This window comes from Comamonas piscis, from assembly GCF_014109725.1.
Lineage (GTDB): Bacteria > Pseudomonadota > Gammaproteobacteria > Burkholderiales > Burkholderiaceae_C > Comamonas > Comamonas piscis.
In genome coordinates, this window is record NZ_CP058554.1 from 3125009 (window position 1) to 3350971 (window position 225963).

The following is a 225963-nucleotide window of genomic DNA, read 5'->3' on the forward strand; positions in this document are numbered from 1 at the left end:
CATGCCATCTTGGAAGCGGGGGGCAGCCGCCCAGCGATGGAGTCGTTCAAGGCCTTCCGCGGCCGCGAGCCCCAGCTCGATGCCTTGCTGCGCCACCAGGGCATGGCCGAGCCGCTGACGGTCTGAGCGGGACGACCTAGGGGCGCTGGTTCAGCGCCCCCCAGAGTCCTCAGCCAGCCTTGGCGCCGCGCAGGCATAATGGCGCCACAACAGCTATAGAGAGGGAATAGGCATGAAGACAAAGGCTTTGGCAAGCATGCTGGTTGGCACCGCAATCGCTTGTGCCGCTGGCTTGGCAAGCGCACAAACGGTGTATCGCATTGTGGGCCCCGATGGGCGGGTCACCTTTTCGGACCGCGCACCTACCTCGGACACCCCCAGCCAGTCGCTCTCGACCGGCGCGGTCACGGAGCCCGCCGGCACCCGCTTGAATGATTTGCCACTGGAAGTCAAGCAAGCCGCAACCAAGTATCCTCTGACCTTCTACACCAGCAAAGACTGCGGTGCCTGCGATACCGCCCGCCGATACCTGCTGACCCGTGGCATTCCTTTTTCAGAAAAAACGGTCACCTCCAACCAAGAAATCCAGGCCCTGCGCAAGCTCAACGCCGAGGGCACGATCCCGTTTGCGACCTTGGGCGGCCAGCATTTGAGTGGCTTTAATGAAAACGACTGGAGCGCCTACCTGGATGCCGCCGGCTACCCGGCCCAGTCCAAGCTGCCCTCCAGCTACCGCCCGGCACCTGCGCAGCCGCTGATCCCCAAAGTGATTGCACCAGCAGCACCTGCGGCCACGCAGCCTGCAGATACCGACGGCACACCGGCTTCCGGCAACCCCAACGTCGAGCCGGATCGCGTGACGCCCAACAACCCCACCGGGATTGTTTTCTAAATCCAAGTACCGCACACCACAAAAAATGGCCCGACCAGGCATTGCCTGCGTCGGGCCATTTTTTTCCAGGCTTGGCGGCTTAAAACTCGAGCGTCTCTACACCTTGCTCCGTGCCCAACAAGCAGACAGCAGCTTTCTGGTGCGCAAACACACCCACGGTGATGACGCCCGGCCACTGGTTCACTTCAGCCTCAAAAGCAGCGGGGTCGGCAATCGCCAGGCCCGTAACATCCAGAATGTGCTGGCCGTTGTCCGTCACCAGCGGCTGTCCATCCTTGAAGCGCAGCGTAGCCTGGCCCCCCTTTGCCGCAAAGCGGCGGGCGATTTGCGTGGCTGCCATGGGGATAACTTCGACCGGTAGCGGGAACACGCCCAAGGTTTGCACACGTTTGGAGGCATCGGCAATGCAGATAAAGCGCTCGGCCAGCGCAGCGACGATCTTCTCGCGCGTCAACGCAGCGCCGCCGCCCTTGACCATAAAACCCTGGTGGTCGATTTCATCGGCGCCATCAATATAGACCGCAAGGCGCTCCACCTCATTGGCATCAAACACCTTGATGCCCAGCGCTTGCAGGCGCTCGGTGCTGGCGACGGAGCTGGACACAGCGCCCGGAATCTGGTCCTTGATGGTGGCCAGCGCATCAATGAACTTGTTGACCGTGGAGCCGGTGCCCACGCCCACAATTTCTCCGGCCACCACATATTGCAGTGCGGCGCGGCCAACTTCGGTCTTTAATTCGTCTTGAGTCATGGTAGTGCGATCAGATCAGCGAAAATGCAAACAACGCCTTGATTATCCCATCCCATGTCCCTGATCCCCTACTCTCTCTCTCGCGCAGTTCTGTTTGGCATGCAGCCCGAGGCTGCCCATGACCTGACGATGGACATGCTGGCCAAGGGCCAGAACACCCCGCTGGCCTGCGCCTGGCGCCAAAGCCGGGTCAGTGACCCCATCACCTTGGCGGGGCTGCAGTTCCCCAACCGGGTGGGCATGGCAGCTGGGTTGGACAAGAATGCGCGCGCCATCGATGGCCTGGGCGCCATGGGTTTCGGCTTTGTCGAGGTGGGCACGGTCACGCCCCTAGCGCAGCCGGGCAACCCCAAGCCGCGCATGTTCCGCATCCCGGAGCGCGATGCGCTGATCAATCGCCTGGGCTTCAACAACGAAGGGCTGGCAGCCTTTGTCGCCAATGTGAAGAAGGCCCAGTTCCGCAAGCAGGCATCGCCGCTGTTGCTCGGCCTCAACATTGGCAAGAATGCGGCCACACCGATGGAGAACGCCACCAGCGACTACCTGGCTTGCCTCGATGGCGTCTACCCCCATGCGGACTACATCACGGTCAATATCAGCTCGCCCAATACCAAGAACCTGCGAGCGCTGCAAAGCGACGAGGCGCTGGACGCGTTGCTGAGCGCCTTGGTACAGCGCCGCGAGCAGTTGGCACGCGAGCATGGCCAATACAAACCAGTGTTCTTGAAGATCGCCCCCGATCTGACGGAAGAGCAGGTCAGCGTGATCGCCAACAGCCTCAAGGCCCATGGCATGGATGGCGTCATCGCCACCAACACCACCATCAGCCGCGATGCCGTGCAAGGCCTGCAACATGCCGAGGAAACCGGCGGCCTCTCCGGCCGCCCGGTGTTTGAGGCCAGCAATGCCGTCGTCCGCCAGCTGCGTGCGGCGCTTGGCCCGCAGTTCCCCATCATTGGGGTGGGCGGCATCTTGAGCGATGCCGATGCGGTCGAGAAAATCAAGGCCGGTGCCGACGTGGTGCAGATTTATACGGGATTGATCTATCGAGGGCCAGCGCTGGTGACCGAGATCGCGCAGGCGCTAAAGGCGCAAGCCAGCGGCCGCTGATCCCCCATCCGGCAAGCGCTCACAAGGCCAGCAGCGTTTGCTGGCCTTTTTTGTATCGGCTTCTGATCTGGAAGGCAAGCGCCCATGGCTTCAGGTCGCCACTTTTAAGGTGGCAAGGCCCAGCTTGGCCAGCAGCTGCGCATCACTTTTCGCCTCCGGGTTTCCGGTCACCAGCAGCTTGTCGCCATAGAAGATGGAATTGGCACCAGCCATAAAGCACAGCGTTTGCACCGCCTCGCCCAATTGCTGGCGGCCGGCAGACAGGCGTATGCGGGCCTGGGGCATCACAATACGGGCGACCGCAATCACACGCACAAAATCCAGCGAATCCACCGGCGCGCTGTCCGCCAACGGCGTGCCGGGCACCCGTACCAGGCTGTTGATGGGCACGGACTCTGGGTAGGGCTGCATATTGGCCAGTTGGGCCAGCAAGGCCGCGCGGTCCACCACCTCCTCTCCCATCCCCACAATGCCGCCGCAGCACACCCTGATGCCGGCGGCACGAACATGGGCCAGCGTATCGAGGCGCTCCTGGTACTGGCGGGTGCTCACGACATCGCGGTAATACGCCGGCCCGGTGTCCAGGTTGTGGTTGTAGTAGTCGAGACCGGCATCGCTCAACGCCTGCGCCTGCTCGGGCGCCAACATGCCCAGGGTGGCGCAGCTCTCCAGGCCCAGTGCCTTGACAGCCGAGATCATCGCGCTGACCTGGGCGATATCCCTGTCCTTGGGTGCACGCCAGGCGGCCCCCATGCAAAAGCGGCTGGCACCCGCGTCCTTGGCCGCTTGTGCAGCGCGGACTACCTCTGCCACATCCATCAGCTTGTCGGCCTTGACCCCCGTGTCGTAGGCCGCTGACTGCGGGCAGTAGCCGCAGTTCTCCGGGCAGCCACCTGTCTTGACCGAAAGCAAGGTTGCCAGCTCGATATCACCCGCCAGCCAGTGCGCATGGTGCACCGTCTGCGCGTGGAACATCAAGGCCATAAAGGGCATATCAAACAGGGCCTGTACCTGGGCTACAGGCCAGGGCTCTGCGGCCTTCGTCTGATCGGTCACCGCTACTTTGGGATGCCAATGCAGAGCCGATGTCGTCGTACCAGGGTTATGGGGGCTGGACATGGGAAATCTCCTCAATCGCTACCCGGTGCGAGATGCCCGGGCATGGCACTTATTGTGTCCATATCCCATGTCCATCCAAGCGCTGCCCTGGGTCCTCTTCAAGCCTGGTTTGGCAGCTTTGCAGTGTCTCCAACTTAGGGCGCTGTTACGGGCATGTTGCAGGCAAGAAGCCAGTACATTGCTGCAACTTCCGGCATTGCATTGCCAAACCCGCTTTTTCTGGGCTCTATAGATGGCCAAACAATATGCACAACACAGTCAATTAGCAGCAAATAAGGGGTTTCAAGCATCTTCGAGCGCCCAGGTTGGCTGCTGCCCTGCGCTAGTACGCCATCCAGTCAAATACCAATGGCACTATTTGGGAGTTTATTGACGCCAGCACCCCGTTTTATCCCCAGCGGTTCTGTGGGTCTTTGCAAAGCTCGGGCATAAAAAAGCCGCAACGGCGTGCGGCTATGGTTGGGTTTGCAGAGCGCTTCGCTGTCTGCGCCCTACGGCGTTTCCGGCAGTTCTTCAAAAAACACCAGATGGTTGCCAAAGGGATCGGCAATGCGCATCTCCAGCATGCCCCAAGGCATGCGCTCCAGCCCTGGCTTGGCATAGCGGTAGTTCTTGGCCAGCAGGCTTTGATGGAAGGCCTCCAGTTGCGGCCAGGCAATGCGTACCGTGCTGCCGGGGCAGGCATCGCCATGGTGCTCGCTCAGGTGCAGCAGGCAGGCCAGGCCCGCAGCGCTTCGCAGGCTGAGCTGTTGGTAGAGCGGAAAGTCATCGCCAAAGCGGTGTGTCCAGTCCTGCGCAAAGCCCAGAAACTCTTGATAAAACTCTGCTGCCCGCTGGGCATCGAAGCTGCGCAGCACCGGAATTACGCAGGCTTGAAAAGTGGGAGTGTCTGCCATAGCGCTGACCCCTCAACTAAGGGCTGCAATCACATCGGCCGGCGCTTGCACCAGCTCGATCAGTACACCCTCTCCAGCAATGGGAAACTCGTCATTGCTCTTGGGATGCAGAAAACAGATGTCATGGCCAGCGGCGCCAGGGCGAATGCCCCCCGGCGCAAAACGCACGCCCTGCGCTGTCAGCCATTCCACGGCTTTGGGCAGGTCATCAATCCACAGACCGATATGGTTGAGCGGCGTGGCATGCACGGCAGGCTTTTTGTCGATATCCAGCGGCTGCATGATGTCCACCTCAACCGCGAACGCGCCCTTGCCCATCGCCAGAATGTCTTCATCGACGTTTTCACGCTCGCTGCGGAAGGTACCGGTTTGTGACAAGCCCAGCATGTCCACCCAGAGTTTTTTCATGCGGTCTTTGTCAGTGCCACCGATGGCCACTTGCTGGATTCCCAAAACCTTGAACGGACGCTGTGCTGACATGTTGTATGGCTCCTTGTATAGATGGTGCGAGGCTCGTGCCGCAGCAGCCATTGTGCCAAGCCTTGGAGCCCGTGGCAGCAGTGGCCGGCCCGTGATCACCTCTCGCATGTCTCTCAAAGCGCTGTATGCATTGCTCCACACGAATTACAGATTGCTGCGAAAAGCCGCAAATAAAGTCCCCCGTGTTTACCCTAAATAACTACAATTAAAAGAAGTGAATCATCGAATAGCGTATTACTATATTTGAATGATTTTTAGGCGGTGCCTTTGCCGCTCGCCCTGCATTGCGCCCACCATGTTTGCTGACCCGTCCTGCCCCATGCACCGATCGCTCGTCCAATCCACTAAGCGGCATGGTGCCCCTTGCCTCCAACCGGCGCAACCATGCCCCGCTTGAGCCCTCCATCTGCTGAACTGCCAGAGGGCCATGCATTGCCCGCTACGCGCGTGGCCATGCCGGTGCGCAAGCGCAGCCTGCTGCTAAGCATCTGGCCCTTTGTGGCGTTAGCGATCGTGCAAACCGTGCTGGCGATCTCCAGCCTGCATATTCTGGGAGCGATGCGGGCTTTCAGCTCGGGTGAGAGCCAGTGGAGCAAGGGCCAAAAAGACGCGACCTATGCCTTGGCGCGCTATGCCGTGAGTGGTGACCCCGCCGCCTATGAACAGTTTCACCAAGGCCTGCACATCCCCATGAGCGACATGCAGGCGCGCTTGATGCTCGAAGACCAAGGCTATGCCGCGCGAGCCCAGGCGTCCTTGCTGCTGCTGCAAGGGCACAACGAGCCGGAAGAGATCAATGCGCTGATCTGGCTGACGGTGTATTTCAGACACACGGAATCCATCGGCGAGTTGCTGGGCCGTTGGCGGGATGCCGATGAGCCCTTGCACGAGCTCCAGACCCTGGGCGGCGACATCTATGCCTGCTTGCAGCTGGCACCGCCTACCTCCGAGCAAAAGCAAAGCTGGCTGGCCCAGATCAACTCCCTGCAGATTCAGCTGTCCGAAGCGGAGCGGGCCTTCAACAAGGCGCTGGGCGATACCTCGCGTGCCATGAACAAATGGCTGTGGTCGATCAACATCGGCATTGCGCTGGCCATGCTCAGCCTGCTGATGGGCCACACCTGGCGCCTGCAGCGCAAGACCGCACGTGCCGAAGATGCCTTGGATCTGGTCAGCGAGCGCGCCTCCACTACCTTGGCCGCCATTGGCGAAGCCGTCATCACCACAGATGCCGCCGGCCATGTGGTGTACATGAACCGCGCCGCCGAGGAGCTGTTGGGGCTGAGCCTGGAGCAGCTGGTGACCGGCAAGCTGGTACAACACATCCATGCGCCGCCCGCCTTCGCTGGCGGCGATTTGGGCAGCGCTCCTCCCTTGGTGCAAACCGCTATTTCCGAAGCCCTGGAAGGGCGTGAGCATCCGCGCGACACGATTTTTCGGCTTTACGACGCGCAGCAGCAGGTGCGCGAGGTGAAACTGGCTTTTACCGCGATCAGCGATGACAACGGCACCACCGAGGCCGTATTTGTGCTGCACGATGTGAGCCAGGAGCAAAGCTATATCCGCGAACTGGCCTGGCAGGCCACCCATGACCAGCTCACCGGCCTGGTCAACCGCTATGAGTTCGAACGCCTGCTGGGCGTCTTCCTGGCGCAGACCAAGCAGTCGCCCACGCCGTCTGCGGGCCACGCGATCATGTACCTCGATCTGGACCAGTTCAAGGTCATCAATGACACCGCTGGCCATATCGCTGGCGATGCCATGCTGCGTGCGATGAGCGCCATGCTGCAGCGCTGTCTGCGCGCGGGAGACACCCTTGCCCGCGTGGGCGGCGACGAATTTGCGATCCTGCTGACCCAGTGCTCCTTCGATGAAGCCAAGCGCATTGCCGAGCAGATCCGCGATGCCGCACAGAATGTGCGCATTCAATGGGGGGAACGCAGCCTGAGCGCGGGCATCAGCATTGGACTCGTCAAGCTGGCTGCGCCGCTGGCGTCGGTGGAAGAAGTGCTGCGCGTGGCCGACATGGCCAGCTACGGCGCCAAGCAGCGCGGTCGCAACAATGTCTATGCCTATGATCCCGGGGTGGACCAGGAGATTGCCCGCTATGTCGGCGAGATGGAATGGGTCGAGCGCATCAAGGCGGCACTTGAAGGCGGGCATTTCTGCCTCTATGCCCAGAACATTGTGGCGCTCAGTACCGCCGCCGATCACATCGCTGGCGGCGGCCTGCACATCGAGGTGCAAATACGCATGCACCTGCCCGATGGCAATATCATCAGCCCGGTGCTGTTCATTCCGGCTGCAGAGCGTTATGGGCTGATGCCGATGGTGGACCGCTGGGTGGTCAAGCAAACGCTGAAGACCCTGGTCCATCTGCAAAAAACAGGGCAGACCCCGGCCATTACCTGCTGCGCGATCAATCTGTCTGGCACCTCACTGGGCGACGAGCGCCTGCTGGACTTTTTGCAAGAGCAGATCGCGCTCCACGGGGTGGACCCACGCACGCTGTGCTTCGAAGTGACCGAGACTGCGGCCATCACCCATCTGCCCAATGCCATTCGCTTGGTCAATGCCCTGAAGGCGCTGGGTTGCCGCTTCTCCATGGATGACTTTGGTGCCGGCGTCTCGTCCTTTGGCTCCTTAAAAAACCTGCCGGTGGATTTTCTCAAGATCGATGGCGCCATCGTCGCCGACATGCTCAATGAGCCGGCCCACCGCGCCATGGTGGAGGCCATCAACCACCTGGGCCATGCCCTGGGTATGAAAACCATTGCGGAGTTTGCATCCAGCCCCGAGATCGTGGAGACCTTGCGGGGCATGGGCATCGACTATGCCCAGGGCTACGCGGTAGGCCGGCCCCAGCCTTTCTCCGACGCACTTACCGTCACTCGCTGACGACACCCATCACTTGCTGGCCCGGCAGCGATGCTGCCGCTGGTCTGCCATCTGCAAAACTTGCCGACTCCCAGCACTTTAGGCAGCCTTGGCCGTGTTTCAAGCAGTCACCTTAGAAGCATTCTGCAGCGCTCCCGCGTCGGTTGGATCTTGCCCGGAGTCTGGCCTATCGGCGTTTCAGCCTGCGTTGGGCGCACGCCAGGCAATTGCCAACAATCCTCAGCCTGCAAACCAAGGCCCTGCATTTTTCTCTAAGCTAAGGTACATTAATATAATTAATCAATTACTTAATTTCAATCGTGTCAGTCAATCTGAAAGGGTGTCTGCGCTCCCGCCAGCGCTGGATCGCTGCGCTGGCCTATTTCGGTGCAGCCGGACTATGCCAGGCCGCGCCTCTGGCGTATGTGGTCAACCGCGATGACAACCAGGTCTCCGTGGTCGATTTAGCAACCCAGCGCTCGGTCCGCGCCATTCCTGCTGGCATGGCCATGCCGCAGGAGATTGCCATCAGCCCGGATGGATGCCTAGCCTATTTAAGCAGCATCTGGTCGGCCACGGTTGCAGTCCTCGATCTGGGCAAGCACCAGCTGCTGGCCGGTATCCCCTTGAACCACATCAGCAACGGCGTTGTCTTCAGCCCTTCCGGATCGCTGGCTTATGTAGACACCAATACCCCGGACGGCGGAGCGATTGCCGTCATTGACACTGCCACCCACCAGATCATGCGTACCTTCCCCGTCAGCCCCCAAAACACGCGCGGCATGGCCATCCACCCCGATGGTTCACGCCTCTACTCGCTTGAACAACAGTACGAGACCCATGCCGGAAAAGTGGCGGTGATCGACCCGACCAACGGGACGGTGCTACAACGCATTGCCGTCGGCATGGACCCCAGCGATATCAAGCTACACCCTGCGGGCGGCCTGGCCTATGTGGTCAACCGGGAATCCCACCACCGCCATGGCAGCCTGAGCGTGATTGATACCCGCCGCAAAACGGTGGTCGTGACGGTCCCTGTCGGCAAGCACCCTGGCCGCGTGGCCTTTCATCCCTCGGGCACACAAGCCTACGTCACCAACAGCGGCGATGGCACGGTCTCGGTCATCGACACGGCCAGCCATGCGGTTGTGGGATTGATTTCCGTGGACCAGGCGCCCCAACATGTGGTCTTTCACCCTGCCGGTACGCATGCCTACGTCAGCAGCCCTGAGGCCAATACCCTGTCCGTCATCGATACCGCCACCCAGCAGCTGCGTGGTTCCGTGACCGTGGGCAGCGCGCCTTGGGGCGTCGCTCTGGCAACCGATCCCCGCGTGGCTGCACTGAAGCCGGACACCAGCGGCATGGAAGCGGGCAGCGTCGTGACTGGCAAGCCCATTCCCGTCAGCGGTGTTTGGGCGGGCCTGCTGTTGGTGGTGGCAGGCATCACCGCCCTGCATCGGCACGGCCAGAAATTGATGGGCTGACAGCGGTATCGCGGGCTGCAACCCGCCACGCCGCATCCCACTCAGCAAAAAGAAAGGCGCCAAGCCTGAGCCTGAGCCTGGCGCCTTTGGCGCGTTCTAGCGCTCTCAGCGCAAAGGCTTCAGCGACCGCTCTTGCGCGCCGGGCCGGCCTTCTTACCTTGGCCAGGTTTGCCAGCGGCGGCACGCACGCCTGCACGCGGAGGCAATCCCGTGTGCTGGGTCATCAACTGGCCAGGCTTGGGCTGCGCAGTGCGGAAGCGCACATCGCCCTTGGGCTCTTGCTGCTCTTGCGGGCGGCGCGGTGCCAAGGCCACCGCCTTGCCATCCTTGTTGGTGGTGTAGCCCAGGCCATTGCCGGTTTTGGAGGTGGTGCTGTTCTTCTTGCGCGCACTTTGGTAGCTGCCATCCACCAACGGCTGGAAGGTCGGGATCAGGTGCTGCTTGCCATTGCCGATCAAGTCCGCACGGCCCATGGTTTTGAGCGCCTCGCGCAGCACGGGCCAGTTGTTGGGGTCGTGGTACCGCAGAAAGGCCTTGTGCAGGCGACGGCGCTTTTCGCCACGCACGATGTCCACGCGTTCTTCGGCCTCATCGCGCATCTGGCGGCGCACCTTGGTGAGCGTGTTGCGGCCACTGTGGTACATGGCCGTGGCGGTGGCCATCGGGCTGGGGTAGAAGGTCTGCACCTGGTCGGCGCGGAAGCCATTCTTCTTGAGCCAAATCGCCAGGTTCATCATGTCTTCATCGCTGGTACCCGGATGGGCGGCGATGAAGTAAGGAATCAGAAACTGCTTTTTGCCTGCCTCTTCGCTGAACTTCTCAAACAGCTGCTTGAAGCGGTCATAGCTGCCAATGCCCGGCTTCATCATCTTATTCAGCGGGCCGGCCTCGGTGTGCTCGGGGGCGATCTTCAGGTAGCCGCCCACATGGTGCTGCACCAGTTCCTTGATGTACTCGGGCGACTTGACGGCCAGGTCATAGCGCAGGCCCGAACCGATCAGAATCTTCTTGATACCGGGCAGCTTGCGCGCACGGCGGTAGATCTTGATCAGCGGTCCGTGGTCGGTATGCAGGTTCGGGCAGATGCCGGGGAACACGCAACTGGGCTTGCGGCAGGCCGCTTCGATCTGCGGGCTCTTGCAGCCCAGGCGGTACATATTGGCCGTGGGGCCACCCAGGTCCGAGATGGTGCCGGTGAAACCCTTGACCTTGTCGCGGATGTCTTCCAGCTCTTGGATGATGGACTCTTCCGAGCGGCTTTGGATGATGCGGCCTTCATGCTCAGTAATGGAGCAGAAGGTGCAGCCGCCAAAGCAGCCGCGCATGATGTTGACCGAAGTGCGGATCATCTCCCAGGCAGGGATCTTGGTGGCGCCGTCGTGGCTGCCGTTCTCATCGGCATACGATGGATGCGGGCTGCGGGCATAGGTCAAACCAAACACCCAGTCCATCTCGGCGGTGGTGAGCGGAATGGGAGGCGGGTTCATCCACACATCGCGGGCGGTGGTGCCTTCACCATGGGCCTGCACCAGTGCGCGGGCATTGCCGGGGTTGGTCTCCAGGTGCAGCACACGGTTGGCGTGGGCGTAGAGAATCGGGTCGCTCTTGACCTCTTCATAGCTGGGCAGGCGCAGCACGGTGCGGTCGCGCGCAGGCATCTTGGATTTGTGGCGCAACGACAGGTTGGGCACAAACTTCAGTGGCTGCACATTCGACAAGGTCGCAGCAGCTTCGCTACCAGCGGCGCTGCCGCAGGCAGGCCCAGCGCTGGTGGCAGCTGCAGCGCCCTCTTTCTCGGCGTCTTCCTTGGCGCAACTTTGGCCTTGGGCCTCCGCCTGCTCGCTCGTCGTCATGTAGGGGTTGATGTGGGGCTCGACCTCACCGGGTTCATCCACGGTGCTCGAATCCACCTCGAACCAACCGTCTTCCGACGCACGGCGGAAGAACGAGGTGCCGCGCACATCGGTGATGTTCTCGACCGGCTCACGCGCAGCAATACGGTGGGCGACTTCGACCAGCGCACGCTCGGCATTGCCATAGAGCAAGATATCGCACTTGCTGTCGACCACGATCGAGCGGCGCACCTTGTCGCTCCAGTAGTCGTAATGGGCGATACGGCGCAGTGAGCCTTCGATACCACCCAGCACAATGGGCACATCCTTGTAGGCTTCGCGGCAGCGCTGGCTGTAGACGATGGCAGCGCGGTCCGGGCGCTTGCCGCCCACATCACCGGGGGTGTAGGCATCGTCCGAACGGATCTTGCGATCAGCCGTATAGCGGTTGATCATCGAATCCATGTTGCCCGCTGTCACGCCCCAGAACAGATTGGGTTTGCCCAGCGCCTTGAAGGCCTCGGCGCTCTGCCAATCAGGTTGCGCGATGATGCCGACGCGAAAGCCCTGCGCTTCAAGCACACGGCCAATCACCGCCATGCCAAAGCTCGGGTGGTCCACATAGGCGTCACCGGTCACCAAGATGATGTCGCAGCTGTCCCAGCCGAGCTGGTCCATTTCGGCACGGCTCATCGGCAGGAAAGGCGCCGGGCCAAAGCGCTTGGCCCAGTACGGCTTGTAGCTGGTCAGCGGTTTGGCAGCGCGTTCAAAGAAAGAGACATCAATCGGGGCAGACATGGGCAACAACAGTCGTGGAGTGGTGCGCGCGGGCTCGGAGCCGGAAACGGCAGGGTCCGATATTCTATAAAAATAGCCCGTAGCACGCATTTGTACGGGTATTGATGCTATGAATTTAGAAGCGTTAGCGGAGGCAACTCCCTAGCCGGGCGATTGCAAACAGACCGCGATGTCTTTGACAGCCCCCAGGTCGGGGCTGGCGCATGGCAACATGCAAAAACCAGCTTTAAAGCCGAACTTTATTGCGCTGCATCAAATAGCCGCATATTGTCGCATGGCAAGGGGTTCACTGCAAATAAAAAAGGCAGCGTCTGCTGCCTTGGCTCCCCTGAGGATCAACTCATCGCGAAAGCAAGCCGCCTGGAACCGGCTTCGCACAGTGGCTCATTACCACTCACCGCCTTCGCGTACCCGTTGGGCCAGGTCGATATAACCGCCATCATCATTAGCGCTGGGGCTGGTGGGCAAGGCGGCCAATACTTCAGTCACAAATGCGGGCGTCTCCAATGCTGCACGTCCGAACCCATGGTTGTTCAGGGAATCCAAATTGGTTTGCAGTTGGTGTTGCATGATCGCTCCAGGCTGTTGTGTCGGTCGGTGGGTATGAATGGTTCTAAAAAATCGGGGTAGACTCGCAGCCTTTGCTGCCCAATGGTCTCCGCTTCGGTAGCTACTCCATCGCTGGAGCACTCCTGCCATTGAAACAATGATATGTGTCTAACGCATGACATCTAGGTGACGTTGACCCATAACACTGTAAGCAAACGTCTTCTTCTCGCCACGCATGCCCTATACCTTGACCCAAGCCGTTCATAGTGAACTGGTCATCAAGAAAAGCCGCTTCATCGGATGTGTCCAACCGGTTCAGGACCGTGCGCAGGCGTTGCTCATCGTCCAAGGTCTGCGCAGCCAGCACCCAGGCGCCAACCATGTTTGCTGGGCCTTGATGGCAGGCGGCCAGTCTGCCGCGGTCGATGATGGCGAGCCCAGCGGCACTGCCGGCCGGCCCATGCTCGATGTACTGCGCCACCAGCAAATTGAAGGCGCGCTCGCCACGGTGGTGCGTTACTTTGGCGGGGTCAAACTGGGCGCCGGTGGCCTCGTGCGTGCCTACACCGATGCCATCGCCCAAGCCATGCTGCAGGCAGAGAAGATTGAGCGCCAGGCCATGGCACGCCTTCAGTGCCGCCTGCCCTATGCGCTGGAGGGCGGCATGCGGCGTGAAGTTGCTGCGGCAAACGCCCAACTGCTCCATGTGAGCCATGGCGATGATGTGCTGGCCGAAATCGAACTGGTGGCATCTCAGCTGCCCGAATTTGTAACCCGCATGAACGAGTTGGGCCAGGGCCGCCTCAGCTGGATCGACAACGCCGAATGATGCAGTGCGCACGGCGCAGTCGGTACAGGACGTTCATGTAAAAGAGTAATTCATTCATGCCTGCGCGCATGCAGCCCCTTTTCGGTGCCGTTATCATCAAACGCGACCGATATGCGCTAGCGGGTAGCGCATGGAAATAGTGAGAGCATCTATGGCTATTCATTTATGGGATTACGCACCTGACGCGCTTGAAGTATCGATGAGCGAACTGCTGGTCGCCACAGCCGATTCCTCCGATGCATTGATTGACCAGAACGTCAAGGATGTGCTGCATGGCCTGCGCCAGCACCTCAAGATGGACGTGATCTTTGTCTCCGAGATCTACAATGGCCAGCGCATGTTCAAACATGTCGATCACGAAGCCGACAAGGCCTTGATCGCCACCGGTGGTGGCTCGTCGCTGGAACAATCCTTTTGCCAATGCGTGCTGGATGGCCGCCTGCCGCCGCTGGTGCACGATGCCGCCGAACACATCGAATCAGCCAAGCTACCTGCGACGCCCTTCCGCGTGGGCGCACACCTGAGCACCCCCATCATCCTCGCCGATGGCCAAGTCTATGGCACCTTGTGCTGCTTCAGCACCGAGCCGGACCCGAGCCTGCGCGATACCGACCTGCAAAAGCTTGCCGTGGTGGCCAAGCACACCGCCAAACGCATCGATGTGCGGCGCGATGCAGAACGCGATGCCGAGTTGGAGAAATGGAAGCTGCAGCCCTTGGATGACAAAAAGCAGACTTGGCAGTTTCCGGGCAAACAAGGGAATTGAGACGCAGAGCCTGCTGTAGCTTAGTCAGATCGAGGCCGCAGTGAGCCTCACGCTTACTGTGACTACAATAAGGATTCGCGGGTGTCGTTCAGTGGTAGGACTCTTGCTTCCCAAGCAAATAATGTGGGTTCGATTCCCATCACCCGCTCCAGCTAAAACAAAACGCGCCTTATTAGGCGCGTTTTTCATGGTCGGCGGCTGTGCGGTCAGTGCGTGTGCAAACCACCATTGACCGAGAACTCAGCGCCGGTCGCATAGCCGCCATCTTCCGATGCCAGCCAGGCAATGATGGCCGCAATCTCGGTGGGCTCGCCCAGGCGCTTCATCGGAATGGTGCCGACGATCTTCTCCAGCACATCGGGGCGAATGGCCTTGACCATGTCGGTGCCGATGTAGCCGGGACTGACGGTATTGACGGTGACGCCCTTGCCAGCCATCTCCTGGGCCAGAGCCATGGAGAAGCCATGCATGCCGGCTTTAGCCGCTGAGTAATTGGTCTGGCCCGCTTGGCCCTTGGCGCCGTTCACCGAGCTGATATTAACGATACGGCCCCAACCTTTTTCCACCATGTCAGCAACGACCTGCTTGGTCACGTTGAACATGGAGTTCAGGTTGGTTTCGATGACCGCTTGCCAGTCATCGGGCGTCATCTTCATGAACATGCGGTCACGGGTGATGCCGGCGTTGTTCACCAGCACATCAATGCTGCCATGCTCCGCCTTGGTCTTGGCGAAAGCCTCTACCGTCGACTCCCAGTTGCCGACATTGCCGACCGATGCATGGAATTCATAGCCTAGCGCTTTTTGTTCGCCCAACCATTTGTCGAAGTCACGGGTGGGGCCGCAACCCGCAATCACCTTGAATCCGTCTTTGTGCAAACGTTGGCAAATGGCCGTCCCAATGCCTCCCATACCGCCCGTTACATAGGCCACTTTTTGACTCATTCACGTCTCCTTGGTTTTGCTTGAGATGCTTGTGCACTACCACTGTAACCAAGAAACTTGTGCTAAAAATTCTCGTTTACGCCATGCGAACAATTTCTTGCAGTCGCCCGTTATTTCGGTGATTTCTAGCTGTTTTTCCATCAAAAACGCGCTTGATTGCGGCGCGCTTCTGATCGTTTTCGCGCCCCCTATAGAAAACCCTATCAGGCAACACCAGGTCATAGTCAGGTATTTTTTTAGTTGCAGTCACATTTTTACTGAGACCAATGAAACCGGTTATGGCACCCTGAAGGCGAGGGGCCGTGGCGTGCCGGTTCCAAGCCCGATTCAGCGCATGAAGATCCGATCAATAGCCATGAAAAAACCGCCCCTCAGGGCGGTCAGCAGCTGAAAATGGCAGGTGATCAGCGCATCACAGACGCTCTACCGCAAGGGCCACACCCATACCGCCGCCAATGCACAGGCCGGCAATACCGCGCTTGGAGCCACGGCGCTTCATCTCGTGCAGCAAGGTCACCAGAATACGCGCACCAGATGCGCCAATCGGGTGGCCGATGGCAATGGCGCCGCCATTCACGTTCACCTTGCTGGTGTCCAGATCCAGCTCCTGGTTCACGGCACAGGCTTGGGCCGCAAAGGCTTCATTCAGCTCGAACAGATCCACCTCTTCCGCCTTCCAGCCGGTCTTGGCCAGCACCTTGCGCACGGCATGCATGGGGCCCATGCCCATGATCTTGGGGTCCAGGCCCACGGTGGCAAAGCCGGCAATGCGTGCCAATGGCTCAGCGCCCAGTTCCTTGGCTTTTTTGGCGCTGGCAATCACCAGGGCGGCAGCGCCGTCGTTCAGACCGGATGCATTGCCAGCGGTAACGGAACCGGCCTTGTCAAAGGCGGGCTTGAGGCTGGCCAGCGCTTCGCCATTGGTCTTGCGGTTGATGTATTCATCGGTCTTGAAAGCGACCGGATCACCCTTGCGCTGCGGGATTTGCACGGTGACGACTTCTTCGTCGAACTTGCCGGCGTCTTGCGCGGCGGCGGCCTTTTGCTGGCTGGCCAGCGCAAAGGCATCTTGCTTGTCGCGGTCGATATGGAACTCTTTGGCCACGTTCTCGGCGGTGATACCCATGTGGTACTGGTTGTACACATCCCAGAGGCCATCGACGATCATCGTGTCGGTCATCTTCCAGTCGCCCATGCGCTGGCCGTCACGCGAGCCATTGAGCACGTGGGGCGAGAGGCTCATGTTTTCCTGGCCACCGGCCACGACGATCTCTGCATCGCCCTGCCCTACGGCCTGCGCTGCCAGCATCACCGCCTTGAGGCCAGAGCCGCACACGGCGTTGATGGTCAGCGCTGGCGTCTTCTTGTCCACACCAGCCTTGATCATCGCCTGGCGAGCGGGGTTTTGGCCCACCCCTGCCGCCAGCACCTGGCCCATGATGACTTCATCGACCTGGTCTGGCGCGACCTTGGCGCGGCTCAGCGCCTCCTGGATGACGGTGGCACCCAAATCGGTGGCGGGCACCTTGGCCAGCGAGCCGCCAAATTTGCCAACAGCCGTACGCACGGCGGAGATGATGACGATGTCTTCCATGATGTTTTCCTTTTCAAAATAGGCACTGAGGCCGTCTTGTCAGGCTGCAATGCAGGCTAGATTATTGCACCGCAGCATTGAACCGGCGAGGCCGTTCGACGCGCATTGCAAGCAACTAAATGTTTAAGAAAGGCCTGGGTAGAAGGCTCAGGCTTTGGCCTGCACATAGCTGCCCGGCGCAGGCTCCAGCGCCTGGTACTCGGTGCGCGCGCGCCCATAGCTCTTGGGCGCTGCCACCTTTTTACCGGCATGCTGGGTCAGCCACTGGCTCCAGTCCGTCCACCAACTGCCGGGCAATTCATCGGCACCGGCGATCCAGGCATCGATATCCGCGGGCAGATCGCCGTCCTCACGCAACCAATGGCTGCGCTTGTTCTTGGCAGGCGGGTTGATAACGCCTGCAATATGGCCTGAAGCGCCCATGACAAAGCGCTTGTCGCCTCCCAGCACCTGGGTGGATGCGTAGGCTGCACCAATCGGCACAATATGGTCTTCGCGCGAGCCGTAGATATAGATGGGCATGTCGATCTGGCCTACATCGATCTTCTCGCCGCACACCGTTAGCGCACTGGGCTGCACCAGCTTGTTTTCCAGGTAGAAATTGCGCAGGTACCAGGCGTAATAAGGCCCGGGCAGGTTGGTACTGTCGCTGTTCCAGTACAGCAGATCGAAGGGCGGCGGCGTCTCGCCCTTGAGGTAGTTGCCCACCACATAGTTCCACACCAGGTCGACGGGGCGCAAAAAGCTGAAGGTGGAGGCCAGCTCCGGCCCCGGCATCAGGCCGTTCTGGCCCATGGTCATCTCGCGGAACTTGACGAAGTTCTCGTCAATGAACACGTCAAGAATGCCGGTGTCTGCAAAGTCCACCAAGGTGGTCAGCAAGGTGGCGCTGGCGACAGACTCGTCGCCCCGCGCAGCCAGCACCGCCAGCGCATTGACCAGCATGGTGCCGCCCACACAAAAGCCCAGCGCATTGATCTGGGGTTTGCCGGAGATGGCCTTGACCACCTCGATGGCTTCCAGCACCGCGCCGCCAATGTAGTCGTCCCAACCCTTGTTGCCCAGGCTGGCATCAGGGTTGCGCCAACTGACCACAAAGGTGCGGTGGCCCTGGGCCACGCTGTGGCGGATCAACGAGTTGTCCGGCTGCAGATCGAGGATGTAGTACTTGTTGATGCAGGGCGGCACAAACAGCATGGGCCGCTCGTACACCTGGGTGGTCAGCGGTTTGTATTCGATGAGCTGGAACAGTTCATTCTGGAAAACCACCGCCCCTTCGCTGGTCGCCACATTCTTGCCGACTTCGAACAACGACTCGTCCGTCATTGAGACATGGCCCTGGCGCATGTCGGCGAGCATGTTCTGCAGGCCCTGGGCAATGCTTTGGCCCTGGGTATCGATGGCCTTCTTCTGCGCCTCGGCATTGAAGGCCAGGAAATTGCTCGGTGCGGTTGCCGCAAGCCATTGCTCCACCCCAAACCGGACACGGGCACGGGTTTTTTCATCGCCCTGCACAGCATCCACCATGGCCATCATCGTCTTGGCATGCAGCGCATAGCTGGCTGCGGTGAACGAAGAGACCGGGTTTTGCTGCCAGGCCTCGCCAGCGAAGCGGCGGTCCTTGGGCAGGGCCACCTCACCTTTGGCGCCTTCCGTCCACAAGGCCAGCGCCGCCTGCGCATACTGGGCCTGCACGGCCTGCAGCTTGTCCATGTCAAAGCTGACGGGTGGCGTGGCCGCAGGGGCCTGCCCGACCCCCGCCATCAAGCTGGTGGGCGCGCCCATGGCGTTGAACGGTGCTGCCATCGTCTGCAAGGACTGCATGCGCTCCATCCATTGCTGCGTCATCTGGCTGAGTTGCTGGATCTGGTCGCTGCCCAGTCCCCAATACGGTTGCTGCGTCATCGTTGTCTCCCAAAACAGGCGCCATGCAGGGCATGGGCGTCTGTGCATCTTAGGCGCAAAAAATGGCAGCCACATGCCAGTGGCGAACAACTTCGGGTAAATTCCAGGGCATGTATCTGATAGCGATAGCCTGGCTTTATGTGGTGGTGCTGATGGCGGTGGTGGAAGCTGTCAGCCCCCAGGGCAGCGTGCTGGGCGCCTTTTTTACCCTGCTGCTGTACGGCGCGTTGCCGCTGGGCCTCTTGCTGTTTATTGCCGGTACGCCAGCGCGGCGCCGCAAGCGCCACCAGGCTGAGGCAGAGGCCCAAAAGGCTTCTCCCCTGCCACCTTCCGATCCATCTTAGGACGCGTTAATGCGCTGAGTGCCGCAGGCGCAGGCTGCTGAATACACCGGACATCGCGGCAAAGCCTGCCGCCAGGTACAGCGCTACCGTCGTGCCATGGCCGCTGGCCACTGGCCAAATGGTGAAGATGATGGCGACCAGCACGGCACCCAGCGACTGCCCGGTGAGCCGTGCAGTGCCCAGCATGCCGCTCGCGGCACCCGCGCGGGCCAGCGGTGCAGAGGTGACGATGGTGTGATTGTTAGGCGATTGGAACAGCCCAAAGCCCAGGCCACACAAAGCCATGCGCCAACCGATATTGAGATCGCTCGGGTCCACCGGCAGCAACGCCAGGCTCAGCAGGCCCAGCGCCAAAATCGCCATGCCGATACCGCCCAGCAAACCGTCTTCCACCCGGCCGATCAAGCGGCCCGCCATCGGGGCCACCATCACAATCGCCACCGACCAGGCCGTCATCAGCATGCCAGCGGCAAAATGGCTGCGCTGCAGCGCATCAAGCAGCAAAAATGGCAGCGCGATGAAGGACAGCATCTGCGCCGCAAAGGCACCAATGGACGCGCCCATGGACAGCGCAAAAATCGGAATGCGCAACAGATCGAGCGGCAACAAGGGCAGGCTCAGCTTGCGCTGGCGCAGCACGTACCAGGCGCCCAAGAGCAGGCCCAGACCCAGCATCAGCCAGCCCGATGCGGCGGAGCCGCCCGACTCCATGCCATGGCGTGCGCCGATGCGCTCCGCGCCCAAAAACACCAGCGAGAACATCGCAAAGTTCAGCACCACATCAATCGGCGTCAACTTGGCATGCGGTGCATCCAGCAGCTGCTGCGGATTGCGCGGCAAGGCCTTGCGGCCCAGCCACAAGGTCAGAATGCCTAGCGGCACATTGATCGCAAACAACCAGGGCCAGCTGGCGACCGACAAAATCAGCGCCGCCACACCCGGCCCAGCTACTGACGAGATGGCCACCACCAGCGAGTTGAGCGCCATGCCCTTGCCCAGCTTGGCCGCCGGGTAGGTCAGCCGCACCAAGGCGGCATTGACAGCCATCACCCCTGCCGCGCCCATGCCCTGCAGGCCACGCGCTGCAATCAGCAGCCACAGCGATTGGGCGAACATGGCCACGGCAGAGGCCAGGGTAAAGCAGACCAGGCCCACCAGGTAGACCTTGCGGTAGCCAATGCGCTCGCCCAGCGCGGCCAAGGGCAGCAGCAGACCCAGGGTGCCGAGCTGGTAGGCGTTGATGATCCAGATCGCTTCGGCAGGCGATGCCTGCAGTTCTTTGGCCACCGTGGGCAGTGCCAGGTTCATGATGCTGCCGTCCAGCACCGCCACAATCAGGCCCAGCACGATGACCAGCATGGCCCAACGCCGCTCCGGCATAGGCAGGCCCTCGTTCAGCGAGGCCGGGCGAATGCCGATCTCAGCCATGGCGAATCACCGATATGGTTGAAGCGGCGTTCTTCATCGCGGGACACTTTCCAAGATCTGCGTCTCGCCCGGGTAGAGCATGGTTAGGTGGGGAATGCCATCTTCCATATAGGGCTCCGAGACGACTTCGAATCCGCAGCCTTCGTAGAACTTCTGCAAATAGGCTTGGGCGCCAATGCGGATCGCTGTGCCCGGCCACAGGCGGTCGGTCTCTGCCATCGCGTGGCGCATCAATTCCCAGCCAGCGCCCGTGCCACGCATGGCTTGCATGACGGCCACACGCCCAATGGAGGGCTCGGCATAGGGCAGGCCGGGTGGCAGCACGCGCACATAGGCCTGCAGCACGCCTTGCGGGTCACGCCCCAGCAGGTGCCAAGCGCTTTGGTCCTTGTAGTCTAGGTCCTGGAAGGCGACCTGCTCAGCAATGAAGACTTGGCAGCGCACATGCAGCAGGTCGTAGAGCTGCGGTACATCGAGTTCGGAAAAAGTCTGGAAGGACCAGATGAGCTGGTCCACCGTTAGAGAAGGCTTTGGCATGTTCTGTCCATGTATCGAGAGCCTGGGGACAGCGGCCACAGGCCCAACTGCGCGTTGTTGCGCAACATCGCGCACCATCTCACGCCAGTGTGAGAATCAATCGGTCTTGGTCTGTTTTTTGGCGGCCTGCAGCGATTGCACGACTTCGGGCATCACATACTTGAAGGTGCCCGTCGCATGGCTGCACAAGGCGCCTTGCTCGTCATACAGCCAGGCCTCACAAAAGGCCATGCGGCTGCTGCGCGAGAGCAGCTTGGCTTTGGCCACCAAGGCGCCTTTGGCAGGCGCCATAAAGCTGGTCTTCATCTCAATCGTCACCGCACCGCTGCCAGGGATGGCACTGCGGGCCGCATGAGCCATGGTCACATCCAGCAAGGTCATCGACGCCCCGCCATGCGTCACCTCATAGCTGTTGAGGTGCTCAGGCCGCGCGCGGTAATGCAGTTCCGCCTCGCCGTTTTCCCAGCGGTGCAAGCTAAAGCCCAGGTGGCTGACAAAAGGGATTTCAACTTCAAAGGGCAGCACAGCACAGGCTCCAGCAACAGGCAAGCGTGGAGCATACCGCTTTTGGCTGCTTTCCTGGGGCAAACCCTGACATACAAGCGACAGACAGTGGGGGAATCAGGCAGCAATTGCCACGCCGCCGCGCAGGCGCTCGTTTATCACCGCGGCCATGCCAGCAGGGGCCTGGGCCAGCAGGCCGGGCCAGCTGTTCTGCGCCTGCCGCACCACCTCCTTGAGCAGGCTGATATGGCGCGGCACGCGCAGCAAGCCGGCGCTCTTCAGCAGTGCCGCCACATCATCCCAGCTCAGCGCCCGCATGGTAGTGTCAATGGCCTTGTTGACGGCATACTGCTGCGCGGCCGAACCCTCAAAAAAGGCAGCGACACAGACGCAGTCGTACACCGGCGCCAAGCGGGGTTGTCGCCCATCGGGGTAGACGAGAGCCCAGTTTTTCAGATGGGCATCGGTATTGCCCATCAGGATGGCCGCTACCGTGCGGGCCAAGAACTCGCGGGTATCGGCCACCGGCTGGGGGCTCAGGCGATCAAGCACGCGCAGCATGGTCGGCCAGTCCTGCTGCAGGCCCTTGCCATATTTGTGGCGTGGCGCATAGCCCAGGGCCTGGTTGAACTCCTCCATGTGCACGCGGGTGCCGTCGGGCAGGTGGTCAAAGCGCTGCACGGCCAAGATCTCGTCAAACGGCAGGTGCTCGGGCAGATCAGCCTGCGCGCGGCTGATGATCTGCGCATCCGCCGTCGTCAACCCCAAAGCCTGGCACAGCCGGTAGCAGCTGTACTCATTGGCCACCAGGTCGGGGTGTTGGGTGCTGGGCAGCTTCAGGATCACGCTGCCCGCTGCACCCCGGCGGCGGACCGTGTAGCGCCGGCCATCCTGCACGGCGCTGAACTTGGTGACGATGCCTGGCAGCGATGCAGCATCGGCCACCGGAAACTCGACAAATCCGGGCTCGAGCACATCCAGGCCTTGCGAGGTGTGCCAGTGGCGCACCACGTCCGGAATGGTTTCATCGCGCGGCACGGGCTCCACCTCCAGCGCGCCCATCAGGTCATGGCCGGCAGCGGCCAAAAGCTCAAATTCGTCATCGGGCGAGCAGCCGCGCTCCGCAGCCAGGCGCTGGCGGTTATGGCCTTCGGGCAGCAGGTTCTGAAAATACACGGGCCAGCGCCCATCGGTGCGCACCAAGCGGGCGTCGCGCGCAGCATGCAAGATGCGCTGGGTGTCGGCCTCGGTAGAGCCCTGGTAGCTCAGCGACAACAAGGGCCGCTGCGGATCGGCGATATAGCTGTCTTCGAACGACACACGCAAGATATCGCCGTACTGCGACAGGTAGCCGATGGCCCGCCGCCCGCCCCCCAGGCTGGCGGGCTGGTGCATGTACAAACGCAGATAGCGGATGGAGGTGCTCATGGTGGACGCTCCAAAGGTGGTATCGCTTTAGGCTTTACGGCTTGCCAGGCTGTCCACCACCGAAGGTGGTGCCTCGGCACCCGTCGGTTGGCCTAAAAACTTGCCGCCGGACTGGATAAATGCCTGCAGCGCGGGCAGCAAATCTGCCGGCACTGCCACCAGCTGCATGCCCAGTACACGGGCCATTTCGGCCACGGTGGAGTAGCGTGGGTCCACATCGCCCGTTTCGGTGCGCTGCACTGCCATGCGCGACAGGCCTGCCTGCTCAGCCAATTGGGCCTGGGTCAGTTGCTGGGCTTTGCGTGCTGCCACCAAAGTGGCCATCAGAGGGGTAGTCATGCTGCATATTCTACTCTTTACTAAAAAAATGAGTAGGCTAACGAGCATTATTGTTCGCAAGAAAGATGCAAAAAGTACTCATTTTTATAAAAATGAGTACTTTAAGTTGATTGCGTTCCGAGAGTGCCGACTTATGCCACCCAAATACAGGCTGCAAAGCGCCCGGTGCCGCCTGTGGGCGAGCCATCGCGTCGGTGCGAGAAAAACTGTGAGGGATTGGCTACCGTGCACCATTCTTGGCTGCCATCATTGCCAAACTGCTGCGCAATACCCAGGCGCAGCAGCCGGTGGCGGGCCAAGCCGCTCAGGTTAGCAAAAAACTTGCCCGATTTGCCGGGTTCAAACAGTGGTGCGCAATGCGGGTCCGGTCCCACAAAGGCGGCTTGCACTTCGGCGCCCACCTCAAACGCGGGCTGGCTGATGCATGGGCCCAGCCAGGCCATGGTTTGCGCGGCAATCTGGGCATCGCTCATCGCTTCTTGCCCCGGCTGCTGTCGCACCTTTTGCGCATAGGCCGCAAAGCAGCCCTCCAGCACTCCAAAGCCATCCTGACCCAACAAGCCCCGCCAACCGGCGTGGGCCGCGCCCACCACCGGCAACTGCTGGTGGCAGAACAAGACGGGCAGGCAATCGGCGGCCATCACCGTGCAACCAAGGCCGGGCACATCGCTGACACTGGCGTCGGCAGGCTGCGCATCGCCGCCGCTATAGCCCTCGCCCAGCACCTGCACATGGCTGCCATGCACCTGGCGCACAAACACCGGCTGGCGCGGGCGGGCGGCATCCGCACGGCGCCCGGCTTTAAGCTCCAGCGCCTGCATGGCCTGGGCCAGCAACTGCCGGTTGCGCTCCACGTGGGCAGGCACATCGCCCACGTTAAAGCTCAGGTTGGTGGTGCCAAACAGGCCCTCGCTGGCACCGCCAGCACGGGTGGTACACAGCGCAAACACGCCCGGCGGCGTGGGCCACTGGGGCAGCAGCCAATCAGCGGGGAAGCAGGTTGGATCAGCGGCACTCATGGCTGGGCATCCGGGCATGCGGCGGGCTGGGCCTTTTGCACCGCCTCAGTCGCAAAGGCTGTGTCATAGGCGGCCATGGTCAGCGGCAGGCAGTCCAGGTTCACCTGAAAACGCTGGGCATTGAAGATCTGCGGCACCAGCGCGCAGTCGGCCAGGGTCAGGCTATCGCCCCAGCAAAAGCGCGATGCTGCCAGGCCCTGCGCCTTGCGCTCAGCCGCCAGAAGCACCAGTTGGCGCTCAAAGGCCTCCAGCCCGGTGCGACACCAGTGCTGGTACCACTGGGTTTTTTCGGCATCGCTGTGGCCCAGCTCCTTGCTGAGGTAGCCCAATACCCGCAAGTTGTTAATGGGATGGATCTCGCAGGCCACCTGCAGCGCCAGCGCGCGGATGCGGGCCCGTGCCAGCGCATTGCCGGGCAGCATCGAAACCGTATCAGGATAGGCCTCGTCCAGCCACTCGATCACCGCCAGCGACTGGTTCAGCCACTGGCCATCATCCGTCTCCAGCGCCGGCACCAGCGCATCGCCGACATGGCTGGCAAAGGCCGGAGCACGGTGCTCAGCTTTGACCAGATGCACCGGCAGGTAGTCGTAGGCCAGGCCCTTGGCCTGCATGGCAATGCGCACCCGGTACGAGGCCGAGGAGCGGAAATAGTTGTGCAGCTTCATGGCGCCTGAGCATAACGCAGACGACTAGAGCCGTGAGGCAGCCAGTCGCCCGCATGACAGCCGGGCCAGCCCAAAACAGGCATGCGCACCATGGCCCCGGCCGGCAAGCCAGCAGAGGGGTTTGTTTTGCCGCATAATTTTTGACACCGCTTCAATCGGGCGGGTTTTAACTGCCTTCAACCAAAGTCCAGCATGAGCCAATATGTCATTCCCCCGGCCTCGCCAACCGGCGTGCCCGTCCAAGGCAGCGACCAGCTGTTCCCCGTGCGCCGCGTCTACTGCGTGGGCCGTAACTACGAAGATCATGCCAAGGAAATGGGCTTTAGCGGCCGCGAGGCGCCCTTCTTCTTCATGAAGCCCGCCGATGCGGTGGTGCCCGTCGCAGCAGGCAGCACCGGCCAGATCCCCTACCCGACGCTGACCAACAACCTGCACCATGAGATTGAGCTGGTCGTGGCCATCGGCAAGGGCGGCAAGAACATTGCTGCAGCCGATGCTGCTGCGCATATCTGGGGCTATGGCGTGGGTCTGGACATGACCCGCCGCGACCTGCAAAACGAGATGAAAAAGCAAGGCCGTCCCTGGGAAATCGGCAAGGCCTTTGAAGGCAGCGCGCCCATCGCCCCCCTGGTGCCCGCCGCCCAGGCCGGTGATATCCACAACGCCGAGATCTGGCTGCAGGTCAACGGCGCCGAACGCCAGCACAGCAATGTGCAAAAGCTGATCTGGAACATTGCCGAGACGATTGAAGTGATCTCGCAAGCCTGGGAGCTGCAAGCCGGCGACCTGATCTTTACCGGCACGCCCGAAGGTGTGGGCGCCGTCGTCAAGGGCGATGTGCTGGAAGGCGGCGTGACCGGCCTGCCCCCGTTGAAAATCCAACTGGTGTAAGGCCAGGACAACGCGCCACCCGCTGCGGTGGCGCTTTTTTTTGACCATGGCCGCAAGCAGCGCGAGCTTGACGCACAATAGAACGCATGACTTCACGCGCCCCCGTTGATTTTTGCCGCCGCTGCGGCACCCAGGTTGAGCACCGCCTGCCCGATGACGGCGACACCAAGATCCGCGCCATCTGCCCTGCTTGCCATACGGTCCATTACGAGAACCCGCTGAACGTCGTGGGCACCGTCCCCTATATGGATGACAAGGTACTGCTGTGCCGGCGCAATATCGAGCCGCGCAAAGGCTACTGGACCTTGCCCGCCGGCTTTATGGAGCTGAACGAAACCACCGGCCAGGGCGCCGAGCGCGAGACCGATGAGGAGGCCGGCGCCGATATCACGATGGGCCCGCTGTTCTCTCTGGTCAATGTGCCGCATGTTGGCCAGGTGCATTTGTTCTACCTGGCGCAGCTGCAAAGCACCACCTTCAACCCCGGCTGGGAGACCATCGAAGCCCAGCTGTTCAGCGAGGCGGACATCCCCTGGGATGAGATCGCTTTCCGTACCGTCAAAGTCACGCTGGAGCGTTATTTTGCAGACCGTAAGCGCGGCGCGTTCAACATCCATGTCATCGACCTGGAGGCGCCTGCCGGCCCGCTGGTTTCGCCCAAGCCCTCCTCTACGCTGACCTCGTCTTGACCGGACTGCCCACCATGATCACCAGCACCACCCCGTCGCATGCTCGCCGCCGCCTTCTGTCTGCCATGGCCCTGCCCGCACTGGCTGCCACGGCCAGCCTGCTGCCCCGCTTTGCGCATGCCGCCAAACTGCAAGACATGGCTTTGGCGTTGGTGGAGAAGTACAAGCTCGGCCACAGCCTCCCGCAGGTCGGCTTACAGATTGCCGCCAAGTCGCCCGAGTACCAGGCCCTGATCGACAAGATGGGCCAACAGCAAGCCGGCCAGGCGATGATCGCAGCTACCCGCACCGTCGCAGCCGACTACCAAAAGCGATGGGATACGCAATTGGCAAATGCCTATGCCCAGAACTTCAACGAAGCGCAGCTGAAATCCTTGCTGGACCAAGGCCCGCAATCGCCCCATGCGCAGCTGATGCAAAGCAAGCAGGCCGACATCAACCGCATGATGCAGCAGTCGAGCTCCAGCCTGCTGCGCGAGATGATGGCCAAGGCCTATGCCAAGGCACAGCAACCCGCCCAGGCACCCAGTCCCGCTGCGGCCAAAAAACAAAAGCCTTAGGCGGTTCGGGCAGGCCTGCCCAGGGCTTCTCAATCCCATCCAGGCAAAAAAATGCCGTACCCAGCGCTCAGCGGGTACGGCATTTTTGTGTGCGGGCAGGTCAGCGGCTGTCGCGCTTGGCCTGGGCCGCCCGGGTTTTGGACTGGCCGCTGGCCTGGATCTTTTTGTTGATCGGCTGGGCCTTGATGGGATTGCCCCGGCTGGCCGCTGCAGGCTGGCTAGTGGGCACAGCACCCTGCGCTGCGGCGGCTGCATTGCCAGCCACCTTGGCGGTACCAGCAGCGGTTCTCCGCGCTTTGGCAGGCGATGCGGCGGCCGATGCCGCTTTTTTGGCCGGGGCCTTGGTGGCCTTGGTGGCCTTGCTAGCGCTTGCAGCTTTCTTCACGGCAGTGGCGGGCGTTGCCTTGCTGGCGGATTTGTTAGCGGTTTTGGTCGCAGTTTTCGCAGCGGTTTTTGGTGCGGCAGTTGTCGCTTTTTTCGCGGCGGCAGCGGGCTTTTTAGCAGCGCTCTTCACGGCTGTGGTCTTGCTGCTTTTGGCCACCGTAGGTTTGGCAGCCGCCTTCTCTGCAGCCGCTTGCACCTTGGTCAAGCGTTCTTCCAAACGGCCCAGCACCTCTTGCATGATCTCGGCCTTTACCTCCGTGCGGTTGTTGTCATTGCCCGCTGGTCGGCGCGCCGCTGCCGGGCCCTTCTGGGTTTTGACCGTCTGGCGTTGGAAGAGATCGCGGTACTTGGCGCGCAAGGTTCGGGTGCGGCTGATCTTGCTGCTGAGCTGTCGCTCGGTCAGATCCTTGATGGCAGTCGCACGGCTGGCTTGGAACAGCTCCAACTCTGGCTTGGTCAGCAAGGTCTGAACTTGTCTCAGGGTATAGCTCACGGCATCTCCTCTGCATAAAAAAGCAGGGCTGCAGGATGGCAGCCACTGGCGTTTTTCATCGTATTGACATCTGACACACGCCGATGTCAGAGAAAGCCCCTATCCCTGCCCACTCGCCATCTGCTGAGCCACGCAGATCAACCAGCGGCTGGCCGCCAATCAAGGCGCGCCGTTTTGCAAAAGCCGCAGCATGGCCGCTTCGTCCAACACCGTCACGCCTAGCTCCTGTGCCTTGGTCAGCTTGCTGCCAGCGTCTGCGCCTGCCACCAGGTAATGGGTCTTCTTGCTGACCGAGCCCGAGACCTTGGCACCGGCCGCTTCCAGCAGGTCCTTGGCTTCATCGCGTCCCATCGTCGGCAAGGTGCCGGTCAGCACCACGGTCATGCCCGCCAAGATCTGCGCGGGCTTCTCGGCCGGCACCGCTTCGTCCCAGTGCACCCCCGCAGCGCGCAGCTGCTCGACCACCTCGCGGTTGTGCGGCTGCGCAAAAAAGGTGTGCAGGCTGTTGGCAACGACCGGCCCCACATCGTTGACCTGCAGCAAGTCCTCGACCGAGGCATCCATGATCGCGTCCATCACGCCAAAATGCTTGGCCAAGTCCTTGGCGGTGGATTCCCCCACATGGCGAATACCCAGACCCAGCAGAAAGCGGGCGAGGCTGGTTTTTTTGGACGACTCCAGCGCGGCGAGCACATTCTGTGCTGATTTCTCAGCCATGCGATCCAGGCCGGACAGCGTGGCGATGCCCAGCTTGTAGAGGTCGGGCAGGCTGCGGATCACGCCGCTGTCGACCAGTTGGTCGACCAGCTTGTCGCCCAGGCCTTCAATGTCCATCGCGCGACGGTGTGCGTAGTGCAGGATGGCCTCCTTGCGCTGGGCCACGCAAAACAGGCCACCAGTGCAGCGGTGGTTGGCCTCGCCTTTTTCGCGCACCACATCGCTGCCGCAGACCGGGCATTGGCGGGGCATCGCGAAGTTGGGCACATACTGTGCCCGCTCGCCGGGCACCCGGCCCGCCACCTCGGGAATCACATCGCCCGCGCGGCGCACGATGACATCGTCCCCAACGCGCACACCCTTTTTGCGGATGTCGAACACATTGGACAAGGTGGCGTTGGTAACGGTGACACCGCCGACAAATACCGGCGCCAGGCGCGCCACCGGTGTCAGCTTGCCGGTGCGGCCCACCTGCACATCAATGCCTTCCAGCCGAGTGACCATCTCTTGCGCCGGGTACTTGTGCGCTACCGCCCAACGCGGCTCGCGGCTGACAAAGCCCAGCTCCTGCTGCAGCGCGCGGCTGTTGACCTTGTAGACGACGCCATCGATCTCATAACCCAGGTTGGCACGCTCCGCCCCCATGCGCTGGTGGAAGGCCACCAGCTCTTCCGCACCCTTGGCCACACAGACCTGTGGCGCCACCGGAAAGCCCCAGGCGCGCAGCTGCATCAGCATCGCGTAGTGGCTGTCCCATTGCATACCGCCCTGGGCAGCAGGGGTGACCTCGCCCACGCCATAGGCAAAAAAGGACAGCGGTCGCTGCGCGGTGATGCTCGAGTCAAGCTGGCGTACGGCGCCGGCAGCTGCATTGCGTGGGTTCACAAAGGTCTTGCCGCCAGCGGCTTCTTGCTTGCGGTTCAGCGCATCAAAAGCATCGCGGCGCATATAGACTTCGCCGCGCACCTCCAGCACCGGCGGCGCGCCGGCATCCGGGCGCAACTGCAAGGGGATCTGGCGGATGGTGCGGATATTGTGGGTGACATCCTCGCCCACTTCGCCATCACCCCGGGTGGTGGCCTGTACCAGGCGACCCGCCTCGTAACGCAGGTTCATCGCCAGGCCATCAAACTTGGGCTCGGCCACGTATTCGACGGCGGGGTCCGTCGCATCCAAGCCCAGCTCCTTGCGGATGCGGGCATCAAAGGCCTGTGCGCCGCTGGCCTCGTTGTCCGTTTCGGTGCGGATGCTGAGCATCGGCACGGCATGGCGCACCGGGGTCAGTCCGTCCAGGATCGCGCCAATCACGCGCTGCGTGGGCGAATCTGCACTGTGCAATTCAGGGTGGGCTTTTTCCAGCGCTTCAAGTCGCTGGTAGACGCGGTCGTATTCGCCATCGGGCACCGAGGGCGCATCCTGCACATAGTATTCATGCGCCCACTGCAGCAGCTGCGCGCGCAGCGCCTGCACTTCGGTGGCGGCATCTTGGGGGGCATCGCCAGCAGCGGGTGATGCGAAAAGATCAATATTCTCAGCCATGCGGCTTGACTCCGAAAATCTGGCAAAGCGCGGGGCTCTGCGGGCTCTGATGCCTGCGACTATACGGCCAAAGCCGCAGCGCTAGCGTTTAAAAAGCGGCTGCTGCAAAGCAAAAAAGGCTGCACAGGCAGCCTTTTTCACAGCGGTGGCCGCTTAGCTGAACAGGCGGCGCGCAGCCAGCGAACCGGCAGCCAGATCGCGCTGCTCGAGCTGGTCGTAGAGGTTTTCCAGATCCTGTGCGATCGGGTCGACCACCATGATCGGCAAAGGCGTGCCGTTCTGGTCGCAGATGACGCCATCCATCTCGGCACACAGTGCCTCGGCAGCGGTGCGCATCTTGTCGAAGGGCTTCTCGCTGCGGGCGACGTGGGGCACATCCAGGCTCAGCAGCACATCGCGCAAGGCGCTGGCTTCCGGGTCGTCGGCCAGGGCGGCCTGGGCGTCATAGGTCAGCGCCAAAATCGCCGGCATTTGCTCTATGCCCGATGGCATCACCATGCGGCCGGGGCCAGCGGGGACAAAACCATGCTTGGCTGCCACCTGGGCCACATAGCCAGGGCTCCAGGATGCGCGCTTGGCGCGCAGCATAAAGGCCAGTTGCGCATCATGCTCGCTGGCAAAGGCATCGAGCTCACGGGCGCGGGCTACCTCTTGCAGCATGTCAGGCGCATCATGCGCCGCGCCAATGCTGTCGGCAAACTGCTGCACCTTGGTGACGAACTCGGAGAACTCGATCTCGTTCATCGGGCCATGGCGGTTGGCCAGCTGCACACCGGCCTGAAAGGCGGTGTAGCGGGCGCCAGCGCGTGGCAGCTCCCAGGTCTGGTTGCTGTCGTTCAGCCCCTCAATATTGAAAGCCTTGTTGCCTGCGCGAAAGCTGCTGGGCATGGCGGCGATGGCGGCATTGCCCGAGACAATGCCATCGGTGTGGATGGGTGCAATCGCATCGGTCAGCGGATCGAGGATTTGCTGGCGGTCGCCCAGGTAGGTGCCAGGATTGCCGCTGCGCGCCGTGGCCCCTGCTGCAAAGGCATCGCCACTGCCATGGCCACCCATCTGGGCGTCAAACACCGGGTCGCCGGTGGCAGACGAAGCAGCGCGGCCATCAAAGCCGGGCTCGTAACGCATTTCTGCAGATTCACCCAACTGACCGGGCTCTTCAGGCCGGGGTTTCTTGGGCTCATTGCGGCGTGCCGACCAGGTGTTGTAGGCGATGTACAAAACCAGAATCACCCCGAAGGTGATCACCAACGCCAGTTGAAAATTACTCATACGTTTTCGTTTTTAAAAATCTGTCACGCCGAATCTGCCATCGACAGGGCAGATTCCATATCCACGGCCACAATGCGCGAGACGCCCTGCTCCTGCATTGTCACACCAATCAGCTGCTGGGCGATCTCCATGGCGATCTTGTTGTGGCTGATGAAGAGAAACTGCGTGCTGCGGCTCATGGTGGCTACCAGCTTGGCATAGCGCTCGGTGTTGGCGTCGTCCAGCGGTGCATCCACCTCGTCAAGCAAGCAAAATGGTGCCGGGTTCAACTGGAAGATCGCAAACACCAGTGCAATTGCAGTCAGCGCTTTCTCGCCACCCGAGAGCAAATGGATGGTCTGGTTCTTCTTGCCGGGCGGCTGGGCCATCACCTGCACGCCCGAGTCCAGAATCTCGTCACCGGTGATGATCAGCTTGGCCTGGCCACCGCCGAATAGCTCGGGGAACATACGCCCAAAATGGGTGTTGACGGTGTCGAAGGTGCCCGAGAGCAGTTGCCGGGTCTCAGCGTCGATCTTCTTGATCGCATCTTCCAAGGTGGTCATCGCCTGGGTCAGGTCTTCCATCTGCGAGTCGAGGAAGGTCTTGCGCTCACGGGCATGGTTCAGCTCATCAAGCGCGGCCAGGTTGACAGCGCCCAGCGCTTCAATCTCGCGGTGCAGGCGGTCGATCTCGCTTTGCAGACCGGTCAGACGCACCTGGCCATCCTTGACCGAGGCGGCGAGCACCTCCATATCGGCCTGGGCTTCTTCCAGCAAGGTGGTGTACTGCTCCAGGCCCAGCTGCGCGGCCTGCTCTTTGAGCTTGAATTCGGTGATCCGGTCGCGCAGCGGCTGCAGTTCGCGCTCAAACTGCTGGCGGCGCTCGTCGCTGCTGCGCAGTCGGGCCGTCAGGTCGTCGTATTCGCTGCGGCGCGCGGCCAAGTCTTTCTCGCGCTCCATCTTCAGGTTCAGCGCATCTTGCAGGCCGCCTTGCGCGGCAGCGTCGTTCAAGCGCTTTTGCTCTTCTTGCGCACGCAGTTGCTCATCGCCCAGCGCCTTGGCCTGCTGCACGGCCGTTTCCATCGTGCGGTTCAGCTCGGCGCGGCGCGCTTCCATGCTGCGCTGGCCAAACACCGCTTCTTGCGATTGGCGCTCCAACGCGCGCAGCTGTTCGCGGGCGCTGGCCAGCTTGCGCTCTGCGTCGTAGACTTTTTCATCGAACTGGGCATGCTGCTCCTGGCTATCGGCCAGCTGCATGTCCAGCTCTTCGAAACGGGCTTCGGCCGCTACTCGGCGCTCCTGGATCTCTTCGAGTTGCTCCACCACCTCGCCCAGATCGGTGTCGATCTGCGCCGTGCGGGCCCGGGCCTGCTCGGCCAGCTGGGTGAGCCGCAAGGTCTCCACCTGCAGCTCATGGGCGCGGTTGCGGGTTTGTGCGGCCTCGGCGCGCACGGCGACCAGGCGCTGCGATGCGTCGGCATAGGCGCTCTCGGCGCGCACCAGTGCGTTGCGGGCCTCTTCGCCAATCAGCGACTGGGCGCGCAGTTCTTTTTCCAGATGCTCGATCTCCTGGGCGCGGGCCAGCATGCCCGATTGCTCGGAATCCTGGGCGTAGAAGCTGACGCTGTGCAGGCTGACCGAATGGCCCGTAGGCACAAAAATGGTTTCGCCCGGCTGCAGGCGGCTGCGCTGGGCCAGCGCCTCATCCAGGCTGGGGGAGGTGTAGCAGCCGCTCAGCCAGTCAACGAGCACGGCGCGCAGGCCTGCATCATGCACACGCAGCAAATCCGAGAGCTGGGCCATCTGGCCAGCTGCGGCAGTGGCAGGCGCCTGCGGCACGCTGTAAAAAGCCAGGCGGGCGGGCGGCGCGTCCTGGGCGCCGGCGCCCAAAAAGCCGCGCACCATGTCCAGGCGGCTGACTTCCAATGCGGCGAGGCGCTCGCGCAAAGCGGCTTCCAGCGCATTCTCCCAGCCGGATTCGACCTGGATACGGCTCCACAGGCCCTGCAACCCATCGAGCCCATGCTTGGCCAGCCAGGGCTGGAGCTTGCCGTCGGTCTTGACCTTTTCCTGCAGCGCCTTCAGCGCCTCCAGGCGGGCGGCCAGCTCGGCCTGCTTGGCGCCTTCCTGGTTGACTTGCTGCTGCTTGCTTCGCCGGGTGTCGTCCAGCTGCGGCACGCTGTCTTGCAGCTCCAGCAGGCGGGCTTCGGCGATTTCAGCGGCCTCGGCGGCTTCCTCGTTTTGCTGCTGCAGGTTGAGCAGGCGGGTCTCATCCGGCGCAGCCATGGCATTGCGGTCGCTGCGCAGACGCTCGCTGCGCACTTCCAGGCCACGGCTTTGTTCGTTCAGGCTGCGCTGCTCTGCCGCCAGCACCTGGATCTGCTGCTGTACCTGGGTGACGGAGCTGCGCTGCTCATTGGCACGCTGCTGGGCCTGGCGCAGCGCCTCTTCCATATCGGGCAGTTGCAGGTTTTGCTCTTCCAACTGGGCGGCGAGGGTCTCGGCGCGCTCTTCAGCGTCCATGCCCTGGCCAGCCAGGTTTTCCAGCTCGCCCTCGGATTCGTCCTTGCGGATGGTCCACTGAGCGATCTGCTCAGCCAGTTGCACCAGGCGGTTTTCCACCCGCTGGCGGCCTTCCACCACATAGCGGATTTCAGCTTCGAGCCGGCCGACTTCAGCTGTGGCCTCGTACAACTTGCCTTGCGCCTGGTTGACGGTATCGCCCGCCGCATAGTGCGATTGGCGTATCGTCTCCAGATCCGCCTCGACATGGCGCAGATCGGCCATGCGCGATTCCAAGTCGTTGACGGCCTTCAGGCCTTCGATGCGCACTTTCTCCTGCTCTTGCTCAGCGTCACTGCGCTTTAGGAACCACAGCTGGTGCTGCTTCAGGGTGGCGCTGGCGTTGAGCGCGTTGTATTTGGCTGCTACCTCGGCCTGCTTTTCCAGCTTGTCGAGGTTGGCGTTCAGCTCGCGCAGAATGTCTTCGACCCGGGTCAGGTTCTCGCGCGTGTCGTTGAGGCGGTTTTCGGTCTCGCGGCGGCGCTCTTTGTACTTGGAGACGCCGGCGGCTTCTTCCAGGAACAAACGAAGCTCTTCAGGGCGCGACTCGATGATGCGGCTGATGGTGCCCTGGCCGATGATCGCGTAGGCACGCGGGCCCAGGCCGGTGCCCAGAAACACGTCCTGCACATCGCGCCGGCGCACCGGCATGTTGTTGATGAAATAGCTGCTGCTGCCATCGCGCGTCAGCACGCGCTTGACGGCAATCTCGGTGTACTGACTCCACTGGCCGCCCGCGCGGTGGTCACTGTTGTCAAACACCAGCTCCACACTGGAGCGGCTGGCCGGCTTGCGGTGCGTGGTGCCGTTGAAGATGACGTCCTGCATGGACTCGCCACGCAGCTCGCTGGCCTTGGACTCTCCCAGCACCCATCGCACCGCGTCCATGATGTTGGACTTGCCGCAGCCATTGGGCCCCACCACGCCCACCAGCTGCCCTGGCAGCATGAAATTGGTGGGCTCCGCAAAGGACTTGAAGCCAGCAAGCTTGATGGAATTGAGGCGCACGGTGCTCGTTTTCTCTGCAAAGCGGTAGAACTCAGGCCGACATAATAACGTGCCCTCCTGGGCCACCAGCGACAAAAGCACTGCCTAATGCCTTATGCGCCCGGGCCACGGTCAAATAATGTTGCGGCGCGGCTGCCTGTCTATATACACAACCCCTCCTGGGGAAAGCCAGTGGGCAGACAATCTCCGCATGGATTCCAGCCTGTCTTCTCCCCCCGCCTCATCGTTGAACGACACCGCATTGCAGCCCGGCGCGCAATGGCACAACGGCTTTGCCAGCCTGCCGCCGGTGTTCTACACCCGCCTGCAACCCACGCCGATGCCTGACCTAGCGATGCAAGCCGGCAATGATGCGCTGGCCCAGGAGATGGGCGTGCGCCCCGACTGGTTGGCAAGCCCTGAGGCCACGCAAGTACTGGGCGGCTACACACTGCTGCCGGGCATGGATGCGCTGGCCAGCGTCTACAGCGGCCACCAGTTTGGCCACTGGGCGGGCCAGCTGGGCGATGGCCGGGCGATTCTTTTGGGCGAGATCCGCTCAGCGGCGGCCCCAGAGGGCCTGGAACTGCAGCTCAAAGGCGCGGGCAAAACACCTTATTCGCGCATGGGCGACGGCCGCGCGGTGCTGCGCTCCTCCATCCGCGAGTATCTGTGCAGCGAGGCCATGCATGGGCTGGGCGTACCCACCACGCGTGCGCTGTCGCTGGTCACCTCGCCCCAGCCGATTTACCGCGAAACGGTAGAGACGGCGGCTGTGGTCGCCCGGGTGGCGCCCAGCTTTGTGCGCTTTGGCCATTTTGAGCATTTTGCGGCGAAGGACGACACAGGCAGCCTGCGCCGCCTGGCGGACTATGTGGTGGAGCGCTACATGCCGGATGTTGCCCAGCACCCCAGCAGCAGCCCCGAACGCTACGCAGCACTGCTGGCCGAAGTGGCGGAGCGCACCGCGCGCATGATTGCTATGTGGCAGGCCCATGGCTTTTGCCATGGCGTGATGAACACCGACAACATGAGCATCCTGGGCCTGACGATCGACTACGGCCCTTTCCAGTTTCTGGACCACTACGACGCCAACCATATCTGCAACCACAGCGATACCGCTGGCCGCTACGCCTTTGCCCGCCAGCCGCAGGTGGCCTACTGGAACCTGTTTTGCCTGGGCCAGGCGCTGCTGCCACTGATTGAAGACGAAGCCACGACCTTGGCGGCGCTGGAGCGCTACAAAACCGCGCTGGAGCCCGCGATGCAGCACGTGCTGGGTGCCAAGCTGGGACTGGACCCCGCCCACCGCCCCGCACCCGAGGCAGTAGCCGGCCTGGTCAACCCCTTGCTGGCGTTGATGCAGCAGCACCGCACTGATTACAGCCTGTTCTGGCGGGCGCTGTCCCAAGCGGTGGCCGATGACAGCCTGCCAGCGCTGGCCCCCTGGTTCCACGGCGATGCTGGCTTTGAGACTTGGTGCGAGCAGTACCAGGCGTTGCTCCAGCCCAGTGAGCGCACTGCCAGTGCTGCGCGCATGTTTGCCGCCAATCCGCGCTATGTGCTGCGCAACCACCTGGGCCAAGAGGCCATCACTGCCGCCCAGCAAGGCAATTGGACACCGTTCCAGCGCTTGCAAACCGTGCTGGCGGCACCATATGCAGAGCATCCCGGCTGCGAAGACCTAGCCGCCCTCCCGCCCGACTGGGCGCAACATATAGAAATCAGCTGTTCATCATGAGCTTTCCCGTCCAAAAATCGGATGCCCAATGGCAGGCCGAACTCGCATCCAAACAAGCCGAATCGGTGGCCTTCCAGGTCACCCGCCAGGCCGCCACGGAACGCCCCTTTACCGGCAAGTACGAAGCGCATTGGGCCGACGGCAGCTACCACTGCATCTGCTGCGGCGCCAAGCTGTTTGACAGCAACACCAAGTTTGACGCCGGTTGCGGCTGGCCGAGCTTCTCCGAAGCCATCCCCGGCGCGATCCAGGAAAACGTGGACCGCAGCCATGGCATGGTGCGGGTCGAGACGGTGTGCGCGCAGTGCGGCGCTCACCTGGGCCATGTGTTTCCCGATGGTCCCCAGCCCACGGGCCTGCGCTACTGCATGAACTCGGCATCGCTGGATTTTGAACAGCCGAAGTGATGCCACTGAGGGGCTCAAAGCGGCAATGCCTGGGCGGTGCATGATGGAACTTTGCTGCGGGGCGGTGCTCTGACAGCCCTGTCCATTGCAGCCGCCGGCTTCAGCCCGGCTTAAGCGGAAGCCAAAATAGCTCGCGTATCATTGGCAGCCTGCCCGCAGACGCCCTATTCAACAAACCACAAGCACCCAAAGCCCTGCTCTCTTGTCCGCACCGTGCTCCGCTTTGCGCTGCATCGTGCACAGCCCGCATCGCCTGATATGAAATTTCTGATTGATTTTTTCCCCATCCTGCTGTTTTTCGCAGCATTCAAGGTCTGGGGCGTGTTTGTGGCCACCGGGGTAGCCATTGTTGCGACCATCGCGCAAATCGCCTACCTTCGATTCAAGGTCGGCAAGGTCGAGCCCATGCAGTGGATCAGCCTGGGCGTGATCGTCGTATTTGGCGGCGCTACCCTGCTGTTCCACGACGAGGCGTTTATCAAGTGGAAACCCACCGTGCTGTATTGGGTAATGGCAGTGGTTCTGCTCGGCGGCCAATGGTTCTTTAACAAGAACCTGATGCAAAAACTGATGTCCTCGCAGGTGCAACTGCCCCAGCCGGTCTGGAACACGGTCAATTACAGCTGGGCTATCTTTTTCACCCTTATGGGCTTTATCAATATCTGGGTTGCCTATAACTACGACCTCGATACCTGGGTCACCTTCAAGATGTTTGGCGGCCTGGGCCTGATGCTGGTGTTTGTTATCGGCCAGGCCATGTACCTGAGCCGCCATATCCAGCAAAGCCCGGAAGACCAGCCTTAAGCCAGTCGCTGCTTTCGGCGCAGCCAGTGGGCTGCGTCTTCTGAAGGCAGATGCTCTTCCTATCACCATATCGCCACACCATCCCACTGGCCCGTCTCCCCCCAAACTCCATCCCATGCAAGCCCAGGACATTACTGCCCCCGCCATTGAAGCCGTGCTGCGCGACAAGCTCGCCACCACCCAGCTGGAAGTGATCGACGAAAGCGGTCTGCACGCCGGCCATGTGGGCGCCAATGGCACGGGTTTTGGCACCCATTTTCGACTGCGCGTCGCTTCACCCTTATTTACGGGCACGTCGCGCGTAGTCCAGCATCGCCTTGTGTATGATGCGCTCCAAGCATTCTTTGACGCGGGTTTACATGCCCTTGCCATTGAAGTCCTGAATACACCAAAACAATGAAATCACTGGTGTATATTTCCTTTATAGATAAACAATTTGGATTTCGCATGAAAAAACAGCTCTTGTCCGGTCTGGTTGCAGCTGCCCTGCTTGGTTCAGCCGCGCTGCCCGCAGTGGCCCAGAACATTGGCGTCGTCAACGGCAAGCCAGTGCCTGCTTCGCTGCTGAAGACCTTCAAGGAACAAATGGAGCGCAGTGGCCGCCCCGTAGCCGCTGAGCAAGAAGCCCAGATCAAGGAAGCGATCATCGAGCGCGAAATCTATGCCCAAGCCGCCAAGGCCCAAGGCCTGGATGCCACCGAGTCCTTCAAGGGCCAGGTCGAGCTGGCGCGCCAAGGCATCCTGACCCAGGAACTGTTTGCCGCCTACGAGAAGGCCCACCCTATTTCTGACGCCGCAGCCAAGGCCGAGTACGACAAGTTTGTCGCGACCAACCAAGGCAAGGAATACCACACCTTCCACATCCTGGTGGACAGCGAAGACAAGGCAAAGGCCCTGATCGCCCAAATCAAGAAGGGCGCCAAGTTTGAAGACCTGGCCAAGAAGGAGTCCAAGGATCCAGGATCGGGCCAGCGCGGTGGCGATTTGGACTGGGGCAATGCAGCCAACTACGTGCCTGAGTTCTCCGAAGCAATGACCAAGCTGAAGAAGGGCCAGATGACGGACACCCCCGTCAAGACCCAATTCGGCTACCACATCATCCGCGTGGACGATGTGCGCGAAGCACAGCTGCCCAAGTTTGATGAAGTGAAGCCACAGATCGAACAGCAACTGCGCCAACAGCAAATCCAGAAGTACCAGCAAGAGCTGCGTGAAAAGGCCAAGGTCGAGTAATCCTCGCCCCGCCTGCTTCTCTATCCAACCCCTGCCCCGTGCAGGGGTTGTGCTTTGTGGGCCAGTACCGATGGCTTGGCGGCGCTAAACTCAAAGCGTTCAGGCTGCGTACACCGGTGACCGGCCCCTCTTCCTCCCGCTAGCCTTCGACCCGCTTGGCTGCGTCTCATAAGAAAGAATCCCCCATGCGTCTTTTGCACACCATGCTGCGCGTTGGCAATCTCCAGCGCTCCATCGATTTCTACACCCAGGTACTGGGTATGCGCCTGCTGCGCACCTCGGAAAACCCTGAGTACAAGTACTCGCTGGCCTTTGTCGGCTATGAAGACGGCAACCCCGGCCAAGCCGAGATCGAGCTGACCTACAACTGGGGTACCGAGAGCTATGACCTGGGTAATGCCTACGGCCATATTGCCTTGGGTGTACCAGATGCCTATGCCGCTTGCGACAAGATCAAGGCCAGTGGCGGCAATGTGACCCGCGAAGCCGGCCCGGTAAAAGGTGGCACCACGGTGATCGCCTTTGTGACGGATCCTGACGGCTATAAGATTGAGTTGATTCAACGTGCCGAAGGGGGAACCGGCGGCGGTCTGCGCTAGGGCTACTTTCCGCCCCGCACCAGCCAGGCCCCTGCCTGGCTTTTTTACGTCTCAGCTGGATGGCCGCTATCAGCGGCCGTCACCGCTTTGCTGCTTGTTCTTGTACATGTCCAGATCGGCGTGCTTGAGCAGGCTCTGCGGATCAGCGCCATCGCCGGGGTAGATGGCCTGCCCAATGGAAGCGCCCAGGTGCACCATCTCACCCTCCGGCAGGCCCTGGAGGCTGAGCAGCGCGGGTGCCAGCACCTCACGGATCTTCGCCTGCACGACGTCCAGCTGGTCCTGGCTGGAGATCCCCTGCAGCACAGCGACAAACTCATCTCCGCCCAAGCGGATCAGCACATCGTTGCTGCGCAGCACCGCTTTCAGCCGTTGCACCACCTCGATCAGTGCCAGATCACCGTTCTCATGGCCCCAGCGGTCATTCAGCGGCTTGAACTGGTTGAGGTCGATGAACAGAATCGCAAACACGGCAGGTTTGGCGGCCCCCGGTCGGGTGAGCGTCTCCAGAATGTGGTTCAGCGCGCTGCGGTTGGCGGCACCCGTGAGCGCATCGGTGAACAAACGGTGGCGCATGTGGTGGACGTTGTTGGCCAGCTCGCCAATCTCATCATTGCGCTCTACGCCAATGGGCACATCGATCTCGCCCTGGCCCACCCGCCGCACCGCATAGGTCAGCGAGCGCATGTCTTTGGCCAAACCGCCGAAAATGCGCAGGCCCAGGCCCAGCGCAGCGCCTAGCGCCATCAAACCCAAAGCAATCACCAAGACCACATGGGCACGGATGCCGGCCAGCATCTGCTGGTGCGGCACGGCAACCACCGCCAACCAATTGAGCCCCGCGCCATCGGTCACCCGCAGATAAGCCACCTCAATCGCGCGCTTCTGGGCATCGAAAATCAACGCCGTGCTGGCTACCTCGTTCGACTCGGAGAATTCATGCTTGAGCTTCTGGTAGGTAATCTCCATCAGCAGGTTATCTGCGCTTGCGGCATTGACCCGGCTCGGTTGGCCATCGGCCCCCTGGCGGATGTTGTCCATGCCCGTCGCCGCAATCAGATCGCCATTGGGCTCCATCAAGAAGGCCTGCGCCCCCTCTGCCAGGTGCAGGCCGTCTACAAACACCCGCAGCTGGTTCAGAAACACATCCGTTGCCACGACACCCACCACCTTGCCATCCGCTCCCGTAACACGGCGCGCGCGCGTCATCACCAAGTCCTTGGCATTGAAGTCGATGTACACCGGCGTCCAGATATGGCCGGCCGTATTCTGCGCCAGGCGGTACCAGGGGCGGGTACGGGGATCGAAGAGGTTGGCTTCCTTGTGCAGAAAGATGGGCTTGGCCTGGATGCCGGGCAGCAGGTAGATGCTGCGCGCCTCCTGCGCCTGAAGCTTGACACGCAGCTCGGCCTGGGTCTCGCTGCTGCGCAGCAGCCCGACACCCTGTCCCGCATCGTTACCGTAGTAAACATAGTCGCCCAAGCGCTGTGTGAGCGAGGTCGCTGCCCACAGGCGGCTGCGCAACGCAGGCATACCGTCTTCTATATCTTGGGGTGCCGGTAAGCCGGCAGGGAAACTTGCCTCGATGATCGAGCCCGAGCTGAAAACATGCCGATCCACCGCCTGGCCAATGCGCTCGGCCATCTCTACCATCAGCTGCTGGGAGAGCATCGACACGGTTTTGCTGCCAGTCCAATACCACAGCACACCCAGCACCCCCGTCAGCAACGCGATCAGCATGACAAAGGGAAGAATCAGGGTGATCGTCAGTGACGAACCTTTACGGGTAGGCATAACCGGGCAATACGAAGGCTTGGATGACAACAACCTGCAGATTTAGGGTAATTTTTGGCAGATAAATTCTTACTTTAACCGTTTTTATGGGTTACATAAACTGATAGGCCAATGTAATAAATCAAACGGCTTCAGCAGCCACTGTGGGTTAAAACAAAGAGCCTTTCACAGTCCAATTTGCAAAGAAACCGATTTCATTGCCCACTGTGCCATTGGACGGGCCACAGATTCTCAAAATACTTGGATTTAATAGGAAAATAGTGGCTGTGCGAAACGATGTGGATCCGCTACCAGTACGGAAAAATCAAATGCATAAGAATACATTTTATTACATCTATCCTTGCGGAATATCTGTTTTCGCACTTCAATTTGACAGCGGCTCAAATACAAATTACATATAAGGTGATAGAATCACTGAATAACAAATGCAACTAAGCATGATTTGTATCCATTCCTGCCCTTGTGGACGAGGTTGAAGGCAAGCCAGCTAAGCATGACTTCGCAGGCACGCGCATCCCATCTTCGTACCAGGACAGGCATCGCTGCCCTGTTTATAGATTGAAGATTCCATGGCCACTGAACTGCTCTTAAACAAACGGCTGTCCCGCAGAACCCTCAACAGTTTGGGGAGGCATGCCATCACCACTGTCGACCAGGTGGTCGAGGCTTATCCTGAGCGCTTGCTCAAACTCAATGGTGTCGGCATGACCGTGTTGCGGGACATCGAGCGCACCTTGTTCCCCGGCCAACAGTTCCAGCCGGATTCGGGCCGCTACAAAGCCTGGAGCGAAGAGACATCCAGCTATTCGAATACCGACACTGCGCAGCAGAAAAAATGAGACGCTGGCCGCAAAGGACCATTGCGGTTGCGCAATACTCCTTTGCTGTCGCTATGTCTTAGGCAGAGGATTTGAAGAGGCTGACTGGGCCTTCCAGGGTTCGGCAGGCTTGGCGTGGGTTGACCGCTGGTCGTGCAAGATCTGACGCATGGCGCGTCTTGGGCAGAAGCCGTAGTACGGTTTCTGCCCTTTTGCTTTGTGGGCCAAGGTGCAGCATGCCATGGCCCGACCGCAATCAGTCTTTGCGTGCCAGGGCTGCTGCTTCGCGGGCCAACAAGGTGATGTGTTCCCAGTCGCCGCGCTCCAAGGTGTCCGTCGGCACCAACCAGGAGCCGCCCACACAAACCACATTCTTCAAGGCCAGAAACTCAGGCGCATTGGTAGGCGTAATGCCACCGGTCGGGCAAAAACGCACTTCGGCGAAGGGACCCTGCCAGGCTTTGAGCATGTTGATGCCACCAGCTTGTACAGCCGGAAAGAACTTCAGTTCATTAAAGCCATCTTGCTGGGCCTGCATGATCTCGCTGCTGGTGGCCACACCGGGCAGCAGCGGCAGACCTGCCTCGCGGCAGGCATCGCCCACACTGGTGGTGTAGCCAGGGCTGACCGCAAAGCGCGCACCAGCAGAGGCGGCAGCACGCGCATCAGCGGCGTTGCGGACGGTACCGGCGCCCACAATCGCTTCAGGCACCGCCTTGGCAATGGCTTCGATACAAGGCAGGCCTTGGGGGGTGCGCAAGGTTACTTCCAGCACACGAATGCCACCAGCGACCAGGGCCTTGGCCATCGACACCGCGTGGTTGACGTCGCGCAGGACAATCACCGGAATCACCGGCGCGTCTTGCATGATGGATAAGGCGGTCAGTTGCTCAGCCATGTGCAGGCTCCTTCTTCTGCGCTCAGCGCATTGCGCCGGAATCCGGCAAATAGTTCTCGTCCCAGACCACGGCCATTAGCGCGCAGCTGCTCGGCCGGTATCGTGGCAAGCGGGCGTGCCTCCCAAACGGCGGCATCCACTTCGGCCTGCATGATACCGGTTTCAGCATCCAACAGCACCATATCGCCAGTCTCAATTTTGGCCAGCGGGCCTCCAGCCAGTGCTTCTGGCGACACATGGATAGCAGCGGGTACTTTGCCGGAGGCACCGCTCATGCGGCCATCGGTCACCAAGGCCACTTGGTAGCCCTTGCCTTGCAATACCGCCAACGGTGGGGTCAGCTTGTGCAGCTCAGGCATGCCATTGGCACGCGGTCCCTGCCAGCGCACCACACAGACCAGGCCGTTATGGCCATTGGTCTGGCAGGCGTCCTCCAAGGCACCGGATTTGAACGCTGCCTGCAGCGCTTCCTGCGAATCAAACACCCACGCCGGCGCCCGCAGCACATGGCGATCCAGCGGCACGGCGCTGACCTTGATCACGCTGCGGCCAAGATTGCCGGTCAGCAGCTTGAGGCCACCGGTGGGGCTGAAAGGGGCGCTAACGGGGCGCAGCACGCTGTCGTCACCCGATACGGTGGCAGCTTGCCAGACGAGCTGGCCCGCTTCCACGCGCGGCACCGTGGCGTAAGCCGCCAGGCCCTCGGGGCGCACGGTCAGCACATCGCCATGCATCAGGCCTGCAGCCAACAGCTGGCCAATCACATAGCCCGGGCCGCCGGCGGCCTGGAACTGGTTCACATCGGCTGCGCCGTTCGGGTAAACACGCGCCAGCAAAGGCACCACCGACGACAGCTGCTCAAAATCATTCCAATCGATGACGATGCCCGCCGCACGCGCCACCGCCACCCAGTGGATCAGGTGGTTGGTCGAGCCGCCGGTGGCCAGCAAGGCCACCATGGCGTTGACAATGCAGCGCTCGTCGACCACGCGGCCAATGGGGGCGAAGCGCTTGCCGGCAGTGATGTCCAGCACGGTGCGCATGGCCTCGCGGGTCAACAGTTCACGCGCGCCGTCTTCGGGGTTGATAAAGGCATTGCCCGGCACATGCAGGCCCATGGCTTCGAGCAGCATCTGGTTGCTGTTGGCGGTACCGTAGAAGGTGCAAGTCCCCGCATCATGGTAGGCCGCCATCTCGGCTTCCAGCAGCTTTTCGCGGCCCACCAGCCCTTGTGCGGCCAGCTCGCGCACCTTGGCCTTGTCGTTGTTCGACAGGCCTGAGGTCATTGGCCCGGCCGGCACAAACACCATCGGCAGGTGCCCAAAATGCAGGGCGCCGATCAACAGACCAGGAACAATCTTGTCGCACACCCCGAGCATCAGCGCGGCATCAAAGGTGTCATGGGTTAGCGCAACCGCCGTGCCCATCGCAATCGCATCGCGGCTGAACAGGCTCAGCTCCATGCCCGGCATGCCCTGGGTCACCCCATCGCACATGGCGGGCACGCCACCCGCCACCTGCGCGGTGGCGCCGTGCTTGCGGGCCTCGTCCTTCAGGATATCGGGGTAGCGCTGCAGCGGTGCGTGGGCTGACAGCACATCGTTGTAGGCCGTGACAATGCCGACGTTCGGGCCCTTGATCTCGACAATGCGCAGCTTGTCATTGGCAGGCACCCCTGCTACGGCGTGAGCAATATTGGCGCAGCCCATCGACCGCATTTGCGGCGGGCGCTGGGCCAGCGCATCGACCTGGGCCAAATACGCGCTGCGCGTATCCGCGCTCTTGGCCCGAATGCGGTCAGTGACCGCCTGAACAACCGGGTGGATCTGCATCATGGGGAATCCTTTGCATCATGGGGGAGCGCACAGCCAAGGCCATAGCATCCCCTTTATTTATGTAATTTTTATAGCACAGCAGCCACTGGCGGTGCTGGCACTAGGCTTTGTTGCAACTCAAGCCTGCTGCGCAGCCAACCACTGCTGCACCTGCGTCGCTATGGCATCGATGGGGGTATCCGCATCTACCGTCAACACCTGCGCCTCATCACGCGGGTCTTCCAAGGTCGCGAACTGGTTGGCCACCAGCTCGGGCGAGAAGAAATGCCCCGCCCGCTGCTGCACCCGCGCCAGGGCTGTGTCGTAGCTGAGATCCAGAAACACAAAGCTCAGCCGCGCCTGGGACGCACGCAACAACTTGCGGTACTGCCGTTTGAGCGCCGAGCAGGTCAGCACCACCCCTTGGCCATCATCCGCCTCGGCCAGCAGCTGCGCCAAGCGCTGCAGCCAGCCAGCGCGGTCGGCATCCGTCAACGCAATCCCCGCCTGCATCTTGGCCACGCTTTCGGCGGCATGGTAGCTGTCGCCTTCGACTAGGCGCCAACCCAAGTGCGTTGCAATGGCTTCTCCGGCGCTGGACTTGCCGCATCCCGATACCCCCATTACCACCAGAGCTACAGGACGCCGACGCGAAGAATCAACAGAGGACATGGTCATTGGGTTAGCGCTATCCAATATAGGTAAAAAATAGGCACTGCCCTTGGATGACGCCCATGGACCAAACCGATTCAAGCCATCAGCCTAGTTCTTGCGACGCCTGCAGACACTGCCTTCATTCCCCATCAATCTGGGATAGCGCTATCATACCGGATATTGCTTGCTGAATCGACCGGAGAATTGCTTGTCCCTGCCCCCTTCCACCCCATTGCCCGAGCCAGCTGCCGAGCCCGCTAGCCGCCGCTCGCGTGCCAGCGGGCGGGTGACCTTGCAGGATGTGGCGGATGCCGCAGAGGTCAGCCCGATGACGGTGTCGCGCGCGCTGCGCGGTGAGCGCCGAGTAGCGCCTGCGCTAGCAGACAAGGTGCGCGAGGTGGCTGTGCGCCTGGGCTATGTGCCAGACCCAGCGGCGCGCGCGCTGGCATCGCAGAAAAGCCACCAGGTGCTGGTCATCGTGCCGCTGCTCAGCAACACCTTGTTTGTCGATCTGATCGAAGCCGCGCATAAGGTGCTGTTTGCTGCCGGCTACCACCTGTTGATTGGGGTGTCGCACTACAGCCCTGCTGAAGAAGAGCAGCTACTGCGCGCCTATCTGCCGATGCGGCCTGCAGGACTGATGCTGACCGGTTACGAGCGCAGCGCCGGCAGTGCCCAGCTGCTGGCGGCCAGTGCTACCGCCTGCGTGCATTTAATGGAGCTGCATGCTGAAGGCGCCGCTGCTGGCATGCACAGTGTGGGGTTCTCACAAGTAGATGCCGGCGTGACGATGACCCAGCACCTGCTGGCCCAGGGCTACCGCCGGATCGCCTTTTGTGGCGCCCAGCTCGATGCGCGGGTCATGCAGCGCTTGCAAGGCTACCGCCAAGCCTTGCTGCAAGCAGGCCTGGCCGACCCGGGGCTGGAGATTCTGAGCCCCGAGCGTTCCTCTCTCGCTTTAGGGGGCCAGCTGTTGGAGCAGGTGCTGCAGTTGGGCGGTGGCGTGGATGCAGTGTTTTTCTGCAACGATGACCTGGCCCAGGGTGCCCTGCTGGCGGCCAACCGCCTGGGCCTGTCCATTCCTGGACAGTTGGCCATTGCCGGATTCAACGATTTGCCCGGCAGCGCGCAGATGGTGCCGCCGCTCACCACCATCCACACGCCTCGCAGCGCCATTGGCGCCGAGGCTGCCACGATGCTGCTAAAGCTCGTACAAGGTCAGCCAGTGGCCCACACCCGGCTGGACTTGGGCTACCACCTGGTGCGGCGCGCAAGTGCCTGAGGTCTGGTCCTAAGCGCCTACCACTCCCCCAAGGCCCAGCTGCTGGCCACTGCAAAATACTCGCGCAGCCAGACATTGAAGCGGGTCAGCAGTGGTGTGGGGGCCGCCACGCCAATCGGCTGGCCAAAGCCCTGGTCTTTGGCGATATGCAACGCGCGCCACAGGTGAAAATCACTGCTGACGATCGCTATGGGCTGCGCCAGGTCCACACCCCGCGCTTGCAGCAGGGGCCCCGTCCATTCCAGATTAAGGACTGTGCTGGTGCTGCGCTCTTCCACCACCATCACGCGGGGATCGAGCCCATACGTCTCTGCCAGATAACGCGCCATGATGGCGCCCTCGCTCTCGTCTTGCCCAAAATCTACACCTCCAGTAACCGCGAGAACTGCATGGGGCTGCAAGACCGCCAGTTGTGCAGCGGTATCTAGCCGCATGGCCAAGGCCGGCCGTGGCTTGCCGTCTTCTGTACCGCTGCCCAACACCACAATGGCAGCCACGGGCGGCACGGCGGCGGGCGTCTGACCCAGGCCCGCGATCATCTGCCAGAGCCAGCCCACGCTGATCACCCACAACAGCAAGCCCAGCCAGGCAGCCCGCCACAGCCAGCGCCGCCACGGGTTTACCGCACACCAGGCTTGCACTGCTGCCCAGCGCCACGCCAGGTAACCTGCGACCAGACCCAAGCCAACGGGCACCAGCACCCCCAAGTGAAAGTGCCCGGCCGCCAGCGGAACGATGCCCAGCCCCAGCAGCACCAGTGCGGCCGCTGCCAATAAACCTCGTTGCATTCCCATCCTCTCGTACGCGCTTCGCCCTTGCACAAAAAAACCCGCTGCGGGGCAGCGGGTCTGCGTCTTGGCGAAGCAGTCAGATCATTCAAACTCCAGAATGATATCGTCCACTGCGAGCGAGTTGCCCTTGGCGGCGCTCACTTTGCTGACCACGCCATCTTGGGTGGCAAACAAAATGTTTTCCATTTTCATCGCCTCGATGACCGCCAGCTTCTCACCGGCTTGCACCTTCTGGCCCGGTTGCACGGCCACATCGACCAGCAGGCCGGGCATGGGCGAGAGCAGGAACTTGGACAGGTCCGGCGGCGCCTTGTAAGGCATCTGCTCGTACAGCTCGGCGCCGCGCTGCGACAGCACCAGGATGTCGCGTTGCGTGCCATTGTGGATCACACGCAAGGCCAGCGGGTTCTTGGCCGTGCCGCGCTCGATCTGTGCGGTAAAGGGCTGGCCGTTGCAGCTGCCATGCGTCACCACATCGCGCAGTATGGCTTCGCTGCTGAACTGGTAGACCTTGTCGCCAATGCTGACCTTGCAGACACGGGCCTCGTCGTCAAAATCGGTCACCTCGGCAGAGACAAAACTGTGCTGGCCTTCGGCGCCCAGCACCACCGCCGTGTAGCTGTGGCCCACGCGCAGTTGGTGGCCCAGCATCTGGCCGCTGATGGTGGATGCGCGCGCGCGGTAGCGGCGGTTGCGGAATATCGCCAGCGCCACCAGAAAATCCGTGTCCTCGTGCGGTACGTCCTCGGCATGGAAGCCCTGGCCGTAATGCTCGGCAATGAAACCGGTGTTGAACTCACCCGACACAAATTGCGGATGGGCCAGCAGCGCGGCCTGGAATGGGATGTTGGAGCTGATGCCCCGGATCGCAAAGCCGTTGAGCGCCTCGCGCATCTTGGCAATCGCCTCGTTGCGGTCCTTGCCATGCACGATCAGCTTCGCAATCATCGAGTCGTAGTACATGGGGATCTCGCCGCCCTCGTACACCCCGGTATCGACGCGCACACCCTGCAAATGGGCGGTGTCGGCCTGCCACATGGTCTGCTTGGGCGGCTCAAAGCGCACCAGGCGGCCGGTTGATGGCAGAAAGTTGCGGAATGGGTCTTCCGCATTGATGCGGCATTCGATCGCCCAGCCATCGCGCTTCACATCGGCCTGGCTGAAGGACAGCTTCTCGCCCGCCGCCACACGGATCATCTGCTCGACCAGATCAAGGCCGGTGATGCACTCGGTCACCGGGTGCTCCACCTGCAGGCGGGTGTTCATTTCCAGGAAGTAGAAGTCCTGGTCCTTGCCCACGACAAACTCCACCGTGCCAGCGCTCTGGTACTGAACGGCCTTGGCCAGCGCCACGGCCTGCTCGCCCATCGCCTTGCGGGTGGCATCGCTGATAAAGGGTGATGGCGCCTCTTCGATCACCTTTTGGTGGCGGCGCTGGATGGAGCATTCGCGCTCATTCAGGTAGACCACATTGCCATGGCTATCGCCCAGGATCTGGATCTCGATATGGCGCGGCTCCTGCACGAACTTCTCGATAAAGATCCGGTCATCGCCAAAGCTGTTGCGGGCTTCGTTCTGGCAGGCGGTAAAGCCTTCCAGCGCTTCCTTGTCGTTGTAGGCCACGCGCAGGCCCTTGCCGCCGCCGCCGGCCGATGCCTTGATCATCACCGGGTAGCCAATGCCCTGCGCAATGCCGACGGCTTTTTCCGCATTCTCGATGGCATCGTTGTAGCCGGGGATGGTGTTGACCTGGGCTTCGTTGGCCAGCTTCTTGGAGGCGATCTTGTCGCCCATCGCGGCAATCGAATGCGCCTTGGGGCCGATAAAGGCAATGCCTTCGTCTTCGCAGCGCTTGGCAAAGGCCTCGTTCTCCGACAGGAAGCCGTAGCCCGGGTGGATGGCCTGCGCGCCGGTCTTGCGCGCCGCATCGATGATGCGGTCAGCCAGCAGGTAGGATTCGCGGCTGGGCGCTGCGCCAATGTGCACGGCCTCATCGGCCAGCTTTACATGGCGCGCGTCCTTGTCCGCATCGGAGTAGACCGCAACGGTCTGGATGCCCATGGAGCGGGCCGTGGCGATCACGCGGCATGCAATCTCGCCGCGATTGGCAATCAGGATTTTGCTGAACATGGTTGTCGTCTCTTTGTTGAATCTCTCGGTTGGCCACCATGCTGCCGTGTCTACGGCAGCGCCTTGTTATGCGCCCATTGCCCGCCGGGCATGAGCAAATAGTCTTCACAGTCCACCTCGCTGCAGCGCGCACTGCCCAGCAATTGCAGGATCACTTGGTCCTGGGTGCGCACATCGGTGGAGCGCCCCTGCACCTTGACCGCCAGCAGGCGGCTGTCCTTGCCCCAGCGGGCAATTTCATGGCCTTCGACCACGGCGGCTGTGCTGTCCCAACCGTCTCGGTGGGCCGTGCGCACCTTGGCCAGCCTGCGCGACAAAATGCGCTCAGGCCGCACCCCCACCAACACCACCTGGCCGCGCAAGCTAGACAGGTTTTTGTCCAAGGTGGGCAAGTCCACCACCCGGCGGGCCTGGTACTGGCGCACCATCGCCTGCAGCCGCTGGGCATTGGCGCTGTACTCGCGGCGCTGCTCGGGCAGGCCGGCGTTGTGCTGCTGCTGGGCCGCCGCATTGTTGCTGTACTGCTGGAACAGCAGCTCCCGCCCCTGCAGCGAGGCCGTGGCCCGCACCACTGGCACGGGCAAATGGCCATCGCTATCGGCTGCCAGCTCAAAGCCCTGGTACAGCATCAGCCGCACCAGGTTTTGCGCCGCAGCGGGGCAAGCACCTTGCCAGTGCTGCAGCGCCGCCTGCATCCACTGCCGCGCCACCTGTTCGGAGCCCAGCGATGAATGGATATCCACCAGCACATGCAACGCCATCGGTGCGCAGGCATCGGCCGGCGTATTGCCATCCAATGCCGCTTGCACCCACAGCCGTCCACCTTTGCCTTCGCTGTCCGCCAAGGGGCCCAGATCGAGCAGCACCTGGCTATCGGCCAAGGGCCGCGCCGCGCGCACCACCGGACGACTGAGGAAGATCCCCCGGTCAAAGCGGCCCTGCCAAACAATCGGCGCCCGGTCCTCGCTGCGCGGCAGCCATTGCGCCCTGCCCTCGCCTTGGGCCAGGCCGTTGTCGCAGCCTCCCTCGTACGAAAACACATATTGCCAGGATTGGGCCAGCGGGGCGCCGCTGCGGGCAACGCAGCTGCTGCTCGGTGGTGGCGGCATACCAGACTGGGTCTGCGCGCCCGCCGCTACACCCATGCCGACCACAGCAGCACACAGCAGGCGCTGCGCCAGCAAGCGCTGCGCCCGCCGTTTTGCGGCCATGCGAGGTGGGACGGAGGTGGAGCGCATCCGGGACTGCTGCGTTTAGAGCGGGATGTTGCCGTGCTTGCGCCAGGGGTTCTCAAGCTGCTTGTTCTTGAGCATCTCCAGGCTGCGGCAAATGCGCTTGCGCGTCTCGTGCGGCAAAATGACGTCGTCGATAAAGCCGCGGGCGCCAGCCACAAAGGGGTTGGCAAAGCGGCTCTTGTATTCGGCTTCACGCTTGGCGAGCTTTTCCGGGTCGTTCTTGTCCTCGCGGAAGATGATCTCCACAGCGCCCTTGGCACCCATCACCGCGATTTCCGCCTGCGGCCAAGCCAGGTTCACATCGCCGCGCAGGTGCTTGGAAGACATCACGTCATAAGCACCGCCATAGGCCTTGCGGGTGATGACGGTGATTTTCGGCACGGTGCATTCTGCATACGCATACAGCAGCTTGGCGCCGTGCTTGATGATGCCGCCGTACTCCTGGCTGGTGCCAGGCATAAAGCCCGGCACATCGACAAAGGTGACCACGGGGATATTGAAGGCATCGCAAAAGCGCACAAAGCGGGCGGCCTTGATGGAGCTCTTGATATCCAGGCAACCGGCCAGCACCAGCGGTTGGTTGGCCACAATGCCGACGGTCTGGCCGGCCATGCGGGCAAAGCCGATCAGGATGTTCTTCGCGTACTCGGGCTGCAGCTCAAAGAAATCGCCATCGTCGACCGTCTTGAGGATCAGCTCCTTCATGTCGTAGGGCTTGTTCGGGTTCTCGGGCACCAGGGTGTCCAGCGACATATCGGCGCGGTTGACCGGGTCGGTGGTGGCGCGCACTGGCGCTTTTTCGCGGTTGTTCAGCGGCAGGTAGTTGTAGAGGCGGCGCAGCATCATCAGCGCCTCCACATCGTTGTCAAACGCCATGTCGGCCACACCGCTCTTGGTGGTATGGGTAACGGCGCCGCCCAGCTCTTCTGCAGTCACCTGCTCATGCGTCACGGTTTTGACCACTTCCGGGCCGGTGACGAACATATAGCTCGAATCCTTGACCATGAAGATAAAGTCGGTCATCGCCGGCGAATAGACCGCGCCGCCCGCGCAAGGGCCCATGATCATCGAAATCTGTGGAACCACACCCGAGGCCAGCACATTCTTCTGGAACACGTCGGCATAGCCACCCAGCGATGCCACGCCTTCCTGGATACGGGCGCCACCCGAGTCATTGAGGCCGATGACCGGTGCGCCCACCTTCATCGCCTGGTCCATCACCTTGCAGATCTTCTCGGCATGGGTCTCGGACAGCGCGCCACCAAACACGGTGAAATCCTGGCTGAACACAAACACTAAGCGGCCATTGATCATGCCGTAGCCGGTGACCACGCCATCGCCGGGAATCTTGGTGTCTTCCATGCCAAAGTCGGTGCAGCGATGCTCGACAAACATGTCCCACTCTTCAAAAGTGCCGTCGTCCAGCAGCAGCTCGATGCGCTCGCGGGCCGTCAGCTTGCCCTTTTTGTGCTGCGCATCGATGCGCTTTTGTCCGCCGCCCAGGCGGGCGAGTTCACGCTTTTTTTCCAGTTGTTCCAAGATATCTTGCATGTTCCATCCTTGAAGCTAGGTTGTCTCTGTGACTTGATCTGGGATTGCAGCCCGGGTCAGTCCGTCTTGTGAATCGTCGCTGCGCTGCTTTGCGCGAGCAGTAAATTTCGGGCTGCCGTCGATGCCGCCAACTGGCCCGAGGCCACTTGCTGTTGCATGGCAGGCAGCATATCGCGCACAGCGGGATGGGCGCGAAACGCCAGCTTGAGCCCATGGTCAATGCGCTCCCACATCCATGCCAGGGACTGCTTCTCCCGCCGCTGCTCCAGGCAGCCGTTGTGGGTTTGCATCTGGCGGTAGCTGGTCACGGCATCCCAGAAGGCTTCCACCCCTTGCCCCAACAGCGCGCTGATCTGGATCACCCGGGGCTGCCACAGCGCCCCCTGGGCGGCATGGTCGTGCCCGCCATGCATGCCCAGCAAACGCAGGCTTGATGTGATCTGCGACTGCGCACGGGTGGCGGCATTCGGGTCGATATCGGCTTTGTTGATGACGACCAAATCCGCCAATTCCATCACGCCCTTTTTGATGGCCTGCAGGTCATCGCCAGCATTGGGCAGCTGCAGCAGGCAGAACATGTCCGTCATGCCGTGTACCGCAATTTCGCTCTGGCCGACACCTACCGTTTCCACCATCACCACGTCATAACCGGCGGCCTCGCAGACCAGGGTGGCCTCGCGGGTTTTCTCAGCGACTCCGCCCAAGGTACCGCTGGATGGGCTGGGCCGGATATAGGCCTCGGGCCGCATCGACAGCTGCTCCATGCGCGTCTTGTCACCCAGAATGGAGCCACCCGACACGGTCGATGAAGGGTCGATGGCCAGCACCGCCACACGCAGCCCTTTGCCGATCAGGTAGAGGCCCAGGGTTTCAATAAAAGTGGATTTGCCCACGCCCGGCACACCGCTGATGCCCAGGCGCAATGACTTGCCGGTGTGCGGCAGCAAGGCCGTCAGCAGTTCATCGCCCAGCGCGCGGTGGTCGGCGCGGGTGGATTCCAGCAAGGTGATGGCCTTGGCCATCGCGCGGCGCTGCACGGCGGGTGCACTGGTCTGCGTGATGGCGGCGATGCGCTCGGCAATTTCTGGGCTCATGGCATCACCTCGGCGGCCACCTGCTGGCTCGCGCTTGTATGCATCACCACTGCAGCCATAATTTCTAGAGCAAATACCATGTCACATTCCCTGCGCCGGGCACCACTGGTACAAGAGGTCAATCGGGTCACCGCCTATGTGTACAAAGCCATGGCGCTCGTAAAACCGGATCGCATCGCTGTGGTTGAGTACCTCCAGCCACACCGCACGGCCTTCGCGCTGCGCCCGGTCTTGCACCTGCTGCAGCGCCCAATCGCCAATGCGGCGGTTGTGCCAGGCAGGCAGCAAGTAGAGATGCTGCAGCTTCAGACGGCCATCGTGGTAGGGAACCACCGTCAGCAGACCGGCGCGTTCCAAGCCTGCGCCGGCACCCGCATCCACGCAGATGTGCTGCATATACTGCGGATCAAACTGGCTTTGAAAGCGCGTGCGGGCATGGTCCAGGTTGAATATGCCCAGGCGCTCCAGGCTCTGGCGCATAGCGGCGATGCGGAGATCAAACAGCGCCTCGAAATCGCTTTGGACAACGGGAGCAAAGGAGAGGTTCATGCCAGATCCTCCATCCAGTCTTCCATCCGCAGGCCTTGGATCCGCTCGAACTCCCGAACGTTATGCGTTACCAAAACGCCATCAGGGTCGGCCAAGGCCTGGCAGCCAATCATCAGATCCATAGCCCCGATGGGAGTACCCGCCTTGCGCAGCCGGGCTGATTGCTCGCCGTAGTGCCAGATGGCATCACCGCCCCAAGGCTCGATGTGGAACAGCGACAGGGCTTCTTCCATCAGCGCGCGGTTACGCACTGGCTGCGCACTGCGCATGGCCCCACTGGCCAGCTCTGCGGCGACCAGCGACGGTATCACCATACGGGTGTGGTCCAAGCTCCGCATGCGGGCCAACACCTGCGCATGCTGGCGGTGCCAAGCATAAATGCAGATGTTAGTGTCAAGGTAGTAACGGGGCATAGGTCAGCGTGAGCGGTCCGGATCAGTCAAAACCGATATCGCGCGGTGGCGTCTTGTCACGCTCGATCTCATCGGGCATGCCTTCAAAGCGACCCAGGATGCCATCCAAACGCGCCAACCACGCCGCATGGGCATCCACCGGAACGGGACGCAGCACCACGGAGCCATCGGCCAAACGCTCGACGGTCACCTCGTCGGTGTCAAAACGGAACTCTTTGGGCAGGCGCACGGCCTGGCTGCGGCCGTTCATAAATATTTTGGCGATGGCAAGGTCTGACATGCTGCACTTTCAACAGTGATATATATCAATGGTATATATCCACCTTCAAGCGGTCAAGCTGGCCTTGATCTGCTCCAGCACATCCTTCGCACTGGCCGGAATCGGCGTACCCGGGCCATACACGCCTTTGACACCGGCGTTGTAGAGGTAGTCGTAATCCTGCGCAGGGATGACGCCGCCGACAAACACGATGATGTCGTCCGCGCCCTGCTTTTTCAGCTCTTCAATGATGGCCGGCACCAAGGTCTTGTGGCCGGCAGCCAAGGTGGAGACACCGACGGCATGCACATCGTTCTCGATGGCCTGGCGGGCGCATTCTTCAGGGGTCTGGAACAGCGGGCCCATGTCCACGTCATAGCCCAGGTCGGCAAAGGCGGTGGCTACCACCTTGGCGCCCCGGTCATGGCCGTCCTGGCCCAGCTTGGCGATCATCACACGGGGGCGGCGGCCTTGCGCTTCCGCAAAGGCGGCGATTTCGCCCTTCAGGGTGTCCCAGCCTTCCGCCGAGTCATAGGCGGCAGCGTAGACGCCGGTTACCTTTTGCGTGTCAGCGCGGTGGCGGCCATACGATTTTTCCAGCGCATCCGATACCTCGCCGACGGTGGCGCGCAGGCGCACGGCCTGGATGGCCAGGTCCAGCAAGTTGCCTTCACCGGATTCTGCGGCGTCGCTGAGCGCTTGCAGGGCCTTCTCGACACTGGCAGCATCGCGCGTCGCCTTGATCTGGTTCAGGCGCGCAATCTGGCTGTCGCGCACCTTGACGTTGTCCACTTCCAGAATGTCGACCGGGTCTTCCTTGGCCAGCTTGTATTTGTTAACGCCGACAATCACTTCCTTGCCCGAGTCGATGCGGGCCTGCTTCTCGGCAGCGGCGGCTTCGATCTTGAGCTTGGCCCAGCCACTGTCCACCGCCTGGGTCATGCCACCCATGGCATCGACCTCTTCGATGATGGTCCAGGCGGCATCGGCCATGTCCTGGGTCAGCTTTTCCATCATGTAGCTTCCAGCCCAGGGGTCGATCACATTGGTGATGTGGGTTTCTTCCTGGATGATGAGCTGGGTGTTGCGCGCAATACGGGCGCTGAACTCGGTGGGCAAGGCAATGGCTTCATCGAGCGCATTGGTGTGCAGCGACTGCGTGCCGCCAAACACGGCAGCCATGGCCTCAATGGTGGTGCGCACCACATTGTTGTAGGGGTCCTGCTCGGTCAGGCTCCATCCACTCGTCTGGCTGTGGGTGCGCAGCATCAGGCTCTTGGGGTTCTTGGCCTCAAAGCCGGTCATGATGCGGCACCACAGCAGGCGGGCCGCACGCATCTTGGCGATCTCCAGGTAAAAGTTCATGCCCACCGCCCAGAAGAAGGACAGGCGCCCGGCAAAGGCATCCACATCCATGCCCTTGGCGATGGCAGTTTTTACATACTCCTTGCCATCGGCCAGGGTGAAGGCGAGTTCGAGCGCCTGGTTGGCCCCCGCCTCTTGCATGTGGTAGCCGCTGATCGAGATCGAGTTGAACTTGGGCATGTTCTGGCTCGTGTACTCGATGATGTCGCCGATGATGCGCATGCTCGGCTTGGGCGGGTAGATATAGGTGTTGCGCACCATGAACTCTTTGAGAATGTCGTTCTGGATGGTGCCCGAGAGCTGGTCCTGCGGCACGCCCTGCTCTTCGGCCGCCACCACATAGCCGGCCAGCACCGGCAGCACCGCGCCGTTCATCGTCATCGAGACAGAGACCTTGTCCAGCGGGATGCTGTTGAAGAGGATCTTCATGTCCTCGACCGAGTCAATCGCGACGCCAGCCTTGCCCACGTCGCCGGTCACGCGCGGGTGGTCGCTGTCGTAGCCCCGGTGGGTGGCCAGGTCAAAAGCGACGGATACGCCCTGCCCGCCTGCGGCCAGCGCCTTGCGGTAGAAGGCGTTGGATTCTTCGGCGGTCGAGAAGCCGGCGTACTGGCGAATGGTCCAGGGCCGCACCGCGTACATGGTGGCCTGGGGGCCGCGCAGATACGGGGCAAATCCGGGCAAGGTGTCGGCAAACGGCAGGTCGGCAGTGTCGGCTGCGGTGTAGAGCGGCTTGACGGTGATGCCATCGGGCGTCACCCAATCGAGGCTGCCGACGTCACCACCCGGGGCAGATTTGGCAGCGGCTTTGTCCCAAGCGGCACGGTCGGCCTTGGGAAACTCGGATGCAGTGTTGTGCTTCGCGGAATCAGTCATGTCTCAAGCTCGAAATACGTTATAGACAGTGCATATTGGCCGACCCACGGCCGCCAGGCAAGTGTACATTATTCATAATTATGAATGCAAAATTTTGAATTCCAGTCGCCTTCTGTACAATGGCGCCACCGATGAGCCTCCCCAATTTTGCGCCCCGCGCGCTGTACCAGGACGTTGCCGAGCTATTGCGGCAACGTATTTTTGCGCACCAACTGCCGCCCGGCAGCTGGATTGACGAGCTGAAAATTGCCGAAGAAATAGGCATCAGCCGCACGCCCTTGCGCGAGGCGTTGAAGGTTTTGGCCACCGAGGGCCTCGTCACGATGAAGCTGCGCCGAGGCGCCTATGTGACCGAAGTCTCGCAAAAAGACCTGCTCCAGGTCTACCACCTGCTCGCTTTGCTGGAAAGCGATGCCGCCGCCGAACTGGCCAGTTGTGCCAGTGCCGAGCAATTGGCCGAGCTTCAAGGCCTGCATGACGCGCTGGAAGCAGCCGTCCATGAGCGCGATGCCTTTTTTATCGCCAATGAGCGCTTTCATATGCGCGTGCTGGAGCTGCTGGACAACAAATGGCTCAGCCAGATGGTGGCTGATTTGCGCAAGGTGATGAAGCTCAACCGCCACAACTCCCTCTTCAAATCCGGGCGGATTGAGGAATCGCTGCAGGAGCACCGCGCCTTGATGCAGGCGCTGACCGCGCACGACGGCGCCGCAGCACGCGCATGCGTGATGCTGCACTTCAAGAATGGTTTGGCAGCGGCGTCTTAGTTTTCGAGACGTCGCGCTGCCTGGGCAGATTCAGCCCTTGAGGAAATGCGCTGCGCCCTGCGCAGCCCGCACACCGCTCGACAAGGCGGCCGTCAGCAAATAGCCACCCGTGGGTGCTTCCCAATCCAGCATCTCACCTGCACAGAACAAACCTGGCCGGGCATTGCACATCAAATCATGCGAGAGCGCGCCAAAGGCCACGCCGCCTGCGGTGCTGATCGCCTCGTCCAAGGGGCGAGTGGCAGTCACGGTAATGGGAGATGCCTTGATGGCGGCAGCCAGCCGCTGCGCGTCCTGCATACCGTCTTTGCCCAGCACTTCAAACAGCAAGGCGGCCTTGATCCCTTCCAGTCCCAGGCGGCTTTTGAGATGGCTCGCCAGGCTGCGTGAGCCGCGCGGATGGCGCACCTCGGCCAGCACGCGCTCAGCGCTGTGGTCGGGCAGCAAATCCACCATAAAAGTCGCCTGGCCATGGGCTTTGATGGCCTCGCGCAGTTGCGCAGACACGGCGTAGACCAAGCTACCTTCCACGCCAGTGTCGGTGGCGACGAACTCACCGCGACGGACAAAGCCTGCCTCGCTGCCATCGTCAAAGCGGATAGCCACCGATTTAAATGGCTGGCCGGCAAACTTGCCGGCAAAGAATGGCGACCAGCCAGGCGCTGTTTCGCCATTGGCGGCTGGCAGCATGCGTACATCAAAGCCGCAGTTGGCGGGCTCCAGCGGGACGGTATCGACGCCCACCTGCTGCAGCAGCGGCACCCAGGCGCCGTCTGAGCCCAACCGGGCCCAGCTGCCGCCGCCCAGTGCCAGCACCGTGGCGCGGGCTTGCACGGCGGTCTCGCCTTCCGGCGCCGCAAAGCGCAGCGCGCCTGCCTCGTCCCAGCCCAGCCAGCGGTGGCGCATCGCAAAACGCACGCCCGACGCCCGCATCGCTACCAGCCAGGCGCGCAGCAGCGGCGCAGCCTTCATGTCCTTAGGGAAAATCCGGCCCGAGGTGCCGACAAAGGTCTCAATGCCCAGATCCTGCGCCCATGCCTGCACCTCGGCAGCGCCAAAATACTGCAGCCAGGAGGCAGCCACCGCCTGCTGCCGCGCAAAGCGGCTTACAAACTGCGGCATCGGCTCAGAATGCGTCAGGTTCAAGCCGCCACGCCCGGCGAGCAAGAACTTGCGGCCCACCGAGGGCATCGCGTCATACACCGTCACCTGCAACCCGCTTTGCGCCAGGCGGTGTGCTGCCATCAAGCCAGCTGGGCCACCGCCAATAACAGCAACATCCACAGTGGCGGGCGAAGAAGAGGAGTGGCTGGGCAGGGTCATGGCAAAAGAAAAGCAAAAGGGAACAAGGGGGCGAACCTTACACCAAGTCCAGTGCCCCGCAGGCCTGGGAATGGTACTTTTCTCAAACTGCAGCGTCGCCCAACATATCCGCAAGCCGGTATTGGCGGGCGCGCTCTAGTACCATTCGGCTATGGATCGTCCCGTTATTTCCCTGGTTGACCTGCGTCTGCGTGACGCGGGCTTGGCCATGCCTGCACCGGCTGGTGCCACGCTGTCTCACAACGGCGCTGTGCATGACCAACGCCAACGGCCACTGCGGGATTTGCGCATCAGCGTGACGGACCGCTGCAACTTCCGCTGCAGCTACTGCATGCCCAAGGATGTGTTTGACAAGGACCACCAGTACCTGCCGCACCGCGATTTGCTCAGTTTTGAAGAGATCAGCCGCAGTGCCCGGCTATTTGCCCAGCTGGGCGTCGGCAAGCTGCGCATCACTGGCGGCGAGCCGCTGTTGCGCAAGAACCTGGAAGCGCTGATCGCCCAGTTGGCCCAGATCGAGACGCTGAACGGCAGCCCGATGGATCTGACCCTGACGACCAACGGCTCCATTCTGGCGCGCAAGGCCCGGGCCCTCAAAGACGCCGGGCTCAAGCGCCTGACGGTCAGCCTCGACAGCCTGAGCGACCCGTTGTTCCGCCAGATGAACGACATGGATTTCCCGGTCGCCACCGTGCTGCAGGGCATCGAAACCGCGCAGGCGGTCGGCTTTGCCAATATCAAGGTGAACATGGTCGTCAAGCGCGGCGTCAATGACCACGAAGTCATCGCGATGGCGCGGCATTTCCGCGGCAGCGGCGTTACCTTGCGCTTTATTGAGTTCATGGATGTGGGCGCCACCAATGGCTGGCGGCTGGAAGAAGTGCTGCCCTCGGATGCCGTGCTGGAGCGCCTGCAATCCGCCTTTGCACTCACCCCCTTGTCGGCGAAAGCGCCCGGAGAAACGGCGGTGCGCTGGGGCTATGTTGGTGCCAACGCCGAGCATGATCCAAGTCTGGGCGAGATTGGTTTGATCAGCAGTGTCACCCACGCCTTTTGCCAGGACTGCAACCGCGCGCGCCTGTCGACCGAAGGCAAGCTGTTTTTGTGCCTGTTTGCCAGCGAGGGCTGGGACCTGCGCGCCCTGCTGCGCAACGGCGCCAGCGACAGCGACATCCGCCAGGCCATCGCCCAGGTCTGGGGCCAGCGCAGTGACAACTACAGCGAGCAGCGCAGCCAGCACCCCGAGATTGCGCTGCAGCGCCAACGGGTGGAGATGAGCTATATCGGCGGCTGATGGCGGCTTCTTCCGCTGATGGGCGCGACAATCAGAGGGTCTGAAACCCCTGCTGCCTTTGCCGACTATGCCCTCTTCCGCACCCGCCATTCCTCCTGAACACATCACCGGCCTCATACTCGCGGGCGGCCAGGGCACGCGCATGGGCGGTGTTGACAAAGGGCTGCAGTTGCTGGGCGGCCAGCCGCTGGCATGGCACTGCGCCCAACGGCTGCAGCCGCAGGTGGGACCGCTGCTCATCAATGCCAACCGCCACCTGGATACCTACCGCGCGCTGGGCTACCCGGTAGTGGCAGATCTAAGCTTGCCGGACACCGAAGCCTACGCAGGCCCGCTCGCAGGGTTTGCCGCCGGCTTGGCGGCCTGCCAAACGCCCTGGCTGTTGACGGTGGCCTGCGACACGCCGCACTTCCCGCAAGACCTGTCCCAGCGCCTGGCGCAGGCAGCGGCTGCCCAGGATTGCCCCATTGCGATGGCATGCACGCCGCCTGAGGAGCCCGGCAGTGAGCGCCCGGTTTTGCAACCCACCTTCTGCCTGATCCATACCAGCCTGGCAGATAGCGTGCGCCAATATGTGGGCGGCGGCGGCCGCAAACTGCGGCAGTGGGCAGCACAGCATGGCCAGTGTCTGGTGCAGTTTGACGATGCCCAGGCCTTCTACAACGCCAATACGCCCGACGAGCTGGCCCGGTTGCAGGACATGACACCGCCGCACAAGTGACTGGCGCTGACGGACAAAGACTGTGCCGGTGCTATAACGGAACAGATCAGCATCCCCACCTTGGAGCCGCCTTTTGACCTACTCGGCACAGCACCTCAGCCAGGAGCCCCAGCGCTCCGATATCGATACCCAGCCCGGTTTGACCGTCCTGGAATTTGGCACGCCCTGGTGCCCGCATTGTCTGGGCGCACAAGGCCTGATCGAGCATGCGCTGGGCCCGCGCGCCGATATCCGGCATCTGAAAGTGGAAGATGGCCCCGGCAAGCCTTTGGGACGCAGCTACCGCATCAAGCTATGGCCTACCTTGGTGGTTTTGCGCGATGGCCAGGAAGTGGCACGCGTGGTGCGCCCGACGGATGCGGCCAGCATCTACACCGCGCTGGCAGCGCTGAAGACGCCATAAGATAAGTACTGCCCGGCACATCGGGCCGGGTTTGCGCTGAATGCCTAGACCGGCGTCACCGAGAACGCCGTGCTTGGCGCTGTGGGGTCTTCAGGCGACACGCCAAAGTACATCACGCCCACGCCATGCAGCTGCACCGATTCACGGCGCACGGCAGTCGCGGGGTTCGCACCAAAGCTCACCCAAGTGCCGTAGCGGCTTAGGTCGGTGTAGATCACATTGCCGCTGCGCCAGTCGATGCGGCCATGCTGGCGGGAGACGCGGCGGTCCAGTACCACCCATTCCGAGTCGGACGAGCGGCCGACAAAGAGCGGCATCTCTTGCGTGCTGAAAAACCGCTCCACGCCACCCGATGCCATCCGCAGGCGCATCTGCACCACGGTCTCGGGCTTCATCGGCAGCACCGAGTCATAGGCGGTCACGATGTCCTGGGCTTCAGGCTCAATCCATTGCACCTGGTAGAGCATTTGCTGCTCCGCCTTGCCGCGCACATCCATCCAGCCCATGGGCACAAAAACGGTGTCGACGCGGGCGCCGGACTCCATCGTCGAGGCGGCCGCCCAGACCTCGCGGTGGCCAGCTTTTTCGCACAGACGCGCAGCCATGTTGACGGAGTCACCGTAGCAGTCGCCCTCCATCAGCACGACTTCGCCGGTGCTCATACCGACGCGAACATGGAATTTCTGAGAGGCAGGCAGGGAATCCCACTGCCCGTAATGGCGGCGCATCAGCATGGTCATGGCGCTGACGGCCAAAGCACTGCTGTTGAAAATGGCCAACACACCATCGCCCAGGGTCTTGATCACCCGGCCCCCCGCTTGCACGACGACCTGCTTGAAAGCGTCCGTCATGCCCGCGACTGCTCGCGCAGCCCGTTCATTGCCCAAGGTTTCGAACAATGCAGTACTGCCCGAGATATCGATGAATACCACGGTGGCGACAGTTGTCATGGATTTTCTTGTTACGGCAGGTGCTACCTCCTCCCCAGGAGCAACGCCAGCCTTATGTATCAATAGCGACCATGCATATTACACTGCAAACCAGCGCTTACGACCAGTCCTGCGCCTGCTGCCAAGCTTACGAATTGTTTAGATTCCAACAGGCAGGGCAAGTCCCAGCTTTTCATATGCACGCGGAAAAGGGCGCATGACAGCTCTATATGCTGCCCCTCACCCGATATTAGCCGGTCGCAGTTACTTATTGATGGCCCCAATAAATCAGCGCATCACGGCCTTCCACACTCAGCGAGACCTGGGCGCCGACCGGCAGCAGCACCTTGGTCGGAACATGGCCAAAAGGCAGGTTGGTAATCACCGGCGCTTCGATCTGCGTGCGCAGCCACTGCACCACGGTGGCCAGCTTGAAGCCCTTGTCATGCGCATTCAGCTGGTAATCACTGAACTGACCAAACACCACCGCTTTTTGCTGGGGCAGTACGCCTGCGTGCAGCAAGGTGCTCAGCATGCGCTCGATCTTGTAAGGCGTCTCGCCCACATCCTCGATGAACAACACCCCGCCCTTGATCTTGGGCAAATAAGGCGTACCCACCAGCGACGCGATCATCGCCAGGTTGCCGCCCCAGAGCGTGGCCTTGGGAATGTAGATATCGTCCGATGCCGAAGCGCCTGTCACCGTGCCAGCCTTTTCGGCCGTCAGGCGCCAGCCCGTGCCTTCGCCAGCGCCGCTGAGCAGGTCTTCAAAGCAGTCCTGCATGATGTCATCGACGCCGTCTGCCGCGCCAAAATCGCCCACCAGTGCAGGGCCAGCCCAGGTCACCGCGCGGGTCTTGGCATAGAGCGCCAGTTGGAAGGCGCTGAAATCGCTGAGACCCACAAAGCGGGTACCGGCAGCTACCGCCTTGGCCACCTGTTCGTAATCGATGCGGTGCAACAGGCGGGAGAGCCCATAGCCACCTCGGCTGATCATCGCCACATCGGCGCCGCTTTGGCTGGCGCGCGCGATGGCCGCTAGTCGCATGTCGTCATCACCGGCAAACCGGGTGCTGGAAGCCAGGGCGTCCTGGTCTACCTCGACCTGGTGGCCCATGGCCTCCAAACGCTTCACTGCGCGCTTGAAGGCCTTTTTGTCGCGCACTGCGCCCGAGGGCGAGTACACATAAATGTGCTTGGGGCCGTGGGCATGCTGGTGCTGGCAGTGCTCGTGGTCGCAGTGACCATGGTCGTGGTCATGGGAGTGGTCGTGCTGGTGCATGGCGGCGGATGGGTAGAGAAAGGGCAAGCACAGGGCCGCCAAAAAAGAAGAGCGGTGCGTGGTTCTGCAAGCAAAACCGACACCTTCGGTATTGGGCGGCATTATGCGGCCAAGCGCCTGGGCTGCGGACCACATGGGCACTAATGCCATGGGCCAGACAGGGCTGTGGGCCCTCGCCGTCGTTTAACTCAGCGCATCTGCATGCACCTGGATCAGGCTGAAGACGCCATGCACGCCAAGCGCATGGTTGGCGATGGCCACCGCACGATCGCGCAGAGGCAGGGACGATACCGTTCCGCGCAAGGTCACCATCGCATGCGATGTCTCTACCTGCAGAGCAGCCAGCTCGTCGCTTTGCGAGGCAACCAGCGCATCCAGCACCTGCGCAGAGATCGCCTCATCGTCGGCCCGCTGGCGATTGGTCTGCGCGGCGCGTGCTACCGCCTGGCTGGCCCGCTGGCCGGAGGCATCCAGCGTTTGCCCGAGCCCCAGGCCCCAACCCCAGGCTTGCTGCACAACACCGCCCTGCCACAGGCCGAAGAAACACGCGCCCATGGCTGCAAGCAACAGGGCCGCGATGGCAATGGTTTTGGCGATGGAAGAGCGACGGACCAAGTGCATGGGAAGCGGGGGCCAGGCAGGCACAGGAATGGGGCTTTGGAATGCCAGCAGGGCCGCTGGCGGTGCTGTCGATTGTGGCGGCAGCCAGCGCTGCTGCCAAGGCTTTCGGACAAGAAGCTGCAAGCTATACCACCAAGATACGCGGCCTTGGCAATTCTTCACACTGGCGGCTCTATACACCAGGGCAGTCACGCTTGCGCAAGCGCCGGGCTGCAAGCCTGGGCCGATGCAGCGACAATGCAGCCATGCAGCCCTCCCTGATCTACCGAATCTTCCCCTTTTTGCGCTGGCCCAAGCCCACCACACAGCTGCTGCGAGGCGAGTTCATGGCGGGGATGACGGTGGGGCTGATGCTGGTGCCCCAGGGCGTGGCCTATGCGCACCTGGCAGGCATGCCCTTGATTACCGGCATCTATGCCTCGATCATTCCGGCAGCGGTCGCTATTTTGTTCAGCCCCTCGCCCCGGCTGGGTGTCGGGCCCACCGCGCTCAGCGCCTTGCTGATTGGCGCATCGCTCACCGGCATGGCCGAGCCGGGCTCCGCGCAGTGGGTCATTCTTGCCGCCTGGATGGCCATCATGGCCGGGCTAGTGCAGTTCAGCTTGGGGTTGGTACGCGCCGGCTGGCTGCTGAACCTGGTGACCTCGCCCGTTCTCGCAGGCTTTACCCAGGCTGCCGCGCTGCTGATTCTGGCCTCCCAGCTGCCCAGCCTGCTGGGCATGCGCAGCGATTGGGCCACCGTCTGGGACAATCCCTCACTTGGGCTGTTTGACTGGCGATCCATTCTGATGGGCCTCGCCAGCATCGCTTTGCTGGTGGTCGCCAAAAAGTGGCGCCCTGCCTTCCCCTCCGCCGTGTTTGTCATTGGCTGCACCGGCCTCATCAGCTGGGCGACCGACTTTGCCGACAAAGGCGGCGCGGTAGTCGGCCACCTGCCCACCGGTCTGCCGCAGCTGGTCTGGCCGGGCATGTTGGATTGGTCGCAGTTCGGCATGCTCGTCATGCCGGTGCTGGTGATCTCGCTGGTCAGCGCGCTCGAGACCGCTTCCAGCGCCCAGGTCGAGCACCAGCAAGCGGGCACGCGCTGGGACAGCAGCCAGGAGCTGGTGGCGCAAGGCCTGTCGAAGATGAGCGCAGGCCTGTTTGGCAGCTTTGCCACCAGCGCATCCTTCTCACGCTCGGCGGTCAATCTGCTGGCCGGCGCCAAAACCGGTTACTCCAATGTGTTCTCGATCCTGCTGGTCGTTGCCGTTGTGCTGTGGTTTATCCCGGCGCTCTACCATGTGCCGCAGGCGGCGCTGGCTGCGATTGTGATGACGGCTGTTGCCAACCTGGTCAAGCCGCGGACCCTCGTCTACCTGTTCAAGATATCGCGCATCGAGGGCAGCATTGCGGTCGCTACCTTTGGCATCACCTTGCTGACGGCGCCCCGCATCTACTGGGGCGTGCTCTCGGGCATCTTGCTCAGCTCCTGCTACTTTCTCTACAACCGCCTGCACCCACGCATTGTTGAAGTGGGCCTGCACCCGGACGGTAGCCTGCGCGATCGCCATCTCTGGCAATTGCCGCCGCTGGCCCCCGATCTGCTGGCCCTGCGCATGGATTCGGAGCTGGATTTTGCATCGGCCGCCGCGCTGGAAGAGCGCGCCGCCAATGTCTGGACCCAGCATGCGCACTACCGGCAACTGGCCCTGCTGGCCCAGCCGATGAACCAGATCGACATCACCGGCGTGGAAGCCTTTGTGCGGCTGGAGCGCATGGCCGCCAAGCGCGGCGGCATGCTGCATATCGTCGGGATGAAGCTGCCGGTGGAAGCCCGCCTCAAACGCGCTGGTCTGCTGCAGGACAACCCACATCTGCGCATGTACCGCACCGATACCGAGTTTCTGCAGGCAATGAACCGCGCGCACAGCGATGAGGGGATCGAGTACGCCATCTAGCGTTTCCTGGGCTCATCAGAACGCCCGTGCTTCCCTGGCTAAAATAGCCGCCCGCCCTGCGCTACTGCGCAAGCGGCTCTTTTCTTCCAGACGCTTTGCCAGAAACCACCGTGCCCTCGATTCTCAATATCTCCTGCTACAAGTTTGTCAACCTGCCCGACTGCGAGGCGCTGCGTGACCTGCTCGCCCTGCGCGCGGCCGATCTGGCGCTCAAAGGCACAGTATTGCTGGCAGAAGAAGGTATCAATTTCTTTTTGGCCGGGCCGGCCGACGCCGTGCGCGCCTGGGTGGACGCACTGCGCGAAGACCCCCGCTTTGCCGACGTGCAGCCCAAGGAGAGCTGGTCAAAAACGGCGCCGTTTCGCAAGATGCTGGTCAAGGTCAAGCCGGAGATCATCCGCATGGACCACCCCGCCATCCGCCCTGCCAGTGGCCGTGCGCCTTCGGTCAGCCCTCGCGACCTGCAGCGCTGGCTGCAGCAAGGCCATGATGATGAAGGGCGCCCCGTGGTGACCCTGGATACCCGCAATGACTATGAAGTGGACGAAGGCGCCTTTGTCGGCGCCATCGACTGGCGGCTGCGCAAGTTCACCGAATTCCCCCAGCAGCTGCGGGCCCACCGAGACGACTTGCAAGGCAAAACGGTGGTCAGCTACTGCACCGGCGGCATCCGCTGCGAAAAGGCCGCCATCCTGATGCAGGAAGAAGGCTTGACCCATGTCTACCAGCTCGATGGCGGCATCCTCAAGTACTTTGAAGAAACCGATGGCAGCGGCTACCAGGGCAGCTGCTTTGTGTTTGACGAGCGCCGTGCAGTGGACGATGGTCTGCGCAAGACGGCGCTCAAAACCGAGCCCTGAGCGCGCAGCCGCTCAGGCCCGGTCGTCGCGTTCACTGCCCGATCAGCTAGCGCGGCGCTTGGCGTCCAGGCTCCAAGCCCCGGCGCCAAAGGCGGCAAAGGCCAACAGCCCGCCAACGATGCCGATGTTCTTGTTGAACAGCAGCTTGGTCACCATCACCGCCTCGGCCGGCACCGACCAGTAGGCGTGGAAGATCATCGTCGCGGCCAAGGTAAAAATGGCCAAAATAGCGGCGGCATAGCGCGTGCCCAGGCCCAGCAGCAGGGCCAGGCCGCCCAAGATCTCAATCGCCAAGCCCACGGCCACCCCTACTTCAGGCATCGGCATGCCAGCCGATTGGGCATAGCCCACGGCGCCGGCAAAGCCGGTCAGCTTGCCCAAGCCCGGAATGATAAAGAACCAGGCGATCAGAATACGGCCCAGCAGGGCCAAAGGATTTTGCAAAGCGTTCATATTTTTCTCCTTGAAATAACACCACCACTTACACCTACCCCACACGGGGCGCTGTCCTCAATGGCAGCGCCCCGTGAACATCAAGCCGCCAAGTCAAACACCAGCACTTCGGCATCACGGGCTTGCGCCAGCCGCACCGAGGTTTCCTGGTCCAGATAGGCGGCATCACCTGTGTGCAAGGCGGTGTCATTGACCGACACATCCCCTCGCACCACATAGACATAGGACTTGCGCCCTGGCGACAATGCCACGCTCGCTTCGTCCTGGCCATCGAGCAAACCGGCATACATGCGGGCATCGGCATTCATGCTGATGGAGCCGTCTGCACCGTCGGGCGATACCACCAGGCGCAGCTGGCCGCGCTTGTCCGCATCGGCAAAGGTTTTTTGCGCGTAGCTGGGCGCAATGCCTTTTTTATCGGGCTCGATCCAGATTTGCAAGAAGTGCGTTTCCTGATCGGCATGGTTGAACTCGCTGTGCTCCACCCCGGTGCCGGCGCTCATGCGCTGCACATCGCCGGGCGGCAGGCCTTCGATATGGCCCATGCTGTCCTTGTGGGCCAGGTTGCCGTCCAGCACATAGCTGATGATTTCCATATCGCGGTGGCCATGGGTACCAAAGCCCTTTCCAGCGGCGACGCGGTCTTCATTGATCACACGCAGATTGCCCCAGCCCATGAAACGGGGGTCGTAGTAACCGGCAAACGAGAAGCTGTGGTTGGAGCGCAGCCAGCCATGGTCGGCATGGCCACGATCAGCAGATTTACGAACCATCAACATTTTTGATCTCCTGTCTGGCAAACGGCGCACATTGCGCTGTTCATCACCATGTCCATGACTGTAAAACCGCCGATCCTGCCTGCGGGGCAGTGGTTTTGATGGCATCATTCAAAAAATCTGATGATCCCTTCCCGGGCCAGAACCAAGCCGGCCTCAGCAGCGAAGATTTACCGATCCGCAGCGGGCCGCATGTAGGAAAGAACCGTCAAATGGCCTTGTTGCGTGATCGCGATGTGCTGACCCCCGATACCCTGGCCTTGCTGCAATTGGTAGCCGACAGCGGCAGTTTTGCCGCCGCAGCACGCCAACTCGGCCTGGTGCCCAGCGCGCTGACCTACCGCATCCGCCAGGTCGAGGATGCCCTGGATGTCTTGCTGTTTGACCGCAGCGCGCGCCAGGCACGGCCCACCGAAGCCGGCCAGGAGCTGCTGCGTGAGGGCGCGCGCCTGCTCGCCGAGGTGGACGCCGTTGCCAACCGGGTGCGCCGCGTGGCCACCGGCTGGGAGCCCGAGCTGCGCATTGCCGTCGATGGCGTGGTCTCGCGCACCACCATGCTGGAGCTGATCGAGGCCTTCTACACCATCGCACCGCCGACGCGCCTGAAAATCACCGACTCCATCCTGGCCGGCACCTTGGAGGCGCTCAGTTCGGGCCGGGCCGACCTGGCAATTGGCATTGCGGTCGATGCATCGCACGTGGCAGGCCTGCAGCAGTTGGACTTGGGCGAGATCACCTTCCGCTATGTCGTCGCCCCCCACCACCGCCTGGCCGACGAGATGCAGCCCATCAGCGATGACTTGCTGCGCCAGCACCGCATCATTGCCGTGGCCGATTCGTCCCGCAGCGGACATGGCCAGACCATTGGCGTGCTCAACGGACAGGATGTGCTGACGGTGGATACCATGCAGGCCAAGCTGCAAGCCCAGCTGCGCGGCATTGGCGGCGGCTTTTTGCCGGACAACATGACGATGCCCTACTTGCGCAGCGGCCAGCTGGTGGAGCGCGAGTTGATGCGGCCGCCGCGCAAGATCAAGCTGCGCTACGCCTGGCGCGGCAGCAACCCCGGCAAGGCGCTGCAGTGGTGGCTGGACCAGCTGCAGTCCGAGGCCACACGCACTTCTTTACTGAGCAATCACTATGTGGGATAAATCCTGAGCAAAACGGGTGTAAACACCGTGTAGAGTGGTTCCCCAGATAGCGCTGCAGCTGCAGCCATCTGTGAAGCCTTATCGTTTGTCGAAACAGTACAGAAAGTCTTTCATGTCTTCTCGCATTCCCCCCAAACCCAAACGATCTGCATCCTCTTCCTCCAATATTGTGCTGGCCACGCGCAAGCACTATGCCGTCGTCGGCGCCGGCATGGCCGGCGTGGTCTGCGCCCGCACCTTGCAGCAGGCGGGCCACCAGGTCACCGTCATCGAGGCCCAGCCCCAAGTGGGCGGCCGCATGGCCAGCCGCCACAGCGCGCATGGCAGCTTTGATGTCGGCGCCCAGTTCTTCACCGTGCGCGATCCGCGCTTTCAGCAGGCGTTGGACACCACGCCCAACGTCACCCGCAACTGGAGCGTCAACGCCATCCGCACCCTGGATGCCACCGGCAAGGTGGCCGTCACCACCCAGCGCGGCATGGAAGCCCATCTGATTGGTGTGCCCACGATGGACAGCCTGGTCGCCTCCTGGGCCGCACCGCTGACCGTCCACCTCAACGAATATGCACTGGCTTTTGAGCGCGACGCCTTGAACGCCAACCAGTGGCAGCTGCGCACCGAAGACATCGACGGCGGCGTGCATGTCTACGCCGGCCTCGACGGCGTTGTGCTGGCCATCCCCTCGCCCGAAGCGCAGGAGCTGCTGGCCGATAGCGAAACCACGCTGCCCGCCGACTGGCAGCTGTTCGATGTCTACATCGCCCCCAGCTGGACCTTGCTGCTGACCTTTGCCCACGCGATTGACCCCGGCATCACCAACATGGGCCCGCAATGGAATGCCGCCCGCACCGAGCACCCGCGCATCACCTGGCTGTCGCGTGAATCGTCCAAGCCCGGGCGCGGCAAGGTCGAGCGCTGGACCGTGCAGGCCAGCCCCGATTGGGCCCGCAAGCATGAGAACGACGAGCCCCAGCGCGTCGCCGCCAAAATGCTGCAGGCCTTCTCCGAGTTGACCCGCATTCGCGCCACCCCCAGCGACATCCGCGTGGTGCAGTGGGGCTATGCCAAGACCATCAACCCTCTGCCCAAGGATGCCAAGGGCCAGGCCCGCAGCCACCTCTGGAACGCCAAGAGCGCCATTGGCCTCTGCGGCGACTGGTGCCTGGGCTACCGGGTCGAAGACGCCTTTGTCTCTGGCCTGGAGATGGCGCTAGCTGTGCTGGGCGAATAAACGTACCCGCCTGCTGAACCCTGCTGTTGAACGCCACCGGGCTTGGCCGCGGTGGCGTTGTTGCATCTGCATGGCCGACAGCAGCTAAGACACGGATGCGCCGGATGCGCCGAACATGCCAAATAGCCCGGGTTACACTCCCCCTCCGATGACTTCAAGCGCTTACACCGGCCGTTTTGCCCCCTCGCCCACCGGCCCGCTGCACGCCGGCTCGCTGGTGGCAGCGCTGGCCTCCTGGTTGGATGCCCGCGCCCACGGCGGTACCTGGCTGGTCCGTATCGAAGACATTGACCCGCCGCGCTGCCCGCAGGGCATGGACCAAGAGATCCTGCGCCAGCTCCATGCGCTGCAGCTAGTCCCCGATGCCCCGCCGCAGTGGCAATCGGCGCGCCATGGCCTCTATGCCCAGGCCTTGGCGCAGCTACAGGATGCCGGCTGGGCCTACCCTTGCGCCTGCACACGCCGTGATATGGATGCCGCACTGGCCGCACAAGGCTATCTGCACGAGCGCCATGGCGAGCGCCCCTACCCTGGCACCTGCCGCGATGGCCTGCATGGCAAGACCGGACGCAGTTGGCGCTTTCATACGCAGCGCTACCAGCACCATGCCCTGGCGGAGGCAGCAGACCTTGACCAAGAAGCCGCAAGGCCTGACCACCCCCTGCTGCAGCGCGACCAGCCACTGCACTGGCAAGACCGCTGGCTGGGTCCCATGCAACAGGACGTGGCGGCCCATGTCGGCGATTTTGTGCTGCAGCGCGCCGATGGCCTGTGGGCCTACCAGCTGGCTGTTGTGGTGGACGATGCCGAACAAGGCATCAGCGATGTGGTGCGCGGCGCCGACCTGGCCGACAACACCCCCCGCCAGTTGCTGCTCCAGCAGGCGCTGGGCCTGACCGCACCGCGCTATATGCATACGCCGCTGGTGCTGCAGGCCAATGGCGAAAAGCTCTCCAAGGGACTCGGCGCACCCGCGGTCATGGTGGACAGCACAGAGCAACGCATGGGCGTGCTGCGCCAATCCGCCCAGTACCTGGGGCTAGAGGCGGGCAACGCCAGCACCCTACCGGATGCGCTGGCCGGTTGGACGGCACAATGGGCGCGCCGCCATCTGGGCAACACTGCAGCCACCGGTGGCCCCGTGCCGTGATTGACCACGGCTTTGCACCTGCGCCCCAGAAAAATCTACAATAGCCCCTTTTTTGACGCGGTTGCGCCCTCCCTTGGTGGACGGCCACCTCAGCGCACGTGCTGCACCAGCACCCCCATAACCATGCAATCTTCTTCGACGCCTGCTGCCGGCCCCGCGCCCGAGCCCCTGATCACCAACGCCCGCGATGCCAGCAGTGCGCCTGGCCATGCGCCCGCCGATGTGACCCATCCCAAAACCATCCGCTCTTACGTGCGCCGTGCAGGCCGCACCACCACGGGCCAGGCCAAGGCTTTTGAGACCCTGGGCACCCGCTATGTGCTGCCGTACACCGGCGAGGCTTTCAATGCCGACGCGGCCTTTGGTCGACAGGCCAAGGTGATTCTGGAGATCGGTTTTGGCATGGGCGAGGCCACCGCGCACATCGCCCGCGTGCGCCCGGACGACAACTTTCTATGCTGCGAAGTGCATGAGCCCGGCGTGGGCGCACTGCTCAAGCGCATTGGCGAGCAGGAGATCACCAACATCCGCATCTTCCAGCACGATGCCGTGGAAGTGCTGGAGAACATGCTGCAGCCCGGCTCGCTGGACGGCATCCATGTGTTCTTCCCCGATCCCTGGCACAAGAAAAAGCACAACAAGCGCCGCCTGATCCAGACGCCCTTTGTGGCCCAGCTGGTGGCCCGCTTGAAGCCCGGCGGCTACATCCATTGCGCGACCGACTGGCAGCCCTATGCCGAGCAGATACTCGAGGTGCTGTCGGCCGACCCCGATTTGAAGAACACGGCCGACGGCTATGCGCCGCAGCCCGAGTACCGCCCGCTGACCAAGTTTGAAAACCGGGGTCTGCGTCTGGGCCATGGCGTCTGGGATCTGGTGTTCACCCGGGCGCAATAAGCAGCGGCTGGGTTCGGCCCTCGCAGGCATTGAAACCATTCCACGCCACAAGGCTGCCTCGGCAGCCTTTTTGCTTTGTTGTTACCGTCGCGGCGACGGAGCCCAGGCAAACCCGTTGTGCTTTATCAAAATTGATAGCACCATGCGGCGAGCGCAGCGTCCGATGCGGTAGGATGGATGCTGGCACCGCCGCGGTGGTGCCAATGGCCAATACGCCGCCCCCTGCCCCACGCTTGTGGGTATAAACCTTGCGCCCTGCTCTGGTGCAACCGCCCTTAACGGGATGCAAGGCTTGTGTTGCAGCGGCCCGGGCTGGCAAGCCATACACCGGATAAAACGCTATGACCGTCTCCCGCTTCCAGATCACGCCTTTGAACCACACGGACTCTGCCGAGCAGCCCGCAGCGCTGCGCAGCTACGGCTGGGCGTCGGCAGAGCCCGGCCCGTCCCTGCTGGTCTTTGGCGCCGTACACGGCAATGAGCAAAGTGGAACGCATGCGATCCGCCGCTGGATTGAGCGCTTTGAATCGGGCCAGGTGCGCCTCAAGCGCGGTCGCCTGACGATGGTGCCCGTCGCCAACCCCAAGGCCTTTATCAAGAACGAGCGCGAGGGCGACCGCAACCTCAACCGCAACTTTGTGCCGCAAGCTAAGCCGCAGAACTTTGAGGACCACATGGTCAACGCGCTCACGCCCTTGCTGGAGAGCCATGATGCGCTGCTGGATCTGCATTCGTACAGCGGCGACGGCCAGCCCTTTGCGATGACCGGCCCGCTCAACAACAGCGGCAGCCTGGAGCCCTTTGCCCGCCAGCAAGAGGAAGAAGCCTTTGCCAAGGCCGTGGGCCTGCCCGTCATCGTGCAAGGCTGGCTGGAGGTGTATGAACAGGCGGTGCAGGCCAGCGGTGGCGCCATTCGCCCTGAGCACGGCATTGGCACCAATGAGTTCATGCGCAGCCGTGGCGGCTATGCGATCACCGTCGAATCCGGCTCGCATGAGGAACCCCAAGCCATCGAGATTGCCGACCGCTGCATTGCCGGTGTGCTCAACCTGCTGGACATGGCCGATGTCACTGTCGAGCCCGTCGCGCAGTACACCACCCACCACATGCGCCAGGTCTTTATGCGCCAAAGTGCAGACGACCAGATGCAAAAAGACTGGCAGAACTTTGACCCGTTCACTAGCGGAGATCTGCTGGCCACCCGCGCCGATGGCAGCCAGATTCTGGCCCCGTTCGATGGCTGTGTGATCTTTCCCCAGGCCGATGCCGCGGTGAACCGCGAGTGGTTCTACCTGGCTCAGACGGACCGCAGCTGATAGAGGCAATGGGCTGCCCGTTGCAGGCAGCCCGGCCAAAGATCCCGCCCCCTGACCGCGTCAACCTGACCGGCTTACCCTGCAGTAACGATGCTGATCCCGCCATCGACCGCCAGGCACTGGCCGGTGATGTGCTTGCCCGCATCGCTGGCCAGCAACACCGCAGCGCCCTTCAGATCGTCATCCCCACCCAGTCGCCCCAGCGGCACGCCCGCAGTCATGGCATCCTCGCCGATCTGGTCAATCAGGCCATTGGCCATCTTGGTGCGGAAAAACCCTGGCGCAATGGCGTTCACGCGGATGCCGTAATGGCCCCACTCTGCGGCCAGCGCGCGGGTGAAGTTGATGACGGCCCCCTTGCTGGTGTTGTAGGCAATGGTCTTCATGCCCACCGGGTTGCCGCCCAGCCCGGCAATCGATGCCAGGTTAATGATGGCGCCTTGCCTGCGTGCAATCATGCAGCGCTTGGCCAGTTGCTGCGACAGCAGAAAATAGCCACGCACATTCAGGTTCATCACCTTGTCCCAGGCGGCAGCCGGGTGGTCTTCGGCGGGAGCGCCCCAGCTGGCTCCAGCGTTGTTGACCAGAATGTCCACATCGCCTACGCGCTCCAGCACCTCGATCGCCAGGCGCTCAATCTCGCTATCCACCGCGCAGTCGGCCGCAATCCAGCGCGCATCAATGCCCGCGCCGCTTAGCTCGGCCACGGCGGCTTCCAGCTCGCTGGCCTTGCGGCTGGTTACTACCACCTTGGCGCCGGCCTCGCCCAGCGCATGGGCCAGCTGCAGCCCCAGGCCACGTGAGCCGCCGGTGACCAGGGCCGTCTTGCCCGTCAAATCCAGAAGTTGCCCAATCTTGCGCGCCATGCGATGGCCTCCTTGTATGTTTGAAGAAGTGGTCGGAATCCATGCTCAGGCCGGCAGTACATAGTCCTTGAACTGCTCGCGCAGCCGCGTCTTGAGCATCTTGCCGGTGGCGCCCAGCGGAATCGCATCGACAAAAATGACCGCATCCGGAATCTGCCACTTGGCCATCTTGCCCTGGTAGAAGGCCAGCAGCTCTTGCTCGCTCACGGCAGCGTCCTTTTTGAGCGCCACAAACACCACCGGCCGCTCATCCCACTTGGGGTGGGCCATGCCCACACAGGCGGCCATCGCGACGGCCGGGTGCGCCATCGCGATGTTCTCGATATCGATGGAGCTGATCCATTCGCCGCCGGACTTGATCACATCCTTGCTGCGGTCGGTGATCTGCATAAAGCCATCAGCGTCGATGGTCGCCACATCACCGGTCGGAAACCAATCGCGGCCCTGCGCATCAGTAACCAGCGGCGAGGCGCCCTCGCTGCGGTAGTAGTCCGCCACCACCCAAGGGCCGCGCACCAGCAGATCGCCATAGGTATGGCCATCCCAGGGCTGGTCCTGGCCGTCGTCGCCAACGATCTTCATGTCCACACCAAAGATGACCCGGCCCTGTTTGGCCAGCAATTGCGCCTGGGTGTCGGCCGGCAGTGCCAGGTGCTTGTGCTTCAAGGTGCAGACGGTCCCCAGCGGGCTGAGCTCGGTCATCCCCCAGGCATGCAGCACGGTGACGCCATAGTCTTCCTGGAAGGTCTTGATCATCGCCGGCGGGCAGGCCGAGCCGCCGATGATGGTGCGCTGCAGGCTGCCAAAGCGCAGGCCCTGGCTTTGCACATGGCTCAGCAGCATCTGCCAGACCGTCGGCACGCCTGCAGCAAAGGTCACCTTCTCGGCCTCCATCAGCGCATAGACCGAGGGCCCATCCAGCGCCGGGCCGGGAAACACCAGCTTGGCACCATTGAGCGGCCCCGAGAATGGCAGGCCCCAGGCATTGACATGGAACATCGGCACCACCGGCAGCACCACATCGCGCGAGGAGATATCCATCACGTCGGGCAGCGACGCGCCATAGGCGTGCAACACGGTGCTGCGGTGGGAGTACAGCACGGCCTTGGGGTTACCCGTGGTGCCGCTGGTGTAGCACATGCCGCAAGCGGTGTTTTCGTCAAACTCAGGCCATTGGTAGACGCCGTCGGCGCCGGCAATCCAGGCCTCGTAGGCGACCAGGCCCGGGATACCGGCATCGGCGGGTAACTTGTCGGCATCGCACAGCGCCACCCATTGGCGCACCGTCGGGCAGCGCGCATGAATGGCCTGCACGATCGGCAGGAAGCAGCTGTCAAAGCACAGCACCTCGTCCTCGGCATGGTTGACGATCCAGACCACCTGGTCCGGGTGCAAGCGGGGGTTCAGGGTATGGATGACCCGGCCCGAGCCGCCCACGCCGTAGTACAGCTCCATATGGCGGTAGCCATTCCAGGCCAGGCTCGCCACCCGCGTGCCTGCTGCCAGCCCCATGCCATCCAGGGTTTGCGCCAGTTGCCGGGAGCGCTGGGCAAACTCGCCATAGGTGTAGCGGTGGATATCACCTTCCACACGGCGCGAGACGATTTCGGTATCGCGGTGGTAACGCTCCGCAAACTCCAGCAGGTTGGAGGTCAGCAGTTGCTGCTTTTGCATCAGGCCTAGCATTGGGTCTCCTTGTGATATGGCCAGTGGCGGCGCGCGGGCAAGGCTGCGCATGGCACCACCGGCATGCATCTGTTTTTATAGCGCTTGTGCGCGGCAAAGGGCATCGTAGCAACCCGCACTGCGAGCGGCTTGCATGAGCAAATGCCCGCAGCTTATGACGAGCCATACAGTACAGGCAGCAGCGCGCAACACGCACTGCGCGCTGTCACCTAGGCTGCAGCACGTAGAATCGGGCGCCGCCCATTGACCCCCTGCCCCATGCTGATTCCCGAATACATCGACGCGCACCTGCTTGTGCTGAACAAGCCATCGGGCCTGTTGTGCGTGCCTGGCCGGGGAGAAGACAAGCAGGACTGCCTGAGCGCTCGGGCCCTGCAGCAATGGCCCGATGCGCTGGTGGTACACCGGCTGGACCAGCCCACCTCGGGCTTGGTGGTGATGGCGCGCAGCCTGGCCGTGCAGCGTGCGCTGGGCGATGCCTTTGCGGCGCGTGCGGTGCGCAAGCGCTATACCGCCGTCGTCAGCGGCAGCCCGCATGCGCAGCCTTTGCCCCTGGGCAATGCGCTGTACCCTGCGATGCCGCAAGACGGCGAAAGCTGGAGCCTGATCGATCTGCCGCTGGTGGCCGACTGGGAGCGCCGCCCTTTGCAGCGGGTGGATAAGGAACATGGCAAGCCCAGCCAGACCTGGTGGCGGGCGATGGCTGCTGACGAAGCCGCTGCCCTGCCAACCATTCCCCCGGATAGCACCCGCCTGTGGCTGGAGCCCCTCACCGGCCGCACCCACCAGCTGCGGCTGCACATGCAAGCCATCGGCCATGCGATGCTGGGCGATGGCCTCTATGCCAGCGCTGCGGTGCAGGCGATGGCGCCACGCCTGCTGCTGCAAGCGCAGCAGCTGGGCTTTGCCCACCCGGTGAGCGGTGCATGGCTGGACTGCCGGCTGGCAGCAGATTTCTGAGGGCCTTAAACGTGGCGCATCAGGCCGCCATCCACGCGGATGTTCTGGCCGGTGATGTAAGCCGCGCCTTCTGAGGCCAGAAAGGCGACCGTTGCGCCGATCTCGTCCGCCTTGCCATAGCGCTGCAACGGCACAGCGGCCTGGCGCTCGTCCTTTTTGGGAAGGCTGTCGATCCAGCCGGGCAGCACATTGTTCATGCGGATGTTGTGCTTGCCATATTCATCGCAGAAGATCTTGGTGAAAGCCGCCAGCCCTGAGCGTGCCATCGCTGAAGTGGGGAACAGCGCTGCGGGCTCAAACGCCCAAGCCGACGAGATATTGATAATGGCGCCGCCGCCCTGCTGTTGCATGATGGGCGCGACCAAACGCGTGGCGCGCACGACATTCAGAAAATACACTTCCAGGCCCTTGATCCAGTCCTCATCGCTGATCGACAGCAGATCGCCCTTGGGGCCATGGCCAGCGCCATTGACCAGCACATCGATGCGTCCATAGCGCGCCATCACGGCATCCACCAGCTTTTGCATGTCGGCCACATTCTGGTTGGAACCCGTCACGCCGACACCGCCCAGCTCCTGGGCCAGGGCCTCGCCCTTGCCCGAGGACGACAAAATCCCCAGCGCATAACCGGCCTGGTGCAGCTGGCGTGCGGCCGCTGCGCCCATGCCGGATCCACCGGCGATCACGATGGCTACCTTGGATTCATTCATGCTGTGCTTTCTTGGTGTGTGCAAAGCTGTTGATCCTAACCAAGCCGCCGCGCTTGTGCAGGCATCCGGGAAAAACGCCGTAACGGGCAGGCCCAACTGACGTTACGATAACCAGCTATGACCACCAAACACCTCTTTATCCTGACCGGCGGCTCGCGCGGCATGGGCATGGCCATGGGCCAGCAACTTCTGGCCCATGGCCACACCGTGCTCAGCATCGCACGCCGCACATCCAGCGAATTGGCAGCTGCTGCTGCCAGCCCTTCGCAGCTCATCCAGTGGGAGCAAGATCTTGGCGATACCGATGCCGCTGCCCAGCGCCTGGGCGACTGGCTGCGCAGCCTGAATCCATCGGACTGGGCCAGCATCACCTTGATCAACAACGCTGGTGTGATTCCGCAAATCGCACCGCTGTCTGCCCTGGCCACGGCCGACCTGCGCAATGCGCTGCGCGTGGGGCTGGAGGCACCGATGGCGCTGACGGGGGTGTTTTTGGGCGCGACCGACAGCTGGACCGTGCCCAAGAAAGTGCTGAATGTCTCCTCCGGCCTGGGCCGCCGCCCCATGGCCTCGCAGGCCGCCTACTGCACCGCCAAAGCCGGCATGGATGCCTATGCCCGCTGCGTGGCGCTGGAAGAAGCCCACAAGCCCCATGGCGCCAAGATTGTCTCGCTCGCGCCTGGCGTGATCGATACCGACATGCAGGTGCAACTGCGCAATGCCGATGCCGGCGCTTTCCCCGATGTGGGCAACTTCAAGGGCCTGCATGAAGGCGGCAAACTCAGCAGCCCGGCAGAAGCCGGTGCCAAGGTGCTGGCCTGGCTGGACCGCGCCGATTTTGGCCAGAATGTGATCGCCGACGTGCGCGAGGCTTGATTACTGCGGGGGCCAGCCAGAACTGTCACCAAGGCGCCCCCCGGTAGCACCCGGTTTGCCCAACGGCAGCCGGGCTGGCAATAATGCTGCAAGGCAACATTTGCATGCCCATTCCAACTTAAACAGGAGACCTTTCCATGTCCCGTGAAGTACTTGTCTGCAGCGCTGTGCGCACAGCTATTGGCACCTTTGGCGGCAGCCTCAAGGATGTTCCACCGACAGAGCTGGGCGCGCTGGTCGTCAAGGAATCGCTCGCCCGCGCGGGCATTGAAGGCAAGGATGTGGGCCATGTGGTGTTTGGGCATGTGGTCAACACGGAACCCAAGGACATGTACCTGAGCCGGGTGGCAGCGATCCAGGGCGGCTGCCCGCAGGAGACGCCGGCCATGAACGTGAACCGCCTCTGCGGCTCGGGCCTGCAGGCGATTGTGACGGCCAGCCAAGGGATCTTGCTGGGCGACTATGACGTGGCGATTGGCGCCGGTGCCGAAAACATGAGCCGCGCGCCTTACGCCAGCACCACCAGCCGCTGGGGCGCACGCATGGGCGATTTCAAGATGATCGACATGATGACCGGCGCGCTGCACGACCCCTTCCACAACATCCACATGGGGGTGACCGCCGAGAACGTTGCCAAGGATTTCGCCATCAGCCGCGATGACCAGGACCAACTGGCGCTCAGCAGCCACCAACGCGCCGAGCTGGCTTGGGCGGAGAACCGCTTTGCGGACCAGATCGTGCCGGTCATCCTCAAAAGCAAAAAAGGCGATATTCGCTTTGACAAGGACGAGCACTTCCGCACGGGTGCCAAGATCGAGGATTTTCAGAAAATGAAACCGGTCTTTGTCAAGGAAGACGGCACCGTTACCGCCGCCAATGCCTCCGGCATCAATGATGCCGCTGCCGCTGTAGTGCTGATGGAGGCCGCCGCCGCCCAGGCGCGCGGCGCCAAGCCGCTCGCCCGTTTGGTGGGTTACGCCCATGCCGGCGTTGATCCCAAGATCATGGGCATTGGCCCCATCCCCGCGTCCAAGGCGGTGCTGGCCAAGACGGGTCTCAAGCTGGACCAGATGGATCTGATCGAGGCCAATGAAGCCTTTGCCGCGCAGGCCTGCGCAGTGACCAAGGGCCTGGGTGCAGATCCCGCCAAGGTCAACCCCAACGGCTCGGGCATCTCGCTGGGCCACCCGATTGGGGCGACGGGCGCGATCATCACCGTCAAGGCGATCCATGAGCTGCACCGCACCGGTGGCCGCTATGCGCTGGTCACCATGTGCATTGGTGGTGGCCAGGGCATTGCCGCCATCTTTGAGCGCGTTTAAGCCTTAAAGACCTAGCGCAGTCCCCACGGGCAGGTCTTCTACCGGCTTGCCCGCAGCAAAGCGCTTGGCGGCAAACTGCCCTGCCACCTGGGCTTGGCCGCCTTTCACTGCCAGCCAGCTGCCTTCCGGCAAAGCCACTACCTGCTTGTCCGGATTGGCAATCAAAAACTCTGCCAGCCGCTGGTCACGGGTCTCACCCTGGTGGCCCGGCGGCAAGCTGTTGTTGTAGTGCGGGTTGATGCAGAACGGCACCAAGCCCAGCGCATCAAAGCCTTGCGGATCGACGATGGGCATGTCATTGGTGGTGTTGATGGTCAAACCCGCCAGGTTGGCGCCGGCGCTCCAGCCGGTGTACGACATGTGGCCTGCGCGCACCACCTCGCGGATGCGCTCCAGCCAGCCGCGTTGGCGGCATTCGGCCAGCAGCTGGAAGGTGTTGCCACCGCCGACGATGATCGCTTGCAAATCACCCGCCAAAAATTGCTGCAGCGCATCGTCCTGGTGGGCCCCTACCAGCTGCACACCCGTATGCGCAATGGCTTCCTGCACCTGCGCGGTGTAGTCATCCCAGCTCATGGTCACCCCGGCAAAGGGCACAAACAGCGCCTTTTGTACGCCGTTCATCTGGGCGGCCAGCGCTTCGTGGCAAAAGGTCAGATAGCCGCCATCGGGCGCGCGCGAGTTGCTCAACAACAGTAAATGCATAACACCTCTTTCAGTTGGGCAGCCAGCATAGCAGCCGGAGATGCGCAGCGGGGTCACGCAAGCCACTGGCTGCGGGCCCGCCTGCGCAAAGCAGGCGCAAAAAAAGGGACAGGCTGAAAGGCAGATATGCCTCCAGCCTGTCCCTCTTATCAGCCTTATCGAAGACTTACTTGCCGCTGTCCAGACGTGCCTGCATCGCCTTGGCGCGGGCTTCCGATGGGGGGTGCGACGCCATCAAGGAGCCGCCACCACCGCCGCTCAGCTTGGCCAGCTTTTCAAAGGCAGTAACGAGGCCCTTGCGTTCCATCTTCTGCTTGGTCAGCAGGTCAAAGGAGTAGTTGTCGGCGGCCGATTCATTGGCTTGGGAGAACTGTGCATGGATGAACTTTTCACCCAGCTCGCCAGCTTGCGAGGTCGACAGCGATGCCAAGGTGGCATTGCCGCTGCTGGCCGCAATCTGGCGTGCAGCCGAGGTGGCATAAGCCGTTTGCATGCGGCGCTTGCTGTGGCCCAGCGCCACGTGGCCGATTTCATGGCCGATCACGCCGCGCAGCTCGTCGTCATTCATCAGGTCCATCAGGCCGCTGTAGACGCGGATGCAGCCATTGGCCATGGCCCAGGCATTCACATCACTGGTCAGGTAAACCTTGTAGTCGGCCTTCTTGCCTTCGACGTCCTGGGGCATCTTGGCGACCACTTTGGCCAGACGCTGGCTGTATTTGTTGTTGGCAGGTGCCAGCTTGTTTTGTTTGTCCAGCGCGGCGCAGGATTCATCGGACAAAGCCACCACATCGCCATCGGTCAATGTCATGGCCTTCATCGCTGTCGAGCCCGAGTCCATCAGGCCACCCAGATTGCCCGCATCCATGGTCTTGCAACCGGCCAAGGCCATGGCCGCAACCAGGCCGGTAAGCATCAAAGTTTTGCGCATTCGCTATCTCCTTATCGACACGTTGAAAACGTGCATCATAGCGTGCGTTTATTGAAATTATGTTTTCTATACCCCATGGATTACAAACTTTGCTGAACTCCGCCGACAGCCATTCAAGCCGCTTTTTGCACGGCAGCAGGTGACGGTGCCTCGTCTGGTGCGGTCGCCGAGATGGCCTGCAAAACCACGTCACGCTTCAAGGTCGGCACAAAGCTTTCGATGAACTGCAGCGCATAGGCACGCAGCCACACCCCTTTGCGCAGCGCAATGCGGGTGGTGTTGACCTTGAACAAATGCCCGGCATCGATGGCGCGCAGGTTGCGGTCGCGCTCCTCGTCAAAGGCGATGGAGGCAACGATGCCAATGCCCATGCCCAGCTCGACATAGGTCTTGATCACGTCGGCGTCCATCGCAGTCAGCACCACATTGGGGCTGACCTCGGCCGCCGCAAAGGATTCATCAATATGCGAGCGGCCGGTGTAGCCCTGTTCGTAGGTGATGATCGGAAAGCGCACCAGGGACTGCAAAGTCAGGGGGCGGCCGGCTTCCTGCTGCTCCAGCAAAGGGTGGCCGGGCGGCACTACGACCGAGTGGGTCCAGCGGTAGCCCGGCAAGGTGGCCAGGCTGGCATAGCCGGTCAAGGCTTCGGTGGCCACGCCGATATCGGCCGCGCCGCTCAGCAGCATCTCTGCCACCTGGCGGGGCGAGCCCTGGTGCAAATGCAGCGCCACATCGGGAAACTGCTCACGGAAATCACGCACCACCAGCGGTAGCGCATAGCGGGCCTGCGAGTGAGTGGCGGCAATGCTCAACTGGCCGCTGCGGCTGGCATGAAAATCGGCACCGGCGCGGCGCAGGTTTTCGGACTCCAGCAGCAAGCGGTCGACGATCGGCAAAATGGCCTCGCCCGGCGGGGTCAAGCCCGTCAAGCGCTTGCCGGCGCGGATAAAGATATCCACGCCCAGCTCGTCTTCAAGTTCGCGAATCTGGCGGCTGACCCCCGGCTGCGAGGTGTAAAGCACATGCGCCACCTCGGTCAGGTTGTAGCCATTGCGGGCGGCTTCACGCACGGCACGCAGTTGCTGAAAATTCATAACATTCACCTTTTTGGACGCGACCGCCGGGGCAGCCCCCGGCGGCTTGTTCAGCGTCCCTGCTTATTTCTTGGTGTAGATCTGGTCAAAGCTGCCGCCATCGGCAAAGTGAGCAGCATCGGCCTTGGCCCAGCCGCCAAAGGCCTCATCGATGGTGAACAGCTTCAGGCTGGCGAACTGGCTGGCGTACTTGGCCTTGGCCGCTTCGCCGGTAGGCCGGTAGAAGTTGCGGCCGGCAATGTCCTGGCCTTCGTCCGAATACAGGTACTGCAGGTAGGCATCGGCAATCTTGCGGGTGCCGCGCTTGTCCACCACCTTGTCAACGACGCTGACGGTCGGCTCGGCCAGGATCGACAGCGAAGGCGTGACGATCTCGAACTTCTCGGGGCCAAATTCCTTCAGCGCCAGGTAGGCCTCGTTTTCCCAGGCCAGCAGCACATCGCCCTGGCCGCGCTGCACAAAGGTCACGGTGGAGCCACGCGCGCCGGTGTCCAGAATCGGCACATTCTTGAACAGCTTGGCAATGTAGTCCTTGGCACCGGCTTCACCGCCGTAGTTGCGTTTGCCAAATTCCCAAGCGGCCAGGTAGTTCCAGCGCGCACCGCCGCTGGTCTTGGGGTTGGGCGTGATCACCTTGACATCGGACTTGATCAGATCGCCCCAGTCCTTGATGCCCTTGGGATTGCCCTTTTTGACCAGGAACACAATGGTCGAGGTGTAAGGCGCGCTGTTCAGCGGCAGGCGCTTTTGCCAATCGGCCGGCACCAGCTGGCCGTGCTTGTTCAGTGCATCAATGTCACCGGCCAGTGCCAGGGTGGCCACATCGGCTTCAATGCCATCGATGATGGCACGCGCCTGTTTGCCCGAACCGCCATGCGATTGCTTGATGGTCACCGTCTGGCCGGTGGTGTCCTTCCAGTGCTTGGCAAACGCCTGGTTGTACTGGTTGTACAGCTCACGGGTCGGATCGTAGGACACGTTGAGCAAAGTCACCGGCGCTGCGGCCTGGGCATGCACTGCGGTGCTGAAAAATGCAGGCGCAAGCGCCATCAGAGACGCCGCTGCAGCTGCGGCTATCGGAAACTTGATAAAGTGGCGGCGTTGTTGCATGGAACACTTTCAGAATGGCAAAAATCTTGTGGGTTGCAAGGCTTGAACACATTCTGAAACGCTGCCATCAAAACTCAAACTACTATTAATTCAGTTTTTAATGACTGAAAGTTATTAACAAGACGCAAAAGCGCCTGGCTGTGCCGCAAACCCTGGTGGGTGGTGCGGCCGCATGGCACCCGCGCCCTGCCGGCGCCCCAGCGTCAACGCAACGAAGGAAACATCTCCCATGGCACGTATGGTCAACTGCGTCAAATTGCACAAAGAAGCCGAGGGCCTCGACTTTCCCCCTTACCCAGGTGATCTGGGTAAGCGCCTGTGGGAAAACGTCAGCAAGGAAGCCTGGGCGGGCTGGCTCAAGCACCAGACCATGCTGGTCAATGAAAACCGCCTGAACCTGGCCGACCTGCGCGCCCGACAGTACCTGGCCCGCCAAATGGAAAACCACTTCTTTGGCGACGGTGCCGATGCCGCAGTAGGCTTTGTGCCTCCTACCGCTGATTGATACGGCAAACCCTAAAAGTACGAGCCGGGGACCCGTTCCAGGCACAAAAAAATGGCAGCCGAGGCTGCCATTTTTATTTCACTACACGGTGGATTTACTGCAAACTCAGTAAATCATTGATCACTGTAAATATATTATTTAGTAACCAGATCAAAGCCACCGCTCTGGTATTGGAACAGCAGGCAGTTCATACCCGCCACGCAACCGCTTTCATGCACCAGGCCGGCAGGCAAATCGTAGAAAGAGCCGGCGGGGTACTCGGTGCGCTTTCCGTCAATTACCGCGTAAAACGTGCCTTGCACCACCACGGTGGGCAGCGACTGGGTGTGGTGGTGGGTCGGGTTGTCACGGCCAGCGGGGAACAGCACGAAGGCTTCGTAAGGAGCCTTGCCGGTCAGGTCGCCGCGTACATTGGCATACATGATGCCGTTCGAGCCGGTCAATTCGGTCCACTTGAGCTGGGACACCGGCACCGAAACCAGACCATTGGCAGCGCCAGCCGCGCAAGCGATCAAAGAAGAGGTGGCCAGAACGGCATTGAAAGATTGAATAACTTCCTCGATTAAGGCTTGTAGGATTTCGCGTTGCCCTGAATCGATGGCTCTATTCTGTTTATTCCCCTAAAATACAAAAGTAGCCAAATAGACAAGATGCGATAAGATCCGGCCAAATCCACCGATTCAACGCCATGCACACGATCGCTGTTATTGCCTACGACGGGATCAGCCCCTTCCATTTGTCCGTCCCCTGCATCGTGTTCGGGGACGATTTGCTGCGTCTGGGCGCACCGCGCTATGCGCTGCGGGTCTGCGCTGAGCGAACCGGCGCTGTGTCCACCCTGTCCGGATTCGCCATTCAAGTCGAGCACGACCTGGCGGCGCTGGAGCAGGCTGATACCGTCATCATTCCGTCCTGGAGTTCGCCGGAGGCGCAGCCCTCCGCCGCCATGCTGTCGGCGCTGCAAAAGGCCCATGCGCGCGGTGCGCGGGTCGTAGGCCTGTGTCTGGGCACCTTTGTACTGGCCCAAGCCGGGCTGCTGCAAGGGCGCTCGGCTTCTACACACTGGGCCTGGGCCGATGATTTCGCCAAGGACCATCCTGGCGTCAAGCTCGACCGCCATGCGCTCTACACCGATGACGGCAATATCACCACCTCGGCCGGCACGGCTGCCGCCATTGACTGCTGCCTGCACCTGATCCGCGTAGACCATGGCGCAGAAATTGCCAACAGGGTGGCACGCCGCTTGGTCGTTGCGCCGCACCGCCACGGCAACCAATCGCAGTACATTGAGATGCCGCTGTCTGAGACTGAGCGTCCGGATGCCGTCTCCGCTGCGCTGGACTGGGCCATGGCGCATCTCAACGAGCCGATCAATGTGGAGCAGTTGGCGCAAAAAGCGCATATGAGCCCGCGCAACTTCAGCCGCCATTTCAAACGCAAGACCGGTGCCACCATCGTGCAATGGCTGCAGCACCAACGCCTGGCCGTTGCCCAGCGCCTGCTGGAGCGTGGCGATGGCTCCATCGACCAAGTGGCAGAGACGGCAGGCTTTGGCTCTACCGTGTCCTTCCGCCTGCAGTTCACACGGATGTTTTCGATCTCGCCGGCCAGCTATCGCAAGCAGTTTTTGCACCGGGAGGGGTAGGCGCCCTCCCGGCCGCATCGCCGGCGTTCAGGCCGGCGTTCAGGCTGGCATGCACGCAAGCGCGGCATCGCCCAATAGGCAGTCCACGACACACTCCAGCATTTGTTGCACATCCGCCACCTCCACTGCGCCGGGCAAAGACAGCTCGCCGTGCAACACAAACACTGGCCGCTCCCACTTCAGGCCTAGGGCCATCTCGGACAGCGTTCCCATGTTGTAGCCCACGGCGACCAGGCACAGGGCGCTACGGGCAATCAGCGCGTTACGCATTTCACCAATCCCCGTGGGCAAGGCCACGCTGAGATACTGGTTTGCGTTGCGCTCGTCCTCCTCGGGCAGGATGCCGATGGCGACGCCGCCCACTTCGGTGGCGCCTTGTGAGGCCGCAGCCATCACACCGCCGCGCCCTCCGCACACAATGGCCATGCCGGCAGCAGCCAGCGCGCGGGCGATCAGGCGCGCATCGGCGTAAACCTGGCCCTCGGCATCACCCGGCCCGATGACCCCCACCGGCCGGCGGTGGCGCGCCGGGCTCGTCTGGTGCTTGGCCAGCCGCCGCAGCGCCTCGGTCAGCCCGGGCGGCAAGCCCAGCGCATCAATGTGATCCTGCTGCATGTTGTTCACGTAGGCGTGCAATCGCGTCTCCCAATCCCATGACGATGACGCACAGCGCCATCAAAAGCAATGACAAGGTGGATGCGACGCTCAGGTCCGATCCGCCATCGCTGACCTGTGCAAACAGCATCAGCGGAAGAATGTTCAGCTGCGTACCCACCAGCGCCAGTGCCGTGCCGTAGGTGCCCATGGCAATAGCGGCCACCAGGCAGGCGTTGGACACCACCGACGGCGCCACCTCGGCCACCACCGTGTCGCGGAACGCGCGCCAGCGCGTAGCGCCCAAGGTTCGTGCCGCCAGCATGGGTCGCAGGTCGAGGTTGGCAAACACCGGGTAGAGCGACAGCGCCACGCGGGGCACGAGGTAGTAGGCATAGGCGCAGCCCAGGCCGACCGTGCCATAGATCCAGCTGCCCACGGCGGCGCCGTCAAAGCCCAGCGCCACCAGCAGCTGCGTGACAAAGCCCGAGCGCCCAAAGGCCAGGATGAAGCCATAGGCGATCACCAGGCCCGAAAAGGCCAGCGGCAACCCGAGCAAGGTCATCATCCAGCGGCGGCGCTGCAGCGGCTGGCGCCCCAGCTCAATGGCGATCACCGTGCCCACCAGGCCGGAGACCGCGCCGGCGGTCAGGCCCAGCACCAGGGTGTTCAGCACGGCGCGGCCCAGCAGCGAGTTGTTCCACAAGCGGGCAAAGGCGCTGCCGCCGTCCGTCATGGCCTCGGGCACCAGCGATGCCAGGGGCAGCACAAAGAACAGCGCCATAAAGCACCAGGCAGGCCAGGCGCCAAAACGGCGGATCCAGCCGCTCATGAGCGTGCCAGCGTGGCCTGCGCCCAGAGCTGGTCGATCTCAGCCTTCTTGGCCGCCGCCTTGATGACATCGAGCGGACGGATCTGTGCCGCCACCGGCAGCTTGTCGGCCACATCGTCGGGCAGCTTGACGACCGGAACGGCAGGGCGCACGAAACCCTTGGCAAAGAGCTGCTGGCCGACGTCACTCATGATGAAGTTCAGCCACAGCTTGCCGGCGTTCGGGTTGGGGCCGCCCTTGACGAGGCTGATCGCATACGGCGCGGCCACGCTCGCCTCCTTGGGGATGACGACCTCGCAGGCATCGCCCATGCCATCGGTATGCTTGGCCTTGAGGCCATCGTTCTCGTAGCCGATCCAGATGGGGATCTCGCCCTTGATGAACTTGGCATACGGGGTCGTGCCCTCAACGCGCTGCACATTGCCGGCGGCATGCAGCTTGCCCAGGTAATCCGTGCCGGGCTTGACATTGTCCACGCTGCCGCCGTTGCCATAGGCTGCGGCCAAGGTCAGCACCTGGCCCACGCCGGCGCTGCGGGGATCAAGGTAGGTCACGCTGTTCTTGTACTCGGGCTTGAGCAGGTCGGCCCAGCCGGTGGGCACATTCTTGACCAGCTTCTTGTTCACCAGGAAGGCGATGTTCAAGGTATGGATGGTGAACCAGCGCCCTTCCGCCTCGCGGAACACCTCGGGCAATTTGTCGAAGTGGATGGGCTTGAACGGCGCGACCACGTCCTTCTTCGCGGCATCGACGGCCGAGGCCGCGAAGTAGTAGGCCGTATCTGCCTGGGGGCGGCGGCGCATCTTCTCCAGCGAGACCACGGTGGCGGCCGAACCCAGGTCGTTGTAGCCCAGCTCGACATCGGGGTAGCGCTTCTTGAACTCGGCGAACAAGGCTTTCCAGTTAGCCCATTCCGGACCGGTGTCGAAGGACACGCAAAAACCTTCTTTTTTGGCCAAGGCGTAGAGCTCTTTTTCTCCGGCATAGAGCTCCGCGCCCTCTTGCGCCCAAGATGTGCGCTGGACCAGGGCTGCCAAAGGCAAGGCAGCAGCGGCTTGGATGAGATGTCGGCGTTGCATAGCGGTTTTCCTTCGTTGAAAAGTACGGTGTCGTGTTGAACGGATAGGCTGGGCTCAGGCATCCAGCAGGCGAATGTGCTCGGGTGCGATGGCAATGGCCTGGCGTGCGGGCTGCCTGCCTTCGGCCAGAAAGGCGCGCGGCGCGCCCTCCACCGCAAAGTCGTAGCGCGTGAGCGACCCCAGATAGCGACTCGCGCCCGGGCGCCCCTGCAAGGTATTGGTCTGCCCAGGCTGCGGGTCTGGCTCGATATGCTCGGGGCGGATCAGCGCATGTACCTTCTGCCCGGGGCGATAGCTGCCGGTGGGCACGGACAGCTCGGCAAAGCCAAAGTCCACGCGGCCGCCAGAGGCCACCTGCCCTTCCAACATGGTGGAGAGCCCGACGAACTCCGCCACGGCGCGGCAGTTCGGCATCTCGTAAATATCCTTGGGCGTGGCGATCTGCAGCAGCCGCCCTTCCTTGAGCACCGCGACCCGGTCGGCCATGGCCAGCGCCTCTTCCTGGTCGTGGGTGACCAGCAAGGTGGTGGCGCCAAACTGCTGCTGCAGGGCGCGGATCTGGTCGCGCAGATGGCCCCGCACGCTGGCATCCAGCGCGGACAGCGGCTCGTCCAGCAGCAGCGCACGCGGATCGATGGCCAGCGCGCGCGCCAGCGCCACCCGCTGCTGCTGCCCGCCGGAGAGCTGGTGTACGCCGCGCTGCGCAAAATCGGACAGGCCCACCACCTCCAAGAGCTCCGCTGCCCGGGCGTGCCGCTGCGCGGTCGACATCTTGCGCAGCGCCAGCCCGTAGGCCACGTTGTCCCGCACCGACAGGTGCGGAAACAGCGCATAGGTCTGGAACACCATGCCAATACCGCGCTGGTGCACCGGCGTGCCCGCCATGTCCTGGCCAGCCAGTGCGATGCGGCCCTGGTAGCCGGTCTCCAGCCCCGCCACCAGCTTGAGCAAGGTGGACTTGCCCGAGCCGCTGGGGCCGATCACCGCCACCAGCTCGCCCGGGCCAATATCAAAGGACACCTCATGCAGCCCTTGCTGGCTGCCGGGGTAGCGGTAACTGACGTTTTGGAAAGTCAGGCTCATGGGGATTTACGCAAAAGAGAAGAAGACAGCAGTGCCGCCAGGCTGGCCAGCAGCAGCAGGATCACCGTGGCAGCGCAGGCAAAGCCGGTTGCGCCATAGAAGGCCTGCAGCAGCACCACAGGGTAGGTGCGGTTCTGGAAACCAACCAGCAGATTGGAGAGATTGAACTCCCCGATCGACAGCGCCGCCACCATCACCAGCCCGGACAGCATGCTCTGGCGCAGGCTCGGCAGCACGATGCCGCTGAAGCGCTGCCATTCGCCCGCGCCCAAGGTGGCGGCCGCCTGCTCCAGCCGCTCGATGCCGAGGTGGCGCAGGTCCGTTAGCAAGGTGTTGGTGAGATAAGGCAGGGTTGCGATCACATGCGCGGCAATCAGCAGCGGTGTGCTGCCCAGCCAGGGCAAGGTATCGGTGTTGAAGACAATCATGTAGCCGAAGCCCAGCGTGATGGCAGGCACCGCCACCGGCATGGCGCTCACGATGCGGGCGGCGAAGGCGCGTCCGCGCGTTGCGCCCTGGTGCAGGGAATAGGCCAGCGGCAGTGCCAGCACCGCATTGATCGCGCAGGTGGACAGCGCCACGACCAGGCTGGAGATGAAGCCCTTGCGGAACGACGGGTCGTTCCACAGCTGCATGTACCACTGCCCGGTGAAGCCTGAAGGCAGCAGTGAATTGGTCCAGTTCTGCCCGAAGCTGCCCACCGTGAGCAATGCCATTGGCAGCAGCAGATACAGGCCATAAACGATGGCAATGCCACGAACCATCTTGTCTCCCAATAAAAAACGGATACTTTCCTTTTCAGACACGTTAGTGTAGCGATCGCGCCTTATATTGGTATTGCATTGCTGTGACAATACGGCGCCATCATTGAATTAATGGAAACTGTTGTCGCAACTTATCATCAACAAAACTGCTGACCAAGATCTATGAAACGGGACTGCCCCACCATCCAGGAATTGCTCGCGCTCGATGCAGTGGCCCGCTATTCCAGCCTGACCTTGGCCGCCTCCTCGCTGTGCGTGACCACCAGTGCCGTGAGCAAACAGGTTGCCTCGCTGGAAAGCTTTCTGGGCACGGCCCTGCTGCAAAAAGTGGGGCGCGGCGTACAGCTCACCCCCGTGGGTCGGAGCTACTGGCTCAAGATCTCGGGCAGCCTGCGTACCCTCGAAACCGCCACCTACGAGGTCCGCGCCGGCGCGGACAGCCATGCGGTGCTGACGCTCAGCTGCGTGCCGACCTTCTTCACCCGCTGGCTCATCCCGCGCCTGCCCCACTTCCGACAGGCCCACCCCCGCGCTACGCTGAGCTTTAGCCGCCATCTGGCGCCGCTGGAGAACCTGCCAGCCCATGTCGATGCCGCCATCCGCTACAACCCCGCCGACTACGCCGGTGTGGTCAACGAATACATTGCAGGACGCGAGTTTGTGGTGATCGCCTCCAGCGAGCTGATGCAGGGCCTGCACAAGATCAAGGATCCGGCCGACGTGCTAGCCCACACACTGCTGCACCATGAAGAAGCCCAGGGCGCCTGGTCGCAATGGTCTGCGGCCCATGGCATCACCCACCAGCTGCTGATCGCGGGCCCCCGGTTTGCGCAGTACTCGGCCTTGATCCAAGCCGCTCGCTGTGGCCTGGGTATCGCCTTTGTTCCCCTCATCCTGGTCGAAGACGAACTGGCCGAGGGCGTGCTGGTCACGCCGTTTGAAGGCAGCACGGCCGTAGAGCATGGCCACTACCTGTGCTACCGGCCGGACCGCATGCAGTTTCCGGCCTTTACGCAGTTGCGGCAATGGCTGCTGGCGGAGGGTGGCGCTCAGGAAGCCGCTCCAAACCTTGCTGGCCAGCCCTGAGGCCGGGAGCGCCACCAAGGTCTCCGAACCTTCGCAGCATCGACCAGATGGCGAACATTTGTGTGAGCAAGCGCAAGGGCTGGGCCAGACGGCATGCCTCGTAGAGCGGCCAGTAACGGCACCCAAGCCGGTTGCAAACAGAAATCAATCAACCGGATGCCAGTGATAGCATCGCGCGCATCCTCAGTCACCGGCCATCAGTGCCCTGCGTCGATGTTCAAGATCTCTGTACCCAGCTTCGCCCTGGCCCTAACGCTGTCCGCATACGTGCAAGCAGCTGACCTGGCTTCCTTTTGGACCCATACCCAACGGGGTGGCAACAGCTTCAACCGCTTGCCGCCGGATGCCAGCTATTACAAAGCGCTGCGCGGCTATGGCGCCAGCTGGGTGCGCCTGTCGTATGACAAATGGAAGCCCGAGCAGCGCGACTTTTTGATGGGCAATGCTGACCATTACGAAAAACTCGCCGCATCGGACCTGGCCACCCTCAAAGCATCCATCGCCAGCGCGCATGCCGCTGGGCTCAAGGTGGTGATTGCGCCGCTGTCACTGCCTTTGTCACGCTGGTCGCAAAACAACCAGGGGAAGTTTGACGACCGCATCTGGCAGGACAAGGCGCAGTGGAAGGCCGCAGGCCAGTTTTGGCAAGATCTCGCCCGCGCCTTGAAGGACACGCCGGGCATTGCGGCCTACAACCTGATCAATGAACCCGCACCCGAGAAGGGAGGCGGCCTGCCCGAACATGCCAGCAAAGCGGCCATGCAGGCCTGGTATGCCAAGGCCAAGGGCGGTCCGCGCGACCTGCCCGCTTTCTACCGCTACCTCATTGCCCAGATCCGCGCCGTCGACCCGGACACGCCCATCATGGTGGATGCTGGCTGGTATGGCGCCGCCGATGCCTTTGCCTACTGGCCTGAAGCACTCGAGGACAAACGGGTGCTGTACAGCTTTCACATGTACGAACCCTACCAGGCCACGAGCGGTCCCAACCTGAAACGCAAGCAGCCCTACCGCTACCCGGGCGAGGCGCCATTTGCCGGCAAGACCCAGCCCTGGAACAAGCAGCGCGTGGCGCAGTACCTGGATGCCGTCAACGGCTGGGCGCGCTCGCTGTCGATCCCGCCGGAGCAGATCGTCATGGGCGAGTTTGGCTGTGTGCGCATGCTCGATAGCTGCAGCCAGTACCTCGACGATGTTCTGTCTTACGCCGAGGACAAGCGCTACCACTGGGCGTTTTACAGCTTTCGGGAAGATGCCTGGGATGCCATGGACTACGAACTTGGCCAGGCCAAGGTGCACTGGCGCTACTGGGATGCGATGGAAAAAGGCCAGCCCGATCCGCTGAAGCGCAGTGCGACGCCGGAGTTCGAGCCCATCCGCAAGCGCTTGCAGCAGCGCTGAAAGCGCCGTGCTTAACGCGCGCTCAGCAAGGTGGTGCTGGCAGGGCGCCCCGGCACATTCAACGTAGCCACCGGCGCTGGCGTGCTGGCAATGCGCTGGCCCCGGCGCCATACGCCCAGGCGCGCGGCCTTCAGCCGCAAGGCCTCCACCGGGTCCTTGGCATGCAGCAGCACAAAGTCGGCATGGGCGCCCTTTTCAATGCCATAGCCTTGCAGGCCCAGCAGGCGCGCGGGGTTCAGGGTGATGGCATCAAAGCATTGCTGCATGCCGGCGCGGCTGGTCATCTGCGCCACATGCAGGCCCATGTTCGCCACCTCCAGCGCATCGCCCGATCCCAGGCTGTACCAGGGGTCCATCACACAGTCATGGCCAAAGGCAACAGTCAGGCCCGCAGCCATCAGCTCCGGCACGCGCGTCATGCCCCGGCGCTTGGGGTAGGTGTCGTGGCGGCCCTGGATCGTGATATTGATCAAGGGGTTGCTGACAACGCCCAGCTGCGCCTCGGCCATCAAAGCCATCAGCTTGCTGACGTAGTAGTTGTCCATGCTGTGCATGGACGTCAGGTGCGATCCTGTGACGCGGCCATGCAGGCCCAGGCGATGCGTGTGGTAGGCCAGGGTTTCCACATGGCGCGACATCGGGTCGTCCGATTCATCGCAATGCATATCGACCAACTTGCCGCGCTCGGCCGCCAGTTCGCAGAGAATGCGCACGCTCTCAGCCCCATCGGCCATCGTGCGCTCAAAGTGCGGAATGCCGCCGACGACATCCACGCCCAGGTCGAGCGCGCGCTTGAGGTTGTCCAACCCACCCGGAGTGCGCAGCACGCCATCTTGCGGAAATGCGACCAGCTGCAGGTCGATATACGGCGCGACGCGCTTTTGCACATCAAGCATCGCTTCGACCGGCAGCAGGCTGGGGTCGCTGGTGTCGACATGGCTGCGGATGGCCAAAAGCCCGCGCGCCACCGCCCAGTCGCAGTAGGCCAAGGCGCGTTCGACCAGTGCATCATGCGTCAGCTGGGGCTTGAGTTCGCCCCACAGCGCAATGCCTTCGAGCAAGGTGCCGCTTTCGTTGACACGCGGCATGCCGTAGCTCAGGGTGGCATCCATGTGGAAATGCGGGTCCACAAAGGGCGGGCTCAGCAGCAGGCCTTCGGCGTCCACCACCTCGGCAGCAGGCGCCTGCAGGCCCTCGCTCACCTCGGCAATCTTGCCGTCCTGCACAGCGACCGACATGTTCTTGCGGCCATCGGCCAAACTGGCATTGCGAATCAATAAATCAAGCATTTTTTATCCTTGTAGGCAGACCTGGGTCTGCATCGTGGGGCGCGAACCTTGGCTCAGCGCTCGCCTTTGCGGTAGGGTTTCATCAGCGCCTGCGGGTACGCGGCTTTGCGGGCCACCAGCACCAGCGCCACGATCGACAGCAGGTAGGGCAGCATCAAATAGAACTGGTAAGGCACGAGGCCATCGCCCGACTGCTGCAGCCGCAGCTGCAGCGCATCAAAGAAAGCAAACAGCAGCGCACCCAGCAAGGCCTTGCCCGGCCGCCAGGAGGCAAACACCACCAGCGCCACGCAGATCCAGCCCCGGCCGTTGACCATATTGAAGAAAAAGGCATTGAAGGCCGACAGGGTCAAAAAGGCACCGGCCACGCCCATCAGCGCCGAGCCCGCAATGATGGCACCACTGCGCACCGCCATCACCGCCACGCCCTGGCCTTCTGCGGCTTGTGGGTTCTCACCCACCATGCGCACCGCCAACCCGAGGGGCGTGCGAAACAGCACCCAGGCCAGGAACGGCACCAGCAGCAAGGCCAGCAAGGTCAACGCGGTTTGGTCGCTCAAGATCGGAATCGGCAGCCAGTCCATCGCCTCAAACGGCGTGATGGTGGGCGGGGTGTTCACCTTGGGGAAGCTGACCCGGTAGCCGTAGTACGACAAGGCGGTCGCCAGCATGGTGATACCCAGGCCCGAGACGTGCTGCGACAGCGCCAGCCCCACGGTCAGCCAGGCATGCAGGCTGCCCAGCACCGCACCAGTCAGCGCGGCCACCAGCACGCCCGTCCACAGCCCGTGGCCGGCGTACACGGTCAGCCAGCCGGTAAAGGCGCCGGCCACCATGATGCCTTCAATACCCAGGTTCAGCACCCCGGCGCGCTCACACAGCAGTACCCCCAGGGTGCCGAGCAGCAGCGGCGTCGCCGTACGCAGCACGGCCACCCAGAAAGAGGCATTGGCCAAAATATCCATCACGTCGCTCATCGGGCACCTCGCGCTGCGCTTTGTTTTTGTGGTTTGAACATCGCAGCTCTCACTTTCTGCGCAAGCGGTATTGGGTCATCAGGCTGGCCACCAGCACCGACAGCAGCGAGGCAGCCACGATCACATCGGCGATCGCATTAGGCACGCCGACGGCGCGGCTCATGCTGTCAGCCCCCACCAGCATGCCGGCCACAAACACGGCCGAGGCCACGACGCCCAGCGGGTGCAGGCCCGCCAGCATCGCAATCACGATGCCGCTGTAGCCATAGCCGGGCGACATGTCCAGGGTCAGGTAGCTGGTGCGGCCCGCTACCTCAATCGCGCCCGCCAGCCCGGCGAGCCCGCCGGACAGCAGCGCCACCAGCACCACGGTGCGGGTCACCGGCACCCCTGCAAAAGCAGCCGCACGCGGGTTGGCACCTGCAGCGCGAATATCAAAACCCGGCACCGCCCGTTGCAGCAGCAGCCACAGCGCCACCGCCAGGCCCACCGCAATCAGCAAGCCATTGTGCAAACGGGTCTGTGCAATCAGCTTGCCCAGCTCCAAGTCGCCCTGCAGCGCCACGCTCTGCGGCCAACCCATCGCCATCGGGTCTTTCATCGGTCCATCGAGCAGATAGGACACCGCCAGCAGCATGACAAAGTTCAGCAGCAAAGTGGTGACCACCTCGTCCACGCCCAGCTTGGTCTTCATCAAGGCGGGGCCCAGCAGCAAGGCTGCGCCGGCCAATGCGGCTGCCAGCAGCATCAGCGGAAACAGCAGATAAATGGGCAGCTCAAAGCCGGTGCCGCCGTGCATGCCGCCGACGGCCACGGCCGCCACCGCGCCTGCATAGAGCTGGCCCTCGGCACCGATGTTGAACAGCCGGGCCCGGAACGCTACGGCTGCAGCCAGACCGGTCAGGATCAGCGGCACGGCGCGCGTCAATGTCTCGGACAGCGCAAACATGGAGCCAAAGGCCCCTTTGAACAGCGCCACATAGGTGGCACCCACAGGGGCGCCGGCCCATAGCACCAGCAAGCCGCTGATGGCCAAGGTAAATACAATGGCACCCAAGGGTGCGGCCACCATGGCCAGTTTCGACGGGGTCGCTCTTTTTTCTATACGCATTGCAGTCTCTCAGCCCTGGCGCGCAGGCGCTGTCAAAGGGGATCCGGCCATGGCCAAACCAATGGTCTCGCGGCTCCAGTCCGCAAAAGGCAGCACGGGCGACAGATGGCCCTCATGCATCACGCCAATGCGGTCGCCCAGCGCCAGCACCTCGTCCAGATCGTCGGAGATCAAGAGCACCGCAGCGCCTGCATCGCGCGCCGCCAGCAGTTGCTGGTGCACAAACCGCACCGCGCCAATGTCCAGGCCCCAGGTGGGCTGGTGCGCCACAATCAGGCGCGGCGCCATGCCCTCGGCCCCTTGCGGTGCGAGCAGCGCCCGGCCCAGGATCAGCTTTTGCATATTGCCGCCCGACAGCGAACGGGCCGGTGCATCCAGCCCGCCGCCGCGCACATCGAAGTGCTGGGACACATGCTGGGCCTGGCTGCGCGCCTGCACTCTGCGCACCCAGCCCCAACGCGAGAACCAAGGGCTGCGCAGCCGCTCGGAGACGGCGTTTTCCCAGACCGGCAAATCACCGACCACGCCGGTGCCATGGCGGTCTTCCGGTATGCGGGCCACGCCCTGCGACACTAAGGCCAGGGCCGATGCTGGCATCGGCGCGCCCAAATACGTCACTGTGCCCTGCCCTGGGCGGCGCATGCCGCAGAGCATATCGGCCAAGGCCACCTGGCCGTTGCCCGAGACACCAGCAATCGCCACCATCTCCCCGGCCCTTAGTACCAGCGACACATCGACCAGGCGATCACGCGCCGTGGATTTGGCGGAGGCCGTGGTGTGTACATTGCGCAAACTGCAGACCTCGTCGCCAACCTTGGCGGCAGGCTCGCGCTCGGGCAGGCTCACCGCCTCGCCCACCATCCACTGCGCCAGCTGCGCCTGGGTGCTGCCGGCGGTCGGTGCCTCGGCCACCAGCTTGCCGTGCCGCAGCACGGCCACGCGGTCGGCCACGCGCAGCACTTCGCCCAGCTTGTGGCTGATAAAGATGATCGACAGGCCTTGCGCGACCATCTGGGACAAGGTCGCAAACAGCGCCTCGCTCTCCTGCGGGGTCAGCACAGCAGTGGGCTCATCGAGAATCAAAATCTTGGCGCCCCGGTACAGCGCCTTGAGGATCTCCACCCGTTGGCGCTCACCCACCGACAGGCTCCCAACGCGCGCATCCGGGTCAACCACCAGGCCAAACTGCTGGGCCACCGCCACCAGCTTGGCGCGTGCCTGCCGCTTGGCCGACTGCAGGCGCAGCAGCGATTCGCTGCCCACCATGATGTTGTCCAGCACGCTCAGGTTATCGGCCAGCGCAAAGTGCTGGTGCACCATGCCGATACCGGCGGCCAGCGAGGCACGCGGCTGGCCCGGTGGCAGCGGCTGGCCCATCACATCAATGCGCCCTTCATCGGCCACATAGTGGCCAAACAGGATCGACATCAGGGTGGATTTGCCCGCACCGTTCTCGCCCAGTAAGGCGACGATCTCGCCCCGGTGCAGGGTCAGTGAGATCGCATCGTTGGCGACCAGCGGGCCAAAGCGTTTGGTGATGCCATGCAGCTGGAGCACGACAGGAGAAGAACTGGGAGGAGACATCGGTGGGGGCCACTGGGTTCGCTGCTCAGGCGGCGGAGCCTGGTAGCTGGCACAAAAACAGCCCCGGTAGGTGCCGGAGCTGGAAGTTAGCGGCGCTGCGCTTGTAGGGCACAGCGCCTAGGCAATCCAAGCCCGGCTTACTTGGCCGTGGACTTGGGTTGCGAGTCGTCGACCTTCACGACGAACTTGCCCGACAGGATGTCTGCCTGCTTGGCCTGCACCTTGGCGATCAGGTCCGCAGGCAGCTTTTTCTCGAAGGTGCCGAAAGGTGCCAAGGACGAGCCCTTGTGCTTCATCATCGAGTACGGGCCGTAGTCCTCGGCCTTGTAGCTGCCGTCCTTCACGGCCTGGATGGCGCGGCCCACGCTGGGCTCCATGTGCCACAGCGCCGAGGCCACCACGGTATCGGGGTACTGCGCCTGGGTGTTGATCACATTTCCAATCGCCAGCTTACCCTTTTCCTTGGCCGCATCGCTCACGCCAAAGCGCTCGGCATACAGCACGTCCGCGCCCTTGTCGATCATCGCAAAGGTGGCTTCCTTGGCCTTGGGTGGATCAAACCAGCTGTTGATGAAGCTGACGGTGAACTCCACCTTGGGGTTCACTTCCTTGGCGCCGGCCATGAAGGCGTGCATCAAACGGTTGACCTCGGGGATCGGGAAGCCGCCAACCATGCCGATCTTGCCGGTCTTGGTCATGCCACCCGCAACCATGCCCGACAGGTAGGCCGGTTCCTGGATGTAGTTGTCAAACACGCTGAAATTGGGCGCCTGCACCTTGCCGGACGAGCCCATCACAAAAGCGGTCTTGGGGAAATCCTTGGCGACCTTGCGGGCGGCGGATTCCACCCCAAACACCTCACCAAACATCAGCTGTGCGCCACCGGTGGCGTATTCGCGCATCACGCGCTCGTAGTCGGCATTGGCCACGTTCTCGCTGGACTTGTACTCGATCTCGCCCCGCGCCTCCGCCGCCTTCAGTGCCTCGTGGATGCGGCTGACCCATTGCTGCTCATACGGCACGGTGTACACCGCCGCGACCTTTACCTTGCTCTGCGCCCAAGCCGGTGCTGCCGACAGGCCGGCCAGCGCCAGCGGGAGCGCGGCCAGGCAGGTTTGAACAATACGACGCCGTGTAGTCATCAAGAAACTCCTAAAGGGTGGGATCCACTTGCGATCAAGTGGGCGGGCGAGAGAAGCAAGTTCTGTACCGTGTCTTGCGCCACCGTGGCGCTGAAGCGTGCGTTTGCTCTGTTTTCAAGAGCAAACTTAAGTTGATGGAGCGAAAGCAGCAGGCCTTGCAGTCCTAGGAACACGCACAAAACGGAGCACCACGCAATGCGTATATACACAGCGCGCCGCGCATTTTAACCACTTATGCCGCAGCTAAAACCGTATTTTCGCCATGCCAGCCCCTTCAGCAAGCGGGCTGTCCCTATGGTCGGGACTGCATCCATCGCGATAGGCATGAAAAAACCGCCATGCATTGCGGCATGGCGGTCAAGATTTCTAGACACCCGTGACCGCGCTTAGCGCGAACGTGTGCAGTGGCAGGCGGTAGTCAATGGCTGCGACGCAGCTTCATCACAATCGGCATCGCAATCGTCGCCATGCGGATCAGCTTGCGCGGGCCCACCAGCAAGCCAATACCGACCAGCCCTGCACAGACGACCGGATGCTCGCGGCCAAAAACAACCAGTCGCTCCACCAAGGTGCCTTGGCCCAAAGGTGAAGCGGCGTGTGCCACACCGCTGTCGCGGCGCAGCGCCATCGCCTGTTGGCGCGCCAGGCGGCGCCCGTCGATACGCTCGCGTTGCGTCTGGATGCGCTGCAGCACATCGCGCGCCTCCGGATCGGTCACTTGCAGCAACTGCAGCTCAGCGTCTTTGCTGGGGTTGGTCATCGCGTCGGTCCTTTGCATTATTTGAGACGTCCCTTGACGGCTTGCCAGTCTTGGCGCAGCACGGTCTTGGTCAGCCTGAAAGGATTGGCGGCCTTCTTGGTGGTCAGGTAAATAAAGGCCAGAACACCCAGCCACAGCACCAGCCAAACACCGGCGACCAGCCAGGTGGCCAGCATGCGGTTTGGCGTATCCCAGAAGGAAATGATGATGGCGCCCGAGAGCACCGTCAACGCGACGATGGTCAGACCCGCGACCACCAAACCCATCAGGACCAACCAGATCAGGTTCTTCTTCTGCTCCTGCCATTCAATGGCCAGCAGATCCATTCGGTCTTCGGCAGCTATCGCGCTTTCCGACAGCAAAGCGCGAAACCGCGCCAGCATGTCGTCCACGCCCAGCACTGACAACCAGTTCATGGACTCTCCTCGTGCATATGGGGCCGCTCAGAGCCCCTTGTTCTAGGTGTTGGCCCAGCGGGCCAGCCAGCGCGGCCCGCAGGCCAAATCTGGCAGCGTGGCTTAACGGCGCGAGAAGATAAAGCCGATCAACGCACCCACAGCCAGCGCAGCACCGGCAACGCGCCATGGCTCGTCGTGTGCATAGCGGTCTGCCGCCAGTGCAGCTTCCTTGGCTTGGCGGGCGGCCTCTTGCGCAGCGCGCACAGCGCCCTCGCGGGCATCGCCTGCGCTGTCTTCCAGGCGTTGGCGCAGTTGCTTGATGTCAGGGATGCTGTCCAGGTCCTTGCTCGACAGCACGCCGCGCAGGTCGCTCACCAGTTTTTCCAGATCAGCCTGGGCATTCTCAACGGTATCGCTCAGCAAATTGGATTTACGCATGTTCATCATCCTTTTCTTGGTCAGGCTACAGGAAAGTGTCGCACCCGCGATGCAGCGGACATACCAGTCGTTGCATAGCGAGTGCTCCGTTACATGTTAACGGAGAAATCCGCAGCCCCAGGTTCCGATATGCACCCCTGCCTGTCAGAAGATTCCGACTATCGCCGTCAAAAAGCATCTATATGTCGTTTTTGCAGCACTTTTGTCAGACAGCGGGATTCTCCACGGCCACGCGCACGGCCTTCGCAATTGCCAAGCAGCTAGTGAGTCCAGGCGATTCAATACCCAGCAAATGGAACAGGCCTGGCGCACCATGCACCTCCAGGCCCTGCAGCACAAAATCGGCATCCGGCTTGCCAGGGCCGCTGATCTTGGGCCGGATACCGGCATAGCCTGCCGCCAGCGCACCGTCTTGCAACGCCGGCCAGTAGCGGCGCACTGCAGCATAGAAGGCATCGCCGCGTGCAGCATCCACCACCAGGTCGTCGGCACGGTCCACCCACTGCACATCCGGACCAAACTTGGCCTGGCCGCCCAGGTCCAGGGTCAGGTGTACGCCCAGGCCGCCCACTTCGGGGACCGGGTAGACCAAGTGCTTGAACGGTGCGCGGCCGCTCAAGGTGAAGTAGTTCCCTTTGGCATAGTGAGCCGTTGGCAGTTGCGATAAGTCAGCGCCTTCAAATTTGCGCGCCAAATCGGGCGCCCACAGACCTGCGGCATTGACCACGGTCTTGGCCAGCAGCTCGGTGCCATCTTCGGTGCCCAGCAGGATACCGCCGTCCTGGCAGCGCGCAGCGGCCAGCGGGCTGTTGAACACCACCATGCCGCCGGCGTTTTCCAGATCGCCCTGCAGGCTCAGCATCAGCCCATGGCTGTCCACAATGCCGGTGCTGGGCGAATGCAAGGCGGCCACGCATTCCAGTGCGGGCTCCAGTGCTCTTGCCTCGTCGCCGCTCAGCAGCACCAGGTCATCGACGCCGTTGGCGGTGGCATGGCGGGCAATGTCTTGCAGCTTGGCGCGCTGCGCCTCCGAGGTGGCCACAATCAGCTTGCCGCAGCGCTGGTGGTCCACACCGCGCTCTTGGCAGTAGGCATACAGCAGGGCCTTGCCCTCCACACACCAGCGCGCCTTGCGCGAGCCCTGGGCGTAGTAGATGCCGGCGTGGATCACCTCGCTGTTGCGCGAGCTGGTACCCGTGCCAATGGCATCCTGCGCCTCCAGCACCAGCACCTCACGGCCGGCCAAGGCCAGCTCACGCGCAACCGCCAGCCCCACCACACCCGCACCAACCACCACGCAATCGACAATATCGGCCACTGGCTCGCTCCTATGCTTTTTTGTATGCCTGCCAGCTTAGCGCCTGGCGCATCGCCCAAAAGCAAAAAGCCGGTTAAAAACCGGCTTTCGTCAGCGTTGCCTGCCAAGGGCCGCAGGGGCCCAGCAGGTGGCGTCTTCTTACTTGTTGTAGTTGGCAATGCCGTCCACGATTTCCTTGTGGGCTTCGTCCACGCCCTTCCAGCCCAGCACCTTCACCCACTTGCCCTTTTCCAGGTCCTTGTAGTGCTCGAAGAAGTGCGAGATCTGCTGCAGCACCAGGTCATGGATGTCGCTCAGGTGGTTGATCTTGTCGTAGGACGGCAGCAGCTTTTGGGTAGGCACGGCCAGCACCTTGCCGTCCACGCCCGATTCGTCTTCCATCTCCAGAATGCCGATGGCGCGGCAAGGCACGACCACGCCGGTGGGCAGTGGGAAGGGGGTCATCACCAGCACGTCCACCGGGTCGCCGTCGCCCGACAGGGTTTGGGGCACATAGCCGTAGTTCACCGGGTAGTGCATGGCGGTACCCAGGAAGCGGTCCACGAACACGCAGCCCGAATCCTTGTCCACTTCGTACTTCACAGGAGCGGAGTTGGCCGAGATTTCGATCACAACATTGAAGACTTCAGGGGCCTTGGAGCCAGGGGTCAGTTTTTCGAAGGACATGCGATTCCTATGAGGTCAATTGAATGGAGTGCATGGAAGCGTGCATAAAAAGACTGCCAGCCACCAGCAAAACCCCGTGATTTTAGGTGCATTGGACGCCTGCCTTCCAAAAAATGCCCGCTGCCTGGGCAAATCGCCCGGTCAAACCCGTGACAAACGCGGGCTCATCCCGGTAGGCGCGGGCCCATTCCTGCGCTATCGTGGAGGTCGTTTTGAGCCTGCCACCGGGCAGCCTCAGCCGCCTATTGCCCCAGAACGGAACCTCTCCATGCAACTGCATTACATCGCCAACGCCTCTGTGCCCTCGCTGTCGGGCAAGACCATCGCCGTCATTGACCCATCGGACGGCCAAGCCTTTGATGAAATCCAGCGCGGCAATGCGGAAGATGTGGACCACGCGGTGCAAGCCGCCCGCCTGTGCTACGACAACGTCTGGCGCAAGCTGAGCCCCGCTGAACGCAGCCGCCTGATGATGCGCCTGTCAGCCAAGGTGCTGGAGCATGCCGATGAGTTGGCCGCCATCGAGCAGCGCGACTGCGGCAAGCCCACCAAGCAGGCCAAGGCCGATGCATTGGCGCTGGGCCGTTATTTTGAGTTCTATGCCGGCGCGGCCGACAAGCTGCATGGCGAGACCATTCCCTACCCCAACGATTTCAGTGTGCTGACCTGGCGCGAGCCCCATGGCGTGACCGGCCACATCGTGCCCTGGAACTACCCGATGCAGATTTTTGGCCGCTGCGTGGGCGCGGCGCTGGCAGCAGGCAATGTCTGCGTGGTCAAACCGTCGGAAGACGCATGCCTCAGCCTCATCCGCGTGGCGCAGTTGGCGGCCGATGTCGGCTTCCCCGCCGGCGCCATCAATATCGTCACCGGCTTTGGCCATGAGGTAGGCGACGCGCTGGCCCGCCACCCCGATGTGGACCACATCAGCTTTACCGGCAGCCCCCGCATTGGCACCTTGATCGAGCAGGCCGCTGCCGAGCGCCATTGCCCCTGCACCTTGGAGCTGGGCGGCAAGAGCCCGCAGATCGTGTTTGCCGATGCCGATCTGGATGCCGCCATCCCGACCATCATCAACGCCATCATCCAGAACTCCGGCCAGACCTGCTCGGCCGGCTCGCGCCTCCTGGTCGAGCGCAGCATCTATGAGACCTTGCTGGCACGCCTGGGCAGCGCCTTTGAGGCCCTGCGCGTCGGCCCCGCCAGCCTGGACTTGGACCTGGGTCCGCTGATCCGCCAGACCCAGCAGCAACGCGTCTGGGATTTCCTGAGCGATGCGCACAACGACGGCATCTCCATCGTCGCCCAAGGCCAGATCATCGACGAGGCGCCCGAAGGCGGCTACTACCAGGCGCCTACCTTGCTGCGCGATGTGCCGGTGGACCACCGCCTGGCCCAGGAAGAAATCTTTGGCCCCGTGCTGAGCGCGATGGCCTTCGACAGCGAAGAAGAAGCCATCAAGATGGCCAATGCCACCCAGTTTGGCCTGGTGGCCGGCGTCTGGACGCGCGACGGCGGCCGCCAGTTCCGCGTGGCCAAGCGCCTGCGCAGTGGCCAGGTCTTTATCAACAACTATGGCGCCGGTGGCGGCGTGGAGCTGCCCTTTGGCGGTACCAAGGCCAGCGGCCATGGCCGCGAAAAGGGCTTTGAGGCGCTGTATGGCTTTACTACCCTGAAGACCGTCGCCATCCGCCACGGCTGATAGGAACGGCGGGCGCACAACGCGCCCCTCTGCCCCACGCGCCGCCCCTGCTTTGCAGCGGCGGCGCGATTGTTTTTACAATGCAGGGCTGTGCGCAGCGACCGGCCTCCCCTGTCACCTGCTGCACAGACAGCCCGCAGCAACAGTCGCATAGTGATCAGCACTGTTGGCATGGCAGCGCAGCCCCATTGCGCCGTCTGCACCAAACCGGGTCATTCATAAAAACCAATCCCACCGCGACATCCTCTCCCATGCCTTTGTCCCCCGTCCCCAACCGAGTCCCTAAACATTTGCGTGATGTGCGTTACCGCAGCTTCGAGCGCGAGGATGGGCTATGGGATGTGGAGGGTGAGCTGGTGGATACCAAGGCCTATGACCTGGTGCTGTCCGGCGAGCGCAAGCGCAAAGCCGGAGAGCCCATTCACCATATGTGGATTCGCTGTACCATTGATACAACACTTACAGTTGTGGCCATCGAGGTGGCCATGGATGCCCACCCGCTCGGCGAGTGCCCCCTGGCCCTGCCTGCGATGCAGAAAATGGTGGGCTGCTGCATGGCCCGGGGGTGGCGCAAGGCCATTGAGGCCAACCTGGGCAACATTGAGGGCTGCACCCACATGCGAGAGCTGCTGTTCAACATGGCCACCGCCGCTTTCCAGAGCGTGAACCAGGCCTTCGCCCGGCCTCAATCGGACCAGCCACCCCGCCATCTGGGGCAGTGCAAGGGCTGGGATTTCAATGGCGCAGGTGTGGCCACCATCTACCCCCAGTTTGTCGGTTGGCAGGCTACCAAGCCAGTCGGCACCGGCGCTGCAGCGGTGGCAACCACTAGCGATAGCGCGGCGGACAAGCCCGCAACGGGCAGCTCCAGCGAGGGCTGATCGACCGCCCGGCCACCTATGTTTATTCACTGAACCTACTGCCTCAAAACATCAGCTGAAGAGAACCGTCCGCGATGCCAAAGCCTGCTTAACGCAGGCTTTTTGTCGTCCGCAATGGCGATCGGTACCGGCTTGCAAGCGGTGCTCAGTCTGCACATTACCGAATAATCCTAGTATTAACCCTAGGTCATTAGAGCGGCAAAAATAATGGGCGTGTTCATTCAAAACTAAAAATCGTTGAACAATTTCTAATATCACACCCCACAAACGAATCTTTGAAACCTACAAAATTTAATTATTGTTGAAACCCCGTATAGCGCTGCATTGCAATAAATGTTAATTTTGGCAAGCAATTCACCAGCATAGCAGCTGCCATTAATGCACGCGCTGTGGCTGTTGATCGTATTCATCCCGGGCAGCATCCGCTGCGCCATATTTCCCTCAAGAAGGAGCCGTCATGAAGCGTCGAGTTTTTTGTGCCACCGCCACCCTGGTTGCCAGCATGGGGTTTGCTGCCGCAGCCGCTGCCCAAACCAAATGGGATTTCGCCACGGCGTATGCGCCATTCAACTTCCACTCCAAGAACAATGAACAGTTCGTCAAGGACGTGGACGCTGCCACCAGCGGCAAGCTCAAGATCACTCCCCACTTTGGTGCATCGCTTTTCAAAATGCCCGAAATCAAGCGCGCCGTGCAAACCGGTAATGCGCAGATGGGTGAGTTCTTTCTGGTGAGCTTCCAGAACGAATCGCAAATCTTTGGCGTAGATGGCTTGCCCTTCCTCGTCAACAACTACGACGACGCCTACAAGCTCTACCAAGCCCAAAAGCCCGCGCTGCAAAAGCTGCTGGACAAGCAAGGCCAAGTCTTGCTGTATTCGGTGGCCTGGCCACCCCAAGGCATCTACACCAAGAAGCCGATCAACTCGGTCGCTGACCTCAAGGGCATGAAGTGGCGCGTCTACTCGCCCACCACCGCCCGCATTGGCGAGCTGATTGGCGCGCAACCCGCCACCGTGCAAGAGGCTGAACTGTCCCAGGCCCTGGCCACCGGCGTGGTCGATGGCCTGATCACCTCCAGCGCAACCGGTGCCGACAACAAGCTGTTCGAGAACCTGAAGTACTACTACAACGTGCAGGCCTGGATCCCCAAGAATGCCGTGACCGTCAGCAAGAAGGCGTTCAACGCGCTGGGTAAGCCCGAGCAGGAAGCGGTGCTGAAGGCGGCCGCTGCTGCGGAAGAGCGCGGCTGGAAGGAATCCAAGGAAGTGGATGCCAAGTCGCTGGCCACCTTGAAGCAAGGCGGCATGAGCATCGAGCTGCCATCGGCCCAGCTCAAGGCTGACCTGGCCAAGGTGGGTGAGACAGTGGTCAAGGAATGGACCGACAAGGCCGGCGCCGAAGGCAAGGCCATTCTGGACGCCTACAAGGCCGCCAAGTAATCCATGGCCCACGCTGTGCAGCTTGGTGCAAGCCCCGTGCTTGAACCGGCTGCACAGTCCGCAACCTTTACTGCTTTGAATGACAAGCATGCGCAAGCTATTAAATGGACTGTATGACGCCTCTGCCTGGTTGGCAGGGCTGTCGATGATCGGCATCCTGGTGATGGTGCTGCTCACCGTGGTGAGCCGCCTGATCGGCTTCAGTGCCCCTGGCACCGATGCCTATGCCGGCTATGCCATGGCCGGAGCGGGCTTTATGGCCCTGGCCAGCACCCTTAAAAAAGGCGAGCACATCCGTGTGACCTTGCTACTGGGTGCGCTCAAAGGCGCTGCCCTCAAAACCATGGAGGTGATTGCGCTAGTGATCGCCACCATCCTTTCGGGCTTTTTGGCGTTTTACTCCGCGCGTCTGGTCTGGCAATCCTGGGAGATCGACGACATCTCCGTGGGCATGGACGCCTCGCCGCTGTGGATTCCGCAACTTTTTATGGCACTGGGTACCCTGGTGTTTTTTATCGCCTTTTGCGACGAGCTGGTACTGGAGCTGACAGGCAAACGCCAGGCTGTGGTCAAAGAGGACGCCCACCATGAATGAAATTACCGCCAGCATTGCGCTGATCGTGGTGCTGCTGGCCCTGTTGGGCGGCGGCGTCTGGGTGGGTCTGACCTTGGCCGGGGTGGCCTGGTTTGGCATGGAGTTCTTCACCGCCCGCGCGGCTGGGGACGCGATGGCGATGACCATCTGGGGCTCATCCAGCAGCTGGACCCTGACGGCCCTGCCGCTGTTCGTCTGGATGGGTGAGATTCTCTACCGCACCAACCTGTCAGAGAGCATGTTCCGTGGCCTCGCGCCCTGGGTCAACCTGCTGCCTGGTCGCCTGCTGCATACCAATGTGATCGGCTGCACGATTTTTGCAGCGGTGTCCGGCTCTTCGGCGGCTACTTGCGCCACCGTGGGCAAGATGAATGTGCCTGAGCTGATGAAGCGCGGTTACCCCGAGAACATGGTCATCGGCTCCCTGGGCGGCCCGGCCACCCTGGGCCTGCTGATTCCGCCATCGATCATTCTGATCGTCTACGGTGTGGCGGCAGAGATGTCGATCTCCAAGCTGTTCATGGCCGGCGTGCTGCCCGGCATCATGCTGGCGCTGATGTTCAGCGGCTGGATCATCGTCTGGTCCCTGCTCAACCCCAGCAAGATCCCCAAGGCCGATGGCACGATGAGCTTCAAGCAAAAGCTCTATGAGTCGCGCCACCTGATCCCGGTGGTGCTGCTGATCGCCTCGGTGATCGCCAGCATCTACTCGGGCATTGCGACCGCCACCGAAGCCGCTGCGATTGGCGTGCTGGGCTCGTTGATACTGTCTGCCGCGCAGGGTGCATTGACCTGGAAGAACTTCAAGGATTCGCTGTTCGGTGCCACGCGCCTCTACTGCATGATCGCCTTGATTCTGGCCGGTGCCTCGTTCATGACCCTGTCGATGGGCTATATCGGCCTGCCACGCCAGCTGGCCGAGTTCGTTGGCAGCCTGAACCTGTCGCCTGCGATGCTGATCGTTGTGCTGGGTATCTTCTACATCCTGATTGGCTGTTTCCTGGATGGCATCTCCACCATCGTGCTGACCATGGGTGTGGTGCTGCCGATCATCCAGGCGGCCGGTATCGATCCGCTGTGGTTCGGCATTTTCCTGGTGATCACCGTGGAGACTGCGCAGATCACGCCACCCGTGGGCTTTAACCTGTTTGTGCTGCAAAGCATGACGGGCAAGCAGATCACCTACCTGGCCCGTGTCTGCGCGCCCTACTTTGTGCTGATGGTGATGGCCTTGGCGATTCTCTGGTTCTTCCCCGAGATCGTGACCGTGCTGCCGAACAACATGTAAACCTCGCGTTGATCCGCTACGAACCGGCTGCTTAGGCAGCCGGTTTTTTTCGCCTGCCTCAGCGCGGTACTACATCAACACATCAGCAACGCCTGCTGCTCCTGCACCGTGCCCTGCAAAAAGCGCCAGACGACCTGGATACCGGGCAGCGAGCGCAGCTCCGGCGGCATCGACATCCAGAAAGTGCGGGTGAACTGCGCATGCTCGGGCAGCACGCGCTGCAGCAAAGGGTCCTTGTCGGCCAGAAAGCCCGGCAGCACGCCCAGGCCCGCGCCGGTGCGCACGGCGGTGTACTGCGCCAAGATGCTGGTGCTGCGAAAGCTGAAGCGCTGGGGCGCGCTCAGGCTGTCGAGAAACTGCAGCTCTTTGGTGAACAGCTGGTCATCCACATAGTGCACAAAACGGTGGCTGGCCAGGCCCTCGGTCGAGGTTATCAGCGGGTGGCGGGCTAGGTATTCGCGCTGGCCATACAGGTACAACCGGTACTCGGTCAGGCGGCTGGTCACAACGGTATCGCGCACGGGGCGATCGAGCGAGATGACGATATCGGCCTCGCGGCGCGAGAGCTGCAGCATGCGCGGCACGGCCAGCAGGTCGATGGTCAGCAAGGGATAGCGCTGGGCCAGCAAGGCCAGGTGTTTGGCCAGCACCTGGGTGCCAAAGCCTTCGGTGACGCCAATGCGCACCACGCCGCTAGGCGTCTCAGAACTCTGGCTGGCGGCGATGGGGGCGATGCCACGCGCAATCTGGTCCATGGCCTCGGCGCGCGGCTGCAGCTGGCGGCCGGCATCGGTCAGCTTGTAGCCGCTGCCCTCGCGGGTGAACAAGGTGGCGCCGAGCTGCTTTTCCAGCGCCTGGATGCGGCGCGACACCGTCGTGTGCTCCACGCCCAGCGCCTTGGCCGCACCCACCAGGGTGCCCGCCTGCACCAAGGCCCAGAAAAAGCGCAAATGATCCCAATCCATGCCAGCCCCTTGTCGATGTTGCACAGCATTATTGTGCAAATTTGCAACATTGGGGCGGCAGACCAGGAGGCGGACTGTCTCCTATCAGGCGCGTTGTGCGCGCTTGCGTTGCCAGGCGTAAGCCAGGCCCAGCAGCACAAACCAGGCGGGGGTGGCGATCAGCGCCTGGCGGGTGTCCAGCTCCAGGGTAAGCAGCACCAGCACGGCGGCAAAGAACGCCAGGCAGGCCCAGCACATAAACACACCACCGGGCATACGGTAGTTGGATGTGCGGTGCAGCTCTGGCCGCTGCTTGCGGTAGCTGATATAGGACAGCAGGATCAGCGACCAGACAAACATGAAGAGGATGGCCGAGACGGTGGTCACCAGGGTGAAGGCTTCGACCAGATTGGGGATGAGCCACATCGTCACGGCACCGCCCATCAGGCAGACGCAAGAGAACAGCAGGCCGCGCGAAGGCACGCTGCTGGCTGAGAGCTTGCCAAAGGCACGCGGTGCGTCGCCCTTGAGCGCCAGCCCAAAGAGCATGCGGCTGGTCGAGAACACGCCGCTATTGGCAGACGAGGCGGCGGAGGTCAGCACCACAAAATTGATCACGCTGGCCGCTGCGGGCAGGCCAGCCAGCACAAACAGCTCGACAAAGGGGCTCTTGCTGGGCACCACATCGCGCCATGGGGTCACCGCCATGATGGCGATCAGCGCGCAGACGTAGAAGATGATGATGCGAATCGGGATCGAGTTGATCGCGCGCGGCAGCGTGCGGTGCGGGTCCTTGGCCTCGGCGGCGGTGGTGCCCACCAGCTCAATCCCGACAAAGGCAAACACCGCTATCTGGAAGCCGGCAAAAAAGCCCATCGCCCCATGGGGGAAGAGCCCCCCATCGTTCCAGAGGTTGGCGATGCTGGCCTGGCGCCCGGACGGCGAGCTAAAACCGGTGCTGACCATGTAGAGGCCCGTGCCCACCAGGGCCACAATCGCCACAATCTTGATCATCGCAAACCAGAACTCGACCTCGCCAAACAGCTTGACGGTCAGCAGGTTGAGCGACAGCAGCAAGGCCACGCAGGCGATCGCCGGTGCCCACTGCGGCAGATCCGGCCACCAGAACTGGGCATAGGCCGAGATCGCAATCACATCGGCAATGCCGGTGATGATCCAGCAGAACCAGTAGGTCCAACCGGTAAAGAAGCCGGCCCAGGGGCCCAGCAGGTCATCCGAGAAATCGATGAAGGACTTGTACTGCAGGTTGGACAGCAGCAGCTCGCCCATCGCCCGCATCACAAAGAACAGCATGATGCCGATGATGGCGTAGACAAGGACGATGGAGGGGCCCGCCAGGCTGATGGTTTTGCCCGAGCCCATGAAGAGCCCTGTGCCGATGGCGCCACCGATGGCGATCAGCTGGATATGGCGGTTGCTGAGATTGCGTTGGAGATCATCGGTGCCAGGCTCGGCCCCCGATTGCTCCGCTGGGGCCTGTTTGCTCATGGGATGACGCGCAGTAGGTTAGCGAAAAAAGAGGTGCGGCCTCCGTGCTGTAGCCCGGACGCACCGCAAAGGTGCGCAAGGATAAAACAGGGTCTGGACTAAAAGTTCCAAAAGGTTATTCTGTTGCGCAACTAATTGTGCAAAGCCACCAGTTTTCCGCCTACGCGCTGTGCCAATGCCTGCAAAGGCGCGACAGCGCTGGTTTCCAATACAGACAGCGGATAACTATCGCTATCAATGTCGAAACAGACCAAATCCAGGTTCTGGCTGCGCAGGTAGTCGCCCGCTTCCTGCAAGGCCTCATGGTTCAGCGCTTTGCTGCGTGCCAGCGCCTGCCAGTCCAAACCACGCAGTTGCACCGTTTGCAGCTGCTGCAGCGCCCAGATGGCGTCGTCCATGTTCAGCTTCCAGTCCAGCTCGAAGTTCTGCCTGCGGCGCTGCAGGCCCTCGACCAGTGCCAGCCACGGCGTCACATGCTCAGCCTCGTCCATCCCCCGGTTGACCAGGTCATCGGCAAAGCGATCGAGGTACTGCGCTGGCTGCTCGATGGCCTGCCGCACCTCGCCCCACAGCTCCTCCCTATCCTCCAAGGCCAGCGCCTGGCCGAGGGCCATGCACAAGGCCTGCCAATCGTCCATCGTCGGCTCGGTTGCTGGCTCCGGCGCAAGCGCGGATGCGGAGTGTGCGTCTTGCACAGGCGGCTTGGCGCCCAACAGCTGAGCAATTCTGTCCAACCAACCCATGCCGGTCTCCTCGTTACAAGCGATCAAAACAGTATGCACCAGGCAGCCAGAAGGCAACTGCCTGTGCAACCCCGCACAGCCATGTGCAGCCAACCGCTTGCCTGGGCGAATGCGCACATCTACCATGGGCATCAACGGTAGCTTGCCCGCTGGCAGCCTGCCGCCGCTCGTTACCCAAGATATTCTGGAGACAAACATGAACGCACCGCAATCCACCAGCACCTTGGCGCCCACCGTCAAGCTGTTGATCAACGGCCAGTTGGTCGAATCCAAGACCACACAATGGCGCGACGTCGTCAACCCTGCGACGCAGCAGGTGCTGGCCCGTGTGCCTTATGCCACGCCGGAAGAAATCAACGCCGCAGTGGCCAATGCCAAGGAAGCGTTCAAAACCTGGAAGAAGACGCCGATCGGCGCGCGCGCCCGCATCTTCCTCAAGCTCCAGCAGCTGATCCGCGAAAACATGAAAGAGCTGGCCGCCATCCTGACGGCCGAGCAAGGCAAGACCCTGCCTGATGCCGAAGGCGATGTCTTCCGTGGCCTCGAAGTGGTGGAGCATGCGGCCAATATCGGCTCCCTGCAGCTGGGTGAGCTGGCCAACAATGTGGCTAATGGGGTTGACACCTATACCTTGAACCAGCCTCTGGGTGTGTGCGCTGGCATCACCCCCTTTAACTTCCCGGCGATGATCCCGCTGTGGATGTTCCCGATGGCCATTGCGACCGGCAATACCTTTGTGCTCAAGCCCTCCGAGCAAGACCCGATGGTCACCATGCGCCTGTGCGAGTTGGCGCTGGAAGCCGGTGTGCCGCCTGGCGTGCTGAACGTGATCCACGGCGGCGAAGACGCCGTCAATGCCATCTGCGACCACCCCGATATCAAGGCGATCAGCTTTGTTGGCTCGACCAAGGTGGGCACCCATGTCTACAACCGCGCATCGCTGAACGGCAAGCGCGTGCAATGCATGATGGGCGCCAAGAACCACGCCATCGTGCTGCCGGACTGCAACAAGGAGCAGTCGCTCAACGCGCTGGCAGGCGCCGCATTTGGTGCCGCGGGTCAGCGCTGCATGGCCTTGTCGGTGGTGGTGCTGGTGGGCGAGGCCCAAAAATGGATCCCTGACCTGGTCGCCAAGGCCAAGACCCTGAAGGTGTCGGCCGGCACCGAGTCCGGCACCGATGTGGGCCCGGTCGTGTCCTGCCAGGCGCTGTCGCGGGTGGAAAGCCTCATCGAGCGCGGCATTGCCGATGGCGCCAAGCTGGAGCTGGATGGCCGCAAGCCGTCGGTCTCCGGTTTCGAGAAGGGCAACTTTGTCGGCCCTACCGTGTTCTCCGGCGTCAAGCCCGGCATGGCCGTGTATGACCAGGAAGTGTTTGGCCCGGTGCTCTGCATTGCCGAAGCGGCCGATATTGATGAAGCCATTGCCTTTATCAACGCCAACCCGAATGGCAACGGCACGGCCATCTTCACGCAAAGCGGCGCCGCTGCGCGCAAGTTCCAGGAAGAGATCGATGTCGGCCAGATCGGCATCAATGTGCCTATCCCTGTGCCGGTGCCGCTGTTCTCGTTCACCGGCAGCCGTGCGTCCAAGCTCGGCGATCTGGGCCCCTACGGCAAGCAAGTGGTGATGTTCTACACGCAAACCAAGACGGTCACGGCCCGCTGGTTTGACGACAGCACCATCTCGCATGGCGTCAACACCACCATCAGCCTGAAGTAAGCGCAAGGCACCGGCGGCCCCATTGGCGGGCAGCCGGTGTTTTTGCGGCGATGATGGCAGCTATGCCTATCTCCTTCGCATCCCGCCCAGCGCTGCTGGCTCTGTTTTTTGCAGCCTCGGCTGCCCTTGCGCCGCAGACGGTGCTTGCCCAGGCAGGCGCCGCCTGCGTGAGCGGGGGCAGCACCGAGCAAACCAATGCCTGCGCCGTGCAGGCCTTTCAGCAAGCCGATACCGACAACAACATCCTGTATGGCGATGTCATGCGCATTCTCTCGGCCCACGAACGCCCGGCGTTGCGCCGCGACCAGAATGAGTGGATTCGGCAGCGCGCTGCTACCTGCAAAAAGCAGCAGGCCGCGCACGAGGCCCAGCCCGACTGGACGCGCCGCTACCACGAATGCCTGGTGGCCGAGATTGGCAAGCGCCGGCAGGAGTTGATGGTCTGGCTGCATGAAGGCCCGCCTGCCCAGGCTCTGCAAAAACCATAGCCCGCCGTGTTGCTGCCGCAGAGCAGCCGCCCTATTAAAAAACAAAAACTGCAGTGCCTGGCCCTAGTCCCGGCACCCACGCAGAAGAGACAGGAGACAAGCCCATGGATTTCGAGCTATCAGAAGACCAGCGCGCCTTTGCCGATACCGCACGCGCCTTTGCCCAAGCGGAACTGGCCCCGCATGCCGCGCACTGGGATGCCGAAGCCGTCTTCCCCCGCGAAGCCATCGCCAAGGCCGGCGAGCTAGGCTTTTGCGGACTGTATGCGCCAGAGAACGCCGGCGGCCTGGCGCTGCCCCGGCTCGATGCGACGCTGGTGTTTGAAGAGTTGGCTGCCGTCGACCCGTCAACCACCGCCTTTATCACCATCCACAACATGGCCACCTGGATGCTGGGCACCTGGGCGAGCGATGCAGTTCGCGACGAATGGGGCGCGCAGCTGACCAGCGGCCAAAAACTGGCCAGCTACTGCCTGACCGAGCCCGGTGCCGGCTCGGACGCCGCCTCGCTCAAGACCCGGGCTGAATTAGTAGGCCATGACTACATCATCAACGGCAGCAAGGCCTTTATCAGCGGGGCCGGCGCCACCGACATGCTGGTGCTGATGGCCCGCACTGGCGATGCGCAATCGGGCGCCTCCGGTATCAGCGCCTTTGCGGTGCCCGCGCACCTAGATGGCATCAGCTACGGCAAGAAGGAAGAAAAAATGGGCTGGAACAGCCAGCCCACCCGCACGATCAGCTTTGACAATGTGCGCATTCCCGCCAGCCACCTGCTGGGCCGCGAGGGCGAAGGCTTCAAGATTGCGATGAAGGGGCTGGATGGTGGCCGCATCAATATCGCCACCTGTTCGGTAGGCGCTGCCCAGGGCGCGCTGGCCCAAGCGCAGCGCTATATGCAAGAGCGCAAGCAGTTTGGCAAGCCGATTGCCAGCTTTCAGGCACTGCAGTTCAAGCTGGCCGATATGGCCACCGAGCTTGTCGCCGCGCGCCAGATGGTGCGCCTGGCCGCCAGCAAGCTCGATGCCGGCGCGCCCGATGCCTCCACCTACTGCGCGATGGCCAAGCGTTTTGCGACCGATGCCGGCTTCAACGTCTGCAACGATGCGCTGCAGCTGCATGGCGGCTACGGCTATATCCGCGAGTACCCGCTGGAGCGCCTGCTGCGCGATGCCCGCGTACACCAGATTCTGGAAGGCACCAACGAGATCATGCGGGTCATCATCGCCCGGCGCATGCTCGATGGCGATGCGCCAGACGCCATCCGCTGATCGATTCACCTTCCTGCAAGCCCAGACATGCCCCGACGCCCTTTAGACCCCGAAACCCTGCGCCTCATCGATGCCGTGCGCCTGGCGCTGGCCGAGCAAGCCGTGGGCGTCTCGGTGGAAGAGAAAACCATGTTCGGCTGCCATGTGTTCATGGTGGACGGCAAGATGTGCCTGGGCGTGGAGAACGATGAGCTGCTGGTGCGCCTCGCACCCGAAACCCATGCCCAGGTGGCAGAAGTGCCGGGCCTGCGCCCGCTGTCCTCCAAGGGCCTGATGGACGGCTATTTTTTGGTCGGCCCCGCCGCCTATGCCACGCGTGAGGCCTGGCAGCGCTGGATTGACGGGGCGCTGGCATTTAACCCGCGCGCCAAGGCCACACCGAAGAAAAAACCCAAAGCAGCCCCAGCAGATCCAACAGCCAAGCCCACGAGAAAAGCAAAAACCGCTAAGACAGCAGACAAAGCGGCCCCAGCGCCGACGGCCCGCAAACGCCATAGCGTTTTTGACAGCGATCTCTAAGCGCTACCGCTAAATGTCGCTGGATATATCTAACAACGATCCCTCGCAATAACACCCTCAAGGAGACAAACCATGGCAAATATCGCATTTATCGGTCTGGGCAATATGGGCGCGCCCATGGCCATCAACCTGGCCAAAGCCGGCCACCAGGTCCGTGCTTTTGACCTGAGCCGCGAGGCAGTGGCCAAGGTAGTGGCAGAAGGCGGCAGCGCAGCGACCAGCGCCCAGGAGGCCGTAGAAGGCGCCGAGGTGGTGGTCAGCATGCTGCCCGCCAGCCAACATGTCGAAGGCCTGTTTCTGGGCCACGGCGGCCAGGCGGGCCTGCTGCAGGGCATGGCCAAGGGCGCACTGATTATCGACAGCTCCACCATTGCAGCAGCGACCAGCCAGAAAGTGGCCAAGGCCGCGCAAGCGCTGGGCATCGGCTTTATCGATGCACCGGTCTCCGGCGGCACCGGCGGCGCGATTGCCGGCAGCCTGACTTTTATGGTCGGCGGCAGCGCGGCGGACCTGGAGCGGGCCCGCCCGCTGCTGGAGAAAATGGGCAAAAACATCTTCCACGCCGGTGATGTGGGTGCGGGCCAGACGGCCAAAATCTGCAACAACATGCTGCTGGGCATCTTGATGGTCGGCACCAGCGAAGCGATTGCGCTGGGTGTTGCCAATGGACTGGACCCCAAGGTGCTCAGCGAGATCATGCGCCGCAGCTCGGGCGGCAACTGGGCGCTGGAGGTCTACAACCCATTCCCCGGCGTGCAAGAAGCCAGCGCCGCCACACGTGGCTACACCGGCGGCTTTGGCACTGACCTGATGCTCAAGGACCTGGGCCTGGCGCAAGAAAGCGCCATGACCGTGAAGGCCAGCACCCCGCTGGGCGGCATGGCGCGCCAGCTGTATGCGGCGCACAGCATTGCCGGCCATGGGGCGGAGGACTTTTCCAGCGTCATCAAGATGCTGCAGAAAAAGGGCTGATTTCCAAACCGGAGCTAAGCGATCAGGGTGCAGTCGCCGGCTCCGACAGCGCCATCACCATGCGCGCCACCAGGTAGAGGCGCGGCGCAATGCAGTCCAGTAGGATGTATTCGCCATACAGGTCATGCGCGCCATAGCCGCAAACGCCCATGCCCTCCACCACCCCGCCCCGGGTGTTGAGGGCGGCAAACGCGGCATCGGTGCCGCCGCCCAGCGCCACATCGTTTACATGCAAGGGGATGCCCAGCTCATTCTGGTAAATGGCCTTGGCTTGCGCGGCAATGCGGCGTGCGGCATCGCTGGCCTGCATCGGCGGGCGGCGCAGCTCAAAGCGGGCGGTCACCTTGCTGTCAGGCAGCAGGTGGTTCTTGATCTTTTCCTGCACCGCGTCTTGCAGCGCCTGAAAATCCTGGGCCCGCAGCGCCCGGGCATCCGCCTGCGCCTGCGCATGGGGCGGTATCACATTGCGGGTGGTGCCGGCCTGCGCGACCGTCCAGTTCAGCTTGAGCCCTTGCTCGGGCTGCGACAGATCACGCATCTGCAGCAACTGGTGCGACAGCTCATAGAGGGCATTGACGCCTGCCTCCGGCTTGGCCCCGGCGTGGGACGATTTACCCTGCACCTCTAAAAACATCGCGCCAATGCCGCTGGTCGCCAGGTGCAGCGTCCCCTGCAGGCCACCGCTCTCGAACGAGAAAATGGCATCCTGGTCGCGCGCCAGCGCCGTGATCTGCCGCCTTGAGCCCGGCGAGCTGATCTCCTCATCGCTGTTGAACAGCACGGTGATCTCGCCAAAGGCGTCGTAGCCTAGCTTTTGCAGCATCGCAATGCTGTGCAGCACCAGCGCCACGCCCTGCTTTTCGTCTTCCACCCCCAGGCCATAGGCGCGGTTGCCTTCGATGCGGAAAGGCTGTTTGGCCAGATCGCCGCGCTGGTAGACGGTGTCCAGGTGGGCAATCATCATGATCCTGGACTGGCCCCGGCCCTTGAACACCGCCTGCACCATCGGGCCCACTTGCTCGGGCGTGTCTTCTAGCCGCACTACATCGGTGGCGGGAATGATCTTCACCTGACCGCCTAGCGCCTTTAACTGGTCGGCCGCCACCTGGGCGATATAGCTCACGCCACCATAGTCGCGGCTGCCGGATTCGACATGCACCAGGTTCTTCAAGGTGGTCAGAAAAGGGGCCTGCTCTGCCTGCGCTGCGTTATGGACGGCGGGCAGTGCTGCAGCCGGCATATCAGCGGCATGGCTGGAAGCGGTGCAGGCAAGGCCCCAGAGCATCCAATGAGACAGAAGAAAACGGGCAGACAATCGAGCAGGCATCCGACCATGATAGCCCGGCATTGATAACAAATTGTCACAGGCCTGCCATCAAACGTGTTCAATCCCGCCCGCTGCGATTGAACTCCCTACAATGCCCAGTCTTTGAGACCTTCTCCGCAAGCCATGACCGAGACCGTGCAATGGATGAACGACGGCACGCCCTACAGCCCGCGCTTTGGTGACCGCTACCACAGCGAGGCAGCGCATGCACTGGCCCAAGCCGAGCAGGTGTTTCTGGCGGGCTGCGGCCTGCCCCTGGCCTGGGCCGGCCAGCCCCAATGGCGTATTTTGGAGACCGGCTTTGGCTTTGGCCTGAACTTTCTCGTGACATGGCACGCCTGGCAAGCCGATCCCGCGCGCCCCGCGTTGCTCCACTTTGCATCGACCGAAGCCTTCCCCGTGTCGGCCGCCGACCTGCTGGCGCAGGCGCGCAAGTTCCCCCATCTGCTGCCCTTGGCGCAGGAGCTGGCGGCCCAATGGTGGGGGCTGCTGCCAGGGGTACATCGCCTGCGGCTTGCCCAGGGCCAAGTGCTGCTCAGCCTATTGATTGGTGACAGCCAGACCATGCTGCGCCAGCAGGCGCTGGTGGCAGACAGCATTTATTTGGACGGCTTCAGCCCTGCCCGCAACCCCGACATGTGGAGCCTGCACACGATCAAAGCGGTAGCACGTTGCGCCCGCCGTGGCACCCAGCTCTCGACCTGGACCATAGCGGCCCAGTTGCGCCGAGATCTGGCGCAATGCGGCTTTGAGGTGCGCAAGGTGCCCGGCACCCCGCCCAAGCGGGACAACCTGCACGCTGTATTTGCCCCCCGCTGGGAGCCCCGAAGCGCGCCGCTGTGGGCCCTGGGGGCGCAGACCTTGCCCGCAGGGTGGGCCAGCGGCGCCCGGCATGTGGCCATCGTCGGCGCCGGCATTGCCGGTGCCGCCTGTGCCCGGCAACTGGCGCTGCGCGGCTGGCAGGTCACCGTGCTGGATGCGGCCAACCACCCTGCTGCTGGCGCCTCCGCGCTGCCGGCCGGTATTTTTGCACCCCACACCAGCAGCGACGACAGCCTGCTCTCGCGCATCACCCGCGCGGGCCAGCGCTGCACCCTGCAATGGGCCGAGCAGTTGCTGCAAGCGGGGGTGGATTGGGACATGACCGGCGTGCTGGAACGCCGCCAGCTGGCCACGCCGAACGACGAAACCGCTGCCCATGGCGATGGCCTGGCAACGGCCGTTGTGCGCCGCGCCGCGCATGAGCGGCCGCCGTCTTGGTCCGGCGATGTGGCAGCGCCCGCTGCCGCCTGGAGCCTGGAAGCCAGCGCCGACCAGCTGCAATCCCAGGGTCTGCCAGCCGATACCCCCGCGCTCTGGCACCCGCGCGGCGGTTGGTTGCGGCCCGCTGCCCTCGTCCATGCCTTGTTGGATCACCCCGGCATCCGCTTTGTAGGTGACGCACAGGTAGATGCGCTCCAGGCGCTGGATGGCGCGTCGCACTGGTCGCTGTGCAATGCCCAAGGCCAGGAACTCGCCCAGGCCGATCTGGTGGTGCTTTGCGCCGGACCCCATTCAGCGAGCATTGGCATCAATGGCCAAGCCCCGCGTGCTGGCCAGGCGCTGCAAACCATTCGCGGCCAGGTCAGCTGGGGGGTCTACCCTGCAGGCCAGGCGCCCATAGTGCGGCATCCGGTCAATGGCCATGGCAGCTGGGTGCCCTACTTTCTGAGCGGCGCCGCTGGCGACGCGGCCTGGGTGATGGGCTCCAGCTTTGAACGGGGCCAGCACCAGCTGCCGCCGACGGCAGAAGATGCCGCTGCCGCCCATGCGGGCAACTGGGCCAAGCTGCGCACCCTGCTCCCCGACGGCTACCGGCCCGATGCCGCAGCCTTTGCCCAGGCCCAGCATTGGGCCCAGCTGCGCTGCGCATCTACCGACCGGCTGCCGCTGGTTGGCCCGCTGCTGCCCGCCACCGCGCTGCCAAGCGGGCTGCTGAGCCCCTGGGTGGCCACAGCCATGGGATCGCGTGGCCTGACCTGGGCGCTGCTGTGCGCCGAGTTGTTGGCCGCCCGCCTGCATGGCGAGCCTTTGCCAGTCTCCAATCCTTTGGCCCTGGCGCTGGCCAGCGACCGTTACTGCCAATAGGCGACCAAGAAGCGGTATAGCGCAGTGGGCGCCTTGCTCGCTGGCGTGCGATATGACATTTAGGCACTAGCATTTGCCATTTTCATATAACTGAATGTCATACAGGACTGAGAAAAAAGTAGTTTGAGTTTATATAAAACTTTTCTACAGTACAACGGAACAGCCCAGCTACGCCGCCATTGGGGCAGCTAGCAACGCAGGGCTTGGTAGCAGCAACTCCCGCACCACGATGTACCAATACACCCCTTTTGATCGCCAGTTTGTCCAGGCCCGAGCCGACCAGTTCCGCGACCAGCTCCAACGCTGGGAAACGGGGCGCTTGAGCGAAGAAGAATTCCGTCCGCTGCGCCTGCAAAACGGCTGGTATGTACAGCGCTACGCCCCCATGCTGCGGGTGGCAGTGCCTTATGGCGAGATCAATGCCGACCAGATCCGCGTGTTGGCCCGCATTGCGCGGGACTACGATGCGCCCGAGGCCGAGATTTACCAGGAAGCGCTGAAGACCCAAGGCGCCATGGGCACCACCTACCTGCCCACCCACTACGCTCACTTCACCACCCGCACCAATGTGCAGTTCAACTGGATTCCGCTGTCCAAGTCCGCCGATGTGATGGACCTGCTGGCCAGCGTCAACCTGCACGGCATTCAGACCAGTGGCAACTGCATCCGCAACACGACCACCGATGCGCTGGCCGGCGTGGCGGTGGATGAGCTGGTGGACCCTCGCCCCTACGCCGAGGTGCTGCGCCAGTGGACCACCTTGCACCCCGAATTCGCCTTCCTGCCGCGCAAGTTCAAGATCGCGATCAGCGGCTCGCAGGAAGACCGCGCCGCCACCGGCTGGCACGATGTGGGCCTGCACCTGACCAAGAACGCGGCCGGTGAGATTGGCTTCAAGGTATTTGTCGGCGGTGGCATGGGCCGCACGCCGGTCATCGGCACCCCCATCCGCGAGTTTTTGCCCTGGAACCAGGTGCTCAACTACATCGAAGCGATCGTGCGCGTCTACAACGAGCGCGGCCGCCGTGACAACAAGTACAAGGCCCGTATCAAGATCCTGGTGAAGGCCGAGGGCCAGGTCTATATCGACTCGGTGGAAGAAGAATTCCGCCAGATCGTCGAAGTCGATGGCGGCCCGCACACCATTCCGCAGGCCGAGTTTGACCGCGTAGCGGCCTGCTTTGTGGCGCCTGACCTTTCAGGCTACCCGCAAGTCAACGCCACCGAAGCCAAGCACCAGCTGACCGAGCAAGGCGCAAGCGAGCCGGCCTTTGGCCGCTGGGTGAGCCGCAATGTGCGCGCCCACCAAAACCCGCAGCTGCGCGCCGTGGTGCTGTCGTTCAAGCGCGTGGGTCAGGCTCCGGGCGATGCCTCGGGCGACCAGCTCGATGCACTGGCCCAGCTGGTGGACCAGTTCTCTGCCGGCGAAGCCCGCGTGACCCATGACCAGAACGTGGTGCTGCCCTGGGTGCATGTCAGCCAGTTGCACGCACTGTGGCTGCAGGCCAAGGCCCTGGGCCTGGCCAGCACCAATGTAGACTTGCTGACCGACATGATCGCCTGCCCTGGCGGTGACCTCTGCGCGCTGGCCAATGCCCGCAGCCTGCCGATTGCCGCCGCCATCACCGAGCGCTACCAGGACCTGGATGAGCTCGACGACATCGGCGATATCGACCTGCATATCAGCGGCTGCATCAACAGCTGCGGCCACCACCACAGCGGCCATATAGGCATTCTGGGCGTCGACAAGGACGGCAAGGAGTGGTACCAGATCACCGTGGGTGGCTCCGATGGCGCCACCTTGTCGGGTGCGCCCCAGGCTGGCAAGGCCATTGGCCCCTCGTTCAGCGCTGCAGAGGTGCCCGGTGTGATCGAAGCCGTGCTGACCGCCTACCGCGACCTGCGCGGCAACGGCGAGCTGTTTATCGACACCGTGCGCCGTGTGGGCCTCGACCCGTTCAAGGAAGCCGGCAAGTCCGCCCGCCTGCCCGAAACCACCGAAGCCTAAGCACGGAGAAGAACAACAATGAGCATTCCCAACGATTTCAAGATTCTGGCCGCCGGCGATCACCAGCCCGCCGCCGAAGGCGACCGCAGCGTGCTGCTGCTGGCCAATGATGCCGATGCGATGCAGGTGGCGCTGGATGGCGTCGAGCGCATTGACCTCGACTTCCCGGCGTTCACCGATGGCCGCGCGTTCAGCCAGGCTTACTTGCTGCGCCGCCGCCGTGGCTTCCAAGGGGAGATCCGTGCGCTGGGCGATGTGCTGATTGACCAGCTGGTGCAGATGCACCGCACCGGTTTCAGCAGCGCGGTGCTGAAAGAAGGCGTGGACGTGGCCGATGCCGCGCGCCAGTTCGAGCGTTTTGCCGGTTTTTACCAAGGCGACGTCGAAGCCAAACCCCATTTTGACCAGGCGGCCGCATGAGCACGACCACGCTGACCCCCGAAGCACTGGCTCGCGTGAATGCAGAGCTGGGCAAGGACGCTGCCGGCCTGGTGCGCTGGGCCCTGTCGCTGGGCCAGACCAGCATCGTCACCACCAATTTCCGCCCCTTTGAAGCCGTGATCCTGCACCTGGTGAGCCAGGTGCGGCCGGATGTGCCGGTGGTCTGGATGGACAACGGCTACAACACCGAGGCCACCTACCGCTTTGCCGACGAGGTGACGCGCCAGCTTAAGCTGAACCTGCAGATCTACCTGCCCCGCCGCTCACGCGCGCACCGTGAGGCCGTCGAAGGCGCCACGCCAGCACTGGACGACCCGCGCCACGCAGCCTTTACCGAAGAGGTAAAGCTGGAGCCCTTTGCCCGCGCGCTGCGCGAGACCCAGCCCCGGGTGTGGTTCACCGCGCTGCGCGCCACCGATACCGCCGTGCGCGCTCAGATGGAGCCGGTCAGCCTGAACCCCGATGGCCTCGTCAAGGTGGCACCGCTGCTGCACTGGTCGTCCAAGGATCTGTACGACTACTGTGAGACGCACGGCCTACCCAACAACTTTGACTACGTGGACCCCACCAAGGGCGAAGACAACCGCGAATGCGGCCTGCACATCGCCCACTGAATGAGCGCCGGCAGCGCGCTTGGCACCCTGCCGCTGCCCGCCTGACAAGAAAGTCTGACTATGAACGCCCGTGTTGAAACCGATGTGCTCAACCACCTGAGCAACCAGCACCTTGATGCATTGGAAGAAGAAACCATCTTCATCCTGCGCGAAGTGGCTGCCGCCTTTGAGCGCCCTGCGCTGCTGTTCTCCGGCGGCAAGGATTCGCTGGTAATGCTCAAATGCGCTGAAAAAGCCTTTGGCGCCGGCCGCATTCCCTACCCCTTGCTGATGATCGACACCGGCCACAACTTCCATGAAGTGACCGATTTCCGCGATCTGCGTGCCCAAGAGCTGGGCGCCGATCTGATTGTGCGCAGCGTTGAAGACTCGATGGCGCGCGGCACCGTGCGCCTGGCCCACCCCGGCGAATCGCGCAATGTGCACCAGTCGGTGACCTTGCTCGAAGCCATTGAAGAGTTCCGCTTTGACGCGCTGATTGGCGGCGCCCGCCGTGACGAAGAAAAAGCCCGCGCCAAGGAACGCATCTTCAGCCACCGCGACAGCTTTGGCCAATGGCAGCCCAAGGCCCAACGCCCGGAGCTCTGGACCCTGTTCAATACCCGCCTGGCCCCCGGCGAGCATTTCCGCGTGTTCCCGATCAGCAACTGGACCGAGCTCGATGTCTGGCAGTACATTGCCCGTGAAAACATCGCATTGCCGAGCCTCTACTATGCCCACCAGCGCGATGTGGTCGAGCGCAAGGGCCTGCTGGTGCCCATCACCCCGCTGACCCCCGCCCGCGAAGGCGAAACCGTCGAGAGCCGCACCGTGCGCTTCCGCACCGTGGGCGACATCACCTGCACCTGCCCGGTCAGCAGCGATGCAGCCTCGGCCGATGACATCGTGCTGGAGACCCTGGCCGCCGATGTGAGCGAGCGTGGCGCCACCCGCATGGACGACAAGACCAGCGATGCCTCGATGGAAAAGCGCAAGAAAGACGGATACTTCTGATGACTACCGATACCCTGGCCAGCGCTGCACGCACCCCCAACGGCAGCAGCCCTGCACACGACAACACCCGCACCGCATCGGCGCTGCGCTTTATCACCTGCGGCTCGGTTGATGATGGCAAATCCACCCTGATCGGCCGCCTGTTGGTGGACAGCAAATCGGTGCTGCAAGACCAGCTCGCCGGCGTGCAACGCAGCGGCGAGACCGACCTGGCCCTGCTCACCGATGGCCTGTCTGCCGAGCGAGAGCAAGGCATCACCATCGATGTGGCCTACCGCTACTTCGCCACCGAAACGCGCAAGTTCATCATTGGCGATGCGCCCGGCCATGAGCAGTACACCCGCAACATGGTGACTGCGGCATCGAGCGCCGACGCCGCCGTGGTGCTGGTGGATGCCACCAAGCTGGACTGGCAAAACCCGCAGCTCGCCTTGCTGCCCCAAACCCGCCGCCACAGCCTGCTGGCCCATTTGCTGCGTGTGAACTCGTTGGTGTTTGCCGTCAACAAGCTCGATGCGGTGGCCGATCCGGCCCTGGCTTTTGCCAACATCCGCAATGCGCTGGCGGCCTTTGCCCAGGCGGCAGGCATCACCGTTGCGGCGACCATCCCCGTCTCGGCCCTGAAGGGCTGGAATGTGGTGACCGCGCACCCCGACTGGGCCGGCTACCAAGGCCCGAGCCTGCTGGAGCTGCTGGAGACGTTGCCCACCACGCCCGCCGACATCGGCCAGCCACTGGCTTTCTCCGTGCAATGGGTCGAGAAATTCTCCGCCTCGGCCGACACCCACCAGGGCCGCCGCATTTTCTGGGGCCGTGTGGGCACCGGCGATGTAGCACCCGGCACCGGCGTGCAGATCCTGCCCAGCGGCCAGCGCGCCACCGTGGCCCAGGTGCTGGACCACACCCGCCAGGCCCTGGCACGCAGTGCAGGCCAAAGCGCCGGCATTGTGCTGGACCGTGAGGTAGATGTCTCGCGCGGTGACTGGATCATTGCGGCCCCGGCAGCGGTTGCAGCGAACGCAGCCGACGATGACTTTGACACCCCCGCCGAACAGGCCGCCTGGCCCGCGACGCGCGAGATCACCGCTACCATCGCCTGGATGGACAACGAGCCGCTGCTGGCCGGCCGGGTGTACTGGGCGCTGCATGGCCGCCGCTGGATCAAGGCCAAGGTGCGCAAGGTGCTGAACCGGCTGGACATCAACACGCTGGAGCGCCAAGACGCAGAGCAGCTCGAACCCAATGCCATCGGCCGGGTCGAGATCACGCTGCAAGAGGCCATCCCAGCAGCGGCCTTTGTGCGCTCGCGCGAGCTGGGCTCGCTGATCCTGGTGGATACCGCCTCGAACAGCACGGCTGCTGCCGTGTTGGTGGAATAAAGCAAGCAGTCCCGCAGCTAAAAACCACGTTATTCGGAGGTCGGCTAGGTGCTTGGGCACAAAAACCGTAAAATCCTCCGCTGTTTGTTTGTCTGAATCACTGGCGAAACCCATTCCATGACCCACGTCGTCACCGAAAACTGCATCAAGTGCAAATACACCGACTGTGTAGACGTCTGCCCTGTTGACTGCTTCCGCGAAGGCCCGAACTTCCTGACCATCGATCCGGATGAGTGCATCGACTGCGCCGTTTGCATCCCCGAGTGCCCTGCCAACGCCATCTTTGCCGAAGAAGATGTTCCGGCTGACCAGCTGGCCTTCATCAAGCTCAATGCCGAATTGGCCCTGGCCGACGGCTGGAAGAGCATCACCAAGCGCAAGACGCCGATGGAAGGCGCTGACGAGGCCAATGGCCTGCCCGACAAGCTCAAGGATCTGATCCGCTGAGGACTTGGCGCATGCAAAGAAGCCGCGCTTTGATGCCCGCCCGCTAAATTCCGCCAAGCCAGCCACCGTGCTGGCTTTTTTATTGTTTGCGCCCACCCAGAGCAACCGCCATGCACAGCGCCGCCTTCGCCAACACACCGCAACCGCCCTATTACGCGGTCATCTTCACCTCGCAGCGTACTGACACCGAGCACCAGCCTTATGCCGACATGGCCGACGCGATGGTGGCGCTCGCCGAGCAACAACCCGGCTTTTTAGGCGCAGAAAGCACCCGGGGCCGCGACGGCCTGGGCATCACCGTGTCTTACTGGCAGACGGAAGACGACATCCGCCGCTGGAAAGCCCAGAGCGACCATCTGGTCGCCCAGCGCATGGGGGCGGAGCGCTGGTATGCGCATTACCAGGTGCGGGTGGCGAAGGTGGAGCGGGCTTATCAGATGCGATGAGGCGCCATCGCGCTGCCCACCGCGACCTGTGAGGCAGCAAAAAAGGAGGCGAATGCCTCCTCTTCCTGGGTGAGTTGCGTTAGAGCTTGATTACAGCTTGATTTCGCGGTGCTCACCCATACCCTCGGGCCGTTCACCGGTGACGGCTGATTTGGCCATCTTGAACAGCTGCACCAGCTTGTTTTCCTTGACATCCCAAAATTCGGCAAAATCGACCCGTGCTACCAAGATCTGCAAATTCGGGTCGGTCGGGCCATCAGGAAACCAGGCTTTGGCCATGGGGCTGAACAACTTTTCTTTCAGTGCCAGGTCGTCACTGATCGACCCTGTAGCCGATACCGACACATAGCTGTCCTTGTTCGGATCGGCATACGACACATTAATGGCACTGGAGGTGCTGAGGCAGCGCGCCAAATCGGAATCCCTGCCCAGCAGGAAATACAGATTCTTGTCCTCGTTCATACCCTCTTTGTTGGCCGTGGTCATCGGCGCAGCATGCAGGCTTCCATGTTCATGCTGGTGGGTAATCATCGCAAAGCGAATGTCCTTGATCAGTTCCCAAAGCTTTTCACGCGGATTTTCTTGGCCCATGGCGACACTCCTGATGGATTGGAAAATTTCACTGTATCCATGTCGCTATGACCTCCTTGTAAGGCAAACGCCTTCCCTCAGATCGGTGTTTGGGTGATCTGTCTGTGGTGCATGCGCACAGCCGGCAGAGCGCCGGAAGCGCTCGTGCCGGTGATTTGGGTCAGCGCTCAGCCGCGGCCATCGCCGCCACGACCTGCTGCAGGGCTGCAGGGTCTTCCATCGTCGACAAGTCGCCTGTATCCCGCTTCTCCGCCACCGCCTGCAGTGCGCGGCGCAGCAGCTTGCCGCTGCGGGTTTTGGGCAAGCTGGCCACAAAGTAGACGCGGGCCGGCCGGGCGACGGCGCCCAACTGCGCATCAACATGGTTGCAGACGGATTTTTCCATCGCGCTGCAAGCCGCAAGGTCCCCCGCCACCGCATTGCTGCGCGGTACCGCAAAGGCCAGCGCGACCTGGCCTTTGAGCGCATCGGCCACGCCGACGACAGCGACCTCGGCAATGTCCGGGTGGCCGGAAATGCTTTCCTCGATCTCGCGCGTGCCCAGGCGGTGGCCGGCGACATTGATCACATCGTCGGTGCGGCCGAGGATGAAGTAGTAGCCATCCTTGTCGCGCACGCCCCAGTCAAAGGTGCTGTAGATCTGGCGGCCGGGGATGCTCTTCCAGTAGGTGTTGACAAAGCGCTGGTCGTCGCGCCATACCGTCATCAGGCAGCCGGGAGGCAAGGGGCCTTCAATGGCGATCACGCCTTTTTGCATCGGCTCCAGCAGCTCGGCGCCGGTGTCGCCATCGATCAGCTTGACGTTGTAGCCAAAGACGGCCTTGCCCGGGCTGCCAAAGCGCGATGGCTGGGGCTCCACGCCATTGCAGAGCGTGAGGATCGGCCAGCCGGTCTCGGTCTGCCAGTAGTTGTCGATGATGGGGCGCTGGATGGCGCCGCTGATCCAGGCCGCCGTTGGCTCATCCAGCGGCTCACCGGCCAGCCACAGCGCCTGCAGGCTGCTCAAGTCGTACTTACTCAGGTATTCTGGGTCGTGCTTTTTAAGCACGCGGATGGCGGTGGGCGCTGAGAACATGTGCGTGACCTTGTACTTCTCGACCAGGCTCCACCAGATGCCGGGGTCGGGCCGCACTGGCAGGCCCTCGTACATGAGGGTCGCCATTCCACCGATCAGCGGCGCATAGATGATGTAGCTGTGGCCGACCACCCAGCCGATATCGCTGGTGCAGAAAAAGGTCTGGCCGGGCTTGGCATCGAAGATCGCCGGCAGGCTGGCGGCCAGCGCCACCGTGTAGCCGCCGGTATCGCGCTGCACGCCCTTGGGCTTGCCTGTTGTGCCGCTGGTGTAGAGCGTGTAGCTGGGGTGGGTGGCGTCCACCCATTCGCAGGGCACTTGCCCATCCAGGTGCTGGGCACGCAGATCGGCCCAGAGGTGGTCGCGGCCTGGCACCAGTTGCATGGGGGCCAGGCCCCGGTCCACCATCAGCACCGCTTGGGGCTGGTGGCTGGCCAGTGCAATGGCCTCATCCAGCAAAGGCTTGTAGGGCACGACTTTGCCAGCGCGCGATCCAGCATCAGCGCTGATGATGACCGTGGGCTGGGCATCATCGATGCGGGTAGCCAGCGAGCCGGAGGCAAAACCGCCAAACACCACCGAGTGAATGGCGCCGATGCGCACGCTGGCCAGCATCGCAATCGCGGCCTCGGCAATCATTGGCATATAGATCTGCACGCGGTCGCCTTTTTTGACGCCCAAGGCCAGCAGCGCCGCGGCCATGCGCTGCACCTCGCGGTGCAGCTCGGCATAGCTGTAGCTGCGCTCGGTGTTGGTCTCGGTCGATACCGCAATCAGCGCGGCCTGGTCGCCCCGCTCGGCCACATGGCGGTCGATGGCGTTGTGGCACAGGTTGGTCTGCCCGCCGACAAACCAGCGCGCAAATGGCGGGTTGCTGTAGTCACAGATCTGCTGGGGCGGCACATGCCAGTCGATGCGCTGCGCCTGCTCAGCCCAGAAGGCATCGCGGTCGTTGATCGAGCGGTCGTAGAAGTCGGCAAAACGGCTCATCGAAATCTGTCTCCATCTTTTGTCGTGGAGCCATTATTTCCCTTTGTCTTGCATACCGCTGACAAACAGGCGCAGGCTGGGCTGCGCGGGCCTGTGGTTTTCCCGCATACGCATGGGCGGCTCAGAGAGGCATTTGCGGCCGCTGCTGCAGTTTCCGCCGCACCAAGGCTGGGCCGCATCCGGCATCGCGCACAATCAGCGGCATGGCGCACCGCCCCGGTGCTGCAGTGCGCCCGATGACGAAGGATTCCCCATGCTCAACGGCTTGTGGCTGGGTTTTTTTGTGGTGGCGGCCTTTGCCGCATTCGCGCAGTGGCTGGTGGGCGGCAATGCCCAGATTTTTGCCGACATGGTGCAGGCGCTGTTTGGCATGGCCAAGCTCTCGGTCGAGGTGATGGTGCTGCTGTTTGGCACGCTCACGCTCTGGCTGGGCTTTTTGAAGATTGCCGAAAAAGCCGGCCTAGTCGATATGCTGGCCCGCTGGCTGGCCCCCTTGTTTGCCCGGCTGATGCCCGAGGTGCCGCGCGGCCACCCGGCCCTGGGCCTGATGACCCTGAACTTTGCCGCCAACGCGCTGGGGCTGGACAATGCCGCTACGCCCATCGGCCTCAAGGCCATGCGGGCGCTGCAGGAGATCAACCCCTCGCCCACCAGCGCCAGCAATGCGCAGATTCTGTTTCTGGTGCTCAATGCCTCGTCGCTAACCTTGCTGCCGGTCACCATCTTTATGTACCGCATGCAGCAAGGTGCGCCCGATCCGACGCTGGTTTTCCTGCCGATTCTGCTGGCCACCTCGGTCTCTACGCTGGTCGGCCTGGTCTCCGTCGCCATTGTGCAGCGCCTGCCGCTGTGGCACCCGGTGGTGCTCGCTTATTTGCTGCCGGTGGGCTTGGTGCTGGCCGGGTTTATGGCCTTTCTCGCTACCCTGACCTCCACCGCCATGGCGCAGGTGTCATCGCTGCTCGGCAACCTCACCCTGTTCGGGCTGATTGTGCTGTTTGTCGTGGTGGGTGCCTGGCGCAAGGTCGCCGTCTACGAGGCCTTTGTCGAAGGCGCCAAGGAAGGCTTTGATGTTGCCAAGAGCCTTCTGCCCTATTTGGTGGCCATGCTCTGCGCGGTGGGCATTTTCCGGGCGTCCGGCGCGCTCGGCTATGCGCTCGATGGCATCCGCTGGCTGGTGGACCTGAGCGGCATGGACAGCCGCTTTGTCGATGCGCTGCCCACCGCGCTGGTCAAACCCTTCTCGGGCAGCGCCGCACGCGCGATGCTGATCGAAACCATGCAAAGCCATGGCGTGGACAGCTTCCCCGCGCTGGCCGCCGCCATCATCCAGGGCAGCACCGAGACCACCTTCTATGTGCTGGCGGTGTACTTTGGCGCGGTGGGCATCCAACGCGCACGCCATGCCGTGCCCTGCGCCTTGCTGGCCGAGTTTGCCGGCGTGGTGGCAGCCATTGTGGTCTGCTACCAGTTCTTTGGTTGATGCCTGCAGGAGACGCTATGGCCAGCAGCATGCAAGCATCGGATGCCCAGATCTTCAGCGCCGCTTGGGAGCATGCCTGGCGAGAGTTGGGTCTGGCCCCTGCAACCGACGCGTTGCCGCAGCTGCTGGCAGTGCATTCCGGTTCCGATCGCCATTACCACGGCCTGCAGCATATTGCCGAATGCCTGCAATGGCTGGAGCAACTGCGCGCCCAAGTGGCGCATCCAGCAGAGCTTGCGCTGGCTTTGTGCTTTCACGATGCCATTTACGACCCGCAGGCCAAAGACAATGAACGGCGCAGTGCCGACTGGGCGCAAGCGGTACTGCAGGCGGCCGGTGCCAAGCGCGATGCCGTACAGCGCGTGCATGCGCTGATCATGGCCACCTGCCATTTCCAGGCCACGCAGGCGCAGCCGGCAGAAGACAGCGACTGGATGCTGGATATTGATCTGGCTATTCTTGGCGCAGCGCCGGAGCGCTTTGCGCAATACCAGGCGCAGATCCAGGCCGAATATGCCTGGGTGCCAGCGGCGGATTACGCACAACGCCGCCCAGCAGTGCTGCGCATCTTTTTGCAGCGGCCGGCTATCTACCATACAGCGGCCATGCAAACCCGGCTGGAAGCGCAAGCCCGCCACAACTTGCAGCAGGCGCTGGCGACTGCCTGATTCAGCCGCGCTCAGGCATCAGGCATGATCGCATCAGCCCAGTCGTAAAGGGCGCCCAGAATCTCTTCGGCGCGCTCATCGGAGGTTTCCTGCAGCTGGTCGATTTCTGCAAACATCTGCTCGGCCGTGCGCGCACCGCCCAGGCCCTCGTGCAAAAAGGCGATGCGCAGTTCTTGCCAGCGCTGCTGCTCTTCCGCGTTTAGCGAATCCGGAAAGTTGCGGGCGCGGTAGCGGAACAGCAGCTCATGCAGGCGCGCATCGTCAAAGCCGGGCTTGGCGACGGCCAGCTCCTGCGGGTGCATATCGATCAGCTGGTTCAGGCGGCGGCGGTCGGCCTGGCCGATAAAGCCGCCGTACAGGTCCTGGTCCACATCCACCCCTTGCAGCGGCGGGCGGTCAAACACGGCAGCCCAGGTGGCGCTCATGTCGGGCAGGTCGCGGGCAATGGCGGCATGGCGCATGGCTTGTTCGATGTCGATGTGCCAGCGGGCCGCCTGCTCGGCGCTCAAGGTGCGCAGGCTGCTGACCACCATCGGCGACTTGTTCAGGTGCACGGTCTTGATCGGCAGCCGCGTGGTACCTTCGGGCAAATCGGCCGTGGCGCTGAACATGCGCAGGCGCATTTCATCGACCGACATCTCCGCCAGGTGGCTCGGGTCCTGCGACAGGTCCCAGGCGATGATCTCGTTCTTGTTGGTGGGGTGTTGGGCCAGTGGCCAGGCCACCGCGATGCAGCCACGGTCGACACCGTACATGCCAGAGACATGCAGAAAAGGCCGTGCATTGGCAGGCGTCGCCGGCAGTGCCAGCTCCTGCATCACGCGGTCTTTCTTGTGCAGGCCCAGCGCAAAATCAAACAGGCGCGGTTGCAGGCGCTTGATCAGGCGCGCCAAGCCAATGGTGGCGCGCACATCGCTGAGCGCATCGTGGGCAGATTCATGCAGGATGCCGTTGGCGCGGGCCAGGTCTTCGAGCTTGAAGCTGACCGAGCCGTCCTCTTTTTGGGGCCACTCGATGCCCTCGGGGCGCAGCGCATAGACCATGCGGACAACGTCGAGCAGATCCCAGCGGCCGCAGCCGTTTTGCCATTCACGGGCATAGGGGTCGCGCAGGTTGCGCCACAGCATGTAGCGGGTAACTTCGTCGTCAAAACGGATGGTGTTGTAGCCCACGCCGATGGTCCCGGGGCGGCCCAACTCGGCCTCGACGGCGGCGGCAAACTGCTGCTCGGGCACTCCCTGTTCCATGCAGTGCTGCGGCGTCAGCCCGGTGATCAGGCTGGCTTGGGGGCTGGGCAGGTAATCCAGCGCAGGCTGGCAGTACAGCATGACCGGCTCGCCAATCTCGTTGAGGTCCATGTCCGTGCGGATGCCGGCAAACTGGGCGGGACGGTCCTGGCGCGGCACGGCGCCAAAGGTTTCATAGTCATGCCAGAAAAAGCTGGCGGAGGCGGACGAGGAATTCTGCATGCCCGCTAGTATGCCTGCTCCGGTCGCCTCTACAGACAAGCGTGGACCCGCAACTACAACAGCGGTGAACACAGCCGCGCGATGGAATCGCCCAGCCGCAACAAAAACCGCTGCTTGCGGCGCGTGGGCACCTGCTTGGAGCGCATCAGGTCGGTGTTGAACTGGTCCTGCAGCCGGGCATTCAGCTCAGTCCCATAGCCAATCGCACAGACTTCATAGTTCAGGCGAAAGCTGCGGTTGTCGAAGTTGGCGGTGCCGATGATGGTCAGGTCGTCATCGACCACCAAGGTCTTGGAATGCAGCATGCGGGCGCTGTATTCATAGACCTTGGCACCGGCGCTGATCAGCTCTTCGTAATAAGAGCGGGCCGCTGCGGTGACAAAGATGGAATCGGATTTCTCCGGCACCAGCAGCCGCACATCGACGCCGCGCAGCGCAGCGCTGGTCAGCGCATACATGGCAGGCTCGGTAGGCACAAAGTACGGTGTCGTCAGCCACACCCGCACGGTGGCGGACTGGATGGCGGCCACATGGGCCCGGTGGATGGGCTCGGTGGGGTTGTCCGGGCCAGAGCTCACCAGCTGCATCGCATGGCTGCCATCGGGCAGGTCGGGCAGCAGCAAGTCCAGGTTGGCGGGCATGTCCTGCGTGGATTTTTCGAGCGCATAGGCCCAGTCTTCCAAAAAGGTGGTCTGCAGCCAGGTGACGATGGGGCCGGCCATGCGCAGGTGCACATCGTGGTAGGCATCGGTGTTGACCCGGCGGTCTTCCTCGTCGGTGATATTGACCCCGCCGGTAAAGCCGATCTGGCCATCGACCACCAGGATCTTGCGGTGGGTGCGGAAGTTGATGACCGGGCGCAGCCGCCTGCCGATGCGTGTGGGGTGGAACACCGCAAACTCGCCTCCAGCCGCCAGCAAGGGCGCGATGAACTTGCGGTTGACCCGCTTGGAGCCCAGCGCATCGACCAGCATGCGCACCTTGACCCCCGCCTTGGCCCGCTCGATCAGCGCATCGCGCAGGCGGGTGCCCGTCTGGTCGGGCTCGTAAATATAGTATTCCAGGTGTACATGGTGCTGGGCCTGCGCCACGTCCTCCAGAATGCGGTCGAAAGTGGCGGCGCCGCCGCTCAGCAGTTCCACACTCTGGGCCGATGTAATGGGGAAACCACTGGTGGCCTCGACCAGCTTGACCATCTCGCGCAGCTGCGTGGGCGCCAGAGGCTGGCCATCGCGGATGCGGCGCGTGGTCTCGCGCACATGGTTCTTGTTGCGGGCGCGCAGGCGCTTGATGCGCTGGCGCTTCATCCGCTGCGGGCCGATGAAGTAGTACACAATCAGCCCCACCACCGGCAAGGAGCCCATGGACAGCAGCCAGCCCAAGGTGGCTACCGGCGCCCTGCGCTGCATCAGAATCCAGATACCCACCACCCCCAGATAAAGGGGCCAGATCACGGACAGCAACGCAACGATGTTTTCCTTGGTCAGATACTGAGATAACGACGCCACAGCACCCTGCTCCTGTTGATGGGACCGCCCAGTGTAGCTTGCCTGCATGACAGCTGAGCGCAATAAAAAACAGCCGCAAGCGGCTGTTTTTGGGAGTGTCGATAGCAAGCTTAATCGGCTGCCAGTTCCTCTTCAGGGCCGGCTGGCTCCTGCTTGGCGCGCTCCTTTTTTGGCAGTGGCTGGATGTCCAGCAGCACCTCGGGCTTGTCGGGGTTGCTGTCATCCCACTCGACGCTGAGGCGTCCGCCATCGGTCAAGCGGCCAAACAGCAACTCGTCTGCCAGTGAACGGCGGATCGTGTCCTGGATCAGGCGCTGCATCGGGCGCGCGCCCATCAGCGGATCGAAGCCGGTCTTGGCCAGGTGCTTGCGCAGCTTGTCGCTGAACGTGACCTCGACCTTTTTCTCTGCCAGTTGCTGCTCCAGCTGGAGCAGGAACTTGTCGACCACGCGCAGAATGACCTGCTCGTCGAGCGGCTTGAAGCTGACAATCGCATCCAGACGGTTGCGGAACTCGGGCGTGAACAAGCGCTTGATGTCGCCCATTTCGTCGCCGGCCGCACGCGGGTTGGTAAAGCCAATCACTGCCTTGTTCATCGTCTCGGCACCAGCATTGGTGGTCATGATGACGATGACATTGCGGAAGTCGGCCTTGCGCCCGTTGTTGTCCGTCAAGGTGCCATGGTCCATCACCTGCAGCAGCACATTGAAGATGTCCGGATGCGCCTTCTCGATCTCATCGAGCAGCAGCACCGAATGGGGCTTCTTGGTGACCGCTTCGGTCAACAAACCGCCTTGGTCAAAACCGACATAGCCGGGAGGCGCACCGATGAGGCGCGAGACCGCATGGCGCTCCATGTACTCGGACATGTCAAAGCGGATCAGGTCAATGCCCAAGATGTAGGCCAGCTGCTTGGCCGCTTCCGTCTTGCCGACACCCGTGGGGCCGGAGAACAGGAAGGAGCCAATCGGCTTGTCAACCTTGCCCAGACCGGAGCGCGACATCTTGACGGCAGAGGCCAGCACTTCGAGGGCCTTGTCCTGGCCGAACACGACGCTCTTGAGGTCGCGCTCCAGGGTCTGCAGCTTGCCCCGGTCGTCATTGCTGACGTTGGCCGGCGGAATGCGGGCGATCTTGGCGACGATCTCTTCGATCTCCGTCTTGCCAATGGTTTTCTTGCGCTTGGAGAGCACCAGGATGCGCTGCGCGGCACCGGCCTCATCGATCACGTCAATCGCCTTGTCGGGCAAATGGCGGTCATTGATGAACTTGGCCGACAGCTCAGCGGCTGCCTGCAGCGCTGCCAACGCGTACTTGACGTTGTGGTGCTCTTCGAAGCGCGACTTCAGGCCCTTCAGAATATCGATAGTTTCAGGCACGGTAGGCTCGACCACATCCACCTTCTGGAAGCGGCGCGACAGCGCTGCATCTTTTTCAAAGATGCCACGGTACTCGGTGAACGTGGTCGCGCCAATGCACTTGAGCTGGCCGCTGGAGAGCGCTGGCTTGAGCAGATTGGAGGCATCCAGGGTACCGCCCGAGGCCGCACCGGCACCGATCAGGGTGTGGATTTCGTCAATGAACAAGATTGCATGCGGCTTGTCCTTCAAGGCCTTGAGCACGCCTTTCAGGCGCTGCTCAAAATCACCCCGGTACTTGGTGCCCGCCAGCAGCGAACCCATGTCCAGCGAGTAAACGGTGGCCTCGGCCAGCACCTCCGGCACATCTTCTTGCGTGATGCGCCATGCCAGGCCCTCGGCAATCGCCGTCTTGCCCACGCCGGCCTCACCCACCAACAGCGGGTTGTTCTTGCGGCGGCGGCAAAGGATCTGGATCGTGCGTTCGACCTCGTACTGGCGACCGATCAGCGGATCGATCTTGCCTTCCTTGGCCTGCTGGTTCAGGTTGACGGTGAACTGCTCCAACGGCGAGGCTTTTTCAGCGCGCTCGGGGTTGTTGCTGCCGACCTCTTCCGCATCCGAGCTGGACTCGGACTTGGGCAGCTCGGGCGTGTCGTTCTTCTTGATGCCATGGGCGATGTAGTTGACCACGTCCAGGCGCGTGACACCCTGCTGGTGCAGGTAGTACACGGCATGCGAGTCTTTTTCGCCAAAAATGGCCACCAGCACGTTGGCACCGGTCACTTCCTTCTTGCCATTGCCGGTGCTTTGCACATGCATGATGGCGCGCTGGATCACGCGCTGGAAACCCAGGGTGGGCTGGGTGTCGACTTCGTCTTCACCGGCCACCTGCGGAGCGTTGTCCTTGATGAAATTGGTCAGCGACGCTCGCAAGTCATCGATATTGGCAGAGCATGCGCGCAACACTTCAGAAGCGCTGGGGTTGTCCAGCAAGGCCAGTAGCAAATGCTCCACGGTGATGAATTCGTGGCGCTGCTGCCTGGCTTCTACAAAAGCCATGTGCAAGCTGACTTCCAGTTCCTGAGCAATCATTTGAAACTCCTTTTTTGCTTGCCAAATACACTCAACTTGCTTCTAGATGAGGACCAGTTTCCGTTATTCAACAGGCTCTGATACTGCTTGAAGCGGATGGCCTGCGCCATTGGCGGCGTCCATCACCAACGCCACCTTGGTTTCAGCGATCTCATGCGAATACACACCGCATACCCCTTTCCCGTCCAAATGGATCTTCAGCATGATCTGGGTGGCCGCCTCGCGGCTCTTGCCAAAAAAATGCTGCAGCACCTCGATCACAAACTCCATCGGGGTGAAATCGTCATTGAGCATGACCACCTGGTACATCTTGGGTGGTTCCACCCGCTGCGCAATGCGCTCGACCACCAAGGCGCCCCCACCGTCCTCCGGTGTTTGGGGCTTGGCAGGCAGATTCGGCGAGGGAGGAACAACAGGTTTCGTGGCCATTGAGATCATTCTATAAGGCTAAATTTCCACATGAACAAAGATGGTGATGCTTTTATGAACTTCAATACGGCTGCGCCAGCAACTACTGGCGCAGCCGTTTGACAGCCCGTGTAAGCAGCCCGTCAGGCCATGCTTTCGTATACGATTTTGATGGCTTCGTGGCCCGCTTCCTGGGACCAGGCGGCCATCGCCTGGTCACTGGGGAAAAAGCGCGCGGCATCGCCCAGATTGAGCTCCACACCGGCCCGGCCATCGCCCTGGCCGCAGACCACGCCCAGGCGGATCTTGAGGCCGTGGCGCAGCACACCTTCGTCGGTGCGCTCCTCGACTGCGGGAAACTCCTGAATCAAGCGCGCAACATCGGGTTGGTGACGATCGGTGTTGACCAGCAGGTAGCGGCCAAAGCGCGCCCGGGCCTCGGCCAGGCCCCAGACATGTTGGGCCTTGGCGCGCAGGCCACCGCTGAATCGGTCCAGGCCGACGCGGGCGCTCAAGATGACGAACTCGTCGTCCTTGAGTTGCTCCTTGTGGCGGCTCCAGGTGGCTTCGTCGATTGAGCCTTCGATGACCGCAGATTTGTCGTCGATCTTGAACAGCACCATCTTGCCCCGCTGGCCATTGATGACCCGCAGCTCGCTGATGATGCCGGCCACCGTCTGGGGCTCGCGGCTGTCCTTGAGCTGGGCGATGGGGGTACGCACAAATTGGCGCACTTCCAGCTCCACCTCGTCAAACAGATGGCCCGACAGGTAAAAGCCGATGGCGGTCTTCTCCAACACCAAGCGCTCCTTGATGCCCCAAGGCAGCACATCGGCCAGCGGTGGCTCCTGGGTGCTGGAGCCCAAGGTGTCATCGCCCATCATGTCAAACAGGCCACCCTGGTTGGCATTGGCATGGGTGGTGGCGGCAAATTCAAAGGCCACATCAACCGATTCCAGCAGCGACCGGCGGTTGAGCTGGATATTGTCAAAAGCACCACCCTTGATCAGCGCCTCGACCGTGCGCTTGTTGATCCGGCTGCGGTCCACCCGCAGGCAGAAGTCAAACAGGCTCTTGAAGGGGCCCTTGGTGTCGCCCTGCGGGCCCGTGCCCTGGCCTTCACGCGCGGCCACGATCGCCTCAATGGCGGCCTGGCCCGTGCCCTTGATGGCGCCCAGGCCGTAGCGGATGACCTTGTCAGTCACCGGCTCAAAACGGTGGCGGCCCCGGTTCACATCGGGCATTTCGAAGGTCACGCCCATCTTCAGCGCGTCCTCGTACAGCACCTTGAGCTTGTCGGTGTTGTCCATTTCCACGGTCATATTGCCGCAGTAGAACTCTGCCGTGTAGTGCACCTTGAGCCAGCCGGTGTGGTAGGCCAGCAGCGAATAAGCAGCGGCGTGCGACTTATTAAAGCCGTAGCCCGCAAACTTCTCCATCAAATCGAAGACTTCGTCGGCCTTGGCCTCGTCGATGCCGATCTTGGAGGCACCCTCACGGAAGGTGGCGCGGTGCTGCACCATCTCCTCGACTTTTTTCTTGCCCATCGCGCGGCGCAGCAAGTCGGCGCCGCCCAGGCTGTAGCCTCCCAGAATCTGGGCGGTCTGCATCACCTGCTCCTGGTAGACCATGATGCCGTAGGTCTCGGACAGCACTTTTTCTACCAGCGGATGCGGGTACTCCACCACTTCCTTGCCGTGCTTGCGCGCTACAAAGCTGGGTATCAGGTCCATCGGGCCCGGGCGGTAAAGCGCATTGAGCGCAATCAGGTCTTCCAGCCGGCTGGGCTTGGCTTCCTTGAGCATCTGCTGCATGCCGCGCGATTCAAACTGGAACACGGCCTCGGTCTTGCCGGCCGAGAACAGCTGGTAGGTGCGGGCATCGTCGAGCGGAATGGTTTCGAACTGGAAGTTTTCCTGCCCCTTATGGCGCTGGATGATGAATTCCCGGGCGATCTCCAAAATGGTCAAGGTGGCCAGACCCAAGAAGTCAAACTTGACCAGGCCCACCGACTCCACATCGTCCTTGTCATACATGGCCACTGCCGAGGTGCTGCCCGGCTGCTGGTAGAGCGGACAAAAATCGGTCAGCTTGCCCGGGGCAATCACCACGCCACCGGCGTGCATGCCGATATTGCGGGTCATGCCTTCGAGCTTTTGCGCCATCTCGATCAGGGTCTTGACGTCCTCTTCCTTCTCGATTCGCTCGGCGAGCACCGGCTCTTCCTTGATGGCATAGGTGTACTTGTCGCCCTCCTTGGGCGGATTGGGCGGGTACTTGAGGGTGACGTGCAGGCCCGGCTTGTTCGGGATCAGCTTGGAGATGCCATCGCAAAAGCCATAGCCCATGTCGAGCGCCCGGCCCACATCGCGGATCGCTGCGCGCGCGGCCATGGTGCCGAAGGTGGCAATCTGGCTCACCGCATTGCGGCCGTAGAGATCCTTCACATAGTCGATCACCCGGTCGCGGTTGGCCTGACAAAAGTCCACGTCAAAGTCGGGCATCGAGACGCGTTCTGGGTTCAGGAAACGCTCGAACAGCAGGTTGTAGTGGATGGGGTCAAGGTCGGTGATCTTGAGCACATAAGCCACCAGCGAGCCAGCCCCCGATCCCCGGCCCGGGCCGACCGGGCAGCCATTTTTCTTGGCCCAGTTGATAAAGTCCGCCACGATCAGGAAGTAGCCGGGAAAGCCCATCTTCAAGATGATGCCCAGCTCAAAATCCAGGCGCTCGATGTATTTGGGCCGTTCGGCGTCCCGTTTGGCTTCTTTGGGAAACAGCAGTTGCAGGCGCACTTCCAGTCCCTCCAACGAAAGCTGACGGAAGTACGCGTCAATGGGCATGCCATTGGGCGTCGGGAAATCCGGCAGAAAGTACTTGCCCAGCTGCAAGGTCACGCTGCAACGCTGGGCGATCTGCGCGGTATTGGCCAGCGCGCTGGGCAGATCAGCAAACAAGGCCTCCATCTCGGCGGCGGTCTTCAGGTACTGGTCACGGGTAAAGCGTTTGATGCGCTTTTTGTTGCCCAGGGTCTCACCCTCGGCAATACAGACGCGGGCTTCATGCGATTCAAAATCGGCCGGCTTGCCAAACTGCACCGGGTGGGTGGCGACCACCGGCAGCTTCAGGTTGGCGGCCAACGCCACCGCCGCAGTGACGTGGGCTTCATCATCGGCACGGCCAGCGCGCTGAAGCTCGATATAAAAGCGGTGCGGGAACATGTTGGCCAGCCGCAGTGCTGCGCCACGCGCCGCTTTCTCGTCGCCACGCACCAAGGCCTGCCCCACCGGGCCGGCCTGCGCACCCGACAGCACCACCAAGCCCTCGGACAGCTCCTGCAGCCAGGCCCAGGTGCACTGCGGCTGTGCCTTGACGGTGTCGGCCATCCAGATGCGGGCCAGAATTTCAGACAGATTGAGGTAGCCCTGCTGGCTCTGGATGAGCACGATGATGCGCGACAGCGGGCCGCCTGCCACCTCGGACTCCAGGGTCAACTCGGCACCCAGCAGCGGTTTGACACCTGCGCCGCGCCCGGCTTTGTAAAACTTGATGGCGCCAAACAGGCTGTTCAGGTCGGTGAGCGCCATTGCCGGCTGGCCATCACCCGCAGCAAACTTGATCAAATCGCCAATGCGATTGGTGCTGTCAACGATGGAAAACTCGGAATGGATGCGAAGGTGTACGAACATATCCCTGCATTGTAGGAAAGCCGCAGCACCGTCTGTGCAAACCATGGCATATCTGGCCCGGAATGTTACACAGCCCTACTGGCCGCAAGTCCCGGTCTGCGAGGGCGGGCCGCGCGCCGATTACAATGGTCCAGATCAGAGGGCGCGGCACGGGCTGCCCCGCTGCGTGGCTGGCCTTGCGGCCCCATGCAGTTTTTCAGCTTTCCGTCTATGGATTTCAAGCCAAAAATGCTGTTTGCGTACCCCAAATCGAAGGTTCCCGCTATCGCTTCCGTAGCACTTGCCGCTCTGCTGGCAGGCTGTTCATCGACCGATGTGGATCCCACCGCCGGCTGGAGCCCGAACAAGATCTATTCGGAAGCGCGTGACGAAGCCTCATCGGGCTCGTTCGACAAAGCCATTCCGCTGTATGAAAAGCTCGAAGGCCGCGCCGCTGGCACCGCCATCGCGCAGCAGGCGCAGCTGGAAAAGGCCTACGCGCAGTACAAGAGCGGTGAAAAGGCCCAGGCCATCGCCACCTTGGACCGCTTTATCAAGCTCCACCCGGCCAGCGATGGCGTGGACTACGCGCTTTACCTGAAGGGCCTGGTCAACTTCAACGAGAACCTGGGCCTGTTCTCCTGGGTCTCCAAGCAGGATCTTTCCGAGCGCGACCAGAAGGCGGCCAAGGATTCGTTCGAATCCTTCCGCGAGCTTTCCACCCGCTTTCCCGAATCCAAGTACACGCCAGACGCTGAAAAGCGCATGCGCTACATCGTCAACTCGCTGGCCCAGTATGAGGTGCACGTTGCCCGTTACTACTACGAGCGCGGTGCCTACGTTGCTGCGGTGAACCGCGCCCAAAGCGCCATCTCTGACTACAAAGAGGTGCCTGCACAAGAAGACGCGCTTTACATCCTGATGCTGTCCTACGAGCGCCTGAACATGGCCGACATGGCCGCCGACACCAAGCGCGTGCTGGAAGCCAGCTACCCCAACACCCGCCTGCTGGCCAATGGCTTCCGCAAGGAAGAGCGCCCCTGGTGGAAGATGTGGTAATGCCACGCGCTTGATGCGCAACCGATAGTTCAATAAGAGTCGCTAACACGACCCAGCAAACCGAAGGTTTGCGTTTGAGACTAGGCGCCAAGCCGCAGGCAGTACAGACGTACGACAAGGTTTGGTAACGACGTATCAAGGGTTGTGTTAGCGGCTCTAAGCGGCTGGTGCAGGGAAAACCTTGCACCAGCCGCTTTGTCATGCCGCAGAGTCCTGCACCAGGCTCCGCAAAAACTCCGGCAATTCAGCATCGCTCAACATGGGCATCGGCGGCAATGCGGCCTGTAAGGCAGCACCGTAGTTGCGGCTGTGCAGGCGCTCATCCGCAATCACGACCACACCGCGGTCGCTGGCCGAGCGGATGAGACGCCCCACGCCTTGGCGCAGCTGCATGGCGGTCTGGGGCAGGATGTAACGCTCGAAGGCATCGCTGCCAGCTGCCTTGAGCGCGGCCACCCGCGCTGCATGCAGCACATCATGGCGCGGTGGAAACGGCAGCTTGTCGATCACCAGCAGCTGCAGCGCCTGGCCCGGCAGATCGACCCCCTCCCACAGGCCCAAAGTCCCTACCAGCACGCGCCCAGCCTGCGTGCCCGCTGCGCTGCGCATGGCCTGCAGCAGCCGCCGCTTGGGCTGCTCGCCTTGCTGCAACACATCGATGGACTGCCCCTGCAGGCCCAGCCGCAAGGCCTCAGCCAAGGCATCCATCGCGGCGGTCGAGGTGCAGAGCACCATGCAGCGCCCTCCCAGCATGCGGATATGCGGAAGCAGCCATTGCGCCAAGGCTTGTGCACGCTCCGGCACCGCTGCATCGGTGCTGGGCAGCCCCTGGGGTACCACCAGACCGGCCTGCTGCGCCCAGTCAAAATGGCTGCGCAAGCGCAGGGTTGCGAGCGGCGGCAGTCCATTCGCCTCCACCCCCTCGCTGTGCAGTCCCAGCCCATGGGCAAACCAGCTCAGCGCCTCGTCATCGCCCAAGGTGGCGGAGGTAAACAACCAGCGTTGTGCGCCCTGGCCCAACCAGCTGCTGGCGCGCACCTGTGGTGCCAGAGCGCCCAGGGCTTGTGCCAGCCACAGCGGCGACTCCCGAAAGCCCTGCCGCCAGACACGCCGCCCTTGGGCCTGCCGTTCGGCGGCATCCATGGCCCGCGGCAGACCCGGTGAGTCCCACCAGCGCACCAGGTCACTCCTGCCACTCCTCCCAGCCTGCGCCCATTGGCGCAAGGCCAGCAGCAGCACATCGCCCTTCGCCGCCAACTGCGCGACCACGGCTGCCGTGTCTGCAACGCCTTGCAAGGCGGCCACCAGGGCGGACAGCGCATTGTGCAGGCCGACCAGTGCCTGGCGGGCGGCAGCCTGGGCGGCCGCATCCGCATCGCCCAGCTGCCGTTGCTCGGCGTCCATCCACTGCAGCAGCGCCTGCTGCGCATGCTGCAGCAGCGGGACCCAGGGTGCGAAGCCGCGCGCATGCAGGCCCGTCTGCCGCTCCACCGTCTGGAGAAAGTCGCGCATATCGCCCACATTCAGTCCCTTCGCCAGCACCTTGAGGCCAATGGCCTGCAGCTGGTGGGCCTCGTCCATCACCATGGTGGGCGCCAGCGGCACAAAGCCCTGGCCCACGCCCAGCATCTGGCGGTGGCGCAACTCGCTGAAGAAGAGATGGTGGTTGATCACCAAAATATCCGCCTGCGCGGCCCGGGTGCGGGCCCGGTTGGAGAAGCAGCGCTCAAAGTAGCTGCAGCGCTGGCCGAGGCATTCGTCGTGGCTGGCGGTGATATGGGGCAGCAGGCTGGGCAGGTGGCTGATGTTGTCGAGCTCGGCGAGATCGCCTCCCTGTGTGCTTTGCGCCCAGCGCTCCACTTGGCCCAGCGCGCTGGCATGCAGGTCTTGCAGCTTGCCGCGCGCCTGTTCCAGGCCATGCAGGCAGACATAGTTTTCCCGGCCCTTGAGCACGGCGACCTTGCGCTGGAGTCCCTGGTGGGTCAGCAGCGCGGGAATGTCGCGGTCCACCAGCTGGTCCTGCAGCGCCCGTGTGGCGGTGCTGACCACAAAGCGCTCGTTGCGAGCCAAGGCCGCTATCAGATAGGCATAGGTCTTGCCCGTGCCGGTGGGCGCTTCGATCGCCACCCGTTGGCCCTGGGACCAAGCCGCCTCGATGGCCGCGATCATCTGCTCCTGCTGGGGACGCAGCTGCAACGGGGCATCACTCGCAATGGCGGGGGAAAGGGGCATCGATAAAGAACCAGCGGCAAGAAGCATCGCAGTCTATCGCGTCCGGGGCCGGCCTTCGCTAGCCGCCTGCAACGCCCTATTGCGTTGGTATACAAACATCGGTTGATAGCGTAATCCCGCAGGCTTTGGCGGCCCGCCAGGCAATCTGCTCTATGATTCCCCTTCCGTCCACCCCGCTTGTCTACCCACCCCTTGCGCATGAGCAACAGCTACCGCCTCTCTGCCGCTACCGGCCTTCACAAAGGCGATCGCCCTTACCAGCAGGACCAGGTGATCATGCTCGCCCACCCCCGCGCCAAGGGCTGCGTGCTGGCGGTGGTGGCCGATGGCATGGGGGGCCGCAGCGGTGGGCGCGCGGCTTCAGACCAGGTGATGCTGACGGCCAAGCAGGTGTTTGAGCGCTACTCGCCAGAGACCGACAACGCCGAAGAGATGCTCGGCAACCTGGTGCGCGAAGCGCATTTGCTGATCCGGCTGGTGGCCATCTCTGCCGAGCAAGAGCCGCACAGCACCATTGCTGCCTTTCTGATCCTGCCCAACAGTGCCTGCGCCTGGGTGCATTCGGGCGATTCGCGCATCTACCATTTCCGCGACGGACAGCTGCTCTACCAGACCAGCGACCATTCTTATGTGCAGACCCTGGTCGACCAGGGCCAGCTCACCCTGGAAGAAGCACGCTACCACCCGCAGTCCAATATCTTGTTGCACTGCCTGGGCACGGCTGATGACCCGCCACTTATCCACCACCGCATCCCCATGCTCAAGCAAGGCGATGTGCTGCTGGCCTGCAGCGACGGTATCTGGCATTACTTCTCGCCCGATGAGCTTTCGTCCATCACCCGCCTGCTCTCGCCCCGCGAAGCCAGCCAGTTCCTGATCGAGCGGGCGCGCATGCGTGCCAACGGTTCGGGCGACAACATGTCACTGGCCATCGTCAAGGTCGAGCCCCTGCCCGCAGAAGCCGCTCAGGCTGCCGTACCCGGCAGCAAACGCGCCAAGGCCAAACCACCGGCGCGCAGTTGAAGCGCTGAGCCGGATACAGCCCTCAAAAGCAAAAGCCTCGCAGCTATCAACTGCGAGGCTTTTTGCTGGTGCTTGGCTGGGCTTTGAACAGGTTCTTAGAAGCCAGGCATCACTGCACCCTTGAACTGGGTGTCGACAAACTTGCGAATCTCTTCGCTGTGGTAGGCCTTGACCAGCTTGGCCACCCATGGCTGGTTCTTGTCCGCTTCGCGGATCACCAGAATGTTGACGTAGGGGTTCTTGGCGTTTTCAACCACGATCGCGTCCGACTTGGGGTTCAGGCCCGCCGAGATTGCAAAGTTGGTGTTGATCGCTGCAGCATCCAGGTCGTCGAGCGAGCGCGGCAGTTGGGCGGCGTCCAGTTCGACAAAGCGCAGCTTCTTGGGGTTCTCGATTACATCCAGCGGCGTGGCCTTGAGGCCGGCGCCTTCCTTGAGCTTGACCAGGCCATTGGCTTGCAGCAGCAGCAAGACGCGGCCACCATTGGTGGGGTCATTGGGCAGACCGAAGCGGGCGCCCTCTTTGAGCTCCTCGATCTTCTTGATCTTCTTGGAGTAGATGCCGATCGGGAAGTTGACGGTATCGGCAGCGACCACAAACTTGTAGCCACGGTCCTTGATCTGGGCATCCAGATAGGGCTTGTGCTGGTAGCTGTTGGCATCGAGCTCGCCGGACTGCAGGGCGGCATTGGGCTGGATGTAGTCGCTGAACTCGATGACCTTGATCTTCAAGCCGTCTTTCTCAGCGATCTTCTTGACCTGCTCCATGATCTGGCCGTGCGGGCCAGCGGTCACGCCGATCTTGATTTCCTTGTCTTGTGCGACTGCGGCGCCAGAAATACCAGCGGCCAATGCCAGGGCCAGCACGGATTGCAGCAATGTACGTTTTTGCACGGGAGCGATACCTTTCAAATGCGATACCGAAATGTACGCCCGATTTTGCAACGCAACAAAGAACTTTTTGCCATTTGCTTACAACCACCGGCCCCGTGCGTGGCAGCTATTTACTCCGGCCGCAACGCTACATTGTTGAGCTTGTCCAGTCTTTCGGGCCAGTTGCCGTTCTTGGCATGCTGCTGCAGGATGCGCGTCCAGGCCACCCAGGCATCCCACTGCACGCGCTTGTCCCAGGCATTGCCCCAGGCGCTGAAGCACTGCAACGCGCTATTGGCGGCGGCCAGCGCATCGGCATTGCGCCCAGCGCTGAGGTAGAGTTGGGCCAGCACCATTTGTGGCTCTCCCACCCAGGGGTTGAGCTGTACCGCCTGCTCCAGCACGCCGGTGGCCACATCCAGATCGGTGAGCGGCTGGTCTTGCTGGATCACTGACCAGTACAGCGACGCGGCCGCCGCATCCGCCGATGCGCTCAGGCCTTGGGTGCAATGCGCAAACACCGGTGGGATGGGCAGCAGGCCCTTCAAGGCCGGGTGCTGCAAGGCCAAGCCCAAGCTGGCAATCTGCGACAGCATGCGCCCGCTGGGGCGCATCGGGCCGGGCCAAAGCGAGGCCATCCAGTGCGCTTTTTGCGGGCGCTGGGGCACCTGGGGAAAGGCCGAGAAAATATCGTCCTGCCAGCTGAACCACTGCTCAATGGTGTCAGCCATGCTGACGATGATGAAGGCCGCCACCGTGTAGGGCTCGACCCGGCGTGGCGCGCCTTGATGGTCCAACAACACGGCGCCATCAGCCTCGATGGCACCGGCAAGCACCTTTTGCACAAACTGCGCTCGCGAGAGAATGCAGAATTCATAGACCAGCTGCTCCGCAGGCTCGCCCACCAAGGCGGCCAATTGGCTGCGCTCGCTGCTGGCATCGAACTTGACCAAGTCCACAAAGGCATTGCCGTAAACGCTGTGCAGCAGGCCCAGCAGCTTCACATCCTCCGGTTGCTGCCACAGCTGCAGGGTGCGCGTGACGCCCAGCAAATGGTGGCGAAAGGTGCCTGCCTTGTGCCAGTCCTGCCCCACATCGCGGGCCAGCACCACGGGCAAGGCGCGCGCCAGCGCTGGGTGAGCGTGGATCCAGTTCTCGTCGAGCAGCGGCTTGGCGCGCAGCCACTGGGCCTCGTCCAGCGAATGCAGCGGCAGAGTGGGTGCAGAAGCAAGGGGCAAGGCAGCGTTCATGGCGGTCTCCAAGGCGTGGGCAATAGCGCATTGTAGGCAGAGCCCTGCGCGCGTAACGCCCTTGGGCGACAGGCGCGATGGCCGCATGAAAAAAGCCCATGGCAGGTACCTGAGTACCCCATGGGCTTTGGCTGCAGCGCGCGCTGACGCCGCTTATTTATGGCTCAGTCGCCGCACGGCCCAGTCGCCCAGGCTTTGCACCAGCTGCACAAAGATGATCAGGATGACGACCACGGCCAGCATGATGTCCGGCAAAAAGCGCTGGTAGCCGTAGCGGATACCCAGATCCCCCAGACCACCACCACCGATGGCGCCTGCCATAGCCGAGTAGCCAGTCAGGGACACAAAGCTGATGGTCAAGCCGGCGACAATGCCCGGCAAAGATTCAGGCAGCAGTACCTTCCAGACGATTTGCCAGGAGGTCGCACCCATGGCCTGGGCGGCTTCGACCAGGCCATGGTCCACTTCGCGCAACGAGGTTTCCACCAAGCGGGCAATGAACGGTGCCGCAGCCAAGGTCAGCGGAACAATCGCCGCCGCCGTGCCGATGGACGAGCCGGTGATGAAGCGGGTGAACGGGATGATGGCGACCAGCAAGATGATGAAGGGCGTCGAGCGCACGGCATTTACCAGCCAGCCAACGATCTTGTTGGCCGCGCCATTTTGCAAGATGCCGCCATGGTCGGTCAGGCGCAGAAACACGCCCAGCGGAATGCCGATCAGCGCGCCGGCCACGCCGGAAATACCAACCATGATCAGCGTCTCCCACAAGGATGTGGCAAACAGCTGCAGCATCATTTCAGAAAAATTCTCAAACATCGAAAACCTCTTTGCGGGTGTTAGGTGGCCGAGGCCTCGGTATTGACTTCCTGCACCATCACGCCCGAAGCGCGCAATGCCTCAACAGCCGCATTGAGCTGGGCCAGATCGCCACTGGCGTAGACCGCCAGGAAGCCGAAGGTCTGGTCCTGGATCTCATCGACCTGGCCGTTGAGGATGCTGACATCCAGACCAAAATCACGGATCAGCCGCGAAAGGATGGGCTGGTAGGCCAGGTTGCCCGCATAGGACAGGCGCAGCAGCTTGCCCTGGCCACTGGAGAGCGCACCATTGAGGCTGCGCACCCGCTCGATGACGCTGGCAGGCAGCTCCTGGGGGACAATCTCGTCGATCAGGCTCTTGGTGATCGGTTGCTGGGGACGGGTGAAAACATCGATGACCGAGCCCATCTCGACCACCTTGCCGGCCTCCATCACCGCCACGCGGTCGGCGATCTGCTTGACGACTTGCATCTGGTGGGTGATCAGCACCACGGTCAGCCCCATGTCCTTGTTGATCTGCTTGAGCAGCGCCAGCACCGAACGGGTGGTTTCGGGGTCCAGCGCCGAGGTGGCCTCGTCGCTCAGCAGCACCTTGGGCTCGCTGGTCAGTGCGCGGGCAATGCCTACGCGCTGCTTCTGGCCGCCAGACAATTGCGCGGGATAGCGGTCGCTCAGCGCAGCAAGGCCCACCAGGTCCAGCAACGGGTCCACGCGCTTTTTGATGGCCGCCTTGCTCATGCCGGCCAATTCCAGTGGCAATGCGGCGTTGTCAAACACGGTGCGCGACGAGAGCAGGTTGAAGTGCTGGAACACCATGCCGATCTCGCGGCGCGCACTGCGCAGCTGGGCATCGTCCATCGTCGTCAACTCTTTGCCGTTGACCATCACCTGGCCCGTGGTCGGGCGGTTGAGCAGGTTGATATTGCGCACCAGCGAGCTCTTGCCCGCACCGCTGCGGCCGATGATGCCAAACACTTCACCGGCAGCAATACTCAGATCGACACCGCGCAGCGCATGGACCGGGCCGTTTTTGCCCGGGTAGGTTTGGGTGATACCCCGTAGTTCAATCATTGGAATAAAGAAAGCGCCCTGCAGCTTGAAGCGGGCGCTTGAAAAACCGTGAATAGCCGTACTGTAAGCGATGCGACAGACAGCAGCAAAGAACGAAATTTTAGTTCTTTACAACCGCCGGTTATTTCAGCGGGTTTATTTAGGCTGCAAAAAGCAGATGGCTAGCTGCGGGACTCGCGCAGGATCGCGGCCACCGCGTCGGCCACGGCCTCGCGGATGGTGCTGTCGATCTCCAGCTGCAACGAGGACTGAAACAAGGCCGTCTGTTGGTCCACCACCTTGAGCACGGCGGCCGACAGCCGTGCATCCAGCGTCTCCTGCACCCGCCGGGTGACCCGGCGCGTGATCGCATCTTCCAGCGCCTGCGCGGTTTCTGCCGCTGACTCGACCAAGTGGCTGGTTGCGTCAGATACTGCCACGCCCTCGCCACCCAAGGCGCTTTGCACCAGGCTGTGCGCCGGTTGGCCATCGCTGTCATCCACCACCGCCCCGGCGCCAGCGGACGGCGGGGCGACCGCTTCGCCCTGGTCTGGCATCCAGCTTGGCAGGCTGCTGCCTTCCACAGGGTGAGCAGGCGCGGCAAAGGCTTGTGCGCCACTGCCCAGCGGCAATGCCGCATCCGCCTGCTGCGCCCAGCCGCTGTAAGTAGGCAGGTCGGCAATATCGGCGGCGGGTTGGGCCCAGGCGCCGGAGGCCTGCGCATCGGCATCGCGGCGCCTGCGCAGCACATCCACACTGGGCGGGATGCTGTCTGGCGCTGGGGCCACTGCCCCACCTGGCGCGACAAAGGGCAGCGCGTCAGCCGCGTCCTGCACCGCTTCCTCGGTCAAGGTCGGTACAAATTTTGGGGGGATTCTGGAATCGGGCATGGCTCAGTCCTCCGACTTCATCACCAAATCGCGGCGCTCGATATCAAAACCCATCGCGGCGTAGGCACGCCAGCGCGCTCGGGCCTGCTGCCGATCCTGCTCGTCGTCGGCGCTGACCACTTCAATCACCCGCTCAAAGCGGGTGACATCGGCAGGCATCTCCGCGCCCAGGTTCAGCAGCACGCGCGTATGCGGCAGGCTGCCGGCCAGGTCAGTCAGCAAAACCGTGGGCGAGCGCTGGAGCACCTCCGCCGCTGCATCCCCCCGGCAGTGGGCCAGAAACTGGCTGGCACCGCCAAAGGACCACAGGGCCTCGTCGAGCTGGGCCACCATGGCCGGCTCGCCGAGCACCACCAGCGGCATATCCATGCGCTGGAGCTTGCGCGCCAGCTTGCAGGCATAGGCCAGCTTGCTGGGCGCGTTGAAGTGAAAGGCTACCGTCGTGGAGGTCGTCATAAGGCAGGCTGTGCTTACTGGGCGTCCGCCTTATCAGCGCCGTCCACATTGACCGCGGCCTTGCCTGGCTTGGGCTCCGCCACGGCCTTGTCCAGCTTGCTGGCCTTGGCGGGCTTGACCGTCTTGGCTTGCTCGGCAGGTGCGGCGGCGTGGGCGCTGTCCAGCAGGTACTGCAGCAGCAAGCCCACCGGGCGGCCGGTGGCGCCCTTCTTGGCACCGCTGCGCCAGGCGGTGCCGGCAATGTCCAGGTGCGCCCAGGCCATGTTGCCCACAAAGCGCTGCAGGAACTTGGCCGCCGTGATGGCACCGGCCGGGCGGCCACCCACATTGGCTACATCGGCAAAGTTGGTCTTCAGGCCCTCGGCATATTCGTCGTCCAGCGGCATGCGCCAGCACGTGTCTTGCGCCTGCTCGCCTGCGGCCTGCAAGGCCTGCGCCAGTGCATCGTTGTTCGAGAACAAACCGCTGCGCTGTGCGCCAAGCGCAATCACGCAGGCACCGGTCAGGGTGGCAATATCGACCACCGCGCTGGGCGAAAAGCGCTCGGCATAGGTCAACGCATCGCAGAGCACCAGGCGGCCTTCGGCGTCGGTGTTCAGGATCTCGATGGTCTGTCCGCTCATGCTGGTAACCACATCGCCGGGTTTGACCGCAGCGCCATCCGGCATGTTTTCACAGGCGGGGATCAAGCCCACCACATTGATCTCGGGCTTGAGCTCGGCCAACGCACGGAAGGTGCCCAACACGCTGGCAGCGCCGCCCATGTCGTATTTCATCTCGTCCATGTCGCCGGCAGGCTTGATGGAGATGCCGCCCGTATCAAAGGTAATGCCCTTGCCCACCAGCACCACCGGCTGGCTGTCCTTGTCGGCGCCGTGGTAGTGCAGCTCGATAAAGCGCAGTGGCTCCTTGGAACCCTGGGCGACGGCGATGAAGGCGCCCATGCCCAGCTTAGCGACGTCTTCGGGCTTGTGGATCTTGCACTTGATGCGCTTGTGCGCTTCGGCCAGCGATTCGGCCGCATCGGCCAGCATCTTGGGCGTGGAATAGTTCGCGGGGCGGTTGGCCCATTCGCGGGCAAAGGCCACGCCTTGTGCGGTGGCCTGGGCCACATCAAAAGTCTGCTGCAGCTCTGCTGCATTGGGGGCGCCCAGCACCACGGAATGGAGCGTCAAGGCCTTGGCCGATGGCTTGGTGGTGCGGTACAGGTAGGCGCTGTCGGCCAGGCATTGGACCAGCGCATGCAGGGAAGCATCCGCCAGCGGCTGGGCGCTGACCACCGCCGCGCGCTCGATGCCCTCGCGCGTCAGCGGGCCGGAGACGGCTGCCAGCGCCTTGCGCACCGACTGCGGCGAGCCATCGCCAATGCCCAGCAGCAACAAATGTCGGGCTTCAATGGCGGGCACCGCATACATTGCCAGCAACTTGCCGGTTTTTGCCTCAAAATCACCATTTTTCTGCGCGTGCGCAATCAGGGTGGACAATGCATCACTGGTTTTGGGTTGCTTGTCAGCCACCAGCACGATCAGCAGATCGCCAGACTGCAGTGCGGCCGAGGCCAAATCCAGAGTTTTGAGTTCAAAGTTCATAATCGGTGCTTTCCTTCTCGCCAATGTTATTCGATTCCTCGATCCGTAAAGAGCTATCCCGCAGCTTTGGTGCCACCTTGGTGGTGCTGGTGACTGTGGTGATGACGATGATGCTCATCAAAGTGCTGGGCCAGGCCTCGCGTGGCAGCGTCAACCCTTCCGACGTGTTGCTGGTCATGGGCTATACCGTGCTGGGCCAGTTGCCCACCATTTTGAGCCTTTGCCTTTTCATTGCCGTGGTGGCGACTTTGTCGCGCATGTACCGTGACAGCGAGATGGCCGTGTGGTTCAGCAGCGGCCAGAGCCTGCTGAGCTTTCTGCGCCCGCTGATGCGCTTTTCCTGGCCGATCATGGTCGTTATTGCCGTGCTGGCCTTGCTGGTATGGCCTTGGGCCAACCAACAGATTGTGCAGCTTCGCGCCCAATATGAACAGCGCGGCGACGTTGACCGCATCGCGCCGGGCGAGTTCCAGGAATCCTCTGACGGTTCACGCGTGTTCTTCATCGACCGTGATCGCGACTCGGACACGGAGGCGAGCAACGTCTTCATCGTCACCAACGAGGAAAAAAAGGACACCGTCACCACCGCCAAGAGCGCCCACCTCGAAGTGCAGGAAAACGCCCGGGTAGCCGTGCTCAATGACGGCCAGCGCGTGGAGAAGAACAAGGACACGCCGGGCCTCAAGGTCAGCGACTTCAAGGAATACGGCACCCGCATCGGCAGCGCCGCCGCCATTGACCCCAACGACATGGGCGCGGTCAAGAACATACCCACCCGCCAGTTGATGGCCAGTGACGAGCCACGCTTGCTGGGCGAGCTGGGTTACCGGCTGGGTCTGGCGATTGCCGCCATCAATTTTGTGGTGCTGGGTCTGGCCATGGCCAGCGTCAACCCCCGCGCGGGCCGCAGCAGCAGCCTGGTGTTCGCGCTGTTTGCCTTTATCGTCTATTACAACCTCATGACCTTTGCCCAGAATTGGGTGTCTTCGGGCAAAGCCTCGCTGCCACTCTCGTTCGTGCTCATCCACGGCTTGACGGCCATACTCGCCTGGACTTTGTTGCTCAGCCGCAACCAGCAGTTCTCGCTGCTGCAATGGGTACGCCGCATGGGGAGCCGCGCATGAAGACCTTTCGCAAAATGATCTACCGTGACATCGCCGTAACCGTCGGCTTTGTCACCCTGGCCTTCCTGGCGCTGTTTTTCTTCTTTGATCTGGTGGACGAATTCCGCTGGATCGGCACCGGCACGTATGAGCTCAAAGATGCATTGCTGAGTGTCGCTCTCAACATCCCCAACCACATTTACGAACTGCTGCCCATCACTGTGCTGATCGGCACTATCTTTGTGATGGCGCGCATGGCGCAGACCTCCGAGTTCACCATCCTGCGCACCAGCGGCCTGGGCCCCTGGCAGGCGCTGGGCAGCCTGCTGAGCATTGGCCTGGCCTTTGTGGTGCTGACCTTTGCGATTGGCGACTATGTGGCGCCCGCTGGCGAGCAGGCCAGCCAGCTGGTGCGCGCACAGCGCTTTGGCCAGTTGAGCACTGGCCGCACCGGCGCTTGGTTGCGCGAGAAACGCGAAGACGGTATGGCCGCCATCAATGTGCGCGCCATTTCGCCCGAAGGCGATATGCAGCGCGTGCGGGTCTACAGCTTCGACGACCAGGGCCGCATCCAGATGCAGTTCACGGCCGCTGGCGGCAAGTTTGGCAATGGCGTCTGGCAGTTGCACCACATCCAGGAGCAGCGCTACCACCTGGGCGACCAGCGCCAGACGCGGGTCGAGGTCAAGAACCTGGAGACATTGGATTGGCCCACTGCGGTGACCAGCAGCATGGTCGCTGCGGCCGTGCTCAAGCCCGACCAGATGAGCACCTATGACCTCTTCCTCTATGTGAGCCATTTGCAGGCCAATGGCCAGAGTGCGCAGCGCTATGAGATCGAGCTGTGGCGCAAGGTGTTCTACCCCATCAGCTGCCTGGTGATGGTCGTACTGGCCCTCCCCTTTGCCTACCTGCACTTCCGCTCGGGCGGCATCACCGGCTATGTGTTTGGCGGGGTGATGGCGGGCATCAGCTTCTTCTTGCTGAACAATGTGTTCGGCTTCGCTGGCAATCTGCAGAACTGGCACCCGATGCTGACCGCTGCGGCGCCCGGGCTGATCTACTCGCTGCTGTCGCTAGGCGCATTCAGCTGGCTGGTCCTGCGAAGGTAGCGGGGCCGCAGGCCCCACTCCAAACCCATGTCAGCCTGAGACCTCCTGAAAACCAAAGCCTCGCCATCGCGGGGCTTTGTCTTGGTGGATTCAAGCGGCCGGGCTTGCGCCTCAGGCCTCATCTCGCGGCAGCGATAACGCAGCTGCCATCTCGCGCATCAGATCGGTCTGGGAGATGATGCCGACCAGTTTGCCTTGCCGGTTGACGACCGGCACATGGTGCAGCTTGGCGCGCGAGAAGATCGCAATCAGATCGACCATGCGGTCATAGCTTCCCACCTTGGAGACCTCGGCCGTCATCAGGTCGCCCACCAGCTGAACGGGATCTTTCTTGCGCAACACCCAGTGCTTGAGCTTGCTGCTGAGGGCAGTCGGGGTGGCGGTCAGGGCATGGTTGAGCAGATCGGTAGAGGTGATGATGCCAACCACCCGCTGGGCGGCATCCACCACCGGCAAGGCCTTGACGCCATGCTGCTGCATGAGGGCCCAGGCATCCTTGACCGATGCGTTGGCGGTGGTGGCATGCACCGGATGGGACATGGCATCTTCGCAGCGCATATTGCCCAGGGTGCGCTTGAAGGCCGCTTGGCTCGCGCCCTGCAGCAGCGCTTCCAGGTCAGCGCGGCTCACATCCAGCACACCATTGAAGCGTGCGAGCGCCTCGTCGATATCGCCACCATCAATGCGCGCGCTCCCCGAGCGCGAGGTCTGCGGCCCCTGCGCTTTTTGGCTGTGCTGGGGCGCGGGGTAGCGCTTGCCCGTCATGCGGTTGTAGGCCGTGGCCAGCAGCACCAGAATCACGAGGTTGAGCGCCACCGGGTTGAGCAATACGGACACATCGTGCCAGCCTTGTATGGCCATCCACATCGCCAGCGCCGCGCCGGGCGGATGCAGGCAGCGCAGCACCACCATCACCATGATGGCCAGGCCCACGGCTACCGCAGCGGCTACCAACGGATCGGCAAACACCAGCACCGACACCCAGCCCGCCAATGCCGAGAGCAAGGAGCCACCAATCACGGGCCAGGGCTGCGCCATGGGGCTAGACGGTGTGCCGATCAGCAGCAAGGCGCTGGCACCCATAGCGGCAAACAGCCAAGGTGTCTGGTTGTGGTTGCCCCAGCTGATGCTGGCCATGCCGGTGAGCCACAAAATGGCGATGGCCCCCAGCACCATGCGCGCCAGCTCCAAGCCGTTGACATGTGCCGCCGACGGCAAAAAATTACGCAGCCACAAACGCATGCGGGCACGACCGCTCACCGCCTTTTCTGGGGAAGGGGTGGGTGGAGACGGAGGAGGTGCTGGGGACATGGCGGAAGCAGGGGCGAGAGAGAAATGCGATGCAGTCCTCCATCATAGTCAGGCCCAGGACTACAAGCTGCGCCGCAGCTGTCACCCTTGCTGACGACATTGCCTTCAAACCCCTGAAAATGGCGACAAATTGTCAGCATATGCCCGACAAAAGCTACTTTTCCGCGACTAATTTGACATTCGACCTACACACTATCGATAGAATCGTCGGTTTACTGTGACGGCCCCAGACCATGCGCGATCGAATTGCTGTTTTGCCCCAATACCTGATGCCCAAGAAATGGATGACCTCGGCGGCCGGCAAACTCGCGTCAGCAGAGCTGGGGGGGACAACCACCGCCTTTATCCGCTGGTTTGTCGGCAAGTACCAGGTGAACATGGACGAAGCGGCACAACCCGATATTGCGCAGTACAAGACCTTCAACGACTTTTTTACCCGCGAGCTGCGCAATGGTGCGCGCCCACTGGCCCAGGCCGACCTGGTCTGCCCGGTGGACGGCGCCATCAGCCAGTGCGGCGCCATTGCGCAGGACCAGATCTTCCAGGCCAAGGGCCACAGCTACAGCACCACGGCCTTGCTGGCCGGCGATGCGCAGCTAGCCGCGCAATTCAACAATGGCCAGTTCGCCACGATCTACCTGAGCCCGCGTGACTACCACCGCATCCACATGCCTCTGCGTGGCAAGTTGCAGAAGATGGTTTATGTGCCCGGCGACCTGTTCTCCGTCAACCCGCTGACCGCGCGCGGTGTGCCCGGTTTGTTCGCCCGCAACGAGCGCGTGGTCTGTGTGTTTGAGACGCGTATTGGCCCGGTCGTCATGGTGCTGGTGGGCGCCACCATTGTGGGCAGCATGTACACCCCATGGCACGGCCAGATCAACCCGCCGCGCACCAACAAGCCACGCAGCTGGGACTACCAAACTCAGCCGATTGTGCTGGAGCAAGGCGATGAGATGGGCCGCTTTCTGCTGGGCTCCACCATTGTGCTGCTGCTGCCCGAAGGCAAGAGCGCCTTCAACGCCGACTGGGACGCCGCCCGCCCGGTACGACTGGGCGAGGCGATGGGTACGCTCATCCGCTGATCAGCTTGCCTTTACGCCAAAGCCGCCGCCCAGGCGGCTTTGTTTTTGGCTATGCCACCAAGGGCAACAACAGCCGCCGGCTGCGAAAGGCATGCTGCTGGCCGCTGACCGGGTCCACAAAGCGCAGCTCACGCGCCAGCAGTTGCAAGGGCTTGGAGAAATCACCCTCCGGCGGATCATTCACCTCGGGGTAAAAGGCATCGTTGCGGATGGGCAGCCCCAAGGCCGCCATGTGAACCCGCAGCTGGTGGCGCTTGCCGCTGATGGGCTTCAGGGCATAACGCGCCCAGGCGCCCTGCACTTCCAGCACATCGATGCGGCTGTGGCTGTTGGGCTCGCCGGGCAGTTCCTGCATCAGAAAAAAGCGCTGGCTCTCTTCCATGCGGCTGCGCCGCTCCAACGGAAACAGCAGATCAGCCCGCCAGGGCGCCACCGCTTCGTAGCTTTTGTCCATTGCGCGGTTGCGGAACAGCGCCTGGTACGCGCCACGCGTGGCCGCATCCTTGGACAGCAGCAGCAGGCCGGCGGTATCGCGGTCAATGCGGTGCAGCGGTGAAAGCTGGGCATTGCCGGTGGCGTTCTTCAGTCGCACCAGCAGCGAGTTCTGCACATAGGGGCCCGTGGGCAGCACCGGCAGAAAATGCGGTTTATCGACCAGCAACAGGCGCTCGTCCTCGTACAGGATGTCGGCCTCAAAAGGGATCTGCGGCTCCACATCCACACTGCGCCAGTAGTACACCCGCAGGCCCGGCACAAAGGGCTGCGCGGGGCCCAAAGCCTGGCGCGCGCCATTGACCACATCCCCCGCTTGCATGCGTGCCTGCCACTGCGCATGGCTGACTATCGGCAGGCGCTGAGCCAGGTAGTCCAGCAGCGCACCTTGGCCCCGCGAGGGCAGCACCACGCAGCTGGGGCTCAGGCCATTGCGCATCCAGGTCGAAGGGTCCGTGTGTATCGTCATGTCGCTGGCGATTGTAATCATGGACGCAGGGGTATGGCGGGGAGGCACAATGGCCGCACTTTTCGCAGTCCAGGCTGCGATGCGCTGCCACTCCTTCTCAGACATTCCAAACAATAACAGGCCATGACTGCCAACACTGCTTCTGCTTCCAACTTCGCCCTCCGCCCTGTCAGCGCGCAGGAGCGTGTTTTTAACGGCTGGCACTTGGCTTCGCTGTGGTTCAGCCTGGGGGTGGGTCTGCTGGTGATGCAGGTGGGCGCCTATCTGATGCCGGGGCTGTCCACGCCCGAGGCACTGCTGGCGATTGTGGGCGGCTCGGTCATCGGCGCCGGGCTGCTGGCCTGGGTCGGCAAGCTGGGCTGCGATACCGGGCTGTCGAGCGCCGGGCTGATCCACCATGTCTATGGCCGCCAGTTTGCCAAGCTGCCGGTGCTGCTCAATATTGTGCAGCTGCTGGGCTGGGGCGCGTTTGAGCTGGTGGTGATGCGCGAATCCACCGTCGCCATTGGCCGCCAGGCTGGCGGCATGCAAGCGGCCTACTGGCCCTGGCTGGCCACCTTGCTCTGGGGCGGGCTGCTGGTGGCGCTGATGACCGGCTCCATGGTGCGCCTGGTGCGGCAGCTCATCTCACGCATTGCGCTGCCGCTGGTGGTGCTGTCGCTGCTGTGGCTGAGCTGGCAGTTTGTCGGCATGGCAGTGCAGCAAGGGCTGCCCGCGCTGTGGAACCGGCCAGGCGCTGGCGGCATGGGCGTCATGCCCGCGCTCGATTTGGTCGTCGCCATGCCCATCTCCTGGCTGCCGCTGGTCGCCGACTATGCCCGTTACGGGCGCAATGGCCGCAGCGCCATGGCCGGCACCTGGATCGGTTTTGGCATTGCCAATATCTGGTGCTATGCACTGGGTGTGCTGGTGGCCCTGGTGCTGCCCAGCACCGACCTGGTTGCCGCCTTGCTGCTGGCCCAGGGCGGTTTGATTGCGCTGTCACTGGTGCTGCTCGACGAGGTGGACAACGCCTATGGCGATGCCTACTCAGGCGCCGTATCGGCCCACAGCCTGCTGCCCGCCTGGGGTGTGCGTGGCTGGGGCATTGCCATGGCGGTGGCCAGCACCGGCCTAGCCATGGTGTTGCCCATGCACAGCCTGGAGCCGTTCTTGCTGATCCTCAGCTCCATCTTTGTGCCGCTGTTTGGCGTCATTTTGGGGCGCCTGTCCTGGGGCGGTTACCGGCCCGCCCCTAGCCAGGCCGCCGTGCACTTGCTGCCGCTGGCCCTGTGGCTGGGTGGTATTGCGCTGTACCACGGCCTCGCAGCTTGGGCACCGCAAGCAGGGTCGGCGTTGCCAACCTTGGCACTGACCTTTGTGCTGGCGTTTGCCAGCCGCCCCAAGGCCTGACCAGCTTTTTAGACCACGTCCTCATCGAACAGGGAGGCTTCGAAGCTTGAATTGACAAAGCCTTCGGTGGATTCCAACACCGTGGCAATCAACTGCGCGCTGGCTTGGGCGGCACCCCGGTGGGTTTGGGCAAATTGCAGCGCCGCGCGGCGCATCCGGCTGTGGCTGCTGGCATCGGTGGCAATGGCTACGGCTTGTTGCAGGCCCTCATCCAGGCTTTGAACGCGCAGCGCGCCGCCGGCATGTACGCTGCTATCGGCCGCCTGCGCAAAGTTGAAAGTGTGCGGGCCCATGACCACCGGGCAGCCGCAAGCGGCGGCCTCGATCAAATTCTGCCCACCGAGCGGTGCAAAGCTGCCGCCCAGCAAGGCCACATCGGCCAGGCCGTAGTACAGCTGCATCTCGCCCATGCTGTCGCCCAACCACACATCAGCGGGCTGCGGCCCGTCTTGCCACTGGCTGCGGCGTGAAACCTGCAAACCGGCGCCCTGCAGCAGCTGCACAATCTCGTCAAAACGCTGCGGGTGGCGCGGCACCAGCAGCCATTGCACAGGCGCCGCTGCAGCTGGGTCGCTGCTGCGCAGCTGCGCCAACGCCTGCAGCCACAGGGCCTCTTCGCCTTCGCGGCTGCTGGCCAGCATGACAACAGGCTTGCCGGCTGCCTGGTGCCAAGCCTGGCCTTGGGCCAGCTGGGCCGCATCAGGCTCCACATCAAATTTAAGATTGCCCAGCACGGCGGTCACCTCGGCACCTGCGGCGCGCAGCCGCATGGCATCGTCCTGGGTCTGCGCAATCACCGAGCGCAGGCTGCGGTAAGCCGGGCGTGCCAACCAGGCCAGGCGCTGGGCGCCGCGCAAGGATTTTTCGTTGAGCCGGGCATTGGCCAGCACCAGCGGCACCCGCTCACGCGCGCAGCCAGCGGCCAGCCCAGGCCACAGCTCCGTCTCCATCAAGATGCCGACGGAGGGCCGGAAATGGCGCAAAAACGCCTTGACGCTGGCCGGGTCATCCCAAGGCTGCCACACCTGAATATCACCGGGCAGCAATAGCTTCTGGCCCTCCGCCCGGCCAGTGGCGGTGCCATTGGTCAGCAGCAGGCGTAAGGCGGGTATCTGCAGCCGTAGCTCGCGCAGCAAGATCGCGGCGGCACGCGTTTCTCCCAGCGATACCGCATGGATCCAGACCAGCGGCATATCGGCCACCGCCCGGTACGGCGGCAGATCTGCATACTGGCCAAAGCGCTGCTCCACCGCCTGCGCATAGCCGGGCTCCTGCACGGCGCGGCGGGCCAGCTTGCGCCGCACCAATGGGCGCGCGAGCCGCGCCACCCAGCCGTACAGCCTCAGGCTCCAAGCCATGGGTTCGGCCACCGTTTAATGCGCTGCGCTGCCGATCACGGCATCCGGCTTGACCTTCAAGAGCAGCGCCTTCATCTCGCTTTGGATGCGGTGCAAAGCTGCCTGGGTGTGGCCTTCAAAACGCAGCACCAGCACGGGCGTGGTGTTGCTGGCACGGATCAGGCCAAAACCATCGGGCCAGTCCACACGCAGGCCGTCAATGGTGTTGATCTGCGCCGGGGCGCTGAACACGCTGGGGGCCATCTCCTGCAGCTGGGCGCTCAGCTTGTGGGGCTCGCCCTCTTGGCATTCCACATTCAGCTCCGGCGTGCTGTAGCTGCTGGGCAGCGCATGCAGCAAGGCACAAGGGTTCTGGGCCTTGCTCAAAATCTCCAGCAAACGGCAGCCTGCGTAGGTGCCGTCATCAAAGCCGTACCAGCGCTCCTTGAAGAAGATATGGCCGCTCATCTCGCCACCCAGCGGTGCATTGGTCTCGCGCATGCGGGCCTTGATCAGCGAATGCCCGGTCTTGTACATCACCGGCTTGCCGCCTGCGGCCTCGATGGCTGGTGCCAGGCGCTGCGTACATTTGACGTCATAGACGATCTCGCCACCCGGTACGCGCGACAGCACATCTTGCGCAAACAGCATCATCTGGCGGTCGGGGTAGATGTTCTGGCCGTCCTTGGTGACAATGCCCAGGCGGTCGCCATCGCCGTCAAAGGCCAGGCCCAGCTCGGCATCGCCGGTCTTCAGCGCTTCAATCAGATCACGCAGGTTCTCGGGCTTGCTGGGGTCGGGGTGGTGGTTGGGAAAGTTGCCATCCACCTCGGAAAACAGCTCGGTCACCTCGCAGCCCAGCGCGCGGAAAATGCCCGGTGCCGTGGCGCCGGCAATGCCATTGCCACTGTCCACGACGATTTTCATCGGGCGGGCCAGCTTGATGTCCGAGACGATGCGCTCGACATAGGCGGCCGTCACATCCTCCTGGCGCAGCTTGCCGCCGCCCTGGAAGCGCCAGCATTCTTTCTCCATGATCTGGCGCAGTTTCTGGATCTCGTCGCCGTAAATGGCGCGGCCGGCCAGCACCATCTTGAAGCCGTTGTAGTCCTTGGGGTTGTGGCTGCCCGTCACCTGGATGCCGCTGTGGCACAGGGTGCTGGCCGCAAAATACAGCATCGGCGTGGTCACACGGCCCACATCGATCACCTCGATACCAGCCTCCACCAGGCCTTGCATCAGCGCGCGGCTCAGCGCATCGCCAGACAGGCGGCCATCGCGGCCGACCGCTACCACCAGTTCGCCAGCGGCAATCGCCTGCTGGCCAAAGGCCCGGCCCAGCTTCAGCGCCACGCTTTCATTGAGGGTGCTCGGCACAACGCCGCGGATGTCATAGGCTTTGAAGATTGCAGAAGAAATCGGCACAGAACTCACCTTGTTGTTAGCGCAGAACAGGCATGAAAAACGGCCTCCATGAGAAGCCGCGCCTTGGCTGCGAGACAGCTATTGTAGGCACGCTCCCGTTCCAGCCCGCGCAGTTGTCCATATGGCGACCCGGGCGCCGCGCCGCCAAACGCACAATGGCGCCCAGCCAGCCACGGATTGACTGCGTTGTCGCCACCCTTTGCGCAGTGCGCATCAATACAGCGCAAGAATGTCACCAATGGCAAGCGCGGCGCCCGCTAGCATGCTGTCTGCCCTTGCGAGAACCTATGCGCCCCACCCCCTCCACCGCTGCTGCCTCTGTCTCTAGCCCCTCTCTTGCCTCAGCGGCGCCCAGCGCCAGCCGTTGGCTGCCGCCCTTTGTGCTGCTGGCGGTACTCTGGGGGGCGTCCTTCCTGTTCATGCGGCTGGGCGCTTCGCAATTTGGTGCAGTGCCCACCGCTGGCTTGCGCGTCATCCTGGCGGCGCTCTTCTTGCTGCCGCTGATGCTGATGCGCGGCGAATGGCCAGCCCTCAAAAAGCATTGGAAGCCGGTGCTGTTCTCCGGCATCATCAATTCGGCCATCCCCTTTTCCCTGTTCGCCTTTGCCGTCGTACACATGCCCACCGGCATGGCGTCGGTGCTCAATGCCTGTGCCCCGCTGTTTGGTGCGCTGGTGGCATGGCTCTGGCTGGGGGACCGCATCACCGGCTTGCGCATCACCGGCCTGCTGATTGGTTTCACCGGCGTGGCCCTGCTCGCCTTGCACGACAAACCGGCAAGCGTGGGCGCCACCGGCTGGAGCGCCTATATCGCCATCGCTGCTTGCCTCTGTGCATCGCTGAGCTACGGCGTGGCCGCCAGTTTTGCCAAACGCTACCTGGTAGGTGTTCCGCCCCTGGCCACCGCTACGGGCAGCATGATCGGTGCCAGCCTGTGTCTGCTCATCCCCACCATCGCGTTGTGGCCCAGCCAGATGCCATCTTGGGGCTCATGGCTGGCAGTGGCAGCACTGGCATTGCTGTGTACCAGCGTGGCTTATATCCTGTATTTCCAGATCATCCAGACCGCAGGCCCGAGCCGCGCAATTGCGGTCACCTTTTTGGCGCCGGTGTTTGCGCTGGTCTATGGCAACTGGTTTTTGGCAGAACCTATCACCGCCTGGATGCTGGGCTGCGGCGCCATCATCATCGGCGGCACCATGCTGTCGACGGGGCTGATTGGTCGCAAGCGAGCCTGAACGGCAGTCAGGATTTGTCGGGATCGTGCTTGCAGTCGGCGCAGAGGCCCTGCAAGCGCAACTCGGTCTGCTCCGGCGCCAATCCCTGCTCTTGCAGCACCTGCAGGTACTGCGCCATCGCCTGGTTGACCCGCGCAGTGGCGGCATCGCCCGCACGCTCTTCCAGGCTTTGTACCGAATGGCAGTCGGTGCATTCATAGCGCACCTGCAGCGGCTCCTGCGCATCGGCGCGCAGCGCATAGCGCGTCAGGCGCTCGGCATCCACGCTTTTGACCAGCTTGCCCGCAGCAGCCAGGCGGTCCAGCAAGCGGTAGCTGGTGACCCGATTGACCTCAACGCCCATTTTCTGCAGCCGGGCCTGCACCTCGGCCACGGACCATTGCACGCCCGGCTGGCTCTCCACCAGGGCCAGCAAGGCCTTGGTGGCGCGCGTGGCACGCATGCCGGGCGGCAGAGACTGCACGCTCAGTGCTGCCGTGTTGGGGGATGGGGAGCGAGCGGACATCGGTGGCTGGGTGTGAGGATGGCTTTGATGCAATTGTGTTGCATTATGCCCATCGCCCGCGCCGCGTGCCCGACTGGGCCTACTTCAACCAGTCTGCAAAGCGGGTTTCCAGCTTGTCGACCTTGGGCGCCACTACATAGGTGCAATACGGTTGGCGCGGGTTGTTGTCAAAATAGTCCTGGTGGTAGGCCTCGGCGTTCCAGAAATGCTGCAAGGGCTCGACCTCGGTGACCACCGGCGCGCCCATCTGGCCGGAGGCATTGAGCTTGTCCACAAAGGCCGTGGCCTCGGCCAGCTGCTCAGGCGTGGTGGTGTAGATGCCGCTGCGGTACTGCGTGCCCACATCATTGCCCTGGCGGTTGAGCGTCGTTGGGTCATGCGTGGCAAAGAAAATGTGCAGCACCTTGTCCAGCGGCAGCACCTGCGGCTCGAAGCTCAGCTCCACGCACTCGGCATGGCCCGTCGTGCCGCTGCACACCTGCTCATAGGTGGGGTTGGCGATCTGGCCATTGGCATAGCCACTGACCACCTTGACGACGCCGCGCACCCGCCCAAAAACGGCCTCGGTGCACCAAAAACAACCACCGGCAAGATAGATTTTTTCCACGGGGGACTGGGCTTCATTGGACATCGGAACTCCGGCAAGAAAGGTGGCAGACATACAGGCCAAACAGCGCAGAAGGCACCGTTCGCTGGCTCCATTTTTAACAGAGAAAAAGTCAGCCCTATGCCAACGCGTTCTCTATTTGTATCACCTCGTTTTGCTTGACTTGTCGCGGGCGCCCGCCTACATTACTAACCCATTGGTCATTAACTGTTTGATTGCGCTGCCCACCGTGTCCATCCCGCCTACCCCCCCCGCTTTGGCCGCCGCTGCGCCCCGCCGCAGCCGCCGCAAAGAGGCCCGGCCTGGCGAGCTGCTGGATGCGGCGCTGGATCTCTTTGTCAGCAAAGGCTATGCCGCTACCAAGGTTGAAGAAGTGGCCCGCCAGGCCGGCGTTTCCAAGGGCACCTTGTTTCTGTACTTTCCCAGCAAACCAGAGCTGTTTCAGGCTGTGGTACGCCATGTGCTCAGCAGCCGCTTTGCCGAGTGGGACCTGGAGCTGGATACCTACCAGCACGACACCGCCACCTTGATCCACTACTGCTACGAGGTCTGGTGGCAGCGCATTGGCTCGACCAAGGCCTGCGGCCTGCCGCACCTGGTGATGGCAGAGGCACATAACTTTCCCGAGATTGCCGCCTTCTACCGCCAGGAAGTGGTGCTGCCCGGCAACCGCCTGATCGAGCGCGTGCTGCGCCGGGGCATGGAGCGCGGCGAGCTGGCCCCGCTGGACCTGGACTATGGGGTGACCTTGGTACTGGCCCCGCTGATCTTTTGCGCCAGCGTTAAAAGCACCGGCGGCATTTGCTTGCCAGATCCCGCATTTGATATTCCCCGCTTTTTGAAGATGCAGGCCGATGCACTGATGCACGGCCTGGGCGGCAAGCCCACCAAGGCCAAGGCATGAAGCGCGCCCTGCCCTGGTTGGCCGCCGCCGTGGTGGCCGTGTTGCTGGCCAGCGGCCTGTGGCGCGGCTGGAAGACCCAGCAGAACCGGCAACAAGCCTTGGCCCAGGCCGAGCAGGCCAAGGCGCAAGCCGTCTACCAATTGGCTCCGAGCGACGCCATCAGCGTGGCGCCCCAAACCCTTTTGCTAAGCCTGCCCATCAGCGGCACGGTGAAGGCAGTGAACACCGCCATCATCAAGGCCCGCATCGCCGGCGAGCTGCAGCAGCTGCAACTGCGCGAGGGCGATCCGGTGCAGGCCGGCCAGGTCGTCGCCCGGGTGGACAGCACGGAGAGCCAGGCCCGCCTGGCCCAGGCCCAGCAGCAGGCCGATGCGGCCCACGCGCAGCAAGATATCCAGCAGCGCCAGTACGACAACAACCGCGCGCTGGCCAACCAGGGCTTTATCTCGGCCACGGCTTTGGAATCGTCGCAGTCGCAGTGGCAGGCCGCGCAATCTAACTACCAGGCCGCCCGCTCGGCCGCCGATGTGCTGCGCAAAAACCTGAGCGACACGGTGCTGCGCAGCCCTATCCAGGGGCAGGTCGCGCGCAAATGGGTGAGCAATGGCGAAAAGGTCGGCCCGGACGCCAATGTGCTGGAGATTGTCGATTTGCGTGCGCTGGAGCTGCAAGCCCAGATGCCTGCCGCCGATTCGTTGCAGCTGCGGCTGGGCCAAATGGCGCAGTTGCAGGTCGATGGCAGCGGCCAGCCCATCAGTGCCGAGGTGGTGCGCATCAACCCGCAGGCCGATGCCAACAGCCGCAGCGTGACGGTATATTTGCGCATCGCCGCCCCGGCCGCATCAGCCACCGCTGCAGCACCCGCGTTGCGCCAGGGCTTGTACCTGCAAGGGCAACTGGTCACGGGCCAGGTGCAGACCATCGCCATACCGCTGGCAGCCGTGCGCACCGACAAACCCGAGCCCTATGTGCAGCTGCTCAGCGCGCAAGGCGAATCCGGTGAATCACTGCGGGTGCAGCACCAGCCCGTGGTGTTGGGCGCACGCAGCCAGCGTGATGGCGCAACTTGGGTGGCAGTCACCCAAGGCCTGCAAGCGGGCCAGCGCATTCTGGGCGGCCAGGTCGGCCAGTTGCGCGAGGCAACGCCCGTCCGGCTGGCACCCGAGGCCGCGCCCGCAACCCCTGCATCGCCCGCGTCCTGATCCATGTGGTTCACCCGCCTCAGTCTGAACAACCCGGTGCTGGCCACGATGATGATGGCGGCGCTGGTGGTGCTGGGCCTGTTTTCGCTGCAGCGCCTCAAGGTGGACCAGTTCCCAAACATCGACTTCCCGGTGGTGGTAATCACGGTCGATTACCCCGGTGCCGCGCCTGAGATTGTCGAGAGCGAGGTCACCAAGAAGATCGAGGAAGCGGTCAACGCGGTCGCCGGCATCAGCGCCCTCACCTCGCGCAGCTACGAGGGCACGGCCGTCATCATCATGGAGTTCCAGATCTCTGTGGACGGGCGCCGGGCGGCCGAGGATGTGCGCGAGAAGATCGCCGCTGTGCGCCCCTTGCTGCGCGACGAGGTCAAAGACCCGCGCGTGATCCGCTTTGACCCGGCCGATGCGGCCGTCTGGTCGCTGGCCCTGCTGCCCGACCCCAGCCGGGGCACACCGCCCAGCGCGATTGCGATGACCTCCTGGGCCGATCAGGTGCTGAAAAAGCGGCTGGAGAACGTGCGCGGCGTGGGCGCCGTGAACCTGGTGGGCGGCACGCCGCGCGAGATCAATGTCTACCTGAACCCGCAGCAGATGGAGGCGCTGTCCATCTCGGCCAGCGAAGTGGCCGACGCGGTGCGCCGCGAAAACCAGGATCTGCCGTTGGGTTCGGTGCGCTCACGCGATCAGGACCGGCTGGTGCAGATCGACTCGCGCATGAAGCGGCCCGAGGACTTCAACCAGATCATCGTGGCTCGCCGCAATGGCGCGCCTATCTACCTGCACCAGGTCGCCCGCGTGCAGGATGGCGCGCAGGAGCTAAAGAACCTGGCCCTGTACAACGGCGGCCGCACCCTGCTGCTGTCGATCCAAAAAACGCAGGAAGAGAACACCATCGAGGTGGTCGATGGCCTGCGCCGTGCGGCGGCCGAGATCACGCCCGAGCTGCCACCGGGCCTGCGACTGGAGCCGATTGCCGATGCATCGCGGCCGATACGAGTGGCCGTCGACAATGTGCGCGAGACCCTGGTTGAGGGCGCCGTGCTCACTGTGCTGATCGTGTTTCTGTTCCTGCGCTCCTGGCGCTCGACGGTCATCACCGGGCTAACCCTGCCGATCTCGATCATCGGCACCTTCTTCTTCATGTACGCCTTTGGCTTCACCATCAATATGGTGACCTTGATGGCCTTGTCGCTGTGCGTGGGCCTGCTGATCGATGACGCCATCGTCGTGCGGGAGAACATCGTGCGCCACCTGCAGATGGGAAAATCCGCCTACCGCGCGGCGCTGGAAGGTACGCAGGAGATTGGCCTGGCCGTTCTGGCCACCACCTTGTCGATCGTGGCGGTGTTTCTGCCGATCGGCTTTATGGGCGGCATCATCGGCAAGTTCTTCCATGAGTTTGGCCTGACCATCGTCGTTGCGGTGCTGCTGTCGATGTTTGTCAGCTTCACCTTGGACCCGATGCTCTCCAGCGTCTGGCATGACCCCAGCGTCCACAAAGGCGGCAAGCCCGCGTCCAACCGGTTCGCACGCGCGCTGGACCGGGCACTGGCCGGGTTTGAGGCGGCCACCGAGCAGTTGAGCGCCGGCTACCAGCGCCTGCTCGCCTGGGCGCTCGGCCACCGCTTCACCAGTCTGTTGGTGGCGCTGGCCATCTTTGTCCTCAGCCTGCTGTTGCTGCCCTTGCTGGGCACTGAATTTGTGCCGCGTGCGGATTTCTCCGAAACTCAGATCCGCTTCAATGTGCCGGTCGGCGCATCGGTTGAAGCCACCGAGGCAAGGGCCCGCCAGGTCGAAGAAGCGGTGCGCCGCAACCCTGCTGTGCGCTACACCCTGACCACCATCAACACCGGCAATGCCAATGGCAAGAACTACGCCAGCATGTATGTGCGCTTGGTGGACCGCAGCCAGCGTAGCCAGGATGTGCAACAGATATCGGCCAGCCTGCGCGCCGAGCTGAACCAGATCGCCGGCATCCAGGTCACCCACGTGGGCCTGCTGGAGGCCGTGGGCGGCCAAAAGCAAGTGGAATTCTCGCTGCAAGGCCCGGATCTGCAAGAGCTCGAACGCCTGGCACGCCAGGTGAGTGAGCGCCTGCGGCACATCCCCGGCTTGGTGGACCTGGACAGCAGCGTGCTGGAGCGCGAGCCCATTGTGCAGCTGCAGTTCAACCGCGATGCGGCATCGGACCTGGGCCTGCCGATGGGCCAGGTGGCCACGGCACTGCGTACCCTGGTCGAAGGCGACACGGTGGGCAACTGGCGTGCGGGAGATAACCAAACCTATGACGTGCGGGTGCGCCTGGCACCCGAAGCACGTGAGAACCCGCAGATGCTGGCCCAGCTGCCGCTGACGGCGATGGGCGCCAATGGCCAGCCGCACACGGTGCGCCTGAGCCAGCTGGCAACCTTGACGGAAACCACCGGCCCCAACCGCATCAACCGCCGGGCGATGAACCGCGAAGTCGCCTTCAATGCCAACGCCAACCAGCGCAGCGCCGGCGAGGTGGCGGCCGATATCCGCGCGGTGCTGGAGCAAACCACCTTCCCGCCCGGTTACCGCTACGAGTTTGCTGGCAGCACCAAGAACATGCAGGAGTCTTTCGGCTATGCGCTGTCTGCATTGGCCCTGGCGGTGATCTTTATCTACATGATCCTGGCCAGCCAGTTCCGCAGCTTTTTGCAGCCCCTTGCGCTGATGACCTCGCTGCCGCTGACCTTGATTGGCGTGGTGCTCACCTTGATGATGTTTGGCACCACCTTGTCGATGTTCTCCATCATCGGCGTCATCTTGCTGATGGGCCTGGTCACCAAGAATGCGATCTTGCTGGTGGACTTTGCGATACGCGCCCGCCAGCCCCACCAGGACGACAACGGCCAGGCTGTGCCCGGCCTGCCGCGCGAGCAGGCCTTGCTGCTGGCCGCCCGGGTGAGGCTGCGCCCTATTTTGATGACCACCTTGGCGATGGTGTTCGGCATGGTGCCCCTGGCCTTTGCGATGAGCGAAGGCGCCGAACAGCGCGCGCCGCTGGGCCAGGCGGTCATTGGCGGGGTGGTCACCTCGTCGCTGTTGACCTTGGTGGTGGTGCCCGTTGTCTACTGCTACCTCGATGATTTTGCGAAATGGGCCGCCCAAAAGTGGCGGCGCCCCGCTATGGAACCCTAAGCGGCCTAAAATAGGGGGTTTTTTCTTGCCCCACCCCAACAAGCCAACCGGAGTCTGCAATGAGTTTGCCACTGAACATGTCCCCCAGCACGGATGATAAATACCGCGCAGCACGCTACAACATGGTGGAGCAGCAAGTGCGCCCCTGGAGCTTGGGCGACCAACAGGTGCTGGAACTGATCGGCACCCTGCGCCGTGAAGAGTTCGTGCCCGATGGCCTGCAGGACATGGCATTCATGGACATCCAGCTGCCTTTGCTGGGCGATGACGGCGAAGTCGCCATCGCCAACGGCCACTGCATGCTGCCTCCACGCGTCGAAGCACGCGTGCTGCAGGATCTGAAGCTCCAGCCTCATGAAAATGTGCTGGAAATTGGCACCGGCTCGGGCTATATGGCCGCGCTGATGTCGCGCCTGGCCAAGCAGGTGACCTCGCTCGAGATCGAGCCTGCGCTGGTCGAGCTGGCCCGCGCCAACCTGCACCGCGCCCAGATCAAGAATGTCGATGTGGTGCTGGAAGACGGCTCCAACGCCCAGGCCATCGGCGGCAGCTATGACGTGATCGTGCTGAGCGGCTCGGTCTACGAAGTGCCTCCCGCATTGCTCGACAAGCTCAAAGAAGGCGGTCGCCTGATCGCTTTTGTGGGCAGCGAGCCAATGATGCGCACCACCGTTTACACCCGCACGCAAGGCAAGCTGACGATCAGCCAGCCTTGGGACACCGTGGTGGCCCGCCTCAAGGGCTTTGCTGAGGCACCCCGCTTCAAGTTCTGATGACCCCCGCAGCGTGGCGGCCTAAGGGCCAGCTGCGCTGCAGAAAGTGATGTATGGAGCAAATCCGCCCCGCGCAACTCAATGAATGGCTGGCCCTGCATGCGGACCAGAACCCTTTGGTACTGGATGTGCGTGAGCCCTGGGAGCTGCAGACCGCCTCGGTCAAGGCCGAGGGCTTTGAGCTGCTGAACATTCCCATGCAGCAGATCCCTGCGTCGCTGAATCTGCTCGACGAAGACCGCCCTATCGCCTGCCTCTGCCACCACGGCATGCGCAGCATGCAGGTCGCCGTCTTCCTGGAGCGCCAGGGCTACACCCAGGTCAGCAACCTGACGGGCGGCATCGACCTCTGGACGGCCGAGCGCGACCCCTCGGTGCCACGCTACTAAGTCTTTGGCAAAGCCGCTGCCTGGCGGCTGCGGCACCCGCCGCTAGCCCCTCCCTCTCACCACCACCTACTGCACCATGCGCCACGCCCCTGCCCTGCCTCGTTTGAGAACATCCTGCGCCGCTGCCGCAGTGGCGCTGCTGGGGGTGGCGGCGCTGCCGGCCCAGGCCCAGAGCCTTATGCAAATGGTGGAGCAAGCCAGTGGCTATGACGCGCAGTGGCAGTCGGCCCGCGCCAACCTGGATGCCGCCATCTCCCGGGGCGAGCAGGCACGCGCCGGCTTGCTGCCGCAGGTGGGGCTGCAGGCCCAGTCGCAGTACAGCCACACGGCCATCAGCAACCCGGAGCTGCGGCTGAACGGCCCCAACCACCAGATCGGCATCACGGCCAGCCAGCCGCTCTACCGCCCGGCCAACCGCATCGCGTTGGAACAAGGCCGACTGGGCGGCGATATCGCCCGGCTGCAGCTCGATGCTGCCAGCCAGGATTTGCTGGTGCGCGTAGCACAGGCCTATTTTGATGTGCTGGCCGCACAGGACAGCACCGTCTTTGTCAGCGCCCAAAAAGCGGCGGTGCAAGAGCAGCTCGCAGCGGCCAGGCGCAACTTTGATGTGGGCACCGCCACCATCACCGATTCGCGCGAGGCCGAGGCCCGCTTTGACCTGGTGCGCGCGCAAGAGATTGCGGCCGACAATGACCTCACCGTCAAGCGCCTGGCGCTGGACAATACCGTGGGCAGCCCTGGCAACAAGCCCTGGCCGCTGAAGCAACCAGTGCTGCTGCCCGCCACCACGCCTGACAATGTATTGATGTGGGTGGACCAGGCCCAGAGCGAACAACCCCAGATCCGCATCGCCCAGCTGGCCACCGACAATGCCCGACTGGACACCAAGAAGGCCGAAACCGGCCACCTGCCCACCGTCGACCTGCAGGCCACCGTGGGCCGCCAGCTCTACCCCAAGGGCAGTATCACCATGCCCACCAACGGCTACAACGCCAACCAGGCCACCGTGGGTGTGGTGCTGAATGTGCCGCTGTTTGCCGGCTTTTCGGTGCAGAACCGGGTCAAGGAAACCCTGGCGCTGGAGACCAAGGCCGAGGCCGATCTGGACAATGCCCGCCGGACGGTCGCGCAAAACGTGCGCAGCGCGTTTTTTGGTCTGCAGTCCAGTGCCAGCCAGGTCAAGGCGCTAGAGGCGGCCGAGGCATCCAGCCAGCTCGCGCTCGATGCCAATCTGACGGGCTACCAAGTGGGTGTGCGCATCAATATCGATGTGCTCAATGCCCAAAGCCAGCTCTACCAGACCAAGCGCGACCTGGCGCTGGCACGCTACAACAGCTTGCTGGGCCAGCTCAAGCTCAAGCAGGCAGCCGGCACCCTGACCTTGAACGATATCGCGGTGCTGGACCGCAGCATGCTGGCCAGTGATGCGCCTGCGCTGGCGATCCCGGCCAACCCCACGGCCCCGGTGGCGACCCCTGCTGCGGCAACGCCGCCTGCGACCGCCGCACCACGCTAAGACACTGTCCAGGGGGCGCCCGACCGCCCACTCGCCTTGGGCGTGCCGGCCAGCAAGCATTACTCGCCGCGCCGCATCAAGCGTCGGGATGCACACGGCGCATGCCGACAGGCTCCCTACATTCCAGACAACAAAAAACCTCTTGAACAGACTATTCAAGAGGTTGCTTGTTTGGTGGGTGATACATGGATCGAACATGTGACCCCTGCCGTGTGAAGGCAGTGCTCTACCGCTGAGCTAATCACCCCAGGCCTGCCCGAAAGCACGCCAAAACTAAATTGTGGTGGGTGATACATGGATCGAACATGTGACCCCTGCCGTGTGAAGGCAGTGCTCTACCGCTGAGCTAATCACCCCAAGCATGCCCGAAAGCACACTGCAACGACGAAAAATTGGTGGGTGATACATGGATCGAACATGTGACCCCTGCCGTGTGAAGGCAGTGCTCTACCGCTGAGCTAATCACCCTAAATGACTCGTCGTCAAGCCCTCTATTATGACAGCAAATTATTGCGAGTCGCTAAGTTCAGGCTAATTTTCTCCAAATAGTTTTGCCGCCACTCGATTTGTCCATTTGCGTCAGCACGTCGTCGTGTGCCGCCAGCTCGGCATCCGAAGCCAGGATCACCGGCAGATCAAACTGCGAAAAATCGATCTTCTTGACCAGAGCAGCAGACGCAGACTTGGAACCGGAAGAATGGGCATCCGAGGACAGCAACTGCTCCTGGCCGCGTGTCATGTTGATGTAGACATCGGCCAGCAACTCGGCATCCAGCAAGGCGCCGTGCAGATCGCGGCCGGAGTTGTCGACCTCCAGGCGGTCACACAGCGCATCGAGCGAGTTGCGCTTGCCGGGGAAGATATCCCTGGCCATCAACAAGCTGTCAATCACGCCGCTGACCATGCTGGTCAATGACGGCATGCCCACCCGCTCGAACTCTTTGTTCAAAAAGCCCATGTCGAAGGGCGCGTTGTGGATGATCAGCTCCGCGCCTTCCAGGTAGGCCCGGATCTCTTCGGCCTTCTCATGAAAACGGGGCTTGTCGGCCAGAAACTCGGTCGTAATGCCGTGGACACGCAGCGCATCTTCATGGCTGTCTCGGTCCGCGTTGAAGTAGAGGTGCAAATTGCGGCCGGTCAGCTTGCGGTTGAGCAGCTCTACACAACCCAGCTCGATCACCCGGTCGCCATCGACCGCCGACAGACCTGTGGTTTCCGTATCCAGAACAATTTGGCGCGACATCTACAACTTCCTCGACTCAAAACACCGATTCTAAAAGCCCAGCCGGCACTGCGCGCAAAGCGCAGCCCTGCGGTCAGTGGTTTTCCTTGGCGTGGTTGATCGAGTACTTGGGGATCTCTACCGTCACATCGTCGCGCTCGACGATCGCCTGGCAGGACAGGCGCGACTGCGGCTCCAGGCCCCAGGCGCGGTCCAGCAGATCGTCCTCTTCTTCTTCGGAAGGGGCCATGGAATCAAAGCCCTGGCGCACGATCACGTGGCAGGTGGTGCAAGCACGGCTCATGTCACAGGCGTGCTCGATGTTGATGCCGTTGTCCAGCAGCGCTTCGCAGATCGAGGTGCCAGTAGGCGCGGTGATCTCGGCGCCGTTGGGACAGTACTCGGCATGGGGCAGGATTTTGATGATGGGCATGGGAGCGACGTTTTTCTTCTGTTGTCGGTTAAATGGATTGCACGTTCTTGCCGGCCAGGGCCTGGCGGATGCCGCGGTTCATGCGCTCGGCTGCAAAGCCCTCGGTGCCCTTGGCCAGGGCATCGGTGCGCGCCTCGATATCGGCTGCGCTGTCGCTGCTGGCCAAGGCCTGGCGCAGCTGGTCCATCAAGGCATCCACCTGGCTGCGCTCAGCGGGTGCCAGCAGGTCGCCATCGGCGTCCAGCGCGCTTTGGGTGGCGATCAGCAGGCGGTCACCATCCACGCGGGCCTCCACCAGCGCGCGGGCCTGCATATCGGCCTGGGCGGTACTGAAGCTGTCGCGCAGCATATGGGCGATCTGGTCGTCCGACAGGCCATATGAGGGCTTGACGTCGATACGGGCCTCCACGCCACTCACCTGCTCTTGCGCGCCGACGCTGAGCAGGCCATCGGCGTCCACGGTGAAGGACACGCGGATACGCGCTGCGCCGGCCGCCATCGGCGGAATGCCGCGCAGCTCAAAACGCGCCAGGCTGCGGCAATCGGAAACCAGATCCCGCTCGCCTTGCACCACATGGATCGCCAAGGCCGTCTGGCCATCTTTGTAGGTGGTGAAATCCTGGCCACGCGCGGTGGGAATCGTTTCATTGCGGCTGACAATGCGCTCGACCAGGCCGCCCATGGTCTCGATACCCAGCGACAGCGGGATCACATCGAGCAGCAGCAGATCACCACTGGCGTCATTGCCGGCCAGCTGGTTGGCCTGGATGGAGGCACCCAGGGCCACGACTTCATCGGGGTTCAGGTTGGTCAGCGGCGGCTTGCCAAAAAATTCGCCAACTGCCGTCTGCACCTGGGGCATGCGGGTCGAGCCGCCCACCATCACCACGCCTTGCACCTCGTCCTTGGTCAGCTGGGCATCGGCCAAGGCGCGGCGCACGGCGGACAGGGTACGGGCGGTCAAGGCCTGCGTGGCGGCATCAAAATCAGCACGACTCAGATCGAACGCAATCGCCTGGCCGGACAGCTGGGCAGAGAAAGTCACAGTCTCGGCATTGGTCAACGCCTCTTTCGCAGCCTTGGCGGCCAAGCGCAACAGGGCCTTGTCTTGCGCGGTCTGCACCGAGCCACCCGTCTTGTCCAACACCCACTGGCCCAGCGCGGCATCGTAGTCATCACCACCCAGGGCGGAATCGCCGCCGGTGGCAATCACCTCAAACACACCCCTTGCCAAGCGCAGCACGGAGATATCGAAGGTGCCGCCGCCCAGGTCGTAGACCGCGTAAATGCCCTCCGAGGCATTGTCCAGGCCATAGGCAATCGCAGCGGCAGTGGGCTCGTTGATCAGGCGCAGCAGCTTGATGCCGGCCAACTGTGCTGCATCCTTGGTGGCCTGGCGCTGCGCATCGTCAAAGTACGCTGGCACGGTGATCACCGCGCCGTACAGGTCGTTGTCGAACGTGTCTTCGGCGCGGTAGCGCAAGGTGGCCAGAATCTCGGCGCTGATCTCTACCGGTGTCTTGAGGCCAGCCACCGTGTTGATGGCCACCATGCCACTGCCTTCGGGCTGCACCAGCGCATAAGCCAGCTGCTCGGGCGCCTGGATGTCGCTGAGCGCGCGGCCCATCAAGCGCTTGGCAGAGGCAATGGTATTGGCGGCATCGACGCCGGGATGGGCCAGCGCAGCCTCACCAATATCGCGCTTGCCATTGGCGTGGTAATGCACCACCGATGGCAACAGCACCCGGCCTGCGTCATCCGGCAGGCATTCGGCCACGCCATTGCGCACGGCCGCCACCAAGGAATGGGTGGTACCCAGATCAATACCCACCGCAATGCGGCGCTGGTGCGGATCGGGGGATTGGCCGGGTTCTGAAATTTGGAGCAATGCCATGGATACGGTCTATCTTGTTTTCTATGGCTGGCAGCCCGCGCAAAATGCGCAGGTTTCCATCCAGCGGTCTCAATGGGGGTGTCGCCCAAGCATGCTGTGGCGCCCTGCGGGCGTCCCTGCTTGGGTCAAAAGCCTATTGTCCCAGTTGCTCGCGGCGACGGTCGATGTCACCACTAAATCGCGCAACAAACATGAGGGCTCTCACCTGCTGCGCCGCCTGCGCATAGTCGCGCTCAACATCCAGCAGCTGCTGGCAGCGCTCCAGCATCGCGCGGCGAGCACCCAGCACCTGGTCAGCCAGCGCGTCGATATCGGCTTCTGACTGCGCCTCCTCCAGCGCTTCGCGCCATTCCATCTGCTCCATCAAAAAAGCCGTGGGCATGGCGGTGTTGTCTTCGGCGCGGATGGGCGCATCGTGCATCTCGCACAGGTAGGCGGCGCGTTTGAGCGGGTCCTTCAGGCGCTGATAGGCTTCGTTGATGCGCACCGACCACTGCATCGCCACGCGCTGGGCTGCAGCGCCTTGCGACGCAAAGCGGTCCGGGTGGGCCTGCTTTTGCAAGGCTTTCCAGTGCTCGGCCAGTTGCTGAGGGTCTTGGGCAAACTGGGCAGGCACGCCAAAGAGTTCAAAGTCGTTGGATTGCAGATTCATCATGAAAAAACCGCCTGGCAAAAGCACAGGCGGTTTGCAGTTTTGGCACAGTGATGCCGACAAACAAGGCCGGGTCCGCCGGATGCGGCAGACCGGGCGCCTGAACCTGAAATGTCAGATTCGGAAGCTCTCGCCACAACCACAACGATCACGCTCATTGGGGTTGTGGAACTTGAAGCCTTCGTTGAGGCCTTCGCGCACAAAGTCCAGCTCGGTGCCGTCGATGTAGGCCATGCTTTTCGGATCCACCAGCACCTTGACGCCATGGTCTTCAAACACCACGTCTTCAGGCGCTGCCTCGTCCACATACTCCAGCTTGTAGGCCAAGCCCGAGCAGCCCGTGGTCTTCACGCCCAGCCGCACACCTACGCCATGGCCGCGGCGGGACAAGTAGCGGGTGATGTGGCGCGCAGCCGACTCAGAAAGCTTGACAGCCATGGCGCCTTAAGCCTCCGCCTTGGCGCTGTGCTTGGCCTTGTAGTCGTTGACCGCTGCCTTGATGGCGTCCTCGGCCAGGATGGAGCAGTGGATCTTGACGGGTGGCAGTGCCAGCTCTTCAGCGATGGTGGCGTTCTTCAGTGCCGCTGCTTCGTCCAAGGTCTTGCCCTTGACCCATTCAGTCACCAGCGACGACGAGGCAATCGCCGAGCCGCAGCCATAGGTCTTGAAGCGTGCGTCTTCGATCACGCCGGTTTCTGCGTTGACCTTGATCTGCAGCTTCATCACGTCGCCGCAAGCCGGCGCACCGACCATGCCAGTGCCTACCGATTCGTCACCCTTGTCAAAAGAGCCCACGTTGCGGGGGTTCTCGTAATGATCAATCACTTTGTCGGAATATGCCATCTTGGTACCTCTTTACTGTAGCGGCTGCGCCGGGATTAGTGGGCAGCCCACTGGATGGTGCTCAGATCCACACCGTCTTTGTACATTTCCCACAGGGGGCTTAACTCGCGCAGCTTGGTCACGTTTTCACGGATCGATGCCACGGCGTAGTCGATGTCTTCATTGGTCGTGAAGCGGCCAAAGGTCATGCGCAAGCTGCTGTGTGCCAGCTCATCGCTGCGGCCCAGCGCGCGCAGCACATAGCTGGGCTCCAGGCTGGCGGAGGTGCAGGCCGAACCCGAGGAAACGGCCAGACCCTTGATGCCCATGATCAACGATTCGCCTTCGACGAAGTTGAAACTGATGTTCAGGTTGTGCGGCACGCGGTGGGTCAGGTCGCCATTCACAAAGACTTGCTCGATGTCCATCAGGCCGTCCAGCATGCGCTGCTGCAGTGCCTTGGCGTGGGCGTAGTCCTTGGCCATGTCTTCCTTGGCGATGCGGAAAGCCTCGCCCATGCCGACGATCTGGTGGGTAGCCAGAGTGCCCGAGCGCATGCCGCGCTCATGGCCACCGCCGTGCATCTGCGCTTCAATGCGCACGCGTGGCTTGCGACGCACGTACAAGGCGCCAATGCCCTTGGGGCCATAGCTCTTGTGCGAGGCCAGGCTCATCAGGTCAACCTTCAGCGCGGTGATGTCGATCTCGACCTTGCCGGTGGCCTGTGCAGCGTCCACGTGGAAAATAATGCCCTTTTCGCGGCAGATGTTCCCAATGGTTTCGATGTCCTGGATCACGCCGGTTTCGTTGTTCACGAACATGACGCTGACGACGATGGTGTCGGGGCGGATGGCCGCCTTGAACACGTCCAGATCCAGCAAGCCGTCTTCCTTGACGTCCAGATACGTGACTTCAAAACCTTCACGCTCCAGCGCACGCATGGTGTCCAGCACGGCCTTGTGTTCGGTCTTGACGGTGATCAGGTGCTTGCCCTTGCCCTTGTAGAACTGGGCAGCGCCTTTGAGCGCCAGGTTGTCCGACTCGGTAGCACCACTGGTCCAGACGATTTCACGCGGGTCGGCATTGATCAGCTCGGCGACTTGCACGCGTGCTTTCTCAACCGCCTCCTCAGCCGTCCAACCCCAGGCATGGCTGCGAGAAGCCGGATTGCCGTAGTTCTCGGACAACCAAGGGATCATCGCTGCGACCACACGGGGGTCCACCGGCGTGGTGGCGCCGTAATCGAGGTAAATGGGGAAATGTGGGGTGGTGTCCATATCTGGCTCTACTGGCGTGTGCCCAAGGCACCCGCAAAAAACACAAAAGCAATCACGTCATCGCTTGACTGCAACCCTGTTCGAGGCGCAGCAAAGCCCGCCGGCACCAGCAAGGTGCCGGAGATGCGGCGACCAGCGCCGCATCAACAATCAGGATTTGGCAAACACATTGCCCAGTGCAAACACCGAGTTCGGTGCGGTCACACGGATGGGCTTGACAACCGGCGTCGTCGAGATCGCACGGCGCACAATCGGCTTGTCTTCGATCTGGATGCCCTTGGCCAGTTGGTCGTCGACCAGCTTTTGCAAAGTGACGGAATCGAGAAACTCGACCATGCGCTGGTTCAGCGATGCCCAGAGTTCGTGGGTCATGCAGCGGCCGGCTTCGCCCATGCAGTTTTCCTTGCCGCCGCACTGCGTGGCGTCAATAGGTTCATCTACCGACACAATGATGTCAGCAACTGTGATCTCAGCGGCTTTGCGGGCCAAGGTGTAGCCGCCACCAGGGCCACGGGTGGACTCCACCAGTTCATGGCGGCGCAGCTTTCCGAACAGCTGCTCCAGATACGACAGCGAGATCTGCTGACGCTGGCTGATGGCAGCCAAAGTTACCGGGCCATTGTTCTGGCGCAAAGCCAGATCAATCATTGCAGTCACTGCAAATCGGCCTTTGGTGGTGAGACGCATAATCGTTCCTTAGAGGTCAGGCTTGATAACCATAGACGCCCAATGCAAGCAAGCCACCCGCAATGACATCGTCGTAGCCTGTCGCTCCACCCTGCACGCAGGGTAGGTCCCATTCATCGATAGGCTTTTTTCTTGTTGTTGAGTAATTTGTGTCAGTATAGCACAAAGCCCCCTGAACTCGCTCGGGTAAGCAAAGATTACTTACAGAAACTGACAGCACTAGAGGCTGCGGGTATTCCCTGCCTCTGGAGAGGCCCCGCCAAATGCCCTTTGTTTCAAAATGGTTAATTGGTCGCGGGCCTGCGCTGCTGCCTCGAATTCCAGATTGCGCGCGGCCTCCAGCATCTGCTTTTCCAGGCGTTTGATTTCCTTGGCAATCTCTTTCTCGGACATGTCCTCGACCCGGGCGCGGCTCATGGCCACCTTTTCTGCCCGGTCCATGTCGTCGCTGGCCTTGGTGCTGTAGACGCCGTCGATCAAATCCCGCACCTGTTTGACAATCGTGCGCGGCACGATGCCATTGGCCTCATTAAAGGCCATTTGTTTTTCACGGCGGCGGCTGGTTTCGTCCATAGCCTTGCGCATCGAATCGGTGATGCGGTCCGCATACAGAATGGCCTTGCCGTTGACGTTACGCGCCGCACGGCCAATGGTCTGGATCAAGCTGCGCTCCGCGCGCAAAAAGCCCTCTTTGTCCGCATCCAGAATCGCCACCAGCGACACCTCGGGAATATCCAGGCCTTCGCGCAGCAGGTTGATACCGACCAGCACATCAAAGGTGCCCAGGCGCAAATCCCGGATGATCTCGACCCGCTCGACCGTCTCCACATCCGAGTGCAGGTAGCGCACCTTGACGCCGTTGTCAGTGAGGTACTCGGTTAGCTGCTCGGCCATGCGCTTGGTCAAGGTGGTGATCAACACCCGCTCATGCACCTTGGTGCGCAAATGGATCTCTTGCAGCACATCATCCACCTGGTGGGTGGCGGGGCGCACTTCCACCTCCGGGTCAACCAGGCCGGTGGGCCGCACCACCTGCTCGACCACCTTACCAGCATGGGTCTTCTCGTACTCGGCCGGCGTGGCCGATACGAACACCACCTGGCGCATGCGCTGCTCGAACTCGACAAACTTCAGCGGCCGGTTGTCCAGCGCGCTGGGCAGGCGAAAGCCATATTCCACCAAGGTGGTCTTGCGTGCCTTGTCGCCGTTGTACATGGCGTTGAGCTGGCCAATCATCTGATGGCTCTCGTCCAGGAACATCAGTGCGTCCTTGGGCATGTAGTCCGTCATGGTGGGCGGCGGATCGCCGGGCGCCGCGCCCGAGAGGTGGCGGCTGTAGTTCTCAATGCCCTTGCAGTGGCCCACCTCGGTGAGCATCTCCAGGTCAAACCGGGTGCGCTGCTCCAGGCGCTGGGCTTCCACCAGCTTGCCCTCGCCCACCAGGTGCTTGAGGCGCAGGGCCAACTCTTCCTTGATGGTCTCGATGGCCAGCAGCACCTGGTCGCGCGGCGTCACATAGTGGCTGCTGGGGTAGATGGTGAAGCGCGGCACCTTCTGGCGCACGCGGCCGGTCAGCGGGTCAAACAGCTGCAGGCTTTCGACCTCGTCATCGAACAGCTCAATGCGCACCGCCATTTCGCTGTGCTCCGACGGAAAAACGTCAATCGTGTCGCCCCGCACGCGGAAGATGCCGCGCGAGAAATCCGCATCATTGCGCTTGTACTGCATGCGCACCAGCTGCGCAATCGCATCGCGCTGGCTCAGCTCATCGCCCACCCGCAGGATAAAGCGCATCTTGGTATAGGACTCGGGCGAGCCAATACCATAGATGGCCGAGACGGTGGCGACCACGATGGTGTCGCGCCGCTCCAGCACGCTCTTGGTGGCTGACAGGCGCATCTGCTCAATGTGCTCGTTGATGGCGCTGTCCTTTTCAATGAACAGATCGCGCTGGGGCACATAGGCCTCGGGCTGGTAGTAGTCGTAATAGCTGACAAAGTACTCGACGGCGTTCTTGGGAAAGAACTCACGGAACTCGCTGTACAGCTGCGCGGCCAAGGTTTTATTGGGCGCAAACACAATGGCGGGGCGCCCGGTGCGCGCAATCACATTGGCCATCGTGAAGGTTTTGCCCGAGCCCGTAACGCCCAGCAAGGTCTGAAAGGCCTCACCGTCATCAATGCCTTCCACCAGCCCGTCAATGGCCGCCGGCTGGTCGCCCGCCGGGGGGTATGGCTGGAACAATGTGAATGGAGAGCCGGGATATTGGATGAATTCCCCCTCGCGGGGTGCCTCTGGAGTGACTTCGTGCATAGGTCGGGTATGCCACGCGCGAGCGGGCGTCGCTAGAATACGGGGTTAACCCCAAAGCGTACTGCAAAATTGCGGTGGAGGCGATGGCCTCTTGTTTGGCATTTGGGGGTGCAAAGCCAGATTTCTACCTACCAAGGACTACACATGTCTCTTTTCTCTTCCGTCGAAATGGCCCCACGCGACCCTATCCTGGGTCTCAATGAGCAGTATGCCGCCGACACCAACCCCAGCAAAGTGAACCTGGGCGTGGGTGTGTATTTCGACGACAACGGCAAGCTGCCGCTGCTGCAGTGCGTGCAAGCCGCCGAGAAAGCCATGATGGACAAGCCCACCCCGCGTGGCTACCTGCCTATCGACGGTATCGTTGCCTATGACAATGCCGTCAAGGCGCTGGTGTTTGGTGCTGACTCGGAAGTCGTCACCTCCGGCCGCGTGGCCACCGTGCAAGCCGTGGGCGGCACCGGCGGCCTGAAGATCGGTGCAGATTTCTTGAAGCGCCTGAACCCACAAGCCAAGGTGCTGATCTCGGACCCGAGCTGGGAAAACCACCGCGCCATCTTCCAAAACGCCGGCTTTGAAGTGGGCAACTACCGCTACTACGACGCGGCCAACCGCGCCATCGATTTTGACGGCATGATTGCCGACCTGAACGCTGCCGCCGCTGGCACCGTGGCCGTGCTGCATGCCTGCTGCCACAACCCTACCGGCTACGACATCACCGCTGCCCAGTGGGACAAGGTCGTTGAAGTCGTCAAGGCCAAGAACCTGGTCGCCTTCCTGGACATGGCCTACCAAGGCTTTGGCCACGGCATCGCTGAAGACGGTGCCGTGATTGGCAAGTTCATCGCCGCCGGCCTGAACATTTTTGTCTCGACCTCGTTCTCCAAGAGCTTCTCGCTCTACGGTGAGCGCGTGGGCGCGCTGTCCGTGGTCGCCAGCGACAAGGAAGAAGCCAGCCGTGTGCTGAGCCAGCTCAAGGTCGTCATCCGCACCAACTACTCCAACCCACCTACCCATGGTGGCGCTGTGGTGGCCGCCGTGCTGAACAACCCCGAGCTGCGCGCGCTGTGGGAAAAGGAACTGGGCGAAATGCGTGTGCGCATCAAGGAAATGCGCCAAAAGCTGGTGGATGGCCTCAAGGCCGCTGGCGTGAAGCAAGATATGAGCTTCATCACCACCCAGATCGGCATGTTCTCGTACTCCGGCCTCAGCAAGGACCAAATGGTGCGCCTGCGCTCCGAGTTTGGCGTGTACGGCACGGACACCGGCCGCATGTGCGTGGCCGCGCTCAACAGCAAAAACATCGAGCACGTCTGCGCATCGATCGCCAAGGTCGTCGCTTAAACGCCCCAGCACCCCAGGCCTGAACCCAGGCCTGTAGAAAGCAGCCTTTGCCCATCGCGGCGCAGGCTGCTTTTTTCATGGGCATGACAGAGCCAGTTCACCGTTGTTTATGGCGTAAAGCCACTGCATTACAAGCCTTCTCCTACAAACGCCCTTAAAGTGCCTTGGTACGCTTTACGGCGTATCAGCCAGGCCATCCTCAACCCGAGGCGCCGGCCTTCACAGCTCAACGGAGAAAAAACAGATGTCGATCATTGGAACCATTTTTGTAGGCCTGATCGTTGGCCTGATTGCACGCGCCATCAAGCCCGGTGACGACAAGATGGGCTGGATCATGACCATCCTGCTGGGTATTGCCGGCTCGCTGCTGGCTGGCTACGCTGGCGTTGCCATGGGCTGGTACCAGCAGGGCGAGGCCGCAGGATGGATTGCCTCCATTGTGGGCGCCATCATCTTGCTGGTGCTTTACGGCCTGATCCGCAAGCGCTAAGCGCCCAGCAGCCTGCGCCAGCCGGGGTGGCCCGCTGACGCAGGCTTTTTCTATGCTGTTTACCCACTGACCCCTACCCATGAAAATTGGACGCAAGCCCCGCCCCCTGTCTGCCATGGAACTGGCTGCCCAAACCGGCAATCCAGCACTGTTGGAGGCGGTTGAGCAATCCCTCAAGCTGCTGCACCGCAAGGCGCTGATGGCAGCGCTTGCCAGCGCCACCCCGGTACCCGGCTTGGATATGGCGGTGGATGCCGCCCTGCTCTCGCGGCTGATTCCGCAGATCAGCAACCACTTTGGCCTCAGCGACGAACAAATTGCCCGCCTGGCCCCCGCCAAGCGCGCCAAGGTGCAGAACACCGTCAATATGCTGGGCGGCGTGCTGATCGGCAAGCTGATCACCAAGGACGTGATCATGCGTGGCGCCAAGGCCTTGGGCATGCGGCTGACGGTGCAACAAGCCAGCAAATATGTGCCTCTTGCCGGGCAAGCGGTGTCTGCTGCGCTGGGCTATGCCACGCTGCGCTACCTGGGTGAGCAGCATCTGCGCGACTGCGTTCGCGTCGCGCATGAAGCCGGTATCACGCTTCCAGCTGCCTATGCGCCTGCATTGGACCAGGACCGACACTGAAACGGACGCAAGGATTCGGTCGCATTACCTGCCACCATCCGATGAATTTCGCCTTTTCCTTTAACACCCGAGCCATGCCGCTGCAGCGGCTGGACGTCGCCACGGTTAAAATGCGCCATGCTTTTAGATATTGAAGAATCCCAGCTTGTGCTGGTCGACTACCAGGAAAAACTGATGCCCGCCATTTTTGATGGTGCGCAGGTGTTGAAGAACGCCACACTCCTGGCAAAGGTAGCCTTACAACTGCAGGTACCCGTGTTCGGTACCGAGCAGAACCCCAGCAAGCTGGGGCCCAATGCTGCAGAGCTGCGCGGGTTGTGCGACAAGACCCTGGCCAAGATGTTTTTCAGCGCCGTGCCTGAGGGACTGAACGAGTGGCTGCGCCCACCTGCCAAACCCCAAGGCGGCAATGCCCGCAGCCTCCCCAAGCACCTGCAAAAGCCGCAGCAAGCCGCGCCAGAGCGCAACAGCATCATCATTGCCGGCTGCGAAGCCCATGTCTGCCTGCTGCAAACCGCACTGGAACTGCTGGAAGACGAGTTCGATGTCTGCGTGGTGACCGACGCCTGCAGCAGCCGCACCGAGCGCAACCGCGATGCCGCCTTTGACCGCCTGGCCGGCGCCGGCGCCGAGCTGGTCACCACCGAGATGGTGGTCTTTGAATGGCTGCGCAGCTGCGAGCACGAAGACTTCCGCGATATCTTGCAGCTGATCAAATAAGACCGCATGGCGGGCTCCCATCGGGGGCGTGCCAAGCTGGGCTGCCACTGAGGCAGCCTTTTTTATTTCTACAGAGCGTGTGCTGGCAACTGCCGCCCCGCCGCGCCCTTCCCACGCAGCGATGAGCACCATCCAGCCAACAAAAAAGCTTCCCAAAGGAAGCTTGTTCGCTAGCAACGCCTGCGCCGTAGAGCAAGGCGCTCAGTTCAGGCGCATCGTAGTCTTGGACATCACGCGGCCAATCAGGTCCTGTGCCTCCGCACCATCCAGGTTGACTTGCTCCATCAGCTTGGCACGCGCTTCATCGCTCAGTTCCACGCGGCGGGCGCCATCAAAACGCTTTTCCCAGTAGGCGATATCCATGTTCTCGACACGAACCGTCTTTCCGGTGCGGGGTGAGTGGATGAACTTGCCATCCCCCATATAGATCCCCACATGGCTGAAAGCCCGGCGCATGGTGTTGAAGAATACCAGATCACCGGGCTTGAGCTCCGCTTTTTCAATCTTGTCAGTCGCTGCGGCCTGCTCTTCTGCGCGGCGCGGCAAGATCTTGCCCCAGCTCTCCGCATACACAGCACGCACTAAACCGCTGCAATCAAACCCCGTCTCTGCGCTGTTACCGCCACGGCGATAAGGCACGCCGATCAGGCTCAGTGCATTGCTGATCAGCACATTCGCCTGGTCCTTGACCTGGTGATGCACCGAATCGAGCTTGGACAAACTGCTTTGGCCAATGCCCAGCAGCAAATCCAGATCGGATGGCTTGTGTTCGCTCTCGGGGGCGGCATGTGCGCTGACAGACGCGGCGACGATGAGGGTGCAAATCCATTTCGGTGACATAGCGGGCGACTTTAGCACGGTTTATTTTGAAGACAATTCATAAATATGTAACAAAATCCAAATCAGTTATTCCCCCAACCAATGGGGTTTTCCCTGAGGAATTCTGCGAAATTATGCACGAACTAGAACCAAGATACTCCATAACCAATTGTTTTTATTGATTTTCAGCAATTCATCAAGCTTTCACATAGAACCCTTGGTTGTTTCTATATGCAACCATAGTTACTGCGCTAGAGACTGTAAAGATATTCCTACAGACACCGTATGCAAAGTCCCGCTTTGGCTTGTTAACAGTTATGCAAGAGTCATGCCACCACTTAGAGATCCTCTGCAAAACCCTCGCCAAGCGGGATGGACGCGGATCGGGATGAGGCGCAAGGCGTCTTTTGCAGTCAATAGCGCGCTATTGACAAGAAAGACAACACAGCGGATCGCCCGAGCCCGCGTTCAGACCACGGCAGGGAGTTTTGCAGAGGGTTCTTAGGCTAACCACCACCTGAGAGGCATGCTGCACTTGGCATCGGCAGGCTTCTTGCAGTACAAAGGCAGCAGCTTCCCTCCTCCACTGCCACCAAGGTCCTGCCATGCTCATCCACGGCGCATGCCACTGCCAAGCGGTTCGCTTTACCGCCCTGATTGATCCAGCCCAGGTCAGCGTTTGCCATTGCACGGATTGCCAAGTGCTGTCGGGCGCGCCCATGCGGGCCATTGTGAAAGCCGCCATCGCCGACTTTTCGCTGCAAGGGGTCGTGCGCGCCTATACCAAGACGGCCCAAAGCGGTCAGCGCCGCGAACAGGTCTTTTGCCCCGATTGCGGAACACCGCTTTATGGCTGCGGCGTGCAGAACCCGGACTTCGTCGTGATTCGGCTGGGCTGTGTAGAGGAGCGGGCACAGCTGCCACCACAGCGGCAGATATGGACGGCATCCACGATGCCTTGGCTGAGCGACTGCGTGGCGCAGTCCGGGCCTGCATGACCGTCCCAGCGCAGGCGTCTACCCTCCCCACGGTCTGCGACAATCTGGCCATGCCCCGCCAGTTTGAATTTGCCGATTCCGAAATCAGCCATATCCGCAGCACGCCTGAGGGCTGCAGCATCGATTTTTCAGCCGCACTGATCACCGAGATGGTGCAAGGACAAGCCAGCCGCAGCTTCAGCAACGGCTTGCGCCTGATTCTGCACCAAATTCCAGCAACCACAGCGCCCCCAGTTGGAGGCTTTGGATTGTTGGCGGCTGGCATGCTGAGCGTGGGAGACCAACGGCACAGCGCATTGCCAGTTCCCAGCCACTTCGAGGCAGAAAGCATGGCGCTGCATCTGCAGTTTGCCGATGGCCAACGGCTGGAGCTGCGCTACCAAAGCCTGCGCTGTGAAGCCACTGAAGAGGCCCAAGAGGTGGAGGTGCTGGCATGCTAAACCGCGCACTCCCCAAGGTGCTGGTCAGCGGATGCCTGCTGGGCCAGCCCGTTCGCTATGACGGCAGCCACAAAGGCGCGCAGCACCCGGTGCTGGACGGCTGGCTGGCAAAGCAGCAGGTCATCAGTATCTGCCCGGAGATGGCGGCGGGCTTGCCCACGCCCAGGCTAGCTGCCGAGATCGTGGGCGGCAGCGCCATCGCGGTGCTGCGCCATACCGCCCAGGTGCGCGACAGCGCCGGCAACGATGTGACCGCCGCCTTTGTGCAGGGCGCCCAACTCGCGCTGCAGCTGGTGCAGCGCCATGGCATTCGGGTGGCGGTGCTGAAGGAGTTCAGCCCAAGCTGCGGCTCCAGCCAGATCTATGACGGGCAGTTTTCCGGCCACACCGTGCCGGGCGAAGGCCTCGCCAGCAGCTTGTTGCGCCAAGCCGGCGTGGCGGTTTTTAACGAGTACCAATGGGACGAAGCGGCCCGGCAACTGGAGGCCTATGCTGTTTGAAGGCATCCTGCACACCTGGAATGACGACCGTGGCTTTGGCTTTATCAGTCCCGATGGCGGTGGCCCCAAAGTATTTGTGCATATCTCTGCCTTCCAAACCAGCGCCATACGCCCGCAGGCTCGCCAACGGCTGAGCTATGTACTGGAGAAGCCAGCAGGCGACAAGCTGCGTGCTAGCCGTGCCAAGGTACTGGGGGACAACATGGACAACCACGAGCTAGCAAGCAAGCCCCAGCCACAACGCCAGCGCCCACCCACGCAGCGCAAGCAACGCCAGATGGCCAGCGCCCCCACATCCAGCGGCGCAGGCTTGCTGCTTATTCCTGCACTGGCCGTGCTGCTGCTGGTGCTGGGCCTGCTCTTTGGTTCCACCTGGCGGGCAGCGGGCTGGTATGTGCTGGCCTCGGTGGTCACCTTTGCCTGGTATGCCTGGGACAAATCGTCTGCCAAACAAGGGCATTGGCGTACCCCAGAAAAGCACCTGCTGATGCTCGGTTTGGTGGGAGGCTGGCCAGGCGCTGTGCTGGCCCAGCAATGGCTGCGCCATAAATCCAGCAAGCGGGAGTTTTTGCACATGTTCTGGCTGACCGTGGTGGTCAACTTGGTGGGCCTGTGCCTGCTGTTCTCTCCGCTGGGTCAGCGCCTGGGCCTGCCGGTGCTCTGGTAGAGCGCAGGCTCAAAGATCGCGCTGCCGGATCTGCGCGGCCAACTGGTCGATGCTGCTATCTGACAGATCGTCGGCCAGCAGGGTCTGGCGCAGCGCCCACTGCGCAAAATTGCGCGCCTGGCTGCGTTCGTAGTGCGGGTCGTAATGCAAAGCCATCAACTCTGAAAACAGCGGCTCCAGCGCACCTTGCGCGGCCCAGCCCTGCCAGCGTCCTACGACCTCCTTGCCCTGCAGCTCCTTGAGGTAGCCCAGCTTGGTGGCCAGCAGCCCGGCGTCCGCGCCCAGGTAGGCGTAGTCACGCAGCAGATAGGCCAGCCGCGCGGGTACCGAGGCATCGATCTCGATGATGGGTGCCTGGCGCATGCGGTCCACCAAGGCCAGGGGCACGGCAATGCGTCCGATCTTGGCGCTCTCACCTTCGATATAGACCGGCCGGCTCAGATCGAACTGCGCCATTTGCGTCGCCATCAAGGTCTCGAAATGCTTCTGGCTGGGCTGCTCCACGCCGGGCAGGTGGCCGAGCAACGAGCCCTTGTGGCTGGCATAGCCTTCCAAGTCCATCACCTGCGCACCCTGCGCCGCCAAGGCATGTAGCACCCGGGTTTTGGCGCTGCCCGTGGCGCCGCAAAGCACCCGCAGCTGCAGGCGGGGCACCAAACTGTCGATCTGCTCAATCACATGGCCGCGAAAGCCTTTGTAGCCACCCGCCAGCTGCTGCGCATCCCAGCCCACCAGGCGCAGCCAGGTCACCATGGAGCCGCTGCGCAGCCCACCGCGCCAGCAGTACACCAGCGGCTTCCAGTTGGCGGGCCGGTCATGGAAGGTGTCGTGCAGGTGGCGCGCCAGGTTGGCGCTCACATAAGCCGCGCCCAGGCGCTTGGCCTCAAAGGGGCTGACTTGCTTGTAGATGGTGCCAATCTCGGCGCGTTCCTCATCACTGAGCACGGGGCAGTTGATGGCGCCGGGGATGCGGTCGAGCGCAAACTCGGCCGGAGAACGGGCATCAACAATGGTGTGGAACTGGGCAATGTCGCTGATGCGAACGGGCTGGCGATGGGACATAAGGCAGTCGCTGGCAGCAAAGGGCCAGTCTAAAGATCAGGGCAAGCGCCGGACACAACCGTCGGGTTGTGCGGCCACTGCGCAGTGTGATCGAGCCTCGATACAGCCATCGCAAGCTGGTATGGAAGCGTTTCCATTACCGCACCTGCGCTGCGCGAAAGAGCGAATTATCCCATGCGGGGTGCCAGCATGCAGGGGCCGTTAGCCATCCACCGGCTTGGCCGGCGTGGGCAGCAGCAACTGGTACAAAGCCAGGTCCAGCCAGCGCCCAAATTTAAAGCCCACCTGGGGCATCAAGCCAACCGACTTGAAACCCAGCCGCTCATGCAAGGCGATTGAGCCGGCGTTGGCCGCATCAATCGCGCCCACCAGCGCATGCACATCATTCAAACGTGCCTCTTCGATGATGGCCTGCATCAGCTGCAAACCCAGACCTTTGCCGCGCTGGTCTGTGCGCACATAGACCGAATGTTCCATCGTGTACTTATAGGCCGGGTAAGCGCGGAAAGCTCCATAGCTGGCAAAGCCCAGCAGCTCACCCGCCGAGTCCTCAACGCCAATCACGGGGTAGCCGCCTCTCAGCTTGGCATCAAACCAGCTGCGCATATTGTCAGCATTGCGGGGCTGGTAGTCATACAGCGCGGTGCTGTTGACGATGGCGTCGTTCAGAATCGCCAAAATCGCCGGCGCATGCCGGTCATGGGTGCAGCGCACCCAAAGTCTCTGAGTCATCCATCTCTCCAGAAAAAACCACAGGCAACGGCTCCGGGCTACCGTCCAGCGCGGCCAGGGCGAGCAGATAGCGGGCAGGCGCTCGGCCGGGGTTGCTAAATACAAGGGTTTGGTCGAGCACCATTGCCAGGCAATCTCCCGCCTGCAAATGCCAACTCTGCGTGCCCAGGCTCAGATGCAGCTCGCCTTGCAGCAACCACAGCTGCTGGTGCAAGGGCTGGCTGCGCAGGCCGTTGTCAAACGCCACACGCTGGCCGGGCGGGAACACCACCTCCACCATCTCAAACGGGGCCGGAAAGCCTACCGGGCTCAGCTGCCGGCGCTCATAGCCGGTTGCAGGGTCGCGCCAGCACAGCTGTGCATCCGCGCGGGCCAAGGGCTGAGGTGCCTGCGCCTGGCGCTCATCGGCAAACAATGCTGCCAGCGGCACCTGCAAGGCCTGCGCCAGCTTGCCCAGCACGGCGGCCGTGGCACTGGTTTGCCCCCGCTCGATCAGCGAAATCATGGAACGGCTTACCCCACTGCGCTGGGCCAAACCCTCTAGCGTGTAAGCCCTGTGTTTGCGCAAGCTGCGCACCCGGGCAGATAAAAGCTCGTCAACCGTCATAAATCCAATGTAACAGAAATAAATTCCTTTATATTGGATTTTTGACTGAATGACCGCGGTGGCTCGCCATTCATTTGCAAGCGATGGCTGATGAGGTTGGTGTTAGAGCACGGATCAGGCCGAGGCCAGTGCCAGGCCTAAGGCAGCTTGCGGCGCAGTGCCTCAAAGAACAAGGTCGATTGCAGACGCTCGCCGTTGGCTTGCTCCGCTACGGTCGCCGCCAAGGCCGGATCGCAGGGCGCCAGGGGCACACCGGTCGACTGCGCAAGCACCTGGGCCTGGCAGGCGCGCTCCAGGTAGTAGAGGTCGTCAAACGCATAGTCCATGCGCTCGCCGCAAACAATGATGCCGTGGTTGCCCAGAAAGCTGATGTCCGCGCCCTGCATGGCGTTGGCAATGCGTTCGCCCTCGCTGTCATCCAGCGCAAAACCGTTGTACTGGGCGTCGATGGCCAGGCGGCCATGGAAGCGCATCGCATTCTGGCTCAAGGTGGTGTCGAGCGCGCGTTGGGTCGTCAAGGTCAAGGCGCTGGCGTAAGGCATATGGGTGTGCAGCACGCAGGTTTTGCGGGCAATGCGGTGTACCGCAGCATGGATGAACATCGCCGTTGGCTCCACCACATGGCCACCCGCTACCACGGCGCCCCGGGCGTCAACCATCACCACATCATCGGCCTGCACCTCGCTCCACATGAGGCCGCGCGGGTTCAGCAAAAAATGCTGTCCATCGGGCAGCGCCATGCTGAAGTGGTTGCACACGCCCTCCCCCAGACCAAAGTGCGCCGCCGCGCGCAAAGCCAGCGCCATGTCCTCGCGCATGCGCTGCACATCGGGCCGGGTGAACAAGGGGTGAGACAGGTCGGCAGGCGCAAAAGGAGCATTCATCGGGTGCATTCTGAAAGAGTTCAATCGCCAGTATGTCGCCGGCACTCGCGCCCGGCAATGGGGAAAGCGACAGCTTTGTGCCGCACACAAAAAAGCCCGCCAACGATGCATTGGCGGGCTGCTTGCGGGGGCCCTGGCCCCAGTCGTTCTGCCAGTGTTACTGGATCAAGGTCGCGCCGGTTTTGGACTGCGCCTCGTCAAAACTCACTTCCGGTGCCAGCTCCACCACCTTCAGGCCTTCAGGCGTTACATCGAACACGCCCAGGTCGGTGATGATGCGGTCTACCACGGCCACGCCGGTCAAGGGCAGGCTGCAGTCCTTGAGGATCTTCAGATCGGTCGTGCCGTCTTTCTTGCGTGCCACATGCTCCATCAGCACGATCACGCGCTTGACGCCGGCCACCAGGTCCATCGCGCCGCCCATGCCCTTGACCATCTTGCCTGGAATCATCCAATTGGCCAGGTCACCCTTTTCAGACACCTGCATAGCGCCCAGGATGGACAGGTTGATTTTGCCGCCACGGATCATCGCAAAGGACTGGTCCGAGCTGAAGATGGACGAGCCGGCAATCGTGGTCACCGTCTGCTTGCCGGCATTGATCAGGTCGGCATCAATCGCTTCTTCGGTCGGAAAGGGGCCAATGCCCAGCATGCCGTTTTCCGATTGCAGCCACACTTCCTTGTCACCGGTGTGGTTGGCCACCAGGGTAGGAATGCCGATACCGAGGTTCACATAAAAGCCGTCTTCCAGCTCTTGCGCCGCACGTGCGGCCATTTGGTCTTGGGTCCAAGGCATGACTGGCTCCTTACTGCTTCTCGGTGATGGTGCGCTTTTCGATGCGCTTCTCGGGCGTGGCGTTGAGCACCAGGCGGTGTACATAAATACCCGGCAGGTGGATCTCATCGGGTTTCAAGTCACCCACTTCGACAATCTCTTCCACCTCAACGATGCAAACCTTGCCGCAGGTCGCTGCCGCTGGGTTGAAGTTGCGGGCCGTCAGGCGGAACTGCAGGTTGCCGCTTTTGTCAGCGCGCCAGGCCTTGACCAGCGACACATCAGCGACGATGGAGCGCTCCATCACATAGGTCTCGCCGTCAAACTCGCGCAGCTCCTTGCCTTCGGCCACTTGCGTGCCCACACCAGTCTTGGTGAAGAAGGCGGGGATGCCAGCGCCGCCAGCGCGCATCTTCTCAGCCAGGGTGCCTTGGGGGGTAAATTCCAGCTCCAGCTCGCCGGCCAGGTACTGGCGCTCGAACTCCTTGTTCTCGCCAACGTAGGACGCGATCATCTTCTTGATCTGGCGCGTCTCCAGCAGCTTGCCCAGGCCAAAACCATCGACGCCGGCATTGTTCGATGCCACCGTGAGGTCCTTGACGCCGCTGTCGCGCAGCGCCTCGATCAAGGCCTCGGGGATCCCACAAAGGCCAAAGCCGCCCACGGCCATTAACTGCTGGTCTGCCACCACGCCTTTGAGCGCGTCTGCAGCACTGGGGTAGATCTTATTCACACTTGTCTCCTGATAAGAAGGGCTTGTTTCGCCAATCAAGCATACTACGTATTAGGATACGTAGTATTTCGTAAAGGGGACAATTTTTGCCATGGCAGTGACACCACTCGACTACCGACAAGCCTTCGAAATGGCGCCTGTGGGCTTGGTGGTGTCCCACCGGCGGGTCATGATCGACTGCAACGAGCAGGTCTGCGAGATGTTCCGCACCTCGCGCGAGCTGATGATGGGCCAATCCTTCCAGATCCTCTACCCCAGCGCCGATGAGTTCGAGCGCCTGGGCCGGCGCATTGCGCCCATCATGGGCGCCCACGGTCTGTACTCCGACAACCGCATCATGAAGCGCGCCAATGGCGAGATGTTCTGGTGCCATGTGATGGGGCGCGCCTTCAACCGCGAAGACCCGCATGAAGGCGGCGTCTGGAGCTTTGAAGACCTGAGCGCCCTGCGCCCGGTGCGTGCCGAGCTGACAGCCCGCGAGCGCGAGGTGGCAGCGCATTTGCTTGAAGGCATGACCAGCAAGGAGATTGGCCGCTGCCTGGGCATCAGCCACCGCACGGTAGAGATCTACCGCACCCGGCTGATGCGCAAATACGGCGCCGACTCATCCGCCGAGCTGGTGCAAAAGCTGCTGGCCGGTGGAAGCTCACTCGATATCGTGCTGGGCCCGGACGATATCTGAACGCTCCCACAGAAATTGCCTGGCCCTGCCAGGCAGTTCTGCATCAATGCAGCTTCATGCGGCCCGATACACGTTGCTGCAGCAAACGCGCCAGCGCAAGCACCGCCGTCTTGCCGGTACCCAAAATCGCGCGGTGGTGCATCAGGTGCAAGGACATGTACATCCACTTGGCAATCAAGCCTTGCACAAAGAAGTTCTTGCCTGAGAGGCCCCCCATCAGGTTGCCCACGCCCTTGTTGTCGCCCAGCGAGACCAGCGAACCTAAGTCCTGGTAGACAAACACCTCGTTGAACGAGCGCTCCTTGAGCGCCGCAAACAGCAGCTTGCACAGATAGGTGCCTTGCTGGTGCGCTGCTTGGGCGCGCGCCGGCACGGTCTTGCCTTCCGTCCAGGTCGCGGCCGCGCAATCGCCCATCGCATAGATGCGGCCGGCACTGGTGCGCAGATGGTCGTCCACCACAAACTGGTTGATGCGGTTCACCTCCAGCCCCAGGCGCGCATTGCTGTCTGCGGCTTTGATGCCGGCGGCCCAGACGATCAGATCGGCGGGCACCTCGCCGTTGGACGTGATCACCTGGCCCTGCGCTAAGGACTGCACCCGCGTGCCGGTCATCACCCGCACGCCCTTGCGCTCCAGCGCCACCCGGGCTTGCTCCGAGATGCGCGGTGGCAGCCCGCCCAGAATGCGCTCACCGCCTTCGATCAGGCTGATATCCAGCCGGAAGCGCTGGCTGTCCGACAGACTCTCCAGCAGCATCTGGTGCGCCTCGATCAGCTCGGCCGACAGCTCCACGCCGGTGGCACCGGCACCCACAATGGCGACGCCCAACGAACGCGGCTCTGCATACGAAGCATGGGCGCAAGCGCCCAGCCAATCGGCATGGAAGCGCTGTGCATCGCGCACGCTCTCCAGCAAATAGGCATGCTCAATACCTGGGGTGCCAAACGAATTGGAGCCGCTGCCCATGGCCAGCACCAAATGCTGGTAGCTGATGGTGCGCTCGGGCACGACCTGTTTGCCCGTATCGTTGATGACGGGCGCCAGCACAATGCTTTGCTTCGCTGCGTCCAGCCCCATGCACTCGCCCATCGCAAAACTGAAATGGTTGCGGCGCGCCAGCACGGTGTAGGACAGGCCTTCCTGGTGCGCATCCAGCGTGCCAGCCGCTACTTCGTGCAAGGTGGGCTTCCAGATGTGGAAAGGCATTTTGTCCACCAGCAAGACCCGCTCGCGCCCTTCGCGCGCGCCCAGTTTGCGCCCCAGCTGTGCAGCCAACTCCAGCCCGCCTGCACCGCCGCCCACAATCACCACGTCATAGTGCATGTACGATTCCTCAAAAGATGGCTGCCATTGTTGACCATTGCCAGCTTTTCTGCACCTGAGCGCCAGGATTCACAATGAAAACCCAAGGCATTCCCCCACATCGCAACAAGGCCCACCATGCTTGAACTGATCGCCGACAACCTCTGGAGCGCCACCCAGCAAATCAGCGTACACGGCCTGCCGGTGCGCAGCCGCATGACGGTGGTGCGCCTACCGGGCGGCGCGCTGTGGCTGCATTCACCCATAGCGCCTGCACCCGCGCTGCGTGCGGCACTGGATGCGCTGGGCGCCGTGCGCTGGATCGTCGCGCCCAACCGCATGCACCACCTGTTTGCCGGCGCTTGGCAGCCGCATTACCCGCAGGCGGAACTGTGGGGCGCGCCAGGCCTGGCCTCCAAACGCCCGGACTTGCCCCAGCTGCGCAGCCTGGACCAAGCGCTGCCTGCCGAGTGGCAGCCCGTGCTGGCGATGCAGTTCTTTGCCGGCATCCCCATCCTTAATGAATGCGTCTGGCTGCACCAGCCCAGCGCCAGCCTGGTCGTCACGGATCTGCTGCAGTACTACCCGCAGGATTTGTCGCTGTCAGCGCGCCTGTTCAATAGCTTGAACGGCACACGCAGCCGCCTGGCGATGCCGCGCGCGCTGCGCTTTGCGATCCGGGACCGGGCCGCTGCCCGTGCATCCGCTGCCCAGCTTGCGGCCTGGCCGGTGCAGCGCGTAGTGCTGGCCCATGATGCGGTGCTGACCGCGCATGCGGGCGAGCAATTGCAGCAGGCGCTGGCATTTTTGCTGAACGACAAGGCCTGAACGGACCGCTCAAGACACCCGAAAACTCTCCAGGTGGATGCTGGTCTCGCTGTTGCTGATGCCCTTGATCAGCCGAATGCGCTCCAGCACCTGGGACAGCGCCTCCAGACTGGCCACCTGCAGCTCGGCCAGCAAATCCCAGCGGCCATTGGTACTGTGCAGCGCCGCCACACCGGGCTCGCCCAGCAAGGACGCCATCACGCGCCGCGTGTCATTGCCCGTTATCTCAATGCTCATCCAGGCCCGCAGCACATCCGGCTGCACATCGGGGCGCAGGCGCACGCTGTAACCCACAATCAGGCCATCGCGCTCCAGCCGGTCCATGCGGTTGGTGACGGTGCCGCGCGACACGCCCAGCTTGCCGGCCAAGGTGGCCACACTCTCGCGGGCGTTCTGGCGCAGCAGGCTGATCAAGGCTTGGTCAATATTATCGATTTGCACAATACAACCTGACTATTTGCTTTGAATCCTGTCATTTTCTACCATTTTTGGCACTTTGCTTTATAGCCGCCAACGCGGACACTGGTTGCAGGCGCTGCTGCGCCGCCTTATATGGTTTGTGCAGCGCCTGCCCTATAACGAAAACCAGGAGCCAAGACCATGACCAACTACCCCGGACAAGTAGACTTTTTAAGTACCGACGCAGCCGTGCTGCTCGTCCAACGTATAGGGCTCACCGAACTGCTGCGCGGCCTGGTCAGCGCCTTGGAGCAGGATTTTTCGCGCTGGGAAGACTTTGACAAGACCGCGCGCCTGGCCCACCACACGCCAGACGGCGTGATGGAGCTGATGCCCGTGGCAGATGCCAGCCACTTTGCGTTCAAGTACGTCAACGGCCACCCCAAAAACCCGCAGTTGGGCATTCCGTCGATCATGGCCTTTGGCGCGCTGATGCGGGCCGATACCGGCGCGCCCATCTTGCTGAGCGAGCTGACCTTGACGACCGCCCTGCGCACCGCCGCCACCTCGGTGATGGCTGCCAAGCTGCTGGCACGGCGCAGCAGCCGTACCATGGCGCTCATTGGCAATGGCTCGCAGAGCGAGTTCCAGGCGCTGGCCTTTGTGCGCCTGCTCGGCATCCAATCCTTGCGCCTCTACGACATCGATGCCGCCGCCACCGACAAGCTCATCCACAACCTGCAAACTCAACTGCCCGGCGTGCAAATACAGCGTTGCAGCAGCGCCGCCGAGGCGGTGCAAGGTGCCGATATCGTCACCACCGTCACCGCAGACAAGGCCAATGCCACTATCGTCAGCCGTGCGATGGTGCAGCCCGGCATGCACCTGAATGCGGTGGGTGGCGACTGCCCCGGCAAAACCGAGCTGGATGCGGCCATCCTGCCGGATGCCAAGGTGTTCGTCGAATTTGCACCGCAAAGCCGCATCGAAGGCGAGATCCAGCACATGCCCGAGGACTTTGCCGTCACCGAGCTATGGCAGGTGCTGCGCGGCGAGCAGGCCGGCCGCCAGCACGAGGACGATATAACGGTCTTTGACTCCGTCGGCTTTGCACTGGAGGACTACACCGCTTTGCGCTACATGCATGCACTCGCCCGGCAGCACCAGCTGTTGCAACCGCTGGCCCTGCTGCCACAATTGGACAACCCCAAAAATCTCTTCGGGCTGCTGCTGCCGCCCACCGCCCAGCGCATTGACCCTGCCCCTACCGAAGCCCACCGCCATGCCATCCCAGCCTGATCTGCCCTCCGCTACCCTGCACGCGCCCACCCCTCTCAGTTTGATTGGGGTGCCCACTGACATTGGCGCAGGCCGCCTGGGTGCGGCGATGGGGCCAGATGCCTTGCGGGTGGCGCAACTCGGGCCAGCCTTGGCGGAGCTGGGTTGCGAAGTGCGCGACCTGGGCAACCTGGCAGGCCCCAGCAACCAGCGCAAGCCGCGCGATGCGGAGCATGGCGACCTGCGCAACTTTGGCGAGGCCGTCGCCTGGAACCAGGCCGTACACGATGCCGTGCATGGCGAGCTGGCGGCTGGCCGCATGCCCCTGATGCTGGGCGGCGACCACAGCCTGGCAGTGGGCTCCATCAGCGCCGTAGCGCGCCATTGCCGTGATACCGGCAAGCGTTTGTTTGTGCTCTGGCTTGATGCCCATGCCGACTTCAACACGCCGGAGACCTCCCCCTCGGGCAATATTCACGGCATTCCGGTGGCCTGCCTCTCCGGCCTGGGCCCGCGTGAGCTGACGCACCTGGCCGGCTTTGCGCCGGCGCTGGGGCCGCAATCGCTGTGTCAGATCGGGCTGCGCAGCGTCGATGCGCAAGAAAAGCATTTGATCAAAACCCACAACATCGATGTGTTCGACATGCGCGCCATCGATGAGCTGGGCATGCGAGAGACCATGCTGCGCGCCCTCGCACCGCTGGCCGGCTGCGATCCCCGCCAGACCCATCTGCACCTGAGCTTTGATGTGGACTTTCTCGACCCCGAGATTGCCCCAGGCACCGGCACCACCGTGCGCGGCGGTCCCAACTACCGCGAAGCGCAGCTGTGCATGGAGATGATCGCCGACACCGGCCTGCTCGGCTCCATCGACATCGTCGAGCTGAACCCGGCGCTTGACCTGCGCAACCAGACTGCCGAGCTGGTGGTGGACTTGGTGCAAAGCCTGTTTGGCAAAAGCACCCTGGTCAAGAACGTGCAAAGCTGAGCACGGCGCGGGCCAAGCGCCCGCGCATTCTCCTTAAGAGCCCCATTCTTGTAGTCATTGTCTGACAGCATCGGTTTGTAAACCGATGCTGTAATGGCGCTTGTCTGCCCTTGCAATGGCCCTGGTTGGAACGCCTCAGTGCGATATACCGCTACGACTTGGTTTTTATTAATCATCGTGTTGCGGATATTCAATCAGCAAAAGCCGCAGGGACCAGGCACTGGCATTCATAATTAAAAAACATGGAAACCGGTGTATTCATCGACGTTTCCTTTTTCAGATACCCCTCGTGGTGTCTGGCGTCCTGTCAGCTTGAACCGGAGAACCCCACATGACGACTGAATCCAAGTGCCCTTTTCACGGCGCAGCCGCACGCAACAGCGAAACCGCCGCCCAAGGCAACGGGACGACCAGCCAGAGCTGGTGGCCCAACCAGCTGCGCGTGGACCTGCTCAGCCAGCACCACCCGGCCAACAACCCCCTCGGTGACGACTACGACTACCCTGCGGAATTCAACAAGCTCGATTACGAAGCCGTCAAGCGCGACCTGCGCGCGGTGATGACCGATTCGCAAGACTGGTGGCCGGCCGACTTTGGCCACTACGGCCCCCAGTTCATCCGCATGGCCTGGCATGCCGCAGGCACCTACCGCGTGCAAGATGGCCGGGGCGGCGCAGGCCGCGCCCAGCAGCGTTTTGCGCCCCTCAACAGCTGGCCGGACAACGTCAATATCGACAAGTCGCGCCGCCTGCTCTGGCCCATCAAGCAAAAATACGGCAACCAGCTTTCCTGGGGCGATCTGATGATCCTCTGCGGCAATGTCGCGCTGGAAACCATGGGTTTTCGCACCTTTGGTTTTGCCGGTGGCCGCGTCGATACCTGGATGCCCGACCAGGACGTGTACTGGGGTGCAGAGAAGGAATGGCTGGCCTCCAGCGACAAGCCCAACAGCCGCTACAGCGGTGACCGCGATCTGGAAAACCCGCTGGCCGCCGTGCAGATGGGCCTGATCTATGTGAACCCTGAAGGCCCGGACGGCAATGGCGACCCGATCTCGGCGGCGCGCGACATCCGCGAGACCTTTGCCCGCATGGCCATGGACGACGAAGAAACCGTGGCGCTGATTGCCGGCGGCCACACCTTTGGCAAGACCCATGGCGCCAGCGAAGCCAGCCATGTGGGCGCAGAGCCCGAGGCCGATGGCATCGAAGCCCAGGGCCTGGGCTGGACCAGCAGCTATGCGTCGGGCAGCGGCCGCGACGCGATCACCTCCGGCCTGGAAGTGACCTGGACCCAAACCCCCGCGCAGTGGAGCAATTTCTTCTTCGAGAACCTGTTCAAGTACGAATGGGTAGAAGAGAAAAGCCCGGCCGGCGCCCTCCAGTGGGTGGCCAAGGACGCACCCGATGTCATCCCCGATGCACATGGTGGCCCGAACAAAAAACCCACCATGCTGACCACCGATCTGTCGCTGCGCCAGGACCCGGCCTACGAAAAAATCTCGCGCCGCTTTCTGGAAAACCCCCAGGCCTTTGCCGAAGCCTTTGCCCGCGCCTGGTTCAAGCTGACCCACCGCGACATGGGCCCGCGCAGCCGCTATCTGGGCCCGGAAGTACCCAAGGAAGAGCTGGTCTGGCAAGACCCGATCCCCGCCGTGACGCACCCCCTGATCAATGCCGACGATGTCGCCAGCCTCAAGGCGCAAGTGCTGGCCTCGGGCCTGACGGTTCAAGAACTGGTGGGTACCGCCTGGGCTTCCGCATCCACCTACCGTGGCTCCGATATGCGCGGTGGTGCCAACGGCGCCCGCATCCGCCTGGCACCGCAAAAGGACTGGGAGGCCAACCAGCCCGCACAGCTGGCCAAGGTGCTGGGCGTGCTCGATGGCATTCAGCGCAGCTTCAACAAGGCAGCCGATGGCGACAAGCGCATTTCGCTGGCCGATCTGATCGTGCTGGCGGGCAATGCCGGTGTTGAAAAGGCCGCCGCCGATGCGGGTGTGCCCACCACCGTGCCCTTCCACCCCGGCCGCAGCGATGCCACCGCCGAGCAGACCGATGCCGCGTCCTTCCAGTACCTGGAGCCCAAGGCTGATGGCTTCCGCAACCACTTGCAAGGCCGCTTTGCCGCGCCTGCCGAGGCCCTGCTGATTGACAAGGCCCAGCTGATGACCTTGACCGCCCCTGAGCTGACCGTGCTGGTCGGTGGCCTGCGCGCTATCAACATCAACACCGCCGGCAACCAGCAAGGCGTGCTGACCGCCACGCCCGGCAAGCTGAGCAACGATTTCTTCGTCAACCTGCTGGACATGGGCACGCAATGGAAGGCCCAAGAAGACGGCAGCTTTGTCGGCCAGGACCGCAAGAGCGGCGCCCAGCGCTGGACTGCCAGCCGTGTTGACCTGGTCTTTGGCTCCAACGCCATCCTGCGCGCTGTTGCCGAAGTCTATGCCCAGGCCGGAGCCAAGGAAAAAATGGTCCAAGACTTTGTCACCGCCTGGACCAAGGTGATGGAGCTGGACCGCTTTGACCTGAAGTAAGCCCCTTCCGCCTAAAAGTTTGCCCGCCCGTCCCTACTGCTGGGGCCGGCGGGCATTTTCATGCCTGGCTGGTACTGGCCGATGTCGCAGCCAGCCATTTGCCGCTGGGCCAGCCGCCTGATGCGACGGCTGTTTCCAATATCTGACGCAATACCGCCACCGTGGCGCGCACCGGCTTGGTCATGCTGCGGTTGCTGGCATGCGCCAGCGCAATCACCCGCTTGAGTTCGGGCTCCGTCAACGGCGCGCCCTCCAGCCGGCCGGCAGCCAGGTCGCTCACCACCGCAATCGGCGGCAAGATGGTGTAGCCCAGGCCGTCGATCACCACGCTGCGCTGCACCGGCAGCGCATCGGTCTCCACGCAGATATTGAGCTGCAGGTTCTCCAGCGCGCAGGCATGCTCCACCAGCAGGCGGATGCCATGCGGGTTGCTGGGCAGCACCAGCGCGCGGCCGGCCATGTCCGCCATGCGCACCGCAGTGGCGCCCGCGATGCCGCAGCCCTTGGGCCCCAGGCCCCACAGCGCTTCTTCGATCAATGGCTCCAGTACCAGATCCGGGTGCTTCTCGGCCGCGTACAACAGGGCCACATCGACCTGGCCGCTCGCCAGCCATTGCTTCAGCGTGCCGGCATAGGCGACGGTCAAGCGCAGCTTGATGCCCGGGTAGCGGCTGGCCAGTGCGGCCACCAGCGCGCTTGATACGACATCGCAGGTGCTGGGCAGCAGGCCAATGGTGACGAGGCCGGTCACCTCCTGATGCGTGCCAGCCAGTTGCACGCGTGCTTTCTCCAGTTCACCAAAGGCGCGGCGCGCATAGCTGGCCAGCTCCTGGCCCTGCTCGGTCAGCACCATGCCATGGCGCTCGCGCTCAAACAGCGCGCAGCCCAGGTCTTCTTCCAACAGCTTCAACTGGCGCGATACCGCTGGCTGCACCACATGCAGCAGCTCCGATGCGCGGGTGACGCTGCCGGTGTCGGCGACGGTCAAGAAAGCCTTGAGTTGCTTGAAATCCATGCTGCAGCCTCGATCAGATTGGGTGATGGTTAGATCAGAAATTGTGATTATTCAAATCACTTAATCACATTTTATGATGCCTCAACAGCTTCACACCACGGAACGCAGATGAACGCAAACCCCAACCCACCACCCTGGCAAAAAGACATTTTTCAGGCGATTAAAGATGCCGGCGTGCAGCAAGTGGCCTATGTGCCCGATGCCGGCCACTCCTATGTCATCAAGAGCGCCATTGCTGACCCCGAGATCACCGATGTGGTGCTGACCACCGAAGAGGAAGGCGTGGCCGTGGCGGCCGGCGCCTGGCTGGGCGGCCAGCGCGCGGTGCTGCTGATGCAGAGCAGTGGCGTGGGCAACTGCATGAATATGTTCTCGCTGCTGAGCGCCGCCGATATCCCCTTTCTCACCATCGTCACGATGCGCGGCGAATACGCCGAGTTCAACCCCTGGCAGGCGCCCATGGGCCGCGCCACCCAGGCGGCGATGGAGCTGATGGGCATCCATGTGATGCGCGTGCGCCGCCCCGAAGACGCACATGAAGTCGTCAGCGCCGCACTGGATGGCGCCTTCATGGCCGGCGCGCGTATTGCCGTGCTGATTGGCCAGGACGTGATCGGCCGCAAGAAATGGGAGAGAAACTGATGCAGACCGCCAAAACAAGCAACGCCATGGACCGCCGCCTTTTTGTGGCCCGCCTGCTGGCCAAAACCCCGGATGCGCTGGTCGTCACCGGCTTAGGCTCCGCCTCCTACGATGTGTTTGCCGCTGGCGACCGCGACCACAACTACTACTTGTGGGGTGCCATGGGCGGCGCCTCTTCCGTGGCGCTCGGCATCGCGCTGGCCCAACCAACGCGGCCAGTCGTGGTCATCACCGGCGATGGCGAGCAAATGATGGGCATTGGCAGCCTGGCCACCATTGCCGCCAAGTCACCTGCCAACCTCAGCATCGTCGTGCTGGACAACGGCCACTACGGCGAGACGGGCATGCAGCGGAGCCATAGCAGCCTGGGCACCGACCTGGTGGCTGTGGCACGCGGCTTTGGTATTGCCCAGGTGCAGCAGCTGCAGACGGTGGAGCAAGCCGATGCGCTGGCCGAACACATCAACGCCCGCAAGGCCACCACCTTTGTGCAAGCCCTTGTGCATGCCGATGAGCCACCGCGCGCACTGCCGCCGCGCGATGGCCCCTTCATCAAGAACCGCTTCCGCAGCGCGCTGGGCCTGCAGCCGTTCTAGCCTTTGGCAGGGGATGCCGGCCGGCATCCCTTCTCAGCGCTATCCAGCCCTCTCCAGCACCACCCCCAGCTGCCCGCAGCCCTCGAATGCCCTTTTGCCATGAAACGCTACTCCCTTCAGATTGCCGGCCAGGCGCAGCCCTCGGCCAGCGGCCAATGGATCGCCACCCTCAACCCCTACACGGGCGAGGCCTGGGCAGAGATCCCCGATGGCAATGCCGCCGATGTGGATGCAGCCGTGCAGGCAGCGCACACGGCATTCAGCAGCGGTGCCTGGCCGCAACTGAGCGCGACCGAGCGCGGCGCACTGCTGCGCAAGCTGGCCATGCTGATCGAGCGCGATGCCGACAAGCTCGCCCGCACCGAGGTGATGGACAACGGCAAGCTGTTCGCCGAGATGCGCGGCCAGCTGCAGTACATCCCGCAGTGGTTCCACTACTACGGCGGCTTGGCCGACAAGGTGCAGGGAGCGACCTTGCCGCTGGACAAGAAAGGCTATTTCGCCTTTACCCGGCATGAGCCGCTGGGGGTCGTCGCCGCCATCACGCCCTGGAACTCCCCGCTGTTCCTGCTAGCGTGGAAGATTGCGCCCGCCCTGGCAGCGGGTTGCACCGTGGTAGTCAAGCCCTCGGAGTTCACCTCGGCCTCGACCTTGGAATTTGCCGAGCTGTTCAACGAAGCAGGCTTTCCGCCCGGCGTGTTCAATGTGGTGACCGGCTATGGCGCAAAGGTGGGCAGCGCGCTCGTCGCTCACCCGCTGGTCGCCAAGGTGAGCTTTACCGGCTCCGATGTGACGGGCCGTGCCATCAACCAGGCGGCAGCAGCCCAACTCAAGCACAGCTCCATGGAGCTGGGCGGCAAGTCCCCCAACATCGTGTTTGCCGATGCCGATCTGGAGCAGGCCATGTATGGCGCGATCTCGGGCATCTTTGCCGCGACGGGCCAGACCTGCATTGCCGGATCAAGGCTTTTGGTACAGCGCAGCATCCACGATGCCTTTGTAGAGCGCCTGGTGGCCTTTGCCGCGACGGCCCGTATGGGCGACCCGATGAGTCTGGAGACCCAGGTCGGCCCGGTCACCACTCTGCCCCAGTACGAAAAAGTGCTGGCCTATATCAACATCGCCAAGGCCGAAGGCGCCCAGGTGGTGCTGGGCGGCAGCAAGGCCACGCGCGCCGAATGCGGCAAGGGCTGGTTTATCGAGCCCACCATCCTCACCCAGGTCCACAACGGTATGCGCATTGCGCAAGAAGAGGTGTTTGGCCCGGTGCTGTCCGTCATCCCGTTTGACGACGAGGCCGATGCGCTGCGCATTGCCAACGATGTGCGCTTTGGCCTGGCCGCTGCCGTCTGGACCAGCGATATCGGCCGCGCGCTGCGCATGTCCGAACGCCTGCAGGCGGGCACGGTCTGGATCAACACCTACCGGGCCGTCAGCTTTATGGCGCCGTTTGGCGGCTACAAGGATTCGGGCCTGGGCCGCGAAAACGGCCAGAGCGCCATCTACGAATACCTGCAGACCAAGTCGGTCTGGATCAACAGTGGAGCGACCACCAGCAACCCCTTTGTACTGCGTTAGTTCCCGCGCCTAGCAGGTGACACAGAGCACCGCAGGCCCTTCGTCCAACAGCTCCAGGAGACAAAACCATGAAAAAAGCACACGGACCCCTGACCGCCGCCGCACTGGCGGTGGCCACCCTGCTCGCCACCGGCGCACAGGCCGCACCCGACAAGGTCAAGATCGCCTTCATCACCGATATGTCGGGCCTGTACTCCGACTTTGACGGACCAGGTGGGCTGGATGCGGTTCGCATGGCGGTGGCCGATTTTGGCGGCGAGGTGCTGGGGCGCAAGATCGAGATCATCTCGGCCGACCACCAGAACAAGGCCGACATTGCGGCATCGAAGGCGCGCCAGTGGTGGGACAGCGACAACGTGGATCTGATCATCGGCGGCTCCAACTCGGCCGTGTCGCTGGCGATCAGCAACCTGTCCAAGGACAAGAAAAAGGTCTTCATCAGCGCCGGCGCAGGCGCTGACTCGCTGACCGAAGAAGCCTGCCAGCCCTACATGGTGCGCTACACCTATTCCACTTCGGCCCAGGCACGTGGCACGGCCGCCGCGCTGGTGGGCCAGGGCTACAAGGACTGGTACTTCCTCACCTCGGACTACGCCTTCGGCCACTCAATGGAGCAGGCGGCGATGGCCGTTGTCAAACAAACCGGCGGCACGGTGGTGGGCGCCGTCCGCCACCCGCTCAGCACCTCCGATTTCTCGTCCTATGTGATGAAGGCGCAAAGCTCGGGCGCCAAGGTCATGGGCCTGGCCAATGGCGGTGGCGACACCATCAATGCCATCAAGACCGCCAAAGAGTTTGGCATCGACAAGAAGATGAACGTGGCGGTGCTGATGGCCTTTATTACCGACATCCACAGCCTGGGCCTGGGGACCACCGGCGGCATGTACCTGACCGAAGGCTGGTACTGGGACATGAGCGAAGGCTCACGCGCCTTCGCCCAGCGCTTCTACGACAAGAACAAGAAGATGCCCACCACCTTCCAGGCGGGCGACTACTCGGCCACCACCACTTACCTGAAGGCGGTGCAAAAGGCCGGTAGCACCGAGCCCGACCAGGTGATGGCTGCGCTCAAGTCGCTGCCGATTGACGACATGTTTGCCAAGGGCTACATCCGCGCCGACGGCGCCATGGTGCACGACATGTACCTGATGCAGGTAAAAAAGCCGGCCGAATCGACCAAGCCCTGGGACTACTACAAGGTGGTCAGCACCATCCCCGGCGACAAGGCCTATGCCCCTTCGAAGGAAGGTGCCTGCCCGCTGCTCAAGTCAGCGGGCTAGGCCCCGCTTCCCCTGGCCCACTGCCTGTGCTGCGCGCCGAACGGCTGCGCAGCACGGCCCATCCCCTGAGAGTGAGACATGAACGAGAACCTGATCAATGGCAAATGGCTGGGCGGCGCCAGCACCCTGCAAAGCTGGAACCCCTCCGACACGCGAGAGCTGGTCGGCGACTACGCAGCAGCCGATGCCGAGCAAATGCAGCAAGCGGTGGCAGCGGCACGCGCCGCCTTTGGCGCCTGGCAGCACACGACCACGCAGATGCGCTCGGACTTTTTGCAGCGCGTGGCCAACCAGATGATGGCGGAGAAGGAGAGCCTGGGCCTGCTGGTCTCGCGCGAAGCGGGCAAGACCCTGGCTGAGGGACTGGGCGAGGTGGTGCGGGCGGCGCAGATCTTCCAGTTCTTTGCTGGCGAATGCCTGCGCTATGGCGGCGAGAGCCTGCCCTCCGTGCGCCCAGATATTGGCGTGCAGATCAGCCGCCATGCGCTGGGCGTCGTGAGCCTGATCACGCCCTGGAACTTCCCCATCGCCATCCCCGCCTGGAAGATCGCCCCGGCGCTGGCCTTTGGCAACACGCTAGTGCTCAAGCCCTCGGAATACACGCCTGGCGTAGCCCATGCGCTGTTCCGCATTCTGGCTGCACAAGGCCTGCCGCCGGGTGTGGCCAACCTGGTCAATGGCAGCGGCAAACATGCCGCGCAAGGGCTGCTCAGTGGCGTGGATGCGGTGTCGTTTACCGGCAGCGTACATGTGGGCCAGAGCATTGCGCAAACCGCCATCGGCGAGATGATCCGCCTGCAGCTGGAGATGGGTGGCAAGAACCCGCTGGTGGTGCTGGACGATGCGGATCTGGATGTGGCGGTGGAATGCGCGCTCAACGGCGCCTTCTTCTCGGCCGGCCAGCGCTGCACAGCGTCGAGCCGACTCATCGTCACCGAAGGGATCCATGACCGTTTTGTCGACGCGCTCACCGCGCGCATGCGCGCCATGGTCGTCGGCAACAGCCTGGACAAGGCCACGCAGATCGGCCCGGTCATCAACCAGTCGCAGTTCGACAAGATCCAGCACTACCTAGACCTGGGCAAGCGCGAAGGCGCCGAGCTGGTCGAAGGCGGCTCTCCGGTGGAAGCTGCCACCCCGGGCTACTTTGTGCGCCCTGCCCTGTTCACCGGCAGCCACAACGCGATGCGCATCAACCAGGAAGAGATCTTTGGCCCGGTCGCCAGCGTCATCAAAGTGGCTGATTACGACGAGGCACTGGTGACCGCCAATGACACCCGCTTTGGCCTCTCGGCCGGCATCTGCACCACCTCGCTGCGTGCAGCCAACCATTTTCGACTGCACGTGCGCAGCGGGCTCGCCATGGTCAACCTGCCCACCGCCGGGCTGGACTACCACGTGCCCTTTGGCGGCACACGCGCCTCCAGCTACGGGCCGCGCGAGCAAGGGCGCTATGCGGTCGATTTCTACACCAGCACCAAGACGGCGTACATCGCGTACTGAGCCCTCTTTCCATACCTCGTCCAACTTAGTAGTTTTCGCAGGAGACCCTCACCATGACAGACAGCATCGGTTTTATCGGCCTGGGACGCATGGGCCGCTCCATGGCCGCCAATTTGCAGAAAAAAGGCTTCAGCCTGTTGGTCACCGACCTCAATACCCAGGCCGTGGAGGCGCTGGTGGCACTCGGTGCCGAAGCTGCTACGGTGCCCGACATTGCACGCCGCTGCTCGATCGTGATCACCATGCTGCCGTCCTCGGTCGAGGTCGAGCAGATCGCCCAGGGGCCCGACGGCATCTTTGCCAATGCACTGCCCGGCACCATCTTGCTGGACATGAGCACCATCGACCCGCTCGCCACCGACCGGCTCAGCAAAGCAGCCGCTGGCCGCCAGATGACGGTAGTGGATGCCCCAGTGGGGCGCCTGGCCGAGCACGCCGACCGGGGCGAGAGCCTGTTCATGGTGGGCGCGAGCGATGCCGATTTCGCCAAGGTAAAGCCGCTGCTCGATGCCATGGGCACCACCACCTACCACTGCGGCCCCGTCGGCGCGGGCGGCCGCACCAAGTTGGTCAACAACTATGTGGCCATCACCTTGTGCCAGGTCAATGCCGAGGCGCTGGCCCTGTCGCAGCGCTTTGGGCTCGACATCAGCAAAACCCTGCAAGTGCTCTACGGCACCTCGGCCACCAATGGCCAGTTGCGCATGAACTTTCCCAACAAGGTGCTGGCGGGCGACACCTCGCCAGGCTTCACCATTGACCTGGCGCACAAGGATCTGTCGCTGGTCGTCACTGCGGCGCATGCCGCCCGGGTGCCGATGCCTGTGGCTGCCGCCGTGCATGAATCCTTTAGCCTGGCCCGTGCCAGCCAGTTTGGCGGCATTGATTTCTCGGGTATCGCCGATGTGGTCTGCGAGCTGGCCAAGATTGAGCGGCCCCGCGTGCCCGAGGGTTGGAAGCCCAGCTGATCGCCTTGGGCGACCCCGCTGCGCATCAACAAACGCCCCGAGGGGCGTTTCTTGCATCCTGCCAGTTGCTCACAGCATGGATGCGCGGTGCGCGGCCACCCCGGCCATCGCCCCATCTGCCACCGCCAGTGCAATGCTCCCCGCGGCGCGCGCAGCATCGCCACAGGCAAACACATTCGCCACACTGGTCTGCTGCATCGCATCCACCTGCACATAGGGGCCCATGGGGCCATCGGCCAGCACGCAGCCCAGCTGCTGCGCCACCGGGCTGGCAGGCGAGGTGCTTGGCTGGGTGAACAGGCCTTGCATGGAAAGGGTCCGGCCATCGGCCAGCACCACATCGGCAACGCCATCGATGCGCAGCACTGGCGTCGCTTCGATCTGGGTGCCGCGCCTGGCGAAGTCCGCCAGATCCGCCTCGCTCGGTTCATAGACCCCGTTGAGGAACAAGGTGGTCGGGCCCCAATCGGGCAGCATCATCGCATGGTGCTGGGCCAGCGGTGATGCGGCAATCACGCCGATGGCGCCGCCACCCACCTCGTAGCCATGGCAATACGGGCAGTGGAAAACGCTGCGACCCCAGCGCTCGGCCACGCCCGGCACGGCGGGCAGCGCATCACGCACACCGGTGGCCAGCACCAAGCGGCGCGCCACGAGCTGCTGGTCGGCGACTTCAAAAGCCAGCTCCCCGCTGGGCAATACACGGGCCTGCCGGGCCTCCCCTTCGATCCAGCGCACGCTGGGGTACTGCAGCAATTGGGCACGGGCCTGCGCCCATAGCTCGGCTGGGGCCACGCCGTCGCGCGACAAAAAACCATGCGAGGTCCTGCCCGCCTCATCTACAAAGCGGTTGCGGCGCAGGCCCGCATCGATGACGGTGACCTGGCGGCGCGCCCGTGCCAGTTGCAAGGCAGCCGACATGCCGGCATAGCTGCCGCCGATGATGGCGAAATCAGTGTGGATATCCATGGTGGTCCTCAATACGGTGGGGTGTTGATGTTTTGGCCAGCCGGTGCGCCCGCAGGGAAGCACCGATCTCGGCAGAAAGCTGGGCCAGGCTGACGGCGCCCAATTTCTCCAACAGCGAGGCCTCGGCCTCCTGCATGGCGCTGCGCAGGGATGTATTCACCACCTGCGCGACGAGGCATTCAGGGTGGTCCTCGCGAAAGCCCAGCGACACCAAGGCCGGTGCGCCCAGCGCCTGGTGGATATCGCGCAGAGTCGTCTCGCCCCAGCCGGGCGCAATCAACCAGCCGCCCCCATGGCCTTTGCCGGACGAGACCATGCCCGCATCGCGCAGGCCCGCCATCAGCCGCCGCAGCACCACCGGGTTGGTGTCCATGGTCTGCGCCAGGACCTCGGAAGTCAGCGGCGCCTCCGCCTCGGCCAGATGCAGCAGCACATGCAGAACATCGGAAAACTGGCTGTTGTGTTTCATGCAACTATTGTAGTTACATGAAATGACTGTGCGTTGGCGGCTGTCTCCATAACCATTACCGGGCTAAGGGGCAAGCGCCGGCCACCACCCGCCAGCGCCCCGCAGACCCATGCCACAATCGCCCACCCTCCTCACCCCACCGCAAAGGAATGGCCTTGTTCAAAAAGCTGGAGTCTGTCGTGTTGTTTGTCGCCGATATCGATGCAGCGGCCGCTTGGTATGCGCAGCTCTTGGGCACGGAGGTGCAGCACGAGAACGCGCACTATGCGTTTGTGCAGGGGCCGGGGCTTTTGATCGGCTTTCACCCGGCCGATGGCAAATGCCCGGGCGGCGTCGGCGGTACGACGGTGTACTGGGAGGTGGCTGACCTGGGCGCTGCGGTGGAGCGCCTACAGGCCCAGGGCGCCCGGCTGTACCGGGGGCCAATGACGACGAGCCTGGGCGCAACGGCCGCCATGCTGCTGGATCCCTTTGGTTGCAGCCTGGGCTTGCATTGCCCAGCCGCAACGGGCGCTTAGCGCTTACTGCAAGGCCTGGTCCGGCGCCGGCGCCACCTGCAGATGCAGGATGCTGAAGTACAGCGTGATATCGCCTTGCTGGTCGACAAAGGTGCCGATGGCGCGTTGCAGGCGGGCGGCAATGCAGAGGCACTCGGTCGCCTCTGGCCGGCCACCAGGGATACGTGCAGTGGTCAGCAAGGCCAGCTGGTGCTCGCGCCCAAAGTCATGCACAAGCTCCAGCGCCTGGCCATGCTGGGCAGGGATGTCGGCATTGGCCCAGCTCCACACAAAGCTGCCGTCGCTCTCGCTGCTGGTCCCCACCAGGCAGACGGTGCCCTGCACCTCATGCAAGGGCGCCTGAAGCACCAGGCTGGCGGTTTCCAAATCCCAGTGGTATTGCGGCGCCGCTTGTAGGCCAAACTGGCGTGGCCATTCGGTGTTTCGGGCCATCATGGTCTCGACGGCCTCGCGGCTCCAGGCGGCCCAGTCGGTCTCGCCCCCTTCGGGGCTGGTGGTGGTGTCGTTCATAGCGCTAGCGGTTCAAAATGCAGCCGCCATTGTCGGGCAATCTAAGAACCTGTTCAAAGTCTGTACGCAGCCGCGTTGGAGTGCAATCTGGATGGGTTCGAAGAGCTGGTACGCAGAATGCACCGGGGTGCAAGCAAAGGCAAGCGCGCAGAAATCGCCCGATTTCACTCCAATTCAATCGCTGACGCGCCACCCTCAGACGGACTTAGCTCATTCAATGTGCACGGCAATGCCGGTAGGGACAAGCGAGAAGAGGTCGACTATCTCGTCATTTCTCATACGTATGCATCCATGAGAAACCGGTCTTCCAATTAAATGCTCGTCGGCTGTGCCATGGATGTAAATGAATCTTCTCAAGGTGTCCACACTGCTTGCGCGATTGATGCCGTATTGCAAGCCTTCTAACCAGAGGATGCGTGTCAAGATCCAATCGCGGTCCGGAAAACGTTCTGCGAGTTCCGGATCAAATATCTCGCCAGTGGGTCTTCGCCGCCGAAACACTGCGCCCTTAGGACATCCCTCTCCTATCTTTAACCGAATGCGGTGGTCGCCGGTAGGCGTGCAATAGCTACCAGTTTCGCAACCCGCTCCGTTCGCTGCCGTCGATACATCGTAATGACGTTCAACGCCATTGGCCAACGCTAAATGAAGCGACTGCCGTTCGACCGAAACGTGTATACGCGCGGGCATTTCGATTGAGGAAAGCACTTGTACAAGCATCGTTCGGCGACCCAATTGAAAGTTGAACCGAGAGCAGCATATCGCCAACTCTGAAATTGTTCCAGCCAGCGCCGTCATTGGTAAACCTGCCGTATCTGGCTTCAACGTAGTTCATCGAAATGCGGCACTGAAGTCATCATGAAATAAAAAAACCGCCCCTTGCACAGGGGCGGTTCGTCGCTCAGCAGGCGCTGGGTGCTATCAGTTCAGGCCGAGCATGCCGCGCAGCTTGGACAGATCTTCTGCCAAGGTGTTCACCCTGCCGGCCAGAATCTTGCGGTCAGCCTCATTCAGCTTGGTGTACAGCTCAAAGCTGCCATCGGGCTTGCGGTACTTGGCCAGGATGTCGAACACAGTCTTGAAGTTCGACGCAGTCTTCTCGACAAAGGCCTTGTCCTTTTTTTCGACGAGAGGGCGCAGCAGTTCAAAAATCTTGTCCGCACCTTCAAAGTTGGCCTGAAAGTCGTCCAGGTCGGTGTGGCTATAGCGCTCTTCTTCGCCCGATATCTTGGTGGCAGCCACCTCTTCCATCAGCACCGCTGCGCCGCCCACCACCTTCTCAGGCGGGAAGGTCAAACCGCTCACGCGCTTTTGCAGTTCCTTGGCATCAGCCAGCAGCTTGTCGGCAAATGGGGTCAGCCCCTTGGTGCTTTTTTCAACCCAGAGACCGTACTCGATGCGGTGGAAGCCGGTGAAGCCCGGGTCCTTCTCGGCTTTTTCATGGTCATCAGCGCGCGAGTCCATGCTCTTGTCCAGATCGGCAAACAGCTCGGCAATCGGCTCGATGCGCTCGTAAGGGCGGCGCACGGTGGCATACATCTTCTTGGCCTCTTCGACCTTGCCGGCCTTGACCGCATCGGTGAAGGCCTGCACGCCTTTGACCAGCTCGCGCAGGTTGTTGTTGACGTAGAGCTTGTACTCCGCCAGTGGCTTGACCAGCTCCAGCGCAGACACGCCTTCTGCTGCCCAGCTGGACAGGGGGATGACGCTGGCACTGCCGGCCAGCAGCAGGCCTTGCAAGAATTGGCGACGCATGGACATACGAGAACTCCTAGATACTGTTAGATTGATAATTTTTGGCTTCCGATATCCCAATGCGAAACTCAGGCTTGCGTCCTTCATGAAGATGGACGCGCCTGGGCCTTGCAGTACAGACAGCAGTGGCTGGTTAGGAAACGAGATCAAGCCTTCTTGGCGGCAGCGCTCAGCAGGCTGCGGCCCAGCCAGTCATTGGCATCGGCCACGCCGGGCAGAGCGTAGAAAAAGCCTCCGCCAATCGGCTTGATATATTCTTCGAGCGGCTCGCCATCAAGCCGCTTTTGTACGGTGACAAAGCCCTTTTCCAGGTCGGCCTGGTAGCAGATAAACAGCAGGCCCATCTCTAGCTGGCCCGACTTGGTCACGCCATTGGAGTAGTTGAAGGGGCGGCGCAAAATCAGGTTGGCCTCGCTGGCGTGCGTGCGCGGGTTGGCCAGGCGGATATGGGCATCCATCGGCGTCTTCTTGCCTTCGGCATCGGCCGCGTAATCGGGCGTGTCGTGCTCGGTCTTCTTGCGCGCATCCAGCGGCGCGCCGCTGTCCTTGTCGCGGCCCATGATGGCCTCTTGCTCGCCCAGCGGCGTGCGGTCCCAGCGCTCGACAAAATTGCGGATGATGCGCACGGCCTGGTAGCTGCCACCAGCGGCCCAGGCAGGCTCGTCGGACTCGGACTGCACCCAGACAATGCGGCGCATCATCGCGTCGTCATCGGATTGGGGGTTGGCCGAGCCATCGCGGAAACCCAGAAAGTTGCGCGCGCTCTCTGCGGGCTGGCCCACGGCGGCGGGGATCGGCGGCACCGAGCCCTCCTGCTTCCAGCGCACCATCAACAGATCGGGCAGGTTTTTGATGATGTCGCGCAGCGCATGGATATTAGTATCGGGCGTGTTGGCGCAAAACTGGATCGACAGATCACCATGGCAGAGCGCAGACTGCAGCGCGTCATTGGGGTGCTGCTGCATGGGCGTCAGGCGCTTGGGTAGCTGCTCCTTCAGGCCAAAGCGGGCATCAAACAGGCTATGGCCCACGCCGACCGTCACCGTCAAGGCATCGGGCTGCACTTCGGGGCCGAGGATGCCCGAGCCGGCAGGCGGCAGCTTGGGGTCCAGGCTGGGCTGCAGACCGCCCTGGGTTAGAAAACGGATGCGCTCGGTGAGCGTCTTGAACAGGCGCTCCAGCTCTGCCGAGTTGCTGGCCAGCACATCAAAACTGACCAACATGCCCGCCAGCGGCCGGGGCGTGACGATGCCCGCCTGGTGCTTGCCGTAGAACGGCACGCGCTGCTGCGACACGCTGGTGCGCGGCGCATCTGCCACCTGGGTATTGCCGGGCGATGCGTCCTCCGCAGCCACAGCCTGGCGGGCAGGCATGCCGGCCAGCACACCAGCGCCCATAACGCCAGCGGCTTCGCCCAGCCAGCGCCGCCTTGCGGGGTGAGCGCCATCGGCAGGCATGGATTGAGACGCGTTCCTGTTCTTGAAAAAAGACATGGGGTGCTTTCTGTATGTTATTTGTAGAAATAGAAGGCGGAAAGTTTAGGGCTGCAAGCCCAGCGCTGCATTGACCTTGGCCATGCTTTGCGATGCTTGGTAGAGCGCCTGGGCCAGGTTCTGGCACTGCACCGGGTTCAGCGCAGTGCCGGCAATGCCGGCTACTTCGTTGTCATCGGCGGGCACGCCCAGGTCATCCAGGCGCTGGCGCAGCTTGGCCAGGCTGTCTTGCAGTTGCTGGTTCAGCGCCGGGTTGGCATTGGCCAGCACGGGGCCCAGCACCTGCTGCGCCTTGTTGGCCGCTGCCCAGCTGCCGTAGACAAACTGCAGCACCGCCCGGCCCTGCTCGGGCGTGGTCGCCTCGCCGGGGATCAAGGTCGAGGCGCGCTCCAGCGCCTTGGCGGCGGCGGCGGCAATCGACTGCGGCTGCAGGCTGACATCGCCCAGGCGCTGGCTCAGTTGCTGTACATCTTGTTGCAGGTTGGTCGCCAGCGGCAGCAGTTGATCGGCAGGCTCGCCCGCTTGCAGGCCGGCAGCGATGCGCTGCAGCCCCACAAAGGCCGGGTCCTTGTCACGCAGTGCAAAGTCTGCGGCGCGCGCATCGATGCGGGCATTCAAATCGCCATACTGCACCGCCAAAGGTGCCAGCTTTTGGTACTGGCCGCGCGCCAGCGCCGCCAATTGCTGCGCATCGGCCGGGTAGCCGTCATCGGGCGTGGCGCCTGCCTCTACCGGGTGCGCCAGGCGCTGCTGCAGTGCATCAACCATCTCTTGCAAGCTGGCCGCTTCGGTCAGCATGTAGACCTGGTATTCAGCCAACGCGCCCAGGAAGGCGGTCACCGGCGGCTTGGCCGCTTCTGCCTTGAAGGCATCGGTCGTTGTCACCGTCAAGCTGCCGCGTGCGGCATTGAGCAGGCCGCAAGTCATCTCGTAGTTGCCGGGCGCCAGGCGGGCGCTCAGCTGCTGGGTCATGCCGGGCAAAATGTTTTCGCGCTCTTCCAGCACCATCACACCGTCCAGAATTTCCCATTCCAGCGCGCGCTGGGATTGGTTGACGATGCGGAACACCACCTTGCCGGCTGGCACGGTGACCGCGTTCGGGGTGCAGGTGCCTTGGTTGATTTCAATGGTCACTACCGGCACACCGTCGGCCGCAGCAGCGTTGACTGCGCCAGCGGTGCCAGCATGCGGCGCGGTAGATGCTTGCCAAAAGGCAGCCGCACCGAGCAAGAAGACGACTACGCTGCCCAGCACTACGGGGCCCAGGCGGGGCGCGGGTTCTGCCGATGCAGTGCTGGCTTGCGCTGTGGCAGCTGCTTGCGGGGCAGGAGCGTTAGCCCCAGCAGGTGCCGCTTTGACCGGCCAGAAGAACATCGCCAAGGTAACCAACAGGTACAGCGCCCAAGCCAGCACTTCGCCGACGACCGGAGCATGCATGTAGCCCAGCAAGCCGCCCAGAATCACGCCCAGGGGACTGTCCTCGGGCAACACGCCGCTGCTGTCGAACACGACTTGCTGCAGCTGGTTCCAGATACCCGCCTCATGCAGGCGGCGCACCGCGCCGGCCAGCAAGCCAGCGGCTACTACCAAAATAAAGATACCGGTGTAGCGGAAGAACTGGCGCAGGTTGATGCGCACGCCGCCCTTGTACAGGCCAATGCCCAGCAGCACCGACAGCGCCACGCCGAGGAAGGCGCCGGCCGCTGCACTCCAGCCCGAGCTTTGCTGGAAGATGGCGAGCAGGAAGAAGACCGATTCGACGCCTTCACGCGCCACCGCCAGGAAGACCATGCCGATCAGCGCCCAGCTGGCACTGCCCGAGGTGCTGAGCGCCTTGTCGACGGAGGCCTGCAACTCGCCCTTGATCGAGCGCGAGGCCTTGCGCATCCAGAAGACCATGCCGGTGAGCATGCCGACTGCGATAAAGCCCACCACGCCTTCAAACAGCTCTTGCTGCTTTTGCGGAAACTCGGCCGCCATCCACTGCAGGCCTGCGCCCACAAACAGCGACAGGCCCAGCGCGAGAAACACCCCCGCCCAAACGGCGGGCATCAAGCGGGCACGCCCGGTGTGGCGCAGGAAGCTGGCAATGATGCCGACGATCAGCGCGGCCTCGATGCCCTCGCGCAACATAATCAAAAAGGGAACCAGCATGTAATGTGTTGTTCAGGCCCAGGGCGGCCACTATAGGTGGTGCCTTGCGCTGATCTTTCTCAGTTCTATCGATGAATTCCAAGCTGCAGCCCCAGCAGGCAGCCCTGCAATCAGGGCGGCTGCGCAGACATGCGTTGGGCTTGCGACTGAAGGCAGCCGCTGGCAGCAATGTGGCGATGCAGCAAAGGCAGGTGCAGCATGTTAAGACCAAACCACCTTGCCAGGCGGCCCTTACGCAGGCCTCCTACACGCAGGCACATTATTTACAAGCAAAAACACCGATCTTATCATCACCGGCATCTCTTTGAAGCTATGAATTAGATAGCAGTCACCGGCCATCCAACACCCATGCCGCCAACATGGCGTAAGGCAGGCTTCAGAAAGGCAACGCTGCGTGGACCCAATGCTATCGAGCACAGCACGGGAAACAGGGTTAAGGATGCTTTGCAAAACCCTTGCCAGCGGGATGAATGCGGATCAGGATGAGGCGCAAGGCGTCTTTAGCAGGCAATAGCCGTAGCTATTGACAAGGAAGGCAACGCAGCGGATCGCCCGAGACCGCGTTCAAACCACGGTAGGGAGTTTTGCAGAGAGTTCTTAAACCCCGAGTTTCTCCGTGAACCGCACCAGGTCGGCCAGCGACGTCTGCCGCAGCTTGCGCATCGCATTGCCGCGCCGCACTTTGACCGTCACCTCGCTCAGCTGCAACTGGTGCGCAATCTGCTTGTTCAACAAGCCCTGCACCACCAAGCGCACCACCTCGCGCTCACCGTCGCTCAAGCCCATCCAGCGGGTCTGTATGTCGGCGGCTTCTGCATCCTGAAGCCGCCGGGCACGGTCGCGCGCCAGGCCCTGGTGGATCGCATCCAGCAGGTCCTGATCCCGAAAAGGCTTGGCCAGAAAGTCGACGGCACCGCTCTTGATGGCTTTGACCCCCATTGCAATGTCGCCATGGCCGGTCATAAAGACAACGGGCAGATGCAAACCCAGCGCCTGCATCTGGCGGTGGAACTCCATACCGCTTTGCCCGGGCATGCGCACATCCAGCACCAGACACGCGGGCGTATCTGCCGGGGGCTGCGCCAGGAAAGCAGCGGTCGAGGCATAGGCCCGCACCGGCAGCCCGACGGATGCCAGCAAATCCTCCAGTGCGGCGCGCACCGAGTCGTCGTCATCCACCACATACACCATGGCTGCGTCACTCATGCTTTACCCTCCGCCGGTGCGACCGGTACGCTGAATGCAAACACCGCGCCACCCGGCGCATGGGGCTCCGCCCAAATCTGGCCGCCATTGGCCTCGACAATGCTGCGGCTGATGCTGAGCCCCACGCCAATCCCCTCATGCTTGGTGGTCCAGAAGGGCTCGAACACCTGCTCCTGCGCACCAGCGGGCAGGCCCGGGCCACCATCCGCTACCCGCAGAACCAGCTTGTCCTGCAGTTGCAGGGTTTCAATGCGCAGCGTGCGGCGAGGCATCGCCACCAGGGCCAAGGCTTCCATCGCATTGAGCAGCAGGTTGGCGATGACTTGCTGGATCTGCACCGGGTCGGCCAGCGCCAGCGGCAGCCCGGCGGCCAGATCAGCACGCATGGCAATGCCCAGCCGCTGCATTTCAGCCTGGGACAGCGCCAGCACTTCACGCACCTCGGCATTGAAGACAAAGGGGCGGGTGCTGGCAGGCGCACCTTGGCTGAGCCTGCGCACCCGGGCAATGATGCCGCTGGCCCGGTCCGCATCGCCCAGGATGCGGTCGAGCGCCTGCCCGGCCTTGTCGAGCCTGGGGGGATCCTGTGCCATCCAGCGCTGGCAGGCATGGCCGCTGGTGACGATGGCCGCCAGCGGCTGGTTGAGCTCATGCGCAATCGAGGTCGTCAAACCCTCCAGGCTGTGGATGCGCGAGATGCGCATCAGGCGCGCCTGGGCGTCATGGGCGGCGGCCCGTGCTGTCTCCGCTCTGCAGGCCAGGTAGCCGGTGATCAAAATGGCCATGCTGCTGATCAGCATATTGATCAGACCTGCGCGTTGGTCGCCATAGTTGGTGATGAAAAAGCTCAGCCAGGTCAAAGCGATGCAGCTGCCGGTGAGCAGCATGAGCCCGCGCAATGCCAGCACATGGGCCATCGCCAGAATGACCACCGTGTAGAACACCGACACCGCCACTTCGTAGCGGGTGGCCGTGTCGATCAAAAAAAGCACAAGGATGGCGAGCACCATGGCCATCACGTGCAGGCCACGGCGGCGCCAGGCTTGGGTTGGCAGGGACTGGGTCTTCATCAGGGTCACTCACACAAAGCGGCTGCAGGTTGCAGGCCATGCAAAAGGCTAACACGCCCGCCGCAGAGGATACCTAAGGTCCACAAAGACCCAGTTCATCAGAAACGGGTGTTCAGCCCAAACGCCACCCGACTCACCTTGGGCTGGCTGGCGTCCAAGGCCGTATCCAGTGCATAGGCTCGGCCGTGGGCGACAAAGGCATACAGGCTGGTGCGCAGCGACAGCGGATGGAGGTAGCCCAGCGACACGACCTGACTGGTTTGGGCGCGCGCGCCGCTGTCCTGCCAATCCCAGTTCGGACGCGCCTGGGACCACTGCAGTTGCAGCTCGCCATGGCCGACAGGAATAGACGCGCCCAGATAGAGCGCATCCAGGCGGCCGCCATCGATGAACTCGATAGGCCCCAAGCCCTGGAGCCCGGCGGCCTGCAGATCGGCCGGGCCATCGCCGCCGTTGCGCCCGACAAAGCCATTGCGCTGGCGGCTCCAGCCCGCCGCCAGGCGCGCTACGCCCAAGTTATAGCTGGCACCCAGCTGCGCGGCGCTGGGTTGGCGGCCCACCCCTCCAGCGGGACTGACGGTACTGGCTTGTTCCCAGCTGGCGGCAAGCAGCCAAGGGCCATCTTCATAGCGCAACGCCAGGCTGTAGAGCTTGTGGTCCGTGCCCCCGACAGCAGCCGTGTCACCGGCAGCTGCATCCGCCGTATCAAAGCTATAACTTGCGCCCAGTTGCACGCCAGCCCATTGCGGACTGCGCCAGCTGATCTGCCTGGACACTTGGTAGTTGTCCGAGGCCCGCAGCAAGGCGCCCAGGCCGAAGTCCTTCCAGGACCCCACCTCGATCGCGCTGACAAAGGCCTGGCCCACGGTGTACTGGCGCCCCAGGCGCAGCTCTCCCCAAGTGCTGTGCCCCAGGCCCACCCAGGACTGGTAGTTGAACGGCCGCGCCAGATCATCCAGCGCACCGTGGGCGGTGTCGATGCCGCCCTCCAACGCAAATGCTGCATAGCTGCCGCCGCCTAGTGTCTCGCGGCCCTGCAAGCCCCAGAGCGAATCCGACTGGCCACCACTCAGCAAGCCCTTTTGTGCCGGCGAACCGCTCACCCGGGTCCAGCCCATCGCTGTATCGACCGTGCCATACAGGCGCACGCTGGTCTGCGCCTGACCAGGCATCGCCATGACGGCCGCCGCTAGCGCTACCAAGCTGGGCAGCAGGCGCGCACATGCCCGCCGTACTGGTGGCGGGGGCTCTGACGAGCGCGAGGTGATCGGAGGAAAAAACGACGGTGGCATAGCATGCTCGGTCATGGCTGGGCCGGGGCGCTGTCGCAGAGTGCGACAGGCGTAGCGGCCTGGCTGGTTGCAAAGAAGCAGGTGAAAGATAAAGGGCAAATGCTTGATGGCGCAATGGCGCAAAAACAACCGATGCGACGGCGCGGGCCCGGTCATCGCAAGCTGCCCGATTGCTTGACCATCCAGACGGGGATCGCAGTGAGCACCAGCACGGCGAGCAGTTGCATCCACAGCGAACCCTCCCAGGAAAGCTCAGGCATCACCCGAAAGTTCTGGCCATACCAGTTGATCAAGGCGGTGCCGGGGATAAAGGCCGCCCAGAGCACACTGAAGACCTTGGTCACATTCAGATCGCTCATGGCGACGGTTTCCTCGGCGGCGCGGCGGTGAAAGCGCTGGCGTTCCAGCATGAAACGCCCGCGCCGCTGCACGCCCTCGATCTCGGCCAGCAGTGCATCGACATGGCTGCGCTCCAGCTGCGAGCCTTGCAATACGCTGCGGCGCAGCTGCCTGCCCGCCCTCTCCAGGTCGTCAAGCGACTCCAGCAGCACCGACAGCGGCCGGTTCAGCATCGCCAGATGGCTGTCCACCTCGGTCAAGTCTTCGGCACCGCGCGTGCCAGGCGTGCCCACCGTGCGTTGAAAGCTTCTCAGCGACCGCATGGAGCTTGTCAGTCCTTCGTCGATACCATCCAGCACCCGCCCAGCCTGGCCGAGCAGCTGGTGCAGCAGCACCAGGGCGGCGGCATGCGCACTGCCCCTTGGCAAACCCTGGGCCGTACACCGTTCCAGCGCCTGACCCGGGCGAAGCATGCGGTGGCTCGTCTCAACCGTGTAGAGCACCTGGCTATCCGCAGCCTGGAGCCACAGCAGATCGGCCACCAGCACCCGCCCGTCTTGCACACGTGCGCAGCGGATGCGCAGGGCTGCCTCGGCGCCCCTTTGGCGCGGTGCAGTGTTAGGCAGCAGGTCCACGCCATGGCCTCTGCACAGGTCGTCCAGCGCCTCCGGGCTGGCGGCATGCAAGCGGTTCCAGAGCGGCAAAGTAAGGTCCCAGGTCATCGCATCCACCCCTTGCGTTTGATATAGGCCAGCGGCATCAGCGCAAACAGCCCCGTGAGCCCCATGACCATCCACTCCCCCCAGGGCAGTGCCAGCTCAGGCATATAGGCAAAGTTCTGCCCGTAAAACGCAGCCACCAAGGTGGGAGGCGTGAACACCGCAGTCACTACGGTGAACACCTTGATCACCTGGTTCTGCTTGATGTCCAAGGTGGTCATCAGCGACTGCTGCAGATTGCGGATCTTGTCGTGCTGAAACCGGGCATAGCGGCGCAGGCTGTGGATGTCCGACAGCAGCACCGACAAACGCGGCCCCAGGCGCGCATCCCCTGCGGCGCGCCGCAGCCAACGGCCGGCGCGGGCCAGCATCAGCTGGCCCTCCACCGCTTTGGCGACCAGCTCCTCCGCCTCCCCCAATGCCATGGCCGTGCCGGCAATATCGGCCACGCCGGCCTGGCGCTTGGCAGTATCGAAACCACCGCTGGCCGCTGCCACGGCATCGCTGCGCTCGTCCAGGCGTGCTGCGATACCGCGCAAGCTGGCATGGGCCGCCTCGTTGAGCGCCTCCAGCAGGCAAAACATCATCGTGCAGGGATCGAGCGCGCAGCCATCGGCCATGGACGCAAACAGCTGCTCACTCGCCCGGTCCAGCGCATGCAGGCGCAGGCCTTGCTCTACGCTGATGAGCTGCTGATGGCCCAGCGCAAAGATGACCCGGGTTTCCCGGAACTCTCCATCCTGGCAAAGGACCAGCTCCACAGGGATGACGATGAAGTCGCCCTCCTCTATCGCTGCCCTGCCGCGCGCCGAGGACAGGTCGAGGCCATGCAGGCGCTGCGCTGCGGCCAGCGCTTCGCCTTGCTGCGCATTCAGCCGCTGCCATCCAGCCTGGGCCAGGCGGGCGTCGATCAGGCCAGTGGCCGCATGGGGGTGGATGCCGGGCTCCGTCATGGCTGCACCTCAGGCGAGTCCTCGCCAACCGGCGTGGCCAATTCAGCAGCTTGCGTGGTCTGGTTCTGCTGGTCCAGCACATAGCCGCCGTACAGGTGAAGCGCGGCAAAGCTGCCCAAGATGAGCGCATACAGCACAATCACCGCGACCATGATTTCGCGCTCGATCTGCGCGGTGCGCGGGCGGCTGGCACGCGCCTCGTCGATCGCCTGGCGGCGCTGCGATGCCGCTTCGCTCGCATCCTGCAGGCTCAGGTCGGCGTTCCAGACCAGGCCTTCCAAATTGCGGTTGGGCGTGGTGTAGCTGAAGTGGGTTTTGTCAGTCGTTGGCGGCATGGAAATAACTCCTGGTTTGGTAATGGCAGACTTCGCCGTGGGTTCTGGGGGCGACTGCGATCGGCGGTCGCTGCAATGGCATGGCAGCGCTCAGCGCAACCAGCCACGGTGCTTGACATAGAGCAGCGGCAACAGCGCAAGCCCGGCCGTCAGCGCGATGGTGATGGGCTCGCCGTATTGCCATTCCAGGATGGGCATCCGGGCCACGTTCATGCTGTAGTAGGTGGAGATCAGCATGGCCGGCAGAAACACCGCGGTGACCACTGAGAACACCTTGACGATCTGGTTTTGCTTGACGTTCAGCGCCATGTTGTTCGTGGTCTGCAGCAGGCGCACCCGGTCGTGCACAAAGCTCACATGGTCCTCCACGGCCTCGATGTCTTCGATCAAGGTAGAAAACAGTGCCTGGAGTTCCGCATCCGTCTGTGGCATCCGCGCCAGCGCATGGCGGGCCGCCAATGCCAGCTGCAGCTGGCTCTCCAAACCATCGGACAGCAGCTCTTCGACTTCGCCCAGGTCCAGCTGCGCAGCTACCACATCGCTCACGCCAAAATCACGGTCGCGCGCCTCCAGGCTGTTCAACACCGAGTTGGTCTGCACCAGCACCCGGCCCAGATCGCTGTTGAGCGCATCCAGCAACTCGTCGGTCGCGTCGTTGATGGCCTGCAGCACCACCGCAAAACTCTCGAATGCAGACGCCGCATGTGCTTGGCGCGCCAGCCTGGCTTGCGCCAGAGCCAGCGCTTGCGGCGCGATGCTGGGTTCCAGCGAGATGAGTACGCCACGTCCCAGGATAAAAATGACGCGGCTGGCCTTTCTCCGGCCCTGCTCCACGCTCAGGAACGTGATCGCAAAATAGCTGAACTCGCCATCCTGGCTCAGGTTGCACTGCAGGCCGTAGGCAATGTCCAAGCCCAGGCTTTGCTTGATGCCAGCAAGCTTGCCAGGCTGATCGGCACGGATCCGCAGCCAGGGGGGCAGATCGGCCACTTGGGCATCGGCTGCGGCTGGAAAAGCGGCAGAACGGGGTTGCATCGTCATGGCAAAGGCTCCTGCGAAGTCAGAGGCGGCGTGCCGGGTGCGTCGGACTTGAGAGCGCGCGCACTTTCATAAAAGTCCGCGTGCGAACCCGACGTGGACGAGGTCTTGGTATCGAGGTGGTAGTTGCCAACATGCAAAGCCGCCACCGCGAGCACCAAGATGCCCCAGGTGACGCCCAGCATCGAAAAAGACAGGCGCTCATACCGCGACCAGTGCCGGCGAGGCTGCTGCGCAACCGCAAAGGGGCGGCGAGCAGGCCGGCTCCAGACGAAGCCATCTAAGGCCAACCCGGTATTGACAGACGGTGGCGCTCCACCGGACGAGGGATGTGGGGTGTACAGCATGGTGCTTTCTGTTGGGCGCAGCCCTGCGCTGCCCCTGGCGCGCGCAATGCACGCCCAGGGCTGTCGGGACAACTAATGGAATGAGAAGAGAGAATGAACTTCAGGCGCTGCGCTTGGCGGTGCGCAGCGCGGGTGCCAGCGGCGGGCGCTCACAGCGCACCCGGCTTGCCGGCATGTCGGCGCGATGACCGAACAGCCAGCACAGCGCACGAGAGCGGCCCGAGGGCCGGTCAACCGCCAAGCGAGCGGACCGATCCAGGCCCTGCAAGCGTTTGCGGGCGACCCGGCTTACATGGGGGAGCACCCGGGCACGCTCAGCGGCGGAAAGCATCGACAGGGCATCGGCAATGACCGGGCCGGCGAGGCCCGACAGCGCCTGGGCAAAGGGCTTGCTGCCCTGCGATGCCAAGAAGGCAGAGAGCGCCGAGGGCGTATCAGACGCGACAGCGGCGCGGATGACGCGCTGCAACAGCGCGGTGGAGCGGGCGTGAAAGAACAGCATGAGATTCTCCTTGGGGCAGCGCAGCGCCAAGGCCTCTCATGCATCTAGATGCGCGATGGCCTTGGGGTGGGAGCCCGGTGGGTGGTGGTCAGAGGGAGCTGGCGCTGGCAGCAGCGCATGTCAGGCTCAGGATCGGGGTCCATGGCTTTTCTCCGGGTCAACAGTTCTGGGGGTGCCCATGTCTTGGCTTCAGCAACTGAAGTGCACATCGGCGGCAATCGCCGAGGCGGTACATGCCGCAGGGCGGAACGTCGTCGCTGGCCGAAAGCGCAGGTCTTTCGCGACGACAAAAAGAATTCTCGCAGGCCAGCGCCTGGATCGCTAGTGGTCATTGGGGTGCATGCCACTGTCATTGGCATGGGGCTTATATACCTTGGTATATGCGCACTCGGTATACGGGCAGAGGGCACACAAAAAAACCGACAGCCCTCACGGGTCTGCCGGTTTTATGTCGTTGAAAGCAGCCCAGGGGCATATGCCACCCAGGCCAGGCCTTATCAGCCCAGTGCAGCCACCGCTGCGTTGAAGGTGCTGCTCGGGCGCATCACGGCGTCCAGCTTGGCAACGTCGGGCTGGTAGTAGCCGCCGATGTCGGCTGGCTTGCCTTGCACGTCCTTCAACTCGCCGATGATCTTGGCTTCGTTATCGGCGAGGCTCTTGGCCAGTGGCGCAAACTTGGCGGCCAGTTCGGCGTCTGTCGTTTGGGCGGCCAGCGCTTGGGCCCAGTACAGGGCGATGTAGAACTGCGAGCCACGGTTGTCCAGCTCACCGGTACGGCGCGATGGCGACTTGTTCTCGTCCAACAGCTTGCCGGTGGCCTGGTCCAGGGTCTGGGCCAGCAGCTTGGCGCGCTCGTTGTTGTTCTTGATGCCCAGCTCTTCAAAGGACACGGCCAGCGCCAGGAACTCGCCCAGCGAATCCCAGCGCAGGTGGTTCTCTTCCACCAGCTGCTCGACGTGCTTGGGGGCCGAGCCGCCAGCACCGGTTTCGTACAGACCGCCGCCTTGCATCAAAGGCACGACGGACAGCAT

Annotated in this window: 214 protein-coding genes and 4 tRNA genes (2 of these 218 only partly in view); 92 read left to right on the forward strand and 126 right to left on the reverse strand. The window is 62.6% G+C overall.

The window, feature by feature from the left end; genetic code table 11:
* On the forward strand, nucleotides 1-126 hold the 3' end of the coding sequence (locus HS961_RS14045) for a M3 family metallopeptidase (protein WP_182322960.1). The gene continues 1932 nt to the left of window position 1, outside the view; 126 of the gene's 2058 nt are visible here — the last part of the coding sequence; its start codon lies off the left edge, out of view; its stop codon occupies nucleotides 124-126.
* 130 nt (nucleotides 127-256) lie between these two features.
* A complete protein-coding gene (locus HS961_RS14050; protein ID WP_272956303.1) occupies nucleotides 257-892 on the forward strand; it encodes a glutaredoxin family protein in 636 nt (211 codons plus the stop codon).
* A gap of 79 nt (nucleotides 893-971) precedes the next feature.
* Here the strand turns inward: HS961_RS14050 and rpiA are convergent, their stop codons facing one another.
* Nucleotides 972-1643 (reverse strand): ribose-5-phosphate isomerase RpiA, encoded by a 672-nt coding sequence (gene rpiA / locus HS961_RS14055; RefSeq protein WP_182322964.1) that lies wholly within the window; start codon nucleotides 1641-1643, stop codon nucleotides 972-974.
* Nucleotides 1644-1697: 54 nt separating this feature from the next.
* Between rpiA and HS961_RS14060 the strand changes: the two genes are divergently transcribed.
* Nucleotides 1698-2753, forward strand: coding sequence for a quinone-dependent dihydroorotate dehydrogenase (locus HS961_RS14060; RefSeq protein WP_182322966.1), 1056 nt, complete (start codon nucleotides 1698-1700; stop codon nucleotides 2751-2753).
* A gap of 90 nt (nucleotides 2754-2843) precedes the next feature.
* On the opposite strand, the gene bioB is transcribed toward HS961_RS14060, so the two are convergent.
* The 3 genes from bioB to HS961_RS14075 form a co-directional block, all read right to left on the reverse strand.
* Nucleotides 2844-3872, reverse strand: coding sequence for a biotin synthase BioB (gene bioB, locus HS961_RS14065; RefSeq protein WP_182322968.1), 1029 nt, complete (start codon nucleotides 3870-3872; stop codon nucleotides 2844-2846).
* A gap of 491 nt (nucleotides 3873-4363) precedes the next feature.
* Nucleotides 4364-4768 carry a glyoxalase superfamily protein gene (locus HS961_RS14070; RefSeq protein WP_182322970.1) on the reverse strand — a complete coding sequence of 135 codons (405 nt, stop codon included), beginning with the start codon at nucleotides 4766-4768 and terminating at the stop codon, nucleotides 4364-4366.
* 12 nt (nucleotides 4769-4780) lie between these two features.
* The gene (locus HS961_RS14075) at nucleotides 4781-5248 is read right to left on the reverse strand and encodes a VOC family protein (protein WP_182322972.1); all 468 of its coding nucleotides are present in this window, start codon (nucleotides 5246-5248) and stop codon (nucleotides 4781-4783) included.
* A gap of 384 nt (nucleotides 5249-5632) precedes the next feature.
* Between HS961_RS14075 and HS961_RS14080 the strand changes: the two genes are divergently transcribed.
* Together HS961_RS14080 and HS961_RS14085 are read left to right on the forward strand one after the other, a co-directional pair.
* Nucleotides 5633-8146 (forward strand): putative bifunctional diguanylate cyclase/phosphodiesterase, encoded by a 2514-nt coding sequence (locus HS961_RS14080; protein WP_182322974.1) that lies wholly within the window; start codon nucleotides 5633-5635, stop codon nucleotides 8144-8146.
* Between the two features lie 299 nt (nucleotides 8147-8445).
* Nucleotides 8446-9612, forward strand: a complete 1167-nt coding sequence (locus HS961_RS14085; RefSeq protein WP_182322976.1) for a YncE family protein — start codon at nucleotides 8446-8448, stop codon at nucleotides 9610-9612.
* Nucleotides 9613-9731: 119 nt separating this feature from the next.
* Here the strand turns inward: HS961_RS14085 and HS961_RS14090 are convergent, their stop codons facing one another.
* Both HS961_RS14090 and HS961_RS14095 read right to left on the reverse strand, forming a co-directional pair.
* Nucleotides 9732-12242, reverse strand: a complete 2511-nt coding sequence (locus tag HS961_RS14090) for a YgiQ family radical SAM protein (RefSeq protein ID WP_182322978.1) — start codon at nucleotides 12240-12242, stop codon at nucleotides 9732-9734.
* A gap of 387 nt (nucleotides 12243-12629) precedes the next feature.
* Nucleotides 12630-12812, reverse strand: coding sequence for a hypothetical protein (locus HS961_RS14095; RefSeq protein WP_182322980.1), 183 nt, complete (start codon nucleotides 12810-12812; stop codon nucleotides 12630-12632).
* A 214-nt stretch (nucleotides 12813-13026) separates the two neighbouring features.
* Here HS961_RS14095 and HS961_RS14100 point away from each other — a divergent pair, with 214 nt between their 5' ends.
* From HS961_RS14100 to HS961_RS14110, 3 genes are all read left to right on the forward strand, one after another.
* The gene (locus HS961_RS14100) at nucleotides 13027-13620 is read left to right on the forward strand and encodes an IMPACT family protein (RefSeq protein WP_182322982.1); all 594 of its coding nucleotides are present in this window, start codon (nucleotides 13027-13029) and stop codon (nucleotides 13618-13620) included.
* Nucleotides 13621-13771: 151 nt separating this feature from the next.
* Nucleotides 13772-14386 carry a GAF domain-containing protein gene (locus HS961_RS14105; protein ID WP_182322984.1) on the forward strand — a complete coding sequence of 205 codons (615 nt, stop codon included), beginning with the start codon at nucleotides 13772-13774 and terminating at the stop codon, nucleotides 14384-14386.
* Nucleotides 14387-14463: 77 nt separating this feature from the next.
* Nucleotides 14464-14537 (forward strand) — tRNA-Gly (locus HS961_RS14110).
* Nucleotides 14538-14592: 55 nt separating this feature from the next.
* On the opposite strand, the gene phbB is transcribed toward HS961_RS14110, so the two are convergent.
* The 3 genes from phbB to HS961_RS14125 all read right to left on the reverse strand — a co-directional run bounded on the left by phbB (nucleotide 14593) and on the right by HS961_RS14125 (nucleotide 18829).
* Nucleotides 14593-15330, reverse strand: a complete 738-nt coding sequence (gene phbB / locus HS961_RS14115) for an acetoacetyl-CoA reductase (protein WP_182322986.1) — start codon at nucleotides 15328-15330, stop codon at nucleotides 14593-14595.
* Nucleotides 15331-15742: 412 nt separating this feature from the next.
* Nucleotides 15743-16924, reverse strand: coding sequence for an acetyl-CoA C-acetyltransferase (locus tag HS961_RS14120; protein ID WP_182322988.1), 1182 nt, complete (start codon nucleotides 16922-16924; stop codon nucleotides 15743-15745).
* A 147-nt stretch (nucleotides 16925-17071) separates the two neighbouring features.
* A complete protein-coding gene (locus HS961_RS14125) occupies nucleotides 17072-18829 on the reverse strand; it encodes a PHA/PHB synthase family protein (RefSeq protein WP_182322990.1) in 1758 nt (585 codons plus the stop codon).
* A gap of 62 nt (nucleotides 18830-18891) precedes the next feature.
* On the opposite strand from HS961_RS14125, the gene HS961_RS14130 reads away from it, so the two are divergent.
* Nucleotides 18892-19173, forward strand: coding sequence for a hypothetical protein (locus HS961_RS14130; RefSeq protein WP_182322992.1), 282 nt, complete (start codon nucleotides 18892-18894; stop codon nucleotides 19171-19173).
* A 6-nt stretch (nucleotides 19174-19179) separates the two neighbouring features.
* Here HS961_RS14130 and HS961_RS14135 read toward each other — a convergent pair whose 3' ends face one another.
* From HS961_RS14135 to maiA, 7 genes are all read right to left on the reverse strand, one after another.
* Nucleotides 19180-20601: an MFS transporter gene (locus tag HS961_RS14135; RefSeq protein WP_182322994.1), complete on the reverse strand. Its 1422-nt coding sequence runs from the start codon at nucleotides 20599-20601 to the stop codon at nucleotides 19180-19182.
* A 33-nt stretch (nucleotides 20602-20634) separates the two neighbouring features.
* A complete protein-coding gene (locus HS961_RS14140; protein WP_182322996.1) occupies nucleotides 20635-21138 on the reverse strand; it encodes a GNAT family N-acetyltransferase in 504 nt (167 codons plus the stop codon).
* A gap of 96 nt (nucleotides 21139-21234) precedes the next feature.
* Nucleotides 21235-21663, reverse strand: a complete 429-nt coding sequence (locus HS961_RS14145) for a PaaI family thioesterase (RefSeq protein WP_182322998.1) — start codon at nucleotides 21661-21663, stop codon at nucleotides 21235-21237.
* Nucleotides 21664-21759: 96 nt separating this feature from the next.
* The gene (locus HS961_RS14150) at nucleotides 21760-23070 is read right to left on the reverse strand and encodes a type II toxin-antitoxin system HipA family toxin (RefSeq protein WP_182323000.1); all 1311 of its coding nucleotides are present in this window, start codon (nucleotides 23068-23070) and stop codon (nucleotides 21760-21762) included.
* A 27-nt stretch (nucleotides 23071-23097) separates the two neighbouring features.
* Nucleotides 23098-23409 carry a helix-turn-helix transcriptional regulator gene (locus tag HS961_RS14155; RefSeq protein WP_182323002.1) on the reverse strand — a complete coding sequence of 104 codons (312 nt, stop codon included), beginning with the start codon at nucleotides 23407-23409 and terminating at the stop codon, nucleotides 23098-23100.
* A gap of 131 nt (nucleotides 23410-23540) precedes the next feature.
* Nucleotides 23541-24428 carry a polyphenol oxidase family protein gene (locus HS961_RS14160; RefSeq protein ID WP_182323004.1) on the reverse strand — a complete coding sequence of 296 codons (888 nt, stop codon included), beginning with the start codon at nucleotides 24426-24428 and terminating at the stop codon, nucleotides 23541-23543.
* Nucleotides 24425-25096: a maleylacetoacetate isomerase gene (maiA, locus tag HS961_RS14165; RefSeq protein WP_182323006.1), complete on the reverse strand. Its 672-nt coding sequence runs from the start codon at nucleotides 25094-25096 to the stop codon at nucleotides 24425-24427. The genes HS961_RS14160 and maiA overlap by 4 nt, the downstream gene beginning before the upstream one ends.
* Before the next feature lie 192 nt (nucleotides 25097-25288).
* Between maiA and HS961_RS14170 the strand changes: the two genes are divergently transcribed.
* The 3 genes from HS961_RS14170 to HS961_RS14180 all read left to right on the forward strand — a co-directional run bounded on the left by HS961_RS14170 (nucleotide 25289) and on the right by HS961_RS14180 (nucleotide 27236).
* Complete coding sequence (locus HS961_RS14170) at nucleotides 25289-25987, forward strand: fumarylacetoacetate hydrolase family protein (protein WP_182323008.1); 699 nt, start codon at nucleotides 25289-25291, stop codon at nucleotides 25985-25987.
* Nucleotides 25988-26073: 86 nt separating this feature from the next.
* Nucleotides 26074-26676 (forward strand): NUDIX hydrolase, encoded by a 603-nt coding sequence (locus HS961_RS14175; protein ID WP_182323010.1) that lies wholly within the window; start codon nucleotides 26074-26076, stop codon nucleotides 26674-26676.
* Nucleotides 26677-26690: 14 nt separating this feature from the next.
* Nucleotides 26691-27236, forward strand: coding sequence for a hypothetical protein (locus HS961_RS14180; protein WP_182323012.1), 546 nt, complete (start codon nucleotides 26691-26693; stop codon nucleotides 27234-27236).
* A 100-nt stretch (nucleotides 27237-27336) separates the two neighbouring features.
* Here HS961_RS14180 and HS961_RS14185 read toward each other — a convergent pair whose 3' ends face one another.
* From HS961_RS14185 to smc, 4 genes are all read right to left on the reverse strand, one after another.
* Nucleotides 27337-28113 carry a hypothetical protein gene (locus HS961_RS14185; RefSeq protein ID WP_182323015.1) on the reverse strand — a complete coding sequence of 259 codons (777 nt, stop codon included), beginning with the start codon at nucleotides 28111-28113 and terminating at the stop codon, nucleotides 27337-27339.
* A 159-nt stretch (nucleotides 28114-28272) separates the two neighbouring features.
* A complete protein-coding gene (ligA, locus tag HS961_RS14190) occupies nucleotides 28273-30369 on the reverse strand; it encodes an NAD-dependent DNA ligase LigA (protein WP_182323017.1) in 2097 nt (698 codons plus the stop codon).
* Between the two features lie 153 nt (nucleotides 30370-30522).
* A complete protein-coding gene (locus HS961_RS14195) occupies nucleotides 30523-31641 on the reverse strand; it encodes a cell division protein ZipA C-terminal FtsZ-binding domain-containing protein (protein WP_182323018.1) in 1119 nt (372 codons plus the stop codon).
* Nucleotides 31642-31664: 23 nt separating this feature from the next.
* Nucleotides 31665-35192, reverse strand: a complete 3528-nt coding sequence (smc, locus tag HS961_RS14200) for a chromosome segregation protein SMC (protein ID WP_182323021.1) — start codon at nucleotides 35190-35192, stop codon at nucleotides 31665-31667.
* Nucleotides 35193-35382: 190 nt separating this feature from the next.
* On the opposite strand from smc, the gene HS961_RS14205 reads away from it, so the two are divergent.
* The 6 genes from HS961_RS14205 (at nucleotide 35383) to gloA (ending at nucleotide 39955) form a co-directional block, all read left to right on the forward strand.
* Nucleotides 35383-36912, forward strand: coding sequence for a protein adenylyltransferase SelO (locus HS961_RS14205; protein WP_182323023.1), 1530 nt, complete (start codon nucleotides 35383-35385; stop codon nucleotides 36910-36912).
* The gene (msrB, locus tag HS961_RS14210; protein WP_182323025.1) at nucleotides 36909-37319 is read left to right on the forward strand and encodes a peptide-methionine (R)-S-oxide reductase MsrB; all 411 of its coding nucleotides are present in this window, start codon (nucleotides 36909-36911) and stop codon (nucleotides 37317-37319) included. Before HS961_RS14205 ends, msrB begins: the two co-directional genes overlap by 4 nt.
* 258 nt (nucleotides 37320-37577) lie before the next feature.
* Nucleotides 37578-38123 carry a septation protein A gene (locus tag HS961_RS14215; RefSeq protein WP_182323027.1) on the forward strand — a complete coding sequence of 182 codons (546 nt, stop codon included), beginning with the start codon at nucleotides 37578-37580 and terminating at the stop codon, nucleotides 38121-38123.
* A gap of 115 nt (nucleotides 38124-38238) precedes the next feature.
* Nucleotides 38239-38523 carry a BolA family protein gene (locus tag HS961_RS14220; protein ID WP_182323030.1) on the forward strand — a complete coding sequence of 95 codons (285 nt, stop codon included), beginning with the start codon at nucleotides 38239-38241 and terminating at the stop codon, nucleotides 38521-38523.
* Between the two features lie 47 nt (nucleotides 38524-38570).
* Nucleotides 38571-39356, forward strand: a complete 786-nt coding sequence (locus HS961_RS14225) for a peptidylprolyl isomerase (protein ID WP_182323032.1) — start codon at nucleotides 38571-38573, stop codon at nucleotides 39354-39356.
* Between the two features lie 185 nt (nucleotides 39357-39541).
* Nucleotides 39542-39955: a lactoylglutathione lyase gene (gene gloA, locus HS961_RS14230; RefSeq protein ID WP_182323033.1), complete on the forward strand. Its 414-nt coding sequence runs from the start codon at nucleotides 39542-39544 to the stop codon at nucleotides 39953-39955.
* Between the two features lie 69 nt (nucleotides 39956-40024).
* On the opposite strand, the gene HS961_RS14235 is transcribed toward gloA, so the two are convergent.
* Nucleotides 40025-41749, reverse strand: a complete 1725-nt coding sequence (locus tag HS961_RS14235; protein WP_182323034.1) for a diguanylate cyclase domain-containing protein — start codon at nucleotides 41747-41749, stop codon at nucleotides 40025-40027.
* Nucleotides 41750-42318: 569 nt separating this feature from the next.
* Between HS961_RS14235 and HS961_RS14240 the strand changes: the two genes are divergently transcribed.
* Entirely contained in the window at nucleotides 42319-42588 is a 270-nt protein-coding gene (locus tag HS961_RS14240) for a DNA-directed RNA polymerase subunit alpha C-terminal domain-containing protein (protein ID WP_182323035.1), read from the forward strand.
* Between the two features lie 235 nt (nucleotides 42589-42823).
* Here HS961_RS14240 and eda read toward each other — a convergent pair whose 3' ends face one another.
* From eda to HS961_RS14255, 3 genes are all read right to left on the reverse strand, one after another.
* Nucleotides 42824-43465 (reverse strand): bifunctional 4-hydroxy-2-oxoglutarate aldolase/2-dehydro-3-deoxy-phosphogluconate aldolase, encoded by a 642-nt coding sequence (gene eda / locus HS961_RS14245; RefSeq protein WP_182323036.1) that lies wholly within the window; start codon nucleotides 43463-43465, stop codon nucleotides 42824-42826.
* A complete protein-coding gene (gene edd / locus HS961_RS14250) occupies nucleotides 43450-45297 on the reverse strand; it encodes a phosphogluconate dehydratase (RefSeq protein WP_182328269.1) in 1848 nt (615 codons plus the stop codon). Before edd ends, eda begins: the two co-directional genes overlap by 16 nt.
* A gap of 120 nt (nucleotides 45298-45417) precedes the next feature.
* On the reverse strand, nucleotides 45418-45951 hold the full coding sequence (locus HS961_RS14255; RefSeq protein WP_238347608.1) for a gluconokinase: 534 nt from the start codon (nucleotides 45949-45951) through the stop codon (nucleotides 45418-45420).
* A 196-nt stretch (nucleotides 45952-46147) separates the two neighbouring features.
* Between HS961_RS14255 and HS961_RS14260 the strand changes: the two genes are divergently transcribed.
* Nucleotides 46148-47215, forward strand: coding sequence for a LacI family DNA-binding transcriptional regulator (locus tag HS961_RS14260; protein WP_412101660.1), 1068 nt, complete (start codon nucleotides 46148-46150; stop codon nucleotides 47213-47215).
* Nucleotides 47216-47232: 17 nt separating this feature from the next.
* Here the strand turns inward: HS961_RS14260 and HS961_RS14265 are convergent, their stop codons facing one another.
* The 9 genes from HS961_RS14265 to scpA all read right to left on the reverse strand — a co-directional run bounded on the left by HS961_RS14265 (nucleotide 47233) and on the right by scpA (nucleotide 57478).
* Nucleotides 47233-48003, reverse strand: a complete 771-nt coding sequence (locus HS961_RS14265; RefSeq protein WP_182323037.1) for a YdcF family protein — start codon at nucleotides 48001-48003, stop codon at nucleotides 47233-47235.
* Between the two features lie 84 nt (nucleotides 48004-48087).
* On the reverse strand, nucleotides 48088-50136 hold the full coding sequence (gene accC, locus HS961_RS14270) for an acetyl-CoA carboxylase biotin carboxylase subunit (protein WP_182323038.1): 2049 nt from the start codon (nucleotides 50134-50136) through the stop codon (nucleotides 48088-48090).
* A gap of 50 nt (nucleotides 50137-50186) precedes the next feature.
* Complete coding sequence (locus HS961_RS14275; RefSeq protein WP_182323040.1) at nucleotides 50187-51347, reverse strand: hypothetical protein; 1161 nt, start codon at nucleotides 51345-51347, stop codon at nucleotides 50187-50189.
* A gap of 42 nt (nucleotides 51348-51389) precedes the next feature.
* A complete protein-coding gene (locus HS961_RS14280) occupies nucleotides 51390-52922 on the reverse strand; it encodes an acyl-CoA carboxylase subunit beta (protein WP_182323042.1) in 1533 nt (510 codons plus the stop codon).
* A gap of 56 nt (nucleotides 52923-52978) precedes the next feature.
* Entirely contained in the window at nucleotides 52979-54016 is a 1038-nt protein-coding gene (gene meaB, locus HS961_RS14285; protein WP_182323045.1) for a methylmalonyl Co-A mutase-associated GTPase MeaB, read from the reverse strand.
* 81 nt (nucleotides 54017-54097) lie between these two features.
* On the reverse strand, nucleotides 54098-54565 hold the full coding sequence (locus HS961_RS14290; RefSeq protein WP_182323047.1) for a GNAT family N-acetyltransferase: 468 nt from the start codon (nucleotides 54563-54565) through the stop codon (nucleotides 54098-54100).
* Nucleotides 54562-54978 (reverse strand): type II toxin-antitoxin system VapC family toxin, encoded by a 417-nt coding sequence (locus HS961_RS14295; protein WP_182323049.1) that lies wholly within the window; start codon nucleotides 54976-54978, stop codon nucleotides 54562-54564. Before HS961_RS14295 ends, HS961_RS14290 begins: the two co-directional genes overlap by 4 nt.
* Before the next feature lie 22 nt (nucleotides 54979-55000).
* Nucleotides 55001-55258 (reverse strand): antitoxin, encoded by a 258-nt coding sequence (locus HS961_RS14300; RefSeq protein ID WP_182323051.1) that lies wholly within the window; start codon nucleotides 55256-55258, stop codon nucleotides 55001-55003.
* Nucleotides 55259-55303: 45 nt separating this feature from the next.
* Nucleotides 55304-57478 (reverse strand): methylmalonyl-CoA mutase, encoded by a 2175-nt coding sequence (scpA, locus tag HS961_RS14305; protein ID WP_182323053.1) that lies wholly within the window; start codon nucleotides 57476-57478, stop codon nucleotides 55304-55306.
* A gap of 131 nt (nucleotides 57479-57609) precedes the next feature.
* On the opposite strand from scpA, the gene HS961_RS14310 reads away from it, so the two are divergent.
* Nucleotides 57610-58245 (forward strand): GntR family transcriptional regulator, encoded by a 636-nt coding sequence (locus HS961_RS14310; protein ID WP_182323055.1) that lies wholly within the window; start codon nucleotides 57610-57612, stop codon nucleotides 58243-58245.
* 30 nt (nucleotides 58246-58275) lie between these two features.
* On the opposite strand, the gene HS961_RS14315 is transcribed toward HS961_RS14310, so the two are convergent.
* Nucleotides 58276-59568 (reverse strand): TIGR03862 family flavoprotein, encoded by a 1293-nt coding sequence (locus tag HS961_RS14315; RefSeq protein ID WP_182323057.1) that lies wholly within the window; start codon nucleotides 59566-59568, stop codon nucleotides 58276-58278.
* A 151-nt stretch (nucleotides 59569-59719) separates the two neighbouring features.
* On the opposite strand from HS961_RS14315, the gene moaA reads away from it, so the two are divergent.
* The 3 genes from moaA (at nucleotide 59720) to HS961_RS14330 (ending at nucleotide 61986) form a co-directional block, all read left to right on the forward strand.
* Complete coding sequence (moaA, locus tag HS961_RS14320) at nucleotides 59720-60862, forward strand: GTP 3',8-cyclase MoaA (RefSeq protein ID WP_182323059.1); 1143 nt, start codon at nucleotides 59720-59722, stop codon at nucleotides 60860-60862.
* A 67-nt stretch (nucleotides 60863-60929) separates the two neighbouring features.
* Entirely contained in the window at nucleotides 60930-61583 is a 654-nt protein-coding gene (gene mobA, locus HS961_RS14325) for a molybdenum cofactor guanylyltransferase MobA (RefSeq protein WP_182323061.1), read from the forward strand.
* Nucleotides 61584-61656: 73 nt separating this feature from the next.
* The gene (locus HS961_RS14330) at nucleotides 61657-61986 is read left to right on the forward strand and encodes a thioredoxin family protein (RefSeq protein WP_182323063.1); all 330 of its coding nucleotides are present in this window, start codon (nucleotides 61657-61659) and stop codon (nucleotides 61984-61986) included.
* Nucleotides 61987-62030: 44 nt separating this feature from the next.
* Here HS961_RS14330 and HS961_RS14335 read toward each other — a convergent pair whose 3' ends face one another.
* The 3 genes from HS961_RS14335 to HS961_RS14345 all read right to left on the reverse strand — a co-directional run bounded on the left by HS961_RS14335 (nucleotide 62031) and on the right by HS961_RS14345 (nucleotide 64818).
* Nucleotides 62031-62936: an adenylate/guanylate cyclase domain-containing protein gene (locus HS961_RS14335; RefSeq protein WP_182323065.1), complete on the reverse strand. Its 906-nt coding sequence runs from the start codon at nucleotides 62934-62936 to the stop codon at nucleotides 62031-62033.
* A gap of 247 nt (nucleotides 62937-63183) precedes the next feature.
* Nucleotides 63184-64197, reverse strand: a complete 1014-nt coding sequence (locus HS961_RS14340; RefSeq protein WP_182323067.1) for an LD-carboxypeptidase — start codon at nucleotides 64195-64197, stop codon at nucleotides 63184-63186.
* 183 nt (nucleotides 64198-64380) lie between these two features.
* On the reverse strand, nucleotides 64381-64818 hold the full coding sequence (locus tag HS961_RS14345; protein WP_182323069.1) for a BON domain-containing protein: 438 nt from the start codon (nucleotides 64816-64818) through the stop codon (nucleotides 64381-64383).
* A 245-nt stretch (nucleotides 64819-65063) separates the two neighbouring features.
* Here HS961_RS14345 and HS961_RS14350 point away from each other — a divergent pair, with 245 nt between their 5' ends.
* Both HS961_RS14350 and HS961_RS14355 read left to right on the forward strand, forming a co-directional pair.
* The gene (locus tag HS961_RS14350; RefSeq protein ID WP_182323071.1) at nucleotides 65064-66758 is read left to right on the forward strand and encodes a SulP family inorganic anion transporter; all 1695 of its coding nucleotides are present in this window, start codon (nucleotides 65064-65066) and stop codon (nucleotides 66756-66758) included.
* Nucleotides 66759-66868: 110 nt separating this feature from the next.
* Entirely contained in the window at nucleotides 66869-67618 is a 750-nt protein-coding gene (locus tag HS961_RS14355) for a sulfurtransferase (RefSeq protein WP_182323073.1), read from the forward strand.
* Between the two features lie 42 nt (nucleotides 67619-67660).
* On the opposite strand, the gene HS961_RS14360 is transcribed toward HS961_RS14355, so the two are convergent.
* Together HS961_RS14360 and HS961_RS14365 are read right to left on the reverse strand one after the other, a co-directional pair.
* Nucleotides 67661-68071, reverse strand: a complete 411-nt coding sequence (locus HS961_RS14360) for a DoxX family protein (RefSeq protein WP_182323089.1) — start codon at nucleotides 68069-68071, stop codon at nucleotides 67661-67663.
* 80 nt (nucleotides 68072-68151) lie between these two features.
* Nucleotides 68152-68850, reverse strand: coding sequence for a pirin family protein (locus tag HS961_RS14365; protein ID WP_182323090.1), 699 nt, complete (start codon nucleotides 68848-68850; stop codon nucleotides 68152-68154).
* Nucleotides 68851-69065: 215 nt separating this feature from the next.
* Here HS961_RS14365 and HS961_RS14370 point away from each other — a divergent pair, with 215 nt between their 5' ends.
* From HS961_RS14370 to HS961_RS14390, 5 genes are all read left to right on the forward strand, one after another.
* Nucleotides 69066-69998 (forward strand): LysR family transcriptional regulator, encoded by a 933-nt coding sequence (locus HS961_RS14370; protein ID WP_182328272.1) that lies wholly within the window; start codon nucleotides 69066-69068, stop codon nucleotides 69996-69998.
* Nucleotides 69999-70110: 112 nt separating this feature from the next.
* Nucleotides 70111-71229, forward strand: a complete 1119-nt coding sequence (locus tag HS961_RS14375; RefSeq protein WP_182323091.1) for an NAD(P)/FAD-dependent oxidoreductase — start codon at nucleotides 70111-70113, stop codon at nucleotides 71227-71229.
* Between the two features lie 148 nt (nucleotides 71230-71377).
* Nucleotides 71378-72379 carry a tRNA glutamyl-Q(34) synthetase GluQRS gene (gene gluQRS, locus HS961_RS14380; RefSeq protein WP_182323092.1) on the forward strand — a complete coding sequence of 334 codons (1002 nt, stop codon included), beginning with the start codon at nucleotides 71378-71380 and terminating at the stop codon, nucleotides 72377-72379.
* Nucleotides 72380-72502: 123 nt separating this feature from the next.
* Nucleotides 72503-73276 carry a tRNA (guanosine(46)-N7)-methyltransferase TrmB gene (gene trmB, locus HS961_RS14385; RefSeq protein WP_182323093.1) on the forward strand — a complete coding sequence of 258 codons (774 nt, stop codon included), beginning with the start codon at nucleotides 72503-72505 and terminating at the stop codon, nucleotides 73274-73276.
* A gap of 341 nt (nucleotides 73277-73617) precedes the next feature.
* A complete protein-coding gene (locus tag HS961_RS14390) occupies nucleotides 73618-74592 on the forward strand; it encodes a succinylglutamate desuccinylase/aspartoacylase family protein (RefSeq protein WP_182323094.1) in 975 nt (324 codons plus the stop codon).
* Nucleotides 74593-74666: 74 nt separating this feature from the next.
* On the opposite strand, the gene HS961_RS14395 is transcribed toward HS961_RS14390, so the two are convergent.
* A complete protein-coding gene (locus HS961_RS14395) occupies nucleotides 74667-75458 on the reverse strand; it encodes an SDR family oxidoreductase (protein WP_182323096.1) in 792 nt (263 codons plus the stop codon).
* A 45-nt stretch (nucleotides 75459-75503) separates the two neighbouring features.
* Nucleotides 75504-77144 (reverse strand): 3-(methylthio)propionyl-CoA ligase, encoded by a 1641-nt coding sequence (locus tag HS961_RS14400; RefSeq protein ID WP_182323098.1) that lies wholly within the window; start codon nucleotides 77142-77144, stop codon nucleotides 75504-75506.
* Between the two features lie 258 nt (nucleotides 77145-77402).
* On the opposite strand from HS961_RS14400, the gene HS961_RS14405 reads away from it, so the two are divergent.
* Nucleotides 77403-78104 (forward strand): RluA family pseudouridine synthase, encoded by a 702-nt coding sequence (locus HS961_RS14405; RefSeq protein ID WP_182323099.1) that lies wholly within the window; start codon nucleotides 77403-77405, stop codon nucleotides 78102-78104.
* A gap of 5 nt (nucleotides 78105-78109) precedes the next feature.
* On the opposite strand, the gene HS961_RS14410 is transcribed toward HS961_RS14405, so the two are convergent.
* The gene (locus HS961_RS14410) at nucleotides 78110-78814 is read right to left on the reverse strand and encodes an SDR family oxidoreductase (RefSeq protein WP_182323101.1); all 705 of its coding nucleotides are present in this window, start codon (nucleotides 78812-78814) and stop codon (nucleotides 78110-78112) included.
* A gap of 117 nt (nucleotides 78815-78931) precedes the next feature.
* On the opposite strand from HS961_RS14410, the gene HS961_RS14415 reads away from it, so the two are divergent.
* Nucleotides 78932-79690 (forward strand): SDR family NAD(P)-dependent oxidoreductase, encoded by a 759-nt coding sequence (locus HS961_RS14415; protein WP_182323103.1) that lies wholly within the window; start codon nucleotides 78932-78934, stop codon nucleotides 79688-79690.
* Between the two features lie 137 nt (nucleotides 79691-79827).
* Entirely contained in the window at nucleotides 79828-81012 is a 1185-nt protein-coding gene (gene bktB / locus HS961_RS14420; RefSeq protein WP_182323105.1) for a beta-ketothiolase BktB, read from the forward strand.
* Between the two features lie 3 nt (nucleotides 81013-81015).
* On the opposite strand, the gene pepE is transcribed toward bktB, so the two are convergent.
* From pepE to HS961_RS14440, 4 genes are all read right to left on the reverse strand, one after another.
* Nucleotides 81016-81717, reverse strand: coding sequence for a dipeptidase PepE (pepE, locus tag HS961_RS14425; RefSeq protein ID WP_182323107.1), 702 nt, complete (start codon nucleotides 81715-81717; stop codon nucleotides 81016-81018).
* A 166-nt stretch (nucleotides 81718-81883) separates the two neighbouring features.
* Nucleotides 81884-82648, reverse strand: a complete 765-nt coding sequence (locus tag HS961_RS14430) for a M48 family metalloprotease (protein ID WP_238347610.1) — start codon at nucleotides 82646-82648, stop codon at nucleotides 81884-81886.
* Nucleotides 82649-82761: 113 nt separating this feature from the next.
* Nucleotides 82762-83742: a CysB family HTH-type transcriptional regulator gene (locus HS961_RS14435; protein WP_182323109.1), complete on the reverse strand. Its 981-nt coding sequence runs from the start codon at nucleotides 83740-83742 to the stop codon at nucleotides 82762-82764.
* Between the two features lie 63 nt (nucleotides 83743-83805).
* The gene (locus HS961_RS14440; RefSeq protein ID WP_182323111.1) at nucleotides 83806-84852 is read right to left on the reverse strand and encodes a sulfate ABC transporter substrate-binding protein; all 1047 of its coding nucleotides are present in this window, start codon (nucleotides 84850-84852) and stop codon (nucleotides 83806-83808) included.
* Between the two features lie 229 nt (nucleotides 84853-85081).
* On the opposite strand from HS961_RS14440, the gene HS961_RS14445 reads away from it, so the two are divergent.
* Entirely contained in the window at nucleotides 85082-85357 is a 276-nt protein-coding gene (locus HS961_RS14445; protein ID WP_182323113.1) for an oxidative damage protection protein, read from the forward strand.
* Between the two features lie 134 nt (nucleotides 85358-85491).
* Here the strand turns inward: HS961_RS14445 and HS961_RS14450 are convergent, their stop codons facing one another.
* Nucleotides 85492-85824, reverse strand: a complete 333-nt coding sequence (locus HS961_RS14450; RefSeq protein WP_238347611.1) for a cupin domain-containing protein — start codon at nucleotides 85822-85824, stop codon at nucleotides 85492-85494.
* A 221-nt stretch (nucleotides 85825-86045) separates the two neighbouring features.
* Between HS961_RS14450 and HS961_RS14455 the strand changes: the two genes are divergently transcribed.
* Nucleotides 86046-87002, forward strand: coding sequence for a GlxA family transcriptional regulator (locus HS961_RS14455; RefSeq protein ID WP_182323115.1), 957 nt, complete (start codon nucleotides 86046-86048; stop codon nucleotides 87000-87002).
* A 39-nt stretch (nucleotides 87003-87041) separates the two neighbouring features.
* Here HS961_RS14455 and HS961_RS14460 read toward each other — a convergent pair whose 3' ends face one another.
* The 5 genes from HS961_RS14460 to HS961_RS14480 are packed head-to-tail and all read right to left on the reverse strand — an operon-like array spanning nucleotide 87042 to nucleotide 91354.
* Nucleotides 87042-87617, reverse strand: coding sequence for a lysine decarboxylase (locus HS961_RS14460; protein WP_182323117.1), 576 nt, complete (start codon nucleotides 87615-87617; stop codon nucleotides 87042-87044).
* Complete coding sequence (locus HS961_RS14465; protein WP_182323119.1) at nucleotides 87598-88428, reverse strand: ABC transporter permease; 831 nt, start codon at nucleotides 88426-88428, stop codon at nucleotides 87598-87600. The genes HS961_RS14460 and HS961_RS14465 overlap by 20 nt, the downstream gene beginning before the upstream one ends.
* A complete protein-coding gene (locus tag HS961_RS14470) occupies nucleotides 88425-89507 on the reverse strand; it encodes an extracellular solute-binding protein (RefSeq protein ID WP_182323121.1) in 1083 nt (360 codons plus the stop codon). The genes HS961_RS14465 and HS961_RS14470 overlap by 4 nt, the downstream gene beginning before the upstream one ends.
* A 54-nt stretch (nucleotides 89508-89561) precedes the next feature.
* Nucleotides 89562-90590 (reverse strand): ABC transporter ATP-binding protein, encoded by a 1029-nt coding sequence (locus HS961_RS14475; protein ID WP_182323123.1) that lies wholly within the window; start codon nucleotides 90588-90590, stop codon nucleotides 89562-89564.
* Nucleotides 90587-91354 (reverse strand): ABC transporter permease, encoded by a 768-nt coding sequence (locus HS961_RS14480; protein ID WP_182323125.1) that lies wholly within the window; start codon nucleotides 91352-91354, stop codon nucleotides 90587-90589. Before HS961_RS14480 ends, HS961_RS14475 begins: the two co-directional genes overlap by 4 nt.
* A 162-nt stretch (nucleotides 91355-91516) precedes the next feature.
* Here HS961_RS14480 and HS961_RS14485 point away from each other — a divergent pair, with 162 nt between their 5' ends.
* Together HS961_RS14485 and HS961_RS14490 are read left to right on the forward strand one after the other, a co-directional pair.
* Nucleotides 91517-92440 carry a LysR substrate-binding domain-containing protein gene (locus HS961_RS14485; RefSeq protein ID WP_182323127.1) on the forward strand — a complete coding sequence of 308 codons (924 nt, stop codon included), beginning with the start codon at nucleotides 91517-91519 and terminating at the stop codon, nucleotides 92438-92440.
* A gap of 267 nt (nucleotides 92441-92707) precedes the next feature.
* Nucleotides 92708-93841, forward strand: a complete 1134-nt coding sequence (locus tag HS961_RS14490) for a glycoside hydrolase family 5 protein (RefSeq protein ID WP_238347612.1) — start codon at nucleotides 92708-92710, stop codon at nucleotides 93839-93841.
* Nucleotides 93842-93852: 11 nt separating this feature from the next.
* On the opposite strand, the gene HS961_RS14495 is transcribed toward HS961_RS14490, so the two are convergent.
* The 10 genes from HS961_RS14495 to ppa all read right to left on the reverse strand — a co-directional run bounded on the left by HS961_RS14495 (nucleotide 93853) and on the right by ppa (nucleotide 103524).
* Nucleotides 93853-95130, reverse strand: coding sequence for an amidohydrolase family protein (locus tag HS961_RS14495; RefSeq protein ID WP_182323131.1), 1278 nt, complete (start codon nucleotides 95128-95130; stop codon nucleotides 93853-93855).
* 53 nt (nucleotides 95131-95183) lie between these two features.
* Entirely contained in the window at nucleotides 95184-96107 is a 924-nt protein-coding gene (locus HS961_RS14500) for an ABC transporter permease (protein ID WP_182323133.1), read from the reverse strand.
* A gap of 49 nt (nucleotides 96108-96156) precedes the next feature.
* Nucleotides 96157-97218, reverse strand: a complete 1062-nt coding sequence (locus tag HS961_RS14505; RefSeq protein WP_182323135.1) for an ABC transporter permease — start codon at nucleotides 97216-97218, stop codon at nucleotides 96157-96159.
* A 9-nt stretch (nucleotides 97219-97227) separates the two neighbouring features.
* Nucleotides 97228-98802 (reverse strand): ABC transporter ATP-binding protein, encoded by a 1575-nt coding sequence (locus HS961_RS14510; RefSeq protein WP_182323137.1) that lies wholly within the window; start codon nucleotides 98800-98802, stop codon nucleotides 97228-97230.
* Nucleotides 98803-98939: 137 nt separating this feature from the next.
* The gene (locus HS961_RS14515; RefSeq protein WP_182323139.1) at nucleotides 98940-99944 is read right to left on the reverse strand and encodes a BMP family protein; all 1005 of its coding nucleotides are present in this window, start codon (nucleotides 99942-99944) and stop codon (nucleotides 98940-98942) included.
* A 418-nt stretch (nucleotides 99945-100362) separates the two neighbouring features.
* Nucleotides 100363-100704, reverse strand: a complete 342-nt coding sequence (locus HS961_RS14520) for a hypothetical protein (RefSeq protein WP_182323141.1) — start codon at nucleotides 100702-100704, stop codon at nucleotides 100363-100365.
* A 17-nt stretch (nucleotides 100705-100721) separates the two neighbouring features.
* Entirely contained in the window at nucleotides 100722-101120 is a 399-nt protein-coding gene (locus tag HS961_RS14525) for a phage holin family protein (protein WP_182323143.1), read from the reverse strand.
* A 102-nt stretch (nucleotides 101121-101222) separates the two neighbouring features.
* Nucleotides 101223-101540 (reverse strand): DUF883 family protein, encoded by a 318-nt coding sequence (locus tag HS961_RS14530; protein ID WP_182323145.1) that lies wholly within the window; start codon nucleotides 101538-101540, stop codon nucleotides 101223-101225.
* 205 nt (nucleotides 101541-101745) lie between these two features.
* The gene (locus HS961_RS14535; RefSeq protein ID WP_182323147.1) at nucleotides 101746-102858 is read right to left on the reverse strand and encodes an NAD(P)/FAD-dependent oxidoreductase; all 1113 of its coding nucleotides are present in this window, start codon (nucleotides 102856-102858) and stop codon (nucleotides 101746-101748) included.
* 138 nt (nucleotides 102859-102996) lie between these two features.
* A complete protein-coding gene (ppa, locus tag HS961_RS14540) occupies nucleotides 102997-103524 on the reverse strand; it encodes an inorganic diphosphatase (protein WP_182323149.1) in 528 nt (175 codons plus the stop codon).
* Nucleotides 103525-103792: 268 nt separating this feature from the next.
* Here ppa and HS961_RS14545 point away from each other — a divergent pair, with 268 nt between their 5' ends.
* From HS961_RS14545 to HS961_RS14565, 5 genes are all read left to right on the forward strand, one after another.
* Nucleotides 103793-105226, forward strand: coding sequence for an aldehyde dehydrogenase family protein (locus HS961_RS14545; RefSeq protein WP_182323151.1), 1434 nt, complete (start codon nucleotides 103793-103795; stop codon nucleotides 105224-105226).
* 251 nt (nucleotides 105227-105477) lie between these two features.
* The gene (locus HS961_RS14550) at nucleotides 105478-106107 is read left to right on the forward strand and encodes a DUF2889 domain-containing protein (RefSeq protein WP_182323153.1); all 630 of its coding nucleotides are present in this window, start codon (nucleotides 105478-105480) and stop codon (nucleotides 106105-106107) included.
* 457 nt (nucleotides 106108-106564) lie between these two features.
* Nucleotides 106565-107548, forward strand: a complete 984-nt coding sequence (locus HS961_RS14555) for a TRAP transporter substrate-binding protein (RefSeq protein WP_182323155.1) — start codon at nucleotides 106565-106567, stop codon at nucleotides 107546-107548.
* A gap of 88 nt (nucleotides 107549-107636) precedes the next feature.
* The gene (locus HS961_RS14560) at nucleotides 107637-108143 is read left to right on the forward strand and encodes a TRAP transporter small permease (protein ID WP_182323157.1); all 507 of its coding nucleotides are present in this window, start codon (nucleotides 107637-107639) and stop codon (nucleotides 108141-108143) included.
* Nucleotides 108136-109431: a TRAP transporter large permease gene (locus tag HS961_RS14565; RefSeq protein ID WP_182323159.1), complete on the forward strand. Its 1296-nt coding sequence runs from the start codon at nucleotides 108136-108138 to the stop codon at nucleotides 109429-109431. The genes HS961_RS14560 and HS961_RS14565 overlap by 8 nt, the downstream gene beginning before the upstream one ends.
* A gap of 74 nt (nucleotides 109432-109505) precedes the next feature.
* Here HS961_RS14565 and HS961_RS14570 read toward each other — a convergent pair whose 3' ends face one another.
* The 3 genes from HS961_RS14570 to HS961_RS14580 all read right to left on the reverse strand — a co-directional run bounded on the left by HS961_RS14570 (nucleotide 109506) and on the right by HS961_RS14580 (nucleotide 112522).
* The gene (locus HS961_RS14570) at nucleotides 109506-110396 is read right to left on the reverse strand and encodes a LysR family transcriptional regulator (RefSeq protein ID WP_182323161.1); all 891 of its coding nucleotides are present in this window, start codon (nucleotides 110394-110396) and stop codon (nucleotides 109506-109508) included.
* A gap of 84 nt (nucleotides 110397-110480) precedes the next feature.
* The gene (gene cycA, locus HS961_RS14575) at nucleotides 110481-111884 is read right to left on the reverse strand and encodes a D-serine/D-alanine/glycine transporter (RefSeq protein WP_182323163.1); all 1404 of its coding nucleotides are present in this window, start codon (nucleotides 111882-111884) and stop codon (nucleotides 110481-110483) included.
* 131 nt (nucleotides 111885-112015) lie between these two features.
* Nucleotides 112016-112522 (reverse strand): DUF6630 family protein, encoded by a 507-nt coding sequence (locus HS961_RS14580; protein ID WP_182323165.1) that lies wholly within the window; start codon nucleotides 112520-112522, stop codon nucleotides 112016-112018.
* 301 nt (nucleotides 112523-112823) lie between these two features.
* On the opposite strand from HS961_RS14580, the gene HS961_RS14585 reads away from it, so the two are divergent.
* The 5 genes from HS961_RS14585 to mmsB all read left to right on the forward strand — a co-directional run bounded on the left by HS961_RS14585 (nucleotide 112824) and on the right by mmsB (nucleotide 117597).
* Nucleotides 112824-114347 carry a CoA-acylating methylmalonate-semialdehyde dehydrogenase gene (locus HS961_RS14585; protein ID WP_182323167.1) on the forward strand — a complete coding sequence of 508 codons (1524 nt, stop codon included), beginning with the start codon at nucleotides 112824-112826 and terminating at the stop codon, nucleotides 114345-114347.
* Nucleotides 114348-114409: 62 nt separating this feature from the next.
* A complete protein-coding gene (locus HS961_RS14590) occupies nucleotides 114410-114835 on the forward strand; it encodes a lysozyme inhibitor LprI family protein (protein WP_182323169.1) in 426 nt (141 codons plus the stop codon).
* A 104-nt stretch (nucleotides 114836-114939) separates the two neighbouring features.
* Entirely contained in the window at nucleotides 114940-116106 is a 1167-nt protein-coding gene (locus tag HS961_RS14595; RefSeq protein ID WP_182323171.1) for an acyl-CoA dehydrogenase family protein, read from the forward strand.
* Between the two features lie 27 nt (nucleotides 116107-116133).
* Entirely contained in the window at nucleotides 116134-116625 is a 492-nt protein-coding gene (locus tag HS961_RS14600) for a TfoX/Sxy family protein (RefSeq protein WP_182323173.1), read from the forward strand.
* Nucleotides 116626-116697: 72 nt separating this feature from the next.
* Nucleotides 116698-117597 carry a 3-hydroxyisobutyrate dehydrogenase gene (gene mmsB, locus HS961_RS14605; protein ID WP_182323175.1) on the forward strand — a complete coding sequence of 300 codons (900 nt, stop codon included), beginning with the start codon at nucleotides 116698-116700 and terminating at the stop codon, nucleotides 117595-117597.
* A 22-nt stretch (nucleotides 117598-117619) separates the two neighbouring features.
* Here mmsB and HS961_RS14610 read toward each other — a convergent pair whose 3' ends face one another.
* The gene (locus HS961_RS14610; RefSeq protein ID WP_182323177.1) at nucleotides 117620-118882 is read right to left on the reverse strand and encodes a glutamate carboxypeptidase; all 1263 of its coding nucleotides are present in this window, start codon (nucleotides 118880-118882) and stop codon (nucleotides 117620-117622) included.
* Between the two features lie 165 nt (nucleotides 118883-119047).
* Between HS961_RS14610 and mnmC the strand changes: the two genes are divergently transcribed.
* From mnmC to HS961_RS14650, 8 genes are all read left to right on the forward strand, one after another.
* Entirely contained in the window at nucleotides 119048-121051 is a 2004-nt protein-coding gene (mnmC, locus tag HS961_RS14615) for an FAD-dependent 5-carboxymethylaminomethyl-2-thiouridine(34) oxidoreductase MnmC (protein WP_182323179.1), read from the forward strand.
* Between the two features lie 229 nt (nucleotides 121052-121280).
* Nucleotides 121281-123059, forward strand: coding sequence for a nitrite/sulfite reductase (locus HS961_RS14620; RefSeq protein WP_182323181.1), 1779 nt, complete (start codon nucleotides 121281-121283; stop codon nucleotides 123057-123059).
* Between the two features lie 18 nt (nucleotides 123060-123077).
* Nucleotides 123078-123479 (forward strand): DUF934 domain-containing protein, encoded by a 402-nt coding sequence (locus HS961_RS14625; RefSeq protein WP_182323183.1) that lies wholly within the window; start codon nucleotides 123078-123080, stop codon nucleotides 123477-123479.
* Complete coding sequence (locus HS961_RS14630; protein ID WP_182323185.1) at nucleotides 123476-124114, forward strand: phosphoadenosine phosphosulfate reductase family protein; 639 nt, start codon at nucleotides 123476-123478, stop codon at nucleotides 124112-124114. The genes HS961_RS14625 and HS961_RS14630 overlap by 4 nt, the downstream gene beginning before the upstream one ends.
* Nucleotides 124115-124174: 60 nt before the next feature.
* Nucleotides 124175-125107 (forward strand): sulfate adenylyltransferase subunit CysD, encoded by a 933-nt coding sequence (gene cysD, locus HS961_RS14635; RefSeq protein ID WP_182323187.1) that lies wholly within the window; start codon nucleotides 124175-124177, stop codon nucleotides 125105-125107.
* A complete protein-coding gene (locus HS961_RS14640) occupies nucleotides 125107-126486 on the forward strand; it encodes a sulfate adenylyltransferase subunit 1 (RefSeq protein ID WP_182323189.1) in 1380 nt (459 codons plus the stop codon). Before cysD ends, HS961_RS14640 begins: the two co-directional genes overlap by 1 nt.
* A 117-nt stretch (nucleotides 126487-126603) precedes the next feature.
* Complete coding sequence (gene fdxA, locus HS961_RS14645) at nucleotides 126604-126933, forward strand: ferredoxin FdxA (RefSeq protein ID WP_182323192.1); 330 nt, start codon at nucleotides 126604-126606, stop codon at nucleotides 126931-126933.
* A 110-nt stretch (nucleotides 126934-127043) separates the two neighbouring features.
* Nucleotides 127044-127379, forward strand: coding sequence for an antibiotic biosynthesis monooxygenase family protein (locus tag HS961_RS14650; protein ID WP_182323194.1), 336 nt, complete (start codon nucleotides 127044-127046; stop codon nucleotides 127377-127379).
* A gap of 90 nt (nucleotides 127380-127469) precedes the next feature.
* On the opposite strand, the gene HS961_RS14655 is transcribed toward HS961_RS14650, so the two are convergent.
* Both HS961_RS14655 and HS961_RS14660 read right to left on the reverse strand, forming a co-directional pair.
* Nucleotides 127470-127970, reverse strand: a complete 501-nt coding sequence (locus tag HS961_RS14655) for a pyridoxamine 5'-phosphate oxidase family protein (protein WP_182323196.1) — start codon at nucleotides 127968-127970, stop codon at nucleotides 127470-127472.
* A 160-nt stretch (nucleotides 127971-128130) separates the two neighbouring features.
* On the reverse strand, nucleotides 128131-130035 hold the full coding sequence (locus HS961_RS14660) for a propionate--CoA ligase (protein WP_182323198.1): 1905 nt from the start codon (nucleotides 130033-130035) through the stop codon (nucleotides 128131-128133).
* A 253-nt stretch (nucleotides 130036-130288) separates the two neighbouring features.
* On the opposite strand from HS961_RS14660, the gene HS961_RS14665 reads away from it, so the two are divergent.
* On the forward strand, nucleotides 130289-131518 hold the full coding sequence (locus HS961_RS14665; RefSeq protein WP_182323200.1) for a nucleoside recognition domain-containing protein: 1230 nt from the start codon (nucleotides 130289-130291) through the stop codon (nucleotides 131516-131518).
* Nucleotides 131519-131535: 17 nt separating this feature from the next.
* Nucleotides 131536-132186: an N-methyl-D-aspartate receptor NMDAR2C subunit gene (locus HS961_RS14670; RefSeq protein ID WP_238347613.1), complete on the forward strand. Its 651-nt coding sequence runs from the start codon at nucleotides 131536-131538 to the stop codon at nucleotides 132184-132186.
* 11 nt (nucleotides 132187-132197) lie between these two features.
* On the opposite strand, the gene sbcB is transcribed toward HS961_RS14670, so the two are convergent.
* The 5 genes from sbcB to dnaE all read right to left on the reverse strand — a co-directional run bounded on the left by sbcB (nucleotide 132198) and on the right by dnaE (nucleotide 141713).
* Complete coding sequence (gene sbcB / locus HS961_RS14675; RefSeq protein ID WP_182323201.1) at nucleotides 132198-133655, reverse strand: exodeoxyribonuclease I; 1458 nt, start codon at nucleotides 133653-133655, stop codon at nucleotides 132198-132200.
* A 53-nt stretch (nucleotides 133656-133708) separates the two neighbouring features.
* On the reverse strand, nucleotides 133709-135163 hold the full coding sequence (cls, locus tag HS961_RS14680; protein WP_238347614.1) for a cardiolipin synthase: 1455 nt from the start codon (nucleotides 135161-135163) through the stop codon (nucleotides 133709-133711).
* Between the two features lie 110 nt (nucleotides 135164-135273).
* Entirely contained in the window at nucleotides 135274-137616 is a 2343-nt protein-coding gene (gene clpA / locus HS961_RS14685; protein ID WP_182323203.1) for an ATP-dependent Clp protease ATP-binding subunit ClpA, read from the reverse strand.
* Between the two features lie 63 nt (nucleotides 137617-137679).
* Entirely contained in the window at nucleotides 137680-138054 is a 375-nt protein-coding gene (gene clpS, locus HS961_RS14690; RefSeq protein WP_182323204.1) for an ATP-dependent Clp protease adapter ClpS, read from the reverse strand.
* A 113-nt stretch (nucleotides 138055-138167) separates the two neighbouring features.
* A complete protein-coding gene (dnaE, locus tag HS961_RS14695; RefSeq protein WP_182323205.1) occupies nucleotides 138168-141713 on the reverse strand; it encodes a DNA polymerase III subunit alpha in 3546 nt (1181 codons plus the stop codon).
* 228 nt (nucleotides 141714-141941) lie between these two features.
* Here dnaE and HS961_RS14700 point away from each other — a divergent pair, with 228 nt between their 5' ends.
* The gene (locus tag HS961_RS14700) at nucleotides 141942-142751 is read left to right on the forward strand and encodes an outer membrane protein assembly factor BamD (protein ID WP_182323206.1); all 810 of its coding nucleotides are present in this window, start codon (nucleotides 141942-141944) and stop codon (nucleotides 142749-142751) included.
* 198 nt (nucleotides 142752-142949) lie between these two features.
* Here HS961_RS14700 and HS961_RS14705 read toward each other — a convergent pair whose 3' ends face one another.
* A complete protein-coding gene (locus HS961_RS14705; RefSeq protein WP_182323208.1) occupies nucleotides 142950-144983 on the reverse strand; it encodes an ATP-dependent DNA helicase in 2034 nt (677 codons plus the stop codon).
* Nucleotides 144984-145181: 198 nt separating this feature from the next.
* Between HS961_RS14705 and HS961_RS14710 the strand changes: the two genes are divergently transcribed.
* On the forward strand, nucleotides 145182-146006 hold the full coding sequence (locus HS961_RS14710) for a PP2C family protein-serine/threonine phosphatase (protein WP_182323210.1): 825 nt from the start codon (nucleotides 145182-145184) through the stop codon (nucleotides 146004-146006).
* Nucleotides 146007-146101: 95 nt separating this feature from the next.
* Here the strand turns inward: HS961_RS14710 and HS961_RS14715 are convergent, their stop codons facing one another.
* From HS961_RS14715 to HS961_RS14745, 7 genes are all read right to left on the reverse strand, one after another.
* On the reverse strand, nucleotides 146102-146899 hold the full coding sequence (locus HS961_RS14715; RefSeq protein WP_182323213.1) for a MetQ/NlpA family ABC transporter substrate-binding protein: 798 nt from the start codon (nucleotides 146897-146899) through the stop codon (nucleotides 146102-146104).
* 110 nt (nucleotides 146900-147009) lie between these two features.
* Nucleotides 147010-148128, reverse strand: coding sequence for a DUF6817 domain-containing protein (locus tag HS961_RS14720; protein WP_182323214.1), 1119 nt, complete (start codon nucleotides 148126-148128; stop codon nucleotides 147010-147012).
* Nucleotides 148129-148281: 153 nt separating this feature from the next.
* Complete coding sequence (locus tag HS961_RS14725; RefSeq protein WP_182323216.1) at nucleotides 148282-148947, reverse strand: methionine ABC transporter permease; 666 nt, start codon at nucleotides 148945-148947, stop codon at nucleotides 148282-148284.
* Between the two features lie 20 nt (nucleotides 148948-148967).
* Nucleotides 148968-150020 carry a methionine ABC transporter ATP-binding protein gene (locus HS961_RS14730; protein WP_182323217.1) on the reverse strand — a complete coding sequence of 351 codons (1053 nt, stop codon included), beginning with the start codon at nucleotides 150018-150020 and terminating at the stop codon, nucleotides 148968-148970.
* Nucleotides 150021-150181: 161 nt separating this feature from the next.
* Complete coding sequence (locus HS961_RS14735; RefSeq protein WP_182323218.1) at nucleotides 150182-150889, reverse strand: hypothetical protein; 708 nt, start codon at nucleotides 150887-150889, stop codon at nucleotides 150182-150184.
* 3 nt (nucleotides 150890-150892) lie between these two features.
* Nucleotides 150893-151345: a DNA polymerase III subunit chi gene (locus tag HS961_RS14740; protein WP_182323219.1), complete on the reverse strand. Its 453-nt coding sequence runs from the start codon at nucleotides 151343-151345 to the stop codon at nucleotides 150893-150895.
* Between the two features lie 14 nt (nucleotides 151346-151359).
* Nucleotides 151360-152934: a leucyl aminopeptidase gene (locus HS961_RS14745; RefSeq protein WP_182323220.1), complete on the reverse strand. Its 1575-nt coding sequence runs from the start codon at nucleotides 152932-152934 to the stop codon at nucleotides 151360-151362.
* Nucleotides 152935-152957: 23 nt separating this feature from the next.
* Between HS961_RS14745 and lptF the strand changes: the two genes are divergently transcribed.
* Both lptF and lptG read left to right on the forward strand, forming a co-directional pair.
* Complete coding sequence (gene lptF / locus HS961_RS14750) at nucleotides 152958-154058, forward strand: LPS export ABC transporter permease LptF (protein WP_182323221.1); 1101 nt, start codon at nucleotides 152958-152960, stop codon at nucleotides 154056-154058.
* Nucleotides 154055-155149: an LPS export ABC transporter permease LptG gene (lptG, locus tag HS961_RS14755; protein ID WP_182323222.1), complete on the forward strand. Its 1095-nt coding sequence runs from the start codon at nucleotides 154055-154057 to the stop codon at nucleotides 155147-155149. The genes lptF and lptG overlap by 4 nt, the downstream gene beginning before the upstream one ends.
* A 111-nt stretch (nucleotides 155150-155260) precedes the next feature.
* On the opposite strand, the gene HS961_RS14760 is transcribed toward lptG, so the two are convergent.
* A complete protein-coding gene (locus HS961_RS14760) occupies nucleotides 155261-156460 on the reverse strand; it encodes an HPP family protein (protein ID WP_182323223.1) in 1200 nt (399 codons plus the stop codon).
* Between the two features lie 233 nt (nucleotides 156461-156693).
* On the opposite strand from HS961_RS14760, the gene asd reads away from it, so the two are divergent.
* Nucleotides 156694-157542, forward strand: coding sequence for an archaetidylserine decarboxylase (asd, locus tag HS961_RS14765; RefSeq protein ID WP_182323225.1), 849 nt, complete (start codon nucleotides 156694-156696; stop codon nucleotides 157540-157542).
* 49 nt (nucleotides 157543-157591) lie between these two features.
* On the opposite strand, the gene HS961_RS14770 is transcribed toward asd, so the two are convergent.
* The gene (locus HS961_RS14770) at nucleotides 157592-158524 is read right to left on the reverse strand and encodes a pseudouridine synthase (protein WP_238347615.1); all 933 of its coding nucleotides are present in this window, start codon (nucleotides 158522-158524) and stop codon (nucleotides 157592-157594) included.
* A 102-nt stretch (nucleotides 158525-158626) separates the two neighbouring features.
* Between HS961_RS14770 and HS961_RS14775 the strand changes: the two genes are divergently transcribed.
* On the forward strand, nucleotides 158627-159895 hold the full coding sequence (locus tag HS961_RS14775; protein WP_182323227.1) for a purine-cytosine permease family protein: 1269 nt from the start codon (nucleotides 158627-158629) through the stop codon (nucleotides 159893-159895).
* 8 nt (nucleotides 159896-159903) lie between these two features.
* Here the strand turns inward: HS961_RS14775 and HS961_RS14780 are convergent, their stop codons facing one another.
* Nucleotides 159904-161253, reverse strand: a complete 1350-nt coding sequence (locus HS961_RS14780; protein WP_182323229.1) for a 3-deoxy-D-manno-octulosonic acid transferase — start codon at nucleotides 161251-161253, stop codon at nucleotides 159904-159906.
* 15 nt (nucleotides 161254-161268) lie between these two features.
* Nucleotides 161269-162657 (reverse strand): phosphomannomutase/phosphoglucomutase, encoded by a 1389-nt coding sequence (locus HS961_RS14785; RefSeq protein WP_182323231.1) that lies wholly within the window; start codon nucleotides 162655-162657, stop codon nucleotides 161269-161271.
* Between the two features lie 287 nt (nucleotides 162658-162944).
* Here HS961_RS14785 and HS961_RS14790 point away from each other — a divergent pair, with 287 nt between their 5' ends.
* Nucleotides 162945-163895, forward strand: coding sequence for a DMT family transporter (locus HS961_RS14790; RefSeq protein ID WP_182323234.1), 951 nt, complete (start codon nucleotides 162945-162947; stop codon nucleotides 163893-163895).
* Nucleotides 163896-163902: 7 nt separating this feature from the next.
* On the opposite strand, the gene HS961_RS14795 is transcribed toward HS961_RS14790, so the two are convergent.
* Both HS961_RS14795 and msrA read right to left on the reverse strand, forming a co-directional pair.
* A complete protein-coding gene (locus tag HS961_RS14795) occupies nucleotides 163903-164400 on the reverse strand; it encodes a Fur family transcriptional regulator (protein WP_238347616.1) in 498 nt (165 codons plus the stop codon).
* 79 nt (nucleotides 164401-164479) lie between these two features.
* Nucleotides 164480-165031 carry a peptide-methionine (S)-S-oxide reductase MsrA gene (gene msrA / locus HS961_RS14800; RefSeq protein WP_182323236.1) on the reverse strand — a complete coding sequence of 184 codons (552 nt, stop codon included), beginning with the start codon at nucleotides 165029-165031 and terminating at the stop codon, nucleotides 164480-164482.
* Between the two features lie 205 nt (nucleotides 165032-165236).
* On the opposite strand from msrA, the gene HS961_RS14805 reads away from it, so the two are divergent.
* The 6 genes from HS961_RS14805 (at nucleotide 165237) to HS961_RS14830 (ending at nucleotide 172962) form a co-directional block, all read left to right on the forward strand.
* Nucleotides 165237-165911: a TetR/AcrR family transcriptional regulator gene (locus HS961_RS14805; protein WP_182323238.1), complete on the forward strand. Its 675-nt coding sequence runs from the start codon at nucleotides 165237-165239 to the stop codon at nucleotides 165909-165911.
* Entirely contained in the window at nucleotides 165908-167113 is a 1206-nt protein-coding gene (locus tag HS961_RS14810; RefSeq protein ID WP_182323240.1) for an efflux RND transporter periplasmic adaptor subunit, read from the forward strand. The genes HS961_RS14805 and HS961_RS14810 overlap by 4 nt, the downstream gene beginning before the upstream one ends.
* A gap of 3 nt (nucleotides 167114-167116) precedes the next feature.
* Complete coding sequence (locus HS961_RS14815) at nucleotides 167117-170281, forward strand: efflux RND transporter permease subunit (protein WP_182323242.1); 3165 nt, start codon at nucleotides 167117-167119, stop codon at nucleotides 170279-170281.
* Nucleotides 170282-170340: 59 nt separating this feature from the next.
* Nucleotides 170341-171054, forward strand: a complete 714-nt coding sequence (locus HS961_RS14820; RefSeq protein WP_182323244.1) for a protein-L-isoaspartate O-methyltransferase family protein — start codon at nucleotides 170341-170343, stop codon at nucleotides 171052-171054.
* 53 nt (nucleotides 171055-171107) lie between these two features.
* Nucleotides 171108-171443 carry a rhodanese-like domain-containing protein gene (locus tag HS961_RS14825; RefSeq protein ID WP_182323246.1) on the forward strand — a complete coding sequence of 112 codons (336 nt, stop codon included), beginning with the start codon at nucleotides 171108-171110 and terminating at the stop codon, nucleotides 171441-171443.
* Nucleotides 171444-171519: 76 nt separating this feature from the next.
* A complete protein-coding gene (locus HS961_RS14830) occupies nucleotides 171520-172962 on the forward strand; it encodes a TolC family outer membrane protein (protein ID WP_182323248.1) in 1443 nt (480 codons plus the stop codon).
* Nucleotides 172963-173134: 172 nt separating this feature from the next.
* Here the strand turns inward: HS961_RS14830 and HS961_RS14835 are convergent.
* From HS961_RS14835 to uvrB, 12 genes are all read right to left on the reverse strand, one after another.
* A tRNA-Val gene (locus tag HS961_RS14835) sits at nucleotides 173135-173209 on the reverse strand.
* A 34-nt stretch (nucleotides 173210-173243) separates the two neighbouring features.
* Nucleotides 173244-173318: transfer RNA gene (locus tag HS961_RS14840), tRNA-Val, on the reverse strand.
* Nucleotides 173319-173355: 37 nt separating this feature from the next.
* Nucleotides 173356-173430, reverse strand: a tRNA-Val gene (locus HS961_RS14845).
* Nucleotides 173431-173488: 58 nt separating this feature from the next.
* Nucleotides 173489-174205 (reverse strand): DNA polymerase III subunit epsilon, encoded by a 717-nt coding sequence (dnaQ, locus tag HS961_RS14850; protein WP_182323250.1) that lies wholly within the window; start codon nucleotides 174203-174205, stop codon nucleotides 173489-173491.
* Between the two features lie 73 nt (nucleotides 174206-174278).
* Nucleotides 174279-174617 carry an ISC system 2Fe-2S type ferredoxin gene (gene fdx / locus HS961_RS14855; RefSeq protein ID WP_182323252.1) on the reverse strand — a complete coding sequence of 113 codons (339 nt, stop codon included), beginning with the start codon at nucleotides 174615-174617 and terminating at the stop codon, nucleotides 174279-174281.
* Nucleotides 174618-174645: 28 nt separating this feature from the next.
* Nucleotides 174646-176511, reverse strand: a complete 1866-nt coding sequence (gene hscA, locus HS961_RS14860) for a Fe-S protein assembly chaperone HscA (protein ID WP_182323254.1) — start codon at nucleotides 176509-176511, stop codon at nucleotides 174646-174648.
* Between the two features lie 133 nt (nucleotides 176512-176644).
* Complete coding sequence (hscB, locus tag HS961_RS14865) at nucleotides 176645-177163, reverse strand: Fe-S protein assembly co-chaperone HscB (protein WP_182328278.1); 519 nt, start codon at nucleotides 177161-177163, stop codon at nucleotides 176645-176647.
* A gap of 114 nt (nucleotides 177164-177277) precedes the next feature.
* Nucleotides 177278-177601, reverse strand: a complete 324-nt coding sequence (gene iscA, locus HS961_RS14870; protein ID WP_182323256.1) for an iron-sulfur cluster assembly protein IscA — start codon at nucleotides 177599-177601, stop codon at nucleotides 177278-177280.
* 6 nt (nucleotides 177602-177607) lie between these two features.
* On the reverse strand, nucleotides 177608-178006 hold the full coding sequence (gene iscU, locus HS961_RS14875; RefSeq protein ID WP_182323258.1) for a Fe-S cluster assembly scaffold IscU: 399 nt from the start codon (nucleotides 178004-178006) through the stop codon (nucleotides 177608-177610).
* 35 nt (nucleotides 178007-178041) lie between these two features.
* A complete protein-coding gene (locus HS961_RS14880) occupies nucleotides 178042-179262 on the reverse strand; it encodes an IscS subfamily cysteine desulfurase (protein ID WP_182323261.1) in 1221 nt (406 codons plus the stop codon).
* A gap of 150 nt (nucleotides 179263-179412) precedes the next feature.
* Nucleotides 179413-179949, reverse strand: a complete 537-nt coding sequence (iscR, locus tag HS961_RS14885) for a Fe-S cluster assembly transcriptional regulator IscR (RefSeq protein ID WP_021025851.1) — start codon at nucleotides 179947-179949, stop codon at nucleotides 179413-179415.
* A 219-nt stretch (nucleotides 179950-180168) separates the two neighbouring features.
* The gene (gene uvrB / locus HS961_RS14890; protein WP_182323263.1) at nucleotides 180169-182262 is read right to left on the reverse strand and encodes an excinuclease ABC subunit UvrB; all 2094 of its coding nucleotides are present in this window, start codon (nucleotides 182260-182262) and stop codon (nucleotides 180169-180171) included.
* Nucleotides 182263-182406: 144 nt separating this feature from the next.
* Here uvrB and HS961_RS14895 point away from each other — a divergent pair, with 144 nt between their 5' ends.
* The 4 genes from HS961_RS14895 (at nucleotide 182407) to HS961_RS14910 (ending at nucleotide 185447) form a co-directional block, all read left to right on the forward strand.
* Entirely contained in the window at nucleotides 182407-183606 is a 1200-nt protein-coding gene (locus tag HS961_RS14895) for an amino acid aminotransferase (RefSeq protein ID WP_182323265.1), read from the forward strand.
* A gap of 244 nt (nucleotides 183607-183850) precedes the next feature.
* Nucleotides 183851-184096 carry a GlsB/YeaQ/YmgE family stress response membrane protein gene (locus tag HS961_RS14900; protein WP_182323267.1) on the forward strand — a complete coding sequence of 82 codons (246 nt, stop codon included), beginning with the start codon at nucleotides 183851-183853 and terminating at the stop codon, nucleotides 184094-184096.
* 79 nt (nucleotides 184097-184175) lie between these two features.
* Complete coding sequence (locus HS961_RS14905; RefSeq protein WP_182323269.1) at nucleotides 184176-184727, forward strand: hypothetical protein; 552 nt, start codon at nucleotides 184176-184178, stop codon at nucleotides 184725-184727.
* A 117-nt stretch (nucleotides 184728-184844) separates the two neighbouring features.
* A complete protein-coding gene (locus tag HS961_RS14910; RefSeq protein WP_182323271.1) occupies nucleotides 184845-185447 on the forward strand; it encodes an isochorismatase family protein in 603 nt (200 codons plus the stop codon).
* A 201-nt stretch (nucleotides 185448-185648) separates the two neighbouring features.
* On the opposite strand, the gene HS961_RS14915 is transcribed toward HS961_RS14910, so the two are convergent.
* Nucleotides 185649-186287 carry a C40 family peptidase gene (locus tag HS961_RS14915; protein WP_182323274.1) on the reverse strand — a complete coding sequence of 213 codons (639 nt, stop codon included), beginning with the start codon at nucleotides 186285-186287 and terminating at the stop codon, nucleotides 185649-185651.
* Nucleotides 186288-186871: 584 nt separating this feature from the next.
* Here HS961_RS14915 and HS961_RS14920 point away from each other — a divergent pair.
* From HS961_RS14920 to HS961_RS14935, 4 genes are read left to right on the forward strand one after another with little or no spacing between them, the layout of a single operon-like run.
* Nucleotides 186872-187264 carry a GFA family protein gene (locus HS961_RS14920; protein ID WP_182323276.1) on the forward strand — a complete coding sequence of 131 codons (393 nt, stop codon included), beginning with the start codon at nucleotides 186872-186874 and terminating at the stop codon, nucleotides 187262-187264.
* 50 nt (nucleotides 187265-187314) lie between these two features.
* Nucleotides 187315-187704, forward strand: coding sequence for a hypothetical protein (locus HS961_RS14925; protein WP_182323278.1), 390 nt, complete (start codon nucleotides 187315-187317; stop codon nucleotides 187702-187704).
* On the forward strand, nucleotides 187698-188204 hold the full coding sequence (locus HS961_RS14930) for a DUF523 domain-containing protein (RefSeq protein WP_182323280.1): 507 nt from the start codon (nucleotides 187698-187700) through the stop codon (nucleotides 188202-188204). Before HS961_RS14925 ends, HS961_RS14930 begins: the two co-directional genes overlap by 7 nt.
* On the forward strand, nucleotides 188194-188871 hold the full coding sequence (locus HS961_RS14935; protein ID WP_182323282.1) for a cold shock and DUF1294 domain-containing protein: 678 nt from the start codon (nucleotides 188194-188196) through the stop codon (nucleotides 188869-188871). Before HS961_RS14930 ends, HS961_RS14935 begins: the two co-directional genes overlap by 11 nt.
* Nucleotides 188872-188880: 9 nt before the next feature.
* Here the strand turns inward: HS961_RS14935 and mnmH are convergent, their stop codons facing one another.
* From mnmH to HS961_RS14965, 6 genes are all read right to left on the reverse strand, one after another.
* Nucleotides 188881-189933, reverse strand: coding sequence for a tRNA 2-selenouridine(34) synthase MnmH (gene mnmH / locus HS961_RS14940; protein WP_182323284.1), 1053 nt, complete (start codon nucleotides 189931-189933; stop codon nucleotides 188881-188883).
* A gap of 201 nt (nucleotides 189934-190134) precedes the next feature.
* Nucleotides 190135-190665: a GNAT family N-acetyltransferase gene (locus tag HS961_RS14945; RefSeq protein ID WP_182323286.1), complete on the reverse strand. Its 531-nt coding sequence runs from the start codon at nucleotides 190663-190665 to the stop codon at nucleotides 190135-190137.
* Nucleotides 190631-191272, reverse strand: coding sequence for a helix-turn-helix domain-containing protein (locus HS961_RS14950; protein ID WP_182323288.1), 642 nt, complete (start codon nucleotides 191270-191272; stop codon nucleotides 190631-190633). The genes HS961_RS14945 and HS961_RS14950 overlap by 35 nt, the downstream gene beginning before the upstream one ends.
* A gap of 137 nt (nucleotides 191273-191409) precedes the next feature.
* Nucleotides 191410-192156, reverse strand: a complete 747-nt coding sequence (locus HS961_RS14955) for an aldolase (RefSeq protein ID WP_182323290.1) — start codon at nucleotides 192154-192156, stop codon at nucleotides 191410-191412.
* A 157-nt stretch (nucleotides 192157-192313) separates the two neighbouring features.
* Entirely contained in the window at nucleotides 192314-192952 is a 639-nt protein-coding gene (locus tag HS961_RS14960) for a 3-oxoacid CoA-transferase subunit B (RefSeq protein WP_182323292.1), read from the reverse strand.
* Between the two features lie 10 nt (nucleotides 192953-192962).
* Entirely contained in the window at nucleotides 192963-193664 is a 702-nt protein-coding gene (locus HS961_RS14965) for a CoA transferase subunit A (protein WP_182323294.1), read from the reverse strand.
* 91 nt (nucleotides 193665-193755) lie between these two features.
* Between HS961_RS14965 and HS961_RS14970 the strand changes: the two genes are divergently transcribed.
* Entirely contained in the window at nucleotides 193756-194346 is a 591-nt protein-coding gene (locus tag HS961_RS14970) for a PAS and helix-turn-helix domain-containing protein (protein WP_182323296.1), read from the forward strand.
* Nucleotides 194347-194389: 43 nt separating this feature from the next.
* Here HS961_RS14970 and HS961_RS14975 read toward each other — a convergent pair whose 3' ends face one another.
* Nucleotides 194390-195670, reverse strand: a complete 1281-nt coding sequence (locus tag HS961_RS14975) for an NAD(P)/FAD-dependent oxidoreductase (protein WP_182323298.1) — start codon at nucleotides 195668-195670, stop codon at nucleotides 194390-194392.
* A gap of 117 nt (nucleotides 195671-195787) precedes the next feature.
* Here HS961_RS14975 and HS961_RS14980 point away from each other — a divergent pair, with 117 nt between their 5' ends.
* Nucleotides 195788-196477 carry a DUF4336 domain-containing protein gene (locus HS961_RS14980; RefSeq protein ID WP_182323300.1) on the forward strand — a complete coding sequence of 230 codons (690 nt, stop codon included), beginning with the start codon at nucleotides 195788-195790 and terminating at the stop codon, nucleotides 196475-196477.
* Between the two features lie 9 nt (nucleotides 196478-196486).
* Here the strand turns inward: HS961_RS14980 and HS961_RS14985 are convergent, their stop codons facing one another.
* Nucleotides 196487-196912, reverse strand: a complete 426-nt coding sequence (locus tag HS961_RS14985; protein WP_133856181.1) for an Lrp/AsnC family transcriptional regulator — start codon at nucleotides 196910-196912, stop codon at nucleotides 196487-196489.
* A 165-nt stretch (nucleotides 196913-197077) separates the two neighbouring features.
* On the opposite strand from HS961_RS14985, the gene HS961_RS14990 reads away from it, so the two are divergent.
* The 3 genes from HS961_RS14990 to katG all read left to right on the forward strand — a co-directional run bounded on the left by HS961_RS14990 (nucleotide 197078) and on the right by katG (nucleotide 201681).
* Nucleotides 197078-198175 carry an ornithine cyclodeaminase gene (locus tag HS961_RS14990; protein ID WP_182323302.1) on the forward strand — a complete coding sequence of 366 codons (1098 nt, stop codon included), beginning with the start codon at nucleotides 197078-197080 and terminating at the stop codon, nucleotides 198173-198175.
* A complete protein-coding gene (gene rocF, locus HS961_RS14995) occupies nucleotides 198159-199142 on the forward strand; it encodes an arginase (protein ID WP_182323304.1) in 984 nt (327 codons plus the stop codon). Before HS961_RS14990 ends, rocF begins: the two co-directional genes overlap by 17 nt.
* Before the next feature lie 331 nt (nucleotides 199143-199473).
* Nucleotides 199474-201681, forward strand: a complete 2208-nt coding sequence (katG, locus tag HS961_RS15000; RefSeq protein WP_182323306.1) for a catalase/peroxidase HPI — start codon at nucleotides 199474-199476, stop codon at nucleotides 201679-201681.
* A gap of 58 nt (nucleotides 201682-201739) precedes the next feature.
* Here the strand turns inward: katG and HS961_RS15005 are convergent, their stop codons facing one another.
* Nucleotides 201740-202696: a LysR family transcriptional regulator gene (locus HS961_RS15005; protein WP_182323308.1), complete on the reverse strand. Its 957-nt coding sequence runs from the start codon at nucleotides 202694-202696 to the stop codon at nucleotides 201740-201742.
* A gap of 108 nt (nucleotides 202697-202804) precedes the next feature.
* Here HS961_RS15005 and HS961_RS15010 point away from each other — a divergent pair, with 108 nt between their 5' ends.
* The 6 genes from HS961_RS15010 to HS961_RS15035 all read left to right on the forward strand — a co-directional run bounded on the left by HS961_RS15010 (nucleotide 202805) and on the right by HS961_RS15035 (nucleotide 209263).
* The gene (locus HS961_RS15010; protein ID WP_182323310.1) at nucleotides 202805-203338 is read left to right on the forward strand and encodes a thiamine pyrophosphate-binding protein; all 534 of its coding nucleotides are present in this window, start codon (nucleotides 202805-202807) and stop codon (nucleotides 203336-203338) included.
* Between the two features lie 26 nt (nucleotides 203339-203364).
* Entirely contained in the window at nucleotides 203365-203934 is a 570-nt protein-coding gene (locus HS961_RS15015; RefSeq protein WP_182323312.1) for a thiamine pyrophosphate-dependent enzyme, read from the forward strand.
* 99 nt (nucleotides 203935-204033) lie between these two features.
* Nucleotides 204034-205512, forward strand: a complete 1479-nt coding sequence (locus tag HS961_RS15020; RefSeq protein ID WP_182323314.1) for an aldehyde dehydrogenase — start codon at nucleotides 204034-204036, stop codon at nucleotides 205510-205512.
* Between the two features lie 68 nt (nucleotides 205513-205580).
* Complete coding sequence (locus HS961_RS15025; RefSeq protein WP_182323316.1) at nucleotides 205581-206792, forward strand: ABC transporter substrate-binding protein; 1212 nt, start codon at nucleotides 205581-205583, stop codon at nucleotides 206790-206792.
* A 78-nt stretch (nucleotides 206793-206870) separates the two neighbouring features.
* Entirely contained in the window at nucleotides 206871-208295 is a 1425-nt protein-coding gene (locus tag HS961_RS15030; protein ID WP_182323318.1) for an aldehyde dehydrogenase family protein, read from the forward strand.
* Nucleotides 208296-208348: 53 nt separating this feature from the next.
* Entirely contained in the window at nucleotides 208349-209263 is a 915-nt protein-coding gene (locus HS961_RS15035; RefSeq protein WP_182323320.1) for an NAD(P)-dependent oxidoreductase, read from the forward strand.
* Between the two features lie 69 nt (nucleotides 209264-209332).
* Here HS961_RS15035 and HS961_RS15040 read toward each other — a convergent pair whose 3' ends face one another.
* Together HS961_RS15040 and HS961_RS15045 are read right to left on the reverse strand one after the other, a co-directional pair.
* Nucleotides 209333-210232, reverse strand: coding sequence for an NAD(P)/FAD-dependent oxidoreductase (locus HS961_RS15040; RefSeq protein WP_182323322.1), 900 nt, complete (start codon nucleotides 210230-210232; stop codon nucleotides 209333-209335).
* A complete protein-coding gene (locus HS961_RS15045; protein ID WP_182323324.1) occupies nucleotides 210216-210701 on the reverse strand; it encodes an Rrf2 family transcriptional regulator in 486 nt (161 codons plus the stop codon). Before HS961_RS15045 ends, HS961_RS15040 begins: the two co-directional genes overlap by 17 nt.
* Nucleotides 210702-210850: 149 nt before the next feature.
* Here HS961_RS15045 and HS961_RS15050 point away from each other — a divergent pair, with 149 nt between their 5' ends.
* Entirely contained in the window at nucleotides 210851-211219 is a 369-nt protein-coding gene (locus HS961_RS15050) for a VOC family protein (protein ID WP_182323326.1), read from the forward strand.
* Nucleotides 211220-211222: 3 nt separating this feature from the next.
* Here HS961_RS15050 and HS961_RS15055 read toward each other — a convergent pair whose 3' ends face one another.
* The 5 genes from HS961_RS15055 to efeU all read right to left on the reverse strand — a co-directional run bounded on the left by HS961_RS15055 (nucleotide 211223) and on the right by efeU (nucleotide 217131).
* Nucleotides 211223-211729, reverse strand: coding sequence for a DUF6882 domain-containing protein (locus HS961_RS15055; RefSeq protein WP_182323328.1), 507 nt, complete (start codon nucleotides 211727-211729; stop codon nucleotides 211223-211225).
* A gap of 210 nt (nucleotides 211730-211939) precedes the next feature.
* Nucleotides 211940-212527 (reverse strand): L,D-transpeptidase, encoded by a 588-nt coding sequence (locus HS961_RS15060; RefSeq protein WP_238347617.1) that lies wholly within the window; start codon nucleotides 212525-212527, stop codon nucleotides 211940-211942.
* A gap of 123 nt (nucleotides 212528-212650) precedes the next feature.
* Entirely contained in the window at nucleotides 212651-213490 is an 840-nt protein-coding gene (efeO, locus tag HS961_RS15065; RefSeq protein WP_202883117.1) for an iron uptake system protein EfeO, read from the reverse strand.
* 140 nt (nucleotides 213491-213630) lie between these two features.
* Nucleotides 213631-214977: an iron uptake transporter deferrochelatase/peroxidase subunit gene (efeB, locus tag HS961_RS15070; protein ID WP_238347618.1), complete on the reverse strand. Its 1347-nt coding sequence runs from the start codon at nucleotides 214975-214977 to the stop codon at nucleotides 213631-213633.
* 45 nt (nucleotides 214978-215022) lie between these two features.
* On the reverse strand, nucleotides 215023-217131 hold the full coding sequence (gene efeU / locus HS961_RS15075; protein WP_182323330.1) for an iron uptake transporter permease EfeU: 2109 nt from the start codon (nucleotides 217129-217131) through the stop codon (nucleotides 215023-215025).
* Nucleotides 217132-217202: 71 nt separating this feature from the next.
* Between efeU and HS961_RS15080 the strand changes: the two genes are divergently transcribed.
* Nucleotides 217203-217439 (forward strand): hypothetical protein, encoded by a 237-nt coding sequence (locus HS961_RS15080; protein WP_182323332.1) that lies wholly within the window; start codon nucleotides 217203-217205, stop codon nucleotides 217437-217439.
* 289 nt (nucleotides 217440-217728) lie between these two features.
* On the opposite strand, the gene HS961_RS15085 is transcribed toward HS961_RS15080, so the two are convergent.
* The 10 genes from HS961_RS15085 to HS961_RS15130 form a co-directional block, all read right to left on the reverse strand.
* Nucleotides 217729-218337 (reverse strand): response regulator transcription factor, encoded by a 609-nt coding sequence (locus HS961_RS15085; protein WP_182323334.1) that lies wholly within the window; start codon nucleotides 218335-218337, stop codon nucleotides 217729-217731.
* Complete coding sequence (locus HS961_RS15090) at nucleotides 218334-219407, reverse strand: sensor histidine kinase (RefSeq protein ID WP_182323336.1); 1074 nt, start codon at nucleotides 219405-219407, stop codon at nucleotides 218334-218336. Before HS961_RS15090 ends, HS961_RS15085 begins: the two co-directional genes overlap by 4 nt.
* 98 nt (nucleotides 219408-219505) lie before the next feature.
* Complete coding sequence (locus HS961_RS15095) at nucleotides 219506-220714, reverse strand: porin (protein WP_182323338.1); 1209 nt, start codon at nucleotides 220712-220714, stop codon at nucleotides 219506-219508.
* A gap of 137 nt (nucleotides 220715-220851) precedes the next feature.
* A complete protein-coding gene (locus HS961_RS15100; RefSeq protein ID WP_182323340.1) occupies nucleotides 220852-221760 on the reverse strand; it encodes a CorA family divalent cation transporter in 909 nt (302 codons plus the stop codon).
* On the reverse strand, nucleotides 221757-222710 hold the full coding sequence (locus HS961_RS15105) for a CorA family divalent cation transporter (protein ID WP_182323342.1): 954 nt from the start codon (nucleotides 222708-222710) through the stop codon (nucleotides 221757-221759). Before HS961_RS15105 ends, HS961_RS15100 begins: the two co-directional genes overlap by 4 nt.
* Nucleotides 222707-223045, reverse strand: coding sequence for a hypothetical protein (locus tag HS961_RS15110; protein ID WP_182323344.1), 339 nt, complete (start codon nucleotides 223043-223045; stop codon nucleotides 222707-222709). The genes HS961_RS15105 and HS961_RS15110 overlap by 4 nt, the downstream gene beginning before the upstream one ends.
* A gap of 90 nt (nucleotides 223046-223135) precedes the next feature.
* Nucleotides 223136-224086, reverse strand: coding sequence for a CorA family divalent cation transporter (locus tag HS961_RS15115; RefSeq protein WP_238347619.1), 951 nt, complete (start codon nucleotides 224084-224086; stop codon nucleotides 223136-223138).
* On the reverse strand, nucleotides 224083-224430 hold the full coding sequence (locus tag HS961_RS15120) for a hypothetical protein (protein WP_182323346.1): 348 nt from the start codon (nucleotides 224428-224430) through the stop codon (nucleotides 224083-224085). Before HS961_RS15120 ends, HS961_RS15115 begins: the two co-directional genes overlap by 4 nt.
* Nucleotides 224431-224530: 100 nt before the next feature.
* Nucleotides 224531-224932, reverse strand: coding sequence for a hypothetical protein (locus tag HS961_RS15125; protein WP_182323348.1), 402 nt, complete (start codon nucleotides 224930-224932; stop codon nucleotides 224531-224533).
* Nucleotides 224933-225429: 497 nt separating this feature from the next.
* Nucleotides 225430-225963: the 3' end of an NADP-dependent isocitrate dehydrogenase gene (locus HS961_RS15130; protein WP_182323350.1), read on the reverse strand. It continues 1701 nt past the right edge of the window; the window shows 534 of its 2235 coding nt (coding positions 1702-2235); the start codon falls outside the window, past its right edge; its stop codon occupies nucleotides 225430-225432.

Coding starts and splice junctions, on each gene's coding strand:
- HS961_RS14790 (WP_182323234.1), top strand. CDS start 162,945: ATGCGCCCCACCCCCTCCACCGCTGCTGCCTCTGTCTCTAGCCCCTCT.
- HS961_RS14810 (WP_182323240.1), top strand. CDS start 165,908: ATGAAGCGCGCCCTGCCCTGGTTGGCCGCCGCCGTGGTGGCCGTGTTG.
- HS961_RS14915 (WP_182323274.1), bottom strand. CDS start 186,287: ATGTCACCGAAATGGATTTGCACCCTCATCGTCGCCGCGTCTGTCAGC.
- HS961_RS14480 (WP_182323125.1), bottom strand. CDS start 91,354: ATGGTTCGTGGCATTGCCATCGTTTATGGCCTGTATCTGCTGCTGCCA.
- HS961_RS14945 (WP_182323286.1), bottom strand. CDS start 190,665: ATGACTCAGAGACTTTGGGTGCGCTGCACCCATGACCGGCATGCGCCG.
- HS961_RS14445 (WP_182323113.1), top strand. CDS start 85,082: ATGGCACGTATGGTCAACTGCGTCAAATTGCACAAAGAAGCCGAGGGC.
- ppa (WP_182323149.1), bottom strand. CDS start 103,524: ATGTCCTTCGAAAAACTGACCCCTGGCTCCAAGGCCCCTGAAGTCTTC.
- HS961_RS14390 (WP_182323094.1), top strand. CDS start 73,618: ATGACCGTCTCCCGCTTCCAGATCACGCCTTTGAACCACACGGACTCT.
- HS961_RS14990 (WP_182323302.1), top strand. CDS start 197,078: ATGACCAACTACCCCGGACAAGTAGACTTTTTAAGTACCGACGCAGCC.
- HS961_RS14505 (WP_182323135.1), bottom strand. CDS start 97,218: ATGCGTATAGAAAAAAGAGCGACCCCGTCGAAACTGGCCATGGTGGCC.
- HS961_RS14160 (WP_182323004.1), bottom strand. CDS start 24,428: ATGAGTGCCGCTGATCCAACCTGCTTCCCCGCTGATTGGCTGCTGCCC.
- cycA (WP_182323163.1), bottom strand. CDS start 111,884: ATGAGCAAACAGGCCCCAGCGGAGCAATCGGGGGCCGAGCCTGGCACC.
- moaA (WP_182323059.1), top strand. CDS start 59,720: ATGGATCGTCCCGTTATTTCCCTGGTTGACCTGCGTCTGCGTGACGCG.
- HS961_RS15005 (WP_182323308.1), bottom strand. CDS start 202,696: ATGGATTTCAAGCAACTCAAGGCTTTCTTGACCGTCGCCGACACCGGC.
- HS961_RS14580 (WP_182323165.1), bottom strand. CDS start 112,522: ATGGACGATTGGCAGGCCTTGTGCATGGCCCTCGGCCAGGCGCTGGCC.
- HS961_RS14335 (WP_182323065.1), bottom strand. CDS start 62,936: ATGACAACTGTCGCCACCGTGGTATTCATCGATATCTCGGGCAGTACT.
- HS961_RS14300 (WP_182323051.1), bottom strand. CDS start 55,258: ATGTCAGACCTTGCCATCGCCAAAATATTTATGAACGGCCGCAGCCAG.
- HS961_RS14150 (WP_182323000.1), bottom strand. CDS start 23,070: ATGAGCACCTCCATCCGCTATCTGCGTTTGTACATGCACCAGCCCGCC.
- asd (WP_182323225.1), top strand. CDS start 156,694: ATGCGCGATCGAATTGCTGTTTTGCCCCAATACCTGATGCCCAAGAAA.
- HS961_RS14070 (WP_182322970.1), bottom strand. CDS start 4,768: ATGGCAGACACTCCCACTTTTCAAGCCTGCGTAATTCCGGTGCTGCGC.
- HS961_RS14700 (WP_182323206.1), top strand. CDS start 141,942: ATGCTGTTTGCGTACCCCAAATCGAAGGTTCCCGCTATCGCTTCCGTA.
- HS961_RS14100 (WP_182322982.1), top strand. CDS start 13,027: ATGCCCTATACCTTGACCCAAGCCGTTCATAGTGAACTGGTCATCAAG.
- HS961_RS14515 (WP_182323139.1), bottom strand. CDS start 99,944: ATGACTACACGGCGTCGTATTGTTCAAACCTGCCTGGCCGCGCTCCCG.
- HS961_RS14665 (WP_182323200.1), top strand. CDS start 130,289: ATGCTCAACGGCTTGTGGCTGGGTTTTTTTGTGGTGGCGGCCTTTGCC.
- HS961_RS14735 (WP_182323218.1), bottom strand. CDS start 150,889: ATGCCCGATTCCAGAATCCCCCCAAAATTTGTACCGACCTTGACCGAG.
- HS961_RS14900 (WP_182323267.1), top strand. CDS start 183,851: ATGTCGATCATTGGAACCATTTTTGTAGGCCTGATCGTTGGCCTGATT.
- gloA (WP_182323033.1), top strand. CDS start 39,542: ATGCGTCTTTTGCACACCATGCTGCGCGTTGGCAATCTCCAGCGCTCC.
- HS961_RS15060 (WP_238347617.1), bottom strand. CDS start 212,527: ATGACGGCGCTGGCTGGAACAATTTCAGAGTTGGCGATATGCTGCTCT.
- HS961_RS14465 (WP_182323119.1), bottom strand. CDS start 88,428: ATGAGCGGCTGGATCCGCCGTTTTGGCGCCTGGCCTGCCTGGTGCTTT.
- HS961_RS14315 (WP_182323057.1), bottom strand. CDS start 59,568: ATGACCCTGCCCAGCCACTCCTCTTCTTCGCCCGCCACTGTGGATGTT.
- HS961_RS14545 (WP_182323151.1), top strand. CDS start 103,793: ATGCAACTGCATTACATCGCCAACGCCTCTGTGCCCTCGCTGTCGGGC.
- mnmC (WP_182323179.1), top strand. CDS start 119,048: ATGACCGAGACCGTGCAATGGATGAACGACGGCACGCCCTACAGCCCG.
- uvrB (WP_182323263.1), bottom strand. CDS start 182,262: ATGCACGAAGTCACTCCAGAGGCACCCCGCGAGGGGGAATTCATCCAA.
- edd (WP_182328269.1), bottom strand. CDS start 45,297: ATGCAGATCCACCCGGTTGTTCAGGCGGTCACTGACCGCATTCGGGCC.
- efeB (WP_238347618.1), bottom strand. CDS start 214,977: ATGTCTTTTTTCAAGAACAGGAACGCGTCTCAATCCATGCCTGCCGAT.
- HS961_RS14880 (WP_182323261.1), bottom strand. CDS start 179,262: ATGGACACCACCCCACATTTCCCCATTTACCTCGATTACGGCGCCACC.
- HS961_RS14530 (WP_182323145.1), bottom strand. CDS start 101,540: ATGCGTAAATCCAATTTGCTGAGCGATACCGTTGAGAATGCCCAGGCT.
- HS961_RS14060 (WP_182322966.1), top strand. CDS start 1,698: ATGTCCCTGATCCCCTACTCTCTCTCTCGCGCAGTTCTGTTTGGCATG.
- HS961_RS15095 (WP_182323338.1), bottom strand. CDS start 220,714: ATGACCGAGCATGCTATGCCACCGTCGTTTTTTCCTCCGATCACCTCG.
- HS961_RS14125 (WP_182322990.1), bottom strand. CDS start 18,829: ATGACGCAGCAACCGTATTGGGGACTGGGCAGCGACCAGATCCAGCAA.
- HS961_RS14815 (WP_182323242.1), top strand. CDS start 167,117: ATGTGGTTCACCCGCCTCAGTCTGAACAACCCGGTGCTGGCCACGATG.
- HS961_RS14175 (WP_182323010.1), top strand. CDS start 26,074: ATGACTTCACGCGCCCCCGTTGATTTTTGCCGCCGCTGCGGCACCCAG.
- HS961_RS14705 (WP_182323208.1), bottom strand. CDS start 144,983: ATGCCCCTTTCCCCCGCCATTGCGAGTGATGCCCCGTTGCAGCTGCGT.
- rpiA (WP_182322964.1), bottom strand. CDS start 1,643: ATGACTCAAGACGAATTAAAGACCGAAGTTGGCCGCGCCGCACTGCAA.
- HS961_RS14440 (WP_182323111.1), bottom strand. CDS start 84,852: ATGCAACAACGCCGCCACTTTATCAAGTTTCCGATAGCCGCAGCTGCA.
- HS961_RS14780 (WP_182323229.1), bottom strand. CDS start 161,253: ATGGCTTGGAGCCTGAGGCTGTACGGCTGGGTGGCGCGGCTCGCGCGC.
- katG (WP_182323306.1), top strand. CDS start 199,474: ATGACGACTGAATCCAAGTGCCCTTTTCACGGCGCAGCCGCACGCAAC.
- HS961_RS14130 (WP_182322992.1), top strand. CDS start 18,892: ATGGCAGCCACATGCCAGTGGCGAACAACTTCGGGTAAATTCCAGGGC.
- HS961_RS14565 (WP_182323159.1), top strand. CDS start 108,136: ATGAATGAAATTACCGCCAGCATTGCGCTGATCGTGGTGCTGCTGGCC.
- pepE (WP_182323107.1), bottom strand. CDS start 81,717: ATGCATTTACTGTTGTTGAGCAACTCGCGCGCGCCCGATGGCGGCTAT.
- HS961_RS14255 (WP_238347608.1), bottom strand. CDS start 45,951: ATGTCCTCTGTTGATTCTTCGCGTCGGCGTCCTGTAGCTCTGGTGGTA.
- HS961_RS14105 (WP_182322984.1), top strand. CDS start 13,772: ATGGCTATTCATTTATGGGATTACGCACCTGACGCGCTTGAAGTATCG.
- HS961_RS14775 (WP_182323227.1), top strand. CDS start 158,627: ATGACTGCCAACACTGCTTCTGCTTCCAACTTCGCCCTCCGCCCTGTC.
- HS961_RS14895 (WP_182323265.1), top strand. CDS start 182,407: ATGTCTCTTTTCTCTTCCGTCGAAATGGCCCCACGCGACCCTATCCTG.
- HS961_RS14080 (WP_182322974.1), top strand. CDS start 5,633: ATGCCCCGCTTGAGCCCTCCATCTGCTGAACTGCCAGAGGGCCATGCA.
- HS961_RS14460 (WP_182323117.1), bottom strand. CDS start 87,617: ATGCAGCAGGATCACATTGATGCGCTGGGCTTGCCGCCCGGGCTGACC.
- HS961_RS14095 (WP_182322980.1), bottom strand. CDS start 12,812: ATGCAACACCAACTGCAAACCAATTTGGATTCCCTGAACAACCATGGG.
- HS961_RS14350 (WP_182323071.1), top strand. CDS start 65,064: ATGCAGCCCTCCCTGATCTACCGAATCTTCCCCTTTTTGCGCTGGCCC.
- HS961_RS15025 (WP_182323316.1), top strand. CDS start 205,581: ATGAAAAAAGCACACGGACCCCTGACCGCCGCCGCACTGGCGGTGGCC.
- HS961_RS14140 (WP_182322996.1), bottom strand. CDS start 21,138: ATGCCAAAGCCTTCTCTAACGGTGGACCAGCTCATCTGGTCCTTCCAG.
- HS961_RS14795 (WP_238347616.1), bottom strand. CDS start 164,400: ATGTCCGCTCGCTCCCCATCCCCCAACACGGCAGCACTGAGCGTGCAG.
- HS961_RS14625 (WP_182323183.1), top strand. CDS start 123,078: ATGAGCATTCCCAACGATTTCAAGATTCTGGCCGCCGGCGATCACCAG.
- HS961_RS14960 (WP_182323292.1), bottom strand. CDS start 192,952: ATGCCTTGGACCCAAGACCAAATGGCCGCACGTGCGGCGCAAGAGCTG.
- HS961_RS14395 (WP_182323096.1), bottom strand. CDS start 75,458: ATGGCGCGCAAGATTGGGCAACTTCTGGATTTGACGGGCAAGACGGCC.
- HS961_RS15125 (WP_182323348.1), bottom strand. CDS start 224,932: ATGCTGTTCTTTCACGCCCGCTCCACCGCGCTGTTGCAGCGCGTCATC.
- HS961_RS15090 (WP_182323336.1), bottom strand. CDS start 219,407: ATGAAGACCCAGTCCCTGCCAACCCAAGCCTGGCGCCGCCGTGGCCTG.
- fdx (WP_182323252.1), bottom strand. CDS start 174,617: ATGCCCATCATCAAAATCCTGCCCCATGCCGAGTACTGTCCCAACGGC.
- efeO (WP_202883117.1), bottom strand. CDS start 213,490: ATGTCCATGCGTCGCCAATTCTTGCAAGGCCTGCTGCTGGCCGGCAGT.
- HS961_RS14600 (WP_182323173.1), top strand. CDS start 116,134: ATGCCCCGACGCCCTTTAGACCCCGAAACCCTGCGCCTCATCGATGCC.
- HS961_RS14910 (WP_182323271.1), top strand. CDS start 184,845: ATGCTTTTAGATATTGAAGAATCCCAGCTTGTGCTGGTCGACTACCAG.
- HS961_RS14935 (WP_182323282.1), top strand. CDS start 188,194: ATGCTGTTTGAAGGCATCCTGCACACCTGGAATGACGACCGTGGCTTT.
- HS961_RS14620 (WP_182323181.1), top strand. CDS start 121,281: ATGTACCAATACACCCCTTTTGATCGCCAGTTTGTCCAGGCCCGAGCC.
- HS961_RS14525 (WP_182323143.1), bottom strand. CDS start 101,120: ATGAACTGGTTGTCAGTGCTGGGCGTGGACGACATGCTGGCGCGGTTT.
- scpA (WP_182323053.1), bottom strand. CDS start 57,478: ATGACTGATTCCGCGAAGCACAACACTGCATCCGAGTTTCCCAAGGCC.
- HS961_RS14610 (WP_182323177.1), bottom strand. CDS start 118,882: ATGCTCTGGGGCCTTGCCTGCACCGCTTCCAGCCATGCCGCTGATATG.
- HS961_RS14240 (WP_182323035.1), top strand. CDS start 42,319: ATGGCCACTGAACTGCTCTTAAACAAACGGCTGTCCCGCAGAACCCTC.
- HS961_RS14495 (WP_182323131.1), bottom strand. CDS start 95,130: ATGCTTGATTTATTGATTCGCAATGCCAGTTTGGCCGATGGCCGCAAG.
- HS961_RS14510 (WP_182323137.1), bottom strand. CDS start 98,802: ATGTCTCCTCCCAGTTCTTCTCCTGTCGTGCTCCAGCTGCATGGCATC.
- ligA (WP_182323017.1), bottom strand. CDS start 30,369: ATGGCTGAGAATATTGATCTTTTCGCATCACCCGCTGCTGGCGATGCC.
- HS961_RS14905 (WP_182323269.1), top strand. CDS start 184,176: ATGAAAATTGGACGCAAGCCCCGCCCCCTGTCTGCCATGGAACTGGCT.
- HS961_RS14830 (WP_182323248.1), top strand. CDS start 171,520: ATGCGCCACGCCCCTGCCCTGCCTCGTTTGAGAACATCCTGCGCCGCT.
- bktB (WP_182323105.1), top strand. CDS start 79,828: ATGTCCCGTGAAGTACTTGTCTGCAGCGCTGTGCGCACAGCTATTGGC.
- HS961_RS14710 (WP_182323210.1), top strand. CDS start 145,182: ATGAGCAACAGCTACCGCCTCTCTGCCGCTACCGGCCTTCACAAAGGC.
- HS961_RS14265 (WP_182323037.1), bottom strand. CDS start 48,003: ATGCAACGAGGTTTATTGGCAGCGGCCGCACTGGTGCTGCTGGGGCTG.
- HS961_RS14485 (WP_182323127.1), top strand. CDS start 91,517: ATGAAACGGGACTGCCCCACCATCCAGGAATTGCTCGCGCTCGATGCA.
- msrB (WP_182323025.1), top strand. CDS start 36,909: ATGAGCTTTCCCGTCCAAAAATCGGATGCCCAATGGCAGGCCGAACTC.
- rocF (WP_182323304.1), top strand. CDS start 198,159: ATGCCATCCCAGCCTGATCTGCCCTCCGCTACCCTGCACGCGCCCACC.
- HS961_RS15085 (WP_182323334.1), bottom strand. CDS start 218,337: ATGAGTGACGCAGCCATGGTGTATGTGGTGGATGACGACGACTCGGTG.
- HS961_RS14740 (WP_182323219.1), bottom strand. CDS start 151,345: ATGACGACCTCCACGACGGTAGCCTTTCACTTCAACGCGCCCAGCAAG.
- HS961_RS14205 (WP_182323023.1), top strand. CDS start 35,383: ATGGATTCCAGCCTGTCTTCTCCCCCCGCCTCATCGTTGAACGACACC.
- HS961_RS14570 (WP_182323161.1), bottom strand. CDS start 110,396: ATGGATTGGGATCATTTGCGCTTTTTCTGGGCCTTGGTGCAGGCGGGC.
- HS961_RS14730 (WP_182323217.1), bottom strand. CDS start 150,020: ATGATTGAACTACGGGGTATCACCCAAACCTACCCGGGCAAAAACGGC.
- gluQRS (WP_182323092.1), top strand. CDS start 71,378: ATGACTTCAAGCGCTTACACCGGCCGTTTTGCCCCCTCGCCCACCGGC.
- HS961_RS15010 (WP_182323310.1), top strand. CDS start 202,805: ATGAACGCAAACCCCAACCCACCACCCTGGCAAAAAGACATTTTTCAG.
- HS961_RS14500 (WP_182323133.1), bottom strand. CDS start 96,107: ATGAGCGACGTGATGGATATTTTGGCCAATGCCTCTTTCTGGGTGGCC.
- HS961_RS14410 (WP_182323101.1), bottom strand. CDS start 78,814: ATGAATGAATCCAAGGTAGCCATCGTGATCGCCGGTGGATCCGGCATG.
- HS961_RS14280 (WP_182323042.1), bottom strand. CDS start 52,922: ATGCAAGATATCTTGGAACAACTGGAAAAAAAGCGTGAACTCGCCCGC.
- HS961_RS15120 (WP_182323346.1), bottom strand. CDS start 224,430: ATGCTGTACACCCCACATCCCTCGTCCGGTGGAGCGCCACCGTCTGTC.
- HS961_RS14955 (WP_182323290.1), bottom strand. CDS start 192,156: ATGAATGCTCCTTTTGCGCCTGCCGACCTGTCTCACCCCTTGTTCACC.
- HS961_RS14770 (WP_238347615.1), bottom strand. CDS start 158,524: ATGATTACAATCGCCAGCGACATGACGATACACACGGACCCTTCGACC.
- maiA (WP_182323006.1), bottom strand. CDS start 25,096: ATGAAGCTGCACAACTATTTCCGCTCCTCGGCCTCGTACCGGGTGCGC.
- HS961_RS15105 (WP_182323342.1), bottom strand. CDS start 222,710: ATGACGGAGCCCGGCATCCACCCCCATGCGGCCACTGGCCTGATCGAC.
- meaB (WP_182323045.1), bottom strand. CDS start 54,016: ATGAGCCCAGAAATTGCCGAGCGCATCGCCGCCATCACGCAGACCAGT.
- HS961_RS14050 (WP_272956303.1), top strand. CDS start 257: ATGCTGGTTGGCACCGCAATCGCTTGTGCCGCTGGCTTGGCAAGCGCA.
- HS961_RS14415 (WP_182323103.1), top strand. CDS start 78,932: ATGACCACCAAACACCTCTTTATCCTGACCGGCGGCTCGCGCGGCATG.
- HS961_RS14650 (WP_182323194.1), top strand. CDS start 127,044: ATGCACAGCGCCGCCTTCGCCAACACACCGCAACCGCCCTATTACGCG.
- lptF (WP_182323221.1), top strand. CDS start 152,958: ATGTTATTCGATTCCTCGATCCGTAAAGAGCTATCCCGCAGCTTTGGT.
- HS961_RS14170 (WP_182323008.1), top strand. CDS start 25,289: ATGAGCCAATATGTCATTCCCCCGGCCTCGCCAACCGGCGTGCCCGTC.
- hscA (WP_182323254.1), bottom strand. CDS start 176,511: ATGGCATTGCTCCAAATTTCAGAACCCGGCCAATCCCCCGATCCGCAC.
- sbcB (WP_182323201.1), bottom strand. CDS start 133,655: ATGCAGAATTCCTCGTCCGCCTCCGCCAGCTTTTTCTGGCATGACTAT.
- HS961_RS15100 (WP_182323340.1), bottom strand. CDS start 221,760: ATGACCTGGGACCTTACTTTGCCGCTCTGGAACCGCTTGCATGCCGCC.
- HS961_RS14275 (WP_182323040.1), bottom strand. CDS start 51,347: ATGGCCGCAAAACGGCGGGCGCAGCGCTTGCTGGCGCAGCGCCTGCTG.
- HS961_RS14345 (WP_182323069.1), bottom strand. CDS start 64,818: ATGCACTTGGTCCGTCGCTCTTCCATCGCCAAAACCATTGCCATCGCG.
- HS961_RS14760 (WP_182323223.1), bottom strand. CDS start 156,460: ATGTCCCCAGCACCTCCTCCGTCTCCACCCACCCCTTCCCCAGAAAAG.
- HS961_RS14155 (WP_182323002.1), bottom strand. CDS start 23,409: ATGACTACCCCTCTGATGGCCACTTTGGTGGCAGCACGCAAAGCCCAG.
- HS961_RS14455 (WP_182323115.1), top strand. CDS start 86,046: ATGCACACGATCGCTGTTATTGCCTACGACGGGATCAGCCCCTTCCAT.
- HS961_RS14120 (WP_182322988.1), bottom strand. CDS start 16,924: ATGGAAGACATCGTCATCATCTCCGCCGTGCGTACGGCTGTTGGCAAA.
- HS961_RS14550 (WP_182323153.1), top strand. CDS start 105,478: ATGCCTTTGTCCCCCGTCCCCAACCGAGTCCCTAAACATTTGCGTGAT.
- HS961_RS14295 (WP_182323049.1), bottom strand. CDS start 54,978: ATGCCCCGTTACTACCTTGACACTAACATCTGCATTTATGCTTGGCAC.
- dnaE (WP_182323205.1), bottom strand. CDS start 141,713: ATGTTCGTACACCTTCGCATCCATTCCGAGTTTTCCATCGTTGACAGC.
- HS961_RS14375 (WP_182323091.1), top strand. CDS start 70,111: ATGTCTTCTCGCATTCCCCCCAAACCCAAACGATCTGCATCCTCTTCC.
- HS961_RS15030 (WP_182323318.1), top strand. CDS start 206,871: ATGAACGAGAACCTGATCAATGGCAAATGGCTGGGCGGCGCCAGCACC.
- lptG (WP_182323222.1), top strand. CDS start 154,055: ATGAAGACCTTTCGCAAAATGATCTACCGTGACATCGCCGTAACCGTC.
- HS961_RS14825 (WP_182323246.1), top strand. CDS start 171,108: ATGGAGCAAATCCGCCCCGCGCAACTCAATGAATGGCTGGCCCTGCAT.
- HS961_RS15015 (WP_182323312.1), top strand. CDS start 203,365: ATGGACCGCCGCCTTTTTGTGGCCCGCCTGCTGGCCAAAACCCCGGAT.
- HS961_RS14595 (WP_182323171.1), top strand. CDS start 114,940: ATGGATTTCGAGCTATCAGAAGACCAGCGCGCCTTTGCCGATACCGCA.
- HS961_RS14340 (WP_182323067.1), bottom strand. CDS start 64,197: ATGCACCAGCACGACCACTCCCATGACCACGACCATGGTCACTGCGAC.
- clpS (WP_182323204.1), bottom strand. CDS start 138,054: ATGATCTCAATGGCCACGAAACCTGTTGTTCCTCCCTCGCCGAATCTG.
- HS961_RS14430 (WP_238347610.1), bottom strand. CDS start 82,648: ATGCGCAAAACTTTGATGCTTACCGGCCTGGTTGCGGCCATGGCCTTG.
- dnaQ (WP_182323250.1), bottom strand. CDS start 174,205: ATGTCGCGCCAAATTGTTCTGGATACGGAAACCACAGGTCTGTCGGCG.
- HS961_RS15115 (WP_238347619.1), bottom strand. CDS start 224,086: ATGACGATGCAACCCCGTTCTGCCGCTTTTCCAGCCGCAGCCGATGCC.
- HS961_RS14640 (WP_182323189.1), top strand. CDS start 125,107: ATGACTACCGATACCCTGGCCAGCGCTGCACGCACCCCCAACGGCAGC.
- phbB (WP_182322986.1), bottom strand. CDS start 15,330: ATGAGTCAAAAAGTGGCCTATGTAACGGGCGGTATGGGAGGCATTGGG.
- HS961_RS14470 (WP_182323121.1), bottom strand. CDS start 89,507: ATGCAACGCCGACATCTCATCCAAGCCGCTGCTGCCTTGCCTTTGGCA.
- HS961_RS15035 (WP_182323320.1), top strand. CDS start 208,349: ATGACAGACAGCATCGGTTTTATCGGCCTGGGACGCATGGGCCGCTCC.
- HS961_RS14660 (WP_182323198.1), bottom strand. CDS start 130,035: ATGAGCCGTTTTGCCGACTTCTACGACCGCTCGATCAACGACCGCGAT.
- hscB (WP_182328278.1), bottom strand. CDS start 177,163: ATGAATCTGCAATCCAACGACTTTGAACTCTTTGGCGTGCCTGCCCAG.
- HS961_RS14655 (WP_182323196.1), bottom strand. CDS start 127,970: ATGGGCCAAGAAAATCCGCGTGAAAAGCTTTGGGAACTGATCAAGGAC.
- HS961_RS14360 (WP_182323089.1), bottom strand. CDS start 68,071: ATGAACGCTTTGCAAAATCCTTTGGCCCTGCTGGGCCGTATTCTGATC.
- HS961_RS14435 (WP_182323109.1), bottom strand. CDS start 83,742: ATGAATTTTCAGCAACTGCGTGCCGTGCGTGAAGCCGCCCGCAATGGC.
- mobA (WP_182323061.1), top strand. CDS start 60,930: ATGCCCTCTTCCGCACCCGCCATTCCTCCTGAACACATCACCGGCCTC.
- cysD (WP_182323187.1), top strand. CDS start 124,175: ATGAACGCCCGTGTTGAAACCGATGTGCTCAACCACCTGAGCAACCAG.
- HS961_RS14290 (WP_182323047.1), bottom strand. CDS start 54,565: ATGAACCTCTCCTTTGCTCCCGTTGTCCAAAGCGATTTCGAGGCGCTG.
- efeU (WP_182323330.1), bottom strand. CDS start 217,131: ATGCTGGTTCCCTTTTTGATTATGTTGCGCGAGGGCATCGAGGCCGCG.
- HS961_RS14980 (WP_182323300.1), top strand. CDS start 195,788: ATGCTTGAACTGATCGCCGACAACCTCTGGAGCGCCACCCAGCAAATC.
- HS961_RS14820 (WP_182323244.1), top strand. CDS start 170,341: ATGAGTTTGCCACTGAACATGTCCCCCAGCACGGATGATAAATACCGC.
- HS961_RS14090 (WP_182322978.1), bottom strand. CDS start 12,242: ATGTCTGCCCCGATTGATGTCTCTTTCTTTGAACGCGCTGCCAAACCG.
- HS961_RS14520 (WP_182323141.1), bottom strand. CDS start 100,704: ATGACCAACCCCAGCAAAGACGCTGAGCTGCAGTTGCTGCAAGTGACC.
- HS961_RS14225 (WP_182323032.1), top strand. CDS start 38,571: ATGAAAAAACAGCTCTTGTCCGGTCTGGTTGCAGCTGCCCTGCTTGGT.
- HS961_RS14235 (WP_182323034.1), bottom strand. CDS start 41,749: ATGCCTACCCGTAAAGGTTCGTCACTGACGATCACCCTGATTCTTCCC.
- HS961_RS14925 (WP_182323278.1), top strand. CDS start 187,315: ATGCCCCGCCAGTTTGAATTTGCCGATTCCGAAATCAGCCATATCCGC.
- iscA (WP_182323256.1), bottom strand. CDS start 177,601: ATGGCTGTCAAGCTTTCTGAGTCGGCTGCGCGCCACATCACCCGCTAC.
- HS961_RS14585 (WP_182323167.1), top strand. CDS start 112,824: ATGAACGCACCGCAATCCACCAGCACCTTGGCGCCCACCGTCAAGCTG.
- HS961_RS14365 (WP_182323090.1), bottom strand. CDS start 68,850: ATGTTGATGGTTCGTAAATCTGCTGATCGTGGCCATGCCGACCATGGC.
- HS961_RS14950 (WP_182323288.1), bottom strand. CDS start 191,272: ATGACGGTTGACGAGCTTTTATCTGCCCGGGTGCGCAGCTTGCGCAAA.
- HS961_RS14560 (WP_182323157.1), top strand. CDS start 107,637: ATGCGCAAGCTATTAAATGGACTGTATGACGCCTCTGCCTGGTTGGCA.
- HS961_RS15080 (WP_182323332.1), top strand. CDS start 217,203: ATGAATTCCAAGCTGCAGCCCCAGCAGGCAGCCCTGCAATCAGGGCGG.
- HS961_RS14135 (WP_182322994.1), bottom strand. CDS start 20,601: ATGGCTGAGATCGGCATTCGCCCGGCCTCGCTGAACGAGGGCCTGCCT.
- HS961_RS14590 (WP_182323169.1), top strand. CDS start 114,410: ATGCCTATCTCCTTCGCATCCCGCCCAGCGCTGCTGGCTCTGTTTTTT.
- clpA (WP_182323203.1), bottom strand. CDS start 137,616: ATGATTGCTCAGGAACTGGAAGTCAGCTTGCACATGGCTTTTGTAGAA.
- bioB (WP_182322968.1), bottom strand. CDS start 3,872: ATGTCCAGCCCCCATAACCCTGGTACGACGACATCGGCTCTGCATTGG.
- trmB (WP_182323093.1), top strand. CDS start 72,503: ATGCAATCTTCTTCGACGCCTGCTGCCGGCCCCGCGCCCGAGCCCCTG.
- HS961_RS14075 (WP_182322972.1), bottom strand. CDS start 5,248: ATGTCAGCACAGCGTCCGTTCAAGGTTTTGGGAATCCAGCAAGTGGCC.
- HS961_RS14725 (WP_182323216.1), bottom strand. CDS start 148,947: ATGTTTGAGAATTTTTCTGAAATGATGCTGCAGCTGTTTGCCACATCC.
- HS961_RS15110 (WP_182323344.1), bottom strand. CDS start 223,045: ATGCCGCCAACGACTGACAAAACCCACTTCAGCTACACCACGCCCAAC.
- HS961_RS14475 (WP_182323123.1), bottom strand. CDS start 90,590: ATGAGCCTGACTTTCCAAAACGTCAGTTACCGCTACCCCGGCAGCCAG.
- fdxA (WP_182323192.1), top strand. CDS start 126,604: ATGACCCACGTCGTCACCGAAAACTGCATCAAGTGCAAATACACCGAC.
- HS961_RS14195 (WP_182323018.1), bottom strand. CDS start 31,641: ATGAGTAATTTTCAACTGGCGTTGGTGATCACCTTCGGGGTGATTCTG.
- HS961_RS15020 (WP_182323314.1), top strand. CDS start 204,034: ATGAAACGCTACTCCCTTCAGATTGCCGGCCAGGCGCAGCCCTCGGCC.
- HS961_RS14555 (WP_182323155.1), top strand. CDS start 106,565: ATGAAGCGTCGAGTTTTTTGTGCCACCGCCACCCTGGTTGCCAGCATG.
- HS961_RS15055 (WP_182323328.1), bottom strand. CDS start 211,729: ATGAACGACACCACCACCAGCCCCGAAGGGGGCGAGACCGACTGGGCC.
- HS961_RS14400 (WP_182323098.1), bottom strand. CDS start 77,144: ATGCTAGGCCTGATGCAAAAGCAGCAACTGCTGACCTCCAACCTGCTG.
- eda (WP_182323036.1), bottom strand. CDS start 43,465: ATGGCTGAGCAACTGACCGCCTTATCCATCATGCAAGACGCGCCGGTG.
- HS961_RS14970 (WP_182323296.1), top strand. CDS start 193,756: ATGGCAGTGACACCACTCGACTACCGACAAGCCTTCGAAATGGCGCCT.
- mmsB (WP_182323175.1), top strand. CDS start 116,698: ATGGCAAATATCGCATTTATCGGTCTGGGCAATATGGGCGCGCCCATG.
- iscR (WP_021025851.1), bottom strand. CDS start 179,949: ATGCGTCTCACCACCAAAGGCCGATTTGCAGTGACTGCAATGATTGAT.
- HS961_RS14220 (WP_182323030.1), top strand. CDS start 38,239: ATGCAAGCCCAGGACATTACTGCCCCCGCCATTGAAGCCGTGCTGCGC.
- HS961_RS14405 (WP_182323099.1), top strand. CDS start 77,403: ATGCTGATTCCCGAATACATCGACGCGCACCTGCTTGTGCTGAACAAG.
- HS961_RS14215 (WP_182323027.1), top strand. CDS start 37,578: ATGAAATTTCTGATTGATTTTTTCCCCATCCTGCTGTTTTTCGCAGCA.
- HS961_RS15040 (WP_182323322.1), bottom strand. CDS start 210,232: ATGGATATCCACACTGATTTCGCCATCATCGGCGGCAGCTATGCCGGC.
- HS961_RS14930 (WP_182323280.1), top strand. CDS start 187,698: ATGCTAAACCGCGCACTCCCCAAGGTGCTGGTCAGCGGATGCCTGCTG.
- HS961_RS14310 (WP_182323055.1), top strand. CDS start 57,610: ATGAGCCTCCCCAATTTTGCGCCCCGCGCGCTGTACCAGGACGTTGCC.
- msrA (WP_182323236.1), bottom strand. CDS start 165,031: ATGTCCAATGAAGCCCAGTCCCCCGTGGAAAAAATCTATCTTGCCGGT.
- iscU (WP_182323258.1), bottom strand. CDS start 178,006: ATGGCATATTCCGACAAAGTGATTGATCATTACGAGAACCCCCGCAAC.
- HS961_RS14180 (WP_182323012.1), top strand. CDS start 26,691: ATGATCACCAGCACCACCCCGTCGCATGCTCGCCGCCGCCTTCTGTCT.
- HS961_RS14920 (WP_182323276.1), top strand. CDS start 186,872: ATGCTCATCCACGGCGCATGCCACTGCCAAGCGGTTCGCTTTACCGCC.
- HS961_RS15045 (WP_182323324.1), bottom strand. CDS start 210,701: ATGAAACACAACAGCCAGTTTTCCGATGTTCTGCATGTGCTGCTGCAT.
- HS961_RS14975 (WP_182323298.1), bottom strand. CDS start 195,670: ATGCACTATGACGTGGTGATTGTGGGCGGCGGTGCAGGCGGGCTGGAG.
- accC (WP_182323038.1), bottom strand. CDS start 50,136: ATGTTCAGCAAAATCCTGATTGCCAATCGCGGCGAGATTGCATGCCGC.
- mnmH (WP_182323284.1), bottom strand. CDS start 189,933: ATGTCCCATCGCCAGCCCGTTCGCATCAGCGACATTGCCCAGTTCCAC.
- HS961_RS14745 (WP_182323220.1), bottom strand. CDS start 152,934: ATGAACTTTGAACTCAAAACTCTGGATTTGGCCTCGGCCGCACTGCAG.
- HS961_RS14720 (WP_182323214.1), bottom strand. CDS start 148,128: ATGAACGCTGCCTTGCCCCTTGCTTCTGCACCCACTCTGCCGCTGCAT.
- HS961_RS14670 (WP_238347613.1), top strand. CDS start 131,536: ATGGCCAGCAGCATGCAAGCATCGGATGCCCAGATCTTCAGCGCCGCT.
- HS961_RS14630 (WP_182323185.1), top strand. CDS start 123,476: ATGAGCACGACCACGCTGACCCCCGAAGCACTGGCTCGCGTGAATGCA.
- HS961_RS15050 (WP_182323326.1), top strand. CDS start 210,851: ATGGCCTTGTTCAAAAAGCTGGAGTCTGTCGTGTTGTTTGTCGCCGAT.